The sequence below is a fragment of the Persicimonas caeni genome (genome assembly GCF_006517175.1).
Classification (GTDB): Bacteria; Myxococcota_A; Bradymonadia; order Bradymonadales; family Bradymonadaceae; genus Persicimonas; species Persicimonas caeni.
On record NZ_CP041186.1, the window covers coordinates 4492001 to 4722686 of the forward strand.

Here is a 230686-nt window from a genome sequence, read left to right on the forward strand (position 1 = left end):
ATGGCGCTGATGGTGGGGATTGGCGGATGAGGGTGATGGTGCTGATGGCGCTGATAGCGCGGATGGCGCTGATGGCGCTGAGCGCGGATGGGGTGATGATAGGCGGATTGGGCGCGGATGGGCGGGGATGATGGAGGATGCGCGGATGGTGGGTGGGGCGACCGGCGGCGTTAGCTGCGCAGGCTGATTCACCCGCGGGACAAGCCCGCGGGGGTCTTCACGTAACGATTCGCCTGGGCGCACATTCAAGCCCCAAGACCCACGACCGCGCCGCAGGCGCCGAGGCCCGCGCCGCAGGCGCCACGCATCACACGAAGATATTGACCGTCACAATCAGCACCACCAAAAAGAGCACCGTCATCGCCGTGCCGGCGCGCATGAAGTCTTTGACGCGGTAGCCGCCGGGTCCCATGAGCAGGGCGTTGACCTGGTGGGTGGGCAGCAAGAAGGCGTTGGAGGCGGCCAGGGCGACGATGAGGCCGAATTGGGCCGGGTCGGCGCCGACGCCTACGGCGACGTTGGCGGCCAGGGGCACGAGCAGGACCGTGGCGCCCACGTTCGAGATGGTCAGCGTGAAGACCGTGGTCACCAGGGCGATGACCAGCTGCATGCCCCACGGGGGCAGGCCGCCGGCGGCGTTGATGACGTTCTCGGCGATCCAGGCGGCGGTGCCCGTGTCCTCGACGGCCTGGCCCAGGGGGATGAGGGCGGCGAGCAGGAAGATGGTCTTCCAGGAGACGGCGCGGTAGGCCTCGTCGGCGGTGAGCACGCCCGAGACGAGCACGATGCCCGCGCCGACCATCAGGGCCAGCGAGAGCTGCAGGCTGGTGAAGATGACCAGGCTCAGCGACAGCGCGAAGGCGCCCAGGGCCCACCACATCTTGTTGGTGCGCGGCGGCTCGGTGGGGTAGTCGGAGAGGATGACGAAGGCGGGCTGCTTGGCCAGGTTGTCGAGGTGGCCCCAGGGGGTGAACAGCACGAGCACGTCGCCGGCTTCGAGTTTGACCTGGCGCAGGTCGTCGGTGATGACTTTGCCGTTGCGGTGCACCGCCAGAAGGGTGACGTCGTACAGCTCGCGCAGGCGCAACTCGCGCACCGTGTTGCCCACTGCGTCGCCGCCCGGGCGAATGATCACCTCGGCCAAGCCGGCGTGCTCTTTGTCGTGCAGGATGGTGAAGGGGTCGCTCTCGACGGGGTTGAGGCCTTGCTCCGCGGCGAAGGCTTCCACGGCGCGGCCGTCGCCGACCAGCCCCACCACCATGCCCGGCTCGATGATGTAGTCGCGGTAGGGGGCGATGGTCAGCCCGTCGCCGTCGTGTACGGCGACCACGAGGATGCCCTCGTGCTCGGCCTCGATGTCGGCGACTCGCCGATGGAGCAGGTCGCTCCCCTCGGGGACCAGGTAAGCGCGGATATCTTGGTCGAGTCCGTAGATGGCGGCGATGCCGGGCAAATCGGCGTGGGCGTCGCGGTCGGCTGCTTTGTTGGGCAGCAGCCATTTGCCCGCGAAGGCAAAGAGCAGGATGCCCGAGATGACGAGCGTCACGCCAATCGGCGTCGGGGCGAACAGCCCGTAGGGCTCGATCTCCACGTTCAGGTTGCTCGCCGTCGAGGCGAGCAGGTCGTTGAGGAGGATCAGGGGGCCGGAGGCGACCAGGGTCATCGTGCCGCCCAGGATGGCCGCAAAGCCCATGGGCATCAGCAGGCGGCTCACCGGAATCTTGGTACGCTCCGACAGACGCTCGGCGACCGGCAAGAAGAGCGCGGCGGCGCCGATATTCTGCATAAACGCGCTGATGGTGGCCACCGCCGTCGAGATAAGCGACGAGATGCGCCCCTCCGTCTTGCCGCCGATGCGCAGCAAGAAGGCCGCCACGCGTCGCATCACCCCGACCCGGTCGAGGCCCGCGCCCAAAATCATCACCGCGATGATCGAAATCACCGCGTTCGAGGCGAAGCCGGCGAAGAGGTCGTCGGCCCCCACCAGCCCCGACAGGCCGATGACGACCATGATGATGATGGCCGCCACGTCGATGCGGACGACCTCGGTGACAAAGAGTGTGACGGCGCCGGCCAGGATGGCTAGCACCATGATCATTTCAAAGGTCAACGCTTCCAAGATTCATCCCTCGCTTCAGGTTCATTTGGTTCGGGCCATGACGCCCGTCGGGAGAGGTCGTTTGCACAAAGCGGGCCAGCCTCGAAATTTCTTTGGTGCAGGCGATTACGCCGATGGTGGGACCCCCGAGGGCGCGCGGCCTGTTGCGGGTCGTTTCGACGGGATGTTTCACATTGAAACGTGTTTGCGAGCGCAAATGAATTGCCCCTTCACCATTGAAGCTCATCCTCGTACGCTTACGTTGTAGCCCAATGGGTATATGTACTCCTTTCGAGCATGATTCTGACGGAGTGAGACTGTGGCACAGCAAAGTGAGCAGCACGACATCGCCGAAGAATTGATCGAACGTCTCCAAAAGCAGGGCCCGGCCCCCGGCGGCGAGTTCAACGAGTCGATGGCGGTCAGCCCGATCGATATCCCCGACGACTTCGACATCGACGTGAAGTCGATTCGAAAGCGGCTGGGCCTGTCGCAAACCGAGTTCTCGCGCGCCTACGGCTTTTCGGTGCACACGCTGCGCAAGTGGGAGCAGGGCGTGCGCCGGCCGGAGAAGTCGACGCGGCTCTTCTTGCTGATGATCCGCGACATGCCCGAGATCGTGCAGCGCTACCTCAATTGGCTCAGCTCGAGCGCGCGTCCCGACGGGTCCTGAGCCCCGAGCGGCGCCCATCGGCTTGCTGTGAGGCGGCGCGCCCCCACGTTCATAGACGACCACTTGTGATAGACGACGCATTGACTCGTCTCGTGGACACGGAGGCTCGCATGAACTGGAAAAGGTGGGACGTCCATCATCGCCGCTGGCAAGATATCCTGGCGTTTGTCGCCGGATGCTGGCTCATCGCCACGGTGATGGCGCAGATTTCGACGGTCATGGCCCCGGTGGGCTGGATGGCGTTTATCGGCGGCGCGCTCGCCTTTCTGATGACCGCGGCCGCACTGCAAGACGACAGCCCCGGCTACTCCTGGGCGGCCGCCGCCGGCGGGTTGATTGCGGTCGGAGGGGCTTTCATCGCGCTCGCCTTCGGCCATATGTTCACCTTCTTGAGTCTGGTCATCGGCGGCGGGGTCGTGCTCCTCTTGGAGGTCTGGAGCGCCGCGCTCAAACGCCGCGCGCACGAGCCCTCGAGACGGCGCGTGGGCACCGCGCGTCCCGTGCGTACCTGATTCACACGCGGGGCTCATCCCCGCGAAGACACCCCCGCATGACCATAACGAAGAGCGCGTCGGCGTCGTCTGCACCGGCGCGCTCGTCGAGCACGACCGGCTTGTAGACCGCCGGCGCCGTCAGCAGGTCGACGAGCATCGTCGGGTCGACGTCCTCGCGAAGCTTTCCCTGCTCGATGGCCCGCTCGGCCAGCGCCCGTGCATGGTCGCGCATCGGCGTGACGAAGCGCTTGTGGAACGCGTCGGTCAGCTCCGCCTCGCGCAGCAACGCCGCCGGCGCCATCGGGAGCTCCGTGTGGGCGCGCCCGGCCACCCGGGCATAGAACTGCGCCACCACGCTGCGCAGGTCGGCGAGCGCGTCGCCGGTCTCCTCGAACTCGCGGGGCACGACCTGCTCGGCGATGGCGTCCAACACCATCTCGGCCTTCGAATCCCACCTTCGGTAGATGGTCGTCTTGGCGACTCCAGCGCGCTGCGCCACGTCGACCATCGTCAGCCCGTGGTAGCCGAGCTCGTCGAGCAGCTCGAGGGTTGCTTGCCGAATCGCCTCGCCACGCGCCGGGTCGCGGGGGCGTCCTCGCCCGGGTCTCGAACTCTCCTGCTGCGGCATAGTCTCCTCCTTCATGTAGCTCGTATCCGTCTAGAACGTGCCCACGGGTGCAGGCCGGGCAACACTCGTCCACCCCCTGTCGCCACCTTCCCATCCCACACACCTTGGCGTATAGTCGGGCCATTCATTTTTAGAGGAGTATGCACGTCTTCGCGCCCTGTCGGCGTGTACTGATCGATACAGGACGATGAATGCGGATGCGCTCGACGATGCCGGGCCACATGTGGCGATTGCAGGGGCACCGAGCGCCGTCCGCCGCCGGCCGCCCCTCGCTGACGCTCGGCGCCACGGCGGGCACGACGCACGTGATTGTGGTCGACTCATTGCACAACGCCGGGTTAAGGCGTTACGTGCTCAAAATCAACAATTGGTGAAGTAGTGTTTGGTGATATCTGTCATGAGTGATTCCAACCCGCTGCCCGAGCGCGGCGTCTCCGCGCGGATGACGACGCTTCTACTCCTCGTCGGCCTCGTCGGCACAATTTCGACTGGCTGTGACAGCCTGTATCGCGACCTCGACGAGGTCGAGTTGCGCGAGGCCGACGCCGCCTCGGATGCCGACGTTCTCGACACAGGCGACACGGCCGATGTCGCCGACGCCGTCGACGCCGTCGATGCGGACGAACCATCCGACGCCACGGATACGATCGAGCCCACCGACGCAGCGGACGTCGCCGACGCGACTGATGCGTCTGATGCATCGGATACTGCAGACGTCGCGCGCGACGCCGATGCCCAGTCCTCCTGCGATGCAGGCGGCGATATTTGCGACGGCGGCGACATAGACAAGATCATCGACCTCGACAGCTACGCCCGCACCACCTGTGGGCGGCGTCAGTCAGGGAGCGTGGTGTGCTGGGGCGAGGGAAGCAACGGGCAAATCGGCCACGGCAGCAGGGACGACGCGCCGCTGCCCACCGAGGTGGTCGGCATCAGCGACGCCCAAGAGCTCACCGTGGGGGCGAACCACAGCTGCGTGGTCGATTCGGCGGGGGCGGTCTTTTGCTGGGGCGACAACGCGCACGGCCAACTGGGACTCCCCTCATCGGTGGGCGAGTCGCCGACACCCGTCGAGATTACCGCCGCAGCGGGCGTGACGGACTTGAGCGCGGGCAGCGGCTTTACGTGCGGTATCGACGCTGCGGGCCAGGCCGTCTGCTGGGGGCGCAACAATGACGGCCAACTCGGCCGCGGGACCACGAGTGCTTCGGAGGCACGCGGGCCGGTCTCCGGGCTGACCGACGTCGTCGACGTCGAGGCGAGTGAGCAGTTTGCCTGCGCGGTCAAGAGCGACGGCACGGTGTGGTGCTGGGGCCTCGACGGCGACGCTCAGCTGGGCAACGGGACGAACCAGGGCACCACCTCGACGCCCACGCAGGTGGTCGGCCTGGCTGACGTCGAAGAAATCAGCTTGAACAGCAAGACGGGCTGTGCTCGCCAGCAGAGCGGCGCGGTGTGGTGCTGGGGCGAGACGTGGGGCGGCGTGACGGGCAGCAGTTCGGCTCCCGGAGATGAGACGCATGTGCCCGTGCAGACCGACATCATCGACGACGCCGAGAAGCTCTTCTCCGGCAGCTATCACAACTGTGCGCTGCGGGCGTCGGGCGAGCTGTGGTGCTGGGGCAAAGGTGGAGTCGGTGAGCTGGGGCTCGGCTCGGCGGCCGACAAGCCGGCGCCCGTGCAGATCCCGTTCTACGTGGGCAAGACCGTCGTCGACGCGTCCGGCGGCGGGGCGTTTACCTGTGTGGTGGTCGACACCGGCCGGGTGTACTGCTCGGGAGCAGGCGAGAGTTTGGATGCGCGCGTGCTGGGCGACAACCAGCACCCCGACGGGGCCCAGCCCCGCTACGCCCCGACGCCGGTGGCCACGATTGCGCCCATCGACGACGAGCTCAACCTTTGTCGCGACGGGCTCGACAACGATGGCCAAGACGGCGCCGATTGCGCCGATCCCGATTGCGCCAGCGACCTGGGCTCGACTGTGGGCCAGTCGGTCACAACCGGCTTTTTCAGCGGCGCCGAGGGCAATCACTTCGTGGGCTCGTGCGGCACCGACACGAACGGTCGCGAGCGGGTCTTCACGTGGACCGCTCCGTCGACGGCCGAATACACGCTGACCACCGAGGGCTCGGGCCTTTCCACGGTGCTCTACGTGCTCGACACCTGCGACGAGAGCGCGGCGGGCGCCGAAATTGCCTGCGACGTGGCCTCGGCGGCCGACGGGCGCTCGTCGCTCACACTCAGCGCCACGGCGGGCGAGACGTATGTGATCGTGATCGATACACCCTCGAATGCCGGGCTAGGTACCTACGTGCTCAGCATCAACGACTGACATTTCGACAACTGACACGCCGTGTTTGGTGATATCTGCCATGGACATACGCAACGCCTCGCCGCAGCTTCGAATCTCGGCCCGACTGACGACCGTGCTGCTTTGGGTCGGCCTGGCCGGCTCGTTTTCGACCGGTTGTGACACATTGTACCGCGACCTCGACGAGGTCGAGTTGCGCGAGGCCGACGCCGGCGCGGACGCCGAAGTGCTCGACGCAGGTACCGACGCCGATGCAGCCGATGCGGGCGACACGTCCGACGCCACGGACACGACCGATCCCACGGATGCGGCCGATACGACCGATGCTGCTGATGCCACCGACGCCTCGGACGCCTCCGACGTCGAAGACGACGCCGAGATTCCGTGCGAGGAGCGCGACGAGGTCTGTGACGGCGTCGACAATGATTGCGACGGCGACATCGACGACGCCGACGACGACGTGGTCGATCAGAAGACCTGGTATCGCGACAACGACCGCGACGGGTACGGGGACCAGAACAATCAGACCGCGGCCTGCTTCGCTCCCAGCGTCGACTGGGTGGCGCGCCCCGGAGACTGCAACGACGGCGACCGGGACGTGTGGGTCCGCTGCGGGCAGTGCAACGATGACGACGGGGATGGGTTCTTCGACGGGTGCGACGCTTACTTCAACCATCGGCCCGATTGCGACGACACCGACGCGCACATCACCCTCGAGTGCCCGAATTACGGGGACCGCACGTTCGGCGCTTATCCCAGCGCGGTGGCGGTCGAGAGCGAGGGCCAGGGCGGCCGGGTGCACGTCGGAGGTACGATCAACGCCGGAGAAAACGCCGTCTTCGGCGGCACCGCGCTCAATCCCACGAGCGGCTCGGCAGGTTTCGTCGCCTCGTACGCCCGTGATGGCGTCGTCGAGTGGGCGAAGAGCCTCGACGGAAGCAACGACGAGCACGTGAGCGACGTCGGGGCCTACGGAGTCGGCTCGATCGCGGCCGGCGGCCACTTCGACGGCGACCTCGTCTTCGGCGACGACCGTCAACTGGGCACCGTTTTGCAGGCCGACGAGACCGACGCCTTCGTCGCCGCCCTCTCCGAGACTAGCTACGAGTGGATCGCCCACATCTCGGGCAGCCGCGAGGAGCGGGTCGTGGCCGTCGACGCCGGCGCGAATGTCTTCGCGGCCGGTAACTTCAACGGCGAGGCGAGCTTCGATGGCTCGGACTTCGTGCTCGGCTTCACCTCCGGTGCGTCGGGAGCCGCCCAAAACGGTTTCGTCGCCGCGTTCAACAGCAACGGGTATGTGGAGTGGGCCGCGCATCTGGAGAGCGAAAACAGCCTCGAGGTGGCCGACATGGCCCGGCTCGAAGGCGGCAAGCTCGCGGTTGTGGGCTCCTTTCAGGGGAGCTTGTCGTTCGCGCGCGGTACTGGTGAGGTCCTGACCATTGTCGCCACCGGCCAATCGGACGGGTTTTTGCTCGTGCTCGACGCCTCGCAGGGCCGGGCGACCTGGCTCGAACGCATCGACGGCGAGGACGCCGCGCGTCCGGCGGCGGTCACAGGGGTCGACCTCGACACGGTGGCGGTCGCGGGCACCTATGACGGCATGATGCTCGAGCCCACGCTCGCCGACCCCGAGGCGGCGACCTCGGATATTTTCTTGGCCACCTACGACATCACCACACAACAAGCGGTCACCGCGGCGTCGGCGGGCGGCGCCGGCACCGAGACGGTCGAAGCGGTCGCCGCGGCCGATGGTGAGATCGCCGTGTACGGCAAATTCGACGAGCCGGTCGGCTTCGGCGACCTCGAGCCCAACGGGACCTACTTGCGCCCGCGAAGCGCCAACGGGGCCGACGTGTACGTGGCCCGCTACTTCCTCGACGGCTCGCTCAAGTGGGCGAGGTCGGCGCCGACGAACTCCGACACCCAACGCGGCGGCGACATGGCCGCCACGCCCGCCGGCTCGCTGGTGACGGTGGGCGATCTCGGCAACCACGCCTCGTTCTGGAGCGGCTCGGCCCAGCCGGTCGAATTGACGGCCACGGGCAATGATCCCGGCTTCGTCGTGCATCTGCGGCGCAGTGGCGCAGCCTGCGGTGAGACCGGCGGCACACTGGCGGGATCGCCGTGGCCGATGGACGGTTTCTGCCCGACGCGCCGCGGCGTCGCGCCGGTGGTCGGGCCGAGCGGAGAGTTTTCGTTGTCGAGTGTATGGTTGACGTCGCTGCCGAGCGGCCCTGCCAGCGGCCCGGTCGCGGGGGCTTCGGGCGCTCTCTTCGTCGTCTCGAGTGATGGCGCGCTGCACACGATCTCGGCCAACGGCCAGCTCGACGGCGGGAGTTTTCCCGTCGAGCAATGGAGCGCGGGGAACCAGACCTATGTCGCCTACGAGAGCGAGGCGTCGACCCCGGTCATCTCGGCCAACGGCACGATCTCGTACGGGTTGAAAAAGCGCCGGGTCTCCGATGGCGTCCAGTACGGAAGCGTCATCAGCGTGTCCACGCAGGGCAACTATCTGAGCTCGTATGCCACGGCGACCGGCACGGCGAACAACGAGCCCTACAACGTCGTCTACAGCTCGCCGTTGCTCGACTCGAGCAGCAATCTCTTCTTTAGCAGCATCGGCGGCAGCCTCTACGGCATCTCGAATGGGACGACGGAGATCTTTACGATCCCCGGGAGTACCCGAGTCGACGGCAGTGTCGCCCCGGCGCTCGGAGCGGACGGGCGTATCTACGCGGTTATCGAGAACCCCACGAACGACGAATTTACCGCCTTCGACAAGAGCGGCAACGAGCTGTGCGCGTCGAGGATCGACCTGGGCGGCAAGGTCGTCGCGGACCTGGCCGTCGGCCTCGACGAGACGGTGTACGTGGGCACGCTGACCGGCCAGCTCTTCGCCATCGATGGGCGTCGATGCTCCGTGATTTGGACGTACGGGCTGGGCGGTGCCGTTCACGGGCGTGTGGCGATCGATGCCGATGGCTACCTGTACGTGGGCACGGTGGAGCCGAGCGGCGGGAAGATCTACTCGCTCGATCCCAATGAGCCGGGCAATGTCGGCAAGATGATCGTCGAGCAGGTGAGTGGCGGGGTGGTCGCCTCGCCCATCGTCGATGCGCGTTCGCGGGTCTTCGTGGGGAGTACCAACGGGGAGGTCTATCGCATCGACCGAAAGGCAGCCGACGAGGTCAAATTGGTCTTCACGTTCACCTCGCCGGTGCGCCAGACCGCGGCGTTCGACAGTCAGGGGCGCCTGATCGTGGTCGAGGAAGGGGACCCGTCCGCGTCGGGCAGCGCCGAGATTCGCGCGCTCGAGTCGCCTTGAGCGACTTGGGAACCTAAAATGCCAGCGTGAAGTCGAGCGCCACCGCGTCCGCGCCGACCGAAGGCGTCAGCGTGTAGCTCGACGCTGTCGGCTCTCTCTCTGCGCCGCTCATCAGGTCGACGGTGAGTAGCGCGGCGCCGGCGACGGCCAGGCCGGCGCCCGAGTACAACAGAATCTGGCCGCGGTCCTGCTTCGACGAGATGTCCTCGCGTAGCTGCGCATAGCGCGCCGAGTCGGCGTCGGCGCCGGCTTCTTCGTAGGCCGCCCAGTCGTCTTCGAGCTCGATCGACGTCCAGCCGGCGCCGGCCAGCGCCGCTCCGCCCACCACCAGCATCGCCGTGCCCGTCCAGCCGAGCACACCGAGGCCCTCGGCGGTCTCGAGCACAGGCGCTTCGTCGACCGGGTCTTTCTTCTCGTCGGGGCGAGCGTCCTTGGTGGGGGCTTCGGCGCGCGCTCGGCTGGCCGCCTCGGCCATCGCCTCCGCGCGCTCGGGGGCGCCCAGAGCGACCGTACAAGCCGCGCCCAGCGCAGCGTTGGCCGCCTTGGTCTTTCCTTTCAGTCCTTCGGCGGCGCGCTCGCTGGTCGCCAACGCCTTGTCGTGCTGGCCGAGCTTGGCCTGGGCGAGGGCGATATTGTAGAGGAACATCGCCTCGGGATAGCTCTCGTAGCCCTTGCGGAACTCGACGATGGCGCGGGCGTAGCGCTCCTGCAGGTAGTACTCGGCGCCCTTGTCGAAGTGGGCCTGCGCCTTCTTCTTGTCCTGGGCGCTCACCGCCGGCTTGTCACCTTGTTGGGCGAGTGCGGGCGTCGTCCCCAGAGCGCACGCAGCCGCCAGGCTGGCGGCGAGGGCGACCCGCGTTACACGGAACATCTTCGAGTTGGCGTTCATCGCTGGATTGCTCACTCTATCTACTCCATGGGGAACAAGTCGAGGCCGTCGTCTTTGGCCGCAGGCTGCTCGTCGTTCGGTTCAGGCGTCGGTTTCGGCTCGGGTTTGGCGACGGGTTTCGGCTCGGGTTTTGCGACCGGTGTGGGCTTTGGCTCGGGTTTCGCGACCGGTTTGGGCTTCGGCTCCTGTTTCGGCTTCGTGTCCGTGGCCGTCTCCGCGACCGGCTCCGGCTCCCGGCTCCCGGTCTCCGTCTCCGTGACCGTCTCCGTCTCCGTGACCGTCTCCGTCTCCGTGACCGTCTCCGTCTCCGCGACCGGCTCCGGCTCCCGGCCCCCGGTCTCCGGCCCCCGGCTCCCGGTTTCCGGCTCCCGGCTCCCGGTTTCCGTCTCCGTCTCCGTGACCGTCTCCGTCTCCGTGACCGTCTCCGTTTCCCCGCCTTCATCCTCAGCAAGCAAGGAGGCGGCAACCCCACCAATACCAAGCACGAGAATCAATAGGATTCCCACCACCCACAACAACTTCGTGTCTCCGTGGGCGCCGGCCGACTCGAAGGTGTTCGAGTCGAAGTCCGCAGCCGGCGCGGTCGCCTGATTCGACGGGGACGCCGCCGTCTGGGCCTTGTCGGTGTTCACGCCGGGGCCGGAGGCGCGCGTCTCGGCAAAGACCAGCTCGCGCTCCTCGTCGGACGCCGGCGGCGGAAACCCGCGGTCGGTACGCGCGCCCGTGGCCCCGATCTCGGTGATGGGGGCGATCTCGTCGCTATTCGACAGCCGAGCGCGCGTCTTGCCCTGGACGAGCCAGGCGTCGAAGACCTCGTCGAGCGCGGCGGCCGCGTCGACCCGAATCGGCAGCAGCCCGTGGGCGCGCTGGATGGCCTCGATGGCGTCTCGCAGGTCGAGTACGCTGTCGGGCCGGCCCTCTGGGCGCTTGCGAAGTGTGCGGTCGACCAGCTCGACGACTTTGTCGGGGGCGTCGTCGGCGGACAAAATCTCGCGGAGCGACGGCGGCTCGAGCTGGACGTGCTTGAGCATGAGCTGCAGCGGCGCTTCGGCCGTAAACGGCAACTGCCCGGTGAGCATCTCGAACAAGACCACGCCCAGCGAGTAGATGTCGGTGCCCGGGCCAATCTCCTGGCCCTGCGCCTGCTCGGGGGCCATATAGTGCGCCGTGCCGCACACCGTGCCGGTGGAGGTGAGCTTGGTGTCGGCCTTCAGCGCGCTGGCGATGCCGAAGTCGAGCACTTTGACCTGCACCGAGCCGTCGGCGATGGGTAGCAGCATCAGGTTTTCGGGCTTCAGGTCCCGGTGGATGACCCCGCGGGCGTGCGCCTCACTCAGCGCGCTGCACACCTGCCGGGTGATCTCGAGCGCCGGCCCCAGCCCGATGCGTCCGCGCTCGAGCAGGCTTCCCAGCGACAACCCGTCGACCAGCTCCATGACCAGGTAGAGGACGTCGTGGGTGGCGTCCTGGCCGAAATCGATCAGGTTGACGATGCCCGGGTGGGCAAAATCGGAGATGACCTTCGCCTCGCGAAAGAAGCGCTGGATGACCATCTCGTCGTCGCAGATCTCGGAGTGCAGCACCTTGACGGCCACGCTGCGTCCCACCGACAACTGCACCCCTTGATAGACCTTGCCCATGCCGCCTTCGCCGAGCACGCGCTCGAGCCGAAAGCGCCCGTCGAGCAACTCGCCGAGCAGCGGGTCGTCGTCGGCGTCGCGCAGCCGGTAGGTGTACAGCGAATGGCCGTCCTCGGGGCATACCTCCATTGACGCGGCGTACTCCTCACCGCATTCAGGGCAATATGCTTTCGAGTTGTCCTGCTGACCTGCCATCGTCTGTCGTGGTCACAGTCGTTGAAAATCACCGGTATAAAACTGCTTGAAGCGGGAGTGTATGGGTGAGGACGGTAGGCTGTCTATTGCTTTTTGCCGGGTGCGCGTTGGCTCTACAGAGAAAATTTCTGAAAAATCTGGTGATCCAAAATCGGAGCTGGCTCGTACTTCCTGTGACGGATGAATGAATGGTTTTTTGCAGTCACGGTACGAGTCGTATGAATAGTTTGGGTCACTGGTGGCGCGCCTCGAGCGCCCACTACGAGTATTCGCCGAGTCATCGCTTCTTAGAGATCTTGGCCATCGCCGCAGCCATCGCCTTGATGGTGGTGATGTCGTGGAGGTTGTTGGCGGCGCTCGCGAGCACCGCCAGCCTGCTCAGTTGGGCCTGTGCGCTCGGCGCGGGGCTGGTTGGCTACGTCGCCGCCGACTTCGTCTCGGGGATGGTGCACTGGCTGGCCGACCGCTTCGGCACGCCGGACACACCGGTCTTGGGCGAAGCGTTCATCCGCCCCTTTCGCGAGCACCACGATTTTCCCAAAAGGATCACCCACCACGACTTCGTGGAGGTCAACGGTAACAACAGCCTGGTGCTGCTGCTCGTGTTGGCGCCGGCCGCCTGGATGCTCCCGGCTCAACTCGACGCGGCGTGGCTCGCCTTCGGGTCGTTCTTCGTGAGCTTCCCGCTGGCGATCTTCATGACCAACCAGTTCCACAAGTGGGCGCATATGGACGAGGTGCCGGCGGTGGTGGCGTGGATGCAGCGGCGCGGTCTGATCTTGTCGCCTCGAGCCCACGACCGCCACCACACCGCGCCGTTCGAGACCGACTACTGCATCACCAGCGGCTGGCTCAACCCGCTGCTCGAGCGCTTCCAACTCTTTGCGCGCTGCGAGCGGTTCTTGAGGCGACGGCCGCCGCAGCAGACGCCGGCGGAGCATCACGAGCCGGCCTGCCCGCCGCCGTCCGTCTGAGTCGGCGAGGCTTGAGCGCCCACACCTCGATTGCTACATTCGCCCGACGTGCGATTGTGTTCGAAGTGATGTGCCGTTTATGGCTCGAGACGTGGACGATCAGGGGTTGGTCGAGGCTATCGCCGCAGGCGACCGCGAGGCGCTCGGCGAGTTGTACGACCGTTATGCTTCGGCCCTGATGGCGCTGGGGATGCGCCGCCTCGGTGACCGCGAGGAGGTCGAGGACGTGCTCCACGACGTCTTCTTGGAGGTGTGGCGTCGCGCCGACACCTACGAGTCGAGCCGCGGGACGGTGCAGACGTGGCTGATGCTGCGCATGCGAAGCCGCACCCTCGACCGCGCCCGCACCGTGCGGCGCAATCGGCTCGACTCCCTGGACGACGTCGACACCGACTCGCCCGATTGGCGCGCGCCCGAGGACCCGGCGAGTGACGCCGAGCACGCGCGGCTGCGCCAGGTCATCGACGAGTTGCCCGCGCGGCTGCGTCAGGTCCTCGGGTTGACGTATTTTCGCGGGCACACGTGCCGAGAGGCTTCCGAGCTGCTCGACATCCCACTGGGCACGGTCAAATCACGGCTGGCTGCGGCGCGCGAACGGCTCGAAGCGCTGCTCGGCGCCCACCAAGGAGGCTCGACATGACCGAGCACCTCGACAAAACAGGGCACATCGACTCGATGCTCGATGACTGGCTCGCGGGGGCGCTCGACGAGGCTGAAGAAGCCGCGCTGGAGGCCCACGCCGCTCAGTGTACGCGCTGCGCCCGAGCTCTCGAGCGCGCCCGGCAGCATTTCGTCGAGCTCGCCGCGGCGCTCGACCCCGTCGAGCCGTCGGCCGGCCTGCGAGACGACTTACTCGCCGCCGCGACGCCCGAGGCGCGCTTCGCCGATCTGGCCGACGAGGTCGCCGAGATCATCGATCTGTCCACCGAACGCGCCCTGAGGCTTTTGGGCCGCGTCGACGAGGCGAGCCATTGGGAGGAGGGGCCGTTTCCGGGCCTCGAGCTCTTCCACATCGACGGCGGTCCTTCGGTCGACGAGGCCATCGTCGGCTTCGTGCGCATGACGCCGGGCATGGCCTTTCCCCACCACTCCCACCGGGGCGCCGAGACCACCTTGGTCTTGCAAGGCGGGCTGCGCGACGCCGATGGCACCGTCTACCGCCGCGGCGAGGTCGTCGAGCACGGCTCGGGGACGAGCCACGCCTTTGCCGCCCTCGACGACGCCCCTGCGCTCATCTACCTGGTCGTCGCCCACCACGGCATCGACGTCGGCGACACCCACTTCGGCCCGAACGACCCGGCGTTGTAAACTCGTCGGGAGGGGTTTAGGAGTCCCTCTCCTCCCCCTGTGGAGTAGGCGTACTCGACGGAGTAGGCGTACCCAACCCACCGACATGCATGTCAGCGCCCGCGGGGGAGGGCGTGCACTGTTGGTTCGACACTTGCAAAGTGCCTGTGCGACACTGGTCCGCAGCACTCTCACTAAGGTCGAACCATGATTCCTCTGATTGTTATTGGCATTGGCATCGTCATGATCGCCGTCGAATTGGCCAGCCCGGCGCGCGAGTGGCCCGACGTGGCCGGCTGGTGGGGCCGGGCGATTTTATTCAACGGCATTCAGGTCGCCGCGGTCTATTTTGCCGGCGTGGCCTGGGACGGCTGGATGGCCGATCACAGGCTCTGGTCGCTCGACTCGCTGGGGCCGACCCTCGGTGGACTGGTCGGCTACCTGGTGCTGACCTTCGTGTACTACTGGTGGCACCGCGCGCGCCACGAGTCGCAGTTTTTGTGGAACTGGCTCCACCAGCTCCACCACAGCCCGCGGCGCCTCGAAATCATCACCTCGTTTTACAAGCACCCCATCGAGATCGTGACCAACGCGCTGATCTCGAGCGCGGTGGTCTACCTGCTCGTGGGCTTGAGCCCCACCCAAGCCGCCTACGCGACGCTCTTGAGCGGGCTGGCCGAGTTCTTCTACCACTGGAACGTCAAAACCCCGCACTGGGTCGGCTACATCATGCAGCGCCCCGAGAGCCACTGCGTGCACCACCAGCGCGGGCTGCACCGGTACAACTACGGCGACTTGCCGCTGTGGGACATGCTCTTCGGCACCTTCCACAACCCCAAAAATTGGGACGACGACTGCGGCTTCGAGGCCGACGAGGAGCTCCAGGTCATGGACATGCTCGCCGGGCGTGACGTGCAGAAGAAACCGTTCGTGGGCGAGGGAGGTGCCGAATGAGTCGCCTCGACTACCGTGCACTGGCGCTCCTGGTGCTGGGCCTGGCCCAGATGGTCGGCGCCCTGTTGGGCATCGGCCCGCTCAAGGGCCTGGCGGCGGCCACCGTCGCCTCGCCCGCGCCCAAGGTCTTCTCGGCGGCCAAGGGCCTGGAGACCTACTCGACCGAGTTCTTTTTGGAGTGGCGAAGCGTCGACGGCGAGGAGCACGTCATGGCGCTGACGCCCCAGGTCTACCCGAAGCTGCAGGGCCCGTATAACCGGCGCAATATCTACGGCGCGATCCTCGCCTTCGGCCCGGTGCTCTACACCGAGGCGCCGGCGCGGCCGATGTTCGACGCGGCCAGCGAGTTCGCCCTGTGCGGCGAGGCGCCGGTGTTGCGCGAGCTCGGCATCGACCCGGCGACCGTCGACGGCGGCGTGAGCGTGCGCTACGTGCCGCGCGACGGGCTCGACCTGGGAGAACTCCCCACGCTCATCGAGGTGCCCTGCTCATGAGTACGAAAACACAGCGAAACAAACCGGACAATTTCGGCCGCGACCTCATGCGCCTTCGCGCCCCGCACGGATGGACCGGCGGCCAATACAGCGTCTACCGGGCCATCCTGGGCGTCTACCTGTGCGTGCACTTCGTGCATCTGATCCCGTGGGGCGCCGAGATGTTCTCGAACGAGGGCGTCCTGGCCGACGCGGCCACAAGCCCTCTGGCGTTCGTCTTCCCGAACGTCTTGAGCTTCTTCGACCCGCCCTGGTTCGTCACCGGCCTGCTCGTGGCGGCCGCGGTCGGAAGCCTCGCCTTCGCCGCCGGCTTCAAGGACCGCCTCGTAGCGGTCGGCCTGTGGTACGTGTGGGCGTGCCTGTTCGGCAGAAACCCGCTCATCAGCAACCCGAGCCTGGCCTTCGTCGGCTGGATGCTACTGTTGCACGCAGCCACCCCCGGCAAGCCCTTCGGCGCCTGGGACGCCCGCGGGCGCACCGACCCGCAGGGCGGCTGGAAGTTGCCGCGCTCGTATTTTTCGGCCGCCTGGATTCTGATGGCCGTCGGCTACACCTACAGCGGCTACACCAAGCTCATCAGCCCGTCGTGGCAAGACGGCACCGCCCTGGCCGAGGTGCTCGAGAGCCCGCTCGCCCGCGACACGGCCCTGCGTGAGTTCCTACTCGGCCTGCCCGACGTGCTCTTGCAGGCGGCCACCTACAGCACGCTCGCCCTCGAGCTCTTCGCGCTGCCGCTGGCGCTGGTCGGCCGGCTGCGCCCCTGGCTGTGGCTGTCGCTCGTCGGCCTGCACCTGGGCATCTTGTCGACGGTGGCCTTCGCCGACCTGACCGTGGGGATGCTCACCGTCCACCTGCTCACCTTCAACCCCGCCTGGATAGGCAAGCTTCGCGACGGCGCGCTCGACCACGTCTTCTACGACGGAAGCTGCGGGCTGTGCCAACGCACCGTCCGGTTTCTGCTCGCCGAAGACCCCGCCGAGCCGTACGCGTTTCGGTTCGCACCTCTCGCCAGCGACGCCTTCGCTCGTCGCCTGGGTGAGGCCGCCCCCGAGCGCAGTGTTTCCGAGATGCCCGACAGCGTCATCGTCATCACCGAGCGCGGCGAGGTGTTGGAGCGCTCCGAGGCGATCCTGTACCTCGGCAAGCGCCTGGGCGGGCTGTGGCGCGTGCTCGCCACGGCCGCCTCGTGGGTGCCGCGCGGGGTGCGCGACCGCGTCTACGACGGCGTGGCGGCGATCCGCCACAAGCTCTTCGAGCGGCCCAAAGAGGCGTGCCCGATGATGCCGCCGGAGGTGCGGGGGCGCTTTGATTGGTGATGGGGCGTTGGCGCGCTCCCGGCCCGTGTCCAAGTTCCAGAGTACTGTCATGACGAGACCAAATGGGGACGGTTCGTGTGGCTGGATACTTGGAACTGATTTGCGCAGGGGGCGACGATGGAGGGGGCTGCATCGCAGGCGACGGTCAATCGAGCGGGGACAAGTCGAGGGGGAGCAAGCGGGGACGCGCTCGAGAAGCGCCGTGAGTGGATGACCTATCTCGTGGGGGCGATCTTTGTGCTCAACGCCATCGACGCGGTGGCCACCGTGACGTGGGTGTCGGCGGATCTGGCCTACGAGGCCAACCCGCTGATGGCGCACCTTCTCGACATTCACCCGGTCTTATTCGTGGCGACCAAGCTGACGCTGGTGGGCCTGTCGGTCTGGCTGCTGTGGCGCCATTGCGACCGCATGCTGAGCATGGTCGCGGCGATCGCGTTGTTCGGCCTGTATTACGCGCTGATCGTCTACCACCTGTCGTTTCCGTCCTATCTGGCCTGGTCGACCGTGCTCGGCTGACATTCGGGGGCTGTGAGCTTGGAACGCGGCGCGCCCGCCTTAGCTTTTGTCACCGGCAATATTGTCGACCATCAATGATTATAGGAGCTGGACGATGTCCGAATCGAAAGCGTCTTCTCGAGAGCCTATCTGGCAAGAATCCCGACTGCGCGCCATGGTGCGCGACACCGGGCGCAGCGCGCAGACGCGAAGCTGGGCGCTCGACCGCCTCGCGCGCATGCTCGGCGAGCAGGCCGTGGTGCCCCTGGCCGTCGACATGCTGGCCGACGAGGAGCCGCACGTGGCCGCCAACGCGCTGACGATGCTCGAGAGCGCCGGGCGTAAGGAGTGCTCCGAGGCGGTCGCCGCGTTCTCCACGCGCGACGACGTGCCTCACTGGTCCAAGCGGCTGTCGACGGTGCTCTTGGCCAGTTGCGGCGACGAGGAGGCGTGCCAGACGGCCTTTGGCAGCCCCGGGGCGGTGACCTATTTCGAGCTGTGGGCCGAGCGCGACCCGCACGGATTTAGCGAGGCGGCGTGTGCGTTCTGGAGCGACCGGCTCGCCCACAACCCCGACTTCTTGGCCGCCTGCACCACCGCGGCGACCGCCGAGTTGGCCGCGCCGCTGCTCGAGACGCTGGGCAAGCTCGACACCTGCGACCCCAACCGCGACGACCTGTTGGTGCGCCTGATGGCCCGCGCCGGCTTCGGCCTGCCCGAGCTCGGCGCCGACATGCCCATCGAGTGGCACCCGAGCCAAGAGGACATCTTCAGCTCGCGCGTCGACCCGTCGATGCTCGAGGAGCGCTGCGACGAGCTGGCCGAGTTGGTCGCCCAGGAGGACTGGAAGGCGGTCAGCCGCCACTGCCTCGACACCATCGGCTCCATCGGCGAGTCGGGCGCGCGTGAGCTCGACGCTCCGCCGCTCGACTGGGCGTTCGTGCTCGCCGGGGCCCTCGACGAGCACCCGCAACGCATCCCCGACGACTATATGCGCGCCCAGCTGTCGTTCGCGCTGCAGGAGGCGGTGCTCCTGGTCTTCGACATCGAGGCCACCCTCGACGAGCGCGACGGCCTCGAGCCGGTGCTCGACCTGTACGGCTGGTCGATTGGCACGGAGCGCGACCGCCTCGAGGAGATGATCGAGGCGCGTTGGACGGGCAGCGACGACCAGCGCGAGCTGGTGACCCAGTGGCTCGACCGGATCGACGACGAGTTCGAATGGTTCGACGCCCTGCAGGTCGCCTCGCGCCTCGACGGCTACGACGTCACCCCGTGTTTGAGCGTGCTCGTCGACGAGATGGAGGACGAGCGCGCCGGCTACGACATCGACTGGGCCGCCGAGACGCTCATCTGCGCGCTCGAGCGCCAGCCTGGCCTGGTCGCCGACGAGCCCGACCGCCTGCTCTTGGGCGGCGCGGTCGTCTCCGACAGTGCGCTCCTGGCGCTGGCCACCGTGCCCTACACGTGGGCCAGCCGACTCATCTTGGAGCGCTTCGACAAGCTGGCGAGCACCGAGGAGAACGAGGTGTTGTGGGAGACCCTCTCCGAGCTCGCCGACCCCGACAGCCTCGAGCCGCTCATGGAGCAGTGGGAGCCCGGCGAGTACCGCCTGGCCCACGCGATCGCGTTTGTGGCCGACGTCGCCGGCCGCCTCGACGAGCTCCCCGACGGCATCAAAAAGGACCTCGACGAGCTCTCCTCGCGTGAGGCGCGCTACGAGAAGCGCCTCGAGGCGATGATCTCGGGCGACGGCGACCTGTCAGCGGCCTTGCCCGACGGCGGGCCGCTGGAGCTGTCGCTTCGGTGCACCGAGTGCGACACGGTCTCGGACTACACATTCAGGGAGCTGTACCTCGACCGCGAGCGCGAGGTCGACCTGCGCGACCCCTTCGCGGCGGTCTTGTTCGACCGCATCGTCGAGTGCCCCAACTGCGGGGCGGTCGACAGCGTCGAGCCCACCGAGCGCGCCGAGCACAGGCTGGCGGCGATGATCGCCGCGCTGGCCGACGCCGAGCGTTGGCCCGAGGATTCGCCCCTGCAGGTGTGGCATCCGGAGCTGTGGGACGGCACCACCTTTCGCACTCCGCGCGAGGGCATCGAGCACCTCGAAGCGCAGGCCAACGCCCAACCCGACCGCCCCGAGCCGTGGCGTCGGCTGGGTCATTTCTGCGTGCGCTTTCACGCCGACGCGAAGGCCAAGGAGGCCTACGAGCACGCCGACCGCCTCGACGGGCGCGGCGTGCCCGACCCCGACAGGCTTCGCGACCTGGGCATCCCCACCGAGCCGGTGGGCCCCGACGAGGCCAAAGCCCTGCTCGCCGAGCACAGCCATCGCCACGCCCCGCACCCGGGCGACGGCGCCAAGCTCGCCTCCTACGAGCTGCACGAGTGCCTCGTCTCCGAGAACTGGCGAGACGTCGAAAAGCTCGCCTCAGTCTTCGTGAGCCGGAAGGTCTCCGAGGACAAATACGTCGCCGCCGCTTTCCTGGTCGATCTGGGCAGCCAGGGCGTCAAGGAGGTCATCTTCGCCTCCTCGCTCGGCCCCGATCGCTACAGCGGGCTCAAAAAGCGTCTGCAAGACATCCACGGCAACCTCGAGTCCAGCCCCCCCGAGCTCGCCGCGCGCATCCTCGACACGGCGGTGCGCTTCGCCCTGGCGCTGGGCTTCTTCCCGCCCGACGACTACTTCGCCGCCCGCGAGATGCTCGCCGAGTACGACCCCGACGCCGCCGGCGAAGACGTGCCCACCGGCGAGCAGGGCCTGCCGCTGTACGTGGGCGACCCGGACGCCTTCGAGCCGGTCGTCGAGCAGATCTACCGGCGCACCGGCCCGGACGGGTTCGCGTCGATCTAACTCTCGGGGCCACCTTTGTTTTTGCGGTCTCTCGCTTAGCTTCGAAAGTGCTGCATTGGGCGCACTTTCAGTGATCGGGAGTACCGCGTGACATCTGCACCATCGACCGCCGACTTACCTGCTGAGGGGGCTGCCGAGGAGCCGAGCGATACGAAGCTCGACAAGAAGCTGGGACTCTTCGACGTCTTCGCCGTCGCCACCGGCGCGATGTTCAGCTCGGGGTTCTTCTTGCTGCCCGGCATCGCCGCGGCCCAGACGGGCCCGTCGGTGGTGCTCGCGTATCTGATCTCGGGCCTGTTGGTCTTACCGGCGGCCCTGAGCGCCGCCGAGTTGTCCACCGCCATGCCGCGCGCCGGCGGGGCCTATTTCTTTTTGGACCGCACCCTCGGCCCGTTGATGGGCACGGTAGGCGGCGTGGGCACCTGGATTGCGCTGGTGCTCAAGAGCTCATTTGCGCTCATCGGCATGGGCGCCTACCTGGCGATCTTCGTCGACCTGCCCATCAAGCCGGTGGCGCTGGCGCTTATCGCCGCCTTTACGGTCATCAACCTCGTGGGCGCCAAGGAGACCACCGGTCTGCAGCGCATTCTGGTGGTGGTCCTCGTGGCGGTGCTCGGCTTCTTCGTGTTCCAGGGACTCTGGAATGTGGCCGAGCTGCCGCAGCAGCAGTTCTCCGAGCAGTTTTCTCCCTTCATGATCTTCGGGTTGAGCGGTCTCTTCTCGACCGTCGGGCTGGTCTTCGTGTCGTACGCCGGCCTCACGCACGTGGCCAGTATCTCCGAGGAGGTCAAAAACCCGGACCGAAACGTGCCTCTGGGCATGTTTTTGGCGCTCGGGTGCACCGTGTCGATCTACGTGGCCGGCGTGCTCGTGATGGTGGCGCTGCTCGACCCGGCAGCGTTCCACGAAGACCTGACCCCGGTGGCCACCGCTGGGCAGGCTTTCTTCGACTGGTTGCCCGAGCCGACCGGGCTGGTCCTGGTGGTCGCCGCGGCCATCGCCGCGTTCGCCTCGACCGGAAACGCCGGGGTGATGTCGTCGTCGCGCTACCCGCTGGCGATGGCGCGCGACCAGCTCGTCCCGTCGGGGTTCAGCAAGCTCAATCGGTTCCAGACTCCGACCCTGGGGATCTTGGTCTCGGCGGGCACCATGGCTGCAGCCGTCTTGCTCCTGGACGTGGCGTCGCTGGCCAAGCTCGCCAGCGCCATCCAGCTCATCTTGTTCGGGCTGTTGTGCCTGGCGACCATCATCATGCGCGAGAGCAAGCTCGAGTATTATCACCCCGGCTTTCGCTCCCCGTTATATCCCTGGACCCAGATCGCCGGCGTCATCATTCCCGTCTGGCTGATCATCGAGATGGGGTGGATGCCGGTGCTCTTCACCCTCGGGGTGATCGTGTTGGCGCTGGGGTGGTACTTTTTGTACGCGCACCGACGGGTCAAGCGCGGCGGCGCGCTCTTCCACGTGTTTCGCCGGCTCGGCCATCAGGCCGACACGGGCCTGCACCACGAGCTTCGCCAGGTGATCGCCGACAAGGGGCTCAACGCTGAGGACGCCTTCGAGGAGTTGGTCACCACCGCGATCTTTATCGACATCGACGGCGACGTCTCGTTCGAAGACGCCATGCGCACCGCCTGCACCTCCGTGAGCAAATACTTGCCCGTGGACGCCGAGGTTCTGCGGGAGTGCCTGTCCAAAGAGTTCGACAGCGAATTGATGCCGGTGTCGCACGGCGCGGCCGTGCCCCACCTGCGCGTGGACTCGTTTGAGGGCACGCAACTGGTGATGGTGCGGCTGAGTCGAGGCGCCTGGATTTCGGAGGAGAAACCGGGGCTTCCCCACGCTCGTATTTACGCCATCTTGTGCCTGATCGGACCCAATGAGCAGGCCGATGGCCACTTGCGCCTGCTCGCCAAGCTCGCCGCGAGGGTCGACGAGCCCGGGTTTGTCGACGCATGGCTCGACGCCGCCGACGAAGCTCGCGTCAAGGCGTTGCTTCTGCCGAACGAGCAGTTTTTCGAAGTGGTGGTGGAGGAGAGCGGGCCTTCGCGCCTGCTCCTCGACAAGCCTGTCGGGGAGGTCGACGTGCCCGAGGGGGCGCTGGTCGCCTGGCTGCGGCGAGATGGGAAGATAGAGGTCCCCGCGCCCGATACGACTATCCGGCGCGGGGACCACGTCATCTTCATCGGCCACCCCGAAGCGATCGAGGATTTACGCACGATGTTGGAGGCCTAGCTGTCGCAGGCTCAGGGCGCGTAGTCCCATTCGCCGATGTGGTACGACGGGTGGCCGCCGGCCTCGGTGAACGGACCGCCGACGAACAGACGGTAGTCGGAGACGGTCAGCGCCTGGGCGAAGTCGGACAGGCCGTCGCCGAGCGCGTGCCAGTCTTGGCCGTCCCACCAGGCGACATACTTGGCGGGCACCGTGTCGATCTGGGGGAAGGTCCCGCTGACGAACAGGCCGTTGGCCTTGGACGTGACGGCCATCACCGTGGGAGGCGGACCGTTGGGGAAGCGCGGGGGCAGGCCGCCGCCCAGGGTGTCCCAGGCCGAGCCGTCCCAGATGGCGATGGAGCCGGCAGTCGCGCTGCCCACCTCGTCGAAGTGGCCGACGACGACGAGCTTGCCGTCCCAGACGGTCGAGGCGCTGATGCGGCCTCGGTCGGACAGGCCACCGCCGACGTCGACCCACGCCGAGCCGTCCCAACGCGCGATCTTCGACAGCGTGGTGGTGGCGTTGATGTCGCCGTCGAACGAGCCCGCGGCGTACAGGTCTCCGCCGGGGAGCACCTGCATCGTCTGGACGTAGTCGTCGAAGGCGTCGCCCAGCTGCTGCCAGGCCGAGCCGGTCCATTCATAGACCGTGCTCGTGTTGGCGTTGGGCGCGTGGGCGGCGACGTACAGCGTGTCGTTGGCGTCGATGGCCATCGCGGTGATCTGGCCGGGGACGGCAGCGCTGAAGCCGCTCCAGTCGACGCCGTCCCAGATGGCCAGGTTCGAGATATTCTGCGTCGACGAGGCGACCGTGAACGAGCCGCCCATGTAGGCGTGGCCGTTCGAGTCGAACACGATCTCGGCGATGTCGCCGCTGATGGCTCCGGGGACCTCTTGCCAGCCAGTGCTGGTCAGCTGGGCGAGGCTCGAAATCTGCTTGCCGCCGATGGTCGTGAAGCGACCGGCTGCGTAGACGGTGTCGTCGGGGGCGGTGGCCAGGGTGACCACGGCGATGTCGGCGCCGGCGAACTCGCCCTGTCCGACCACCTTCGACCAGCTCGTGTCGTCGGTCCCGCCGATATCCCACTTGCCGATATTGAGGCTGAAGGTGTCGCCGACAATCGAGAAGAGGCCGGCCACGGTCAACGTGCCGTTGACGTCGTCGACCAGGAAGTCGTTGGGGCCGACGACCGCGCCGAGCACGAAGCCGGCGGTGTTGAAGATGCCGCTTCCGAGCGCGCTCCAGGTGCCGTTGGCGTCGAGCACGGCGATATTGGAGGCGCCGACCTGGCCTGTGCCGCTGCCCGCGCTGGTGAACGTGCCGCCGACGAACAATTCGCCGTTGGGGCCGTGGGCCAGGGCGCGAACGCCGGTGACCGAGCCGCCCTGCATGCCGCCTGCGACGCCGTCCCAGGCTGTGCCGTCCCAGCGGCCGATGCCGATGCTCGAGTTTCCGTTGGCGTCGGTCACCGAGAAGGTGCCCGCGGCCAGAAGCGTGTTGCCATCATCGAGCAACTCCTCGACCGACGAGTTCATGCCGCTGCCCAGCGCGTTCCACTGGGTGCCGTCGTAGCAGGCGATGCGGTTGACCGTCAGGCTGCCGATGTCGGCGAAGTCGCCGCCGATGCAGATGTCGCCGTTGGCGCGCTCCTCGATGACGCGCACAGCTCCGTTGGGCGCGTCGCCGTTGCCCAGCATCGACCAGGAGGTGCCGTCCCAGACGGCCAGGTTGTCGAGCAATTGGCCGTCGACGTCGCCGAATTGGCCGCCGATGGCGATGCGACCGTCGCTCAAGACCTCGATGTCGTAGACGACGGTGCCGAAGCCGCCGCCGATATTGGCGAAGACCGACCAGCTCGAGCCGTCCCACTTCTCGAGGGTGTTCGAGCCGCCGATGCCGATACCGCCACCGCCGCCACCTTCGCCGCCGGCGTACAGGTCGCCGTTGGCCGTGGTCGCCAGGGCGTGCACGTCGATGGCCAGCGAGATCGAGCCGACCGTGTTCCACTGCGTGCCGTCCCAGTGGGCGATATTGGTCGCCGAGGCGCCGCCGGCGACGTCGAAGATGCCGCCGACATAAAAGCCGCCGCTGGCCTTGTCTTCGGCCATCACGTAGCCGCGCGCCCCGGAGGGTCCTTGCAGCCCCGGCATCGAGTAGTTCGTGCTCCAGGCGCCGCCGGTCGGGTCGAGGTCGTCGACGGGGGGCGGGCCGACGTCCTCGCCTGTGTCGGGCTCGACGTCGGGGGTGACGTCGCCGGCATCGGCTTCGACGTCGGGGGTGACGTCGCTCGGGTCGGTCACGTCGGAGGTGTCCGAGGCGTCTTGGGGATCGCCGGCGTCGAGGTCGGACGCGTCGTTCGCATCTTGTCCCGCATCCTCGCTGCCGGTATCGTTATCCGCAGCATCCGGGCCTGCATCGGCGACCGGGTTGTTGGTCTCGTCACCACCCCCGTCGTCACTGCAGGCGACGGCGTGCGCGCTCAACAGGAGCGCCAGAGAAATGATTGCGAATCTTCGCGTCGTCATAACCTTACCTACCTTGCCAGTTCCATGAGAGACGTCTCCGCCCCTTCCACTCACGCTTTTCATCATGTTGCATCATCCAAATGGTGAGTGTCTTTCGGAACTTACAATGACTGACAGTTTGAGTAACTACACGAAGATTCTGTCGGTTATCTCGGCGGTTCTGAGCGCCAATGACTGCGTTGCTCCTTCTCGACGATGCGCTGCATCGCCTCGGCGTCGCGCCTTGTCCTTGACACTCAGCCCTCGCCGAGACTTTCCCGCACAATCTTCGTGCAGTTACTTTGAGCCTCACCCACTGACAAGTAGGTTGTATGACCCCTCCTGAGCCCTATGGCAAGCTTCGCGCCTCCCCGGTGGTGTGCGTCGAGGTGCGCGGCGCGCGAGCGCTGTGGAGAGAGGTTCCCGAGGCGATGCAGAAGGCGGTCGCGTTGTTGGCCAACGCGGTCGACACGTTGCTCGAGACCTATCGGGGCGCCCGGCTCGACTCCCACGAGGCGCCGATCGCCGCCAGCTTCGACGACGTCTTCGACGCGGTCGACTGGGCGCTGGCGCTGAGCGACGCGTTGGTAGAGGTCGAATGGCCGGACGCCCTGGTCTCGCAGGAGGCCGGCGCCGAGGTTTTCGGGGAAGGGGAGGGCGAGGACCTTTTGTTTCGGGGCCTGCGCGTCGGCCTGGGCGTTGACATGGGCGTGGTGCACACGCGCATCGACGCGATGAGTGGTCGCAGCTTGGCCTGCGGTCCGACGCTGGAGGCGGCCGGCCGCCTCGCTGCAGCTGCGCCCACCGGGGGCGTGCGCCTCGGCGCCGCGGTCGTCGACCTCATCGCCGAGTTGGCCGGCATACAGGCTGGGACACAGGCACTCAGCGAGGAGCACACGTGGTGGCTCGAGCAACTCGCTGCCGATACCTGCGAGGCGACCGCCCTCCCGCAACGCTTGGCTCGTAATGCCTCCCACACGCCCGTCCCAAAGCCGCACGACCGACGCAGCAACCTGCCCGAGCCCGGCGGCGCGTTCGTCGACCGAGTAGGCGAGTTCAACGCGCTGGCCGAAGCCCTCGAGGGCGCGCGACGGGTAGCCATCTGCGGGCCGGCGGGCGCCGGCAAGTCGCGCTTGGCCGTCGAGTTCGCCCGCGCGTGGCTCGCCCACCACGACGCGCGCAGCCCCGGCCGGTTGGAGGGCGCGGCCGAGGCGTGGTTCTGCGACCTTTCGGAGGTGCAGTCCACCGACGAGGCCGTCTTTAGCGTGGCCCGCACCACCGGCGTGCAGATTCCGCGCTCCGAGGCGCGCGCCGAGCTCGACGCCCGCCTGGTCGCGGCCATCGGCGAGCGCGGCCCGACGTTGCTCGTGCTCGACGACGTCGACGCTCTCGACGACGACTTCATCGATTCGGTCGCGCACTGGCTCGACGGCGCCGAGAATCTGTACGTGCTCACCACGCGTCAGCGCCAGCCTCGCGCCGACGGCGAGGTGGTCATGGTCGACGCGCTGGGCCGCTCGGCCGCGCGAGCACTCCTCGAAGAGCTCTTGGAGCGGCCCACGCCGATTCCGCTCGATGCGCGCGCCCCTCACCTGCGCGACCCGGACAACCTGCTCGAGGTGGTCGACGCCTGTGGGCGGTTGCCGCTGGCGTTGGAGCTGATCGCGCGTGCGACGCCGCACCGCTCGGGCAGTGCGCCTGCAGGCCCGGACGACGACGCGCCGCGCGACGAGCTCGAGCGCGCTTTGGCGCGCAGTTGGCAGATGCTCGACCCGGCCCAGCAAGCCGCGCTGCAAGCTTGTACGGTCTTCGCCGGCAGCTTTACGGCCGAGGCGGCCGTCTCGGTCATCGGCGCCACCGTCGACGCCGACGCCGAAGAGCTCTTCGCGATGCTGTGTCAGTTCTCGTTGCTGCGCACGGGCGCCCAGCCCGGCGAGGCCGCGCGCCACGTGCTGCTCGCCCCGGTGCGCAACTTCGTAGGCGCGCGGGCCGACGAGGAGCTCGTCGCCGCGGCCAGGCGCCGACACATCGACTACTACGCCGAATGGGCGAAGACCCTTCGCGCCCATCTAGAGGGCGGTGACGAGCGCGCCTGGCTCGACCGCGCCGGCGCCGAGCTCGCCAACCTGTATCGCGCGGCCGACAACGCCGGCGCCGACCACCCGCGCCGGCTCGTCACCATCGTCGAGGGCCTGGCCGAGGTCGACGTGCGCGTCGGGCCGCTCGGTGGCTTCGGCGAGCGCAACGACGCGGCGGTGGCCGCTGCACGCGAAGCCGGCGAGCCCGGCTTGTTGGTGCGCGCGCTCCGGACCCGCGCCAAGAACCGCATGTGGGGCGGGCGCTACGAGGCCGCCGAAGGCGACTGCCGCGAAGCCCACGAACTCGCCCTCGAGTTGGGCGACGAACGAGTCATCGCCTACACGATGAGCGATCTCGGGTTTGTGTTGGGGATGGAGGGCAAGGAGGACGAGAGCCTCCCGCTGGTGCGCCAGGCAGCCGAGATGGCCCGCGACGACGAGGGCTTCGACGTCATCACCGTGTTGACCAACGCGGCCATCGTCGCCCGAAACCGAAACGAGATGGACGAGGCGACCGACTACCTGCACCGGGCGCTGGTGCGCGCCCGGCGCTGCGAAAACGCGTTCAGCCAGGCCGCGGTGCTCTTCTTTTTGGGCACCATCCTGCGCCAGAAGCAGCAATGGGACGAGGCGATTCGCTATATCGACGAGTCGCGCGAGCTGTTCGAGTCGGTCGGTGACCGGCGCGGCCGGCTGGTCACCAGCCACGAGTTGGCCGCCTGCTACACCGCCACCGACCAGATCGAGCTCGCCGAGCGGTGCTACGCCGAGGCGATGGAGCTGGCCTCGGCGATGGGCGACCGCGAGCACACCGCGGTCTTCTTCTTGGGGCGAGGTCGCTCACGCTTTGCCCGCGGCGACTACGCCGCCGCCGAGTCGGACCTGCTCGAGGCGAGCATCGCCGTCGAGGAAGCCGGCCACATCCACCTCAAGATCGCCATTTTGGTCTGTCTGGCGGCCACGTACGGCGCGCTGGAGCGAACCGGCGAGGCCAAGCGCTACTTCGAGCGCGTCGATCAGATCTTCGAGGAGACCGACATCGCCCGCGAGCGCTCGCTCTTCGAGGTGATGTACGGCTACTTGGACGCCGCTCACGCCCGCGCCGCGATGCGCCGCGGCGACGAGGCCGAAGCTCGTCGCAAGCTGCGCGACGCCTACGAGCGCGCCGACGCCACGCCCGAGTTGCCGGTCGCGCGTCACGAGGCCCAGAACCTGCTCGCCTACCTCGACGCCCGCGTCGAAGCCGGCGATCTGCCCGCCGGCGCTTCGCCGAAGCGCTCGGTGCTACGCGTCTGCGAAGAGACGCGCTGGTTCGCCATCGACGACGCCGAGCCGGTCGACATCAGCCGGCGCGGGCCCATCCGGCGCATCCTGCGCGCCCTGGTCGACCGCCGCCTCGAGGCCCCCGGCGAGACGATGACCAGCGACGAAATCGTCGCCGCCGGCTGGCCCGACGAGGTGCTCACCGCCCAGTCGGCCAGCCAGCGCCTCTACACCACGATCTCGCGCATGCGAGCGCTGGGCCTTCAGGACGTGCTGGAGACGTTCGACGGCGAGTATCTGATCTCGCCGGTGTACACGCCCGTGTGGGTCGAGCGCTCTTGAGTCAACACAAGTTTTCGAGCCGGCATTGAGGTGGCTTCGGTCACGTGACCGTGGCCCCCCGTCGAACCCCGTTCGCGCTGCGTTCGACGCATTTCGCCCCCCTGTCGAACCCCGTTCACGCTGCGTCTAACGCATCTCGTCCCCCGGTCGAACCCCGTTTGCGCTGCGTCAACCCACGCCAAATGTCATTCGAGTCGCGCTCCGCGCGGGTTTACGCGCCGCAAATGTCATTCGAGTCGCGTTCCGCGCGGGTTTACGCACCGCCAATGCCGTTCGACCCCCCTGCGCGTCGCGTTGGCGCGGCGCGCAGGGGGCAAACCCCCTATGAAAATGCCCTCGGGCCACCGCCTACCCCCGTCGAACGGGGGGGGGAAAGTGGCCCGAGGGCAGGTGACTACAGGGAGGGAGTCGCTCGGGGATCGGGTCGGCAGACGGCGCGTCGAACTGCGGTTCGGCGACGGCCGGCTAAATGGCGTCCTCACGCGACCGGAAGCGTGGGCCAAGTGCATTCACGCAAGACTTTCGCGATATTTGTTCGGTGCGTGGGCATCTTGCCCTCGTCTTCTTCGGTGCGTGGGCATCTTGCCCTCGCCTTCTTCGGTGCGTGGGCATCTTGCCCTCGTAGGCGAGAGCTGGAAGCACTCGCACCGAAAGCGCGCGAAGTGTTCGGTGCGGGGGCATCTTGCCCTCGTAAGCGAGAGCTGGAAGCACTCGCACCGAAGTCCGGGGGCATCTTGCCCTCGCCTACGCCTCGCCGTCGGTCATCGGCAGCGTAAAGAGGAACGTCGTCCCCTCGCCCAACTCGCTCTCCACCCAGATCTCGCCGCCGTGGGCCTCCACCAGCCCTTTGGCGATCGACAGGCCGAGACCGACGCCCATGCGCGGGGTCTTCTTGGCTTGCCAGTAGCTCTCGAAGATCTTGGAGAGTTCGTCTTCGGCGATGCCGGGACCCGTGTCGCGCACGGAGAAGCGCACGCCGGTAGGGTGGGAGGTGGCGCCGACGGTGACGCGGCCGCCCTCGGGGGTGAACTTGATGGCGTTGCCGATCAGGTTGGAGAAGATCTGCAGGACGCGGTCGTGATCGCATCGCGTCGCCGGAAGGCCGTGGGCCACGTCGGCGTCGAGGGTGAGGCCCTGACGGCGCGCTTGCGGCCGCTGCGCATCGAGCGCCTCCTCGACGAGTTGCTCGGGATGGCAGTGGTCGAGCTGCAGGGTGAACGACCCGGTGTCGATGGCGCCCAGATCGAGCAGGTCGTTGATCAGCCGGTCCATATGCTCGGCGTTTCGACGAATGACCTCGGCGCGCTCGGCGACCTTTTCGGAGTTCTCGTTGCCGGCCGTCATATCGAGCAACTCGGCCGACAAGGTAATCGACGACAGCGGGCTGCGAAGGTCGTGCGAGACCACGGCCATCAACTCCTCGCGGGTGCGAACCTCGCGCTGGACCTCTTCGTAGAGGCTGGCGTTTTCGACGTGGACCGCGATGAGCTGGGCGAGCTGGACCAGAAGCGCCTCGTCGCGCTCGGTGAACTCGCCGTCGTATTTGTCCGACAGTTGGATGAGCCCTAGGTTCTTGCCGTCGTGGCCGACCAGCGGGGCGGCGAGCCAGCCGCGAATCGGCGGATGTGCGTCTTGGTGCTCGCCAAAGCCGCGCCAGGCGGCGTGCTCGGTCAATTCCTCTTGGGTCAGGCGCATGGGCTTGTTGGCTCTGCACACAAGCTTGTAGATGCCCTCGCCGGTCGGTGCTGCCTCGTAGTCCCGCCAGTGCGCGTATTTGTCGGACATCGATACCGCGTTGATCGCCTGGCCCCACTTCTGGTCGACCGTCAGGCTCGTGACCGCCTGGTGCGCTCCGATGAGTTCGCGTATTCGTTCGGTGACGATGTGGGCGACCTCGTCGAGCGACAGCGCCGAGTTGACCGCGATGGCCACGTCGTTGAGCTGCTTGAGCTGGGTGACATAGCGGCGCGCGTCGCTCAGGAGTTGAGCCTCGCGATACAGGCCGGCGTTCTCCAACGAGACGGCCGTCTGGGCGGCGAGTAACTGCAGGATGCGCAGACGGTCGGGGCTGAATGCACCGGCCGTCAGGTTATTCTCCAGGTAAAACATGCCGTACAACTTGCCCGAGCTCTCATCGTGGCGCGTCACGGGAAGGCAGAGCACCGACTTGGGCTGGTGGGCGGCGACGTACTCGTCCGAGCCAAAGGTCTCGGAGCGGCGGGCGTCGTCGAGCAGGACCTTTTCGCCGGTGCGTCGCACATATCGGAGGATGGACTCGGGGACCCCGGTGGTGGGGCGGAACTCACCGTCGTCGGCGCCGAAGGGCGCGCGTTGCCTTCCCGCGCCCACCGAGATTTCGGCCTCGATGGAGAACCCGTCCCCGTCGAGCAGCACCAGACAGCCGCGCTCGGCGCCGGCGTGCTCGATGAGCAGCGGCATGAGCGTCTCGGTCAGCTTGGAGACCTCCAGCTCGGCCGAGATCGCCTGAGCGGCTTTGATGGCCGCCATCAAGTCGAGTTTTTCGGCGCGTAGACGCCGGTCGTCGACGTAGGAGCCCTCGGCTGTGAACAGTTGTGGATAGAGCTCGTCGAGTTGGCTGACCTTGTCGGTTGCGCCCCAACGTGCGTAGGCCTGGCGCGCCTTGCGTAAAAAGCCGTGGGCGGCGGTGTCGAGATTCTTGCGCGCGTAGAACGCCGCGGCGCGCTCACAGGCGATCGCCTCGTCGTGGGGCGCCTGGAACTGGGCGGCGCGCTGGGAGGCGCGCTCGTACAAGCGCATCGCCGCGTCGGTTTCGCCGTCGAACTGGGCGAGTTCGGCGGCGCTCAACGCCCATTTGGCCTCGAAGTTCTGCGGAGAGTGGCTGCACCAAGCTTTCAAGGTGTCGGCTGCCTCGCGCAGGCTCTCGACCATCTGCGTCTTGTCTGAGGGGGCGTCGGCCCGATGGCAGGCAGCGCTGAGCGCCATCGCACGCTGGAACACGTAGGTCGCCTCGAGCGCCAGCGTCATCGTCGACGCGGCGTGTGCTTCGGCCAGGCGCGCCGCCTCGAGGGCCGCGTCGGTCTGGCCGAAGACGTTGCCCAGTACCATGCGCGCGATCCAGAAGAGCGCCGTGCCGGTGCCGAAGCCGTTGTGCGAGAAGACCGCGAGTGCCTCGTCGGAGTCGAAGCCCGCAGCGTCGAGCTCGCCGCGCGCCTCGGTGCGCCCGAGCAGGGCGTCTTCGACCTGCTGCTCGATGCGAATGGCCTGCTCGACGGCGCGGTTGCCGGTCTGGCGCGCAAAGCCGACGAATCGGCGGGAGGTCTCCTGGAGCTCGTCGAGCGTCGAGCCGCTCTCGAAGCAGACCCACCACTCGGTAAACGCGATGTAGTTGGAGTGGACGAAATCGCCGGTGAGCACGCAGGTGTCGAAGGCCTCTTCGAGCACCTCGGCGGCCTCGGCAAAGGGTCGCTTCCAGATGAGGATATGATTGCCGTGCAGATGCCCCAGCCAGCCCTCGCGGCTGAGGTCGTCGAGCTTGCGGTTGAGTTTCTGGGACATCTCCGAGAAGGCCACGGCCATGTCGACCTGGCCGAACATCCACACCAGCACCAGCGCGTAGGCGCTGTAGCCGTAACAGGAGCGAGGCGTATTGCCGTGGCGCAGCGACAGGTTCACCGAGTCGAGCGACAGCAAGGGAAACAGCGCCGGGCGCACGAAATACGAGAAGACGGCCGTCTCGCTCAACAGCGCGAGGATGCGCTCGATGCGCGCGTCGTCGAGCAGCGGGGCGTCGACCAGGTCGTCGATATCGCGGCCGTCGAGTTCGCGCTCGATGTCGTGGTGCAACGCCTCGACGAGCGCCGGCAGCTCGGCGTCATCTTCGGGATACTCCATCCCCAACATGGCCAGCGCCTCGAGGCCCATGGGGAGCCCGTCGCGGAAGCGGCCTGCTTTTTGGTACAGGCTCAGCCAGACGATGTAGACGTCGACGCGATCGATCTCGGTGCGGCAGCGCGGCAGCAATCCGGCCAGGATATGTTCGGCGGCGTCGAAATCGCCCGAGAGGTACTCGCACTCGGCGCGCTCCAGCTGAATTTCGAAGATGTCGTCAAAGCGCGACTGCCAGGCGTCTTCGCCCATCAGCTCGGCCACCAGCTCGAAGAGCGTGGCGGCGGGGGCGAAGGCCGACGAGGCGCGCGCCTTTTCGGCGGCCATCAGGTTGAGCTGGGTCAGTTGTTCGCGCTCTGCGGGGTCGTCGATCAGCCCGACCGCCTTGTTGAGCTGGTCGACGATGTCGAAGATCTGCTCGCCGCGCTCTTCGGGCGGGATATTCGCCAGCATCAGTTGGCCGATCTCGAGGTGCAGCGCAGGGCGGTCGCTCGGGGCGACCATCGAGTAGGCCGCCTGTTGGATACGGTCGTGGTGGAACTGAAAGCTCGCCGAAGCCTCCTCGGAGTTGCGCTGGGGCACCCGACCGATGAGCCCCTGCGCGATGGCGTCTTCGAGATGGGCGCGGATCTGGTCGCGGGGCGTGGCGCTGACGATCGCCAGCGTGCTCAGGTTGAACTTGTTGCCGATACACGCGGCGTGCTGCAGCGTGTCTTGGACCGGACGCGTCAGCCGCTCCAGCCGAGTCACCAGCAGGCCGACGACGTCCTCGGTCAGCCCGGCCTCCTCGATTCGCTCTTCTTGCCATGTCCACTCCAGGCGGCCGCGATCGTAGGTGACCAACCCCTCCTCGAAGAGGTTCTCGAGCAACTGGCGCACGAAAAAGGGGTTGCCCTCGGTCTTGCGGTAGATGAGCCGGCTCAGCGGAGCGGTGTGGTCGAGCGAGCTCTCCAAGGTGTCGGCGACCAACTGGTTGACCTGCGCCTCGTCGAGCGGTCCCAGCGTGATCTGGTGCATGTTGGGGCCGTCGGCCTCGAGCTTGTTCATCAGGCGCGCGAACGGATGGGCCGCGTCGACCTCGTTGTCACGGTAGGCGAAGATCAGGTGCAGGTTGTCGACCATGAACCCGGTCAAGATGACCTCGAGCAGCGCCAGAGTCGCTCCGTCGGCCCACTGCATGTCGTCCAAGAAGATCACCAGCGGTCGATGCGGGCGCGCAAACGCCTGCACGAAGCGCTCGAACGTCAAGTTGAACCGGTTCTGAGTGGCCGAAGGGCTCAACTGGGGCACCGGCGGCTGTTCGCCCACGATGTGGCGGATCTCCGGGATGACCGCGGTGATGACCCGCCCGGTCTCCCCGAGCGCCTCTTGGATGCGGGCGCGCCAGGTGTCCAGCTCCTCTTCGCTGCCGGCCAGAATCTGTTGGACGAGCTGGCGAAACGCCTCGATGAGCGTCAGGTAGGGAACGTTACGGTGATATTGGTCGAATTTGCCCGACGCAAAGAGCCCACCGCGGCGTGCGTGGGGCTGGAACTTGGCGATCAGCGTGGATTTGCCCACGCCCGGGCCGCCGGCGATCACCGAGATCTGCGCCTCGGAGGTCGTGTCGATGCGATCGAAGCGTTCGACCAGTGTGCCGAGGGCCTCGCGGCGCCCGTAGAGCTTGTCGGGGATGCGCAGCTTGGGGCCGGCGTCGTTGGTGCCCAACTCGAACGGTGAGATCTCTCCGGTGCGTATCCATTCGTCCAGGCTGCGCTCGAGATCGGCGCGCAGGCCCTCGGCGCTTCCGTAGCGCTCGTCGGGGTTTTTGGCCATCAGCTTGCGCACGATGGCCGAGATGACTCGGGGCACGCCCGGTCGCCGGCTGATCACCGCAGGGGCGGCGTCGGCGATGTGCAGGTGGATCAGCTCGAGGGGGTCGTCGGAGTCGAAGGGCAATTCGCCGGTGAGCATTTCAAAGAAGGTGACCCCTAGCGAGTACAGGTCGCTGCGAGCGTCGACCGGCAAGTCGACACGCCCCGTCTGCTCGGGGGACATATACGGCAGCGAGCCGACCAGGGAGGTCCCCTCGATCGACTCGTCTCGGTCGTGCGCTCCCTCGATCGCGTCGATGTCGATGGCAAGCTCGGTGCCGACGAGATCGACGCGGCCGGTCGACGTGTCGTGGCGAAAATGACTCGGCTTGATGTCGCGGTGCACCCGCCGCTGTGCGTGCAGGGCGGCGAGTGCGTCGCTCATGGCGATCGCGCGGCGCAAGAATGTTTCGATATGTAGTGATGGGCCGCCCCACTCCTCATTGCGACGCTGCCCGGTGTGCTCTGACATCCTAGGTTGCCCCTGCTTCCGCAGTGATCCTGCGGTGGATTCGTGATGGACGGCAATGCCGCACCAAATGTGGGGACTTCCCAAGGGATCTCAAATGTATTTGCCCGGGCATAGCGCCACAGCGGCCTGCCAAGCGTCTTCGGCTTCGCGCACGCAATCGAGCGTAAACGGCATCAGCAGCTCGGTGGCGAACTCGGGGGGCTCGTCGCTGGTGACCAGTTGTCTGAGCAGGCGCGCGGCAATGGGGTACCAACGCGCTGCCTCGCCCTCCCAGGCGACCTGCACGCGCTTGGTCGGGGTTTGGCGGCCGTCGCGGATGAACTCGAGCTCTTCGAAGAGAATGTCGTCGAATAGCTCGAGCGAGACGCGCCCGTGGGCGATCTCGGCCCACAACTCCCAGCGCGAGCGCTCGGTGGTGGCCAGATCGTCCATGATGCGCACAAAGATCTGCTCGCCGCGCGCGTTCTCCATCGTCGCAGGCAGCGCCACGCAGCCGTTGCCCGCCAGCCAGTCGGCCAGGTATTGCAGCGCCTGAAAGACGTTGTAGCGAACCTCTTCGGGATCGTCGTTTTGGATGACGTCGCTCGTCTCGACGTTGGCGGCGAGCACCCCGCGCAGGTAGAGCGGGTCGTCTTCGGCCAGGCCGGGAACGTCGTCGCCGAAGATGAACTCGACGAGCGGCTCGCGCTCGACCGGGTCGGGCACCAGCGCCTCGACGAGCCGCTCGAGCACGTCGTCACGCGGGTCTTCTCGCCACCGGCGAAACGCCTCGACGAGCGCGATGCCCGGGCGCACGAAGTCGGGGTGGGCGACCCAGAAGCCGTCCAGCCCCCGCTTGAGCTGGGTGACCACGTCTTTGATGTAGCCGACCATGCACACCTCGAAGGAGTCGCGATTGCCCCCTTCGTAGAGCACGCCATACATCCCGCCGATCGAAATCGCGCCCATAGGCGCGAGCGCCTTGGCCAAAATCTCGTGGGACTCCTTGATGTGGTTGATGACGATATTGGGGTCGGCCTTGACCGGGATGCGGTAGCGCGGGTCGTTGCGGAAGAGCCGCGCGGTCGAGGCCAGAAAATCGTGCCAGCCCAGGCTCCCGCCCAGGAAGTGCGGCGACAGCGCCTGGGCGATCTCGCGGATACGAAAGATGGCCCGCGGGTTCTCGAAGACGATGAACAGCCGCACGCTGCCCGGCTCGTACTCGGGATGTTGCACGTGGATCATCGCTTCGGCTTCGGCGATGAGCGCGGCGAGGTAGGCTGCTTCCTCCTCGTTTTCGAGCTTGGGCACGTAGAAGACGAGCGCCTCGGGGCGCTGCCAGTTGTGGAACAGGTGCAGCGCGAAGTCGACCAGGTGCAGCGGCAGTGGCTGGCCGTCGAGCAGGTGATTGCCGTCGGGGAGCGCCAGGCCGGGGATGCGCTTGATCGGCTTGGCGAGCTTGTCGTCGGCCAACTCGTAGGTCTTGGCGCGCCCTGCTTGATCGGTGCGACGCGTGTCTTCGAAGCGCAGCGTGCCGTCGAAGCAGCCGAGCAAGTTGTCGCACGCGTGCAGGAAATTGCGCATGATCGGGGTCTTCGAGTCCTCGTTGTCCGCGCCCCAGCGAGGCACGGCGCCCGATGCCTCGACCAATTCGGCGACCAGTGCGGGCTCGTCGGGCAGGCGTCGGTGCAGCGCGTTCATCGCGTTGATCGACATCTTGGCGGTGTCCGGCGGGCCGAACAGGGTGACCTGAATGCCCTCGATGAACTCGGGGACCTCGACGGGCGCAGGCTCGGCGCGCTCGTCATCGGGCAGCGGTCCGACGACGACGCGGCCCGCCTGGTCGCGACGCCCGATGGGCGTCTCGTAATCGGGCGACAGGTACTCTCGCGTGGCATTGCGCTCGACGCTCTCGGCGACGACCTCGTCGACGAAGGCGCGGTCTTCTTGGCGCCTGTCGAGCACGCGGCGAAGGTGGTCGCGCGTGCGTCGGTACAGCTCGCAGACAAACGCGAGCGCCTCGTCGGTCTCGATGTGGCCGAAGGCGTCTCGAAGCCCCGGCGCCACGGTCAGCCCGGGGACGCCTTGCGCCGGTTCGCCTTCGCGCACGAGTCGTGCGAGCAACTCGTCGGGAAGAAAATCGCGGTAGTACGGGATGTCGCGCTTAGATGTCGTCATCGATCATCACCTTCTCCGTGAAGCACGCCTCGCTCCTGGCGGTCGGCGAGCTTGTCGATATTGGCCTGGGCAATATCGCCCATCTCGAGGCCCAGCTCGGAGCTGAGCGCGGCGACGTACCAGAGCACATCGCCGATCTCTTTTCGCAGCGCCTGGCGTCGCGCCTCGGTGATCTGGCCGCCGTCGTCGCGGATCGCTTTTTTGATGTGTTCGCAGACCTCGCCGGCCTCCCCGGCGAGCCCTAGCGCAGGGTAGGGCGCAAGCGCGTCGTCGTCTCGCCCGGGGTATAGGGCGGTGCGTGAGGCGAGCTTCTGGTATTCGGCGAACGTAAAGTCTTTGCTCATCGGTCGAACTCCTTCGTGGTTGAATCGGCATCAATTTACATACGGCATCGGCGTGCGATGGGCCACCGTCCTGATGGCCTCCCCCGGCTTGGTCGTTCGGGGATGCGCTACTCGTACTGGGAGCGCGACGCATGTCGGACACATTCGGTTGGAGATGAGTCTCGGTTTTCGTTACAGTTCGCGTCTGTCTTTTCGATGACTCGAGATTCTCGTTCCATCTCGTTGTTTTGCGCAATGGAAGTACGCGCCCTTATGAAGCCCCAAGAAGTAATCGACAGCGTCACCCTCGGTCCCTTCGACGTCCACGAGCGCCTCGCGCAGGGAGCTATGGGCGTTGTGTTCGCCGGGGAGCATCGCCGCCAGCAAGTGCCCGTGGCCATCAAGGTGATCAACCGGCCCGACGAGCTCGACGCGCGCCTGCGCCGCGGGTTTCGCCGGGAGGTGCAGGCCGCCGCCGGCCTCAACCACCCGGGCATTGTCATGATCTTCGACTACGGCGAGGTCGACCCGCATGACAGCGCCGCCGGGGCCGCCGAGTTGTCGGCAGGCACCCCGTACTATGTCATGGAGTTGACCCGCCGCGGCACGTTGCGCGAGCTGGTCGGTCAGGTCCGCTGGACCCAGCTCGAGGCGATCTTGCTGACGCTGCTCGACGCGCTGGCCCACGCCCACGCCGCCGGTGTCATTCACCGCGACCTCAAGCCGGACAATATCTTGTTGGGCACCTGGGGCAGCCGGCTCATCCCGAAGCTGGCCGACTTCGGTCTGTCGCGCGCCTTCGATGGGGACGCCTCCTCGTCGAGGTTGGTCGGCTCGCCGCGCTACATGGCCCCCGAGCAGATCGACCGGCCGTGGCACACCCACGGCCCCTGGTCGGACCTGTACGCGTTGGGGTGTGTGGCTTTCGAGTTGATCAGCGGGCGGTCTCTCTTCGACGGGATGAATGTCCGCGTGCTCTACCAGAAGAAGAGCGGCGTGTGTCCCCGGCGTCTCGAAGAGACGATGGACGTGCCTGCGGGCTTTCAGGCGTGGCTCGATCGGATGCTTGCGCCCGCGCCTGCGGATCGGTTCGCCACGGCGGCCGACGCGGCGCGCGCGCTGGCCAGGCTCGATCTGAGCACGTTCGATGCCAGTGCCGACGCCCAAGGCCTCCCCGCGAAAACGCGCGGGGTGGCCTCGCTGACGCCGGTGCTCGAGCCCATTCTGCAGACCGACGAGCTCCAGCAGACAGGCGAACTCCTGTCCACTGACAAGACGGCTTCCCCGCCGGCCGGCCTGCCCGACCGCTGGCCGACCTCGGCGTCGACGCCGCGCTCGATGCGCTTTGTGGGGGCGGGGCTGGGTCTGTACGGGCTGCGCTCGGTGCCCATCGTGGGCCGCGAGCGCGAACTGCAGCGTCTGTGGGACGAGCTGTGCGCGGTTACCCGCTCGGGTAAGACTTCCACGCTGGTGCTTCGTGGAAACCAGGGGTGTGGCAAGACCCGGCTGGTCCAAGAGTTTACCCGTCGGCTCGAGGAGCTCGGCGTCGCCGAGGTCCTGCGCGCGGCGTTTGGCGTCGAGAACGGCCCCGGCGAGGGGCTTGGGGACATGCTCGCGCGCCACCTTCGCATCGTCGAGACCGACGCTCAGGCCACTTACTCCGCAGTGCAGCAGGCGCTGGGGCCCGAGGTGGACCCGGCGTTGCCCGACTGGGAGGTGATTGCACATCTGGCACGGTCCGACCTGAAGGGTGCCCGCACACAGCAGCAGGCTCCCGTCGCCGACCCGAATCAATACTATGCGGCGATGAGGCGCTATTTGCGTCGCCTCGCCTCCAAGCGCCCGGTGGTGGTCTGGCTCGACGACGCCCAGTGGGGCATCGACGGGCTCGAATTCGTGCGTTTTGCCCAGCAGGCCCATCCAGATGATCTGGGCCCGGTGCTCTTTGTGGTGGTCGCGACCGACGATCTGCTCGCCGAACAGCCGGACGCTTCGCAGATGCTCGACGAGGTGTGCGGCGGCCCACGCACCAGCACGCTGGCAGTCGAGCCGCTCGGTCAACGCGAGCACACCCGCCTGGTCCGCAAGTTGTTGTTGCTCGACGACGCGCTCGTCCACGAGGTGGTCGAGCGCACCGCCGGCAACCCGCTCTTCGCGGTCGAACTGGTCGGAGAGTGGATCGAGCGCGGGGTGCTCGAGGTCGCCGAGCAAGGGTTTGTCCTCGCCGACGGCGTGGTGCCGACCATGCCCGATCATTTGCATGAAGTCTGTGTGCACAAGGTCGACGCGGTGCTCGAGTCCTGCGGGCCCGACGCTCGCCACGCGCTGGAACTCGCCGCCGCCCTCGGGGCGAAGGTGGATCGGCGCGAGTGGCACGCTGTGTGTGAGCAGGCGAAACTTCAAGTCGACAGATCGCTCGTCCACGAATTTGTCGCGCGCCGATTTGCGCGTCACACCGATGCGGGATGGGAGTTTTGCCACGCGCTCGTGCGCCAGAGCATCGAGCGAGCCAGCCGCGAAGCCGGGCGCTGGCAGCACTGCCGACGTCGTTGCGCTGACATGCTCGAGCGCCTTTACGAGGACTTCTCGCCACGCCAGTCGGGTCGTTTCGGCTTGTACGCGATGGGCGCCGGGGAGTACGAGCGCGCGGTCGAGCCGTTGTGGCAGGGGGCTCGTGCCCATCGACACCTCGGAGAATACTCCGCGGCGAATCAACTCGCCGCTCGGTTGATGGACTGCTTCGAGGCGATGGGACTTCCCGACGACGACGTGCGTTGGGGCAAGCTCGACGTGTTCCGCGCGCGTCTGTCGCTCAACGAGCGTCGCGTCACTCAGGCGTGTGCATGGGCCGTCAGGGCGCGCGACGCGGCCAAACGTCATGGTTGGACGGGCATCAAAGCGCAGGCGCTGGCGTATCTGGGGCTCGCCTCCCAGTGGATGGGCGAATCCGATGCCTCGGCTCTGCTTTTGGACGGATACGCGTTAATCCGCGATGGTGCCGACTGTGGTGGCGCTGGGGGGGCGATGACAGCGCTCGCCCAAGGACTGTCACGGGTGAACGAAGCCCAGAAGGTCAATTGGTTGCTCGATCGAGAACTCGAGATGATCGGTCCGGATGACCCTCAGTGGATTCGAAGCTCCAATTTCTACATGCGGGCACGGTTGGCGTTTTTCCAAAAGGACTTTCAAGACGGGTTGGCACACTGCCAGCGCGCGCTCACTCTGGCGGCTCGTCATCCCCGCTCGGAGGCACAGATTCTCGAGTTGCTATCGGAGCTCTACCGACGTCTTGGCGAACTCGAGCGTGCCGAGGCGATGTACGAAGAGTGCCTGCGCTTTCAGGAGGCCACTGGAAGCCCGGCGGGGATCACGCACCTCAACTTGGCGCTGCTCAAGTTCGAGCGGGGTGGTTACGAAGAATCCGAGGCGCATTTTCTGATCAGCGCCGAGATGTTCGAGGCCCGAGGGCGCGCGTTTTTCGAGATCATCGCCCGCGCCGGAGTGCTCGCGTGTGCTGCCGCCCGGGGCTGGTGGGGCGTCGTGGGCGAGTATATCGAGCCACTGGCCACCTTTCTGGATCGGACGGACGCCGCCGATGAAGATCTCGCCAACCTTTTGGAGCGCACCGCCGACGCTTTGCGCAACGGGAGCCAGTGCGAGCATGCAGTCGAGGTGTACGCGCTGGCTGCCGAGCAGTGGCGTCGGCTGGGCGATTGCGAGCGCGCCGAAGCCTCGAGCGCCAAGCGGCAACAAGTCTCCGATGCCGTCTCTGCTTGACTCAGCTTGCCCGACCCAGCCTGCCTGACCCACCGCGTTAACACCGCGCCCACACGGAGAGGCGTGTCGCGCCCGGTCTCGTGTGCAAGTTCATAGGGGGACAAGGCTCTCCAAACTTGCGGAGGCGATTATGACGACTGACACGCTCCATCGAACAGACTCTCGAAGCTCCACGTCGCTGTGGACGAAGCTCTTTGTGACCGAGGACCGCTGGGCTCCGGCCATTTTGCGCCTGACGCTGGCGGTGGTGATGTTTCCGCACGGCGCCCAAAAGCTGTTGGGCTGGTTTGGCGGTGGCGGCTATAGCGCCACGATGACCAACTTCACCGAGGGAATGGGCCTGCCGTGGATCGTGGCCTTTTTGGTGATCATCATCGAGTTCTTCGGCGCTCTGGCGCTGGCCCTGGGCGCGGCCACCCGGCTCGCCGCCGCCGGTATTGGGGCGGTGATGATCGGCGCGATCGTCACCGTGCACGCCCAGCACGGCTTTTTCATGAACTGGGGAGGCAACCAGGCTGGCGAAGGCTTCGAGTTTCACCTGTTGGCGTTGGGCATCGTGGTGGCGCTGATGGTCGCCGGTGGAGGCAGCGGCTCGATCGATCGCATGCTCACCACGCGACGCTCCACATAGCCTGATGGTGCCTCTGGTGCCGATGTGAGGCGCTAAGCATTGACATCTGCGTCGGGTGTTTTCCTTGAGACTGTAGGTTGAAAGTATCGTTGACCCGGTCTCATGGGGGGCCGGGACGTCCTGTCGCACCACCGCATTCGAGCCGGCCGGTTGTACGTGACTCGCTCGGCTCGACGATCGAACCAGGTGGTTTCGTCAGGTCTATCACCCGAAAACGAGCAGGCGCCGCCGAGCTGTTGGATATCGCCGGCCGCGCCGAATCGTGGGGAGGACATGATGAGTACGATCGCACGACGATGGATAGTCTTGTTGGCCGCGCTGATGTTGGCCGGTGCCACTGTAGGCTGCGAACGAGAAGCCGAGCAGGAAGGCATCGTCGAAGAGGAACAAGAAGGCGTGGCACTCGGTGACGAAGGCATGGAAGGCGGTCTGGGCGATGAGGTCGAGCCCGAAGCCGCCCGCGAAGAGCTCGCCGAGGGCATGACCGGAGAGGAGGACCTCGAGGAGACCCGCGACGATGTCGCCGACGAGCTGGGCATTCCCACCAATGCGCTGGTTTTCGGGCCGGATGTGCGTCAGTCGATCCTGAACGCCAATAACGACTTCGAGCGCGAAGCTTGGGGGACCGTTGGCGCCATCGAGCAACAGTTGACGCGCATCAATATGCAGGACCTCGACGAAACCGAGCAGCAGGCCGCTCAGGAGCTGCAGCAGCAAATCACCTCGGCTCAACAGAACCTCCAAGAGATGGAGCGCGCCAGCGAGCAGGAAGCCGAGCAGATGGAGTCGCAGATGGAGGAGGAACTCGGCGAGATTCGCAAAAACTGGAACGAGATCGTCGATAAGATGAAGTTCGAGGAGCAGCCCGCTGGCGGTGGACCCCTCGAAGATCAGGAAGGCATGATGGAGGGTGAAGAGGGCGGCATGTAGCCCCGCCTCTCCTCTCCAGACCGGCCTGCCTGGGCCGGCTGTCGAGCACGATGGGCGCGGCGCCGAATGGGCGTCGCGCCCTCTTCTTTTATACGCCTTTTATGGCATTGCCTTTGTGAACTTACCTCCGGAGCGCTATAGTTTACGGCAGAGACATCTGTCGACAAAACTTGGCGTTTTTGGTGCCCCTTGTGGTGCGCCTCAGAGGTAGTTATGCAGTATTCGATCGCGAAGGCGTGGCGCTCGTTCGTTCCCGTGGGACTTGTGTGCCTGCTCGCTACCGCGAACGCGTGTTCTCCAGCTGAGGACGCGCCCGGCGGCGAGAGCTCGACGGCCAACGGACGCATCGAAGCGCTGAGTCAAGCCAATCCGGTCTGTGGTCTCGATGTGCTGCCCTCACCGGCTCGGCCGGCCGAAGACCCCTGCACGGCAGGCGAGCTGATCTTGGACGGACCCCTCGCGGCGAGCACAAGTTGGGGAGACTCCTCGAGGGACACTTTTCATCTCACCGACGCCAGCCGCGTGTGCATCCGCGTCGACGGCGCTTTCGGGGCGCGCGTGCACGTCGACGGAACCCCTGTGATGCCTCGACCACGTGAGGCGGGCAGTAGCACCACCAACCATTTTGCGCTGGAGCTCGATGCCGGAACGCATCACCTGAGCCTGCACGGCGCCGACGAAGTCGAAGTACGCGCGTCGCGTATCCGGCCCGGCCAAGTCACCGTGATGGGCCAAAATGGGATCGTGGAGCTGACCAACGTCGCCGTCGACCACCCGATGTTCTCGCCCAACGGCGACGACTACCACGACACGGCCTTATTCAACGCTGACAATTTTCCGTGGTACCTGCCCGGCGAGTATAGCGGGTATTTCGACTACTACCTCGACTGGGAGTGGGAGGTTATCGACGCCCAGACTTGCCAGTCCTACGGCGTGGTGCTCGACGGCGCCACCCAGGTCAACTCGCCGACCAACGTTCAGGCATTGTGGGATGGCTCGGACCCTCAGGCGTCGACCAGCGTACAAGCGCTCGGCTCGAGCAACCTCGAGGGGCCGGCGATCTCCGACGGCTCCTACATCTACCAATATCGCGCCGATCTGATGCGCTCGGACGGACTTTGGCTCGACACGGTGGTCTCCTATCCGCACGGGGTGCTGGTCAACTCGCAGAGCTCGCGCTGGCCCAACAGTTTCGGAGGCACAGGCCCGCTGAGCGTCAACAGCTTGTCGAATGCCAAATTTATCTCGGCCTGCGACCCTAACACCGATCCCTACAGCTGTCTGTGCCCTGCACAGCTCGAGGAAGGCACCCGGTGCACGGCTATCTCGAGCGTCGACCTCGCGACTTTCGACGATCCGAACAACCTGCCCCAAGGCTTTATCAGCTCGACCTACGATTCGGCGACCGACCGCTGGACGGTGGTCGCCGACATGCGCACCTTCAATGGCGGCGGGCTGATCCCGCAGACCAACGGGGACTGGGCTACCATCGGCGAGCTGCAGCAATTCGTCTCCGATTTGACCGGCGTGCCGGTCGACTCGACGAGCGATCGCCTGTTCAACTTCGACTATATCCAGCTCGGCTACTCCACACCGGTTCACGCCAACAAGCCGGTCGTGGGCTTCAACCACTTCCTGCTCGACGTGATCAGCGACCACAATGGCGCGGTGACCATCGGCAGCACGACCTACGACGTACCCACGCTCTTCGCCAACGGCGGGCCGAACACGCCCGCTGCCTACGATATCGGCAGCGATCGCGACGGCGACGAGTGCTACCACAACGGCAATACCAACGGGACCACCGAGATCGAGGCGCGCAGTTGCACCGAACTGCGCATGGCTAACTTGGACCCCGGGGCGAGCAACGTAGGGATCTACCGCATCAAGACGCGCATCTTCGAGATGCTCGTCGACGGCCAAGGGACCACCCGCGAATACTCTTGTAACTCGTCGGGCACCGAATGCCTGATTCGTAGCTACCAGCGTGACGCCGAAGCCATCAAACTCACGCGCGAGCACTACTACGAAGATGGCTCCAATCTCTTGTTGGGTCCGTCCCCTACTCGGTCTTATACCGACTTGCCGATGTTGATCGTCGAGACCGACCGCTACTTCGACGACAACGGCCAAGACAGCTCCTACGACGGGGTCTGCTCGCGCGGGGAGCTTACGCGTGATAGCATGGAAATCCCGTTGGACTCGGCCGATGGGGCGCTGCCCTCGACGTGTATCGTTAACGGGACCTTTTAGGTGCACTGATTAGGTGCACTGAACGCGTTCTTATGTGTTGTAACCAGGGATTTTAGGCGTGAGTGACCGTACGCCGAATACGCCGAATACGCCGATTCCGCCGACGCCGGACCACCATCGGCGTCCGAATCTGTCGACGCTCGATCATTGCGACACCCCGAGAGGGTTGTCGAATCCGTCGTCGATCGTCCACGAGACCCTCGGCCCCTTTGAGGTTCACGAGTCCATCGGTCGGGGCGGCATGGGCGTGGTGTTGCGCGGCAGGCACCTCGAGCAACAGGTGCCGGTGGCCATCAAGGTCATCACCGGCTCGCGCTCGGTCGACGCACATATGCGCCGCCGACTGCGCAACGAGGTTCAGGCGGTCGCCGCGCTGCACCACCCGGGCATCGTCATGGTCTTCGACTACGGCGAAGTCGGCCAGTCCACCGAGCTATTGCGCGAAGACGACGTTCACCGGGGGACTCCTTATTTCGTCATGGAGTTGGCCCAGCGCGGCACCCTGCGCGACCTGGCCGGCAGGGTGCATTGGCATCAGGCCCGCGCGATCTTGTTGACGCTGCTCGATGCCCTTGCCCACGCTCATGCCGCCGGGGTGATCCACCGCGACATCAAGCCCGAAAATATTTTGCTCGCGCGCTGGAATGGCCGGTTGATCCCGAAGCTGGCTGACTTCGGAATCGCCTTCGCCGTCGATGGGGGAGCTGCCACCTCGCATTGTATCGGGACGCCACGCTACATGGCGCCCGAGCAGATCAATCAACCCTGGCGCACCCACGGGCCGTGGTCGGACCTCTACTCCCTGGGGTGTGTGGCCTACGAGTTGCTCAGCGGCATGGAGCTGTTCCAAGGTTCGGACGTCGTCAAGATCTACCAAGAGCACTTCCGCGCCGAGTATCCTCGCCTCGACTCGGTCGTTCCCGTGCCTCCCGAGGTTCAGGGATGGCTCGACAAGATGCTCGCCCGGGATGTCGACGATCGTTTTCAGTCGGCGGCCGAGGCGGCCAAAGCCCTGGCGGCTATCGACGATCACGGCTTGCCCGATACCACGCCCGCCGAGGTGGTCTCCTTCGAGTTTGCCCAACTCACGCCGGTGCTCGACGCGCTGCTCGAGTCCGGCTCGTCGGTCGAGTCGCCCACGAAGAGCACCCTGACCCAGTTGCCCGAGCAGTGGCCACCGCCGACCGTCGAGCCGATGTCGATGCGCATCGTGGGGACCGGGCTGGGGCTCTACGGGCTGCGCGCTATCCCGCTGATTGGCCGCGACGCCGAGCTCGACCGCATGTGGCGTGCTCTGAGAGACGCAGAGTCGACCGCTGAGAGCCGCGTGGTGGTGCTTCGTGGCAGCCAGGGGGCGGGAAAGACCCGGCTGGTCGACTGGTTCACCCAGAGGATCAAGGAGTTCGGCGCCGCCACGATCATGCGCGCCACCCACAGCGCCGAAGGCGGCGGCGCCGATGGGCTGGGGCTGATGCTCGCGCGGCACTTTCGCATCTTGGGCACCAGCGACCAGCAGGCCGAGCGGGTGATTCGCGAGGCGCTGGCCAAAGTCGGCATCGAATCGGACTACGATTGTCAGGCGATGGTGCGCATCGCGCGTCCCTTCTTGGAGGTCGGTGAGTCGGAAAACTCGGTGACTATCGATAATCCCACCCAACGCCACGCCGTGATCCAGCGCTACTTGCAGGCGTTGGCCGAGCAGCGGCCGGTCATTATCTGGTGTGACGATGTGCAGTGGGGAAGCGACGCGATCGAGTTTGCTCGCTTCGTGCGTCGTCACTCCGACTCCACCGGCAGAGTCTTGCTGATCCTGTCGGCGACCGACGATGCGCTTGCCGAGTGTCCCGAGGAGCGTGACCTGCTCGATATTCTTCTCGAGCAGGACCGGGTCGACGAACTCCTCGTCGAGCCACTTGCCCCAGTCGAGCACGAGCGTCTGGTCCAAGAGTTGCTGTTGCTGGAGGGGGAACTCGCTCGCGAGGTGGTCGCCAAGACCGCCGGCAATCCGCTCTTCGCCGTCGAACTCATCGGAGACTGGATCGAACAAGGAGTCCTCGAGAGTGGCGAGCGCGGCTTTGTGCTGCGCGAAGGGGTCGAGCCGACCATCCCCGACCACCTGCACCAGGTGTGGGTCAAGCGTTTCGAGGCGCTTCTCGACGAGCACTCCGACTATGCGCGAGATGCGCTGGAGTTGGCCGCCGCGCTTGGTCAAGACGTCCAGTTCGCCGAGTGGGAGGGCGTGTGCGACCTGGCCGGGGTGCGTCTGGACGAAAACTTGGCCGCCGACTTGGCCGAGCGTCGCTTCATTCGCTACACCGAGGCTGGCTTCACATTTGCGCACGCCATCATGCGAGAGAGCATCGAGCGTCTGGCGCGAAACCACGGCACATGGGTCGCCCGTCGGCGCCATTGCGCCACCTTGGTCGAGACGCTCTACGATATATCCATGCCTCACCACGCAGAACGCTTCGGCCGTTATGCCATGAGCGCTCACGAGTTCAGCCGCGCCTTCGAACCGTTGGTCGAGGGCGCTCGCGGGCGCAGGCGACGCGGCGAGTACCGCGCCGCTCAGCGACTGTTGTCCTCGAGCCTACGTTGCCTCGAGCAGATGGATGCGCCCGAAAATGACCGGCGTTGGGGAGATGTGTGGGTGATTCGTGCACGCACCTATCTGAACAACAGGCAGCCGCGTGAGGCGGCTCCTTGGGCCCGACGGGCGATGGACGCTGCTGAGCGCCATGGATGGACCGAGATTTACGCCCAAGCGATGGGTTGGCTGGGTATGTCCTTGCAGTGGATGGGAGACAAAGCGGCCTCCGAGACGATTCACCGGGCTTGTGAGTTGCTAACCACCATCGACACCGACGCACCGATGCGTGGAGTCTTTGGATCGGTGGCGCACGTGCTGACGAGTCTACGCAATTTCGAAGCAGCCGAACTTATGCTCGACCGGGATCTGGAGGCAGCAACACGCGAAGGCGACGAACTCGCCATCGCCCACAACCACCACCTTCGGGTGCGCCATGCCTTTTTCCAGCACAAGTGGAATCAGGCCCTGCAGTATGGCGAGGAGACAATGGCGCTGTGCGATAGGCTGGGACACCTTCCCGGAAAAGGCTTGTGTTTGGAAATCATGTCCGAAGCCCACCGCCTCATGGGAAATTTCGAGCGCGCTGAAGATCTTTATCGCGAATGCGTCGCCCTTCAGCACACTATCGGCGTGCCCACGGCGGTCTCGGAGACCAACCTCGCCCACATTCTGCTCAATCGCGGCCGCATCCAAGAGGCCGAGCGCTACTTCACGCGCGCGGCCAACACCTTCGCGGACACCGGGCGTCGCCTCTTTCACGTGGTGGCAGTTGCAGGCTTGCTGGCCTGTGCGAGCGCCCAGAAGCTGTGGGACGCCGTCGGAGAACACCTCGACTTCATTCGCGACTTCTTCGACGAGAGTGACGCCAGTGAGCGCGATCTCGCGCTGCTCCTCGAGTTCGCCGGCGATCACCTCCGCGACGCCGGCCAGTTTCGTGACGCCGTCGCCGTCTACACCCTGGCCGTCCAGCAGTGGCATGGACTTGGTGATGAAGAGCGGGTCGACCAAGTCATGGGCAAGATCTCGCGCTGGACATAGGTCCGGTCTTCGACGCTCAGATTGGTTGCGCTGCTGTGGGGTTCGGGAGATACTCGGGAGCTGAGCACCTCTTGCAACCGAATCCCGATGCATCGATTAGCGACGGATGACGACCAGGTCGGACGGGTATGGGCCGATCGCTTCGAGATTCGACGCCGCCTTGGCGCCGGAGGCCTCGGCGTCGTCTACGAAGCCTTCGACCAAGACCGCCAGGAGCGCGTCGCCGTCAAGACGTTGCTGCACCTGAGCCCCAGCGGCTTGTACTCGTTCAAGCGCGAGTTTCGCACCCTGGCCGAGATTCAGCACCCCAACCTGGTACGCCTCGGTGAGCTGATTCACGACGGCGAGCGCTGGTTTTTCAGCATGGAGTTGCTCGAGGGGCAAGACTTCATTACCTACGTGCACGGCGGCCATCCTCCGGCCAATTTCCGTTCTTTACCCCGAGGGCGGGGGCGCGAGAGTTTTCCGCGCTTCGAGCCCGACTCCGATACGCTGCCGATCGACCGGCCGGCCTCCCAGCCCGAGACCCACGAGGTCGATCTCGAACGGCTGCGCGCAGCGCTCGGGCAGCTGACCGGCGGACTGCTCGCGTTGCACCGCGCCGAGCTCGTCCACCGCGACATCAAGCCGTCCAACCTGATGGTGACGCGTGATGGGCGAGTGGTCATCCTCGACTTCGGATTGGTCGCCCAGCTCTACGACAAGCTACTGCCGTCGAATAGCCAACACGACGTGGTGGGGACCGTGCCGTACCTGTCGCCCGAGCAGGGGCGCGGCCGACGAGTCGGGCCGGCGACCGACTGGTACAGCGTGGGCGTGCTGCTCTACCAGATCTTTACCGGCTTCTATCCCTTTGAAGGAAAGCCCCTGGCGGTGCTCTTGCAAAAGGTGTCCGAGCCGGCTCCCGACGTGCGTCTGCTCGCCCCGCACATGCCCGAAGACCTCGCCAGCTTGTGCATGGACCTGCTCGAGACCGAGCCCCAGGCGCGACCCACAGGCGAGGATGTCGCTGCCAGACTGGGCATCGCCAGCGCGGATATCGAGTCGGTCGTGACCTCCGCTGCGGCGCTGGGGCCTCGGCCGCCCTCGGTGGAGTTCGTCGGCCGCCACGCCGAACTCGACGCGCTCGCAGACGCGCTCGCCGACACAGGGCCGCGCCAGAGCGCCAGCGTCTTTGTGTCGGGGGCAGCCGGCGTCGGCAAATCCTCGCTGGTGCATCGCTTCCTGTTCAGTCAGGCCTCCGACGACACCCTGATCTTTACAGGCCGCTGCTACGAGCGCGAGTCGGTTCCGTACAACGGCTTCGATGGGATCATCGACGGGTTGAGTCACTTTCTCAAAGGCCTCGACGAAGGGGAGGTCGCCGACCTTCTGCCCATCGACGCGGCGCTGCTGGGCCGTGTCTTTCCCGTCTTGCTCCGCGTTCCCGCCATCCCCGAGTTCCGTGGGATGACGACGCGCGAGGAGTCGAGCGAGCTGCGCGCGCGCGCTTTCGATGCGCTCGTCAGGTTGCTGGCGAACGTGCGCAGAGACTACGCGATGATCCTGTTCGTCGATGACCTGCAGTGGGCTGACCGTGAGACGCTCGAGCTCCTCGAGCGGGTCAGCCACCCCGAGCGAGGCGCCGGCGCGCTGCTCGTGGCGACGTTGCGCCGCGAAGATGACGGCTCGTATGGAGCTTATGGTCCGCAGGGACTCGAGACGCTGTGCGAGTATGCCCCCGACGTGCGCCTGATCGAGCTCGACAACCTGCCCGAGCGGGACACCCGCGACCTGCTCGCCAGGCTGTGGCCGCAGCAGCAGGATCTGGACACCGACGCCATCGAGCGGCTCGTCGACGACACCCGCGGCCATCCGCTGTTGCTGCGCGAGTTGGTGCGCCACCTGTCCGCAAAGGATTCGAGGGGCGCGACGGATTCCGGTGAGCCAATCGAGCCGGCCGAGCCCGACGTGAACCTGGCGACGATCCTCTGGCGGCGCGTCGAGCGCCTGGGCGAGTTGGAGCGCGAGCTCATCGAGCTCGTCTGTGTCTCGGGCATTCCGGTCAACCTCGACCTGCTCGCCGTGGCGCTCGACGAGGGCATCGGCGCGATGCTCGGCGCCGCCGAGCGCCTGGAGACGACTCGTCTGGTGCGCATGGAGAAGCGCCGGCGGCATCGACGCGTGGTCGCCTACCACGACCGCATCCGGGAGTCGGTCGTCGACCACCTGTCGGACGAGCAGCGCAGCGCCCACCACGCGCGGCTGGCGCGCGCCTATCAGGCCGAGCCCAACCTGCTCGAGGACCCGATGGTGCTGGTGGGCCACCTCGAGCACGCCGGCCGCGCCGAGCTCGCCGCCCAGTATGCCGTCGAGGCGGCCGAGCAGGCCGAGCGCGCGTTTGCCTTCGAGCGCGCCGCTCGTCTCTACCGACGCGCGCTCGAAGCGGAAGACGTCGGCGCCGACGACCGGCTGCGCCTGCAGATCCAGCTCGCCGAGATGGTCCTCAACAGCGGTCATTCCATCGACGCCGCCCACGAGTTTCAGGTCGCCGCCGAGCTGTGCACGGACGCCCCCAGGCGTCGCGCGCTGCGTCGTCGGGCCGCCGAGGCGTTGCTGATCAACGGCGACGTTGGCGGCGGCCTCGAGCAATTCGAGTCGGTGCTCGCCGACACCGGGCTGAGCATCTCGACGAGCACCGTGGGGCTGGTCGTGTCGACCCTCTGGCATAACCTGCGCCTGAAGTGGCGTGGGCTCGGATTCGTGCCGCGTGATCCCGACAAGATCGAGCCTTCCCAGCTCGAGCGCCTCGAGCTTCTGTCGAGCATGTCGCGCCAGATTAGCTTCATCGACCCGGTTTTTGGGTTCAACTACCGGGTGCGCGCCCTGCTGTTGGCGCTGTCGTTGGGACACCGCCCGGCCATCGTCGAGGGCATCGCCCTGCAGGCGGTCGCCTACGCGGCGCGCGGCGGCGAGAGCGCCGAAGCGCGTTGTGAGGAGCTCTTGGAGACAGCCACGCAAATCGCGACGACCGACGCAGAGATGGGCGTCATCATGGGGTGTCGTGCGAGCGTGATGATCTTCATGGGCTATTTTGCCGACGGGCTCGACGTCCTCGAGGAGGCGATGACCCAGCTGGCCGCTCACGCCACCGGCAGTCAGCGCGTCGCCGGCAGCAATCGCCTGAAGGTCTGGCGGCTCAAGACCTTGCTCGAGTTGGGGCGGGTCGCCGAGCTGTACGAAGCCTATGACGCGTTCATCGACCAGGCGCGACGTCAGGGCGACCACCTTCGGCTGATGAGCGCCACGCGCATCGCCGGCGTTCGCTGGCTGCTCGCCGGCGAGCCCGCACGCGTCGAGGGGGCGCTCGAGGCGACGCCGCTGTACGCGCCGTTGATCACCCATTCGATCTTGCACTGGTACGACCTGCGCATCCGCGGCGAGCTCGCGCTCTACCGGGACAGCGTCATCGACGACTGGGAGGCGCTCGAGCGCCAACACAAGGTGGTCAGCCGCTCGCCGTTCGCCCGCCGCTTCGGCCTGGCGCGCATCGAGGTGCGCTGGTGGTGGGGGCGTTTGCTGCTCGCTCTCGTCGAGCAGCGCCGCGCAGACGCCGGACATCACAAGCAACTCGACAAGGTCATCAAAAAGCTGCGCAGAGAGTCCGCGTCGTCGCTGTCGGAGATGCTCGCCGACATGCTCGAGGCCGGCCGCCACGCCTGTGCCGGACGACACTCCGCGGCCGTCGACACGCTCGCGCGCGTCATCGAGCAGGCCGAGGTGCGTGGTCAGATGCTCTATGTCGCCGTGGCACGCTACCGGCGCGATATGCTCGACCACGGCCGCCCCGGCGAAGACGCCACGGCCTATTTTGCCGCCGAGGGCATCGCCGAGCCAGACCGGGTCGCCCAGATCTTCCTCCCCGGCTTCAACCGCAGCGTCGAGCAGCTCGCGCCCTAAATGATTCGATTTTCCAAGCGATTAATGGTAGTGCTAAACCGATCGGTTAAACGGTGAGTCAGTCAATGCAGAGGTATCTAGGATGAACGATCAACGTGATGAATCCAGGGCCCGTTGGGGGCTTCAAATGTCCGGCGTGGCAGGCAAGGTTCTCTTGGCCGCAGCGCTCTCTCTCGGCGTGGCCGCGACGGGCTGTAGCGACGAGGAGGAAAAGAAAGAAGAGCCGATCGTCGACGCCGGCAGCGATGCGGCGGACACGAATGATATGGGCGATGCGGATGACGACGCCGGTGACGCCACGCAGAGCCAGGCGGTCCGCATCGACGGGCTGTCGGCGCCGGTCAAGGTACAGTTCGACCCGTCGGGCGTGCTGCATATCGACTGCCAGACCGACCTCGACTGCTACGCAGCCCAGGGCTATTTCCACGCCGACCATCGCTTCTTCGAGATGGACCTGATTCGCCGCCAGACCCGCGGCCAACTCTCGCAGGTCATCGGCCAACTCGGATTGGACGGCGACAAGCAGTTTCGTCACCTGATGACCACGCGCGACGGCACGCCGCTCGAAGAAGCCTACTTGGCTCAGGTCAGCGACGAGACCCGCGCCATGCTCGACGCCTACGCCAACGGCGTGAACGCCTGGTTGGCTGACATGCGCGCCGGCGAGAACGACGCCACCCTGACGCGCGAGTACGAATTCCCGTTGGTCGCCGCCGACAATATCCGCGACTGGGAGCCCGCAGACACCATCGCGCTGTACCTGCAGTTGGCCTACCAGCTCAGCGAGACGGCGACCGACGACCTGTTCCGCGGCGAGATGGCCACCCGTCTCGATCCGGAGGTCGCCGCCGACCTCTTCTCGGTCAAGCCGGGCCTGGAGAGCAACACCATGCAGGCCTCGGGCGTCGACCCGTCGACGATGATCCGCTCGAACCTGGGCGGCGCGCTCGACCCGGCGGTGATGCGCGCGGCCAAAGAGCGGCTGCACCCGGCGATGGACGCCATGGCCGCCGCTCGCAAGCGCTTCGACGACAACCCCTCGCTGCTCTTCGGCCCCCGCAACGGCGAAGACGGCTCGAACAACTGGGTCGTCGCCCCGTCGCGCACCGCCAACGGCAAGGCGATCTTGGCCGACGACCCCCACCTTTCGCTGAACAACCCGGCGATCTGGTACTTCGTCGAGCTCGACTCGAAGACCAACGGTGAGGGCAACCTGCACGTGGTCGGCGCCTCGGTCCCGGCCGTGCCGGGCATCGTCGTCGGACACAACAACGACGTGGCCTGGGGCGTGACCACCGCTCGCCTCGACCTGGCCGACGCCTACATCGAGGAGCTCAACGACGACGGCACCGCCGTGATGTTCAACGGCCAGGAAGTGCCGCTTCTGCAAAAAGACTTCACCTTCGAGACGAGCGACGGCCAGTCGATCACCGAGACCTTCGAATGGGTCCCTCACCACGGCCCGCTCATCTCCAAAGACGTCGCCAACAACCGCGGCGTCTCCATCAAGTGGGTCCTCAACGAAGCCGGCAACGACATCGACTTCTTGAACGACCTGATGACCGCCACGACCACCGCCGAGGCGATGGACGCCCTCGGACCGGTGCGCGCCATCAACCAGAACTGGATCTTCATGGATCGCGCCGGCTCCATCGGCTGGAACCCCAAGGGCGCCATCCCCAACCGTCCCTTCGCCACCACCGAGCTTCCCAACTGGCTGCCGCTCCCCGGCGACGGCTCGGCCGAGTGGGACGGCTACCTGTCGGAAGCCGACTCGCCCAAGATGGTCGATCCCTCGGCCGGCTTCATCGCCACGGCCAACAACGACATGGACGGAAGCTACACCGACGGCGACCCGACGAACGACGGGCACAGCCCCTGGCAGTCGCCGCCGGCCTACGGCCACCGCCACAAGCGCATCGTCGAGCTGATCGAAGAGGGCGGCAATAGCCACACCGTCGACACGATGCACGAGATTCAGGCCGACACCTACGTGCTGCACGGCGAAGTGCTCGTGCCCCATATCCTGCAGGTGGCCAACGACAACGCCGACCAGGTGGGCGACGAGGCCCAGAAGGTCGTCGACGCACTCGCCGACTGGCAATACACCTGCCCGACCGGCCTCGACGGCACCGACCCGAACGCTTCGCCCAAATCGTCGGACGCCGACGAGGCGCGCGAGTCGATCGGCTGTGCCGCGTTCCACGTCATGCTCCCCTACCTGACCGAAGCGGTCTTCGCCGACGAAATCGCCGAGGGCAGCAGCTACGAGACGCTGGCCAACTGGTACTCGTTGCAGTCCGCGCTCATCTACGTGTTCGACGCCCCGGGTGAGCTCAACCGCGGGGAGGACTACTTCGACGATGTGTCCACCGACGCGTCCGCCGAGACCAAGACCGACGTCGTGCTCGAGGTGCTCGACACGACCGCCGCCAAGCTCGCCGAGGATACCGTCTTCGCCAGCAGCACCCCCGACGACTGGCGCTGGGGCCGCATCCACTGGGTCAAGTTCACCAGCCTGTTCGCCTCGGCCGGCGTCTCGCTGTTCGACAACGGCCCGTTCGCCAACGACGGCGGCTTCTCGACCGTCGACGTGGCCAACCCGACCGGTCGCGCAGGCGACTTCGACGACTCGTGGAACCACCCCAACGGCCCGTCGCTGCGCGTGGTCTTCGAGGCCACCGACGACGGCATCGACGCCTGGTTCCAGCTGCCCGGCGGCCAGGACCACCACGAGGACTCCGAGTTCTACGGCAGCCTCATCGACGAGTGGCTGAGCAACACGCCCACCGAGTTGCTCTACGACCGCGATGAGGTCGACGCGGCCGCCGTCGAGACCATCGAGGTCCAACCGGCCGAGTGAGCATGGTCAATCGCGCGCCATGTGCTACCCTGACGAGGTCCAACTACCACGTTAGGGAGAGCACATGGCGCGCATCTCGAAAGCCTTCCCCCGGCGGCTCTTCGTCGTCTCTGTCCTCGCTGCATCGCTTCTCTTCGCCTCATTCACCCTCACCGGCTGCTTCTCGCGTCTTACCGGCAACGAGGGCCAATTCACGTTCGGTTACCTGACCGACGTGCAGATCGAAAACTTCAACAAGCCCATCGCCCCGGGGGCGCGCCTCGATTTGGTCGCCTTCGAGAACGGCAGCGACGACAAGCAGTACCGGGTGGTCGAGGCGACCTCGTCGAACCCGAAGGTGCTCACCGTGGCGTCGGTCAACGGGCGGCACGCGGTGTTGGAAGGCGTCGCTCCGGGCAGCGCACGCATCACGATGACGGTGCGACGCGCCGACGGCACGACCTTGGAGGACTCGGTCTTCATGAGCGTGGCGAAACCGACCGCGCTCGAGCTCGCCCATACCTGCGCAGACACGCCCAAGGCAGCGTACGTGGCATCCGACAACCTGACCGTGCCGTTTGCGCTGCACGCCGAAGATGGCCGCGCGGTTGTCGGCTACCGCTACGTGCCCGTCGACGTCGAGCCGAAGGGCGCCCTGAAGTTCGTGTCGCGCCCGCGCGAGTTCTCCGAGATCGTCTTTCGCGCCGGCCCGCCGGCCGAGGACGTGCGCATCACCTCGAAGGTCGACGACACCTCGCTCGAGCTGCGGCTGGTGCGCCGCTCCGACGTGGATCAGATTCGCCCCGAGCCTGCGACCTTGCAGGCGCTCACGGCCGTGGGCTACGAGCAGTTTGTCGGCTTCTACCCGATGGCCGGCACCGACCCGGTCTGCCAGTCGGGGATGCTCACCGAGGCGCGAAGCCTGACCCCCGACATCTGTAAGGTGAGCGCGGATCTCGACGAAAACGGCTCGAATTGGAACCGCGCACAGATGGCGCGCGTCAAAGGTGTTGGCTTCGGCATATGCCGCTACGAGATCACGTTCCCCGAGGCCGCCGGCGGCGACGGACTCACCGAAGCCTTTACGATGCCTGTGGGCCAATTCCCCGAGGGCGACGACGCGGGCGAGCCCGCGGCCAGTGTAGCTCACGAGGCCCCGGAGCGTGCACTCCCATGGTATCTGACACCGCTGCTCGCGCTGTTGGCGTCGGCGCTGCTCGCGCCCTGGGCGTGGTGGTGGACGCAGCGACGCGAGGAAGATTGAGGACGGTAGATGACAAAAGACCGCAGATGAAAAAAGATCGAGACAAGTGGAACGCAAAATTCGGCGGCCGCGCCGACGAGCCGCTCGACCCCAACCCGTTCATCGTCGAGCACGTCGACCGGCTCGAGGAGGGCTCTGTGCTCGACCTCGCCTGCGGTGACGGCCGAAACGCGCTCTTTTTGGCCGAGAGCGGCTTCGAGGTGTGCGGCGTCGATATCTCCGACGTGGGCCTCGCCCGCCTTCGCCGCTTCGCCGCCGAGCGCGGCCTCGACGTCGACACCCATCAGATCGACCTGGACGCGCCCGACGCCCTCTCGGGCCTGTCGGGCTTCGACAACGTGGTGATCTCGCACTTCAAGCCGCCGCAGACCTTCTGGGCCCAGGCGCCCGATTTGCTGCGCCTGGGCGGCGTGCTCCTCATCGACACCTTTTCGATTCGCCAGCACGAGGAGTTCGGGTTTCCCGAGCGGTTTTGCCTGCGGCCGGGGGAGTTGCGCGACGTGTCCGACAAACTCGAGGTGGTGCTCCACGAGGAGCACGGGGCGCCCGAGAAATACCTCGAGGGGTATCTCTTTCGGCGGGTGTGAGGCGGGAGGCAGTCGGAAGGTTGTTTGCCGTGGCGTTGCTTACCGTCGCCGCACCTTCATCTCGATCGCCGTCGCGGGGCGTTGGGTGACCGAGGGCTGGGTGCGAAGCGCCTGGCGAGAGACGTTTTCGAGGCGAACCTGCTGGGCCATCGTGGCCACGACCAAGATCGCCTCCATCATCGCAAAATAGTTGCCGATGCAGATGCGCGGGCCGCCGCCGAACGGGAAGTAGGCGAAGCGTGGGATGCGGTCTTCGAGCCCGTCGAGCCAGCGCTCCGGGCGAAAGAGGTCAGGGTTGTCGAACCAGCGTCGGTCGCGGTGCACCAGGCTCTGCGGCAGCAAGACCTGCGCGCCTTTGGTCACCGTCCAACCGGCGATTTCGACGTCCTCGATCGCCTCGCGCCCGATGGTCCAGGCGGGCGGATACAGCCGCATCGTCTCCTGGATGACCGCCTCCGTGTACGGAAGCTCGGAGACGTCATCGGCGGTCGCCACACGTTCGCCGAGGACCTCGTCGACCTCGGCGTGGACCTTGTCCATGACCCACGGATGGTCCGACATCAGATACCAGGCGTACATGATCGCAAGCGCGGTGGTCTCGTGGCCGGCCAAAAACAGCGTGATGACCTCGTCGCGGAGTTGCCCGTCGGTCATCTGGTTGCCCTCGTCGTCGACCGCGGCGATGAGCCGGTAGAGCAGGTCATCTCCCTCGGTGGCGTCCTGGCGGCGCTGGTCGATGAGCTTGTAAATCAGCGCGTCGAACTCCTCGAGCGCTTTCTCGAACTTCGCCCTCATCGGGGTCGGCAGCGGCTCCGGGACGAAGCGCCACAGGGTATGCGCCTGCTCGTGAAACCCCTCCATCGCCGTGTCGAGCGCCTGTCCGACGCGGTGGATATCGCTGTCCATCTCGAGGTTGAAGAGCGTGTCGACCACGATGCGAAGCGTCACCTCCATGGCGTCGCGATGCAGCGGGCGCACCTGCCCGTCCTCCCAATCGTCGAGCATCTGACGAGTGCGCTCGACCATGACGTCGGCGTAGTGCGCGATCTGCTTGCGCCGAAGGTTCGGCGAGATGAGCCGGCGCTGGTGGCGCCACATCTGCCCCTCGCTCGTCAGCAGTCCCTTGCCCAACAGGACGTCGAGCTCGTGGGTGAGCGCGTCCTTTTCGAACGAGCTGCTCTTGGTCAGCAGCACCTCCTCGATCGCCTCCGGGTCGGTGAACAGGTAGGCGTCGAAGGTCCCCAACTTGAAGAACGACGCCGAGCCGTAACGGCGCGTGATGCGTCGAAAGCAGCCGATCTGGTCGGTGGCGAAGTCGACCAAAACCTTCAGGTTCTGCCAACCACGTGGCCCCGGCGGCCGCGCAGGCGCAGACTCTCCCGACTTGAACCGGTCCACCAAATTGAGCCCATCTTTCAAACCAAACATGACGAAGCTCCCGAGCAAAGAACGACCAAAAACCCTATCGAATTAACTACACGCCCCCCACAATCTCAACCCCAAGACCCCAAGACTGCGTCTCACTGCCGCGCCCCCTGCGCCACCCACGTCTCGACGAGCTGGATCTTCTCCATCGACATCGGCGGCAGTCCCAACGGCATGCCGCGCACGCCCTCGACAGGCTCGCCGGCGACCTCGGCGTGCCGGGCGAGCATGTGAGCGACGAGCGGAGAGACCCCGTCGGCGCCTGGCTCGACAACGCTCTCGCGCTCTCCGTCTTCGCCCAGACGCCCGCGCTCGATCGCCTCGTAGCTTCCCAGGTCGAGGCCCTTGCCCTCGAAGCCGAACCCGCCGGTGTTGCCCGGCCCACCGTCCCCGTTGTTGCCGTCGGGGTCGGAGTGGCAATGCCAGCAGACCTTCTTGAACACCTCGCGCTCCACCTCCGCATAGCGCACCTCGCGTTCGAGCACAGGCAGGCGCTTCGGCATCTCGGGTCGCGCGACGGGGGCGAGCTCGGCGCGCAAAATAAAGGCGGCCGCCTGCTCGCGCTCCGTCTCGCTCAACGGGATATGCGGCATGAGGCTGTCGGACTTGATCTTCTTCGAGTCTTCGAGCCAGGCGACCACCGCCGCCGGGCTCATCCGGTCGCGAGTGTAGCGAAGATCGGGGGCGAGCTTCATGGCGCGGGCGAGCGCCTCGGGCTCCATCTCGACCGGCACTGGAGAGGCTTTTAGCCCCTCGACGCCGCCAAAAGCGTGACAACTCGTGCAGCCGTTCGACTCCAAGACGGCGCGACCGGCCCCGAGGTCCGCCTGCGACAAATCGACCGCCTCGTGAGCGCCTGTGGAGGTCGGCACAAAGTACTCGGCGATGGCGCGCGCGTCCTTCTCGGGCATCGCAAATCGCGGCATCGTCGCTTCCAGCCGCGGCCGGAGGTCGTGCGGTGACCGCAAGAAGTCGACGAGCCAGTCGCGCCGAAAACGTCGGCCTGCGCCCGTCAGCGTGGGGACGTCGATGAGGTGGACTACGTTTTTTTGCCAATGCGTAATCGCCTCGGCGGGGTACTCCTCGTCGAGCTCGCCGTCGTGGAGCGCGTTATGACACCCGGTGCAGCTTCGGTCCTGCTCGGCGAGTTCGAGCCGACCTCCTTCGAAGGGCCCCTGTTCGGCCCGCGTTTGGGTGGGCTGGGCGAGCGCAGAGTGACAGCGATTGCATTCATAGCGCTCTACGACCGCCACGGGGCTGCCCGGCGGCGGCGCTGTCTCGCATCCGAAGCCTCCTCGCTCACATCCGACCAGCGTCAAAAGCGCGAGCACGCCGAGCGCGAGAGAAATTGTGTCGCTAAAGAGTAACGAAAAATGCATTCGTGGCATCTAAGTTCTGAGAGCACTCGTAGTTCACGCTGTTCGATACACCATACACCGCCTGACCCTGTTGTTCCCAGTGAGGAGCACAACGTGATTATTAGCGATGACTTTCGGGCGCACTTCGACCCGGAAGAGTTGGCCGAGCTCGATCGTGATTCAGCCGTGATTTTTGGGCTCAGGCGCGACTTGACCCTCGCGCTGATGAACGAAGCTTGGTTTCGGTTTGCCCGAGAAAATGGCGCGACGCAGGCGTTCTTCGAGGAGTACGGGCTCGGATCCTCGTATCTCCAAGCGTTGCCGTCGCCCGTGCGCGACTTCTTCGCCAAGCGCGTGCGCGAATCGATGAAGCGACAGGAGCGCTGGGCCTTCGATTATTTGTGTCCGGGAAAGGACACGCTCCAGAAGTTTCGCATGAAGGTCTTTCCGCTCGAAGGGGGCGTGGGCTGCTTGGTCAGCAACTCGCTGATCGTCGAGCTGCCTCATCCCGACGAAACCGGCGCTGACCTCAACATGATCGATGCGTACGTCGGCGCGAACAACATCGCCACGCAGTGCTGCCACTGTCAGCGCGTCCGCCTCGTGGCCGACCCGACGCGCTGGGACTGGGTGCCCCGGCTGGTCGACCAGATGCCCAACAATATCTCTCACTCCATCTGTCCGACCTGCTTCGCTTACTTCTACCCATCCGAAGAGGGAGACGAGGAGAGCTGAGGGCGCGCCAATGGCGAGACCGCCAACGCCCACCGGAGCCGACCCGCAACACCGGCAAAGCCCAAACGTCCCAATCGAAAACGTCGGACACAAAAGACCAACCCCCACGCTCCGCCCTCGAAGCGCTCCGCCAAAAGCGCGAGGCGGAGAAACGCGCCGAATAGGCCGGCGCGATCCGTCGGGAAGGCATTAGAGAAATTCGCCTCGTGCGTGCCGCCAGAGGACGATTTTAGATTTTTTGCGCAACAAAATCTCATTTCTGCCGAAAACCGTAATGAGGGGTGGACGTATCGTGCGCACGAATTTCCCCACAAATTTGAAACGGGCGGGTGAGTCGTCGTTAGATTTGGCTCGCCAGCTGGTGGCTGAGCCGGTGGGCACAGCCTGCGGCGGAACGGTTCCCCGATCCGCAAAACAGAGCCTTCGTAGCGAGCGTATCTTCGAGGAGAAGTTAGACCGTACCTCTTCGACGCGCTCGGCGGAGGCCGAGCCGGCAGTTTCGTCCTTGTGGCGAAACGCAGTTGTCGGATTTGCCCGGTGCGGGTTTGTTGATGCGTCGACGTCGGAGGTGGCGCGAAGATGGGCCTGTGCCATGAGGAGTGCCGCAGCGGCGTCGCTGTAGCTCGTAGGTCGTGGCGTCGGGGTGGGCATGCGCTCAGCGTGTGACCTATCCGAGGTGGCTTGAAAACGGGGCGGGCTTTGCCCGTTGGCCGAGCACAATCACAAGCAAATCCGCAACGCCCATGCCGGGAAAAGCAGCCGGCAGGCGCACCGGTGTATCATCGGCCGCTCCCTGCATAGCCGCTAACCAAGCCCCATGACTCACGACCGCGCCGCAGGCGTCAAGCCCTAGATCCCAAGCACGACGTCGACCAGCCGACGCCACTGCGTCCGACGCGTCTCCGAGGCCGGATAGCCCGCATAGAGCAGTTGGGCGGCGCCCATCTTTGCCAGGACGGGCGTGAGTTGGAGAGCCAGACGCGGGGCGCGCGCGGCGGCTTTGAGTTTGCTGGCGATGAGGTCGAGGTCGGGGGAGGGCATCTGCTGGAGCAGCCCTTGGGCGGCCATCTCGGCGTCCATCAGGCCGGTGCGCATCAGGGTTTCGAGCACCTCGGGCGACAAGGTCTGCGAGAAGCGTCGAAAGACGGTGTAGCCGGCGAAGAGGCCGCCGAAATGGCGTTGCCAGTCGCGGGTGTAGCCGGCTAGCCCGCGGCCTTCGGCGAGCGCGTCGGCCAGAAAGCGCGCGGCGACGAGGCCGGGGCCGATGCCCGAGCCGTGCGCCGAGAAGACCTGACAGGCTGCGTCGCCGATGACCGCGCGATTGCCCTCGTGAAAGCGCGCGTAGGGCCGCCGAATCGGGATGGCGCGCGAGCCGCCGAATTGGCGCTCGCCGATCCAGGGCTGGGCGGCGGCGAATTCCTGCAGAATCGCGTGCCCGGAGCGGTGCCCCTCAGCCGGGATGCTGCCGGTGAGCAGGCTGACGTGGTCGTCGTCGACGCGCACGTTCAAGATCGAGTAGCCGCCCTCGATGCCCGTAAAGCAGAGCGTGTGGCCCGGCGAGACGTCGTGCTCCTCGCAAAACCGCCGGGCCGCGGCGGTGTCAGTGACCGTGTGCACCGCCTGGGCGGCCGCGCAGATGTCGCGCGGCGCAGGGGCCGGGTGGCCCAACAGCCGCGCCCCGGTCATGCCCGACGCGTCGATGTACCAGCGCGCCTCGATCGGGCCGCGCGAGGTCTGCAGGTGCCCGTCGGCCATCCCCTCCACACGCGTGCTGCCGACGAGTTCGGCGCCGGCGTCGCGCGCGCCGCGCTGCAACCGCTCGACGAGCAGGCGCATGTCGACCTCCATCAACTCGTGGTCGCGCACGACCACCCGCTCGGGCCCCCAGCCGGCCACGAGGTGGAAGTCGACGCCCATCGCCATGCGCTCGGGCGCCTCGGGCCGGGCAATCCCGGCGCGGTCGAAGAAACTCGCCGGCACCCCGTTGACCCAGCGCGCGCCCGCCTCGGTGAGGTCGCGGCGCTCCACACAGACGGTCTCGAGGCCGCGGCGCGCACATAGCATGGCCGCGGCGGCGCCGGTCGTCCCGGCGCCGATGATGGCGACATCGGCGGTTCGAAAGGTTTGGCTCATGGCGTTCTCGGCAGCAGATCCACGTCAGGTGACCCAAGAGTCACTTTTGCCGACGCAGGATGCAAGTGTCGCTTTTGAGGAACCGCCTCACCCGTTCGGCGTGATCGTCACGCGGATCAGGTTTTCGAGCGCCGCGGAGCCCTCACAGGCTCAGCTCTCGGGCACTTCCACCCAGAACCAGCCGCGAAGATCGCCGGGGTTGAAGCCGGTGGCCTGGTCCTGGGGGTAGAGCTCGGCGACCTTCTCGGGCACGCCCTCGGCGAGCTTGTCGGCCGGGCCGTGGCAGTTGACGCACAGCTCGCCCATCTTGATGGGGGCGAGGTAGGCGAGCTTGTCGCCGCCGGTGCTTCGCATCACGGTCGGCTCGGTGGCGCGCGCCTCGACGAACGGCTCGGCCCACGTGGGCGGCTTGTTGTCGGGGTTGCGCAGCTTGAAGGAGGTGCGCCCGATGGCCACGCCCTTGTCGGTGTGGACCTTCTCGGCGATTTGCGGGGCGACCGTGTTGCACACGGCGACCGCCTCGGGAAAGCCCTTCTGGGCGGTGGCGCTGGTCAGCTCGTTGAGCAGCGTCTTGCCGAGCTCCTTTTGGGCCGACTTGGCCTTCTCGAGCTTCGCCTTGTCGGCTTCGGTCATCTCGACCGGGGCGACGATCTCCCAGCCCTCGGGGGCGTCGACCTGGGCGGAGGTGTCCTGTTGTTTGGCTTCGTCTTGCTTGGCTTCCTGCTCGGCGCCTTCCTCGGCCTCTTGCTCGGCTTTCTGGCCGTCCGCAGGCTCCTCGGCGGCGGCCTCTTCGTCTTGCGTCGCGGAGGCTTGCTCCTCGCCGGTTGAATCGCCGGGCTTCTCACAGGCCGCCAGGGCGAGTAACGAAGCGGCGAGCACGATGGTCAGATACGCTGGGGTCTTCATGATGGTCGTCGATCCTCATTGGGGGGGACAGCAAAGGCCCCTCTAAACTAGTACCGCTGCGGGTCGGGAACAAGTCGGGCGCGGCCACGTTATAGGCGACGAGCTTGAGTCTGGCTGCCGACGGGGGTAGATCGGACGCGACGAATGGATCTGTAGAGGAACACCGATGTCCAAACCGGCTGCATTTTTCGATCTCGACCGCACCCTCATCGACGTCAACAGCGCGCTTTTGTGGGCCCACCACGAGCGCGCGCAGGGCAACGTCAGCTCCTGGCAGCTCGCCCAGGCGACCTTCTGGACGGCGATGTACCACCTGTCGCTCATCGACATGGAGCGCGCGTTCAATGAGGCGGTCGCCTACTACAAGGGCGAGCCGTTCGAGACGCTCCAAGAGCGCACGCGCGACTGGTTTCACGACGAGATTCGCGCGCGGCTGCGCACCGGCGCCGCCGAGGCGATGGACGCCCACCGCAACGAAGGCCACCCGCTGGTCATCCTGACCAACAGTTCGTGCTTCGAGGCCGAGGTCGCCGCCGAGAGCTGGGGCTTCGACCACTGGCTGGCCAACCACTTTCCGGTCGACGCGCAGGGCTGCCTGCTGGGCACCTTCGCCACGCCGATGTGCTACGGGGCGGGCAAGGTCCACCACGCGCGCAACTGGGCCGAAGAGCACGGCGTCGACCTGGAGCGCTCGTATTTCTACACCGACTCGTACTCCGACCTGCCCATGCTCGAAGAGGTCGGCCAGCCGCGCATCGTCAGCCCCGACCCGAGGCTTCGACGCGTGGCCCGCCAACGTGGCTGGCCGATTCTCAACTGGTGAGACCCCCCTGAAAAAATTCGAGACGCATTCGGAGCGCTCGAGACGCATTCGGAGCGCTCGAGACGCATTCGGAGCGTTTGAGACGCATTCGGAGCGCTCGAGACGCATTCGGAGCGCTCGAGACGCATTCGGAGCGCTCGAGACGCATTCGGAGCGCTCACGACGCATTCGGCGCACCTTATGAGGGGGGTGAAAAAATTTGAGAGGGGGCTGAAACAGTTTTAGAGGGGGCTGAAAAAGTTTTAGAGGAGGGTGGAAATGCTCGAGAAGCACTCTGAAGGGCCTACAAGACACGCGGCGCATTTGAGAGAGGCATGGGAGGCGCTACGAGCCTCGCAGCGCGCTCACGAACCACGCGGCGCGCTCACGAGACACGCGGCGCGTTAGCGAGACACGCGCACGACCGCCGCGGTGATATTGTCGGTGCTCCCCGCCTCGTAGGCCATGTCGATGAGCGTCGCACACGCCTCGGCCGGAGCGCGCGTGCCCAACTCGTAGGCGATACGCGAGGCGCCGAGCACGTCGTGCAGCCCGTCGGTGCAGAGCAGGTACGTGTCACCTTCGCGCATCCGCTCGCGGCGAATGTCGGGGTTCTCCGGTCCCTCCTGCGAATAGCCCAGCGCGCGGCTGAGCACGTGCCTGTACCTGAACTTCTCGATGGGCGGCAGGTCGCAGGTGCCCGAGTCGTACAGCTCGTTATACATGGAGTGGTCGCGGGTGAGCTGCTCGAGCTCGCCGTCGCGCAGCCGGTAGATGCGGCTGTCGCCCACATGCCCCAACACTATGTCCTCGTCGGCGCAGGCGGCGACCACCACGGTGGTGCCCATGCGTGAGATCTCGCCGCGGCGCCGCGCGCAGATGGCCTGGTGGGCCAATTGCACCGACACGCTGACCATATTCTCCTCGAGGGTCAGCTCCCGGCGCAGCGGATAGGGCCACATGGCGTCCGACTCGGAAAGTTTTGCCGCAAAAAAGTGCCGGATCACCTCCACGGCCGTCTTGCTGGCGACCTCGCCGCCGGTGTAGCCGCCCATCCCGTCACAGACCACGCACAGGCCCATGTCCGCGTCGATAAAGTAGGCGTCCTGGTTGGTCTCGCGGCGTCCGGTCGTGCTCATGCCGGCTAGTTGAATCGAATTCATCGTCGTCTCCGTGCGCTCTCGTCGCTCGTCTTCACTCCCGGTCGGGCGGGGCGGCAGAGGTGCATAGCGAGAAGCATGCCAACGAGTTCGGGGTCGAGGTGCGAGGGGGCTGATGCTTGGCGGCGTTGTGATTAGTTTTATCAGCGCGCTGTTCTCCGAATCTCTCATCCCACCGAGGCCTCTCATGAGCAACCCAGAGCTTCTGGCGATCTATCTCCGAGACCACCACTCCACGGCCGGCGGCGCGATCGAATTGTGTCGGCGCGTCTCCAAGAGCAACAGCGAGAACGAGTTCGGCCGCAAGGCCGAGGTGTTGGCCGCCGAGCTCAGCCGCGACCGTACCGTTCTCGAGGAGGTGATGGCCGCCGTCGACGTCGACACCTCGCGCGTCAAGGACGCCGGCGCCTGGATCGCCGAGAAGCTCGGCCGGCTCAAGCTCAACGGGCGCGTGGTCAGCTACTCGCCTCTGAGCCGTGTGGTCGAGTTCGAGGCCTTGGCGATGGGCGTCGCCGGCAAGATTCGGCTGTGGCGCTCGCTGCAGATCGCGCGCCAGTCCGACGAGCGGCTGGCCGGCTTCGACTTCGACGCGCTCATCGAGCGGGCCCAGGACCAGCGCGCCACCGTCGAGACGCTGCACCAGAAGGCGGTGGAGGTGGCGTTTGTGGAGGGTGGCGGCGCTTGAGTCGGCAGCCGGCGGGGCACAAGGGGGAGCGTGAGGGTTATTGTGCGGGATTTGCGTCTTTTTTCTTGGATATCGCACAATTTGTGGCTTAACATGAACACGGAGTCACACGCCCGAGCGGAGCATTACGGAATGGCTGGCGACGAAGAGAGCACAAACGATTTTGCAAATGCCGGGGCCTCTGCGGGCCTCGAAGAAGATACCGGCGCCTACGAAGACAATGCGACGCGACAGGTGAGCGCCGATGCGCTCAAGCAGATCCGTGAGTCGACGGAGAATGAGGCCGTGCCCGAATGGCTCGCCAAGGTTCGCGAGCGCAAGGAGAAGGGCGGAGACGCGCCGGCCTCCAACGAGCCGCAAATGGGAGGACAGGCCAGCCGTCCCAAGAATCTGCTCGGCGATCTGAACGATTCGGACGATGACACTGCCGAACTCGAGAATGTGGCCACCAAGGCCATCAACCGGAACAGCTTGTCGGAAGCCCTCGCCGATTACGACGAGAGGACCAAGAAGGTCGATGCAGGCCAAGCCGTGCCGAAGGCGGGCATTCTTCGGGGGCGAAAGCAGTCGAATTCCAACAAGGCCGTCGCCGCCGAAGACCTCGAAGAAGCAGAGGCTCCGGAGGCAAACGAAGTTGTCGAGGCCCCGAAAGCTCCCGAAGCGCCGCAGGCTCCTGAAGAGCCCGAGGCGTTCGAAGAGCCCGAGGCCGTAGAGCCGCCAGAGCCTGAGGAGCCCGAGGCCGTAGAGCCGCCAGAACCTGAAGAGCCCGAGGCTGTCGAAGAGTTCGACGTCTCCGAAGAGCTCGAAACGCCCGAGACGCTCGATACGCCCGCTGAAATCGCCCCTGTGAGCGCCGAAGAGTCCTCCACCGAGGAGGGCGCTTCGGGTGGACTGGCGCCGACGGCGTTGTTCGTCCTCGCTCCGTTACTCTTTGTCGGGGCCGGGATTGCTTGGACCCAGGCCGACGCCCCGTCGTTGACCGATCCAATCATCATTGGACCCGTGGCCGCCGGAGCCGTCGCGCTGGTAGTTGCTTTGATGCTGCGCCGTTGAGCGCAGTTCTCCTCTCGATACGCCCGACTGTACCCGTCGATACGCCCGATTGTACCCGTAAAAAAAGCCACAATTTCCTCGAGTTGTTGCTGTTTTCGCGCCGAGGTGATACCTTGGTCGCCGATAAGTGACACGAATGGAAATCACTGCGCCTGCACACCTTGTGCGCTTGGCGTCAGTGTTGGGTGCTGGGGTGCCTTGCTGAGGCATGACTACCGACGGTGGCGAGTAGGTCCATGGGTGAGAAGACATCCTCGAAAGAGAAGAAGTCCGCTGGCGGAAAGGCACGCGGTGATGCGCACTTCGATCCGCAGAGCTTGATTGGCGAGGTTCTCGACGACCGTTACGAGATCGAAGAGTGCATCGGGCGCGGTGGCATGGGTGTGGTGTATCTGGCCAGCCAGAGCGCGCTCGACCGCAAGGTCGTCATCAAGGTGCTGCCGCCCACGTTTGCCGAGGACGAAGAAGCCTCGGCACGCTTCGAGCGCGAAGCGCGTGGCATGAGTAAGCTGCAGCACCCGCATATCGTCTCCATCTACGACTTCGGCTACCACGGCGATCAGGCCTATATCGTCATGGAGTACGTCGAGGGGATCACCCTTCGGCGGTTCATCAAGTCGACCAGTTCGGTCGACTTTTCGGTCTTCGGCGCCATCGCCCTGCAGATCTTGGAGGGCATCAGCGAGGCGCATTCGCTGGGGCTTGTCCACCGGGACATCAAGCCGTCGAATATCATGCTCACCGAGCGGCGAGGCGAGAAGAACTACGTCAAGATCCTCGATTTCGGCCTCGCCAAGCTGGTCAAGGGCTCGACGGACGTGACCAAGGAGCAAAACCTGGTCGGCTCGGTGGCCTTTTTGGCCCCCGAGCAGATCATGGGCAACGACACCGACGAGCGCGTCGACGTGTACGCGCTGGGCGTGTTGTTCTACTTCATGCTCACCGGCGAGAAGCCGTTTGTGGGCGACGACGACGTCGCAGTGCTCTACCAGCACGTCCACAACGAGCCCGAGCGCCTCGAAGAGCGGCTCGTCGCGGGCCACGATATCCCCAAGTCGGTCCTCGACCTCATCCACCGCGCCCTCGCCAAAGATCCGGCCGAGCGTTTCCACAACGCCGGCCAATTTTTGTTCGAGTTCGGCGCGTGCATCGACGGCACCGACATCTCTTCGCCGCACGTCAGCGGAGAATTCAACACCGCCTCGCGCGTCGCCAAGTTGAGCAGCCTGTCGCCCGACGACCCGAGCGCGCAGATCTCGCGGCAACGTCGGGAGACGCCGATTCACCAGGTGCCCGCCGACGCCACCCCGTCGCATCATTCGGGCCTGGTCGCCCTCGGCGCCGACCCGAGCACCGGGCAGGTGACTTGGGTGAGCGGCGAGCACTTGCTCAAAGTCGAGAAGCAAAACCGGCTGCGCAATATTCTGTTGGGCGTCTTCGGCGTGTTGTTGGTGGGCGGTGCGGCCTTCTTCTTCTATTCACAGCAAGCCGACATCCCCAGCCAAGAGAAGGTCCAGGGAGATATCGAGCAGGCGGTGGCGCTCATCGACAGCGGCAAGCTCGGCCAGGCCGAGGGCGCGCTGGAGATGGTCGAAGAAGACCTGAAGCACTACCCCGACCTCAAGAGCAAATACGTCGCCGCCGAGGACCGCCTCGAGATCGCGCAGTTGATGGCCAACGCCGCGCTCAACGCCGAAGATGGCGAGTTCGAAAAGGCGCTCGAGACCTACAAAAAGGTGTTGAGCCGCAACCCCAATCACGAGGGCGCCCGCGAGCAGTTGAGCGCAGTGCGCGAGAAGATGGACGCGGCCGCGGCGGAGAAGGCGGACGACGAGGCGAGCGCTGACATGGAGTTCGAGGCCGACGACACCGCCTCGAAGCCGGCGCCGACGCCCGAGCGAACGGGCGCGAAGGCTCCGCAGCGCACCCAGCGCTCGACCGGCTCCTCCAAGTCGACGGGAGCGTCGGGCGCGAAGGCCAAGCGGGCGAAGACGCAACCGTCGAAGAGTGCGAAACCCTCGACCCGTACGACGAAGAAGGCGACCGAGAAGGCCGCCAAGTCGGACAAGCCTTCCGAGACGGCTCCCAAGAAGACTACTTCCAACAAGTCGGCCTCCAAAAAGGAGAAGGCTTCGGACGACACGCTGCTGCTTCCCTCCGACAAGGAGTCGGGCTCGGACGACGACCCGAGCGGCGGCGACCTGTTGCCGGCCGACGACGGCAGCGGCGGCGGCGACCTGTTGCTCGACTGAGTCCATCGACAAAACGACTCGTGAAACGAGAAAAGCCCCGCCGGCAATCGAGCCGGCGGGGCTTTTTAGCGTGTCAGGATGCCGCGTGGCCTGTGGCCTTACGGCGTCGGAATCGGCTGCCACACGCCGTGATTCTCGCCGGGGATGAGCCCGTAGACCTGGGTGGGGACACCCTCGTAGACGGTGCTTCCGCCGCCGGTCTGGCGAGAGGTGACGCTTAGCAGCAGGTAGTTCGAGCGCACCGTACCGACGTTGACGTCGTTGTCGAAGGTGAAGTCGAGCGCACCGGAGACGCCGACCATGTCGATATCTCCGCCGTTTTTGAGGGCTTCGCGCGCGTCCCCCGGGAAGCTCGTGTTCTCCTCGAGCACGATCTCGGTGCCGGTATCGGCGTTCTGCAGGCGACCCTCTTCGATGACCTGGGTGACGTTGGCGCCGCTCAAATCGCTGCCCGAGGGCACGCCGGCCATCGCGAAGATGGCCATGTACGCGCCGTCGTAGGCGACTCCACCGACCGAGGTCTGCGCGGGCGCCGAGAAGGTGATCGAGTAGCGCTGTTGCCACTTCGTATAATACGGCTGGTTGAAGATATTGGGCGCAATCGCCTCGACGTTGCCCATCAGCGCTTCGCTCAAACCCTGGTCGCCGGCGAACATATTCGGGGAGTCGGCGGCGCCGCCGTGGCTGAAGACGTAGCGCTTCGACAGGGCGGCTTGTTGGCTGGGAAGCGCCGAGATGTAGCCCTTGGCCAGCGAGGCGGTCTCGCCGGTGCCCACGAAGAGCACGATGTCGGCGGTCGGCAGCGCGTCGTTGCCGCTGAGCGCGGCGCCGATGACGTTGCCGAACTCTTGGGCGATGCGCGTCTCGTCGAAGTCGAGTGAGGCCGGGTCGGCGTACTTGTAGAACTTGACCGTCGCGTCGGCGTAGCGGTCGGTGAAGCGGCTGATCAGCAGGCTCTGCAGGTCGCGGCCGTACTGGTCGTCTTTGTAGAAGACGGCGACCTGCGGGGTGCTGTCTTTGCAGGGCGTGTCCGGCTTGGTGCTGTCGAAGACGTAGCCGGGGCCGAAGGTCTGCTCGCAGGTGGTGTCGTCGGTGCACTCGCTGCCGGCGCGCGCCACGCAGCTTTGCCAGCGAAGATTCTGGGTGCGGTCGACGATGGCCGAGGACTGGTAGCGGTCGTTGGCGATAATCTGGAACGAGTGCTTGCCAGTCGACTCGAGGTTGCCGATGGCCGGGGACGTCGCGCCGATGGCGATGGCGCCCATCGGGTCGTCGAAGGTGCCGTCGTTGTCGGCGTCGACGGCGGCGACTTCGCGCACGGTGTCGAGGTAGGTGCTACTGGTCAGCGGGCCGACCACGATGGGCACGCCGATATCCTTCATGTGCTGGGCGACCTCTTGGCCGGTCTGCGAGCTTCCGCCTTCGCAGTGCAAGTGGGCGACGGTGTGGCCGCTGGGGAGGGTGAAAGCGTTGCTGGCGTACTCGATGACCGCCATGCGTACGCCGTTTTTGATGGTGGTGCCCAGTCCCTGATAGGCCGCGCCCTGAGTCGGGATGATCGAGCCGAGCAGGATGATGTTGTCGCGGTCGCTGTTCGGGTAGTAGATGTCGTCGCACGAGGCGTGCGCGGTGTCCACGCAGGTGCCCGACGGGGCGCAGTAGTAGCTGTCGCCGAACCGGTCGATGCATTCTTGCGTGATGGCGCAGACGAGCGACGGTGCGTCCGGCTCGTCCTCGACGTCGTTGGTGTCGCTCGGATCGACGTCGCCCACGTCACCGGCGTCGGCGTCGCCCCCGGCGTCTCCGGGCGGCTCGATGGTCTGGCACACGCCGCTCTGGCAATTGGCGTCGGCGCCGCAATCGCTGTCGGTGCGACACTGTCGATTGTCGTCGACCACGCACTGGTTTTGATCACATACGTAAAACTCGCCCTCTGCGGGCTGTTCGATCTGGAGACAATCACTGTCGACTTCACACTCGGTGAAATCGTAGCGCAGTGAGCAGCCGCCTAGTGCCGTGAGCGCTCCGGCAAAGAGCACCAGGCTGGCTAGCCTCATCCCTATCTTCTTGTGTCGTGACTTCATGAAAAACTGCCCGCTATTCGTTGGGGTTGCGTATGCCCGGATTTCTTTCGCGCGTTAAAACTCGACCGAAAAGGTCATGCCTGCCCCCTCGGGGCCGACCTGGGGAGTCAGTTGCATCGCCGTTTGGTCGGCCGGCACTTCGGTCTCCGACGGGGAGAGGAAGAAGTAGACGCCCAGGCCGGTCATCACGACGCCGAGGCCGAGCATCGAGTCGGCCACGATCGACGAGGTTTCGCCGGTGGAGGCCGCGTCGCGTCGTGCCGTGCGCGTGTCGGCGTTGGCGAACTCGTCGTTGGCGTCACGCGCCTGCAGCGCGAAGTAGCCGGCGCCGCCGTACGCAGCCAGCGCCACCCCCATGGTGATCCACGCCGCCGTGTAATCTCGCTCGACGCGCATCGGGGCCGGCTCGTCGACCTCTTTGGCCTCGGCGAGCTTGCGGTCGTCGTGCTTCTCTTGAATCTTGTCTTCGTCGACCTCTTTGCCTTTCTCCCGAAGCGCCACCACCTCACGAAGGGTGCTGAGCCGCTCGAGGGCATCCTTGCGCGCTTTGATATCGACGCCGGGCTCGGTGACGAATTTTTCGTAATGACCGATGGCGGCCTTGAAGTGGCCCCGCTTCTCCTCGATGCGCCCCATATTATAGAGCAGGTTGGGCACCTGCTTGAGCGCATAGGCTTTGGCGAACAGCTCGAGCGACTGATCGAATTGCTCGGCGCCGTAGGCCTTGGCGGCCTGGCGGGTCAGCGCTTTGTAGCGTTTGTCGACGTCGGCCTTCTGGGCGTCGGTCTTCTGGGCGTCGGCCTCCGGTTGGTTCGCCTTCTTTTCAGAAGACTTCTCCGAGGCGTCCGGTTTCTCTTGAGCCACTGCCGGGGCGAGCATGCCGAAACAGAGAGCAGCCGATACGACGGCTGACAGATACGTCTTTCCAGACATGGTTCTCATCCGTAAAAGGATAGCGAAGTTATTGGCTTCTTTGTCCTTAGTGTAGCGCGGATTGGGGGAGAAAATCCAGCGAGCCGTGCACTGTTTTTCTACACGGAAGACATTTGTGTTTGAGAACCAGTCGACGTGAGCTTTAAATACCCTCTTTGGTTATCAGTTCAGCCCGCATTGCTTCATGAACAGGTCGAGCTTCTGGGTCTCGCCGGGCAGGTCGACGTGGGTGATGTGGGTGATGACGCCGCGCTCGGGGTCGACCTCCAGGAGCTGCTCGCTCTGGTAGTGAAGCCGGTGGTCGTCGCAGCTGACGTCGTCGACATAGCGCACCCGCACCAGAGTTTCGGAGACCGGCCGGATGGAGTTGTCGTGGTAGACCTCGTCGAAGGTGCGCTTGGTCCACTCTTCGCTCTGCTCGAAGCTGTCGATAATCTTGTCGCGCCCGACCATGCGCCGGCCGCGAAACGAATAGATGGCCGCACCGGCCAAGAGCTTGCCGGCGGCCTTATAGTCCTCGACGTCGATGGCGCGGGCGAACTGACGGGCGACTTCCTGCACGGTGTTCGGAGTGGTCATGGGTGTCCTCGCTGATCTCGATCATGTGCTTTGCTACGAAGTGTCGCTACACTAGGCGTCGTGATGAAGTGTATGTAGCTGAACGACGTATCGGCAAACGCATCGGGCTCGAGCGGGTGTTCCTTTGAAACCCGCGCCCCCGAGCGAACATCGAAAGCGTAACCGACACGTCGAACCTTGGCGCGGAGTGACAGATGCCAACCGATATTGCCTCGACTGCCAATTCGAACCCTGCAGAAGCGACGAATTCGAAAGAGAAGCGCCTCCAGACGCTTGGCGAGGAGATCGCCAACGCCATCACCCACGGGCTGGGCCTCGTGCTCGCCATCATCGGATTGGTCGTGCTCGTCATCAAGGCGGCGACCACCGGCGAGATGCTGCATATCGTCAGCTCGAGCATCTACGGGGCGACCCTGGTCACGCTCTACTTGGCGTCCACGCTCTATCACAGCGTGCAGACCCCGCGGGTCAAGCGCTGGCTGCGCGTGTTCGACCACACCGCCATCTACCTGCTCATCGCAGGCACCTACACGCCGTTTATGCTCGTCTCCCTGCGCGGTGGCTGGGGCTTTACGCTCTTTGGCATCGTTTGGGGCTTGGCGCTGGTGGGCATCCTCTACAAGCTCTTCGCCTTCGGTCGCTTCAAGAAGCTGTCGCTGGCGCTGTACCTGGGCATGGGATGGCTCGCCATACTCGCCATCGAGCCGCTGTGGGAGAGCCTGCCCACTGGCGGCCTGGCGCTGATGGGCGCCGGCGGACTCGCTTATACCCTGGGCGTCATCTTCTACGTGCTGCAGCAAAAACGCTTCTTTCACACCGTCTGGCACCTGTTCGTCATGGGTGGAAGCGCGCTGCACTACGCCGCGGTGCTTCTCTTCGTGCTGCCCTCCTCGCCGATAGGATAACCCCTCGCAAACAGTTGAAGCGAGCCGGGCGGGCGGTAGATTGCAGAGGAGCCAACACTGCATCTACATCCGCCCACGGCACTCATGAACATGAACACAAGGCTTGCTGGTGCGCTCGTCTTCGCTGCGTTGATGGTCCCTCAATCGGCATTCGCCGATGACGGGCCCTGGATCGACGGCAACCTGGGGGCGTTCGGCGGGATGACGTTGTTTCCCGACACCGCCTACGTCGGCAGCTTCGGCCCGCAGGCCGACTTGGTCTTCGGCAAGCCGGGCTGGGCGTTACGTCCGCACGTGGGCGCGGGCTTCTCGTTCAACGTCGGCCCGGCGCCCTACGACTCCCATCTGTTGGCCGAAGCGGGCGCCGCGCTCGGTTTTCTGGGCGGCGCGCAGCTCGGCGTCGGCTCGGTCTTCGTGCCCCAGGACGGCGCTCTCCAGTGGGAGACGATGTACGTCGGCCTCAAAAAGGCGCTCTTCGCCGTGCCCATCCCCGACCCCTCCAACAGCACCCGCGAGACGGGCATGCAATTCGAGCTCGGCCCCTACTTTCGCTACCACTGGGGCATCGGCGACGACACCTCGCCGTCGTTTCCCTCCGCGGGCATCACGTTTGGCATCTCGCGTGAATAATTCGCACGCGCTGTACTCGCGTCGCTCCGTGCGGCACAATGCCGCCGGTGACCACCATTTTGGATGTTTCGAGGTGGATTTTGCGACGTTTATTATGTGTGACTTTTGGCCTCGCCGCCCTGCTGGCGGCGGGCGCCGAGGCGGCGGCGAGCCCCTTTGAAATGTATGGCGCCGGCGGAAGGGCGGCGGCGACCGCCGGGGCGCAGACCGCCTCGGCCGAGGGCTCGGCGGCGATCTTCTACAATCTGGGCGCGCTCGCCCACAGCGAGTCGAGCATCAGCGTGGGCATCATCGGCGGGATCAACCGCTCGCGCATTCTGCTGATGGACCGACCGTCGGGCTACGACGTGCCCGACCTGGGCCCCCAGTCGCCGGCGGTGCCGTCGGGCTCGGAGCCCAACCCTCGCCAAGATACCACCGACATCGACTCGCTGTATGCGTTCAACCTCGGGGCGGTGACCTCGTTCGGTATCGAGAATTTCCGCGCCGGCGTGCTCCTCAGCGTGCCGTCGTCGGGCTACGTCGACGTGAACACCCACTTTCCCGACGAGCGCGAGCGCATCTTCAGCAACCAGCTCCACTTTACGCTCATCGACCGGCGCGTGCGCCGCATGGACCTCGAGCTTGGCGTTGCCTACAAAGTCGCCGACTGGCTGTCGGCGGGGCTGGGCGCGGCGTTCGTGCCCGGCTCGGGGATGAACACGAGCGTCTTTATCCCGGATGTGAGCGACCAGGGCGACGTCGACGTCAACTCCGACATCGACACCGAGAGCAACTGGGGCTTGATGGCCGGCGTGCTCGTCGACGCGACCGACGACTTGAGCTTCGGGCTGCAGCTTCGAAACGAGGTCTACTTCCGCATTCAGGGCACCAACAATATCCGCCTGGGCACCGAGGGGGGCGAGGACGAGCGCATCATCGAGCAGGAGCTCGACTGGACGCCCAGCTACTCTCCGGCGAGTGCGGCGGTGGGCGTGGCGTGGACGGTGGGGCGCGCGCAGATCTTGGCCGACGCGCGCTACGAGCGCTGGTCCGATTTCAGAGACACCCACAGCCAGCCCACGAACTTCGAGGACACCCTGTCGCCACGGCTCGGCTTGGAGTACGAGCTCGAGTCGGGCAGCGACCTGCGAGCCGGGCTGGGCTGGGTGCCGAGCCCGGTGCCCGACCAGACCGGGCGCACCAATTACGTCGACAACGACCGGCTGATCACGAGCGCCGGCGCCTCCTACACCTTCGACGCTTTCGGCGCACCGCTGCAGCTCGACTGGGCCCTGCAGATGCAGCTTCTGTTCACCCGCGACACCGAAAAGGCCGTGCGCGGCGACTATCCCGACTGCGGCCCCGGCGTCGAGGCGCTGTGCGACGAGGTGCCCGACGACACCTCCGACCCGCGCACCGGCCAGCCCTACGACGCCGCACAGGGCCTGCAGACGGGCAACCCGGGCTTCCCCGGCTTTACCTCCGGCGGCTGGCTCGGCGCGGTGGTGCTCGAACTCTCCTGGCTTCCCGAGGATTGAGCTATGCGACGAACACGGACGCAAATCGTATCGGCCACCTTGTTTGTAAGCATGTTTGTGAGCGCGGGTTTGCTGGCGAGCGCCTGCGAGATCGACCGCGGTGAGTCGAGCTTTCCCGACCAGGAACTCGTCGACGCCGGCGTGGCCGATACGGGCACCTCGATCGATGGCGGCATCGGCCAGGGGCCGGGCGCCGGCACGATGACGGGCACCTGGCTGCTGTACCACGAGCGAAGCACCTGTGTGTTGCGCCAGGAGCAGCTCACCCACGCCACCTACGTCGTCGAGCTGGAGCAAGACGGGGCGACCGTCACCGAGACGCGTCGGCTGTGCGATACGCAGCTGTCCGAGATTCTGGGCATGCAGCTCGAGATCCCCGACGTCGTCCTCGAGAATATCGAGTTCGTCTCAGTCGATCGGGGCGTCGTCTCCACGCTACGCGTCGGAGGCACCTATGTGTCGGCGACCGAGGTGGCCCTGTGGGGCCTCGACCTCGACGAACCGACGACCGAGGCCATCCCCAGCGAACCGGAAGACCCGCGCGTGGTCGACAGCGACGGTGACGGCAATCCCGGGGTGACCTTCGAGGTGGGCTCCGATTGCCGGCGCTATCAGGGCCAGCGCCAGATCATCAAATATCGGGGGAGCTTCACCGCGCCCAACCAGATCGACGGGCAGTCGACCGGCGTGACCGACGTGGTCGCGTTGGGCGGCTCGAAAGATTTTTGTGCCATCGCCCCGCCGGTCGAGTCGAACGACCCGCACAGCCGCTTCCGAATGGTGCGCGTCGACGGGCGCGGGGGCTCGTTCGACGCCGACACGGATGGGGACGGCCAGGTGAGCTGCGAAGAGGCGATGGCGGTGGCTCCGCTGGTGATGGACGATCGCGAGTCCGAAAACGCCAACTGCCAGGAGTGAGTCAGTCGAGCACTTCGTCGGCCTCGGTGAAGTCGAGGCGCAGAGTCTTGAGGAAAAAATTCACCGCGTCGGCGATCATGTCCGCCAGGCGCACCATGCCGCGCAGGCGCTTGAGCGTATTCTCGTCGGCGTCGCCCTCGCGGGCGTACTGCAGCGCGTCCTTGAGGTCGTCGCGCACTCGCTCGACCATCTCGAGTTCGCGCTCGCGGATGACCCGGCGCAGCATCTTCAGGAAGTCGACCTCGGCCACGAAATGCCAGGCGTTACTCCCCTGCACGCGCACCCGGTGGGTCACGCCCCACTGCTCGAGGTCGCGCGTGATCATCGACACGGCCCCCTTGGACAGGTCGAGCTGCTCTTGCAGGTCGGACGACGACATCGGCTCGTCACGCAAGTACAGCAGACACCAGGTGCGCCCGTGGTTGCGCTTGAACCCCCAGAACTCGATGACGTGGCCGACGGCGTTGACCGCCAACTCTTCCCAGCGCTCCAGAGCGGGGAACTCTTTGTCGTCTTCGGGCGAGATTCGGTAGGTATATCCTGTCATATGATCGCTCGTGATCGAGAGGCTTGCTCGGTGCGATACGCCGCACTTTAAACGATCGCCGTATTCTTTAGTAGGGGATTGCCGGGGCGACGAGACAGGCGCGACAACGCGTCCGCTCGCGTGCTACAAGAGTGTTCCAAGATACAAAAGTGTTACAAGAAGAGCGCGACGAGATAACACCACGCAGTGCCCGCTCGTTGGAGGTCGATCGCATGTCGCTGAATCAATCAGCCGTCTCCTGGGATGAGTGGGGGCAAGAACTCTCCGACGAGCAGAAAACAAAAGCCATTCGCAAGCTCGCCGAGAAATACTACGGCAGCCTGTCGGTCACTCAAGATGGCAACAAACTCGAGACTCGGATGAAGGTCGATCCGAGCACCGATTTTTATCCGCTGGTCTACCTATGGAAGGCGACGTATCCCGCCGGCAAAACGGTGCACGACGTCGTGACCTATCCGACGAGCTACGAGCGCGACGCCGCACCCGTCGGCGACAGCTCGACGGACACCTTCACCTACATCACCGCAACCGGGGCGAATTGGGCGAAACCGATCGGTGAAGCGCGCTTCGAGTACTGCGATGAGCCGGCCACCGGCTACGCTGCGCACGGTGAGTCGTGGACCTCGTACGACGAGTCCGACCCCCATGTTGTGCACCCGCCACCGCGTGTCGATCGCGCCCGATGGATTCGAGGTCGACAAAGAGAAGGGCGCTTCGACGCTGGCGCGCAAGAATATCCGGTTCATCCTCGCCCAGGAGAAGAAATTGAAGAAGGTGCTTGCGAAGGAGCGAAAGAGGCTGCTCGAAGAGAGTCCGGATTGGTCGGCCAGGTAGCCTCGTACACGCAGCGCCTCACAGATCCTCGCCCAAGCGATGCCAGTCGAGGCCGTCGTCGCTCGCCGGCCAAATGATGGCTTCGGCGCGGCCGCGAATATGGTCGCGGGGTACGGTGCCCCAACAGCGGCTGTCCGAGCTGCTGCCGCGGTTGTCGCCGAGCACGAAGACGTGGCCCAGCGGGACTTCGAGTGGCCCGAAGCTGTCATTTCGACCGTTGTGTTGCACACGATAGGTAGATTCGCCGAGGGTTTCCTCGACGATGGCTCGGTGTGGAAACAAATAGCGTCCAGTCTGTTCTTTTCGGATGAACTTGGTCGGTACTTCCTCTCCGTCGACGATCAGTCGGTTCTCTCGCATTTTAACTGTCTGACCCGCCACGGCCACGACCCTCTTGATGAATTGAGGCGGCGTCGTGCTCGTCAGCGTGGATTGCTGGACGCAGTGTTTCTGATTGTCTGGCTGTCGGGCGAGGTAGGCTTTGGCGCTCTTCTGCGGGAAGTCGAACAGAATGATATCGCCGGGGGCGGCCGGCTCGAGCATCAGCGGCTCTCTAACCACGGCCAAGTGCTCTCCCACGCGGATGGTCGGCAGCATCGAGCCGGACGGGTGATTGAGAAACTGGACCAACCCGCGGCGGACGAACCAAGCCAGACTCGGCTCGTCGACGGTGACGTGGACAGCGTTGGTTTCATCGACGAGTTCGTAGGTGGGGCTGACTCCCTGCGGGGCCTTGTCGAAAAAGCGTTGCAGGTTGGCGACAAACTTCGGGCGTTGGCTCTCATCGCTAAAGTGAAAGCGAAACAAGGTGTCGAGACCGACGCGTTTGACGTCGAGGATCGCCGGGGCCCCGGCGGGTGTCCAGCGAATGGCCGCGGTCGCCTCAGCCCCCTTGGATGCAGCGACGAAGCTGGCGACCAGTTCTCTGTTCGCCTCTCCTTTGGCCACCGAATAATCCGGCGTCATCAGGGCCACTCCAGTCGGCTCGGCGTTGGCGAGGCGAAGCTGACCGTCGGCGGTCAACCCACTGTCGTCGGTGTGCATGCCGAGTAGGCAGCCAGCTTGCTTGGGCGCGAGGCTTCCCCGGATATCGAGGCGCCATACTGAGGGCCCGGCCCAAACGAAGCTCACCGATTGAATCGCCGTCTTGGGGTCGAGTTCGCCGCAGTTCTGTCCGCGGGCGAGCAACTCCGACATGATCGTTTGGCCCACCCCGCTCGTTTGTGTGTCTAGCGTCGCGAGCAGCTGGGTCTTCGCGGGGGCATGGCGAACAATCGGCGGCAGGTTCGCCGGCGCTTGTTTTGCCGGCTGGTCGGGCTTGGTTTGCTTCGCCTTGTCGCACGCCGGCAGAGTCGTGGCAGCGAGGGTCAGGATGAGGAGGGTGTGGGGGAGTTGGTGGTTGCGCATGGTTTGTTCGTGATTGGGTGAGGCTGATGACGCCTGCTAACAACAGGGAAGGTAACAGGCGAAGAGAAGCGCGTCGATTCGAAGGGGGCTCTTGTCTTGTCATGCGCATGCTCTAATCTGGCGGCAACCGCACGACGAGCTCTTCGACACGGACGACACGATGACCGAATCCTCCAACGAACGCATTCTTATGGTCGGCGCCGGCGCGGTGGGCCAGGCGTACGGCTATCATCTGCACCAGGGCGGGGCGGACGTCGCCTTTTTGGTCAAAGAGAAGTACCGCGAGGAGACCGAGGCGGGCTTCGTGCTGCACCGCCACCGCATGTTTCGCCGCCCCGACACCTTCGGCTTTGCCGACTTCGACGTCTACACCGACTACGACGAGGTCGAGAAGGTCGAGTGGGACCAGGTCTGGCTGTGCATGTCGTCGACGGCGCTGCGCGGCGAGTGGCTCGAGGACCTTTGCGGCCGCCTGGGCGACGCCACGCTCGTGTCGTTGCAGCCGGGCATCGCCGACGTCCATCGCGTCGAGGAGGTCTACGACCCGACGAAGGTCGTCTTCGGCCTGATCACGCTCATCGCCTACGGGGCGCCGCTGCCCGGCGAGGCACTGCCCGAGGGCGTGGCCTACTTTTTGCCGCCGCTCACGCCCATCCCGTTCTCGGGCCGCCCCGAGCGCGCCGCCCGGGTCGCCCACGCGCTCGCTCGCGGCGGCTGCCGGGCCACCGTCGACCCCAAGACCCCGCAACTGGCCGCCTTCGGCGCGGCGACGATGAACCCGGCCATCGCCGGCCTGGAGGTCGCCGGCTGGTCGCTCGAGCGCTTTCGCAAGACCCCGGCGCTCGAAATCGCCACGGCCGCGGCCAAAGAGGCGCTGCAGGTCGTCGGGATGTACCACTTCGCCAAGGTGCCCCTGTCGGCGCGCACCCTGCGCCGCCCCGAGATCCTCGGCCCCGGCCTGGCGCTCGCCCCGCCGCTGATGCCCTTCGACCTCGAGGTCTACCTCGAATACCACTTCACCAAAGTGGGCGATCAGACCCGCCAGATCTTGGCCGACTATATCGCGCTGGGCGAAGCTCAGGGCAATCCGACGCGTGCTCTTCGGGTGTTGCGGCGTCTGCTCGAGCCGTCGGAGGAGTGACGGCCTTGCTGAAGAGTCACGCCATCTAAATGGGGCGCGCTGAAAAACGCGCGTTAAAGATTTAGGGGCTGCGAGTTGTAACGATGTAGAGGTTGCGAGTTGTGTCGGTTGCGAGTTGTGTCGACGTCACTACACGCAACCCCTATGTCCTTATCGCCCGCAGTTCAGGGCGCCCTATGTAGCAGGCGCTGCTCCCCGGCAAGGCTTTCGACGGGAGAGACGACCCCCCTTGCAGCACCCGCCCCCAGGCTGTCGACACCCTCCAATCTCGTGAGTACGTTCCAAGTCGGTGCGTCAGCACTAGTTTCACCTTTGAGCGTTGCCTTCCGGAGGCACCGACATGGCAGAACCTTCCGACCAGAACTGCAGTACAGAGGGGCGCGAGCAGCAGTTGGAGGCTCGCATTGCCGAGCTCGAGGCCAAGCTCGAGGAGAGCGAGGAGCACACGCGCGCCATCTTGAACACCGCCGTCGACGGTATCATCACCATCGACGAACATGGGCTCATCGAGCAATTCAACAAGGCCGCCGAGCAGATCTTCGGCTACCGCGCCGAGGAAGTCATCGGCGAGAACGTCAAAATCTTGATGCCCTCGCCGTACCGTGAAGAGCACGACGGCTATATCGAGCGCTACCTGCGCACCGGCGAGGCGCGCATCATCGGCATCGGGCGCGAGGTCGAAGGCCAGCGCAAAGACGGCAGCGTCTTCCCCATGGAGCTGGGCGTCGGCGAGATGAACTTCGGCGGCGAGACCAAGTTCACCGGCTTCGTGCACGACATCTCCGACCGCAGGGAACTCGAAGAGCGGGTGCGCCGAAGCGAGCGCATGGAGGCGCTGGGCCAACTCGCCGGCGGCATCGCCCACGACTTCAACAACGTGCTGACGATCGTCAACAGTTACACCTACACCAGCATGGCCCATGACGACCTCGCCCCCGAGCTCGAGCACTACCTGAGCAAAATCAAGGACGCCGCCGAGCGCGGCGCGCGGCTGACGCGCCAACTGCTCGCCTTCAGCCCCGAGCAGATCGGCGAGCCGCGGGTGCTCGACCTGAACGAGGTGATCCGCGAGATCAAGGGGCTCGCCCGCAGTATCATCGAGGAGGATATCGAGTTCGAAGTCCGCCTCGAGTCGGACCTGCCGCGTGTCGAGGTCGACCCCGGCCAGATCGAGCAGGTGATCATGAACCTCATCGTCAACGCCCGCGACGCGATGCCCCGCGGCGGGCGGCTCAATATCCGCACTCACAAGGCGTACCTGTCCCCGGCGCTGCGCCGCAGCGGCTATCACCCGGAGCTGTCGCCGGGCGACTATGTGTTGCTGATCGTCGAGGATACCGGCGTGGGCATGGACGAGGAGACCCGCAGCCACATCTTCGAGCCGTTCTTTACGACAAAGCCCACCGGCAAGGGCACCGGCCTGGGGTTGGCGACCGTCTACGGCATCGTGCAGCGCTACGGCGGCCAAATCTGCGTGGAGAGCGAGCCGGGCGAGGGGAGCGCGTTCTATATCTACTTCCCGCTGGCCGAGTCGGAGGCGGCCACGTGGGTCACCGAGCGCGTCGCGCAGACGCGGCGGGAGTCGTCGGGCGGCGAGACGATCTTGCTGGTCGAGGACGAAGAGGACGTACGCGAGCCGCTCAAGCTCGCCCTCGAGGGGCGCGGCTACTCGGTCATCGAGGCCAAAAGCGGCAAGAATGCCATCGACGTCATCGACGCGTACGAGGGCCAAATCGACCTGGTGCTTACCGACGTGATCATGCCCGAGCTCAGCGGCGTCGAGCTGGTCGACCACCTGGCCAAGGAGTACCCGTCGATGCAGTCCATCCTGGTGTCCGGCTACAGCGGCGAGGTCCTGCAACGCAAAGAGATCAGCCCCCAGCGCGTGCGCGTTGCCAAACCGTACGACATCGACGAACTCGCCTCCCTGGTGCGCGACATGCTCGACGAGGGGCGCGCGTCTTGAGTGGCCCCTCCGGCGACTATGGCTCCGCCACGCCGTCGGAGGGGCCTCTACAACGACCCAAACCCTACTTCATCTGCAGCTTATTCAGGTCCTCGGGACCCAACCCAACGGCTTGCAACTGGTCGATGCGGTCCCAATAGAAGTTCTGCTCGACGACCTTGTCGTTCTCGTAGCGCGTCGAGGTCATCCCGCTGACGCGCACCGACTTGCCGGTGGGCTCGATGCCCAGAAACGGCCCGTTGTGGGTGCCCGTAAAGGTCCACTCCAGCGCGGTGCTGTTGCCGTTGGAGTAGTATTTGTGCTGCTCGACCTTCAGGTCGGGAAACGCCTCGCGGTGCATCCCCAGGAATTGCTTCAGGCCTTCCTTTCCGTCGAACGTCGCCATGGGGGTGTGGATCTTGGCGTTGTCGGCGTAGTAGCGGTCGATGGCGTCGATATCCCCCTTGTTCCAGATTTCGTCGGTGAGCTTGCGGCCGATCTCCTTGTAGTTCTCGTTGGCCATGGTTGTATCTCCTCACCCGAGGCGGTCGACTCGGGTGTTGAAGTAGCTGATTCGATTGAGGAAATGAGCGCTGCTCTTGCTCATTGCATCGATCTTAGGAACGAGATGGGCGGTCGCAATGGAGGGGCCGATCAGTCGTTCGGCTCGCCGAACGTCGCCTCTGCGCACTCTTGGAAGTCGCCGGTGCCGTCGGGGGTGCGACACCAGGAGATCTCGGCGGCCAGGTCGGGCCAGGCGGTCTCGTCGAGGAGTTGGTCGTCGGCGTCGAATAGGCGCACGCCGTCCTCTTTGCCCAAGCCGAACTGGTGGTCGTCGGCCTCGACGAGCACCAGGTACTCGCCCGGGGCCAGGGCGGTGCCGTCGGCGAAGTCGTAGCGATGGTCGGCCGGCTCGCCGGTGGCCGTGTCGTACGCGTCGTCGACGACGTACCAGCCGGAGATGTCGACCTCGGTCTCGCCGGTGTTGACGAGCTCGATGTTGTCGTCGCCGTCGGAGGTGATTTCGTTGAGGACGACCGGGCTCGCCGGCATTGCGGTCGTGTCTTCGGCGGTGGCGTCGGCGTCAGCGTCCTTGCCGGAGGCGTCGGCCTCCTCTTCGACTTTGGCGCCGCTGCAGGCGGTCAGGGTGATGATGAGCGAGACGAACAGAAATGTGTGTCGGGTGTTCATGGGGTCGTGTCGGTCGAAGAAGTAGCGATGATTCCGCGGGCTTCGACGGTCGCAAAGACCGTGTGGATGTCGGCGGCGTCGGGCACGCCGGGCACCGGGCCCGCGCCCTCGCCGAACGAGTCGAGACGGTAGCCCACGTACAGGCGCAGGCGGCGCGCCTCGACGAAATCGAGCGGGGGCAGAAGGTCGCCGAAGAGTCCGGCGCGCAGCGTGTCGATGGTGGCGTCGTTGGCGTCCAAGTCGGTGTCGAGATGGTCGTAGCGGCCGAAGGCGGCCAGCCAGGGGGGCAAGACGGCCACGTGGGCCCAGCCACCCAGAACTTGCGCCTCGCGCGAGCCGCGGTCCAGGTAGCCGAGGGCGCGCTCGTACTCGACGCCGGCGCCCAACCGTGGGTGGCGGAAGGTTACCGCCCCCATGGCGCGGTGATTGCGAAGCTGGCCGGCCCCCGTCGAGCCGTCGCGGTAGCCTGCGTGGATGCCAAGCACGCCCTCACCCTCCCAGAAACGGACGTCGAGCGGGCGCAAGCCCACGGTGAACGTGGCGTTTTTGCCCTCGTTGAGCTCGACCTGGTTGCGGCCCTCGCCGTTGGTCATGCTCGCCCCGACGCGCAGCAGGCCGTCGAAGGCGGTGTAGTGGGCCGAGGCGCCCAGGTCGCTCGTGTCGAAGAAGAGGCTCGACTCGGCGGCCAGCGGCGCCAGGCCGCGAAGGTCGTAGCCGAACTCGACCGACTCGATCCAGATGTCGGGGATGAGGCCCGCGCGCAAGGTCGCAAAGCCGGGGCCGACCTCGGGCGTGGCGAAGCCGTAGCCGAACTTGAAGCGCGCCACGATCGAGTTCTGGTCGACGCCGAACAGGCTGTCGGGGCCGGCCGAGCGGATGCCCTCGAGGGCGACGTGGAACCCTGCAAGGTGCTGGAAATCGTACAGCACGTCGAGCTGGGCGCGGTCGAGCCGAAAGGCGTTGAACTCGGCGCTGTCGGTGGTGCTGTAGTCGTAGGTCGAGAAGAGCTGGCCGAAGGTGACCAGGCGGGTGGCCTCACGGGTCTCACTGGTCCCGCGGGTCTCGGACGCCGCACACAGCGCGGACGTCAGCGTGGCGAGCAAGCAAATACAACTCAACAACAACTTCACGGCGTTGCTCTCATTCGGCGCGCGCCGAGCAACGGCCCCTCGGCGTCGAGCAGGTCGACGAAGAGGGCGTAATCACTCATCACGCGGTCGGTATAGGATCGGGCGAACGTGGAGGTCTCGTCGACGAAGGCGTCTTCGCGCCCGTCGAGGGTGGCGGCGATGGCGGCGAGCGCGTCGCCGCCGTCGCGGCGCGGAGCGATGGCGTGGCTGCGGGCGAGCAGGCGCCCGGCGATCGTGGCGAAGCGGAGCACATGCTGGATGTCCCAGTCAGCCTCGGCCAGGCCCTCTTCGATGTCGGCGACGTCGAGGCCCTTTTGGTATTTGGTACGGTGGCGCACCCGAAAGCTCAGGGTGTCGGAGGCCGCCCAGCCCAACAGCGGGTCATTCTTCGCGTCGATTTGCATGCGGCGTTGCGCGACGACGACGCGCTGGGCGTTGGTGTCGAATTGGCGCGGCGGCAGCTCCGCCAGGCGCGGAATGGCGGTGGGGTCGCGAATCTCTTTGAGCTCGAGCAGCCAGTCGTCGTCTCGCGAGTCGGTCGGCCCCTCGACGAGCGCATAGAACCGAAGCAGCGCATAACTCGCCACTCCGCCGCCCAAGCGGCGGCCGACGCCCTTGAGCTCGAACGCCCCGGCTGGCTGGGGCTCGACGAGCGTCTGCGGGTACTGGGCGACGAGGCGCTCGACGAGGCGCCGCTCGCGTGCGTCGACCTCGACGAGCTCGTCCTCGATGACGCCCTCGACGATGGGCGACTCGACCGCGCCGAAGAAGAGCCGGCGCCGACCGTCGCGCACACGGGTATACTCGAATAGGGCCTCCTTCTCGTCTCCGTCTTTGATGGCGCCGTCGATGAGGTCGCCCAGAATGGGCCCCGGGAAGTTCGGGTCGACGCGATACGGCTCGGCGCCCCGGCTCATGCGCCCGATCTCGTCGACGTAGCCCCGCGCGGCCGCCTCGATGAGCGCGTCGCGGGTCGTGGTGTCGAGCTCCATCGTCTCGGCGGCCACCCCGAAGCCCACGCCGAGCCGGCGCACGTCGAAGTGAAACGGCCCGAAGCGCGCCCCGTCGAAGTCGTTGAACTCGACGTTCATCTCACCTTTGGCCGATCTGTAAGTGCCGATATTCTCCGGGTGCGGGTCGCCCATGAGCAACACGCCCGACGCGGCGCTCGAGCCGAACGCGGTCTGGCTGAAGGGGGCGTCGGCGTCGGTCAGGTCGCGGTAGAACTGGGCGTTGGTGCCGCGAAAATAGTAGTAGGGCAGTGACGCCATCTTGGCGAATTTGCCCGCGCTGAGCTCGGGCTCGCGCTCGATGACCAGAAGGTTGTCCTCGACGAGGGTCGTCTGCAGCCAGGCGGCGCGCTCGGAGTGTCGGGTCTCGCCGCTGCAGGCCCCGCAGAGTGCGGCGATGAGAAGGATGGGGGGAATGCGGTACAGCTTCATGTGGGGCAGAGTAGAGGGGTGGGGCGAAGGTGCAAGGCGGTGGGGTGGGATGTTGCTGGATAGTTACATTGTCAGCAGCGGCTTCGGCAGCAGCAGCGGCTTTGAGCCCTGACCGAGACCGCGTCTATTGACGGCAGAACCCGATGCCGGAAACGGCTTGCGGTCTACGCGGGGTTGTCTAGCTTCGGCTTTGAGCGGTATCGCGGCGGCGCCGAGGGAAGCGCTGGAGCCGCGGGGGCTTTGCTTTCCTAGCGGCGTTTGCAGACAGATTTGCAAACGAAACAGGGGGAGTGATGTCACCATACATATTCGGGGTCCTTATCTCAGGGCTCTTTGTCCTTATCGGCGTCTCGGTCTTCTCCGTGGCCTATCTCTTCTCGGGCCGGAGCGTTTTCCGCGAATGGGAGTGGCGCAAGGCGGTGTTCGTCACCACTGCGGCCGCGCTGTTGCTCCTGATGATCTCGCCGCTGATGTTCATTTTGCTGTTTCACGACGTGAACTTGGCGCAGGAGGGTGAGCGTGGCGAACAGCAGCAGGCCGTCTTAGATGAGGCGGGGGAAGGAGAAGATGCTACCGAAACAATCGAAGCCACCGAGAAGAAGGAGTTGATCGAGCGCGTGGTCAACTACGCGTTGGTGCCGTTTCTTCTCGCGGCGTTTGCGCTCGGGCTTGTCGTCGGTACCTATCCTCAGTTGAACTTGCGTTGGATTCTCTGGCGTGAGGTGCGCCACAAGAGGGGCTTGAAGTTTCCCCTCTTCAGCTACGGTAATTCGTGGCGCATGTTCTTCAACAAGCTCAAGCTGAATGGGCTCATCGAGGTTGGCCTTCGAGAGGAACACGGCGACGACGAGGGGCAGCGTGTGCGTCGAGTGATCGGCCAGTTGGCGGCTACCTCCGTGTCCGGCACCGACGCCGACTTCGTTCTCCGTAACCCAAGAACTCTCGAAGACAGCTCGCGCTTGGACGTCGACAAAGCGCTCGACGAGAATTGGATGCCTGACGAAACGCTCGAGATCTTCACGAAGGAGTCGAAGGTTCTCTATCTACGCTGTCCTCCAGAGTCCCTTCAGGTCCACGCTGAGCCGATCAACCATCTCGCCCAGGCCTACTTTTTGGCGCAGACTTCAATTGGTTTTGGACTCTTCGGTTGGGCTACCTTCCTGACCTACAAATTTCTGGAAGGAGTCGGCTTGGGGGATGTCGCTGTTGTCTACGGCCTCATGACAGTGCTTTTTCTGGTGACTTGCGGGGCTTTTTGTGTACTCGCCTTCTCCGTAAGGCGTTACGACTTCGGCGAATCGCTCAGCATGCAGAGCTTTCTAAGCAGTTTCAGCGGCTGGACGATCACTCCGACGACATGGACAACGGTCTTTCTCGCCGCCTACTTCTTCGTCGCCTCCTTGCTCTTCGGGGCCACCTGGCTTCTCTGGGGAGAGGTCGACCGCGGTTTGATGGTGGATTTCCTGTTGGTGCTGCTCGTAGGATTATTCTCCGTGGGCTTAATCAACACCGGGGTCTACTTCTGCTGTTTCAGCAAAGACAGAAGCTCCGGAGGGCGTCGTTTATCAAAGGGGAGGGTGATGCTGGGGGTCATCGTAGGGCTGTTGTGGCTCGGGTTTCTTGGGGTAGCAGTGTACTACTTGGCGAACGTGCCGCTGGGTGGAGCAGAACAGACCGATGTCTACCAAGCCGGGCTCGTCATAGCCGCAGGGGCTGCCATCATTTGGCTGTTCATTCGCGTCTGTACGCGCATCAAGCGGGTGCGAGTCAAAAGGCATTTTTGCCAGATCGTTCGAGATGTAGAGGAGGTCTTCCTCGAATCTGGTGATCTCGACGGTACGGCGTCCGAGTCGAATCTGGCCAGGGCGAGAAACAAACGCAGTGCGCGCAGCAAAGCCCGGCTTGCGCTCAAGCGGGCTGCTCTTCGGCTCTACTTACGCCAAGATCTCAACGACGACCACTTCATCTACGACCGTGAGTTCGAGAAAGGCTGGTGCGTTGAAAAACCGTCTCCTCCGAAGATCCGTACTAGGGAAAACGAGCGGGAGGTCAAAGAACTCGAGGGCTATCTCCTCGAGCGGCTGTTATGTGTGGTCTATCAAAGTGGGCTGGAAGGGGCGACGACTCAGGTGATCGAATGGTTCTGTGACTACCTGCGCATCACGTATTTTGTGAGTGGGGACTTTGCCCGAGAGTGTGATCGATGACGGTGACAGAACAGTCGCGACGATGGCTGGGCGTGTCGTCGTTTGCTGCCAGAGCAAGGGGATGTTGCTCGATAGTCGTATTGGATACGGCCTCTCCCTCGGTCCCTCTCCACTTCGCTACGCTGCGTGGAAAGGGAGGCCTCTCCTCGGTCCTCTCCATCCCTTCACTTCGTTACGGGCGGAGAGGAAGACGTTGCTTCAGCGCACCCTTTACCGAGATCGATTGTGCGACATCTTCCTCTCCGCCCGAGCGAAGCGAGGAGTGGAGAGGACCGAGGAGAGGTACCCTCCTCCGCAAGCGAAGCGAAGTGGAGGAGGATCTAGGAGGAGGCCCCCGCCCAACAACCACATGACGCCGATCCTGATTTACGCTAGACTCACGCCGCAATTTACCTGATTTCTCCCCCACCGTGAGGCAGTAAAATGACGGTCGAGCAGACGATTCCGGTAGTCAATCTGGCAGATTACGACAGCGACGACCCCGAGGTGCGCGAGGCGTTCGTCAAGAAGTTCGGGGAGGGCTTGAACGACCTCGGTTTCGTGGCCGTCGAGGGCCACGGCGTGCCCCAGGAGCTCATCGACCGCAACTACGAGCTGTTCGAAGAGTTCTTCGCGCTCGACGAGGAGACCAAGGGTAAGTACGAGCAGCCCGACAGCGGCCGCCAGCGCGGCTATACGCCGTTCGGCATGGAGCACGCCAAGGACAACGAAAAACCCGACCTCAAGGAGTTCTGGCACGTCGGCCGCGAGTTTGACGCCGACAGCCCCCTGGCCAAGCGCATGCCGCAGAACGTGTGGCCCGACGAGCTCCCCGCATTCCGCGACAACACCCTCGCCCTGTACGACGCGCTCGAGGCGAGCGCCCACAAGATGCTCGCCGCCATCAGCGAGTACCTGGGCCAGCCCAAAGACTTCATCCCGAGCAAGGCCCAAGACGGCAACAGCATCATCCGCATCATCCACTACCCGGTGTGCGACGGCTTCGACGAGCCGGGCCAGATGCGCGCGGCCGAGCACGAGGACATCAACCTGATCACGCTCTTGCCGGCGGCGACCGACTCGGGGCTCGAGATCTTGACCCGCGACGGCGAATGGCTGCCGGTGCCGTCGCTCGAAGGTCAGCTCATCGTCGACACCGGCGACATGATGAAGCGCCTGACGAACGACGTCATCCCCGCCACCACCCACCGCGTGGTCAACCCCGAAGGCGAGCCCGAGCCGCGCTACTCGATGCCGTTCTTCGTGCACCCGCACCCCGACGCCAGCCTCGAGGTCATCGCCGACTGCGTCCCCGAGGGCGAAGAGCCCAAGTACGAGCCGACGACGGCCGACGAGTACTTGCAGGAGCGTTTGCGCGCGATTGGCGTGGCGTGAGGCGTTCGGTGCGGGGGCATCTTGCCCTCGTGAGGCCTTCGGTGCGGGGGCATCTTGCCCTCGTGTATGAGCGATGCGATGGCCTTGCAGGGGCGTGGCTCCTGCTATTTAGGGCGCCCTGAAAAGCGGGCGATAAGGATTTGGGGGTTGCGTGTTGCGACGAGGTTCCGATTCGAAGCGCCTGCTATTTAGGGCGCCCTGAAAAGCGGGCGATAAGGATTTGGGGGTTGCGTGTTGCGACGAGGTTCCGATTCGCAGCGCCCGCTATTAGGGGCGAGGGCTGGAAAGCGCCCTCGAAGGCCATTAGTGAGTCGTTTCGTTGCGGCGTATGTGGTGCATTGAAACGACTCCATAATGGCCTGCGCCGCAGTTCAGGCGCCCCTAATAGATGGCGTGACTCTTCTGCAAGGCCACCACCCGAGCAACCAGCGCTGGAAGCGCTGCCTCCGAAGGGACGGCGAAGCAACCAGCGCTGGAAGCGCTGCCTCCAAAGGCGAATTCACCAACACGGGCCGTAATTGCGACCGCAGGTCGCCATACGCAGCGCGCGGAGCGCGTGCTGCGTGCGGTCGTTCAGGTCCTCGGCCGGCAGTTGCTCGAGGAGCTGGCGCACCGCGCCGTATTCGCCGGCTTGGGCGCAGGCGTCGAGCAGCGTGTCCATTTCGTAGCGGCGGTTGGTGGGTGTCTGCTCGCGCAGGGTTTCGTAGGCGGCGGCGAGGTCGCCGACGGAGATCTGGGCGTCTTGGAGGTCGCTCAGGGCAAAGCGTTTGTCGCGGGTGCCGTCGGTGGCCAGTGCGGTGGCGCGTCCGAAGAGGCGCTCGTGGCGAGCGGCGTCGCCGGCGCGGTGGGCGGCCTTGGCGAGGCGCAGCACGTGGGCGAGTTCGTCGCCGCCGAGGATGTCGAGCAGGAGCTCGGCGCGCTCGAAGAGTTTCTCGCGCTCGAGGCCCTCTTCGTGGGTCGAGCCCAGGCCGCATAGGGCTGCGAATTGGTTCGTCTCGTCGTCGAATTCGTCGACGATGGCGAGTGCTTCGACCGTGCGGCCGGTGGCGGAGGCTAGGGCGCCCCATTTCTGCAGGGCGTCGGCGGGCTTCCAGGCGGCCAAGATTTCGTCGACGCGCTCTTCCAGCTCCACGGCCAACGCGTCTGCGCCGCGCTCGTCGAGGCGCACGAGAAGCTCCGCCCAGTCGAGCAACATCCCTACGTATTCGCGGTTCTCGTCGAGGTATCGGGCGCTCAGTTCAATGGAGTCTTCGCGGTGGCCGTTTTCGAGCATCGCCGTGACGATCTGCTCGCGATAGTGGGTCACCGACAAGCCGTCGAAGCGCGCGAGGAGCTGCCAGGCGCGCTCGTACTGCTCGGCGTCGATGAGGGCGTCGACGATGCCGTCGGCGAGGCGGAACTCCGAGATGTTCATGCCGGCGGCCTCGCATCGGTCGAGCATCGAGTCGAGGCGGTCGAACTCGCCGTGGCGGGCCAGGTCGACGAGGTAGGCGCTCAGGAAATGGTTGAGCCAGCCGGAGTCCCACGGGCCTTCGAGGATGGCTGCGTCGGCTGCGTCGTAGTCGCCCATGGCCAAGTAGCCGCGGGCCAGCGCCAGGTAGCGCTGGAAGGCGTTGGCCTCCTGCTCGATATTCTCGCGCGCCATCTCGAAGAGTTCGTCGGCGCGCGCTTCGTTGCCCAGCACATGGTTGGCCGCGGCGAGCGGGGCGTAGGCGAAGGTGGTCGCCCAACCTTCGATGCCGTGCTCGGCGAACATCTCGGCGGTGGCGAGGGCTGTCTGGGCGGCTTCGGTGTGGCCGTTGCGCGCGAAGATGACCGCGATGTCGGCGTTGGCCGCCACAAAGCCGTGGTCGGTGGCCGCGCTCTCGGCGGCCTGGCGAGCGGCCTCGACCTCGCCGCGCTCGGCGAGCATGACGGCGACTTCGCGGTGGTGGTCGGCGGTGTGGCTCCTCCAGCCGGCGCCGAGCCCTCCGAGCGACTCGCGGTGGACGCTGAAGATATCGTCGAGGGTGGCCTCGGAGCCGAGGTCGAGCTCGGCCGGCTCGTCGGGCTCGGCCGGCTGGTGGCCGTCGAAGGGCACGGCCTCGCCCGCCGGCGCCTCGTCCCATTGAGTCGGCCAGGCGAATCGGCGGTCGACGACCCACCACGTCTCGTCGTCCGAGCGCTGCGTTGCACGGGCCAAGTCCCAGAACGCAAGGTGTTCCTTGCCCACGCAGACGATCGTGTCGTTCGCCCCCCACAAAATGCCGGCGGTGGGCTCGTCGACCTCGAGGGTTGCCAGGTGCTCGGGCTCGGCGCCTACGGCAAAGACCTCGACGGTCGCCTGGGCGGTCAGGCATGCTGCGCGCTTGCCGCCGGGCGCCCACGCCCAGAGCTTGGCGTCTTCGAAGTCCCAGATGTCGCCGGGCGCGCCCGGCGCGAGGTCGACGCTGCCCAGGTACTCGCCGTCGTCGTAAAGGTGCACGCCGGGGTCGGCGCCAAATTGGTTGTCGGGCTCGACGACCATCGCCAGGAGGCGCGAGTCGGCGCCCGGCGCCCACGACAGCTCCGAGCCTCCCATATGCATCGGCATCTGCGAGGTCGGCAGGCCGCTGTCGGCGTCGTAGAAGACGAGCCCCGTCAGGTCGTGGGCGAAGACGGCGCCGTCGGGCCGCCAGGCGACGTGGCGGCCGACCGTCGAGAGCCACTCGATGTCGCCCGAGGCGACGTCGATGGCGTAGGCCTGCAGGTGGCCGTTGTGCCCGAAGAGGTGCGTCCCCTCGGGCGAAAATTGCAAGAACTCCTGCGGCTGAATCTCCTCGACGTCGCCGTCCTCGAGCGTCAGCGCCTCGACGATGGGCTCGCCGAGCTCGTCGGCGAACCAACCGGCGTCGTCCTCGTAGACGTGGTCGGTCTGAAACTCCGCGATGCACCCCGGCACGGCCGACGGGCCCCAGCAGCCCACTGCGACGGCCTGGCCGTCGGGACGCCAGCACCACGCCGGCGGCCGGCTCCAGCCGTGGGTCACCGCCACCCAAGTGCCCGGCTCGTTGCGGGCGCCGAAGGGGGCGAAGTCGCCGACCGCGTTAGTCGAAAACGCCGCGCCCACGCGGCTTCCGTCGGGGCTCCACTGGATGCAATTGGCGTAGCCGGGCCAGCCGACGCCGCCGTCGACGCCGTCGAGGACGTTGACGAGCCGGCCGGTGGCGACCTCCCAGATCTGCAGCGTGCCGCCTGCGTTGTAGTCCGCGCCGACCCAGGTGCCCACGGCCAGATGCTCGCCGTCGGGACTCAGCGCGTAGGCGACGAAGGGTTCGGTGTGGCGAAAACGGGGACGGAGTTGGGCGCCGCGTGCGCGAATCGCGGCCGTGCAGGCGTGGTGGAGTTCACCGACGCCGTCGGTCTCGGCGAGGCGCTCGAGGCGCGCGCGGAGCTCGGGCAGGTCGCGCGCGGCGACGAAATGCTCCCAGTCGGCCGCGTCGATGGCTGCTTGCAGCTCGGCGGGCGAGAGGTCGGTGGAAAGCTCGTGCCAATCAACAAAGGCAGGAGTGGCTGAGGCGTCGGACATGCTCATGGCAAACCTGTCTGCTGGGTTGTCGTTTTCGCGTGACAGGCAAGATGACAGGCGGGGCGGTGGGAATCAACGCGAAGTCGCGTTTACCACAGAAATGTTGCAAACAGGGCGATCGGGGGCTGAACTCGGTGCGTGGGCATCTTGCCCTCGTGAGGCCTTCGGTGCGGGGGCATCTTGCCCTCGTTCGGTGCGTGGGCATCTTGCCCTCGTGAGGCCTTCGGTGCGGGGGCATCTTGCCCTCGTATTTGTGCGACGCGGCGGCCTTGCAGGAGCGCGGCGCCATCTAAATGGGGCGCGCTGGAAAACGCGCGATAAGGACATGAGGGCTGCGAATTGGGACGTGGTCTTGGTTCGAAGCGCCGGCTCCTTAATGGCCCGCGCCGCAGTTCAGGCGCCCCTAATAGATGGCGCCACTAACCTGCAAGGCCACCGTCAAAGAACCAGCGCTAAAAGCGCTGCCTCCAAACTACTCCCCACCCATCTCACACACCACGAGATGCGGGTCGAAGACCGGCCCGATGACCAGCGTGTCGTCGCGTGCGGTGCCCACGGCCGCGCCGGAGATAGGGTCGCCGTCGTCGAGGTAGATCTCCTCGACGTTCCAGTTCTCGGGGCCGGCGCGCTCGAGGCGGATGACCTCCGACGGGGAGCGCGACTCGGGGTCACCGGCGTGGCTCAGGAAGGCGAGGAGGTTGGGGTGGCCGGCGACCCACAGCGTGTTGGCGGGGGTGACGCCGATATTGTCGACGCCCATGTTGGTCTCGACGGTGTGCTTGCGCTCGAGATCGTTCGTGGCGGGGTCGCGCTTGAAGATCTTGATCGTCTTGGCGATCGTCTCGGCCAGGTAGAGTTCCGTGCCGTCGGGGCTCACGTTGATGCCGTTGGCGTATTGGGTGCCGCCGTAGACCTCGCGGAAGTCCTCGCCGTCGTAGAAGACGACGTTGCCGCGGGCGAGCTGCAGGAAGTCCTCGATGGTGTGCATCCACAGCTCGGAGCTGCCGTGGTCGTTGGTCACGTAGAACTGGTCGGGGCCGACCGCGACCACGTCGTTCGGCGAGACGAGCGCCTCTGAGGTGATCGACTCGACGTGCTCGAGGGAGCCGTCGTCGGTGACGTCGAACACCTCGATGGAGTGCGGGGCAGTCATGCCGTTGTGGTGGTTGACCACAAAGAGACGTTCGAGCCCGTCTTCGCCCACGTAAAGGTGCAGCCCGTGCGGGTGGAACGGGATGTCGAGCTCGGGCGTGATGTCGACGGGCACCGCCTTCGGGTCGGCGGGGCGAAGCCGGTAGATGTGGCCGGGGCTGCCCAGGGCGCGCCGGTCCTGCGCGGCCACGTAGACGTGCTCGCCGTCGGGATGCCACTGCAGATCCTCGCCGCCGACGATGTCCTCGACCTTGCGGCATTCGCCGGGGAGGTGAGGGTCAATATCGCGAAAGGCGCCGGCTTTGCTCATCGTGTAGATGGCGAAGGCGCCGATGGCGAAGGCGACGGCGGTGGTGCCGATGATTACTTTTCGTTTCTCGATCATGGCGGGGAGTTTGGCAGGTGATTGGTGATCGTGCAATTGGCGCGGGGGCAGAGGAGTTTGCCTTTCAGGGTCGCTGCGCCTGCTACATGGGGCGCGCTGAACGACGCGCTCGGAGGACATAGGAGTTGCGTATCGCGACTTGGTTCCAACTCGCAGCCCTGATGTCCTTCTTCTTGTGTCGTCGAGCGCCGCCGTGCATCTTTACTGCATGGGCGTGCAACGTGGTCGTGCGGCGGATAGGCGATGAGGTGCAAATGAAAGTGAAACGTAGACTGAAAGCAGGGTTGATTGCGAGCACTATGCGTCGTTCACGCTTGTGCCTTCGTTCGAGGCAACTGGGGCTCCTCCTCTGCTGTGCATACCTGCTGGCGGGATGCAGCGAGGACCCATCTGGTTCAGGCTCCTCGTGGTCTCTCGATGAGGATGGCGGTGTCAGCGATGCAGCCGCGGAGTCGGATACGACGCCTTCGCCACCCATACCATTAAATAGCTGCGGACAGTCCACACCACCGGACGAAGGGTTTCGCGAGGTGGCGCCCGGGCAGTGGCAACGCCATTTCGCGCCGTTCTCTCACGGCTGCGGCGAGTATCAGTTCTCGATGACGATTGACCTTAACCCGGATGTACCGGCGGCGAGTTGGCGGGAGTCCGTCTGCAATCGCTGTGACGAGCCGATGATGGTCGATTTGAAGGCCGCGAGCTCATCTACGCCGGAGCTCGAGACACATCAGGTCGACTCCGCAGAGACGCTTCCGCTTGTGGTCGCTCGTGTGTCCGATGGCGCGAGCCGAGAATATGTTCCAGGCTGCTATGAAGCTCTTCGACGACCGCACGACACTGCACATCGATACACAGGGGACTTCTATCGTCTCTTACTTCGCCCGAAGCGCAGCGTCACCCGTGAGGCGGCAACGAACATCCACGACTTTTTCATGACCTCGGACCTGCGACAAACGGGCATGGGTGTGACCTACGAGCCGATTGACGTCGGCGATGCCGGGCTCGAACTCGAACTTCTGTGGCCGCTGTTGCGAGAGACGTCGGCCGAGTTCGATGTGTTGGCCGCGCTGCACTTGCCCTCATTTTGTGAACATATTGGGTTTCCCGTCGGTGATTCGCTCGCGCTCGAGGAGGATGCGTTTGCGGTCGACCAAGTCGGCATACTCGGCTTGCCGCAGCCCGTGATTGAGGTCTTCGAGTCGCGAGAGTAGGTGACCAGGAAGCGCTCGGCAGTCAACAGGGACACAGCGTCGGTCCGGGCTCGTTTGCGCGTTTCGAAACTTCGCATTAGGCATCAAGATTTTTCATTGGGCAATTCCCGAAACCCCCGGGTCAGCTCAGGGTGTCGGGCGTCGCCCTCAGGTAAAACACTGCTTACTCGAACCCGAGTGCAAGATGGATAAGCGTGCAAGTTTCATGGGTTGTCTGCTTCCACTTCTTTTCGCAGTAGGCTGCTCTCTAGACGGAAGTCAGGTGAAGCCTCACGAGGTAGGATGTAGTGGAACAAGCGTGGAATGTGCCGACACCTCGCCGGATGCTTCCGACGCTTCCGATTCTGAGGCCGACACAGTCGCCTCTACCGATGACGGTGATTGGCCGGCCAGTGGGGAGTGTGTGGACATCTCCACGATCCCAACGTTTTCGGTGCCCGATGAGTTTTCCAAGCCGCCCAATTACTTTCCGCAGACGTTCACCAAAGAGTCGATGCGCGAGACGCTGCAAGACGCGGGGCAGTTCTCGGCGATGGCGAAGTTTCATCCAGCTGAACCTGTTCACGCTGGGCCTCATAGCTACAATCTCTTCGCCAACTCTGGTGAAGAGGTCGTTTTTGAACTTGGGTTTGCGTCTAAGGAAGCGCCCGAATCCGGGGATATGTTGCACGTGTCCGTGCTCGTCGACTACGAGCCGGTATCTTCCGAGTACGTTCACTGGTTAGATAAGCGAGGTGGTGAGTCGGAGGTTTTCGAGTCCACCGGTGTTCGGCTTGCGGTGCGTGACGACGCCGAACTCTTTGACGTCAAGCTACCTGCGTCATCGCTGACTCCCGGACGGGCACATCAAATCTCGGTGATGATATCGCGACGGTCATTCGAGAGCCCCGTTCGTAATCGAGCGGCATACTTTCGTGATTTCATGTTGTATTACGGCGGGTATGGCCTCCCGCAAGTTCCCGCCTGCTTCGAGTCGTCGATTAGGAAGGTCGAGAATGAGATAGAGCGTTCGGTGTTGAATGAAACACAAAACCGGCATGGGATGGTGTTTTTGGCAACAGTGGCGGACCCAACACCGGTACGCGACTCGATCACCATACAGCCCGGAGAGGAGGCGCTTTTAAACCTTTCACTTATGAGTAGTACACTTCCGACAAGGCCCCGTGTGGCGATTCCTTTTGTCAACGGCCAGCCGATGGCGAGAAAGTGGTTTCACGTCCATGAATCATCTCAGGGACATGGGCGCAAGTTTGAGATCGGGCTGCGAAAACAATTCAAATTCAAGGCACCAGAGGCGCCTGGAACTTATGACGTCTTTGTAGGGATTTGGGAGGACCCACTACTTCCGGTCTATGATCTCGAAGGTAATCGGCTTGAGGGTAGAAGCTCCGAAGCCTACGGACATACAAATACTCTGCGTTTCGTCGTCGAAGGAGAATGAGGACGGCGGTGCGCTTGCCTTCGGGGTTCGCATCCGAATCTGGCGGCGCTATCCTCGCCGAAAGGTTGAATCTCACTTCGGTGTCACACCACTAGCGCTGGAAGCCCTGCCTCCCAAGACTGGGGCCACATAACTCACCGCCAACAAAGCCAGGCCGAACCCCAAGAACAACAACACGCGCCAGATCGTCTCGGTGCCGGCCATGTCGATGACGAGGAGCTTGCCGACTGCCAGTACGACGGTGGCTAGGCCGGTGTACTTGAGGTGCTTCGAGTCGACGCGCAAGCCGGCGATCAGCAACCCGATGGCGTAGATGCCCCAACACGCCGTGCCGAGCACGTCGCCGTTGGCGGCGAGCATCGACTGGTCGAGCAGGTAGATGAGCAGGAGGAAGTGGACGGCGTAGCGGTACGCCAGCTTGGCGGTGCGGCCGCGTAGAAGGAGCGACATCGTCAAGACGGAGCCGAGGACGCCGACGGCCTTGGCGCTCGAGGCGTTCAAGAAGGCGAGGCCGGCGGCGTCTGAGCCGTCGAAGAGCATGAAGCCGAGCCAGAAGATCGCGGTGATGGCCAAGATATGCGCGCCCCATCGCAGCGGGGTTTCGTCGAGCTCGCGCGCGGCCAGCGTCAGCGCGACGGCCTCCATGGCGAAGGCGACCGGCCAGACGTCGAACGTGAAGTAGTCGGCGATGGCGAGGGTGAGCAGGAGTCCGGCGACCGCGCGCACGTTCGAGGCGAGCGAGCGGGAGCGGCGCGACTCCAGCGGGAAGGAGCCGGCGAAGTAGGCCGCGGCGACGATGAGGTAGCCGGTGCTCCAGGCCCAGTCGGGCAGGTCCCATAGGGCGCGCGCGAGGCCGAGGGAGAAGAACGGCGAGACGAGGGTCAACCCGTGCACGATCAGCGTGCGCAGCGGGTCTTGTTTGGCCTCTATTTCTTTGGCTTCTCTTTCGCTGTCGGCAGGGCGAAGGAGCGGGACGACGCCGATGGCCCCCCAGACGACGAGCAGGTGGAGGCCGAGTACGGCGGTGTCGACGGTGCCCACGAGGGCGTCGTCGAGGCTCATCACCACGGCGATGGCGGCGATGAGCCAGCCGCCGAAGGCGGTGACCGACAGGAGGCTCTTCCAGCCGCGCATCGCATAGATGGCGACCATGCCGGCGACCAAGATGGCGTTGTAGATGCTCAGGCCCACGTAGTTTCCGGACCCGGAGCTGAGCATGAACGGGGTGGCGAAGCCGCCCAGGGCGCCGACGACGGCGAGCGCGGGGTCTTCTTGGCGTATGGCGATGAAGAAGGTCGCCAGCGTCACCGCGATCATGCCGGCGAAGGCGATCGGATGGGGCAACAAATCGTAGAATTGGTAGGCCGCAAAGAGCGTGATGTAGAAGGCGGCGCTGCTGCCGCCCATCAAGATCTGCGACAGGCGTCGGCGCGACTCACGCACCCGCCAGCCGGCCACGCCGAGCCCGGCGCCGGTGAGCAGACCGAGGCCGACTTTGATGGGTGGTGTGAGCAGACCCAACTCCACCGACAACTTGAACAAAAAGCCGAGGCCGAGCAGCAACAGCCCGATGCCAATCTTGTCGAGCCAGTTCTCGACGGCGATGCCGTTGCCGGTGGCCGGCTCCGGCTCCGTGACCGTGACCGGCTCCGTGACCGGCTCCGGTTCCGGCTGCCGAGTTCCGGTTTCCGGTTGCCGGGCGCCGGTTTCCGGCTCCGGTTCCGTGACCGTCTCCGTCTCCGTAACCGTGACCGTCTCCGTCACCCCGAGCCGCGCCTCGATCCTTCGCAGGCTCGCCTCGATCCCTTCCAGTCGCTTCTCGAGTGCGTCGTTGTGCTCGTCAGCCTCACTCATGCTTCTCCCTCGAAGAACGGAGAACAAACACTCCAAAAACGGATGAAGTCTCTGCTACTCCAGCCGACCCAAACGTAGTCAGCCGTAGCCGGGAGTCATGAACTGCAAGGGTGAGGCCAGTCTATCGGTGCAAACGGCATATGAACCGCAAAGGTCGCGTAGGACGCAAAGGAAGCAAAGAAAAACAACTCGCTACGTTGAACCCTTTGCTTCCTTTGCGCACTTGGCGACCTTTGCGGTTAAACTTCGCTGGTACAAACGAGAAAGGCTCAAGCGAGCTCTTCGTTGCTCCCCGTCGCGCAGATGCGAAACGCCGTGTAGAGCGCCAGGCCGAACCACAGCAAATCCCAGCCCGAAAAGCCCATCCTCTCGGTCAGCGGGAGCTCGCCGATGACGGCGCCGGCGTAGGCTTTGGCCGCGGCTTCCTTTTCGGCCTGCGACATATTCGCCACGCGTGAGGTGATGTCGGCCTCGGTCTTCATCAGCTTGCCGGTGAGTTCGGGGCCCGGCTCGCTGTCGGCGGTGGCCGTCTCGTAGAAGTCGACGACGTCTGGGTCGACGCGGCCGTCTTCGGCCAACTCGTGATAGACGGCGGTGGCCATCATGTCGGGATCTTCGACGATCATGTCGACCTGCATGTGGGCCAGCCCGAATTGGGCGATGAGGAGCTTGCCGACGACCAAGCCCACAAAGGCGATGCCCGCCGCGGCGGCGCCCAGGCGCATGTCGCCGTGCTTGGCCACGGCGATGATCGTCACGCCCACGGCCAATCCGATGCCCCAGGCGAGCAACCCCAGCTCGATATTCAGGAAGGTGACCACCCCTGCCCAGATCGCGCCGCCCAAGAGCGCCACGGCGATCCCGGCCGCCAGAGCCATGGGCACGTTGACCGGCTCGGGCACCTCGAACTCGTCGACCGCCCAGTCGTTGTCCGCCGAGCTCTTCTGGCGCATGAAGTCGGGCACGTCGGAGTTGTCGTGTCGGTCGTGGTCGGGCGTCTGGTCGCTCACTGGCGTCTCCTGGTTGTTGATTGGAACTGACCACCTTAATGGGCGAGCCGAGGCGTGGCAACCGATCGGTCAATCTCGAAACTTTGGCGACACGGATGTTACAAAAATATGAAGCGTCTGATTGATTTGATTCATGATGCAAGGTGAGCTAAAAGGCCATCGAACACCCATCTTTGAGGACTCGTCATGCCGATGGTGAGGGTTGTCGGCGCTTTTTCAACACTGCAGTAGGAGTGTGCTGTGTTACGTAGTGCGCATTTGAGATCGCTCGTATTATTAATGCTTTCTACCTTCGTCTTCGCCGCGTGCGGCGACGACGAAGCAAAGAAGCCGGATCCGCTGGAGGTGACGGCGCTGACCGCCGAGCCGGCGAGTGGCCAAGCCCCGCTGGAGGTGACGTTTACGGTCGAGCCGACCGGCGGCACCGAGCCGTACGAGGCGATGTGGGACCTGGGCGTGGAGACCGACGAAGAGGTCACCGGCCTCGAGGCCACCCACACCTATTATCGTGAGGGGACCTACGACGTGACCGTGGTGGTCACCGACGCCGAAGGCTTCAAGCAAGAGGAGACGGTCGAGCTGGTCGTCGACCCGGCCGACCCTCCCACGGTCAACGCCTCGGCGAGCCCGGAGATGGGCATCGCGCCGCTCGACACCACTTTCGAGGTGACCGCCGAGGGTGGCTCGGGTGAGTTCGAGTACGAATGGCAGTTCGGCGACGGCAGCTTCTCGAACGAGAAGAACCCGGCGCACCGCTACATCATCGGGGGTACCTACACCGCCAAGGTCACCGTGACCGACGTGCTCACCGAAAAAGAGACGACCCAAGAGGTCACCGTCGAGGTGGCCGACGACGAGACGCCCTTCGTGTCGGCGACCGCCGACCCGGCCCGCGGCATCGCCCCGCTGAACGTCGCGCTCGACGCGCAGGTCTTCGGCGGCAACGAACCGCTGACCTACACCTGGGACTTCGGCGACGGTTCGGCAGAAGCCGACGGCCAGAGCCAGTCGCACGAGTACACCGACCCGGGCAGCTACAAAGCCGTGGTGACCGTCGAGGACGCCGACGGCGACACCGCCCGCTCGGAAGTCACGATCAACGTGCTCGACAACGCGGTTCCCTCGGTCGACATCTTCGCCGAGCCGACCAGCGGCATCGCGCCGCTGACCGTGCAGTTCGACCCGCAGGCCCAGGGCGGCGAAGCGCCGCTGACGTTTGCCTGGGACTTCGGCAACGGCGACACCGCCGACACCCGCAAGCCGAGCTACACCTTCCAGGACGCCGGCACCCACACGGTGACCGTGACGGCCACCGACGCCAACGGCGACACCGCCACTGACACGATCGACATCGAGGTGACCAGCGACGAGATCCCGACGGTCACCGCCTCGGCGACGCCGACCGACGGGCTGGCGCCGATTCAGGTGCAGTTCGACGCGACCGCCTCGGGCGGCAACGGCACGCTCACTTACCAGTGGAGCTTCGGCGAGGGCACGACCTCGGACCTCGAAGATCCGGTGCACACCTACTCGGCCGCCGGCCAGTACACCGCCACGGTGACCGTGCGCGACGAAAACGGCGACACGGCCACCGACACCATCAGCATCGACGTGGGCGACAACCTGATCCCGTCGGCCAACGCCTCGGCGACCCCGGCCACCGGCCGCGCGCCGCTGCCGGTCGACTTCTTCGCCAACGCCACCGGCGGCAACGGCACATTGACTTACGCATGGGACTTCGGTGACGGTAACACCAGCACCGACCAGAATCCCTCGCACACCTTCAACACTCCGGGCACCTACAACGTGTCGTTGATCGTGACCGACGGCGACGGCAGCACCGACGGCTCGACGGTCACCGTCGAGGTGCTCGACGACGCGCAGCCGACCGTGTCGGCCAGCGCCACCCCGGACACCGGCATCGCGCCGATCAACATCCAGTTCGACGCCACCGTGACCGCCGGCGACGCGCCGTTCACCTACTCGTGGGACTTCGGCGACAGCTCGGCCACCCAGACCGGCCCGCGCCCGAATCACTCGTACACCTCGGGCGGCACCTACACCGCCACCGTGACGGTGACCGACGCCGACGGCGACACCACCAGCGACACCGTCGACGTGACCATCGCCGACGATGAAGTGCCTGCGGTGAGCGTGACCGCCGACCAAGACACCGGCACCGCGCCGCACACGGTCAACTTCACGACGAGCGCCACCGGCGGAAACGCCCCGTTGAGCTACACCTGGTACTTCGGCGACGGCTCGGCCCCGGGCAGCGGTGACACCATCGCGCATACCTATCAGAACGCCGGCGTCTACGAGGCCACCGTCGTGGTGACCGACGCCAACGGCGACACCGCGCGCGACACGGTCACCATCAACGCGCGCGCCAACGCGCCGGATCTGACCATCGAGTCGTTCACGGCTGCGCGCACCGGCAACGACGTCGACTTCACCATCGTGCTCCGCAATGACGGCACCGCCGAACTCGTCCATCCCTTCGACGTGCGCCTGTACTATGACGAAGCTCAGGCGCCGACGGCGAGCACCCAGTCGAACCGCTCCGAGCGCGTCTATGACGTGATTCCGCCGGGCGGGACCTACACGGTGACCTTCACCGCCTTCGATCGCAATATCGGCAGCTACGACGCCTACGTCTTCGCCGATCCGCGACAAGAGTCGGCCGACCTCGATCGTAGCAACAATATCAGCGGACCGGAGACCTTCATCATCGACGGGCTGCTCATCAGCGAGGTGTTGTACGACACCGTCAGCACCGACGATCCCGACCAGACGTTCATCGAGCTGTTCGGACCGGCCGGCAAAGACCTGTCGGGCTACGAGCTTAGCGCGATCAACGGAACCGACGGCACGTCCTACGACACGATTACCCTGGCGCAAGGAACGACCATTCCGGCCAACGGCTACCTGGTCATCTCCTCGGCGAACCACCCCGAGGTCGACGTCGTCGCCAACGCCAACCTGCAGAACGGCCCCGACAGCCTCGAGGTCCGCGACCCGCAGGGCGGTCTGGTCGACGCGCTCGGCTATGGTGACTTCGCCGGCGCCGGTCTGCTCGCCAACTTCTTCGGCGAAGGTTCGGCGGCCCGCAATCCGGGCCCGGGCGTCTCGCTGGGGCGCAGCACCGACCAGTCGGATACCGACGACAACAGCGTCGACTTCTACTCGTGGGCCCAGCCGACGCCGGGCGCCGAGAACAACGTCACGCTGAGCAACAACGCCGACACCTGCGCCGACGCCTACGACCTGACCGGCGGAGGGGAGGGGCGCTTCTACGTCGAGGGCAACCTCGGCACGGCGACCAACACCTACACCACCCGCAGCACGAGCGGCACGCAAGGCTATTGCTCGGCGACCAGCAACACGTTCTCGGGCCCCGACCAGATCTTCGCGATTACGGTGCCCACCGGCGAGACGGCCGACGTGACCTTCTCGCTGGCCGACAACGCCAACGTGGACGTCGACGCGGTCATCACCGCCGACCCGTGCACCTCGCTCGACACCGGCATGATCGGGTGCAACCCGGTCGGCACCGAGTACTTCACGCTCACCGAGGGCACCTATTACCTGGTGGTCATGGAAGATGGCGGCAACAACCTGTCGTCGTCGAACGAGCCGTACTCCATCTCCCTCGACGTGACGTTCCAGTAAGGAATCCACTTCGAGCGTAGATGAGCCCGGGCCGCCGTGAGGCGGTCCGGGCTTTTTTTGTGCCTTGTTGTTCCTTTGTCGCCGCGTGATTTTCAGCGCGCTATGGTTTGCGATATGGTGCTCGGGTCCAACACAACACCGAGGGACTCATGAGCGACTTGCTCGACGAACACGATGACGAATTGGCCGCGCTCGAGCGCGCCGGCAAGCGCCGCAACGCGGTGACCGTAGCGATGATCATTGCCACGGTGATCGCCTTGTTGGGCGTGGGCGGCGTGCTCATCGGCAAGGTGATGTATCCGGGCATCGGGGAGTACGTCGAGGCGGTCTTGGCCGGCGAGCAAGACGTCTTCGGCGACCCGGTCTACACGCCCGAGCACGAGGTGTCGGCCGACGAGTTGGCCGAGAACGTCGACCTGCAAGAGGTCCACGCCGAGCTGTTGACCCACTGGCTGTCGTCGTTGTCGTACGACGAGGCGGGCCAGCCCTCCAAGCGCACCCTCGAGCGCTTCGAGGCGTTGCAGAAGGCCGTCGAGCCCGACCCGAATCTGCACGCCATCGTTACCGAGCTCGGCGAGCTGATGCACTCGGAGAAAGCCGCCGACAAGAGCGATCGCGTGCTGTACTTGACCTGGGCGTGGAACGACTACATGCGCCAGAAGGATCAGCCGTATCACTTCGAGGCGAATATGATGCTGCGCCAGCGCGGGCCCATGCTCTACACCAAGAACTACCACCTGGCCGGCGAGGTGAAGTTCGGCCTCGACGACGAGCGGTACACCGCGCTCTTGGCCCAGCGTATCGACAACACCAACGTCGTCGAAAACTACCTGTGCCGGGCCACCGAGGCCGACGAGCGACCCCTGTGGGTCGTCGACACCAGCGCGCGCGAGGCGGCGAACCACGTCTGGCCGATGTTGTCGGCGGACAGCGACGCTACCCTCGAACCCGTCAAGCAGGCGTTCGCGCCGGCGATTCGCAAAGAAGCCAAGGAGATGCTCTCGCCGGAGGCGCTCGCGACCCTCGAGAGCTCCGCGTTCGCGCGCCACCAACTCATGGCCACGGTCGACGCCATCAACGAGCGCGACTGCAACAAGTTTCGCTTCTCGTTCAAGCCGCTCGTCGCCTACGACTCGGGTCGCCTGCTGCGACTGGAGTCGAAGGCGGCGATGGCGCAGCACTCGGCATGCCCCGACATCACCCCGGTCGAACTCAGAACGCTCATCGACAACTCCGACAAGCTCGAGATGCGCCGCGAGGAGATCCGGGTTGCTCTGCAAGAACTCACGGCCTGGATTGCGCGGCCGCGCCTGGTCCACGAGGTACGCCATCGCGCCGACGAAGAGCGCCACTACGCCCGCACGATCCCGCTGGGCTGCCCCGGCTGCGACTCGCTCATGGCCCCGCGCGAGCAGGCCGAGCTCTCCGGCTACCTCGCCGGGGTCGCCTACAGCGGCGCGCCCGCCGCCGGGCTCTTTCGCGCCTGCTGGGTCAACGCGACGAGCAGCACGTACCACAAACGCGCCATCGAGCCTCTTGTCACCGAGCTCGCCAAGGGTCAAAATTGCGAGCAAGGACCGGTGGACAACCTGCAGCAGAGAGCGAAGAAGGCCGACGTGGAGCTTTTCGATCGCGACGAGCCGCTCGAAAAGATTGGTGAGTGGCCGGCGAACGTTGAAATCGGCGAATGGTAGAATTCGATGGCAGGGCATCTTGCCCTGGTGAGTTCGGTGGCAGGGCATCTTGCCCTGGTGAGTTCGGTGGCAGGGCATCTTGCCCTGGTGAGTTCGGTGGCAGGGCATCTTGCCCTGGTGAGTTCGGTGGCAGGGCATCTTGCCCTGGTGAGTATGTGTGAGGGTGTTATGTGGCGAGTTCGTTTGGTGATGTTGGTCGCAATGGTCGGGCTTGTGGGGGCGTGTGCTGCTGATGCGCCGGTAGCGAAGAAGTCGCGCAATTCGGCGGCCGTTCAGAAGTCGGCCGTGGAGGTGCCCGAGTCGGACGACGCGGCTGCAGAGACGCCCGAGCAGAACCCAAAAGGGCCCATCGATCTGGGCATGGGCGACGGCGAGGAGGGCGAGATCGTCATCGATCGCCCGGAGGCGCCTCAGCAGGACGATACCGACCTCGGTGAGTCTGGCGACGGCGAAGAAGACGAACTCGACGAAGAGGAGCTCGACGAGGGCGAGTCAGTCGACGAAGAGGAGCTCGACGAAGAAGGCGAATCCGCCGAAGAAAATGATCTCTAGACGCGCCGTCGAACCGGTGTGTTAGACTGTCGCCATGCGACTGATTTTCCACGTCGACATGGATGCCTTTTTTGCCTCGGTCGAGCAGCGCGACCACCCGGAGCTGCGCGGCCGGCCGGTGATCGTGGGCGGGGGGAAAAAGCGCGGCGTGGTCGCCGCGGCGAGCTACGAGGTGCGAAAGTTCGGCGTGCACAGCGCCATGCCGATGGTCCGCGCGCTCCGAAAATGCCCCGACGCGGTCGTCATCAAGCCGCGCATGTCCCATTACGCGGCCGCGAGCAAACAGCTCATGGCCGTGCTCGACAACTACAGCCCGCTCGTCGAGCCCTTGAGCCTCGATGAGGCTTTCCTCGACATGACCGGCACCGAAAAGCTCTTCGGCACGCCGCTCGAGACCGCCGCCGCCCTCAAGCGCGACATCTTCGAGGCGACCGACGGGCTGACTTGCTCGGTGGGCATCGCTCCGAACAAATTCTTGGCCAAGATCGCCAGCGATCTCGACAAGCCCGACGGGGTGACGTTCATCCGCCACGGCACCGAGCGCCAGACGCTGGCGCCGATGTCGATCCGCAAGATCTGGGGCGTGGGCAAAAAGACGGCCAAGAAGCTCGAGTCGCGCATGCTGCACACCATCGGCGACATCGCCGAGGCCGATTTCATCAAGCTCGCAGGCATCGTCGGCGAGCGCAGCGCGCGGCACCTCAAGCAACTCGCCCGCGGCGAGGACGACCGGCCGGTCGTCGCCGACCGCGAGCGCAAGTCGGTGGGCGCCGAGACCACCCTCAGCGAGGATATTCGGGGGCGCCAACAGATCGAGAAGCACCTGCGCGCCCAGTGCGAGCGCGTGGCCCGGGAGCTTCGAAAGAAGAACCTTCGCGCCGAATCGGCGCGCGTAAAACTTCGCTACTCGAGGACCTTCCGGCTCAAGACTCGCCAGGGCCCGATGCCCACGGCGGCGGACGATTCACGCACGCTCTTCGAGACGACCCGCCGCCTGCTCGACACCCTCGAGCTCGACGAGCCGATCCGGCTCGTAGGCGCCGCCGCCTTCGACCTCATCGCCGAAGACGACACCGTCCAGCTCGCCCTGTTCGACGGCGAGCGCAAGCAGAACGCCAAGCTCGAAAAGACGCTCGACGCCATCCGCGACAAGTTTGGGGATAAGATTGGGCGTGGTTCGCAGTAGGGTTTAGATGTGACAATAGGCCGGCTCCCACGCCGGTGGTCGACGTCTCGAGCCTCGAACAACCGCCGCAGATTCGAGCCCTACTGAGTCTTGACGAAGGTATACGAGACGACGCCCTGGCCGAGCTCGATGATCTTCTTACCGTCCTTCTCTTCGAACTTCATCTCGGCGCCGATCACGGGCGGATCGACGGTGGTATAGACGAGCTCGCCGGTCTGCTCGGATTTCATGGGGCGCACGGCGCTGGCGAACTCGCCGGCGTCGACGACCAGCTTGCCGTCCTTCAGACTCACGGTGACCTCACCCAACTCGTCGCTCTGGTAGCTGCCCACGAAGCTCTTGACCGCCTTGGGGTCGATGTCTTGGAGGCGCTTCTTCATCTTGGCGGTCTCCTCGACGGTGGTCTTGTGGGCGAATTGAGCGTTCTTCGACGCTTGAGGCTCGAGGTCGAAGGCGAGTTCGAATAGGCCGTTGCGAATCGCTTGGGAGAAATTGTTGGCGGCTCCGCCGTTGCTCAGGATCGTGATGCCCAGGCCTGCGTCGGGCAGAAACGCCAGCTCGGAGGTGAACCCGGTGGTGTTGCCGCCGTGTGAGATCATCGTCTGGCCTTTGTAGTCAGCCACGATCCAGCCCAGGCCGTAGCTCGCCAGAGCGTTGATTTCGACCTGCGGCTTCCAGGTGTGGGTGAGGTTTTCGGCCGAGACCACGCGTTTGCCGTCAGGGGCGACGCCCTTGTTGAGCTGGGTGATGATGTACTTGGTCATGTCGTCGGTATTCGACCAGACTGCGCCGGCCGGTGCCAGCGGCACGACGAAGCGCTCGACGTCGAGCGGGGTGGGCTCGTAGGTGGCGTCGAGGCCGAGCACGTAGGGTGTCGCCGCTTTGCCCGAGCCGATCGCGTCGTCGAACGACAGCGTCGTCGCTTTCATGCCGATGGGGCCGAAGATGCGCTCGTCCATCGCCGCGATATAGCCGTCCTGCAGCTTTCCGTACTCGCTGCCCAGGGCGGCGGCGGTGACGTAGCCGCCGGTGGCGACCATCTGGTTGCTGTACTGGAAGGCTTCGCCGAAGTCGGTGAAGAACTCGAAGGTCTCGAGCGACTCGATGGTGTCTTCGGCGCTCATGTCGTTGAAGTTGAAAAAGATCTCGAAGTCGCGCCGCGGCACGCCCGTGCAGGCGCAGACCAGGTTCTCGACGGTGATCTTTTTGGAGATCTCGGGGTCTTTGACCGAAAACTCGGGCAGGATGAGCTGGGCGGCCTTGTCCCACTCGAGCTTGCCCTCGTCGACCGCGTCTGCCATGAGCATCGTGGTCATCGTCTTGCTGGTCGACCCGACCATCATGAGCGTGTCGGTGGTCATGGGCTCGCCGCCCATCTTACGCTCGCCGAAGGCCTTGGCATAGACGACTTCGCCATCCTGGACCACGCCGATGGAGGCGCCGGGCACGCCGAACAGCTCGACCATCTGGGCGACGTGCGCGTCGAATTTGGCCAGCTTCTCTTTGTCGAGCTTGGCCGGCTTTTTGCCGGCGATGCTCTCCTGCTGCATCGTGCTCTTCTGAAACCCGCTGGCGATCAGTTGCAGCTGGGAAGCGCGTTTCTGGACGGGAACGAGCTCGCCTTCGATAAGCGCCAGATACACCGTGTTGCCGACGCGCCAGCCGGAGGCCTGCTTGACGTAGCCTTCCTTGCCCATCTTGTAGTTGACGACGGTAATCTCCTCGAGGCCCTGGGCTGCCGGCGGGTTGAGCGTCTGCGTCGCCTCGAGCTCGAGATCGGGGTTGACCTTGGGCCACATCTGCTCGATCGCCTCGGCGACCTTGCCGCCGTCGAGGGCCATCATGTGTAGCTTGATCTTCTTGTCTGGCCCGACCGCCGTGGCGTAACCCTCGCGCTGCTCGACTGACCAGTTCTCGGGGATGGGGGCGGAGAAGCGCCCCTGCGGATCCTGATAGCCGGGCTGATCTTCCTGGGCGTTGCTCTCTTCGCCTTGTTCGGGTTGCTCCGATTGCTCCGGCGTATCAGCCGGCTCTTCGGCTTGCGGCTCGTCGGGAGGAATCGGCGGGCTGGTGCGGCACGAGAAGGCAGAAGACACAAGAAACACATATAGTACGACTAAAGTGAGTCGCTTCATCGTCACTTCCTTTGTGTAAATATTAGGTTCAGCAATCAACAGATACAACAGTGCGCTGGCGCAGGTAGTACAACCCTGCGCCTAAAGAAACCGCACGCCTGTGAACGTCAATAAAAAAGAGGAGGGAAAGCTAGCTTAGCAGCGACTTTTGCACGCGTTCTTGCGATGCGCGCACTTGCTCGCGCCACCTTTGCCTTTGCCGCGACTCGATTTGCAGGAGTGAAACTCCTCCATGCATCGATCTTTACAGCTCTTGCCCGACTCGAGGCGGCCGCTGCGGTTCTGATACGGGTCCTCATGAGCGTGGACGTGCACACAGGAGACAGCAAAGAAGAAGGGCAGAATAAGGACAAGGAGAGATTTCGAATTATTCATCTTAAGTGCCTGTATTTCTTCGGGAAACGCCATTTGTTTCGAGTATAGCAGACCCTTTTTTGCTTCAAAAATGGTAATTACAACCCGAAGCGCCCGTGTACTCGCACGCCCGTTTGCCAGTGATCGACGAACTCGCTGACACGGGCGAGCTCTGACGGGCGGTTGACGCCGAACCAGAAGTCGATCTGGGTCATCAGGATGATCGCGTCGGGGCGGAAGGTGGCGCCGAAGGCCGTGCCCCAGACGTGGTCGCGGCCGGTCTCGTCTTCGAGGTGGCGTGAGTTGAAATACGAAACTTCGGCAAAGGCGCCCAAGTCGAGGGCCAGGCGCATGGCGTTTTCTTCGCCGGTCTCGGGGTTCTCGTCGCGAAGGATCATCTCCGGTCCGCCGTCCCAGTCGACGCGGCCGCGCACCTTGCGGAGGCGCACCGGGTTGAACTCGGTGGCCGCGACGAGCGTCAGGAACCCGAAGGCGTCGGCGAGCCCCAGATCGAGGGCCACCTGCGACTCGTCTTCGATATAGGCGGCGCCCACCACGCCCCTGGCATCGGCGCCGAGCAGCGTGTCGACGTCGGCCGGCAAGGGCACGGCGTCGGCGCGAAGCTCGATGATATCGGTGGCGACGTCGCCCGGTGCGAAGACAAGGTGCAGCGAGGTGTCGCCGTAGGGGCTCCCCAGTCCGACGTACATGCGCCCGTCGGTAGTGTGCGGCGTCTCCGGCAGTTGCAGCACCACCCCGTCGACGCCGGCGTTGTTGGTCAGCGGATGGGTCTCGATCCCTGCCATGACCAACGAGCCCCAGTCGTGCAGGGTGAGGCGGCCGCCGTAGATCGTCTCCTGGGTGTTGACGCTGGCGAGGCCGACGGGGTCGCGAAAGCCGCCGTCTTCGGTGCGCGTCTGCTCCTCGGTCGGCGAGACTTTCAGCGCGTCGCTGACCAGCAGCGCGAAGGCCTCGACGCCGAAGCCTGCGTTGTAGAAGTCGAGGCTGAAGATGCCGCCGGCGTAGATCGGGCTGACGCTGGCGCTCTTTGTCCCTTCGTTGGTGCACACCTCGAACCCGTAGGTCGACCGCGTGCCGACGATGCCGGCGAGGTCGAATCGCCACGGAAGTTCTTGGTCGGTCTCGCGGGCGAACGCCTCGTTTCGCGCCAGATCTGCGCGGTGGATGCGATGCATCTCGTTATAATCCGAGACGATCGTGCGCGCTCGACGCGCCGTGCTGAAGACGTCGGCGTCGGCGGCCGTGCAGTCTTGCGCTACCGCCGAGTCCGCGCCGAATATCGCCGCGGCCGCCGTCAGAAGCGCCAAGAGAACTCGCGCATCACTTCGCATCATCGCTCTCTGTGTTGTCTGCCGCCGAAACTCGCTCGACCTCGTGTCCCTTCTTCTCGAGCATCGCGATCACGCTGTTGTCGCCGACCAGGTGGCCCGCGCCGACAGCCACGAAGACATCGCCGCGCTGCACGAGCTTTTCGAGCTCGCCGACCCACGCCTTGTTTCGCCGGTCGAACAGAACTTCGTACATCTTCGGGTGGCGCTCCATCTCCTGAGGGTCGAAGGCGACCTTGGCCAACTTGTCGGCGTCGCCGGCCTGATAGGCGGCGATAAGCTCGTCGAGCAGCTTCTTTTGATCCTCGCGGGTCTCCACCATGTAGCGCAGCAACTCGGCGTCGACCGCCTTCTGCAGCAAGCCGATCTGTTCTTTGACGCCCTCGAGGTAGACGAGCTCCTTGGACTGCGCGCGGGCGCTCTCCTCGACCATCTTGTCGACCGCCGCGCCGCCTCCAATCATTTTTCGGCTCAGCTCGGAGTAGGCCGCCCACGGCTGCAGGCGGTCGAGGATGACCGACATCTGGCCGGTGGCCTTCGAGAGGTCGTCGAACGCTTCTTCGCCGAGCATCTTCTCGAGCGACTTGCCGCTCGGAAGCATCATTGTGTTGGCGAGTTCCTGTTGATTCACGTCGGCCAAGTTCGCCTCGAGCACCACCACCTTCGATGCGTCGAGCGCCTGCCTGGCTGGAGGCGGAAAAGCCTCCCACGTCAGGCCTTCGACGCCCCCGTGAATCGTGCCAAACAGGTACAGCGGCCCGTTGGGCCCCTCGACCTTCCACAGGAGTGCGCGCTCGATGAGCTGCTCGGTCGCCTGCTCGGTCGGCTCTGTGTCGGGCTCGGCCTCGAGCGGTGCTTCCTCGGGCGCGCCCACCATCTGGGTGTCGGCCACCTCCTCGGCGGGCGCGTCGGTCTTCTGAGCCTGCTGCTTGTCGCAGCCGGCAAAGGAGAGGGCGAAGGCGATCAGGAGTATGAAGAGTCGTCGTTGCACGAAATCATCCGGGTCGAGAGTGTGCGGCGAGTGTACGACACGTCCTCTTGCACCACAAAGGGCGTGTCGTGCATCTTAATATCACTTACAGAACTCTCTACGCGGACGCGCCGAAATGAACAAGATGCCCCTCGTTTGTCTGCTTATCGGTTTCGCGCTGGTCGCCTGTGACGACGATGACATCTCCAATCCGCAGGATAGCGGAGTCAGCGACGCCGGTGATGTCACGGTCGACGCGGTCGGTGACGGTGGGGAGGGCGATGCACAGGCAGACGCCGACGCTTCGCAAGTGCCCGACCCGTCGACCTACGCCGAATGTGCGCCCTATGCGGTCGCCGGCCCCAATGCGGTGGGCGTGACGACCGTCGAGATCGACGGCGCGCCGGTCGAGATCTGGTATCCGGCCGCCGAGGCCCCGTCCGACGACCAGTCGCCCGTCACCTACGACCTTCGCGACTGGCTACCTGACGACGAACGCGACAAGATCCCCGAAGACGCGCCGACGACCTACACCACCGACGCCTATCGCGACCTGGCCATCGCCGACGGGGAGCATCCGGTCGTCCTCTTCAGCCACGGGTTTGCCGGCTATCGGATGCAGTCGACCGAGTACACCACGCATCTGGCCTCGTGGGGCTTCGTCGTCGCTTCCCCCGAGCATCCCGAGCGTGGCCTGGAGGCGGTGCTCAATAACAACATCAACTTCACCGGCACCGAGGATATCGGCGCGCTCGTCGGCACGCTCGACTGGCTCGAGGGCGCCGACGCCGAGGCGGACGGCTTCTTCGAAGGCCACCTGAAGCTCGACGAGGTCGGCGCCACCGGCCACTCCGCAGGCGGCCGCGCCGCGCTCGCCACGGCCGCGCAGGACGAGCGCATCGTCTCGGTCGTCGGCCTGGCTCCGGCGCTCGGCGTCGGCGGCGAGGACCCCACCGGCGTCGACGCACGCCAAGTGCATATCGCAGGCGGCGACGACGGCCTCGTCTCGCCTGGCGGCATCCGCTCCTTCTGGGACGACCAGCCCGCGCCCAAGCTGTACCTGTCGATCGCCGGGGCCGGCCACCTGGCCTTCTCCGACATCTGCCTCATCGGCCAAGAGGCCGGCGGCATCCTGCAGATCGCCCAGGACAACGGCGTCAGCGTCAACCCGGTGGTCGTCGGCCTGGCCTCCGACGGCTGCCGCGACGACCAACTCGCCCCGCAGGCCTCGTGGCCCGTTTTCCATCACTTCGCCACCGCCGAGCTTCGCTTTGCGCTGGGCCTGGACGGCGAGCCTACCAGCCTCGACGAAGCAGCGTCGCAGTGTTTTGGCGATTTGGTCGAAGACTACGCCGATTGAAACCAACGGCAGCTTGTTGAAACCAACGGCAGCTTGTTGAAACCAACGGCATGATGGCTTAATTCAGGGGCCATGAAGTTCTCCGCCTTACGCCACAAACACGACCCCGAAATCCTGCGCCTGGCCGTGCCCGCCCTGGGCAGCCTGGCGGTCGACCCGCTCGTCTCGCTGGTCGACACCGCCTTCGTCGGCCAGCTCGGCACCGCCCCGCTGGGCGCGCTGGGCATCAACGCGTCGCTCTTTGCGATGACGTTCGTCATCTTCAACTTCCTGGCCTACGGCACCACGCCCAGGGTGGGAAATGCGCTCGGGCGCGGCGACCGAAAGGCCGCCGGGCAGGTGGTCATCCAGGCGTTTACGCTGGCCCTGGCCGCCGGGGCGCTCGCGCTGGCCCTGCTCCAGATCTTCGCCGGCCCCATCCTCACCCTCATGGGGGCCACCGGTGAACTGCGCGAGCCGGCGATGACCTACCTGCGCATCCGCGCGTTCGCCGGACCCGCGGTCTTGTTGCTCAACGTCGGCCACGGGGCGTTTCGCGGCTACCAGGACACGCGCACGGCGATGGTCGTGACCATCGCGCTCAATCTGGTCAACCTGGTTCTCGACCCCATCTTGATCTTCGGGCTCGGCTGGGGCATCGCCGGGGCGGCGACCGCCACGGTGATCGCGCAGTGGCTGGGGGCGCTGACGTTCGTGTGGCTGCTGCTGAAGTCGCGCCGCGAGGAGCTCGGCATCGAGCTGGTGCGCCCGACGCTCGAGCAGATGCTGCCCTTTTTGCGCATCGGCAGCAGCTTGTTGCTCCGCACGGGCGCGCTGGTGGGCACGATGACCTTGGCCACCGCGGTCGCCGCCCGCGTGGGCGTGGTCGCCGTGGCCGCCCACCAGGTCGCCAATCAGCTGTGGGGCTTCTTGGCGCTCGTGGTCGACGCGCTCGCCGTCGCCGCCCAGGCGCTGGTGGCCAAGCATCTGGGCTCGGGCGACGTCGACGAGGCCCGCGACGTCTCCGACAGGCTGTTGCAGTGGGGATTGGGCGTGGGGGCGGTGCTCGCGCTGGGGTTCGCCGCGCTCCGCCCGGTCTTGCCGGGCCTCTTTACCGACGAGGCCCAGACGGTCGCCCGTGTGATGGACATCTTCATCTTCGTGGCCGTCTTGCAGCCGATCAACGGCGTCGTCTTCGTGTGGGACGGCATCTACATGGGCGCCGAGAAGTTCGGCTTTCTGGCCAAGGCGATGGTCGTATCGGCGGCGGGAGCGGTCGCCGTGCTCCTGCTCACCCGGCCGATGGGCTGGGGGCTCGAAGGCGTGTGGTGGGGCATCACCGCGTTGATGTTGGTGCGGGTGGTCACGCTCGGCGTGCCCTACGCTCGACGGCGTGTTTTCGCCAAACCTGACGACGTCCCGAGGTAGACAACACGCCCCGCGCGCGCTACAAGGAAGGCCGATTAAACACTACAAACTTAACGAGTTGGCGAGGAGTCAGACCATGAGCGAACGCCGAGACCGCACGTTTCTCGAGGACATCCCGTTTGCGCGTGAAGAGTACGGCAGCATCGTGCAGACGAATTACCCGGGCGCCCACGACGAGGAGTATCGGGCTCGTCTCGACGAGCTGATCGGCGCCTCCGAAGAGGCGTGGCCGAATATCCCGCGATACGAATACACCGACGACGAGCACACCACCTGGCGCTTGGTCTCCGAGGTGCTCATTCGTCTCCAAGATCACTACTCGTGCAAGGCCTTCCTCGAGGGGCGCGACAAGCTCGACCTGCCGGTCAGCGAGGTTCCGCAGCTCGACCAGGTCTCGGCGAAGATGGAAGCCGAAACCGGCTTTATGCTCGCCCCCGTCGGCGGTCTGTTGGACAAGTCGGAGTTCTTGCCGATGCTCGGCCAGAAGGTGATGCGCTGCACGCCGTACGTGCGCCACCACTCCTACCCGTTCTTCACCCCCGAGCCCGACATCGTCCACGAGCTTCGCGGCCACGCGCCGATGTTCATGCACCCCGAGTTCGTCGAGATGTCGGTCGCCATCGGCAAGGCCGCCGAGGCCGCCGTCGAGGCCGGCAACGACGACCTGCTCGACCTCATCGGGCTCTTCTACTGGTACACCGTCGAGTACGGGCTCATTCGCGAGGACGGCGAGCTCAAGATCTTCGGCGCCGGCAACAACGGCGGCATCCAAGATCTACTTCGCTCGGTCGACCCGACCGTCGAGAAGCACCCGTTCAGCATCGAGAAGATCCGCCAGCTCAGCATCGACTACGACGCGCCCCAGGAGGTCTTCTTCGTGGCCGAGTCGTACGAGCAGGTCGAAGAGATGGCCTATCAACTCGCCGACATGGCGTAAGCCCCTCGACCCCTGGCTCGTTGCGAACAGTTCCCCCAGCTCCGTCGCGCATAGCGCGACCGAAGCTGGGGGCTGCAAATCTCATTCGCCGACGGATTCCCCGTTGGCGGTCATCCACAGACACGCTCGCTCGACGCCCTCGCCGCAGGCGCGTCCGACCATCTCGACGCCGGCATCCCAGTCGTGGTTCGAGAGGCCGACTCCGCGTCCGTAGCAGTACTCGCCCGAACCCAGCGCGCACGCCTTCTTGGACAAGTCGTAGACCGCGTCGCCGGTCAGCGGCTTCTTGGAGTGGAGGTCCATCGCCACGCGAAGCTGGCAGCCCAGCTTCTCGTCGGCCTCACACGCCTGCTCGTAGCGTGTGGCGGCCGCGTCGAACGAGGCCTTCGCGCCGATGCCATACTCGTTGGCAAGCCCCAACACCACACAAGCCGTCGCGTCGTCTTTCTGCTCGCATTGCTCGATCAGCGCCTCCGCGTCGGCCTTCTCGAGGCGAGTTTGGTGGTCGCGAAGCGCCTCGGCGCGCGCGCAGCTGTTGAACTCGCCCATCTCGCAAGCTCGCTCGAACATCTCGATCGCCTTGGTCAGGTCGCGCCCGACCGCCACGCCGTGGGAGAGTAGCTCGCCTTGCTGGATGCAGCCGGTGGCGTTGTTTCGCTCACACGCGCTCTTGCTGCGCTGGGCCAGCGGCTTGGCCTTGGCAGAGTCGCCTCTCATCATCAACGCGGCCAGGTAGCTCAGGCAGCCGGTGCTCTCGTCGGCGGTGCACGTGTCTGCCAACGTGTTGACCGCCCGCGTGTAGTCACGATCGACGCCCAGCCCGTGCAGATATGCCGTGCCCACGGCGCGGCAAGCCACCGGATTATCGTCGTCGCACAGGCTCTGGTACAGGTCGACCGAACGGGTCAAATCGAGCTCGTCGCTGTGGCCGAACCTCATGAAGTAGGCGGCTTCGTAGCACGCCGTTTCGAGATCGCTGTCCTTGCACAGGGCGACCAACTTATCGACCCCCTTCTGGCGGTCGCGCGGGAAGAGCTCTCCTGTCGACTTCTGCTCACCGATCTCGATGCAGGCGCTGGCGATGTCCTCGTCGCACTTCTTGCGAAGGTACTCGCGTGCGGCTGAAAAGTCGGTCCTGTCGCCATCTCCATGGGCGATCAGGTGCGCCGCCCAATCGCAGTGGCCGTAGACGCCGTCTTCACAGTTGTTGCGCACGATGTCGAGGGAGCGTTTGGCCTTCGTCGACGCCTGCTTCGGATCGGCCGGGGCGCCCATGCCCAACCGGAGCCGGTCGGCGAGCTTCGAGCACGAGGTGGCTCCATCGGCTTCACAACCGGTCGACAGGAACCCGACGGCGTCCTCGAGCGACTGCTCGACGTGAACGCCGCGGGTGACCAGGTTGGCCACGTCGATGCACGCGGCGTCGCTGCCCAGGTTGCACGCCTTGGTCAGGTACTTCTTGGCCACCTCGGGCTGGTAGGCTGTTTGCGTCCCGTTGAGCTTCATGCGCGCGACCGAGCGGCACGAGTCGACATGCTCGTCTTTGCAGGCCGCCTCGTACAACTCGAGCGCCTTTTTGGCGTCGCGGTCTACGTCCTCACCGGCTTCGTAGATGCTGGCGAGGCGGTAGCAACCGGTCTCGAAGCCCTGCGTGCACGAGCGCCGATACAACTCGACGGCCTTCTCTCGGTCCTTCTCGACGCCGACGCCGAAGTAGTAGCGCGAGGCGAAGTTCGAGCACCCCCTCCCGAAGTCCATCAAGCACGCCTTCTCGAAGTAGTCGGCGGCTTCGATATGTGACTCCTCGTCGTCGAGCGAAGCGTGGATGCTTCCCAGATCGTCGCACGCTTCCGGCTCTTCGTTGGTGCACGCAAATTCATAGAGCTGGATGGCCTGGCGAAAGCTCTCCTCGGAGTTCGCCCGAAGGTAGAACTGGGCGAGGCGGGTGCACGAGCGGATATGGCCGTTGGCGCATCCGTTTCGGAACATCTGCTCGGCGCGAGCCTCGTCTTTGTCGGCCCCTTCGCCGTCGGCGTAAAAGTCGCCGAGTTCGCCACACGCGTCGCCAAGGCCACGCGTGCAGGCTTTCTCGAGATAGTCGACCGCGCGGGTGACGTCCTTTTCGACCCCGTCGCCCTTGGCGTACCGACTGCCGAGCACGTGGCAGGCCTTGTCCGCGCCGCCGTCACACCCCTTGCGGTACATCCCCAACGCGCGCTTCTCGTCCGACTCGACGAGCAGGTCGCCCGCAGCTTCGCACGAGTCGGCGTAGTCGAGCGCACAGCCCTTCTCGTGCAGCTCGAGCGCGCGCTCCTCGTCGGCGTCGAAGTTCACGCCGTACCCGTAGGCCTTGGCGGACAGATAGCAGGCGTATCCGCGCTCCTGCTTCTTGTCGTCTTCGCAGTGATCGGCGTACTTGGAGGCCTCCTTCGGCTCGAAGAGTCTGTATTTGAGGTCGCGGTACAGGTCGCACGCGTCGTTCGAACCCGCCTTGCAGCCCTTGTGGGCGAGCTTGGAGGCGGTGACGGTGTTCGCCTCGAGCCCTTCGCCTCGGAAGGTCTTCTGCGCCAGGTGATAGCAGCTCTCGGGAGAGCCCTGGGCACAACCGGCGCGGAACAATGCCACTGCATGCTCGTCACCGACGTACCTTCCGCGAATCTCGCCGCGCTCGATGAGTCGGCCGGCGAACGTGCAGCCGTGCTTGAAGCCGTTCTTGCAGCCGGCCAGCGCCATGTCGATGAACGACTGATTGGTGATCGCCGCCCACTCGGCGAGCAGCTCCTCGTCATCCTTGGGCGGCTCGCGGTCGACGCTGGCGCACGCTTTGGCGTGATTGAGGTCACAGGCCGCGTGGAGCTTCTCTTTGGACTTCGACAGGTTGGTCGAGGTGCCAAAGCCGGTCTCCCACATCTTGCCGAGGCGGAAACAGCCTTCGGCGTAATCCGCCGCGCAGCTTCGACGATAGTAGTCGAACGCATCTTGCTTCTCGCGCGGCGCGGTAGCGTACTCTTCGAAGATGGTGCCCAGGGTGTGGCAGATCGAGCCCATGCCCGCCTTGCAGCTGCGGTCCATCAACCGGAAGCCGCGAGCTTGCTCTTGCTGGGAGGAACTCTGCAGCATCATCTGCGCTTGCAGCAGACAGCTCGTCTCGTTGCCGAAGTCGCACCCCTGCTTGGCGAGCCTATAGGCATGGTCGTTGTTGCTGGCGAGCGCCTGTTGGCTGATCGCTTTGGACAGCCCCACTGAACTCAACGAGAGCACCGCGGCGGTGGTGCACCCGAGGCCATCTCCCGCTCTACACGCGGCTTCGCCTGTCATGCGGGTCAGCTTGACGCCGCATTTGTCTTCCATCAAGAGCTCGCTCGAGGGTGTGGCGCCCGATGGGCAGACCTCGTCGAGCGGGCGCTCATTGGCGCGAAGGTAGGAGTAGGACGATCGGCAAGCCGACAGCGCCACCATGCAAATCATCAGGCATAAAAGAGCAAGACTTCGAAGGGCTTCGAAACGCACGTAGATCCCCCATCAGGGTGGAAGTGAAGAGCTCGTTTGAGCAAGACCTGCCGGGGCGGTATCGCCCGGAGAGCTCGATCGAGGAGGTAAATATTTTGATGTAGCATACGACACGAATGCAAGGCTGACAAATGCAAGGTCAATGACTTTGCATCACCGCCTTGCCCACCCCATATTCGTTGATGAACACGTACGCCGCCCCGAAATCCCCGAACATGCAGTCGAAGACGTCGGCGCGTAGTTGCAGCACGAACTGCGGGTGGTCGTCGCCCTCGTAATATTCGAGCACGTCGTCTTGGACGTAGCGCGGAAACCCGCCCAGCTTGGTGCCGTAGGCGCGGTCGAGCTGTGCGTCGGGCAGGGTGTTGTACTGGCTTTGCAGGGCAGGAGAGAGTTCGCGGAACGCGACGGTGTCGGCCGGCACCATCATGTTGTCGTCGTAGGGATCGGCGACCAACAGTGGCGGCTCTTCGGCGAGCAAGACGACCTCGATGCCACCGCCGCCGAGTCGCCACGGCTCGAAGTCCTGGTTCCACCATTGCGGATGCATCAGCACGGCGAGTCCGCCGAAGCCCTCCATGGCGGTGACGACCGGGTGGTTGGGGATGGTGGCGACCAGGCGCCATTCCTTCGGGATCACCAGCTGGAGGCCCAACTCGCGGGCGTGGCGTGGCTCGCCGTCGGTCGTCACGAGCGCGACGGCGTCGACCATGTCGCCCTCCGGCGCCGGGGTTGTCGCCCGCGCCGGCTCACACTCACCGGTCGGAAGCGTCGCGTCGGAGAGCTCGCAGGCCGACAAGTCCAACGCCCAGAACATCGACTTGTCGAGAATCACCACGCGGTCGCCCTGCGGATCGACGCCCACCTCGGCGTCTCCTGAATAGGGCGTCGCGAGGCGTACGTCGTCGGGCAGCGCTGCGACGTTGCGCCAGGCGTCATCCACCCAGACTCCCAGCCTCCAGCCGTCTCCGTCTTCGCCGAACGAGAGCAGGGCGTTTCGCTTCGAGTCGTAGCAGAGATGGGCGCCACGCCAGTCGGGGTCGGAGGCGACGCACCGCCAACACGTTTCTTCCAGGAGCCACAGATCGGGGCCGGCGAGCAGGTAGACGCCCTCGGGCGTCGACACGGCGGAGGCGACGCCGTGGATAGGCCGAATTTCGTCGTCGAACTCCTGCCAGCCCTTCTGGCCGAAGACCCACGTCGTGTTCGACTCCACGCCGCCAAACAAAACCAGGCGCTCGCGGGCCGCGTCGAAGGCCATGGCGACGCGGCGGGCGTAGTGGCCGTTGGGTCCGCGCCCCGGGCCGCAGAGTTGGCGCCACTTCGACCCGGCCGAGCTCGTCCACAGGCCGCCGTCGCCGTCGAGCATGTAGAGCGTGTCGTCGCCGGCGGCGAAGTTCACCGACAGGTCGTACAGCCGGCTGTGGCGCAGCGGGCCGAGGTCGGCGTCGTGGCTATCGACCGGGTCTACCAGCACCTCCCAGCCGCCCACTCCGAGCGCGTCGGCGGCCAGCGTGCTGTGATTGATGGCGACGAGCTTGCCGTCGAGCTGCACCGGAGTGGTATGGCGGCCAAGCTCGAGCCGGTCGGCTTCGCTGGCCGTGTTGACCAGGTCGCCGCCGTCGCTCACCCACGTCTCGTCGCTCCAGTCGGCGCCCTTGCGAAAGTCTTGGCCGCCGTAGCTCACCAGCTCGCCGCGTCCTTTGTCGAACCCGACCACCGCGCTGGCCATCAGCGGGCGCATCTCGCGGTCGGTCGGCTGCCAGCCGCCCCCGGCGAGTTCGTGCAGACGCATACCTTCGTCCGAGTGGGCGACCAGCCGAAAGAGCCTATCGCGGCTTGTGTCGTAGCCGATATCCGAGCTCGTCGGCATATGCTCGGCGTGCAGCACCGTCCACGCCTCGCCGTCGAAGGCATATAGCGTGTCCTCGATGTCGATGCCCACGAGCCGTCCGTTGGCGGCGTCCCAGCACCCGCTCATCAGCGCGGGGCCGTCGACGAGCTTCTCGAGTCGCTCCCCATCGAAGCTAAAGGTCGTCCCGCCCTCGTAGTCGGTGACGTGCACCCAGAAGCATGTCGACTCGGCGTCGAAGCCGGCGGTGCCGTGGCTGTAGCCCCACCGCGCCAGCTCGGTCACGTCGATGAGCTGCACGTGATAGGGCGCGCCGAGCCGGACCACGCGCATATGGCCGTCGCCGGGCACGAAGATATACGTGTCGCATAGGCCGAACGCGGCGAGCGGGCGCGACGACGGCGCGTTCGGCACGAGGCCGTCGGTGATCGTCTCCCAGCCCGCGCCGTCCCATCCCCACACCTCGATGCCTTCGCCGGGAGTGACGAGCAAGAGCTGCTCGCGTGTCTCGTCGTAGACCATGCTCGAGTGGCCGTTGGCCGTCTTCGGCGGCCGTCGCCCGTTCATTGGCGTCCATGCATTCATGGTTGACTCGCTCGATTTCCAAAGAGTTTGTAATACGCAAACCATAGCTGCCCGGTCTGCGAATTTCTACCCTCGCCGTCGCTTCACGCGCCGCAGACTTTCCAGCCTGGTGGCCACCCAGGCGTGCCGATCGCCCCGATAGCTGCGCGTTTTACAACCTCCTGCACGCGCGTAGTTTGTGTGCACTTCGATTTTAAACGTAATTGATCGCATTTTTGCGCATCCAGGTGATCCATGTCATATCCACCGGGCACTGAATGCTTATGCTAGGTGCGGTTTTGTCCGAACAGGAGGTAGTAAATGCAGTACGGTTCGAGATTCTCGCCAGTCCCCCTCGCCCTCGCGCTCGTCTTCGCGGCGGGCACCTTTAGCACGCCCCTGCAAGCTCAGGAGAAGGTTCAGCCAGAAGAGATTCCACCCCAGGCCGTCCAGCCCGAGACGGCTCGAGAACAAGCCGCCGAACAAGACGCCCCCGTCGAGTGGAGCTTCAACGCCCAGCTTCGCCCGCGCCTGGAGCTGCGCGACAATCACAGCTTCGGGTTGGCGGACGACGAGCTTCGCTACCGGGGTATTTACGCGCCCCCGGGCGACACGATCAGCTCGGTCAGCCAACGCAGCCGGCTGGGCGTCGGTGCCAAAGCCGGCGACGTCAGCGCGCTGCTCCAGATCCAACACGCCGTCGAGTGGGGTCTCTTCGGCGGAAACGCGCTCACTGATCCGGTGCTCTTCGCCCACCAGGCCTGGCTGCAATACAAGCCCTCCGACACCTGGTGGGTGCGCGCCGGCCGCCAGCAACTCGCCTACGGTGAGCACCGCGTGCTCGGCACCGTCGGCTGGACCCAGGTCGGACGCGCCTGGGACGCGCTTCGCTTCGGGTTCTACCCCTCCGACGCGTTCGGCGTCGACGTCTTCGCCGGCCGCTACAACGTCGGCTTCGAGAATCCCGCCTTCGAGGACGTCTCGCTGTTCAACCAGGACGCCTGGCTGACCGGCGCCTACTTCAAGATCCGCGAGGTCGCCCAACCGGCGCTCGACGAGATCGACCTGTACGCGCTGTACGACGTCCAGATCGACGACCTCTCTGACGACCAGCCCAACACCCGCAATTTGCTGGGTCTGGGCGCCCGCCTCGCCGGCAAATGGGGCCTCGTCGACGGCCTGGCCGAAGGCGTCTACGAGCTCGGCTCGCGCTGCCTGCCCGGCCCCTCGGGCCAGTGCACCGACGACACCGTCGACCTGAGCGCCTGGATGATCGACACCGAGTTGGGCTTTTCGGTCTACGAGCCGGCCGCCCTGCGCCTCTTCGTGGGCTATTCGCGCGCGACCGGCGACGACCCGGACACCGCCGACACCAACGAAGCGTACTTTCAATTCTACCCCACCGCCCACAAGTGGATGGGCCTGATGGACATCATCGGCCCGCGCAGCAACGTCCAAGAGATCAAAGGCGGCTTTAGCTTCAAGACCGGCCAGTTCAAGCTGCGCGAGTCGGTCCACTACTTCAACCGCCTCGAGCCCGAATCGGAGACCGTCGGCCTCGAGTTCGACACCGTCGCCTCCGCCAAGCTCACCGAGATCCTCGATCTGGGCGTGGGCCACGGCCTCTTCGTCCCCTCCGACGGCATCTCCTCCGGCGAGGAGCCCGACGGCGTGGCGAACTGGGTGTACCTGCAGATGAACGCAGTGTTCTAAAAGGCCCCGGTCTTGGGGTCTTGGCGTAGCACGTTCGATCTTGCTAGATTCCCGAACGTCGACCCACGACCCCAAGACTCACGACTGCGCCGAAGGCGCTCCACGACACAAGACCGCGTCAATGCTCCACCACATCGCCCTGGGCGCACGCGACGTCGAACGCGTCGCCGCCTTCTACGCCGACCTCTTCGAACTCTCCGAAAAGACTCGCCATCATTACGACGATGGCTCGCTGCGCTCCGTCTGGCTCGAGATCGACTCGACGATTCTGATGGTCGAGCATACCGAAGCGCCCGAGCGCCGGGTCGAGGGTGTGGGCGCGGGGCCCTTTTTGCTGGCGTTTGCGGTGGGCGACGAGGACGAGCGGCGCGCGCTCGAGGCGCGGGTCGAGGCGATGGGCTCGCCCATCGAAGAGCGCACCGGCTTTAGCTCGTATTTTCGCGACCCGGAGGGGAACCGGGTGGCGGTAAGCCACTACCCTCGTTGATGTTTTTTTGCACCTGCCTGCCGATAAGTCGCTTACGCAATCTGGGGGACTCCTGTACGATAGTGAGTTCGCGGCGAGGACAGGTCGCCTCGCTTTCCCGTCGCAGTAAGTCAGTCACTCCATGCAACAAGTAACCAATCGCCTCAAGAGGCTCAGCCCCAAGAGCATGGTGGCTGTGGCGGCGCTGCTCGTCTTGGTCGGTGGCTTGAGCTATGTGGGCGTGCTCGCCTTCAACACGAGCATCGGGATGCACTCGTGGTTGACCGCCCAGCAGATCTGGAAGGGCGAGCGCAAGCAGCTGGTGGGCTGTGTTCGCGACACCATCGAGCAGTCCGACCCGACGGCGATGAGATCATGTGAGAGTACCGACGAGCTCTACGGCGCCCACGCCAAGTTGCGGCATTTCGTCAACGCGAAAGACTGGGAGGCGGCCAGGCCGCACGCGATCCGAGTGGGCCTGACGCGCTCGGAGACCGACGCCGCGCTCGACCTGTTCAAGTACGGCCATGCGATTCCGCAGACCGCGGCCGCCATGGAGGTGTGGGGCGAGGCGATCGTGGCGGTCCGCGAACTGCTCGAGCTCGGCGAGCAAGCCGAGCGCCTCCTCGAGCTCGGGCAGGTCGACGAGGCGCGGCGCGACGAATTGCTCCATCGGCTCGACCTCCTCGACGAGCGCCTCGTGAAGGCCGAAGAGCGCTTCGGCGCGCTGCTCCACCAGGCCTCTCCCTGGGGGCGCTATATCGGCGCCGCCTCGATTCTGGCCGCGCTCTTTTTGCTGGCCGCCTCCGGCGCCTACCTGGGGCGTCTGGCCCAGCTCTTCCAGGAGGAGCACGCCGTCGTCCAGCACCGCCTGGCTCGCCAGGAGGCCAAGATGATGGAGGCCGACCGCATGATCGCGGTGGGCACGCTGGCCGCCGGGGTGGGCCACGAGATCAACAACCCGCTGACTTATGTGGCCGGGGGCATCGACTTCGCCCAGCGCACCTTGCGCGGGCTCATCGAGCGCGACGAGCCGAAGATCGACGAAGAGTCGATGCGCCGCGAGCTCCTCGAGGCCCTCGACGCGCTCGACGACGCGCGCGAGGGGACCGACCGGGTGCGCGACATCGCGCGCGACCTGCGCACGTTCGCTCGCCACGAAGAAACCCGCGAAATCGCCCCGGTCGACCTCGTGCCGATCATCGAGCTGGCCGTCGACATGGCCCACCACGAGATCCGCCACCGGGCGAGCGTCGCGCGCGACTATGCCGACCACTCGGTGGCCCTGGGCAACGAGTCGCGCCTGGCGCAGGTCTTCTTGAATCTGGTGGTCAATGCGGCGCAGGCCATCGAGGTGGGAGCGGCGGCGGACAACGAAATCAAGCTCGTCACCCGCCGCGAGGGCGACGAGATCGTCGTCGAGGTCTCCGACACCGGCAAAGGCATCCACGCCGACGAGCGGGACATCGTCTTCGAGCCGTTTCGCACGACCAAGCCCGAAGGCGAGGGCACCGGGCTGGGCATGGCGATCTCGCGAAATATCGTAGAGTCGCTGGGCGGCACCATCGACTTCGTCAGTGAGCCGGGCGTGCGCACCGTCTTTACGGTGCGCCTGCCGGCGGCCGACACATAACGACAAATAATGGCGCGCTGGTCACAACATTGGTTTGGTTGTCGTCAGGAGCCGGCTTTGGGGAACCGCGGCCGGTCGTCGTTTGATGAAGGCGGGCGCACCGTGCCCGTGCCCCCGCAGTCCTGGCAGGGATCTTCGATCTCGAAGAGCCCCACGTATTTCCCCTTCCCCCCGCAGCCCGGGCATTTGTACGGGTCTTCCTCCTCGAAGTCTTCGCCGGTCGCCAGATCCTCTTCCTCGTCATCGAATAGCGACGAGAGTTCGTTGTCATCGAAGAGGTCGCGAAATGGATCGGGTTTGTAGTTGTTCGACATCGTCGTACCCCGCCAGCTTGGTTCGAGCGAATCGTGGGCGTATTCTCGGACGATTAAGTCCCGGCGTACGAAACGGTACTCCGGCAACTCCCAGTCACGTGGAAACTTAAACACGTGTGTCGTCATCGAGAATGGTCGTGGCGCCGGCGGCGCCGAGACTCAAGACTCCGCCGTGCGGCGTAACTGCTCGCTGTTCAGGGCAATGCCCTCTCGCCAGCCGGTCGCGCGGGCGCGCTCGAGGCTTTCGTTGAAGGCGTCGCGGGCCTCTTCCCAGCGGCGTTGGCGCGCGTAGAGCAGGCCGAGGTTGTGCCACAGCTTGGCCAGGGCGGGGAGATCGGCGATGTCGGCGGCCAGCTCGAGGGCGCGGCCCATGTGGTCGAAGGCCTGCTCGAAGCTGCCGGTGGCCGCCTTGGCGGTGCTCAGGTTGGCCAGGGCGGTGACTTCGCCGCGGCGGTCGTTCGCCTCGGCGGCCACCTGGCGGGCCTGCTCGAACAGCTCTTCGGCGCCGTCGGTCTGCTCGAGGCGCAGGCGAATGCGACCGAGTTGGTTGAGCGGCTCCCACACGAGGCGTTGGCGCCAGGGACTCTGCGACACGTCGGCGGTGCGCTGAGCCCGTTCGACCGCCTCGAGCAGCGCGTCGGCGGCGCCGGTGAGGTTGCCGCGTTTTTCGCGGGCGGCGCCGAGCACCTGCAGGGCGCGAAGCAGCAGCCAGGGGGCGAACGCCTCGCCGCCGTCGCGAAGCTTTTGGACGAGCCCCTCGACCATCGTCTCGACGCGCGCGGTGTCTTCGCTGCCCAGCCACAAATCGGCCAGCTCGAGGCCCGCCTCGTGCTGCAGTTGGGCGTCGAGGCCGCGGTCGCGGTAGACCGTGCGCACCAGGTCGAGCGCCTCGTCGACGTTGCCAAGGCCGCGCTCGACGCGGGCGAGCTCGAGCTCGAGGGTCGCGCGTTCGGCGCGCGAGACGTCCGGCCTGTGCGTGGCGACGTCGAGGAGCTTCGACAAAAATTGCTCGGCCGACTCGAACGCGAAGCCCGCGAGCGCGTCGTCGGCCAGCCGACGGTAGACCCCGAAGGCGCGCTCGTAGCTCTCGCAGGCCTCGAGTTGGCGGGCCAGTTGCAGCTCGTAGCGGCGCGCCCGCCCGGCGTCGTCGGCCTGCTGGGCGTGCTCGGCGAGCTTGGCGAAGTGCGCGGCGGCGTTGGCGTGGGCGCGTCGGCGGCGCTTGGGGGAGAGCTGCTCGTAGACGACGCGCTCGAAGATCGGCGGGTCGAAGTAGAGCCGGGCGTCCTCGCCGACTGCGCGGATGAGCCCTTCGTCGTACAGGTACTGCAGGGCCTCGTCGACCGCCCACTTGCTGGGCGCCATGGCGTCGAGCTCGTGCGCGGAGGTGCCGCTTCCGGCGATCGCCAAAAGGCCCAGCACGTTGCGCACCGCCTTGGGCTGCGCGAAGAGCCGCGCGCGCAGCGCCCCGCCCAGCGTGTCGACCTTGGCGAGCCAGGCGTCGAGGTTGTTGGGGTCGACGTCGTCGGCGGTGTGCAGCTGGCGGCCGAGCTGCTCGAGGTACAGCGGGATGCCGCCGGCCAGCTCGAGCAAGGCGTCGAGCGTGGGCTGCGGGGTTCCTGCCGGCGCGGCGGCTCGCAGCAGCGCCTCGGCGCCCTCGCCAAGCGGGCCGATCTCGACGACCGAAGCCGTGTCGGGCAGCGCGTCGCGCTCCTTTCCGGCCACGGTGCGCATGGCCGTGGCGAAGAGCACCGCGCGATCGGCGCTGAACAGCGCCCACTCCTCGTACATCTTTGCCAACGCCGGGTCGACGCCGTCGACTCCATCGACGATGAGCACCACGGGCTGGGCGGCGGCGAGTCGGTCGACGAGCTGGCGGAAGGCGGCTTGCACCGCGGCTTCGGCGCTGGCCTGGCCCTCGCCGAGCGCGGCTGCGCCGCCTGCGCCGCCACCGAAGCATTCGTCGAGTCGGCCGCGGTAAAACGCGGTGAGCGCGCGGCGCGCCTCGGCGGACACGCCCTTTCGCTCGAGCAGGGCGTCCAGGTCGACCTCGCCGTCCTCTCCTGCGCCGCCTGCGCCTCCGTAGGCGAACGCGAAGGCCTCGAGCCACTGCAGGTGCAGGTCGCGCACGCCCTCGGCGCCCGGGCGGTGGTGTCGGGCGCCCAGCACCTCGTAGCCGCGCTGGCGGGCGAGCCTGGCGAACTCGGCGAGCAGCGCCGACTTGCCCATGCCTGCCTCGCCGACGAGTCCGAAGAGGCGCCCCGACCCGCGGGCGACGTGGGCGAGCTCGGCCAGGAGCTTGGCGAGCTCGTCGTCGCGCCCGATGAGGTCGGCGGGGCCGCGCGCGAGGTGGCCGCGCATGCTGTGGCGGCCGAGCACGGGCGCGCCGTCGAGTTCGCGCGTGACGCCGAACTCGTAGGTGTCGCGCAGCGTGTCGTCGAGCGCTGCGTCGGCGACTAAGACGGCCTCGTCGTCGGCCATGCGCGCCAGTTCGGTGGCGTCGTCGAGCGGCTCGCCGCCGAAGCGCGCGAGCTGGCTCCCCGACGGGGCGTACAGGCTGCCCTGGGCGAGCGCGTAGCTGAAGGTGATGCCCGGCGGGGCGACGTGGCGAAGCCGGCGGCGCAGGTCGAGGGCCATCTCGATGGCCTTCGTGGCGTCGGCGCCGTCGGCCTCGTCGAGGCCGAACAAGATGGGCTGACAGTTGCCGCGGCGGGTGCCCACGGTCGCGCCGAACTCGGCGGCGAGCTCGCCGGCGGCGTCGTGCACCGCCTCGCGCAGCTCGGCCTGCTCGCGCGCGTCGATCTTGCGCGAGGCGCGCTGGTGCGCCACGAGCACCGTGGCGAAGCGCTGCTCGCCGAGCAGGTCCTCGCGAAGGCCTTCGACGTCGACGCCCAGCGCGCGCGTCACCTTGGTTTGCTTGTCGTCGGGCTGCTTGTCGTCGGGCTGCTTGTCGTCGGCTTCGGGCTTTTTGACCTGCAACTGGGTCGGCTGCGAGGCGATCTTCTCGGTGTGTCGCGAGGTGTCGTCGGTGAGCACGGCCGTCTGCTTGCTTTCCTTCTCGGACGGCGGATCAGCAGGCGGCTCGGGCTTGGGTTCGGGCTGCGGCTTAGATGACTGCTCGGGCGGCTGCTCGGCCGACTTGCCGGGCTTGCGAAACACGAACATCGGCGGGGCGTCTTTCGACGGCTCGGGGGCGGGCGCGTCATCGAGGGCCGCCTCGAGCGCGCGCCGAAAGTCGGCGGCCGATTGGTAGCGCAGGTCGGGGTCTTTTTTGATGGCGCGCAGGCAGATCGCCTCGAGGCCCGGGTGAATCGACAGGTCGGTCCGGGCGGCCGAGGGGGCCAGCGGCTCCTGCTGGATGAGGTTGATCAACATCTCGGTGAGCGACTTGCCGGTGATCGGCAGCCGGTCGGTGAGCATGTTGTAGAGGATGACGCCGATGGCAAACAGGTCGGTGCGCGCGTCGACCGCTTGGCCGCGGGCCTGCTCGGGGCTCATGAACTCGGGGGTGCCCAGGATCGCGCCCTGGCGGGTCAGCGGGCCGGCCTCCGCGTCGACGCCCTTGGGCTTGGCGATGCCGAAGTCGAGCACCTTGACGAAGTCGCCTCCGGCGCGGGTCTCCTCGACCATCAGGTTGTCGGGCTTCAGGTCCCGGTGGATGATCTGGTTGGCGTGCGCCTCCTCGAGGGCGGCCAGGGTCTGGTCGAGGATACCCACGACGCGCTCGGCGGGCAGCGGGAACTCGTCTTTGATGACGTCGGTCAGCGGCTGGCCGGGCACCAGCTCCATGGCGATGTAGAGGGTGCCGTCGTCCTCTTCGCCGAAGTCGTAGATCTGGATGATATTGGGGTGGCGAAGCCCGCTGGCCGAGCGCGCCTCGCGCAAAAAGTACTCGGGGGCGACCGGGTTTTGGGCGTGCTCGGGGGTCATCACCTTGACGGCGAGTTCGCGGCCTAGGCTCTCTTGGACGCACACGTAGACCGCGCCCATGCCGCCCCGGCCGAGCAGGCGGTCGATGCGCAGGTTGCCTCCGAGTTTGCGCCCGATGAGCGGGTCTTGTTCAGCCATGACAGTCCGGTGATGTTGAGTCCTTCGGAGCGAGTGCATCCCTGTTCTTGCCGACGAGGGCAAGATGCCCCCGCACCGAATTAGAACAGCAAGAAGGCGCTGGGACGCTGGGCGACCTCGTCGTCGTCGAGGATACGCTCGATCGACAGCCCCTTGTTCGACGCCGCGCTCAGGTCGACGAGCTCCTCGGTGCCGTCGAGCAAGCGTACAGTGGGGCGCGTGGCGTGCGAAAGCTTGTTGTCGCTGTCGATGGGCGAGCTGCGGATGACCAGCGCCTGGCGCCCGTCGTTGAGCCGCACGGTGGTGCCCACCGGGAAGATGCCCAGGCGGTTGACGAACAGCTTCATGAGCGCCGGGTCGTAGTGCGAGCCCATCTTCTGCATCATCGTCTGCAGCGCCAGGTCGGGCTTCATCGAGCTGTGGCCCTCGAAGCCCTGGGTCAAGATGTCGTAGTCGCGCGCGATCTCGACGATGCGGCTGAGCAGGTGCGGGCTCATCTCGTCGTTGTACCAGGTCGACGGCAGCGGGCGGTTGTACGGAAAGCCGCGCTCGTAGTTGGTCACCAGCCGCAGCGCGCTGAGCACGTCGCGGGTGCCCGTCTGGGTAAGCGCGGCGACTGAGGCCAGGTTGGTCTGGAAGTGGGTCTCGTCGCCGACGTGGATCTCGCTGGCGACCTCGGCGGTGCCGCTCAATTTGTCGACGTCCTGGGCGAGCGCGGTCATGCCGCAGCGCACCACAATCGTCGGCTCGAGGCCGACCGCCGAGGCGAGCAGCATCGAGTAGACCGCGCAGTTGCTCGCGTGGACGAAGTCGCGCCCGCTCAACAGCTTCATGTTGATGAGGCCCACGAAGATGTCGCCGTGCTCGTCGATGCTGTCGGTGATCTGCTGGACGATGCGCTTGATGTCGGTCACCGACGGGTGGGCGCCGTGGCGGATGCGCTCGAAGTAGTTGCGGCAGCGCACCAAGAGGCTGGCGTACAGCTCGATGAGCTCGCGGCGCTCGTCGTCGACGCCCTCGTCTTCGTCCTGCTCCTCGGGGGCGACGAGGGTCAACTCGAGGTGGGCGAGCTTGAAGCCATCGAGGCTGTCGCGCTGACCGCTCTCGACCTTTTTGATCTCGGCGGCCAGCTGCAGCATCTCGCCGCCGGTGATGCCTTTGCGAAAGATCACTTCGTTGAAGTCCGCCTGCAGGCAGAGCTGGCGAATCGGCGCGATGCGCCCGTGGCTGCGCTGGTCGATGCGGATGATTTTGCCGTCGAGGAACATGTTGTGCTCGGTCATCTGCAGGCAGAAGCGCTCTTGCGACTCCTCGGCGAGCTTGGCGTCGACCCAGTCGACGAACTCCTCGGCGGCCAGCTTGGTCTGGTCGTGGTCGATGCTAAAGATGCTGCTCGCCTTCAAAACCTTGACGAAGTGGCCGCAAATCTGGGGGCCGAGCGCCTCTTTGGTGTCGTCGGCGCGCTCGCCGCGCTCGGAGAGCACGCTGTTGCTGGAGAAGTCGTCGGCCATTTTCAAGCTCCTCCGTTGGCGGCATGGGATTGCAACAGCCGCTTGTAGGCGTCTTTGAGGCCCGGGGCGGTCAGCAGGCTATTCGAGAGCGCCTCGATCGTCGCGCGCGCCTTGGCGTCGCCCTTCTCCAAAAGAATACGCGCGGCGGCCTTGGCGCATTTGGCGTTGGCCTCGCCGAACCACCCGCGGGTGTCGAGTTGGTTGCGAAGCTCGTCGAGGTGCGAGGGGTGCGCCTCGACGAAGGTCTGCATCAGGAAGCGAATCTCGCCCATCGGTTTTTTGCCCAACTCGCCGCCTTCGAGCAGCCGGCGAAGCCGCTCTTGGAGCACCTGCGGTTGGTATTGGCCCAACAACTCGTAGGTGCGCGTGCGGATGTCCTGCTCGTGGTGGTCGATGAGCGGGAAGAGCGTCGAGCGCGCCAGCGTCATGTCGGCCCAGCCGACGAAGTCGAGCTCGAGCGCCTTTCTTTGCAGCGCGAGTTTGCCGGTGGCGATGGCCGCGACGACGACCTTCTGGGCCGGCGCCCAGTCGGCGAGGCGCTCGGGCGGGATGCAGTCGAGCAGGCGCTCGAGGAAGGGCTCGTTGGCGAGGTGCTCGTCGGCGCGGATGGCGTCGGCGTTGGACTCGTCGGTCACCTCGACGAGCAGCTCGATGAGCCGCTCGGGGTGCGCCAGCTCGGTGTCGTCGCTGGACAACATCGCCAGGGTGCGTCGCTGCACGGCGTCGGCGTCGAGCAGCGTGAGCAGCTCGCGCATGGGCTCGGGGGAGTCCGACTTTTGGAGCTGCCACAAGAGCCCCTCGACGCGCTCGGGCTCCGAGGCGCTCGCAAAGACCGCCTCGATGGGATTCTCGTCGGCGCGCTCGAACATCTCGGTGCGCGTTTGCAGCAGTCGGAGTACGTGCAGGGCGGCCGCGTACATCTCCTTGTCGAGCATCTCGACGGTCATCTTCTCGATGACCATGCGCGCGTGCTCGGCGGCCAGCGAGGTCGGCGAGGTGCGGATGACGCTGAGCAGCGCCTCGATGAAGCGAAACTCGAGCAGGCTTCCGGAGTGCCACTCGGTGTAAAGCGAGCCGACGAGGTTCTCGGTCACAGACAGCGCGAACGCCAGGTCGTCCTCGGAGGCGGCGATCGGCTTGGTCAAAAAGCTCTGGCCGACGCGCTCGGCCGTAAACCAGTCGAGGCAGTCGATGCCCACGTGCTCGAAGATTCGGTCGATCTCTTGGCCCGACTCTCCGTCGGGCTCGATCGCCGCCTCGACGACCATGTCGACAACCTCCTTGGAGGTGCGCTGGTTGAACTCCTCGATGGTCTCCGAGTCGACGAAGGTGTCGACCGACCGGTACGCGATGGTGTCGAGCTGCTTTTCCCACAGCAGCGTGATCGTGTCGTCGTCCGAGCCGACCTCGCCGCTGTCGATTGCAGTGACCACCTGCATGAGTTGTTGCAGATCGGCAGCGTCGAGGCCGGGGCGAAACGTCAGGAAGCGCAGCCCGTCGGAGTTGGGCTTGTACCAGATGAACCGCTCGCTCTCGCTCATCTCACGCGAGAAGACCTCTTCGCCCCACTCCGACAGCACCTGGCTGGGCGTGAGCTCGACGGTGACCGGCCGCCCCGCATCGAGCACCTCCTGGAGGCGATTGACCGCCTGCTGGGTCACGCTGTCGATGACCGGATGGTGGCGTGGGTAGACACGCAGCACGGTCACGACCCGGTCGAGCATCCCGAAGAACTTGCTCACACAGGTGTGGATGCGCTCTTCGCTGAGTTCGTGCTCGCTGGTCGGCTCGTCGGCCTCGTCGAGAAGGTCGCTTTCGTCTTGTGAGGAGAGTACGCCCAAGGTTGTTGCTGGTCCCGCGCCGTCGAACAGACTTTTTTCTGTTAAGAAGTTGCAAAGACTTTACGCCTAGTTTGAGCTGAAGGCAATGGGCATGTGAAAAGCAGGCCCGGCCGATGACGCAGCCCCTACGTCCTTAATTGCTTAAGTAACTACACGAAGATTCTGTCGGTCATCTCGGCGGCTCTCGACGCCAATCACTGCGTCGCCATCCCTCGACGATGCCGCCGGCATCGCCTGCGGGCTGTCTCCTTGTGCTTGCCGCCGATTGCTCGCCGAGCTTTCCCGCACAATCTCCGTGCAGTTACTTATGTAGCGGGCGCTTCAAACCTGCATGGGCTTCTCCATGTGCTTTCCATGTTTCAGTCCTGCGGGTTACTGCATCCAATGGTTGCGCCAGTAGTCCCGACCCCGCGTGTGATTAGCGTCACACGTAGGGGCTACAACCAACAGAGGGGGCGCAAATGACTTGTAATCAACGACTTTTGGCGGCGCTGGCGATGCTCGGTTTTGCTGCGCTGGGGGCATGCATCCCGGAGCAGAACCTGCCCGACCCGGCCGATCAGGCCGTCACGGCTACGCCCGACACCCAATTTCACAACTGGGCGCGCGGCGACGCACAGATCGACGAGTACGATTTCACCCAGGCCGTCGAGACGATGCGCGTCTTCGAGATGTGGGACGGCAACGGCAACGGCGTCGTCGGCCGCGAGGAGTTCACTCGCCACGCGTTTCGAGTCTGGGACGTCGACAGGAGCGGAAGCGTCGAGGCCGACGAGTGGAAGAGGGCGGCTGCGTCGTTCTATCGCAGCCAGCAGCCCTACGGCGAGTTTGGCGACTGGGATCTCGACGCCGACGACGATTTGGGCATCGACGAGGTGCAACAGGGCTTCGAGCGCACCAACCTGTTTCGCTACTGGGATGCCAACGACGATGGGTATTTGACCCGCGGCGAGTTTGCTTCGGAGGCGTTCGCCGCCTGGGATACAACTGATAACGGCATGATCGATCAGAGCGAATGGAATCAGGCCATCGAGCTGTGGGTTATGCGATTTCGCAGGGCGCCCACGACCTGATGGCCCGCAGATTCACTTGTGAATGTCGGAGCTCCTCGGGTACAAATTGAGGGCGAGTTTTCCGAGGGAGTACCGATGGCAGAAGATTGGGAAAAGTTGGCCGGCGAGACGGGCGAAGAGGTCACCTCCAACCGCTTCAAGCGCATGTTCAAGCTCGGCTCGATGGGCGCCAAAGTCACCGCCTCGAGCGTCGCCTCGAAGCTGGGGAGCTTCCTGCCGGGCAACAAGGATCGGCGCGAAGAGGGCTTGAAGCGCGCCTACGCCAAAAACGCCGAGCGCGTCGTCGAGGTGTTGGGTGAGCTCAAAGGCGCGTCGATGAAGATCGGCCAGATGCTGTCGGCCGACCCGGAGCTTCTGCCCGACGAGTTCGCCGACGTGATGTCGTCGCTGCAAAAGGACGCCAAGCCGATGACCTACAACACGGTCAAAGGCCAGATCGAAAAGGCCTTCGATCGTCCCATGGAGATGGTCTTCAGCTACTTCGATCCCGATCCCATCGGCTCGGCGAGCATCGGCCAGGTCCACCGCGCCACCTTGGAGACAGGCGAAGACGTCGCCGTCAAAGTGCAGTACCCGGGCGTGGCCGCCTCGCTCGAGAGTGACCTGAAGAGCCTCAAGACGATGCTGGTGTACGGCCGCGCGTTCGTCGACCGCGACCGGCTCGACCAGATCTTCGACGAGGTGCGCCGCATGCTCATGGAGGAGGCCGACTATCGCATCGAGGCCGAGACCATGGCGCGGTTCAATGAGCACCTCGACGGCCGCGAGGGATGGCGCGCTCCCAAGCCCTTCCCGCAGTGGACCAGCGAAGAAGTGCTCGTCATGGAGTTCATCGACGGCCAGAAGCTCGACGAGGCCCTCGCCGAGATCGGCGACGGGCCTCGACGCCAAGAACTCTTGGAGCGCTGGATGCACCTGTACTCGTGGATGTTCCACGAGCTGCACGAGCTGCACGGCGACCCGCACCCGGGCAATTTCCTGCTGCAGGATGACGACACGCTCGTCATGCTCGACTTCGGCTGCGTCAAGAGCTTCGAGCCCGAGTTTACCGACGGCTTCATGGAGATCTTGGACGCCGCCTGGCAGGACGACGCCGAGCGAATTATCGATATCTACCTGCGCCTCGGCTTCGGCACCGACGGGACCGACCCCAAGTCGATCGACCCGGAGTTGATGCTGCAGTACCAGAGCATCGTCACCGCGCCGTTTATGCGCGACGAGCCGTTCGACTTCGGCGACTGGGAGCCGGCCATGGAGGCCAAGCTCTTCATGATGCGTCATCCGAGCTTCTTCAAGCTCATCCCGCCGCCCGACGCGCTCGCCTATTTCCGTGTGTTGAGCGGAATCAAAGGGTTGTTGCGCAAGATGGACGCGACCATGAACGCCTACGAGATGGCCTACCGAACCGCGCGCCGGCGAGGCGTGCTCACCGAGTCATAGTCGGCCCGAGAGCCCGCGGGGGAATTCTGCCAAAGCTATGTGTAGCCCTTCTTTTTGTTGCGCTTTTTCAGGGTTTTAATCGATGACGAACCGAAGCGCCCTTGAACTATCTTCGCAGATCGGTGACCTTAGCTGACTGATCGTGATCACTTACGTACGTCGGCAGTAGTAGAAGTATGGGCGCTGTTAGTTCGAAGCGAATTCGGTGTATGGGCTGCCGTACAGCGTTTCGCCTCAAATGGCTCAAAGATGAACCCTCCGAGCGGATGATCTCGTGTCCGCGCTGCCACACTCAGATGGAGCTCAACGAACTCGGGGAGCCGATCTCGTCGAATTTGGCGGACGAGGATGAAGACGATTCCTTTGTCGACGTTCCCGAGCCGCCGATCCCGGAAGGTCTATCGACGGTGTCGTCGTCGGTCAGCGGGCTGACCGATCAAGAACTCGCCGACATGGAGAGCTTGGCCAACGCGCTGCGCGCCGAAGGGTCGAACTCCCGCGCATCGAAAGATCTCGATGGGCTGCTCGACTCGGCGCGTTCGGCTCCCCCCGAGTCCAACCTTCGCACCGAAACGCCTGCCGGTGGCATCACCAAGCCTGAAGGAGAGGGCGGTGATTATCAGCGCTCGATGAGCGACGATGATCTGCGCCGCCGCCTCGAGTCGATCATGGAGCGGGCCGGCGTCGAGTCCTCCGAGGCGTCGAGTCCGCGCAGCACGTGGGACCTGGGCTCGCGCGAGGCGAGCGAGTCTGAGGGGATGGCCGAGACGACCAACCCCTACAACGACGACACCCCGGTGCCGCCGGCCAATTCACCCTACCGTACGAACTTGTCGGCTCGTCCGCTTCCGACGGCGGAGCTTCGGGACGAGCCATCGTGGGGTGAGCAGCGTCGCAAACCGGTCGGCGAGGAGCCGAGCACGCCCGACGTTCGTCGCACCCAGCCCGTGCCGCGGCCCGAGGCGGGAAAGGAGGCGCGCTCCAAACAAGAGACCAGTCGCATGCCGGGCATCTCGGTGGCGGGGCGGGCCGGCGAGGCGCGCGGCAGCGGGTTTATCTTCCTGCCCACGCCCGAAATCCGCGAGTCGCTGGCCGAGGGGCCGTATCGGCTGCGCGTGGCCGGCAAGGAGTACGGGCCGGTCGACGACGCCGGCCTGGTCGAGCTGATCAAGCACGGCGCGTTGTTGGGCGGCGAGGAGATCGCCACCCTCGACGGGCCGTGGGTTCGCGTCGTCCACCACCCTGCGTTCACACAGTTGCGCTCGAAGATGGCGCGCGGCGCCCACGAGGTGTTGCGCGAGATGAGCGTGCAGGGGCGTTCGGTCGAGAAATCCGAGCAGCCGCGCAAGCGTCAGAACACGCGCACGGCCTATCCGCCGGTGCGTCGCGCGGACGAAGGGCATAGCGGTTTTATCGTGTTGCCGACCAAAGAGATCCACTCGTCGATCGAGCATGGCCGATATCGGCTGCGGATCAACGGCAAGATCCACGGGCCGGTCGAGGCCTCCGACATAGTCCTGCTCATCAAGCACGGCGCGCTGCTCGGCGCCGACGAAATCGCCACCCTCGACGGACCGTGGATGCCGGTGACGATGCATCCGGCGTTCAAAGAGCTGCGCCGCCGTATGGCTGCCGGCGCGCACGGGGTTTTGCGCGAGTTGGGGGCCGAAGGGAAGCCCGAACCGGCGGCAGCGAAGAAGCGTGTAGAGGCGAAGAAGCCGGCTGCGCCGAAGAAGCCGGTCGAAGAGAAGAAGCCGGCTCCTCCGAAAAAGTCGGCTCCTCCGAAAGAGTCGGCTCCTCCGAAAAAGTCGGCTGCGCCGAAGAAACCTGCCCCACCCAAGAAGCCGGTCGAGAAGAAGAAGTCGGCTCCACCGAAGAAGCCGGTGGAGGCGAAGAAGCCTGCCCCACCCAAGAAGCCGGTTGTAGAGAAAAAGCCGGTCGAAAAGAAAAAGCCGATCGAAAAGAAGAAGCCGGCTGCGCCGACCCAACCGACCCGCTCCGAGGTGGACGCCGCGTCCGGCGGCTGGGGGCGGCTGGTCGTGCTGCTCGCCCTTATCGTCGCGCTGCTAGCCGCGTTGTACGTCTGGCAGTTCGCCTGAGCTCACCCGGTTTCGCGCTCGCGAAGCCGCTGCTGGAAGACCGGCAGCAACGTATCGATATATTCGAGCACGCCCGACAGGTCCTTGAAGCGATCCTCTGGCTTCTTGGCCATCATGCGTCGGATCAACCGATCGAGGAACTCGCGCTCCATCTCGTCGAGCTCCGGGCTGAAGATGCGCGGGATCGGCTCGGAGATATGCTTGGTCAGCACCTGGTAGGCGTTCTCGCCGTTGAACGGCGGCTTACCGGTGATCATGTGATAGAGCACCGCGCCCAGTGAGTAGATGTCGGTGCGGTGGTCGATCAGATCGGGGGACTGGAACTGCTCGGGCGCGCTGTACAGCGGCGTGCCGTAGTAGCGCCCGCCCTCGGTGCGAAACTCGAGGATTTCGGCGACGCCGAAGTCGAGAATGTGGGCGAAATGACCCCGGATGGGCATCTTTTCGACCATGATATTCTCGGGCTTGATGTCGCAGTGGGCGATGCCCATTTGGTGCGCTTCGTACAGGCCTTGGGCGACCTGGCGGGCGATGTTCAGCGCGTTGATGACACTGAAGCTGCCGGCGCGCGCCAAGATCTTGGACATGCTGTAGCCGCGCACGTAGTCGAGAATCAGCGCGAAGATGCCGTCGCCGACGATGACCACGTCGTAGATCTTGACGATATGCGGGTTGCTCAGCTTGGAGAGCACCTCGACTTCGCGGGTGGTGCGCTCGCGAATCTCCTCGGGATCGACGCCGATGCCAGGGTTGCTCAGGTCGACCACCTTGGCGGCGTAGTCGCGATTGATCTCCAGATCACGCGCCTGATAGACGGTGCCCACCGAGCCGCTGGAGATGTAGCGGCTCAGAAAGTAGCGATCGGCGATCGTGCGGCCCAGATGCGGGAACTTGTCCTTGCGGATCGTCGGCCAGCCGCCTTCGGGGCGTTTGCTGTAGCACGACGGACATTCGGATTGCTCGGCCTGGGTGCTCGAGCGGCATCGTTTGCAGTAGTGCCGACTCGAGACCGCCTGAAACTTGCCCGAGTCCGACAGCGCGGCGAAGCCTCGCTGGTTCTCGGACTTCTGCTTGCTCTTGTTGCGAATATCGAGGTGGGTTTTGACGCGGGCCATGACCACCCCGAAGTCGAGGGGTTTGGTCACGTAGTCGTTGGCGCCCATCTGCAGCGCCTCGACCACCGTCTCGCTGTCGCTCTTGGCGGTGGCCATGATGATCGGCAGCTCGGTCACCGAGGTGGTCTGGCGGACCTTCTCGAGGACCTCCAGCCCGTTCATCCGCGGCATCATGATGTCGAGCAAGATCAGGTCGAAGTCTTGCTGCTCCATCTTCTCGAGCGCGTCGAACCCGTCGACCGCCGTCGAGACCTCGAAGCCTCGGCGACGCAGTCGACGCGCCAACAAATCGCGATTCATCTCCTTGTCATCGACAACGAGAAGGTGCCCTTCAAGCTGATCCATCTAAGAACTTCTCCATCTTCGACAGCAAACGCTTCATGTCGACTGGCTTTGTATCATACTCATCACAGCCGCATTCAAGCGCCGTATCGCGGTCATCGGAGATGGCGTGCGCCGTCAGTGCGATGATCGGAATGTGCTGCGTTGCATCTTGGGCCTTGAGGGTGCGCGTTGCTTCCCATCCATCGACCACCGGCAGACTCAGATCCATCAGGATCAGGTCGGGTTGCTCGGAGGTGGCCCTATCTATGGCGACTTGACCGTCTTCGGCGACTACTACCTCGTATCCTTTGCGCTGTAGGCGACGGGCGAGCATGTCGCGGTTCATCTCATTATCTTCGACGAGCAGTATCTTAGCCAATGTACTGTACTCCGTGGCGGAAAGCGACCGGTTTGGTCAGAAAGCCTCGTACCATGCGAGGTGATGCTACTTAAGCAAATTCACAGGCCAGATCCACTGCTTCGACCAAACGATCGATGTCTGAGCGGTTGTTGTAAAGGCCCACCGAAGCGCGCACGGTGCCCTGCAGGCCGAGATCGTTCATCAAGGGCTGGGCACAGTGGTAGCCGGCGCGCACCGCGACGCCCTGGCTGTCGAGCAGCGCGCCCACGTCGAGCGGGTGCATCCCCTCGACGTTGAAGGAGACGACACTCGCGCGTCGGCGCGGCCGCCCGATCACCTCGACCCGATCACAGGCGTCGAGGCGCTCGACGGTGTATTCGAGAAGCTCGTTTTGGTGACGCTCGATGGCCTGCATGCCCAGCGCCTCGAGGTAGTCGATCGCCGCGGCCAAACCGATCGCCTGGGCCACCGGCGGGGTGCCCGCCTCGAAGCGGTGGGGGAGGGCGGAGAAACTCGCCTCCTGCCAGCTCACCTCGCTGACCATCTCACCGCCGGTCTCCACGGGTGGCAAACGCTCGAGCCAGGCGCGTCGCCCGTACATCAATCCGACACCTGTGGGGCCGAGGAGTTTGTGACTGGAACAAACGTAAAAATCACAGCCCAATTGCTGCACATCGACCGGCAGATGGGCCGGCGCCTGGGCTCCGTCGACCACCGTCACTGCACCGACGGCGTGGGCGGCGTCGACGATCGCGCGGATGGGATTGATCGTGCCAAACACATTGGAAACGTGGGTCACAGCCACCACGCGGGTGCGCGGGCCGAGCAGAGCATCGAGGGCGTCGAGATCGAGATCGCCGCGCTCATCGAGCGGGGCGACGCGCAGCTTCGCGCCGCGGCGTCGACATGCCTGCTGCCACGGGATCAGGTTGGCGTGATGCTCCAAGCTCGAGATCACCACCTCGTCATCCTCTCCGAGAAAACCCTCGCCTAACGCCCGTGCGAGCAGGTTCAGCCCGTGGGTGGCGCCGCGCACGAAGACGATTTGATCGGAGTGGGGGGCGTTCAAAAAGCGTTGCGCGGTGGCGCGCGCCGCTTCGAAAGCGCCCGAGGCTTGCTCGCCCAAAAGGTGGGTGCTGCGGTGGACGTTGCCTGGCTGCTGTGCACAAAACCGACCGATCTGATCGATGACCGGCGTGGGCATCAACGAGGTGGCCGCGCTGTCCAAATAGACCAGGGGGCGGTCGTTGATCCGGCGACGGAGTATCGGGAAATCCCCCCTCGCCTGCACAAACGAGTTGGACATCGGGCATCGTTCCTAACTTCTTGGATTTTCTTAAAGATAATGTTGCATGTTCTCGTGTTTAAGGCAATAGTGGTGGACAACGGCAAGATGAACAGTGACGAAAAGCCGTGGTCGACTCACCCGTCGATCGCGGTAAGAGCGACGAGAATTGCGCCTGCGTCAATCTCAGGACTCGATCATCTTTTCATGGGTTCGCCACACGCCACTTCCGGGCCTGGCAAGTCGGTACGACGGCGGCGAATCCTGGGTGAGAACAATCGGACCCCCTGCGACTCGCTCCGGCGAGTGCCGCAGACCCCGACTGAGGGGGGCAAGCCTGCCGAGGCTGTATTCGTGCCGAAGCGTCCCCCAATTGGTTCTCAAAGTAGTATTCATGGCCACACATCCAGATTTACTCGGCCTATTCGAACAGGCCGGAGTTGACCAACCCGACACACCGCCCGATCCCGCACAATGGAAGAAGCTTTTGCGAGGCTTGAACCGCTTTGCAGCTGAAGCCGAGCGCAACCAGTATCTGCTCGACCGCACCCTCGAGACGCTCGACCAGAGCTCCAAGAAACTGCGCACCAAAGTCGATGAAGAGCGCGAGAGGCTCACCTCCGTGCTCTCGGGGATCGAGGACGGGGTGTGCGCGGTCGACCGTAAAGGAAGACTCCTCTTTTCGAACCCGGCTGCCAGCACGTTGCTGGACCGTGATGGAGACGAACTCGACGGGCCGAGCTTCTTCGAGATGCTCGAGTTCCACGAGGGCGGCGAGGTGCTCGACGTGCGCCAGATCGTGGCGCGGGTCAATCGCCAAGAGACCCTGCGCGATGACGACGCGGTGATCACGCGGGAGGATGGCTCGACCATCCCGGTCTCGTGCATCTTCAGCCCAGTGCTCCAAAACCACATCGTCTCCGGGGCGGTGTGCGTGTTTCGCGACGTCACCGAGCAGAAGGAGGCGGCTGCCAGGTTGCAAGATCTCAATCGTGAGCTGACCGAAACGCGCGACAAGGCCGTGGCGGCCAATCGGGCCAAGAGCGTCTTCTTGGCGAATATGAGCCACGAGTTGCGCACGCCGCTCAACGCGGTGATCGGCTACACCGAGCTGATCACCGAGGACGCCGTCGACTTTGGTTACGACGAGATCCAGCCCGATCTCGATCGCATCCACACCGCTGCAAATCACTTGCTCAGCCTGATCAACGACATCCTCGACCTGTCGAAGATCGAGGCCGGTCGCCACGAGATTGTCTGGGAGACCTTCAAGCTGGCTGGCCTCATCGACGACGTCATCTCGACCGTCGAGCCCAACGTTCGGAAGAACGCCAACGCGTTTGTCATCGACTGCGACGACGATTTGGGCCATATCCGCGCCGACCGGATCAAGGTGCGCCAGATCCTGATCAACCTGTTGAGCAACGCCGCCAAGTTTACCAGGGACGGCGAGGTTCGCCTGACGGTGCGCGCCGAGTCGACCGAGCTGGGCGAGCAGTTTGTCTTCGAGATCAGCGACACCGGCATCGGCATCCCCGAGGAGAAGCTCGAGGAGTTGTTTAATCCGTTTACCCAGGCCGACAGCTCGACGACCCGCGAGTACGGCGGTACCGGGCTCGGCCTGACGATCACCCGCCACTTCTGCCAGATGATGGGCGGAGCGATCACCGCGACCAGCACCACCGGCGAGGGCTCGACCTTCACGGTGCGTCTGCCGGCGCCGTTGTCGTCGGGGGCAAATACCGAGGCGATCGCCGAGGCGATGGCGGCGCTGGGAACCTCGCGCAGCAACTTCACCGTGCTCGTCATCGACGACGACGACACGATGCACGAGTTGCTGCGCCGCCAACTCGGCCGCGCCGGCTACGTGGTCGTCAGCGCCTACGACGGCGAGGAGGGCCTGCGGCTGGCGCGCACCATCGCCCCGAGCGTCATCACGCTCGACGTGATGATGCCCGGCACCGACGGCTGGGATGTTTTGGCTCAGCTCAAAGCCGACGATGAGCTGTGCCACATCCCGGTGGTCATGCTCACCATGGTCGCCGACCGCAACAAGGGCTACGCGCTGGGTGCCGACGACTATCTGGTCAAGCCGGTCAAGAGCGAGAAGTTGGTCGAGGTGCTCGAGCGCTTCGACCGGCGCCAAGCCACTCACCACGCCTTGGTCGTCGAGGACGACCCCGACACGCGCAACATCATGCAGCGCAATATCGAAGCCGCCGGCTGGCAGGTCGACACCGCCGCCAACGGGCGCATCGCCATCGAGCAGCTCGAGGAGCTCCACCCCGACATCATTTTGCTCGACTTGATGATGCCCGAGATGGACGGCTTCGAGTTCCTGCGCGAGATCCGCAAGCACGACAAGTGGTCCGATATCCCCGTCGTGGTGGTCACTGCTCGTCAACTGACCCGTGCAGAGGTCGAGCAGCTGCAGATGGTCTCCGAGCGCATCATGCGCAAAGGCAACTTCACCGGGCCGGAGCTGGTCGCCGAGGTCGACCGAGTGGTGCGCCAGCAACTGCCCCAGCTCCAAGACCAAAGCGAGCCCGAGCCGGCTTGAGCCGGCCCCCCCGAATGCCCTCGAGTTTTCAGTAAGTTCTTAGGAGAAGAGAAATGGAAGACTTTCGCTCGGTAATCAAGTGGCTCGACGGCCACGACTTTGTCTTCGCAGGCGACACGCCGGTGTGCTCGCACTGCCACCACTACAACTTGTTCATCGACAAGACGATCGACGACGCCCTGGGGGTGGGCTCGTCGATCCAGCTTCGCACGGATGCAGCCCGTGAGTTCTTCTTCCAGTTGCTCAGCTCGGTCTTCGCCGAGGCGGGCGTCGACTCTCCCGACGAGCGATTGAGCTTGGCCGCCGAGATCTTTTCGAATTTCGGCCACGGCAAGATCGACCTGTCGCAGTTGAACGCCGACGGCGGCGAGGCGATCGGCGAGCATATGCACTATGCGTACACCTGGCTGGAGAAATTCGGTGACACTCAGCAGCGCTATCACCCGGCCGACGCCGTCGCCGGCGGGTTCGCCGCCGCGGCGCTCGCCTGCGCCCACGACCTGGCGCCCGAAGCGGTCGACGTCCAAGAGACCGAGTGCTTGGTGCTGGGCGACTCGCGCTGCGTCTTCGAGTTGAGCATCCGAGAGGTCGAGCTGAGCGAGCCGCGCATCCGCGTCGACTACGACAAGATTGCCGAGGTGGTGCCCGAGACCTTCGCCGGCATCCAAGAGGAGACCGTCGAGAGACTCACAGTGGGTCTCAAGGAGTTTTTGGCGAACGTCTCCGGCGACGAGCGCGGCCTGATCCAGGCCTTCGGCGTCTTCGTCACCACCAACCCCTCGAGCCTCTACAACCGAATCTCGTACGAGATGCTCGAGACCCTGCGCCGCGAGCACCCGAGCTTCGTGGCCGTGTCAGCCAGCTTGCTGCGTGAGGCGGGGCGACTATGCGGCTTCAACACCTTCGGCGGCATCATCGGCTCGCCGGAGTGGGAGGCTCTGACCGGCTCCACCGAGCGTGACATGCTCACCGTGGCGCTGCACGCGTGCACCATCGCCCGGGGCTTGGGCTTTGGCCGCTGGTCGGTCTCCGACTACGAAGAGGGCAAGATGATCGCCTTCCAGGCTCCCAGCACCTACGAGGGACCGTACTACAAGATTCGCCACGGCGTCGCCGACGACCCCACGTGCTACCTGTTCGAGGGCGCGTGTGAGGCGGCCGCCCAGCTCGGCCACGCGGTCGATTGGAGCGAGCAGCCCGACTTCACCCCGGCGTTCTACGAGGACGTCTTCGCCCCGTCGAATAACCCGTGGCGAGCCGAGCAGACCCGATGCGCCTGCAAGGGCGATGATCGTTGCGAAGTCGTCGTGACTCGGACCGAGTGAGGGAATTGATGAGCGAGTCGAAACCCAGCGACAACGAGGACGTCGAACTGCTCAACCTGAGGCTGGAGCAATCGTGTGTCGACAACTTGTTGTGGAGGGTCGATCTGCCCGACGAGGTCGACCTCGCCGCTCTTGGCGAGGCCCTCGCAGGGCTCGGTTGCCGCGAGAAGGGCGAAGCGTCGGTGTTGCCGGTCTTCGTCACGTTCACCGAGGACGAGCACCGCATCATGATCGTCGAGACGACCCGGCGCACCCAACTGCGGGTGCACTACCTGACGCCTAAAGGCGAGCGAGTCGCCGCCGCCGAGGGCATCGCCGAACTCTTGGCGCAGGCATGTGAGGACGCCTGCGCCTGAGGGCTCACGGAATGCGCACGACCTCGGTGGAGAAGGCGCCCGTGGCCGGGTTGGCCTCGACCTTGACGTAGTGACGGCCGATATCGTCGAAGCGCTCGGGGATGGCTCCGCCGCCGCCGGTGATGAGCGCCGGGACGCCCGTGTGGGAGTACTCGTAAAACGAGTGGACGTGGCCGTAGACGGCCAGGTCGACGTCGTGGTCGGCGAGCCGATTCGTCAGCTTGTTGGCCTCCGCGCGGCTGGCGAACGCGCCGTTTCGCTGGCCGACCGGGTCGAGCGGCGGGATATGCATGAACACCGCGTGTAGCCCGTCGGCGCCGGCGTCGAGCCAACCTTCGAGCCAATCATACACCAACGGGGCCAGCGTGGCGCTCGCCGAGTCGAGCAGCGTGAAGCGCGCGCCGCGGAAGGTGAAGCTGAAGTTGCCGCGGCCGAAGCGCTCGCGAAACTCCGACTCGCTGTAGCCCAACTCGTGGTTGCCCAGCGTGGCGAAGCACGGGATCGGCAGCTCCTTGAGCTCACGCTCGAAGCGCTCGAGCTCTTCGGGCGTCCCCTGTTCGGTCAAATCGCCGCTGATCAAGCAGAAGCGAAGCTCGGGGTCGCTCCCCATGCGGTCGTAGATATCTTGGACCTCGTAGATATGGTCTTGGATATCGGCGAAGACCGAGAAATGCCACGGGCTCAGGTCGCCGGCGTCGGGCGGGGCGAGCGTGAGCGTGTAGGACTCGCCGGGCGTCAGATTCTCGAGGCGAAAGATGCGCTCGGTGGGGAATTCGCCGGTGCTTGTCTGGACCGTCGTCTCTAGCTCATTGGGTGAGGTTGCGGTGAGCTGGAGGTCCGAGAGGGTGTTCTCGACGCGGATCTCCCAGGCGGTCGTGTCCGCAGGCTCGAGCTCGATCGACAGCGTCGGCGCCTGCGCCCACAGGACGACGTTGCCCGGCGCGAAGCTGCGCACGTTGGCCAGACCGTCTTCGACCGTGATCGAGGCGTCGCCTGCCTTCGCCTTGCCGATATGCCGGTCGAGCTCGGCGCGGTCGTCAGCCACGTCCAAACATCCGGTGGTCGCGACCACGCTCGTCATTGTCAGCAATATGAGAACTGTCAGCGCTGCGTTCTTCATCGCGACCCTCCCGGTCGATAGACCACGTCGAGCCCGGCGACGTAGGCCGAGCCTGCTTCAAAGCCGATTTGGATGCCCCACGGCGCGGCGATGGACTTGGTCAGCCGCGCGCCCATGCTGCCCGGTGCGCCGCTGCCCAGGCCGGTGAGCTTGCCGCCGCCTGCGAAGCCGTCGTGGCGGTGGTCATAAAAGATCTCGAACTCGCCGTAGCCCGTGGCGCTGCGCCCCAGATACATGCCGATGCTCGCGTCGAAGAGCAGCAGGCTCCATGCGTCGTCTTCGTGCTCTTCGTGAGCGTATTGCGACAGGCCGTAGCCAAACGCGGCCTCGACGAACGAGCCGCGCAGCGCCTCGGCGTAGTTGTGCAGGTCGAGGCGGCCGCGCACGAGCGCCTCACCGGTGATTTCGGCGAAATCGTAGGTCGAGTAGTCGTGGTAGATGAGGCCGAACTCGGCGTCCAAAAACGAGCCGTCGGCGGCTGCCTCGTCGGGCAGTGGCCCCATAAAGCGCCAGCTCGCCTGGGCACGCGCCCGCCAGTTGGCGTCGTCGACGCCAAACCAGCCGTCGCCGCGCAGCCCCAGGCGTGGCAGGCCTACAGCCGACAGGCGTCCGGCCGCCCCGGCGTGGACGAAGTGATTGAACTCGAAGGTCGGGTTGTAGACGTACTGGTAGCCGACCGACGCCGCCAGCGGCGGGCGCTCGAGCTCGGGCAGCCCGAAGCCGTCGCCGGTCGCCGACACCCCGTAGATGTCGGCGAGCCACGAGAAGAAAAAGGTCGTGCCGCCCAACGCCGTGATGCCCACAAGCGGGGTGATCGTCTCGTCGGCCGCCCCGGTGACCACCAGTCCGCCGATGCCGCCGACGAGGAGCCCTACGCCCGCCAGCTCCGCGCCCAGAAGCTTCCAGCCGGTCTCGGAGTCTCCGGCGACGAAGTGGCCGGCGCCGTGGACCACAAAGCCGGGTACCGCGGCCACGGCGATGGCCAGAGGCTCGACCTCGTCGGGCTCGTCGGGCTCGCCTGGCTCAGCAGCGACAGCGGCCGGCGCCTCCTCGGCGAGCGCCGGGGCCGCAGGGCTCATCGCCGCGATGAAGCACACCAGCACGAACACAGCCAAGCGGTGTCTGTAGAATCGGTCGTTCATACACTCATTCATTAAGTTCATCGGGCCTTTCTTAACGAACCGCCGCGCAACAGCAAAGCCTACGCGTATACCTTTGAGATGCACGCTGCGAGCAACCGGTGCATCACGGAGGCACGTCATGGACAAATCACCCTCGCTCTTCAAACGTGTGCTGCGCCCGCTGTTAATCAACGAGGTCGAGACGGGAAAGTCGGTCTGGTACCCCGAGCTGCAGCCGCGCGTCTACGACCGCGACCCCGAAGAGGTCTTCGACGCGGTGTGCGCGGTCGTAGACCGCCACCCGCGCTGGGCGCCCGAGAGCGACAACCCCGAGCAGATGCGCCTCGACGTCGAGGTGCGCACGAAGGTCGTCGGGTTCGTCGACGATATGGTCATCTGGGTGCAGCCCACCGACGACGGCCGGGCGGAGGTGACCGCGAGGAGTGCGTCGCGCATCGGGCAGGGCGACCTGGGGCAAAACGCGCGGACGATTCGCGAGTTGCTCGAGGGGGTTGATGAGTATTTGAAGGCATGAACCACGTGCCAAAACGCCAACACCCCGTGCACCTGTCTGGTGACACGGGGTGTTGGCTGTAGGGCCTGCAATTTCCATGTGGCGTGAGCCTCTTCACGCCTCATCATCTACATCTGATCATGCACGCGGCCTGGGCGGCTCGCGGCGGCTCTCCGGGCCGGGTTTGCTCGGCTCGTGAACGCTGACGCCCATGCGACTCAGGTGGTCGCGGGTGATCGCGCCGACGTTGTTCTCGAGCCATTCGGCCATGCGCTCCTCTTCGACGAGGATTTCCTCGCACACCCGGCGAATCTCGGGTTCGTTATACGCCTCCGCCGCTGCGATGAGCGACTTGTACGAGGCGATCTCCATCGACTCGAACGCGTAGTTGCTGATGGCCGCTTTGACCAGCTCATCGTCGGCCCCGGCGGCGCCCAGCGCTTGCATGGTGCCGCTGAACTTGCCGACCATTTCCTTGAGCACCGAGGTGTCTCCGCCGAGCTTGTTGATGCAGTCCTCCAGCCGGGTCTGCTGGCGGCGGGTCTCCTCGAGGTGGTCGGCGATGCGCCGGTGGACCTCCGGATGGTCCTTGACCCGTTTGACTTGCTTTTCGAGAATCGATTCGGCTGACGACTCCATGGCGTGCGCGTCGCGCAGCCACTTCAACAGCATGTTCTTGTCTTTGGCCATACTTCCTCCTTATCGACTTGGTAGAACGCGGGCCTCGACATTGCAGAGTGCAGCCGGAAGGCCCGATCGTTTGCCGCGCATGTGGGGAAGAGTCCCCATGACACGTCGGTTTGAATGCTGGACACCTCAGCGATCTCGACAAGGGTTGCCAAATGGTTGGGAAGCAAAAGGAAACGCGTGCATGGCTGCCAGGCGTGGAATCAGATCTGAGCGAGCTGCCCGCTCTGGTCGACCTGCTCGACGAGTTGCGGGTCACGGTGATCACCGGAGCCGGCTGTAGCACCGAGTCGGGCATCCCCGACTACCGCGGGCCGAAGACCCGGCAAAAGACGCGCAATCCGATCCAATATCGCGAGTTCGTGACCACCGAAGCGGCAAGGCGCCGCTACTGGGCGCGCTCGATGGTTGGCTGGCCGCGGTTTCGCCGCGCCGAGCCCAATGAGGCCCACCGGGCCATCCGAGAGCTTGAAGAGGCGGGCGTGTTGCGCGGCGTGATCACCCAGAACGTCGACCGGCTGCACCACCAAGCCGGCAGCCGGCGCGTCGTCGAGCTGCACGGCGCCCTCGCCGAGGTGCGCTGCCTGGAGTGCGACGCCATCGAGCCGCGCGACGACCTGCAGGAGCGCCTGACCCGCCTCAACCCCGAGTGGGGCTCACGCCACGCCACCGAACTCGCCCCCGACGGCGACGCCGAGTTGCCCACCGCCATCCCCGACGATTTCGTGATCCCGGCGTGCACGCAGTGCAGCGGCGTGCTCAAGCCCAACGTGGTCTTCTTCGGCGAAAACGTCCCCAAGCCGACGGTCACCGACGCCTGGCGCCTCGTCGACGAGGCCGACGCCCTGCTGGTCGTCGGCTCGTCGCTGACGGTCTACTCGGCGTTTCGCTTCGTGCGCGGCGCCGCCAAAAAGCGTTTGCCGCTGGGGATCGTCAACCTCGGCGAGACCCGCGGCGACGAGCACGCCTGGGTGCGCGTCGAGGCCCGCGCCGGCTTGGTGATGCCGCGACTTGTCGAGGCGTTGGGGTAGTTGAGATTTGAGGCGCTTCCAGGATCGAGATTTGAGGCGCCTCGGTTACAGAAGCGCCTGCTACATAAGCAATTAAGGACATAGGGGTTGCGTATCGGAACGTGGTCGCAACTCGCAGCCCCTATGTCCTTAATTGTATATTTAGAGGGCGTTGCTTATCGGCAAGGCGTTCAATATCCGACGAATCGCCCCCAGGATTTACAACGCCTCACGCTCTTTGTCCGCCGCCTCGCCCTCTTCGACCACAAACGTCTCGTAGCCCAGAATCGTGCCGTCTTTGACGGCCGTCTCCACCCGCCATCTGCCCGGCTGCACGTGGCGTTTGCGGGACCACATGCGCCAACCGTCCTGGCGGCCGCCGCGCATGTGGAAGGGGATGGCGTCAGTCTGGGTCCACTCGCCGTCGACCTCGCGGTACCAGCGGTGCTCCATGTCGACTTCGACGTCGTCGGGCGCAAAGATCGCGGTGAGCACGGCGACGTGCTCGCCGGGCTCCCACACCACGGTGGGGGCGCGGAGGCCCAGGTCGACGAGCCAATTCTGCTCGTCGACCATCGCGGTGTACTCGCCGTCGGTCTTTTGGAAATCGGTGCCGATGAGCGTGTGCTTCATAACCAGCGGTACCGGCGGCACCAGCCCGAAGACGTACAACCCCACCACGAACGCCGCCGCGCCGGTGGCCGAGTAGACCGTGCGGTAGGGCTGGCGGGCCAGCCGACACAGGCCCCAGATGAGCCCCACGGCGGCGGCCGAGCTCAGGTAAAACCACCACGGCGAGATGCTCTTGGCGATGTGCGGGACCACGAAGTTGAGCAGCATCACCAGGCTGACGCAGTAGATCGCCCACAAGAGATGGCGCTGCTTTTCGTCCCAGTGGGCGAACTCGTTGAAGACCATCGCCGCGAAGAGGCCCATCACGGTCAGCAGCGTGAACCATTCGCCGGCGCTTCGGAAATAGACCACCACCAGCGCGCTGAAGAGCGAGCCCAGACAGAAGTTGAGCCCGAAGCCGAGCCAGCGCACCCACTTGGCGGTCTGCTCATCGTCGGCCCGGCCCTCGTCGTCGGTGATGGCGACGTAGGGCTGAGCGACCAGGCACGCGGCCACGCCCAGCGCGTAGAAGCCGACCACGATCAGGTTCGTGGTGGTGACGACCCGGCCCAGGGTGAGCACGTCGAACAGGAAACCGCCCACGAAGAACGCCACCGGGAACCACGGGCGCCACTTTTCGGCGCGCGCCCGCAGCTCCCAGCGTTCATCGAGGCGGTCGAAATGCTGGCGGAGAGCTTCTTTCATCGACTCGTCATTTCATCTGTTCGTTACTGGGCATCTGACTCCGTGGGGCAACTCACGGCGTCGGCGTCATCGGCTTCGCTCGCGTCGAGTTGGACATTCTCATTCTTGTCGCTGAACTCGAAGTTGCCGCTGCACACGGTGGTCTCATGCTCGGCGCGAAAGTCTTTCTGCACGTAGTTGCCGATCAGGGTGGTGTCCTGCGCGTCGGCATATCCGGCTTTCAAGTCGCCGAAGACGATGCAGTTGGTGACCATGTTGCCGTTGCCCTTGATGTGCAGGTTGCCCTCGATGACGCAGTTGGTGAGGCGGCCGTCGTTGCCCTCGAGGTCGACGCTGCCCTCGATACGCACCCCGCGAATGGCGGCGTTGTTGCCGATCACTTTGACGTTGCCGCGCACGACCGAGACGTCTTCGCCCTGGCCGTAGAGCACGCCGTCGTTGCCCTTGAACTCGACGTTGTCGGTGATGTCGGCGCCGTCGTCTTTTCCATCTAACACGACCACCGTGCCATCTTCATCCGACTTGATGCTGCCTTTGTGCTCGTCGTGGGTGATCTCGTCGCCCGGATAGCAGACGGTATCGACGTATTCTCCGCTGTCGTCGACGATGACGTCGACGCGCGCATCGTCGCCGCATTCGTCTTGCGGGCTGACGCATTGCGAGCCGATCTCGATGCAGTCGTCGCCGGTGGGCGTGTCGTAGATCGCCGTCTCGCCGTTGCCGGTGACCACGGTCTGGCCGACGCCGGCGGGGCGTGCGGTGCCGGTGTCATCGCCGCAACCGGCGCCCACGACCAACAGAATCGCCATGCCAATCAAGTATCGCATTTTCATTTTCTCGCTCCACGTCATCAGGTAGACCAGCGGTGTACTCTCTACATGTTGAAGAGTACGCTTGAATCGCTCTCTTAATCAACTCAGGCGCGTCTTTTCCGTACTCTCGATGAGAACACCCTCCCTCATATCGAGCCTGCAGAGTACACTGACGCTCGCGCGTCCATTGCGGCAACCGCCTCGATGCTATACCGACGAATGGGCCCGTTCACCTATTCAACCTCCACCCTGTTGTTCCCATGCGCATCGAATCGAAAGGTCCCCACGATTTCTACCTCTCTCTCGACGTCAGCGAGTACTTCGAGGCCGAGTACGACCCCGAGGAGATCTTCAAGGGCGGCTATGCCCGCCCGCTGAACCTGGCCGACCGGACCGTGTTGGCGGTGATCCACTACAACGACAACCCGGTCGATCCCGCCTTCGAGGTCGAGCTTCCCGACCAGTCGCCGCCGACCGACGCCGAGGAGGCCGAGATTCGCCGGCAGGTCGGGCGCATCGTCGGCTCGGAGCTCGACGTCGAGGCGTTCTACGAGCAGGTCCAAGACGACCCGGTCATGGGCCCCATCGTCGAGGAGCACTACGGCTTCAAGCGCCTGTCGCGCGGCCAGTTCTTCGAGGACGCGATGCGCCACATCATCCGCACGCGCATCTCGCACGAGCCGACCAAGCAGCGCATGGTCCAGGACGTGCGCAAGACGTGGGGCGTGGCCTTCGAATGGCGCGGGCGCACCTACTACTCGTACCCGCGCCCGGAGGTGCTGCGCTCGGTCGACCCGAGTGACCTGCGCGAGTTCGGCATCTCGCGGCGCAAGGGGGAGTACGTCACCGGCCTGGCCGACTTGATCGCCTCGGGCGAGCTCGACCCGCTGGCGCTCGAAGCAATGGACGCCCACGCCTTCTGGGAGGCGGTCACCTCGGTGCGCGGCATCGGCCCGTCGACCGCCCAGAACCTGATGTTCCGGCGCAACCGCCACGACGGCGACTTCATGTCGCGCAAGACCAAAGGCCAAGAGAAGGGCTGGCGGCGCTGGATCCTGCCGAACTACGGCGTTGACCCCCACGAGGCCACCGACGAGGACTACGAGCGCATCCGCGACCGCTGGCGCGGCTTCGAGGCGCTCGTCTCCCAGTACATGTTCTACGACTGGCTGATGAGCGAGTTGGAGGGTGAGGAGGGGTGACTACTTCGCACCTGAACCACCGAGCGATACGCAGCCCCTATGTCCTTAATTGCTTATGTAGCAGGCGTTTCTGAAACCGAGGCGCCACATATTTCGATATTGAACGCCCTGCCGATCAGCAACGCCCTCTACATAGGCAATTAAGGACATAAGGGCTGCGTGTTGCGACGTGATTCAGATTCGCAATTTCGTATCGCGACGTGATTCAGATTCGCGATGGGCGTGTTGCAATGTGATTCAGGGCTGCGATGGAGATGATTCGCATTCGTCCTCCTCAGACTCAGACTCCGATCCCGACTCCGACTCGAGCGTGCACCACTTCTCGAAGTGCGACCAAGTATTGCCGTTTCGATGATGGTCTTTTTGGTGTGCGATATACTGCTTTGTCCGCTCTATCTGTCCGCGGCTTATAGTGAACGCGGAAAATCCAGCTTGCCACTCGAGCGTCGGCATACTGTCATTCTTAGCGCGGACTTCCTCCCAAGCTTCGAGCGAACGCTGTTTGAAGGCGTCCACCACGTCTTGAACACAGCTCTCCAGGTTCCAACCGAACAGCGAATGGGTGTGGTTCCACGCCGAGTTGACACAGATTGGCACCATTCCGTTTTCCTTCGCTGTGTCCCGAATAGCTCGATGAATCGCAACCTCGCCGTCGCCACGTAAGATGTGGCTCCTGCCCTTGGTGCCCCACACGAGGTGCACATATAGCTCCCAATAGCTCTGCATTGATCGCTCCTCTCACAGTAGTAATGATCGTTCACACGGGCCTCATTACTGTTTTCGGCAGAGCAGGCCGTTTTGTTGCGTGCGATCTCGAAATCTTTGCCGAAATCGACGCTGGAAGCGTGCCTGGGCAGGGTTGGAAATTCAGTTCTCTGTTGGTGGTGTTTGCACACCTGAACCACCGAGCGATACGCAACCCCTATGTCCTTAATTGCTTATATAGCAGGCGTTTCTGAAACCGAGGCGCCACATATTTCGATATTGAACGCCTTGCCGATCAGCAACGCCCTCTACATAGGCAATTAAGGACATAAGGGCTGCGAGTTGCGACGTGGTTCAGATTCGCGATTTCGTATCGGGACGTGGTTCAGATTCGCAAATCAGGTTTCGCAACGCAGTCCCTCACGGACACGCCTCCTGACTCCCCGCAAAGCACTGGAATTCGAGCGCGGTGCACGACGGGCTGCGCCCGCCCTCGCACGCCTTGCGGATATACTCGTAGCCGCGCTTGGGGTCGGGCGGCAGGCTGCGGCCGCGAAGGTGCATCACCCCGAGGGTGTGACACGACAGCATGAACCCCTCGGTGCACGCCTTGTCGTATAGCTGGACGGCCCGCTCGACGTCGCGCTCGACGCCGTCGCCTCGCCGGTACAGGTTCGCCATGTAGTTGCAGCCGGTCGATACGCCCGCTTTGCAGGCCTGGTCGTACTGCAGGGCGGCCTTCGCCGGGTCGGACTCCTCGCCGTCGAGGCCCGCCTCGAGCATGAAGCCGTAGCCCAGGCACGCCTGGGGCTGCTTGGTCGCCTCGCACATCTCGCGAAGCTTCTGGGCCGAGCGCGCCGGCTCGAGTATCTCGGCGCCGCACTCACCGCCTTCGACGCAGTCGTGGGCGAACAGGTAGGTGAGCTGCGGACACGCCTCCGGATGCCCCAACTGACACGCCTTCTCGAGCAGCGCGGCGGCGCGCGCCGGGCTCTTCTCGACGCCTTCGCCCTCCAGATAGCGCCGCGCCAGGTTGCGGCAGCCGAGCATCGAGCCCAGCTCGCACGCTCGCCGGTACAACTCGGCGGCCTTGTCCTGGTCGACCTCGACCGCGCGGCCCTGCTGGTACATCACCGCCAGGTTGTTGCACGCCATCGCGTCAGGGTCCTGCGACTGGCACGCCTGCTCGTACAACTCCTTGGCCTTCGCCTCGTCCTTGGCCACCGACTCGCCGTTCTCGTACAGCACCGCCAGGTCGTAGCAGGCGCTGGCGACCTCGCGCTCGCACGACGCCTTGAAGTAGCGAATCGCCTGCTTCGGCTTGGCGGACGCCTCGAGCTTCATCCCCTGGAAATAGCAACTGCGCGCGTCGACGTCCTTGCAGGGCGACTCCGACTGCGCCTTCTCCCACGCGGCGGACGCGCTGGTGGGCTTGGTGCCCTGAGTATCGTCGATGTTTTGGGTCGAACTGCCCGTCGAACATCCGACGATTAGACTCGACACGGCGAGCGCGGCGAACAGGCGCGTGGTGTGCATGCGGGGCTCCGGATGAGGATGTTGTGGTGGAGTAAATGTATGGAGGATGGGGGGGAGAGGCAAGTGGGGGCACGGTTACGGTTACGGCTACGGCTACGGTTTCGGTTACGGTTACGGCTACGGTCACGGTTACGGTTACGGTTACGGTCGCGGTTACGGTCGCCGGGAGCCGGAGATCGGTCACCGAAGACCCCGGCGGGTTCACCCTTGTTCTTACCCACAAATCTGAAATCGTTTTGATAAGCGGAGGCGCAAGCCGAAGCGCCACCCCTCGTAGCGTAGCGGAGAGGGGTCTCTGTAGCCCCATGTGACCGAAGGGAACGTGGGGGGAGGGGCGATGCTCGACACACCCACGCTTCGCGAATTGACGCATGGCCAAGGAGGTCGTGAGTTGAAAACGTCGAGAAGCGACCACGTGTCGAGGGGCCCCACGGCGCTCCGGGCGTTCCCTTCGGTCACACCCGGCTACAAAGACCCGGCAAACAACGCCGGGTGTCGCTCCGCCTCCGGCTTCGCTCATCAGAAGACATCGAGTCGGAGGCCTTCCACAGCCCGTGCGTCTAGAAGAGCCAAACGTGGTCGAGAAAATTGTGGGTAAGGATGAGGGTTCACCCCGCCGGTGAAAGAGCCTGAGCAGCTACCGAGGTGGCCAACCGCCCGAAGACCCCGGCGGGTTCACCCCGCCGGTGAAAGAGCCTGAGTAGCTACCGAGGCGGCCAACCGCCCGAAAGAGCCACGACTCACGACCCACGACTCGAGACCGGCGCGCAGCGCCCCCACGACGACGTACCGGTGCGTCTGCCGGCGAATTTCGCCGGCATGGGCGTTGCGGATTTGCTTGTGATTGTGATCGGCTAACGGGCTAGGCCCGCCCCGTTTTGAAGCCACCTCGGATAGGTCATGCGCTCAGCACATGCCCACCCCGACGCCACTGCCTACGACCACATCGACGCCGCTGCGGCACTCCCATGGCACAGGCCCATCTTCACGCCACGTCTGACTTCGGCGCATCAACAAGCCCGCACCGGGCAAATCCGATAACTGCGCTCCGCCGCAAGGGCGAAGCTACCGGCTCCACCTCCGCCGAGCGCGCCGATGATGTACTTGGCCGACATCCCATCGAAGATACGCTCGCTACGAAGGCTTTGTTTTGCGGATCGGGAAACCGTTCCGCCGCAAATGCCCTGAGCCCAACCGGCTCAGCCACCAGGGAGTGAGCCAAGGCCAACCTCGACTCACCCGCCCGTTTCAAATTTGTGGGGAAATTCGTGCGCACGATACTTCCACCCCTCATTACGGTTTTCGGCAAAAAGCAAAAATTGTTGCGTCTTTTTTCCGAAATCGCCCCGTGACGGTCGTTCTGGGTGGTGTTTCTCTGTTGCACCGATCGAGGGCGTCGAGGTGAGGTCGCGACTCGTCGTGGTGACAAATTGGCCGTCGAGGTGACCAGAGTGGCCGTCGAGGTGAGCAGAGGAGTCGTCGAGGTGAGCAGAGGAGTCGTCGAGGTGGTCGAAAAGGTCGTCGAGGTGGTCGAGAAGGTCGTCGTGGTGACAAATTGGCCGTCGTGATGAGCAGAGGAGTCGTCGAGGTGAGCAGAGTGGCCGTCGAGGTGAGCAGAGTGGCCGTCGAGGTGAGCAGAGTGGCCGTCGAGGTGAGCAGAGGAGTCGTCGAGGTGGTCGAAAAGGTCGTCGAGGTGAGCAGAGGAGTCGTCGTGATGAGCAGAGGAGTCGTCGAGGTGAGCAGAGCGGCCGTCGAGGTGAGCAGAGCGGCCGTCGAGGTGAGCAGAGCGGCCGTCGTGGTGCCGGAGCGTCAGCTGCCGTCGAATTCGTCGACCTCGTAGACGAGCGCGCGCATCTCGTCGGACCAGTAGTCTTGAGGCAGGCCGGCCTTGCGTTTGACGTGGCGTACGAAGAGCGCCGGGTCGGGGCATTGGTCCCACACCGACGGCAGCAGCGTGCCGCGCTGGCCGTGGCAGGTGAGCACCAGCCCGTGCACGCCCGGCTCGAGCGCGGCGACCAGGTCGGCTTCGCTCGTCACGTCGAGCTCGCGCAGGGGGCTGAGCACCGAGATGTGCAGGCTGAGGCGCTCGAGGTCGTCGGCGCTCAGCGGGTCGAAGCGCGGGTCGCGAAACGCGGCCATGTAGGCGTTGTGGGCGATGTCGCGGCCGAGGGGGCGCCGGGCTTCGAGGGAGCCGATGCACCCGGCGAGTTCGCCGTCGAGGTAGACGGTCACGAAGGTGGCGCGCGGCTCGGCCAGATACCCCTCGAGCTCGGCGTCGCGCAGGTGCAGCGGCTCGTCGTAGTGCACCCCGCGGGTTATGGAGGCGACGGCCAGCTCGACGAGCTCGGCCCGCTGCGCCTCGGTGAGCCGTTCTTGCTGGCTCTGTTGGTCTTGGCTCTGTTGGTCTTGGCTCTGTTGGTCTTGGCTCTGTTGGTCTTGGCTCTGTTGGTCTTGGCGAGTGCGGTCGACAGTCTCGACGGCCATGGTACTCTCGGGGGCGTTGGAACGAATGACGCGCCTATCCTAGCAAGCCGTCGGCGGATCTTGCCACCGAGGAACATGATCTTGCCACCGAGGAACAGAGGAGAGTTTCCGTGAAGCAGTATTTGGTCGCTATCTTCGCCATGAGTTCGATGGTCGGCGTGGGCTGTTCGAGCGCGCCGGCGACGCAGGAGGTTTCCGCTGTGCAAGATCCAGAGAGGGCGCAAAACACAGACAAGCCGCTCGACATCCAGGGCCACCGCGGCGCGCGCGGCCTCAAGCCCGAGAACACGCTGCCGGCCTTCGAGGCGGCGCTCGACCTGCAGGTCGACACCCTCGAGTTCGACCTGCACCTGTCCAAAGACGACCGGCTGGTCGTCTGGCACGACCCGTTCGTGAGCGCGAAGAAGTGCGTGGTGCCCGACGGCGTCGACGATCTGCCCGACCCGGCGGCGCTGCGGGCGAAGGATGCGAGGTTGCGGGTGCGCAACCTGACGGCCGACCAATTGGCGCGCTACCGGTGCACGCAGAACCCGGATCCGAAGCGCTTTCCCGCCCAGGACGCCTCCCCCACGGCGCTGGCCGGCGACGACTACGGCATCGTGACCCTCGAGCGGGTCTTCGCGTTCGTCGAGCGCTACGCCCAGAGCCCGCAGAAGACCGACGGCCAGCGGGACAACGCGCGCCGGGTGCGCTTCAATATCGAGACGAAGCGCAAGCCCAGGCAGCCTGCCAATATCGGCGACGGGTTCGACGGCGAGCGGCCGGGGACCTTCGAGCGGGCGTTCGTGGAGGCCGTCGAGGCGCGTGGGCTGCAAGATCGGGTGACGCTGCAGAGCTTCGACCATCGCTCGCTGTGGGCGGCGCGCACGATCGCGCCGTGGCTCGAGCTGGCCGCGCTCGAGAAGAAGCGCCGGGGGCCGCTGGCCGCGTTGGCCGACAAGGGCGCGGCCGTCTGGTCACCGCGCCACACTCTCGTCACCGCCAAGTCCGTGGCCGAGGCCCACGCCGCGGGCTTGCGCGTCAAGCCGTGGACGGTCAACGACGCCGAGCGCATGCAGGCGCTCGTCGACCTCGGCGTCGATGGCATCATCACCGACCGGCCGGATCTAGCCGGCGATCTTTAGGGCTCCATTCAGGGCTCGAGCACGATCGAGCCGGTCGTCTCGCGTCCCTCGAGCGCCCGGTGGGCGTCGGCGGCGTCGGCCAAGGGCCACCTGTGGCCGACGTCGATGTGCACTGCGCCCGCCTCGACGACCTCGAAGAGCGCCTGCGCGCTCTTCTCGAGCTCGTCGCGCGTGGCGATATAGTCCATCAAGCTGGGGCGAGTCAGGTACAGCGAGCCGCGCTTGGACAGCTCGAGCGGGTCGACCGGGTCGGGCGCGCCCGAGGCGTTGCCGAAGGCCACGAGCATCCCGCGCCGGGCCAGCGAGTCGAGCGAGCCGCGAAGCGTGTCCTTGCCCACCGAGTCGTACACCACGTCGACGCCGCGGCGGTCGCGTCGTCGATGGCGTCGGGCAGGCGCACGAGCTTGTCGGCGTCGATGCGCCGCGTCTGGGCGTAGGCCCCGGGCGGGCCGCCCGCGTAGGCGACGCGGTCGCCGACGGCGACGGTGTCGACCTCGGCGCCGACCGCTTCGACCACCCCGGCTGCCTCCATGCCGATGGCGTGGGGCAGCTCGGGCAGCGGGTACAGCCCGCTGCGATGGTAGGTGTCGATGAAGTTGACGCCGATGGCGGTCTGGCGGATGCGGGCTTCGTTGGGGCCGGGGGCGCCGAGGTCGATCTCTTCGTAGCGCAGTACGCCGGGGCCGCCGGTTTCGTGGATTTGGATGGCTTGGGGCATGGGTCGTGGTGCCTGGGGCGCGGTCTTGGGGTTTTGGGGTCTTGGGGTCTTGGGTAATGATGGGGATTGGGAGTGGGTTTGCAAGGTGAGGGGGCAGCTGCGGCCTACGGTTTACACGATCCGAGGTGTGTTTAGATACAGACTACCGACGTCCTTCAATGAGTAGCCTGTAAGCAGGAGTTCGAGATGATTCGACATACACGCAAGACCGCCGGACTGATCGTCATGCTCTTCGTCGTGAGCCTCGCCGGGCTTTCGGCGTGTGACTACAACGGCACCGAGGAGGGCGTCGTCGACGAGGAAGGCGTCGCGCAAGAGGAGATGGGGGCCGAGGAGGAGGCGGCCGCCGTCGAGGAGGAGCCCGCCGCTGAGGAGGAGCCCGCCGCTGTCGAGGGTGACGACGAGCTCTTCGGCGGCTGGGACGCCGACGAGAATGAGCAGATCATCGAGGACGAGTTCGCCGCCGGCCTCAAGCAGCAGGGGTATTTCTCGCAGTGGGACGCCAACGGCGACAAGCAGCTCGACCCCAAGGAGCTCACCGGCGGTGTGTTCGGCGCGTGGGATACCGATGGTGACGGCGCGTTGACCGAGGAGAACTACGAGGAGGCCTCCGACAAGTGGTTCGACGAAGACGACGCCTTCGGTGACTTCGACGAGCTCGACAAGGACGACGACGAGTCGGTGACCCGCGAGGAGTTCGTCACCAACGCGACCTCCGAGGAGCTCTACGACGAGTGGGATCTCAACGACAGCGAGCTCATCGAGGAGCAAGAGTTCGGTGAGGGCCTGTTCTCGATTTGGGACGACGACGAAAGTGGTTGGCTGGGGCCCGAAGAGTTCCGGTTCTAGACGGTCCTAAACGAAGCGCGGTCACCACGGATCGCCGGCCCTCGGACGCCCGGGAGCGTCCGAGAGCATTAATATTAACAGGATTAATACGTCTATGCTGTTGCATATGCGCAACGCGGTGCGGTACGGTGACCTCGTTCGAGCAGTTGACTCCTTTCCCACTGACTATCTGGCGCACTCCGTACGAGGGCACAGTCGAGAGAGTTTCGAGTGAGTACACGCGGAGCAGATGATCTGGCCGACCTGCAAGAGACGGTCGGGTCGCTCCAGCAGGAGTGTGAGCAAAAGGAGCGCTTTATCGCCACCTTGGCTCACGAACTCCGCAACCCCATCACCGCCCTGCGTGCCGCCGTGCATCTGCAGGACTTGAGCGGTGACGACCCCTCCATTCGCAAAAAGACCTTCGACATCATCGCCCGGCAGACTGATCACATGGAGCGTCTCATCGACGATCTGATGGACGTCTCCCGGTTGAGCCGGGGCAAGATCAGCCTCGATACGCGCGTGCTCGATCTGACCTCGGTGGTCGCGCAGGTCTTCGTCGACCAGCAAAAGAGCTTCGACGACCTCGGCGTCGAGCTGACCGTCGAGCTCGGCGACGAGCCCATCTGGGTCGAGGGCGACGAGATGCGCTTGACTCAGGTGCTGAGCAACCTGCTCAACAACGCGCGCAAGGCGACCGAGGCGGGCGATCGGGTGACCGTGGCGGTGCATAGTGACGCCGACGCGGTGCTCGAGGTGCGAGACACCGGCGTGGGCATGGAGAACGGGGAGGTCGAGCGCATCTTCGACCTGTTCGCCCAGGCGGAGGCCGGCGAGCGACGCGACGGCGGGTTGGGGCTCGGGCTGGCGATCGTCAACGGCATCGTTCGTTTGCACGACGGTGAAGTCGACGCCGAGAGCGCGGGGCCCGGGGAGGGCGCGACCTTTCGGGTGCGCTTGCCCTTGTCGACGCGGCCGCGTGCCGGCGACGAAGCGTCCGACGGCCAGACCGTCGTGCGCGAGCGCAGCATCCTGATCGTCGAAGATGACCGCGACGTCGCCCAGCTGCTCGTCCAACTACTCGAGCTCGAGGGCCACCGCGTCGAGTTGGCCCACGACGTCGAAGAGGGGCTCGACAAGCTCAAGGCCCACACCCCCGACACCGTGCTGTGCGACCTGCACCTTCCGGGCAATCTCGACGGTCATGCGCTGTGCCGGGCGGTCAAGATCGACCCGCGCTTCGATTCGGTGCGCCTGGTGGCGATGACCGGTCTGGGCTGCAGCGAGTTGCGCGAGGCGAGCCTCGACAGCGGCTTCGACGAGCACCTGACCAAGCCCATCGATCTCGATGAGTTGCGCCGCGCGCTCAAGCCGCGCGAGTAGCCCCGACCGGCCTCTTGTCGCCGGTATCCTTCAGTGCACCGTGCGCTGGCGTCCCACCCACAGCGCGATCTGCCCCATGGCGATGACTTCGGGTCTGCGCGAGGTCGCCTCGATCAACTCCACCATCTTTTCGTACAAGAGCGGGCTCTCGTCGCGAATGCGCTCGAGCTTGTCCTCGCGCCCGGCGGCGATGCCGCGCACCGACACCGCGTCAATGCGCTCGACGCCGACGGAGTCGAAGAGCGCGTCGATGTCGCTCGTCTCGGCGTAACACCCCTCCTGAAAGCCCGCATCGGACGGATTCTGATAGATGTGCTCTTCGAGGGCGCGATCGATGGTGTCGCTGTCGAGCTGCTCGGGCCACTCGGCCGCGCGGTCGATCAGGCGCACAAAGCCGCTGGCCGCAGGGAGGTATTGCACGAAGGCCAGGCCTCCCGGGCGCAGCAGGCGGGCGACCTCGGCGGCGGCGCGTCGTCGGTCGTCGGGGTCGATGAGGTGGTAAAAGGGCCCGAACGCCACGACCGCATCGAAGCTGTCGGCGTCGAGGGCGTCGACCGCGCGCGCATCTCCCTGCTCGACGGCGTCGACGCGCTCCCACAGGTCGTGCTCGGACAACTCGCGGCGCGCCCGGCGCACGTGCTTATCGGACAGGTCGACCAAAGTCATCTGGTGGCCTCGGCGAGCCAGCTCGATGGTATAGCGGCCCGGCCCGCCCCCCAGGTCGAGCACCCGGCTGTGGGGCGCGAGATGTGCGTGGAGGGTGCGCAGGCAGCGTCGCATCTCCAGGCGGCCGGCAGGTGTTTCGAGCCGGCCCCACTCGTCGTATTGGGCGTAGTACTTTTGAATGGCGTCGATACTCATCGCAGACTCTCGGTCGATGGGTCGCGTGGCGTCTGGTCGCATGACCTCTGGTCGCATGGCCTCTGGGTGTCAATGTGGACACCTGCAAGATTCCAAAAAGTCGGGGGTTCACGATTCGCCCGCGATGTCGATGTTCGACGTAGCGAGATTTTCTGCGTCCGGAGGCATCTATGGCGACCGAGCCGCTCGACTGGAACGCCAAATACGACTGCCGGGGGCTGTTGTATGGACACCAACCCAATAGCTTTTTGGCCGAACACGCCGCCTCGCTCATTCCGCGTCAGGCAACCATCCTGAGCCTGGGCGAGGGCGAGGGTCGAAACGCGGTGTGGTTGGGCAGGCATGGATGGAAGGTGTGCGCGGTGGATGTGTCCGCGCACGCGTTGGCCAAGCTGCACCGCTTGGCCGCCGAGGCCGGAGTGGACATCGAGACGCGGCGCGCCGACGTCAGCGCCTTCGACGCCGGTTGTGCGACTTACGGGGCGGTGATCATTTTGCACATGCACCTGCCGCCCGAGGCGCGCCGCCAGGCCCACCGGCGCGCGATCAACGCGCTCGCGCCCGGCGGCGTGCTGTTGCTCGAAGCGCTGCGCCCCGAGCAACTCGAGCAGCCCTCGAGCGGGCCGACCGCCGTCGAGTGCCTCTACACCGCCGACGAACTCGCCGAGGACTTCGCCCCGCTCCAGATCAAATACTTGGGCACCGAAGACAGAGATATCCGCGCCGGCCAGCATCAGGGCATCACGAGTGTGGTCAGCCTGATTGGACGCAAGCCGGGCTGAGGTGCATGAAGGCGCAGATGGAGGTGGGGGGCTAGCTCAACCCGGACAAGACCGCCAAGAGGCTCTTTTGGTCCTCGAGGGTGCCGCCGACTTTACGGCGCGGCTCGGGCTGGACGCGCACCAGAAGCGGGGTGACCAGCGCCCCGTCGCGCGCGGCGCGCCTGGGGTGCTCGGTCACGTCGACCACTTCGACGTCGGCCTCGTGGGGTTGCAGGATATCGAGCGCCGTCTCCAGGTTGCGTCGAGCCAGGGTCGACGCACGCGAGTTGGGGGCCACATAGAGGCGCAGCTGCAGGGTCTGGTCCGACGGTTTATTCATCGGCCTTGTCCCTGCGGGTGTGTCCCCGGCGACGTGCAAGTTCTTGGACGAAGTGCTCACGTCGCTCGCGCTGTTTACGTTGACGCTCATCGAGTTTCTCGAGCTCGGATTTACGGCGCTGTTGCTCGTGGCGAAGCGCCTCCAACTTCATGTCGATTTCGTCGAGAGCCAGGCGCTCGTTTTGCTTCTCGAGCTCCAGCTCTTCGACTTGGCGGGCCGCCTCGGCCTTTTCTCGCTGCTCTTTCTCCCAGCGAAGCGTGCCCATCAAGACTTCGCCACCGCCGGTGTAGACCGGAGCGAGAGTCACGCCGTCGTCGTCGAGCAACAATTCGCGCACCTGGTTGGAGTGCTTCATGCCGCGCGATTTGATGACCGACAGGGCCCGATTCCGCTCGCCACCCTGCTTCTGGTAGGACAGGTGCAGCCAGGTGTCCGCGATCGTCGAAAGTCCTACCGGTGTGGCTTCGATCTCGGGCGACTTCGTCGCCAGTAGCGTCGTACTTACGATAGTAATGCCCGCGCTTTTGGCGAAGTCAATCAAGCGCAGCGCGGCATCCTCGGCGGCCTGGGTGTCCCCGAAGTGGGTGAACACCGAGATGGGGTCGATGACAAGATTCTCGGCCCCGTGGTCCTGAGCGGCGTTGATAATCTCGACGACGTGGGTCTCGGGGCTGTAACCGCGGGCGCGCAGCGACAACATGTCGATGACCCCTTCGGTCACAAAGGGCTCGAGGTCCAGGCCGACCGACTGCAGGTTGCGCACGATCTGGTTGGCGTCCTCGTCAAAGCTCACATACAGGGTTCGCTCGCCGTTCTGCGCGGCCTTCCGGGTGAAGGCTCCTGCCAGCGTGGTCTTGGCGGTGCCCGGCGCCCCGGAGATGAGCACCGAGGTGCCGCGGAAATACCCGCCGTCCATCATGGCGTCGAGGCGATCGACGCCCGTCGAGACGCGCTCGGTGGAGACCTGGTGGTCGATCTCGAAGCGCGAGCCCACGGCCACGTCGATGCCGCCGCTGGTGATCGTGAACGGAAACTCGTTCGACGAGTGCGACGTGCCGCGGTACTTGGACACGCGCATCCCGCGCATGGCGGTGTGCCCGACCAGGTTGTGGCTGAGCTGGACCACACAGTCGGCCATGAACTGCAGCTGGTCGTAGTGCGGGTCGATCTCGGCGCCCTGCGGGTTCGTCTTGGCTGTGATCACACCGCTGATGCCGTTTTGGAGCACCCAGTCTCGCAGGCGGAACACCTCGCGGCGCACCGCCAGCGGATTGTCCAAGAAGCCGAGCAACACGTCGATGCCGTCGAAGACGACCCGCCGCGCCCCCGTCTCCTCGACCTGCGCGCTCAGAATCGCCAAAAGGCCTTGCAGGTCGAAGTCGGTGCCGTCGAGCACCGTGTTTCGAAGCTGGGCGTCCATGAACGTGACTTCGTCGGGGCTCTCGAAGCCGCCCGGCCACGCAAACCCGGCCGCGTTCATCTTGATATGCTCGGCGTTCTCCTCGAACGCCACCAAGATACCCGGCTCGTCGTAGTCGAGCGCCCCGTTGACCAGCGTCTGCAGGGCGAATACGGTCTTGCCGGCACCGGGACCGCCCATCACCACAGTGACACGGTTCTTCGGCAGACCCCCTTCGGTGATCTCGTCGAAGCCGCGCATCCCCGTCGGTGTTTTCTGGATGCGAGTGATATTCTGGTTCACGGATTGCTCCTGTATGTTAAAGCTTTTTTAGAGGAAGCTTTATATGTGTAAAAAACACACTAATACGCGCGTCGTTAACGCTAGACGCGAGATCAGTATTAGGATAAATCACCGTTTTAGTGCAAGGCCCGCAAGCGAGTGAGAAGGGGCTAGAGGGCCGATTTGGTACTAAAATCTTGAAAAGAGACACGGCAAAATCATGAAATGGATTCAAGAAGAAGATGGTCGCGTTGTGCTCAGTTTGGAGCGCGGTGAGACCCTGCGCGAAAACGTAGAATCGGTGGCGGCTGAGCTCGGCTTCAAGGCCGCCAAGGTCTCGGCCATCGGCGCCCTCGAAGATCCGGAATTGGGCTGCTACGAGCTCGACGACCGCGAGTATATCCACCGCACGTTCGACGGCATCTGGGAGCTCTTGTCGCTCGAGGGCAATATCAGCCTGCTCGACGGCGAGCCCTTCTTGCACGCGCATTGCTCGATTTCGGGCCACGACTTCAAGGTGTTGGGCGGGCATCTGTTCGACGCCAAGGTCGGCGTGGTCGTCGAGATGTTCATCGAGCCGTTCGACACGCCGCTGCCGCGCATTCCCTGCGAGGCGATCGGGTTGCCGCGTTGGGAGCCGGGCGAAGAAGCGTGAGGTGTGAGTTTTGGGGGGATTGTGCCTATGTTTGGGGGGCGAACTTTCCGACCCCTACCTGAGGTTATGCGCCATGGATTACGAGACGTTCATCGATCATCTCGAGCAGCACACCGACTTGTGGTCTCGTGAGAAGGTCGAGCAGGTCGCCGCGACGACGCTGGAGGTGCTCGGCGAGACGCTTTCGACGCCGGAGCGCACCTGGGTCTCCAAACGCCTGCCGGCGCGTCTGGGGGATGCGCTCACTCGCACCTGGGGCGGCCAGCGTTTCGACATGGACGAGTTCAAAGACCGTATCAGCCATCGCGAGGGGCTCGTCGAAGATTTCGCCGGCGAGCAGGCCCAGGTGGTCTGTCAGGTCTTGGCCGACGACCTCGACAAGGAGGTCGTCGAGTACCTCATCGCGCACCTGCCCGCGCCATTCCCGGCGCTGTTTCAGCGTCCCGTGTGAAATCCTTTGAAACTCGCCGCCTGTTCGATGCGTCTCGTTTGCAGAGGAGATTGCCGAGACTCTCGACAAGAGTGATATCCAGATGAACAAGCATATTGTCCCGATTTTACTCGTCCTTCTGGCCGTCGTGCTCGCCATCAGCGCATGCAAGCCGACCCGATCGGCCGACGAGGGCTCCGATACCGTCGCCGCGGAGAACGAAGAGCAGGCGTCGGGTGAGCAGGTCGAGTCTGCTGGAGAGGCCCAAGAGAGCGGGCAGGGCACCGAGGCGCTGCCGCCGACGGCTGAAGATCCCTCCCTCGAGATTGCCACGTTCGCCGGTGGCTGCTTCTGGTGCATGGAGCCGCCCTTCGACAAGGTCGACGGCGTGGTGCGCACCATCTCCGGATATACCGGGGGCAAAGAGAAGAGTCCGACCTACAAAGAAGTCTCCTACGGCAAGACGACCCACGCCGAAGCGGTGCGCGTCTATTACGAGCCCGACACGGTTTCCTACGAGGAGCTGCTCGACGTCTTCTGGCGCAACATCAATCCCACCCAGAAAAACGGCCAATTCGTCGACATCGGCAGCCAGTACCGCACCGCCATCTACGTGCACGACGACGAGCAGCGAAAGCTCGCCGAGCAATCGCGCCGCGAGCTCGAGGCGTCGGGGCGGTTCACCGAGCCGATCGTCACCGAAATCGAGCCGGCCGGCACCTTCTGGAAGGCCGAGGAGTACCACCAGGACTTCTACAAAAAGAGCCCGGTGCGCTACAAATCGTACCGCAGCGGCTCGGGGCGCGACGAATTCATCGAAAAGGTTTGGGGCGACTCGGAGTGAGCGATGGGGCGCGCAGGGGCTTGCGGGGTAGAGAGCGGCGTGGCAGTTTAGCCGCAAGTTCTAACACCCCCATCGAGGAGATCCGATGCGCCTCTTTTCGCTTTGCCATCGCTGGATTGTTTGCCTGCTCACCGCCGTTGTCATGCTCGCAGCCGGCTGCGCGTCGAGCACGCCCGTGACCGACGCGCCGCTCGAGGCGACGAAGCAACAAGAGCTTCGCCAGACGCTCGTCGGTACCTGGCAGCACACCCACACCGAAGACGCCGACGGCCAGCGCGAGCCGATGAACGCCGCCAAGATCACGTGGACGTTTAACAACGACGGTACCGGCGTGTATCACCAAGTGGTGCCGACGATCGGCATGGACGCCAAGAATCCGTTCCAGTGGCAACTCGAGGGGCGCAATATCCGCCTGTCGATGGAGACGGGAAGCGACGCCACCTACTACCGCGCCGACGAGTGGGCCGCCGGTCAAATGAAGTGGTTCAACTACACGCTGAGCGATTACTACATCGTCAAAAAGCAGTAACGGAGCCCTATGGGCATCTCCTTTGACAACTTGAAGCCGCCTCGATGGGGCGGGCCGGTGCCCGGCCCCGTCGAGCGCGACCCGTGCGTGCTCGGCCCCGACGTGGTCCTCGACCCGCCGGTGGTGCTCTCGCCGATGGCGGCGGTGACCAACCCGCCGTACCGGATGATCTGCCGAGAGATGGGCGCCGGGCTGGTGGTCACCGAGATGATCCACGCGCGCAAGCTCGTCGAGGGTGACGAGCGTACCTGGCAGATGCTCGATATCCGCCCCTCGGAGCACCCGGTCAGCGTCCAGCTCTTCGGCAACGAGCCGTCGGTGCTCGCCGAGGCGGCCGCGATTGTGGCCGAAGAGGGCGCCGACGTGGTCGACCTCAACATGGGTTGTCCCATGCGCAAGGTCGTCTCCAACGGCTGCGGGGCGGGGCTGCTCGAAGATACGAAGCTCATCTACGAGATCTTCCGGGCGATGAGCGACGCGGTCGACGTGCCGGTGACCGGTAAGATTCGCGCGGGCTGGGAGGAGAGCAACGCGGTCGACGTCGGCCGAGCCATGCAAGACGGCGGGGCGGCGGCGGTGACCATTCACGGGCGCACCCGAAGCGACATGTACGACGGCCACGTCGACCTGGCGATCATCGCCGAGCTCAAGAAGGCCGTCGACATGGTCGTCATCGGAAACGGCGACGTGCATGACTGGCAGTCGGCTCGGCGTATGTTTCACACCACCGGATGTGACGCGGTCATGGTCGCGCGCGGCGCGCTCGGCAACCCATGGGTATTTCGCGAGCTCGCCGCCGACTTGGCCGGCGAGGAGGTGCCCGCACGGCCCGACCTGGCCGAGAAGCGCCGCACGCTCGCCCGCCACGTCGACCTGTATATCGACACATTCGGCGAAGAGCGCACGACCTTCGAAATCCGCAAGCACCTGTTGTGGTATTTTCGGGGGACCCCCGGGGAGAAGACGCTTCGGCGCAAGCTCAAAGATCTGCACAGCCGCGCCGACATCATGCGCGCGGTCGACGCGGCTTGTGAGGCGTGCCGAGAGGTCGGCGCCAAGGCGTCCTGAGAATCAATCTTCCAACATGCGATGCAGCGCGCTGGTGGTGAACGCCGCGGCCAGTCCGTACGCCAGGTGCGACCCGAGACGGTGTACGTGCTGGCGCACCGGATATTTGCGCGGTCCTTCGGCCAGCCCCAACGCCGGCACGGCGAGCTCGTCGCCCAAAAGCCACATCGCGCCCCCGTAGGTCAATCCCTTGGCCCACCGCGGGCCGGGCAGTCGCTCGGCCACTGCATCGTAGATGGCGCCCTGTGCAGCGCCGTAGGTCCAATGGACCAGTTGGCTGAGCTTCTCTTGTTGGCTCTGGGGCGGCTCGTGGTGTTCCACCGCCTCGTAACCCAGCCGAGCGAGGGCGGCGGTCGACGATTCTCCCTCCTTGTGATGAGTCCCCAGCAGCGCAATGGAGGTGGTCTGCCCGTTGGTCTTGCGGGTCTCGGTGCGCGGATCGGAGCCTGAAATTGTGGTGACGGCCTTCCAATAAGCTTGCATGGCCAACGTGCCCACCAGGCCGCCGGCCGTGCCGATGACGATGTCGGTCAAGAGGCTGTGGTTCCGGGAGTTTCTCATGATGCGCGTTCCAGAGAAGTAGGGTGGATACTCGGGGAGCAAACAGCACTTTCAGTCATGGTTGTGGTACGACCCAAAGCTGAACACTGGCCCCGCCCAAGCAAGTTGTGCCGTGGCCGTGGTTGCCGTTTGGGCGCTCAGTTCTTACCTTGCCGTATGCCTTTGGATGTCCCGAAATGGAGAATGTGAAGATGTCTGTACTCGTCGCCACCGATCTATCGTCCGGCTCTGAAAACGCGCTGCGCGCCGCCTCGCTGCACGCGCGTCGGAGCGACTCGAAGCTTGTGGTGTTGCACTGTCTGGAAGCGGCCGCCGAAGGCGTCGCGCTCAAGGACTTTGTGAGCCACTCCGAAGAGATCTTGGCCTCGGCCAAGCGAGACGCGCTCGTCGAGCTCGAGCGGACCTACCAGGACGCGGTCGCCGAAGAGTTGCGCCCGAGCGAGGTCGACTTTGGCGTCGAGCTCAAGTTCGCCGGCGTCGGGGTGCTCGAGGCGCTGAGCGCCGAGAGTTTCGAGCTGGTGGTGCTCGGTCCCACCGGGGCGGGGACGCTGTCGGGGATGCTTTTTGGCAGCACCGCCGAGGAGGTGGTGCGCGAGTCGACGGTGCCGGTGTTGGTGGTCCCGCCCGACGCGCACACCGAGGCGATCGGGTCGATCGTCGCGCCGGTCGACCTGTCCGAGTGCAGCCGAGCCAGCCTGCGCCACGCCGTCGAGTTGGCTCAGCTCCACGACGCCCGACTCGACATCGTCCACCACTACGTGGCGCCTTACGGCGGGCTCCTCAAGCTCGACTCCGAGCCGGCTCCCGAATCCCTGGAGCGCCTGGAGGCCGAGCGGCGAGAAGCGCTCGAGGCGTTTGTGGCCGAGGTCGATCTGAGCGGGGTCGACCACCGGCTCAAGCTGTGGAGGAGCTCGGTGACCAACAGCAGCCCGGCCGAGAGTATCGTCGAAGTTGCGCGTGACGATGAGGCCGACCTGATCGTGATGGGCACCCACGGCCGGCGCGGGTTCAAGCGGCTTTTTTTGGGCAGCACCGCCTTCAAAGTGCTGCGCCACGCGCCCTGTCAAGTCATGGTCGTGCGCGCACAGAAATGACGCACAGAAAGAACAGGGCCAAAGGGCGATCGCCTCGGCACGCGGCACCAGCCGGTTTAACGCTGTATTAAACGATCATTAAACCTTTTGGCCTCCAAACCCGCCCACAGGCGGTGCTCGCCGGGGTTCTTGTCGCCCCGACACCCTGCCCGGCTTGACCGGCGGCGTCTCGTGGTTATCTCTCAACACGCTCTCGAGCCGCCCCGTAGCTCGACAAACTTGAAACGCGCGGGCCTCGAGACGCATCGAAACCATAGAGAGCGGAACTGACGTAGTAGCTTCATCATCGCTCCTCGCTTGAAGTGAACACTTGAGGCGGGTTTCCCAATTTATTGACGAGGAGGACGAAGATGAACCAAGTGGAGTCTAGAGTCGACACGGACCAGGCCCACGTGGAAGTCGTCACCGAAGAGCAGCTTGCGAATCAACAGCAAGAGGAAGAAGACGAGCTGCTCGACCTTGCCACAGCCAACAAGTTATCGGCGCTCGACATCTCTGCGGACGCCGATCCGGTGGCTACCTACATGGCACGTTTGCAGAAAGTCGAGCCGTTGCCGGCCGACGACCAGCAGGAACTTGCTCGACGTTACGTCGAGGAAGATGACATGGACGCGGCCAAGCTTCTGATCCTGACCAACCTGCGTTTGGTGGTCAAGCTGGCCAAAGAGTACAAGCGCCGCTGGGCGGATATGCTCGACCTTGTCCAAGAGGGCAACGTCGGCCTGGCCGAGGCGGTCACACGCTACGATCCCTACCGTGGGGTCAAATTTACCAGCTACGCGCAGTACTGGATCCGCGCGATGATCCTCAACTACCTGATGAACTTCGTTCATCCGGTACGTATCGGCGGGTCGCGCGCCGGGCGTAAGTTGTTCTACAACCTCAAAAAAGCGCGTCGCGAACTGTCGCGCCGAGGCGTCAAGCCCACGGCCAGTCGCGTGGCCGATTACCTGGAGGTCGACGAGAAAGAGGTGGTCCGCGTGGGCGCCCAACTCGACGCCCCTCCCGTGGCGCTCGACGCGCCGGCGCCGGGCTACGACAGCACCACCGTCGGCCAGTTGATGGAAGGCGACCACGTCGCCCCCGAAGACGCCTTCGCCGAATACGAGATCTCCTCGCAGATCGAAGGGTCGATCGAGGCCTTCGGCGAGTATCTCGATGATCCGCGCGAGAAGGCCATCTGGTTCGAGCGTATGATCGTCGACGACTCCAAGACGCTCAAGGAGTTGGGCTACGACTGGGATGTCTCCAAGGAGCGTATCCGTCAGGTCGAGGTCGAGATCCGCGGCAAGTTCAAGGAGTTTTTGCTCGACCGCGTCGGTGACGACGTGGAGATCTCGTGGCTGGAGCCGTAAGAGAGTAAGCAAAACAAGCCGAGCCCGACAGGGCGCAGCATATTGACTCGATAGCCCCCGGCGAAGCGCAGCGGAGTCGGGGAGAACGAGTCATCGAGACGCCGGCGCCACCCTCCTCACGGGGTGGCGCCGGCGTTTTGGCTTCTTGGGGGCCCGGTTGGGAGCGCTTGGGGGTCGACCGCGGCGTCGAGATCCTTAGGTTTGGGGTGAGGTTGGGATGTCTGGTTCTCCAACTGCCCCGGGACGACGCGATGGCACAGACCCAACAGGATCGGCCTTTCGATTGGCGGGCGTTGGTCCTCGCCGGGATCATCGCCGGTCTCGTCTATCTGATCGTCGAGATGGCGCTTGTGCCGCTTACGGGCCTCAGCGCCTGGGCGCCTCCGCGCATGCGAGCAGCCATCGTCATGGGGCCCGAGGTGCTCACACCACTCGAGGTTTTCGACGCGGGAGTATTCGTGTTGGCGCTGGCGCTCCACCTGAGCTTGTCGATCGTGTACGCGGCGCTCATCGGCTTGTTCGTGCGCCTGCAATCAGTGGGAATGGCCGCGCTAATCGGCGCGGGGTTCGGCCTGCTGCTCTACATGGTCAATTTCTTCGTCTTCACCGGGGTCTTTCCCTGGTTTGCCGAGGCGAGAAGTTGGGTGACCGCACTCTCTCATCTGGTCTTTGGCGGGGTGGCGGGGGCCGCCTTTGTCTGGATCAGCCGACCGAGCGAATGGGGCAGGCCGACCGTTGCCTCGTGACGTCCCGACCGAGACTCACAACTCACAACTCACGACACAACATTTGGAGGGGAGGAGGATGCGCAAGCATAAAGACTTGAACGAGCAGGTGATCGTCGTCACGGGCGCTTCCAGCGGGATCGGAATGACCACCGCCGAGATGGCCGCCGAGCGCGGCGCGCGGGTGGTCTTGGCGGCGCGCAGCGAGGATAAGCTCGCCACGATCGTCAACCGCATTCACGCCAAGGGGCAACACGCCATCTATGTGCCGGCCGACGTCAGTGACCGACGCGATGTCGAAGAGATCGCGCGCACGGCCACCCGCGAATTCGGCGGCATCGATACCTGGGTCAATGTGGCCGCTCAGGCGGTCTACGGGCGCAGCGAAGAGGTGCCCATCGCCGACGCCAGGCGGCTCTTCGACGTCAATTACTTCGGCACCGTCCACGGGTGCAAGACGGCCATCCCGGTGCTTCGCCAGCGCGGTGGCGGCGCGCTCATCAACGTGGCGAGCATGGTGGCCGACACCGCGCTGCCGCTGTTGTCGCACTACTCGGCGACCAAGCACGCCATCAAGGCGTTCTCCGATGCGTTGCGCATGGAGCTCGAGGAGGCCGGCGACCCGATCACGGTGACGTTGATCAAGCCGGGGAGCGTCAACACCCCGTTCACCAAGCATGCCAAGAACTACATGGACGTCGAGCCGACTTATCCGCCCCCGGTCTACAAGCCCGAGGTGGTCGCGCGCGCCATCTTGAGTTGCGCGCGCAAGCCCAAGCGCGACGTGCTCATCGGCGCCGGCGCCAAGCAGTTCAACGTCGTCGGCGAGAACTACCCGCGACTGGGCGACAAGCTCATGGAGCGCACGATGTTCGACGCGCAGAAGACCGACCGTCCCACGAATGGGGCCAGCCAGGGCAACCTCTTCCAGCCGATGCGCAACGAGCAGCCGTCGCGTTACGGCGATTATGACGGGCGGGTGCGTGGCTCGAGTCTCTACACCCAGGCGCGCCTCCACCCCGTGTTGGCCACGGCCGGGGTGGCCGCCTTGGGCGTCGGGGCGTTGTACGCGCTGGGAAAAGTGACCAAGGTCGCCGCCAAGACGACCGGCAAGGCCGCCAAGGCCAGCGGCAAGCTCGGCTTGCTCAGCCTGGGGGCCAAGCTGTTGAGCTCCGATGACGACAAGGAGAAGCGCCAGGAGCGCCGCGACTGAGGCGTGGTTATTCGGCGCCGAGCTCGGGGGCAGCGGGCAAGCGTACTTGAAAGCGCGTGCCCTCGCCCGGCGCGCTGTCGACGTCGAGCTCGCCGCCCATGCGCTCGATGAGCTGCTTGCTGATGGAGAGGCCCAGCCCGGTGCCCTGATCGGGTTCTTTGGTGGTGAAAAAGGGGTCGAAGATGCGATCGAGGTGCGATTGTGCGATGCCCACGCCGCTGTCTTCGATGTCGATGGTGACCCAGCCGTCGAGCTGGTCCAAGACCACTCGCAACACCCCGCGATCGGAGTCGGCCGCCTCGATGGCGTGGGCGGCGTTGATCAGCATATTGAGCAGCACCTGGCCCAAGCTCGACTCGTGGCCCAAAGCCGGGGGAACCGACCCGTAATCGCGCACCAGGCGCGTGTTAGCGGGCAATTGGTGCGAGGCCATGCGGATCGACGTCTCGAGGACTTCGGACACCTCGATCGGGTAGGGCGGCGCGACTTCGTCGCGGGTGAACATACGCAGGTGGTCGATGATGTCGCGGATGCGATGCGCCCCTCGGGTCGCCGCGCGCAGGCTGTGCTGGATGTCGAGCAAGATGTCGGAGATGTCGCTGCGATCGGTGTCGAGGTCTGCGTCGGACGCGCCGAAGCGCTCGACGAGGTCCAGACACTCGTCCACACCGGTGTGAACAAGATCGAGGTGGCCGGTCAAAAAGGCCAAGGGGTTGTTGATTTCGTGGCCCACTCCGGCCGCCAACGTGCCCGCCACCACGAGCCGGTCGAGGGCCATGGTGCGCGCCTGCAGCCTCTTGCGCTGGCTGATGTCTCGTATCAGCGAAATCATGGCAGGCTGACCGTCGAAGGTCCCTTCGAACCGCGTCTCCTCGACCACGACTCGCTCGCCGTTGCGTGTGCGCAGGCGAAGCTCGATATGAGGCAACGGTGCTCGTTGCGCCCGGGCCTTGCGCTTGTTCGCCTGGCGCGCAGCCGCTCGGCTCTCCTCGCACAGCACAAACGAGTCGACTCGAATCCCAATCAGGTCGGCGGGGCTCTCGTACTCGAGCAACTCCGCCATGGCCGGGTTGGCGTACACCACCTGCTCGTCGCGGTGGATGACAATGCCTTCAGGGGAGTTCTCGATGAGTGTGCGAAAACTCTCTTCAGAGCGCTTGAGCCGTGTGCGCGCTTTGACGCGCTCGGAGATATCGGTGATCGCGACCAGGGACGCCTCGTACGCTTCACCGGTCACGCGAATGGGTTGGGTGGATACCAGCGTCTGCAGTGGCTGGTCGTCGGCAGTGCGAAACTCGTGTTCGATGACCTCGGAGATGCCCTGGGCTCGTCTCTCGAGGTTCTTACGGGCGCGCTCGGCCCATGGGGCGGCCATAAAAGAGAAGAGCGAGTCGCCGACCATTTCGTCAACGCGGTACCCCAGCATCTGGGCCATGCGCTCGTTGACGTACAACAACTTGCCGTCGAGGTCGCACAGCAGGATTCCCTCGTTGATGGCCTCCACGATGAACTTGAACGACGGCACTGGCCATGTCGGTAGCCCGTTACCAGACGTTGACCGCGAACTATCCGCCTTTAAGTCGTCCTTTTTCACAGCTGACGCTCCCTCAGGTTGTCGTACGGGAAGCTCGATTATGGGGCGTGTCGACGAGGATGTCGAGACGCTATTGGCCGCGCAAATAGGCATCGGCCGCTGCAAACTCTGCTTCGTCGAACACACGTATGCCGTGGCGGCCCAACAACGCAGCGGTGACGCCTTGGCCGGCGAGGCGCGTTCCGCTGAAGGTGCCGTCATAGATGGTCTTCGAGCCGCACGACGGGCTCTTGCTCTTGAGCACGGCGACTTTGGCGCCGGCTTCGAGGGCCGCGCGAAGCGCGTTGTGGGCCCCGCGCACGAATGACGCGGTCACGTCTTGGCCTTCCTCGGTGACCACGCGGGCGTGGCCGTCGAGCACGTCGGCACCCGTGCCGCCCACGATTTCGGCCGGAGGGCGCGGGGTGGGCAGGCCGCCGGAGACCTCCGGACAAAAAACACATATCCGTCCCTCGGCCTTCCAACGCGCCAAAATGGCACTCTCGGCTTGGGAGTGGCCCCCGTCGTAGCGCACCTTGCGGCCCAATAGGCAGGCGCTGACCAGTACACCGGCGTCTGACTCTCGCTGACTCATTTCGCGACTCCTCCTTGCGTATCGACCTGTCAATCACAGGCAATTCTTGGCTCCTGACGCCTCGATGTCTAATCTACATGTGGGGATAAGTTGACGGAACGCCAAGAAGGTGGTTCGATTGTCCCACCTGTAGTTCAGTCTGAAGGCACATTGATGGCGAGCGACGAACAAGAGAAGTCTCCAGACGCCCAGCGCGTCTATTACGACCACGAGCCGGCCTACAAGGCGATCGCGGAAGCGGGCGGAACAGGCTGGGATGATCTTCCCAGCGAACAACGTCACCTTTGCGATGACTCCGAGGCCACCGATTCGTATGTGGCGCTCGATCGCTTCTTAGCCTCACGCTGGGCTCCCCAGCCGGGCACACGCGCGATCGAGTTTGGCTGCGGCGGCGGGCAGGCCTCGATGCGCCTGGCCGAGTACGGCTACTCGGTCGTCGGTGTCGATTACTCGGAGACTGCCATCGAGCTGGCGCGACAGAACGCCGACGAGGCCGATCTCGACATCGATTTTGTCGTGGCCGACGTGCTCGACCTGTCGGACTTCGACGACGACGAGTTCGGGTTGGTCGTCGACAACCACTGCTTGCACTGCTTGGTCGAGCCGGCCGACCGCGAGGCGTTTCTGCGCGAGGCGACACGTGTGCTACACCCGGGCGGGATCTTCTTCTCGGAGACGATGACGCGCGAGGGCTTCTTCGATCCGGACAAGTTCGACGTCGATCCCGAAACGCACATCTCGGCGTCCGGCACGCGCATCTGGGTCTCCAAGATCGAACTCGACGAAGAACTGCGCGGCGCGAACTTCAATATCATCCACACCTACAGCCGCAACCACGGCCACGGCTTCGGCTACACCTTCGTGAACTACGCGCTGGCGCGCTGACCATTCGGGGGCCTGTCAACTTGGTTGACACCCGAGCGTCCACCTCCTTCACGCTCGCGCCCCATCCTTATCTTCGACCCCTGCCGTAGCACTTCCTGAGGGCGATCTGCCCTTGGAACAGCCCTTGCTCTCCTGTCTGTGCGATTCGACGGAATCGTCACTCTACACCCAATTTTGGGAAACGACAGGAGGCAACCCATGGCAATCGCATCTCAACTCAAGTCGGCTCTAGTCGAAGTCGGCACTGCCGTACGCCGGCCCGAGCAACTCGCCAAGAGGTGGCAGGAGCAGACCGACGACGCACCGCCTGCGGCCGTCTTCGGAGTGCTGTTGCTCAACGCCGTGGTCGGCGTGGCGGCCTACGGGCTGACCATGCAGATGCACCGCGGCCCCGAGGGCATGGTCTCCGGGGCGTTTTACACCCCACTGGCCGCCGGGCTCGCCTGGTGCATCGCGTTTCCTGCGCTCTACATCATCCGGCGCATCCTCGGCTCCAAGATCAACTTCACCAGCACGGCGCTGGCCGCCTCGATCACCGTCAGCTTCGGGGCGAGCGCGCTGCTGGCGAGCGTGCCGATCAACTGGTTCTTCACGCTGGCGCTCCCGTGGTCGTCGGTGCGCTGGTTGGTCAACGTGGTCGTCTTCAGCGGCGTGGGCTTCTGCATGGCCGATGTCTTCTTGCGGGTGATGCGCGAGCTCGAGCCCCGCAAGAGCCACTTCTTCGCCTACCTGTGGCTGGCGCTTCTGGGCGTCATCGGCGCCGAGCTCTTCTACCTGTTTGGTATCTTTAACTTTTGATCGAGCGAATGAAGGAGGATGGTATGACCACGTTGAGCGCAGAGAATATCGATTCGGTGGACGCAGAAATGTCTGACACCGTGTTGGAGGACAAATCGGAAGGTTTTTTCGAACTCGTCTTGAGCGAAGGCCGCCCGATGGACGACCTGGTGATGGACGAAGGACAACTGGCCAGCACGGTGCAAAAGCTGCTGTTGCTGTCGGTCTTCGGGTTGGGGTTCTACGGCGTGGTGGTCGGCTTGGCCGCCCAGACGTCGACCCTGGGCACCTGGTTCACCGCCGGCACGCCCACCCTGTGGATGCCGCTGGCCTTCTCGGGGGCATTCCTGGCCGCCATCGGCATCTGCTTGCCGAGCTTCTACTTCTACACCCAGCTCGCCGGATTAGACGCTTCGTTTCGGCTGATCACCGCTCAGTCGCTTCGCGTGCAGGCCCGCACCTCGGTCGTGCTTCTGGGTGTGCTCCCATTCTACACCGCGCTCGCGCTGGGCATCGGCGTGGGCTTCGACCTGGGCCTGGGCGCCAACGGTGTGGTGCTCGTGGGAATGTGGCTCCCCTTCGCCGTCGGCTTGGTGGGTATCGCCGCGCTGTACCGCAGCTTCAAGCGCCTCGTCGAGCGTCTGCCCATCACCCACGAGCGCCGCGGCAACATCATGCTTCGGCTCGTGCTGTGTTGGGGGGCGGTCTTCTCGACCGTCGCGCCGGTGGCACTGTGGCGCCTGGGCGAATTCTTGGGAACCGTGATTTGAACGATTGGAGGATATGATGGGAATCACCGAAACGAGCATCATCTACGGCATCATCGGCGCGGTCGTCGCTTCGGCGATGTGGCTGGCGAGCCCGATCCAAAGCCTCGCCGCGGGGGCGGCGCGCTTTGCGCTGCACCTGGTCTTGTGGCCGTTCTTCGCCCCCGTGCTCCTCGGAGGCGCGGCCAACCGAGGCGCGTCGTCAGACCGCGCTTCCAAGCCGCGCCCGCCCGACCTCGACCCGCGCGTCGACCGGGCTGAAAGGCGTCTGCTCGACGCGCTGACGAGCCTCGACGGCGTCGCCGAGGACGTGCTCGGCCTCGAGATGCAGCGGGTACGCGAGCTCACCGGCTCGCTGGCCACCATGGCGCGGCGCATCGGCGAGATGGACGAGCTCTTGGCCACCGACGAGTTCGACGCCGCGCGAGCCGAGCGCGCGCTCGAGGCGCTCCGCGCCGACGCGGAGTCCGACAATCGGGCGCGTCGCGACAGCGTCGAGGCCCGGCTTCGCAATATCCGTCGGCTCGAGCAGATGAGACGGGCCTTGAGCGAAGACCTCGAACGGGCCATCCTCGAAATCGAGGAGATCAGCTCGCAGATTCGCCTGTTGCGATTCGCCGACCGACCCGAACACGAGGTCAGCGGGCTGATCCAAGATATTGCAGCCACCGTCGAGGGGCTCTCCGAAGGACTTTTGTCGACCCGATGACTCCACTGTACGCCTACAGCCTCATCCCGGTGCTCTGCGTCGCGCTGCTGCTCTTTTTCACCGCAGCGTTGCGCGGCCAGCGCGCCCGGGGCTTGGCCGCCTATTGTCTGGCGACGGCCGGCTGGTCGGCCTCGCTTTTGCTCACCTACTTTCCCGAGACTGCCCCCATCGGCGAGCGCCTGGCCGCGGGCGGCGCCTTCGTGGTCGCCAGCTACCTGCACGCCGCCTACGACTTCACCGAGCAGAAGTCCTACGGCCTGGTGTGGTTCGCCTACGCCGTCGCCGCGGTCATCACCGCCGCCGGCGCCCTGGTGCCCGGGCTTCTGTACGATCCGGTCGACCTGTCGGCAGGCCCCTTTTTCTGGGAGTCGATGGCGCTGGCGATGATCGCCGCGTCGGTGCCCATGGCCACGCTCGTGCGCGGTTGGCGGCGCGAAGACGACCCCCAGCGCCGCCGCCAGATGCTGGGCCTTCTCGGCGCCGGGTTCTTGGGCTACTCGGGCGCCTGGTTCAACGCCTATATGCTCTCGCACGGCCAAGTCGTGCCCTACGGGCTCTTCGCGGTGCTCGGCTCACTGCTGGTGCTCACCGGTGTCGTCCAGGCACGCCAGCGCGCCCGTGACCGGCGCCTGATGGAGCGAAGCCTGCTGTACGCGGCGATGACCGCCTTCATCTCGGCGGGTTTTTTGTTCGGCGTCCTCACGCTCATGTCCGAGAGCGCCGAGCCGCTGGTGACCGAATATCGCTTCGGCGCGCTCTTTTTGCTGGCGATGGCCGCGCTGGCCTTCGAGCCGATCCGCCAGCATCTACAAGGCGCGATGGGGCGCGTAATCGCTCGCGACCAGGCCGACGCCACCCAGCTGGCCGACGAGCTCGCCGAGCAGGAGCGCCGCGCCGACCAGGCCGAGAGGCTCGCCGAGCTGGGCACGTTTACCTCGGCGATCGCCCACGAGGTTCGAAACCCGCTCGGGGTGCTCTCGGCCTATGTGCGTATGCTGTCGGCCGAAGGTGTCGACCGCGACACGATCGACGAGATGCGCGAGCAGATCGAGCGCGCCAGCGAGTTTTTGGACGAGCTTTTGGCTTACGGCCGCCCGCGCGAGCTCGAGCTTCGCATGGTCGAGGTAGGCGACGTCGTCGAGCTGGCGTTTTCGTCGGCGCGTCAAGCGCTCGCCGAGATCGGTCAGGCCGAGTTCGACGTCGAGTTGAGCGACAAAATAAGCGTCATCGAGGCCGATCAGGCCCAGCTCAACCAGGTCTTCGTCATCCTCTTCGAGAACGCGCTGCTCGCCCTCGACGAGACCGACGGGGCGCGCATTCGAGTGCGCGGATCACTGCAGGCCGGCACGCTCGAACTCCATATCGAGGACAACGGTCCGGGGCTCCCCGAAGAGCTCGCCGGGCGGCTCTTCGAGCCGTTTGTGACCGGCCGGAAGCGCGAGGGCAAGCGCACCGGCACCGGGCTGGGCCTGGCCATCGCCCGACGCATCGTCGAGCGCCACGGCGGCGCGATCGAGGCGGGGCGCTCCCAAGATTTGGGCGGCGCGATGTTCACCATCGCGCTGCCTCGCCATCAACACGTACTCGCTGCAGCGACAGCAACCGAGGGATGAGCATGTCCGACAACGCACGCATTCTACTCGTCGACGACGACCGCGCGTTTCGCCGCGTCTACGGCAAGCTCTTGGAGGGTGAGGGCTACGAGGTCGAACGCGCCGACGATCGTCCGTCGGCGCGCGAGGCGTTTTCGTCGGGCGACTTCGACGTCGTCGTCCTCGACTTGATGCTGCCGCCCGACGGCAGCGTCCAGAAGGGGCTCGACGCGCTCTCGGAGATGCTCTCGGAGAACCCGCGCGCCAAGATCGTGGTCGTCTCGGGCGCCGGCGACACGCAATTTGCCGTGCGCGCGGTCAAAGAGGGGGCGTTCGACTTTTTGACCAAGCCAGTCGACCCGGACGTGCTGCTCATCGTCGTCGAACGCGCCGTGGCGCGCACGAAATTGCAGCGCCAGGTCGAGAGCCTGCAGGACTCGCTGGCCGCCTCGAGCCCGGCCGGCGCGATGATCGGCCAGAGCCCCGCTTTCGAGAACGCGGTGCGCATGGCCGAGCGCGTCGCTCGCAGCGACCTGCCGGTGCTCGTCACCGGCGAAAATGGCACCGGTAAGGAGCTCATGGCGCGCACCATCCACGAGCATAGCCCGCGCGCCGACGGGGCGTTCGTGGCGGTCAACTGCGGCGCGCTGCCCGAAACCTTGCTCGAGTCGACGCTGTTCGGCCACGTCCAAGGTGCCTTCACCGGCGCCAAGACCGACCGCCCGGGCGTCTTCGCCGAGGCCGATGGCGGCACCTTGTTCCTCGACGAAATCGGCGACACCCCTCCGTCCCTGCAGGTCAAACTCTTGCGCACCCTCGAGTCGGGCGAGATCCACCCGGTGGGCGCCGACCGCCCTCAGACCGTCGATGTGCGCATCATCTCGGCGACCAACCGCGACCTCGACGCCCTGCAGGCCTCCGGCGAGTTTCGCGAAGACTTTTACTGGCGCATCAAGGGCGCCGAGATCGCCTTGCCGCCGCTTCGCCGCCGACCCACCGACATCCCTATTTTGGCCGCGCACTTTTTGAATCAGGCCGCCGCGCTGTCGGCCGACGGCCGCGTCAAAACCCTCTCCGACGCCGCGCGCTCCGCGCTCCTCGAGCACGCTTGGTCGGGCAACCTGCGCGAGCTTCGCCACGAGATGCAGCGCGCCACAGTCTTGGTGGGCGAGCGCGACGTGCTCGAGCCCGAGGATTTCTCGTTCGGCCACAAGGTCGCCGCCGGCGCCGCCACGCCCGACACGCAGGCCACGCTCCACGAGAAGGTGGAGGCGCTGGAGCGCCGCGAGATCGAGGCGGCGCTGGTGCGCCACGGGGGCAATCGCACCCGCACGGCCGAGGAGCTGGGGTTGTCGCGGCAAGGGTTGCTCAACAAGATCGAGCGGTATGGGTTGTAGACGCGCATAACTCGTCGGATTAGGGCGCGCGTCGATTCTTTGCTACACTCAGCAACCCACGACTCATTTTGCAACAAACGACGAGGGGGGCGAACGACGTGACGAAGATGCTATCGGCCCAGGTGGGCAAGCGACTGATCTTTGTGGTCCTGTTTGCGGCCTGCTTTGCGCCCAATTGCACCTGCCACGACCTCGACGACAGCGAGTGGGTGCTGCGAGACGAGCTCGACATGGGCGACGACACGCCGGTCTACGAGCCGGAGGACGAGCCTCTCGAGCAACTGTCGAACTGCGACGAACGGTTGGGACGGGAGGTGAGCTTTCACGCCACCGGCGGCTCGGCCGATTGGCAGCTGGCGGTTCCGTCGAGCGTCTCGTCGTTTCGCGAGCTGACCATCGTCGACAGTGCGCCGTCCCAGGCGCGGTGGAGCGCGGTCGCTTTGGGCGATACGCAGCGCGAGGTGGCGGGGTTGTTGTGGTCGACGGCCGTCGGACCGTCGCGCAGCGAGGCCGTTCAAATGCTCGCAGAGCATCGGGTGAGCCTCGCCGCGCTCGGCAGCTTGCTGCAGGAGTCGAACGGCGGCGAGTTTGGCACCCACGACGGCCACCGGGCTGTGTTAGGGCGCTACAGGCTGTCGACGCCGAATCCGATCTCCTCGACAGCGCTTCGCAAGCTGCTGCTCGACAGGATGACGCCGTTTGGTATCGACCGGGTGCGCGGGCTGCCTGCTGATACCGGTGAACGGTTCGACACGTTCGACGTCCGACTCGCTGTCGTTGCGCGCGATCTGGGCGAGCGCACTCAGATGCTTACGACGCTCGCCTTGGCGCCGTCGCGCCGGATCGCGGCCGAGCCCACCCTGCAAGGTTTGCTCGATGATCTGACCAACACGACAAATTTGGCGTCGGCGCGCCGACAGACCCACGTTCATTGCGGTGTCTACCGCGGCCGTCGCTCGGCCAAGGCCGATTTTTACTGGGTGCTCGACCAATCAGGCTCGATGGTGGACGACTACGCGCGGGTCGCCGAGGTGGCCAACCAATTCTACGCCGAGTTGAACAACACCAGCCTCGACTACCGGCTCGGCGTCACCACGATGGATGAAGACGGGGAGGGAAGGTTGCGTGAGGACGTCGGGTGGCACTCCGAGCTGGAGCCCTTTCTGGGCGAGGTCGCCACGGTCTCCAATTGGTCGGGCAACACCTACGAGGAGTACGGACTCCAGGTGGCCCGATCGGGCATCGAGACGATGCGAAGCGACGCCGAGCACGCGTTGCGTCCGGGCGCCGAGCTCATCACGATCTTCATGTCGGACGAGGAGACCCAGACCTTCCAAGACGATCGGCTGCAAACCCCGCAGGGCCAACTGCTCTATGACGACTTCGAGAGTTTCTTTGCCGCCAACACGACCGCCTACGCCATCGTGGGGGACAGTGACGGTTGCGGTCTCGACGGCACCTCGTATCGACGCATCGCACAAGCCACGGGAGGAGCCTACTCTTCGCTGTGTGCCGAAGACATTTCGCAGACTATCGAGCAGATCATCTACTCGGCTTCCGGCGCATCGTCGGGCAATGTGCTGGCGGAAGTACCGATCACCGCCACCCTCGGCGTCGAGCTCGATGGTGAGCCGGTGCCCCGCAGCCGCGTCGATGGCTACGATTATTTTCCCGAGACCAACTCGATCTCCTTTTTCGGCTCGTATCGTCCCGACCGGATCGAGGGCGGCGAAGGAAGGGTGAAGGTGAGCTACGAAGCGTATGGGCATTGAGGCTCTTCGATTTGTACGATTAGAAAAGTGACCTTCTTGACCCCTCCAAGAACCCCTTCAAGCCGCGATTTCGCGAGAAATCTGAAAAAAGTACGCAACGAATCGGCCCTCTCTGCCGAAAACCGTAATAGGAGGGGACGAAGACCCTCCTCGATTCGATCCGGTTGACGACAACACGAGAGCGCAGGTGCGCGATGGCAGACAAAATATCCGGAGCCGGCGGCTCCACCACGGGTTTGATGACCGACACGGATGCGACCTCGGCGCCGGCCGAGGGGGCGGGGAAGAGCAACGTGCAGGAGGCCCTCGACGACGTCGGTGGCTGCCTGAGCGAGACAGCGAAGGATGTGTGGCAGAAGGGGCCGGCGGTCCACGAGGACTTCGAGGCGTTCGTCGGCGAGCATTCCAAAGACGGCGACGTCGAGGAGGCTGTGTTCGAGGCCGGCAAGAAGACGCTGTTCGAGTTCATAGCCGAAAACTCCCGGGCGAAGGCCCGAGCGGAGAAGGCCGCGATTGACGAGGTCAGCGGGGGCGATGAACAACTCGCCGACTTTCACGAGACCCTGAGTTCCAACTCCGGCGAGCTCGCCAAGATGGATCAAAACGACATGCGGGGAATGCTCAACGACGCATTCGGCAAGAACGCTTGGGAGGAGAAGCTCGACTTCGCAGCTCAACTGCGTCCGGGCGCTCGCGCCGACTTTGCCGACAATATCTCGCGCACTCTCATGCGAAGTGGAGATGTCCCTGAAGAGCAAGTCGCCGAGATACGCGACAGGATCCTGGCGGCGACCGAAGATGTCGTGCTCAATGCGTTCGAGGACAAGTTCATCGAGGGGACTGTGACGACGTTGGAGAATGCGAAACTCTCCATTCAAAATCGGTTCAATGCCGACCCGAGCGCCCGGCGCGAAGTGCTCGCGTCGTTCGCGGAGAAATCGTCCGACAGTACCCAGATTGCTCAAATGATGGTCGCCACGCTTGGGGTTCCCGAAGATGACGCGCGCGCAATCGCCAGCGAACTCGCCGAGCTGCACGGTCATCCGGACAAGATCGCTGCGCTACGAGGCGGCGCTGAAGGTCCGGGGGCATCGATTGTCACCGATGGCGCCTATACCGACCTGGAGCAGGCGTTGGAAGACGCTCTCGACGACGCCGCCGACAACATGCAAGGGCTTGTTCGCCGGCTCAGGAGCGATCGGTTCCGGGGCAATTCGAACGATGATCATCGCGTGTTGGTCGACGACACCTTCAAGCTCGGCCGCCAAATGTTCATGCACAAGTTGTCGAGCGGTCCTGCCAGACTTGGCGACGATGCGTTGGAAGGGCTCCGGACGGTCATGGAGCAGGAGAAGGCTGAGGCGGAGAGCAATCTGTTCGAGGAAGACATCGCCAAGTCGAGCATCCTCATCGCTGCCGGCATCGGCGTCACCCTCGCCACGGGAGGCGCAGCTGCAGGGGGGCTAGTTGGCTTTGCTACAAGCAATGCAGGCGCCGCCCCGGGGATGGTTAACGCGTGGCAAGATGTGGAGCTCGCCGAACAGGCCCAAGCCCACGGGCAGACCGACAAAAACACCGTCGAGGCGGCGAAGCACGCCCGCAACAAAGCTATCGCGTTGCATATCGCCAGCTCGAGGGCCCCAAGTATGACGTTGAGAGGCCAGAGTGTCGTGGGAGATGCAGTGCGATGGGGGTCGAATGTGGCCATCGGCGAGGCGTACAACTTCGTCTTAGGGGAGGCGTATGACGCGGCCTCCACAATGTTGGACTGACCCGGACGCTGACCATCCTCTTCACTCGACACGGACTTCAAAATGCCACCACTTGTATGGCCCGACGGGGGCGAACTTCTCTTCTTGGCGCCTCCCGTTCTCTTGGCCCTGGGCGTCATTGTGTATTTGGTGTTTCGCCCGCACCCGCTGCAGATGGTCGCCAAGGAATTGGGGTTTGATTACCGCAAAGGCTGGTTCGAACCGAAGCGAATGCTGGGAGCATACCAAGGCGTCTTGTTCGACATTCGGGGCGGAGGTACCTCTCTCGTGTTTCGTGCCCAGCTTGGCGAACAAACTCCCGACGGGTTGGTCGTGATACCCGAGCGCGTCATTCGTTCTCAGCGGTACAACGCTGTCCTACCTGAGTTAAACGCGGCCGTGCGTAGCCAAGAGGTCGGGCTGCCGTACCTCGAGGAGGCGTTTACGATCTGGGGCGACGATAACGATCAGATACGCCGCTACCTGAGCCGACCGGGCGTCGAGGATTTGCTGCTGGAGCTCGGGGCCTCATCGGACTGGATGTATATCAAAGACGGCGAACTCGTTTATGGCGAGCCCGGCACGGGCGAATATGCGTTCGAGTACAATGAACCCTTGGAGCGATTGGTCGAGGCGGTGAGGGTGCTGGATGGGCGTGAGGTGTAGGCCTTGCAGGTTCGTTGCGCCATCGCCCGAATCACACATGCGCCGCAATTTGCCCGAGCATCTCCTCGGTTCGATCGAGCCGCCCAAGCCACATCTCCGCCATCTGCCCGGCCGGCGGCGGGCACGTCTTGGCGAACGCTCGATGCGCCTCGCGCATCTGCTCGACGAGCACGCGCAGCCCGTCGAGGACGTCGGTCAGGCCGTCGTAGTCGGCCGCCGAGCGCAGCAGGTTGTTGAGCATGGTGCGCCGGGCGCCGAAGCCCGCCGGCAACTCGCCGCCGCGCGACAGCGCGCGGATATCGTCGCGGCTCAGGTAAATCCCGCTGTACGCCGGGGTGAGCAGGTATTTGCCGATGTCGCGCAGGCCCGTCTTCGGGTCTTCGAGGATGTCGGGCGGCTCGGGGAGCTCACGCAGGCTCTGATCGTCGGGCGGCTCGAGGTCGGCGCGGTGGTCGCAGACCATCTCGAGCGTCAGGTCGGCCAGCGCGGTGAAGAACGGGTGCCCCTGGCGGCGAATCGCCACGGTGATGGGCGCAAGCCAGGCGAGCAGGTGCTCGTCGAGGAAGGTGCGGGTGAGCCGGCGGGCGTGCTCGGCGTCGTCGCCTGTGTGCTCCGACTCCATGCGCGCCAAAAAGCCCAGAAAGTTGAGCTCGACGCCCAGATGGTCGGCGGCCTCGCCGGTCTCGACCACCGGGAAGCCGGCGGCGAGGTAGGCGTCGGTGACGCGCTCGGTCTCGTCGCCGCCCACGCGGGCGGTCTCGTCGAGAAAAGTCGACCCGAACGCAAAGACGTTGAACCCGAAGATATGCTGGTAGTCGGCGGCCGCGCTGTCGAGGTCGAGCTCGCCTGTCTGGGCACGGAAGACCGACAGCGCGTCGGCCAACTCGTCGACCGCGCGCACGTGAGGTAGCGTCTCGTCGGTCAGACCGTACAAAAAGAGCTTGCCGAGCAGGTGATAGACCCGGCTTCTTGCCAGTGCTGTTTGGGATGCGTCGAGAGTCACTCGGCCCCCTCGCCGACCGGGGACGGCGCTTCGGGCGCTTCCTTTGCCGGCGAAGACTTCTGGTCGCTGTCCGGCAGCTTGTAGGCTTCTTTGGTCGGCTTGATCGGACGTTTGAGCCAGTACGGACGGCGCGTGCCGTCAGGGCTGTGCTCGCTCGCCGGCCGCGTCATGGCGAGCCAGTCGCGGTAGACCTTCATCGACTTCTTGGTGTCGACCCACACGTCGCCGTGGCGGTCGCCGGGCTCGGCCTTTTTGACGTTCCAGCACTTCTGCAGCCAGCAGTGCGCGCCGCTCAACGGATCGGGGTGGACCGGGTGCGTCAGGTTTTGGTGCACGCCGACGTCCTCCCACCAGATGCGGCTGGTGTCGGGGTCGAAGCTCTTCCAGGCGCGCGCGCCGTGCAGGATATTGAGCTTGTGCTCGCCCTTGCCGTCCTCTTCGAGGCGCGCGACCGCCGTCGTGCCCTTGTTGCCGCCCAAATCTTCTTCGAGGCGCCAGCGCCCCAGGTGGTGGCTCATGGCGATGATGCCGGGCTTGATGCCCTCGGTGACCCAGACGCGGTCGACCATGTAGCCGATCTCGGTGGTCGCACGCACCAGGTCGCCGGTCTCGACGCCCAGACGCTCGGCGTCGACGGGGTTCATCCAGATCGGGTTTTTGTGGCTGATCTCGTAGAGCCACTTGGCGTTGGCGCTGCGGGTGTGGATGAGCGTGGGGAGTCGGAAGTTCGGAAGCAGGAGCATCTCCCCGTCGGCGATGTCGATCTCGTCGGGATGCACGTGGCTTCGAAGGGTCCACGGGATCACGTGTTGCTGCTCCGGCCAGCCCCATTCGGCGATCGTGGGCGAGAAGAACTCGAGCTTGCGGCTGGGCGTGCCAAAGCCCTCGTAGAGCTCGCCGTCGATCTCGAGGCCGACGGGGTTGCCGTCGGCGTCGAGCGCGCGGCCGAATTCGTCGGTCTCCTCGGCCTTGGCGGCGTCGAGTCGGCGGGCATACGGCGTGTAGTAGTCGCTCTCGACCTCGAAGGCGCCGAATTTACGCATGTACTCCATCGGCTCGAGGCCCTCTTTGGCGGCTGCTTCGGGCAGCCCGGGCACGCTGTTCTCGAAGATCCAGCGGAAGTATTCGTCGACGGTGACGACTTCGCCGTCGCGATACGGGCTCTCGAACCACTGGCGCACGCCAAGCTCGCCGTCGGGATCCATGCGCACCGACAGGTCGATCCAGAACTCGCTCTCCTCCCAGACCTCGCCCGGGTTGGCCTCCCAGGTCTTGTCGACCGTCTTGCCCGCGCGCTCCATGGCCACGCGGCGCACCGGCTGGCGAAACGCGATCCACTGGCCGGCGTGGGTCTCCTGGCTCATCAGGTCGTGGCGCTCGGCGCTGTGGCCCATCGGCAGCACGTAATCGGCGAACCACGCCGTCTCGTTCCAGGTGGGCGTGAGCGCGACGTGCAGCTTGATCTTGTCGGGGTCTTTGAGCGCGTCGAGCCACACGAAGCCGTCCGGGTTGATCCACATGGGGTTGTAGACCCGGGTGAAATAGACGTCGATGTCGCCGCGACCTTCGTTGAGGAAATGGGGCAGCAAGAAGCTCATCTCGAAGAAGGCCATCGGGTACTCGTCCGGCAGCTGCATCTCGTCCCAGGCCGGCTGCGGGTCGGGCACCGACATCGGCTTGGGCTTGAACTTGTTCCAGCTGTTGAACGAGGTGCCCCCGGGCGTGCCCACGCTGCCGGTGAGCACGTTGAGGAAGAAGAGACAGCGGGCGACCTGCCAGCCGCCCAGGTTGCCGATGGAGGCGCTACGCCAGGTGTGGGTGGCGAGCTTGCCGTCACAGTCGGCCACGAGCTCGGCGGCCTGGCGGACGCGTTCGACCTCGACCTGGGCCTCTTTGGCGGCGCGCTCGAAGGTGAATTCGGCGTACAGCGCCTTGAGGACGCGGTCGAATAGCTCGAACGAAGGCTCGTCGAATTCACCTGCAGCCTGTGCCTTCTCGATGACCGCGCGTGCTTTGGGGCTCTCGATGTGGTCGGTCCAGCCGGCCAAGAACTCCCTCCAGTTGACCCACTTGCGCACGAACTCCTTGTCGTACAGGTCGTTCTGGATCAGGTGGTTGGCGATCGCCAGGAGCACCGTGGGCTCGCTGCCGGGCCAGGTCGACAGCCACACGTCACTCTTCGAGGCGGTGTTGCTCAGGCGCGGGTCGAAGTTGATGATCTTGGCGCCTTTCTCCTTCGCCTCCATGATGCGCTGGGCGTGCGGGTTGAAGTAGTGGCCCGTCTCGAGGTGGCTCGAGATGAGCAACATGACCCGCGCGTTGGCATGGTCGGGGCTCGGCCGGTCGAAGCCGCCCCAGAACCAGTAGCCGAAGCGCGCGCCCGACGAGCAGATGTTGGTGTGGCTGTTGTGCCCGTCGACACCCCAGGCGGCCACGCAGCGGTTGGCGAAGCCGTCCTCGCCGGGGCGGCCGACGTGGTAGGTGATGCCGTCGCGGCGCTTTTTGCGGCTCTCGCGCATCTTCTGGGCGATATCCTCCAGGGCCTCCTCCCAACTGACCCGCTTCCACTTGCCCTCGCCGCGCTCGCCGACGCGCTTGAGCGGGTAGAGGATACGCTCGGGGTCGTAGATCTGGTTGTGCGTGGCTGGGCCCTTGGCGCAGTTGCGCCCGCGGCTGCCCGGGTGGGCCGGGTTCCCCTCGAAGCGCTTGATCTCGTAGGTCTTCTTGTCGACGTAGGCCAACAGGCCGCAGGCGCTCTCGCAGTTGAAGCAGACCGTGGGCACCAAGGTGTAGTTGCGCGCGACCTTTTTGGGCCACGCCTTGGCGTCCCACTCGACCCAATCGTCCCACTTGTCGGCGGGCGGATATTGGCTCATGCGCCCGTCGTCATGCTCGATCTCGAGCATCTCGACGCGCTCGGGCTTGGCCTCGGCGAAGGTCGGCAGCGCTTCGCCGGCCGCGTTGGTGGGGCCGTCTGCCGGTTTCTCGGAGCCCAGAGGGCCCGCGTCGAGCATGATGGAGAGGAGTTTTTTGATGTTCATGGTGTTCTGCTGTCTAGAGAGTCGCAACTTTCGATCGCGGAGCGGCTGCTTGCTGCCCGCGAAGCACTCGCCGGCTCCGCTCGGGGCAAGCCCCGGCTCCGCGAACTGCAAAAGGCTCAACTATTGGGCACCTCCTGGGGTGCCATTACAAACGCGTGTTCGAACAAGTACAATCCGATGATGGCGCAGACGCCCGCCACTGCCGCCGCGATGGGCGCGCCGACGAGCAAGAGTCCCAGCGGGACGAGGTGGCCGAGCACGATGGCGCCGCCCCAGAAGTAGCCCTTGTAGGCGCCGTGCGAGATCTCGTGGGCTGCGCGCGCCGCCACCTCGCTTGCGTGGGGCATGCCGAACTCGCCGAGCAAGGTCACGAAGAGGTCGACGACGAGGGAAACGGCGAAGAAGCCGACCGCCAGGCTCATCAGGCCTTCGGGAAACGCCATCACCGCGCCCATGATCGAGACGACCGCGCCGCCCATCATCGCCGCTTGGACGACGAGGTGCAGCGGCAAGAGCGTGCTCTGCCACAGGTCGCGGCCCTCGGCCTGGCCGAACAAAAAGGCAGTGTAGATCGCGGTGCCGATGGCAAATGGCGTGCCCACGCCCAACAGCCAGGGGCGAGCGGCCTCGGCCACCGAGAGGTCCATCCAACCCATCCAAGCGGCGGTCTCGAGCGCCCACCACACTGTGGCGATGCCCGAAAACCCGATCAGGAGCAGCGCTCCGCGGGCGAGCCAGCTCTTCCATTGGGGCCGAAACAGAATATTGAGGAAGCGCTCGGGGCGCTCGAGGTCGAAGACGAGAAGGCCGGTGGTGGCGGCCAAAAAGACCACCGAGATCAACGCGCCCACCGAGGCGACCGGCGCGGTCAGCGTGCTCAAGCCGGTAAACGCGGCCAGGGCGAGCAGCAAAAAGACGCCTGCGGCGATGCCCTTGGTGACCAGGTAGGCGGGCACCGGCCAGTGCCACGGGATTTCGTGCTGGGCGTTGTAGGCGACCTGGACCATGTGCTCGGCGCGGCGGCCTTGGCCGAGCTGGATGGGGCCGCCCTGGGGCAAGCCCTGCGTTTGCGGCTCGCGAATGCGCACACCCGAGTCGGCGCGCTTGGTCGCGGCGAGTTGAGCAACGCCCGTGCTGCCGTTCGATTTGTGGGCGTGGCCGTTGGTCTTTTGGGCCTTGGCTCCGTGGGGCTCGACGGTGTCGGCCCACATGTACGTCTCCGGGGTGCGCTCGGTCGCCGTCGGGTGCATCGTGACGTCGTCGCCGTCGATGTAGAAGAGCTTGGGCGAGGTGCCCTGCTCGGGCTTACGCACGGTGACGCGCTCTTTGGCGAGCACCTTGCTGATCTCGGAGTTCGGGTCGTTCATGTCGCCCGCGATGATCGAGTGGGTCGGGCAGACGACCACACACGCCGGCTCCAGGCCCACCTCGGTGCGATGGGCGCAGTAATGGCATTTGGACGCCGTGCCGCTGTCCGGGTCGATGTGAATCGCGTCGTAGGGGCACGCCTGCATGCACGCCTTGCAGCCGATGCACGCCTCCGGGTCGAATTCGACGATGCCGTCGTCGCGCTGGTACATCGCGGTGACCGGGCAGATGCGCACGCACGGCGGGTTCGCGCAGTGGTTGCACCGCGTTACCTGAAATTGACGCCGAGCGTTGGGGTATTCGCCGACCTCAGTGTACTTTACCCAGGTTCGGTACACGCCCAGCGGCACCTCGTTTTCGCTCTTGCAGGCCGTCGAGCAGGCATGACAGCCGATGCACGAGCGATTGTTGATGACGAATCCGTAATTATGTGTTTCAGATTGTGTCACGGTGTTTCAACGAAAGTGGACAAGTGAGGGCGCGAGGCCGGCCGAGAGCGTGTCTAATGTGGGAACGCCCGGAAGATCTGCAAGAGGAGTGCCATGATGGGCCGATCTTATCGTTCGAGAGGGCTGGACACCACCGTCACCGTCCTACATTTGCTCTCGTTGGCCCATCGGTCGCTGCGAAGGGGGCCAGTGCAGCGGCTCAGATCACACCACAACCAGACAACAAGGGAGGTAGAAGATGTCCACGCAAGCACGTCCGCCGGAGCAATCGCCTTCGCAAGATCATATCAACGGGATCGACACCGAGACGCTCTTCGAGAAGCTCGACCAGCTCGAGGCCAATCCGGACCTGGCCCAGACGACCTGGCGAGCGACAACGAGTTGGGAGGGAGGAGATATCACCCGAACCCATATCGGTTCGTGGGTGCTCGGCGGGGAGGAGAACCCACAAGATTTCGAGATCATGATCGACGAGCCGGTCGAGTTGCTGGGACAGGGCAAATACCCCAACCCGCAGCAGGTGCTCTTTGCCGCCATCAACGCGTGCATCATGAACACGTTTGTGGTCAACGCAGCGGTCAAAGGGATCCGTCTCGACAAGCTCGAGATCGAACTCGAGGGCGACATCGACCTACGCGGCTTCTTGGGGATCGACGAGTCGGTGCCCAAAGGCTACGAGGAGCTCAATTTCGTGGCCCGGGTCAGCGGGGATGGCACGCGCGAGCAGTACGAGGAGCTGTTGAAGGCCGCCTGCGGCCACTCGCCGAACTACTACACCGTCACCAACCCGGTGCCGATCAACGGGCGCGTCGAGATGATCTGATCGCCTTCACACCTCCAGCTCCGCTTCGCTACGCAGGAGGCTATCAAAGAAGGGATGCCGCCCTCCGGGCTCCAGGTGTTGTAAGGCCTCAGTTCGAGCATGGCCCGCGCCACCTGTAGCTCCTTGGCAACTCAACCCCAAGGTCGACATGTGGTGAACTGGGCAGGGCCGACGAGAAGCGAGCCCGAAGGGCGCTACCACCCTTTGATAGCCCCCTGCGCAGCGAGCGCGTAGTGCGACCGGAGCTGGGGGATGGAGGTCAACTAACGACGCCGACTCAAATTCTGAAATTGTTCGGTGGCCTTTTGGCCGAGCGCGGCGAAGGTGTCGAGCAGGGAGCGGGCGTCGTCGTCGAGCGTGTCGTAGACCTCGCTGCCCGGCTCGGCTCGTTGGTGGGCGCCGTCGGCCGACGGCAACACCAGGCGGTTGATCGCGCCCATCATCTTCGTGGTGGTGCCGGGCAGCAGCCCGTGGAACCAGCTCAACAGCTTGGCCGGAGCCGACAACACACGCTCGGCGCTGCCGCGCTTGGTCGCGGCGATGATGCGCCGGGCGGCGCGCTCGACGTTCATCGAGATCATCGGCAGGCCTGCGCCCATCGAAAACCAGGTGAACTCCTCGTCGCGCTTGCCCTTGAACAGGGCGTTGACGTGCGATCCGGTGCGCATCAGCCCCGGCGCAATCGTGATGATGTCGACGCCGCGGCCGGCCATCTCGGCGCGCAGCCCCTCGGAAAAGCCCACCGCGGCGAACTTCGCGCAGCAATAGGGAAGCAGATGCGGCACGCTGACCTTGCCGCCGATCGAGGTGATGTTGACGATGCGGCCCTCGCCGCGGGCGAGCATCTGCGGGAGCACGGCGCGTGTGGGGTGCAACACCCCCCAGAACATCGTGTCCATGGCCATCTCGAAGTCGTCGACGTCGAGGTTTTCGACCGGGCCCACCTGGATGATGCCGGCGTTGTTGACCAAGATGTCGACCGGCCCGAACGCCTCGGCGACCTCGCCCACGAAGCGGTCGACCTGGGCTTGGTCGGCCACGTCACACACGCCGGTGACCACTTGGGCGTCCTCGTCTTCGAGGCGGCGCCGGGCGATGTCGAGCTCCTCTTCGTCGCGCGCGCAGATCGCCACCGGACAGCCCATGCGCGCAAAGTCGCGCGCCAGCACAAAGCCCAGGCCCTTCGAGCCTCCGGTGATGAGCACCGTCTTTCCCGACAGGTCGTCGGCGCGAAAGCGCTGGATACCCAGATATCCGGCAGCCAGCCCCACGGCGAATGACAAAAGATTTCCGGCTTCCATGACTCCCCCGGCAATGGCTTCTCGAAAAGAAAACGCCCGCACGATCACTCCTTAAGCGTAATCGCGCGGGCGGGTTCCAGTAGGTCGGGGGCTGTCGGTCGGCGGGCCTTATTCGGCCGGGTCGACCGCCCCGTCGGTCGCCGGAGGACCGTCATGCTCGGCGCGCACCCGCCTGCTGATGACCGCCACCTTTTTGTGCAACTCCTCGAGCGCCTGGTCGAGCTCGAACAGCTCGTGCTCGACGGTGTGCTCCGGCTCGGTGATGCCCTGCTTCTTCATGCGCTCGCGCTCGTCGAACTCCTCCTGCTCCATGGTCGCCTCTTCCATGCCGTTCATGATGACACCGATGAACAGGTTGAGGATGACCATCGTGCCCAAGAGCACGAAGCTAACGAAGAAGGCCGACGCCACAACGGGCATGGCGTTGGGGTCGGTGCACAGGTGCTCGACGCCGTCGTAGCCGTACTCGTCGCAGCCGTACATGTTGATGTACATCACGTCGGTCCAGTCCTCGAGGGTGACCACCCGGAACAGGCTGAGCGTGGCCAGGTGCAGCGTCTCGAAGTGCATCGGGTCGTTGGCGCCGAAGATGAACACCGCGGCGACCGCGTACACGTAGAACAAAAGCCCCAACAGGATCGTCACGTAACCCATCGACGGAAGACTCTTGAGCAGCGCTCCGACGAGCAACTGCAGCCTGGGCAGCGCGCTCAGCAGCTTCAAGACACGCAGCAGGCGCACCAGACGCAGGATCACCGCGTAACTTCCCGCTCCCGGCACGAAACAGACCGCCACGATGAAGAAGTCGAAGACGTTCCACGGGTCCTTGAAATAGTTCCACGGCTTGGAGCCCTCGGCGCCCATCTTGACGACGACCTCGGCCACGAAGATCCACAAGATGATCTCGTTGAGGATGTGCAGTTCGGTCTCGTAGGCCTCGACGACCGACGGGTAGGTCTCCATGCCGACGACCACGCCGGCGAGGATGATGACGAAGGTGATGAAGTTGGTAAACCACTTCGCCTCGGCGATCTCTTGGAGCTTCTCGACAAGCAAAACGCGCCTCCTTAGGCGTGAGCGAGCTATAGAGTCGGGCCCTGAATTCCGACTCAGTTTTCGGATTGAAGTGGCGGCAGTTTAGGGGGAATTCGAACAGGATACAACGACGTTTGCGCAAAATTTACGCGGCTTTAGCCTCTTCAATGGTTTCCTCTTGCGCACGATGGGAGGCTAGGGCGAGAATGCCGCCCGCTTTCGTGCCGACCGAGACTGCTGTGTGGAGGGGAGAGATGAGGAGCCGCCAAATGAGACATTGTTCGAGATTCGCTTTGGCGGCCTCGTTGTGTTGGATATGCCTGTGCGCTGCGTGCGCACCCACACCGCGCGACCTGCAACTCGCCGCCGCCGAGCATATGACCCCTTCACAGACGTACTCGTCGACTGCGGAGGCCGCCGAGACGATCGACAAGCCCGAAGAGCTCGTGCACTTGAAGGTGCGGGTGTATGCCGGGGCGGGCTACCGGGCAGAAACCGTGCGCTGGCGCGAGCGTATCGAAGAGCAGATCGAGGCGGCTGGCAGAGTGACCCGAGAGCAGTTCAACTTCGACTTGCAGGTCGTGCAGATCGTCGAGTGGCAACCGCAGAGCGACGGCAGCAACTTGCAGCAGGTCCTCGCCGAGCTCAGGGGCAAAGATCCGGCCGACGACGTCGACTTCGTCATCGGCATGACCAAGTCGCTGGCCGCCTTCCAGCCGTCGATTCACTTGTTGGGGATGGCCGAGTCGTACGGTCAACACATCGTGCTGCGGGCGATGAACGACGCCGCCGAGCGCGAGCATTTCGATCAGGCCTTCGACGAGCTGACTGACGAGGAGCGCGACCGGCTTTACGGCGCTCGGCTCGAGCACAAGGAGACGTCGGTGGTGCTCCACGAGCTTGGCCACGCCCTCGGCGCCGTGCACACCCGCGAGCCGACCTGGTTGATGGGCGCGGCGAGCAGCACCGAACAGCAGGCGTTCGGCCCGGCGAACACGCGTATCATCCGCCTGGCGGTCAAGCTTCGCGCCGAGCATGACAGCCACGACGCGTGGCGTCGCGCCTTTTTGAAGGGGCTGCTCGAGGAGCTCGACGGTCGGTATCGAGACGCGTTCGATCCGAAAGCGAGGGAGAGATCCGTGGCGCTCGCCAAGGCGTATCTGGACGTCAACGTGCTCACCCGCCGCGAGGCCACCCGGCTGCAGCGCACGCGCGAGTTGGCCGGTCAGGGGCGCTTCGACGAGGCTTGGAAGCACCTCCAGCCGCTCGCCTCGTCGCGCCAGCACAATCCGCCGGTGATGGCAGCGGCGTGCTACGTGCGCTCGCGGGCCTTCGGGATGACCGACGCAACGCGCGAGCAGTGCGAGCTTGCCTTTGCCGTCGCCAAGGAGAACCCGTCGCCGGCGCTGATGCTCGCCATCTTTCATCTCGAGCGCGACGAGCGTGACGAGGCGCTCGCGATGATCGACGAGGGCCGCCGGCGCATCGACGCCGCCGAGCGCGTCGAGGGCTTCCAATGGCTCAGCCTCGCCCGTCTGTACGCCGAGGCGGGCGCCTTGACCCGTTCCGAAGACGCCATCGCCAAGGTGCCGATGATGAAGGGCGCCCAGGAGGTCCGCGAGCATATCGCCGACATCCGCAAGTTCTTCGGCGTCAAAAAAGGCGCGGTGCCGCCCGACGAGGAGGCCGATTACGTCTACCACGCCCGCAAGGCCGCCGAACTGCTCGACAAGCGCCAGAACAAAGAGGCCAAAGCGATCATCGACGCGCTCGCCGAGAGCCACGCCGACGTCGCCGCCACTCAGGCACTGAAGTGCCAACTCGCCGGCAACTCGAGCGACCTTCACCGCGCCAGCAAGGCCTGCAAGCGCGCTCTCGAGCTCGACGACAACTGTGCGTTGGGCCACATGATGTCGGGTTATCTGGCGATGCTGCAGAACAAGCAGGGCGCCACCGAGCGCCACTTCGTCAAGGCGCGCGACCTGGTGCCGAGCAACGTGCAGCTTTGGGTCTCCCTGGCCGGCTACTACCGGCGAGTGGGCAAGACGACGGCGCTGGCGAAGCTGCAGGACGACTTCGAGGCGCGCTTCGGCACGCAGATCCCGATGCGCTGAGCTAGTCGCCGCATCATCGGGTGTTGCAAAGTCGTTACATTTCAGGGGGTTGAACGGTTCGCTTCTGCGTTGTACAAGTCCGCGAGCTCATCTCGGGCTTCTCCAAGATTCGTAGCAGTTGGGGAAACGATGCTTCAGAAGCGCACTACACTTCGCATCGGCTCATTGTGGTTCGACGAGCCGACGCCCTCCATCGAGACATTTCTAATCGAAGAGCTTGGCGCCGAGGAATTCTTGGTCGGCCTGCTCCAAACCGGTCCGCTCGCGGGCCAAGACGCCGCTCGCGGCTGGCTCGCCATGACCTGCCGGCGCGGCTTCTTGCTGTGGGAGGCCGCCGGTGGTGTGCTGCACGTCGAGGAGTTGGCGCGAGCCGCCGCTTGGCGCGTGGAGACGGGGTGGGGCCGCGATCGGTTCTTCGTCGGTGAACGCGAGTTGTTTGGCGGCCCGTTGGTCGCCGGCAAATGGCTTCGCCAGTTGTTCGAGCTCGGCGCCAAGGAGCCTGTCGAGCGGCTGGTCGCCGCTGCGCAGGAGCATCAGTCGGCCGGGGTGTGCGACTGGACCGACGGGGCGTCGACCGAGGCGATGGCCGTGTGCGAGGCCTATCTCGAGGCGGCAAGCCAAGCCGAAGAGGAGGGCGCCTTCGAGCAGGCCGTCGAGCTGTACGTGGGCGCGCTCCGCTGGCAAGTGCGGCGCCTGGAGGCGTACGAGGCGCTCTCGCGGCTGACCTGGTCGGTGAGCCGCGCGAGACGCCATCAAATCACGACGGCCAAGAGCGTACTCGAGCTCGTCAACCCCCAAGCGGCCAGCGAGGTTTTTGGCGACTCGACCTGTGGCGTTCTGTCGGTCGGCGCGGCCGCGGCACGACTGGGCACGCTCGACGACGAAGCTCACGACACCCGACTGGTCCACCCCGACGAGCACGACCGCAAGGCCGCCCTGCATCGGCTCACTGCGCGCTGGGCGTGCGGCGAGCGCGATGACGACGCCCTTCGCGCCCATTGCGAGCGCGCCGATGCGCAGACTTATCCCAAGCTCCACGCCCGGCTCGAGCGCGTCGCCACGTTGCTGGGGATTCCGGCGCCGCCGGTGCATCTGAGCCGCCAAGAAGCCGGAGCGTGTGCGTTGGGGCGCGGCAAGCGGCCGTTCATTTTGCTCGCCAAGTCCCACCTCGAAGATGGGAGCACGCGACAACTCACCGACGCGCAGCTCGACTTCGTGCTCGCCAGCCAGGTCGAGCATATCCGCGCCGGACACCTGCTGTTCACCCGTGCGGAGTACGTACAGGGGGTCAAAGAACGCAGCGTGGAGTTGGCGTTGATGGCCGGTGAATGGCTCGGCGCTCGCGGCTTGCTGGGGGCAAAGAAGACCAAGGCCATCAAGCTGGCCAAACCCGTCTGGGGAGCACGACATGCGGCGGGCTCGGAGTGGCTGGCGCTCACACGCGACGCTGCGAAGGCCGAGTCGACCGCGCTGGCTCGCTGGGGCCGCACACGCGCGCTGCACTGCGACGACGACGAGGCGTGCGAGCATTCGCTCGTGCGGCGCGAGCTAGCGAAGTTCTCGCGCATTGCCCGTTATACCGCCGACCGCGCCGGTCTGCTCGCCTGTGGCAGCCTGCACGCGGCCGTCGACGCGATGCGCTTGCTCGAGCCGGAGATTAACGAGCCTGCGAGCGAAGAAAAGCGCGCGCGGGTCGACGCGCTGATCCACTTTGCGCTCTCAGAAGACTACTTCGCCCTGCGTAGCGCGGTCGATGAGGGGGCTTGGGCCCGGATATAACCATCTTGATTTTGCACCTTACCAACTGTCACAATTGGCTGAGGTAGTCTTCCAACCCGGCCAAATGCATGTCGAAAACGTTTCTCAGCGTCGTTTCCACGAAAATCGCTGGGGCGGACCGTCTCTGGAGAGATCGGCCCGAGGCGATGCGAGCGAGCGTGGAGTTGCTTCTGGGGCGGCTCGACAGCGCGCTCCAAGTGCACGACGGCCGAGCACTTCTGTGTAATGAGGGCGGCCATTTGGCCGCGTTCGACGCGCCGCTCGGGGCGTTGCGTTGGTGCTTGAACGTGCAGCGTTCGCTGTTGGAGGTGGCTTGGCCCGATGCTCTCCTCGAGCACCCCGACGCCGAGGCCATCCATTCGGACGACGGCGTCCTGTTGTACCGTGGTCTGCGCGTCAAGATGGGCCTGGACCTGGGCAAGCTCTTCGAGCGGCGTGCGCCGTTCTCGGGCGAGGTTCGCCACGGAGGCCGCGCGATTCGTCGCGCCACGACCCTCGCCACCTTTGCCGGCGCCGGCCAAACGGTCGTCAGCGTCGGCGTCCACCACTATATCGGCAAGGAGGCGTGGGCGGAGTTCGAGCCGTCGGTGCTCGAGCTGCACGAGTTTTGTGGGCAGACCCGGCTCTCCGAATCGGGTTTTGTGGTCCTGCCGGCCGAACTCGCCGAGCGTCGCGCCTACAGCGTGTCCGGAGAGCCGCTTCGGCGCAGCAACTTGCCGACCTTTCACACAAATTTCGTCGACCGCTCCGTCGAACTGGCGCGCTTGGCCGAACGGATTGGCGCGGCCTCGCGCTGGATCACGCTTGTCGGGCCTGCGGGCGCAGGCAAGACGCGCTTGGCCGTGGAGTTTGGCGACCAGTGGCTCGAAGAGCGCGCAGGTGTGGCTGCTGAAGCCTGGTTCTGCGACTTGACCGCCGCGCGCGACGTGGGCGCGGCGCTGGCGATCATCGCGCGGGCCGTGGAGGTGCAGTTGCCCGCCAGCGACGACCCGGTGCGCGCCGCCAAGGCCATCGAGGGGGCGCTGGGCGGACGCGGTGAGGTGCTGATGGTGCTCGATAACGTCGAGCAGTTGGCCGGCGTCGAGCCTTCGGAGCAGGGGGGCTCGCTTGCCGAGATGATCGCCGGTTGGATCGACGCCGGCCCGGGCGTGCAGATCGTGGCCACCAGCCGACGCAGCTTCGGCCACGAGCGAGAGTGTGTGCAGAGTGTCGATTCCATGGGCGAAGACGCCGCGCTGGCGCTCTTGGTCGACCGCCTCTTTCAGGCGCGCGGCGCCCACGTGGGCTTCAACGAGAGCGATCACGCGGCGCTGCGCGAGATCGCCACCCAATGCGCGAGGCTCCCGCTGGCGATCGAGTTGGTCGCTGCGGGCGGAAAGCTATTGTCGCCGACCGAGTTGCTCGACGCATGGAGTGAGCACGCTGCCGCGCGCACCGGATCACAGCTCGAACAGGCGATCGAGCGGTCTTGGAAACTGCTCAAGCCGTGGGAGCGTCGGGCGGTGGCCCAGTGTGCGAGCTTCGAGGGCGGCTTCACCGTCGAGGCTGCCGAGCAGGTTCTCGAGCTCGACGCTCCCGAGGCGCCACCGATCATCGAGGTGCTCGAGGCGCTCCACAGCCACTCCCTTTTGCGCTCGCCGCCCGGCAGCGAGTCGGCCACGCGTGCACGGCTGTCGCTGTACGAGCCGGTGCGCGAGTTTGTGCGTGCCCGCCAGAGCGGTGAGGCGTTGGACGCGGCTGCTCGTCGGCACGCGAGCTATTTCTGCGAGTGGGGTCAAAACCAGATGGCGCTGCTCGACACCGAAGGCGAACTCGAGGCGGTACGCCGCATGACCGAGGAGCTGGCGAACCTGCAACAGGCGCTGCGTCAGTGCGTGGCCGATGAGCCTGCGCGCGCAGTGCGTCTGGTCGTGGCGCTGAGCGAGCTCGACCGGCGTATCGGTCCCCTCCCCGGACAGCTCGAGCGCGTCGAACAAGCTGTGGCGCTGGCCGAGGCGCTCTCGGACCCGCAGCTCGAGATTTTGGCATTCGAAGCGCGCGCGCGGGCGCGGCAGTGGCTGCACCAGCACGACCAGGCCCGGGACGACTATGCAGCGGCGCTTTCTTTGGCTGAAGATGCAGTCGAAGAGGAGGGCGATCCGACGTTCCAAATCGCGCCGCTGATCGGACTCGCCTCCGTGACCCACCGGCTGGGCCAGCACTCTACCACCGAAGAGTACGTGCATCGCGCGCTCGAACTCGTCGAAGGGTCGACGACTCCCGAGGAGGTGACCGTCCTGCAGCAACTGGGCGTGCTGCACAGTTGGCGAGGCGAGCGTGACGAGGCGGCGCGCTACCTGCACGAGGCTCAGATCTGTGCGCGGCGTATCGGCAACCCCAGCGCGCTGGCCGAGGTCCTGGCGCTGTACGGGCCGGCGATCACCGCCCACTTCAGATACGACGAGGCCGAGCGTTATATGGAGGAGGCGCTCGAGATCTTCACCGCGCTGGGCAACCGTCGAAAGATGGTGGTGATCACCTTCCAACTGGCGTTTGTCTACATCAAGACCGGCCGTCCCGAGCAAGCGGAGCGCGCTTACGGGCGCGCGCTCGAGATCATCGACTCGGCTGGCTTGACGAAGGCCGATCGCGGCGCGGTGCTTCGCGGCCGCGGCGAGGCGAGGTTTTGGCGCGGGCACTACGCGCAGGCGGAAGCCGATTTGACCGAGGCACTCAGCCTCATCGACGCCGGAGCAGTGGTGCGCGCGCTGTATGCGCGGCTCTACCTGGCCGCTAGCCTCGCGATGCTCGACCGGCACGCCGAATCGCGCGAGCATTTCGAGCGCGCAGCCGAGCAACTCGACGAGACCGAGCTACCCACCGAGCGCGCCTTGGCGCGAACCCTCGAAGGTTATTTGATGGCTGCCCTGGCCAGGATGGCCCACGCCGAGGAAGACGTCACCGCGGCAGTGACCGCGCTGCAGAAGGCCTACGCAGGTGTGGAGGCCGGCGAGAATAGTTCGCATACGGCCGTTCAAGACGAGGCCGAGCGTCTGCGAGCTTACCTCGACGAGCTCGTGGCGACCGGGGCTGTCCCAGCGCTCGACGCCGACGGTGAGCCCGACCTGGAGGTCGCCGCCGACGCACGCTGGCTGGAGGTCAAAGGCGAGGAGAGGGTCGACATCAGCCGACGTGGTGCGCTGAAGCGCATTTTGCACGCCCTCGTCGAGCGACGGCTCACTGCACCGGGCGAGCCGCTCAGCCTCGACGAAACCCTCGAGGCAGGTTGGCCCGGTGAGGTGATCATGCCCGAGGCGGGCGCGCGTCGGGTCTATACGACGATCAACCGCATGCGCGACCTCGGACTACAAGACATCCTCGTGACCACCGACGACGGCTATATGCTCGAGCCGACCAAGCTCGTGCGGCGCGACTCGCAGTGAGCCATCGCGACGGCCGGGCGGCTAAAGTTGCGCGATCGCCGTTCAGTTGGCACTCTGGCCGTGTGATCATGAATCGCGCGAATCACGAATTGCCAAGGAGTGGCGAAGTGTCTTCGGAATGGTATCTGTACGTCCTCGAGTGCGTCGACGAAACGCTCTACACCGGCATCACCACGGATCTCGAGCGGCGCCTTCACGAGCACAATCATACGGCCAAGGGGGCCAAATACACGCGCTGCCGGCGTCCGGTCGAGTTGGTCGCCTCGTGGACCTACGAGTCGCGCTCGGACGCGGCGAGCGCCGAGTGGCACTTCAAACAGTTGACCCGCCGGCAGAAGCTGCGGCGGGTCGAAGAGCGTGCGGCGGCCGAGTAGCGCTCAGTGACGCTTCTGCAGATCCGTGCGCGCCTGCTTCAACGTGGCAAACTGGTCGGCGATCTTCTGCTGGATCTCGGGCGTCCAGTCGGTCTGCATCGCGTCCTCATACTGGTCGATGAGCGCGCCTTCCATGCGCTGGGTCTCCTCGAGCATGCTCTCGAGGTCGTCTTCACTGAGCGCCGACTTGAGCTTCATCCAACCCTGGTAGATCTTACCCAGCGAGGTCTCCTCGGCCTCCTCGACTCGTCCGGCGAGCGTGTTCGCCTGGGTCTCGAGATCATTGGCAAATTGGGAGTGCTCGCGCTCGTACTTGCGAAAGAGCGTGCTGTACTCGGTCTTGTCGACTTTCTGTGCGGCGGTGTCGAAGCTGCCGGCCGCGTCTTTGTTGTAGCGGGCCAGGCGCTTGAGTTGGCGTGCCATCTCTTCGTTGGTTGCAGACATTTTCTCCTCGCTTTGAATAGGGCTATCTTGCTTCGAATACGCGCTAAGATCTGTAACCGCGAATACTTCGCGCTCAAGGTCGAGTTCGGACGGCGAGTGGCGAGAGAGGGCGGTTGGCGCGTGGAAGGTGCTCACTTCGCGCGAGGAAGATAGACCCCGAAAGTCGCCCCTTTACCAGGCGTCGACTCCACGCTGACATATCCGCGTCCGTTGCTGACGATCCCATAGACAGTCGATAGACCGAGTCCGTGTCCTTTTTGTTGCTTCGTCGAGAAGAATGGCTCGAAGAGTTGCTCGCGGGTTTCTGGATCGATGCCAGCTCCGGTGTCGCGGACCTCGATATAGGCATATTCGTCGGCTTCTAAATCCTCGATTTCCTCAGGACCAACGCTCTGGCGGCTCGTCATGATGGTGATCGTTCCCGACGCTTGCTGCTTCTGAATGGCGTCGCGAGCGTTGACCAGAAGGTTCATTATGATCTGGTCGAATTGGATCGGAACCGCTCGAATGACCGGTACGTCTTCGTCGAGTTCGTAGTTGACCTCGATGTCCGGTGGGAGGATGTAGTCGATGAAGTCTTGCATGTGGCAGAGCTGTTCATTGACGTCGACTTCCTCGGCCTCCTCTTCACCACTCCTGCCGAACTCCATGAGACTTTGGGCGAACTGAGAGCCCCGATCGAGAAGCATATGTGCTTTGTGAAGATGCTTCGATGTGGCCTCGTCCTGTGCAGTCTCGCCGATCACGTCGAGGTTCAACTCGAGCGCCTGAACCAGATTATTGAGGTCGTGTGCGATGCCGCGCACCATCTTGCCCAACGTGGCATCCGTATCCGCTCGAACGAGCATGCGCTCGATCTCTTGGCGCCGAGAGATATCGACCACTTGCTCGAGTACCAGCGTCTCGCCGAGCGAGTCAGTCGCCAGCGGCACATCGGCGATGGAGGTCCAGACCCAGAAGCCCTCTTTGTGCCGGTGGCGGATTTCGGTCTCGTTGTACTTCAACTCCCCGGCGACCAGCTTGTCAAAACGCGAGTGGAACCGATACAGATCGGCGCTGTGGACCATCTCGGCCTGAGTCATTTGGCGTAGTTCATCTTCCGAGTAGCCAACCATCTGCTGGAACGTCGTGTTTGTGTACAGTAGCTCGTTGTTCGCGTTGAGAACTTTCATGCCGATTGGTGCGGCCTCGAAAAACTCCCGAAAGCTGCTGACGATTTCATCGAGTCTGGGGCGTTCGTCGGCCATGAGGCTCCCGACTTGCCAAGAGTTGAGACGACGGGGCGAGCGGTTGGCTCTGTCGGAATTTAACTCCTACTCGTGCTCGGACAACCGCGGGGCAGGCCGTGCTTGGCGCTCGGAGGCACTGGGAGCGCACTCGTTCGAGGAGCGCTGAATGATTCGGGCACGGGGAGAGCAACTCCACCGAGAGAGACGACGAGACGGAGGCAGTCAAGCCGATGTGACAACAAGAAACGAAAAAAGCCTCGCCATATGGCGAGGCCTTTTCGATTTTTAGCTCAGTGCGGAAGAGAGGACTCGAACCTCCACGGGGTATTATCCCCACCAGATCCTTAGTCTGGCGCGTCTACCAATTCCGCCACTTCCGCGTGGCTGTTTCCTGCCCGTTTATTTTCCCTAGAAGGGCCGGGCGGGAGGCGTTTTATAGTGACAACCGAAGTGGGTGTCAACACAATTTTTTTCATCTTGTGTCAAACCCTTCGTCGGGCGCCATCGGACCCCATTAACTGGTGGCCTGACACCGATATTCCAGCGGTGGGATGAACGGCAAAGGGCGCAAAAGGAATCAGTGAAACCCTCTGCGCCCTCTGGGTCTGTCTTCAGCTGTTTAGAAGCTGAATTCGTCTTCGGCAAGGCGCAGCACGTCGATGTAGCTGACGATGCCGACCAGGCCGCCTTCGAGCGAGTCGACCACGGGGATGGCGCCGACTTTGTGATCGATCATCAGCGCGATGACCTCGCTGAGCTCGGCGTCGGTGCCCACCGAGATGACGTCGCCCTGCATGACGTCGCTGACCGGGGCGGCCGAGCGCTGGTTTTCGGCGTCGCTGCTGTCGACGCCGGTCGAGAACGGCAGCGAGAAGCTGCGCAGGTCGCGGTCACTGAGCATGCCGAGCAGCTCATCATTTTCGTTGACCACCGGCAGGTGGCGCACGTCCATCTCGAAGAGTTTGGTGATCGCATCCGAGATCGTATCGGTGACGTAGACGCGCTCCGGGTTCGGGGTCATGATTTCTTCGACGTTCACGGCAGACTCCTGTGAGACAGTATTTGGTCAAAATCGGAAATTGTAGCGCACTGCTAAGCTAAACCATCGAGGCTGAGCTTCAAGGCGCGATTTGCGTAATTCGGCGGTTGGCGCGGGTCTGTCTACTCCGCAGCCTTCCCTCCGCTATACATCCCCTCGATCTCGTCCGCATACTTCGACTCGACGACGCGTCGCTTGATCTTTTGAGTGGGCGTGAGCTCGTCGGTCTCCTGAGAGAAGTCCTGGGGCAGCACGACCCACTTTTTGACGGTGGAGACGCGGGCCAATTCGTTGTTGGCCGCCTCGACCTCGCGGTCGATGTACTCGCGGAACTCGGGGTGGTCGACCAGCTCGTCCGGATCGGTCGGCCAGCCCTTCTCCTCGGCCATGGCCGGGCCGCGTTCGGCGTCGATGGTCAGCAGCGCCGACAGGAACTTGCGCCGGTCGCCGATGACGACCGCCTGGCCGATGCCGTCGATCTTTTTGAGGAGGCTCTCGATCTTGGCCGGGGCGATATTCTTGCCGCCGGCGGTGATGATGATCTCCTTTTTGCGCCCGGTGATGCGAAGGAAGCCGTCCTTGTCGAACTGGCCGATGTCGCCCGAGTGCAGCCAGCCGTCGGTCAGCGTCTCGTTGGTGGCGTCTTCGTTCTTGTAGTAGCCCTTGAAGACGTTGCGGCCCTTGACCAAGATCTCGCCGTCCTCGGCGATCTTGACGTCGACGTCGGGGATGGGCAGGCCGACGGTGCCGAGCTTGGTCTGGCCGGGCATTGGCCGGTTGGCGGTGGTCGGGCCGGTATCCTCGGATTGGCCGTAGATCTCGCGGATGATGATGTCGAAGCTGGCGAAGAACTCGAGCACGTCGAGGCCGATGGGCGCCGCCGCGCTCACCGCCATGCGCAGCCGGTCGAAGCCGAGCTTGCCCTTGAGCTTGCTGAACACCAGCTTGTTGGCCAGCGCGTACTGGATCTTGAGCGCGCCTCGCACGTCGCCATGCTCGATCTGCTGGTAGGCTGCTTTGACGCCCACGCCGCGCGCCCAGTCGACCAGCTTGGCCTTGGCGCCCGTGGCCTCGGCGAGCTTGTTTTCGAGCGCCGATTTGAACTTTTCCCACACCCGGGGCACCCCGAAGAATACGGTGGGGCGGGCGACCTCGATGGTCTCTTTGACCTTGGCGATGTCGTCGCAGAACCAAATCGGGTAGCCAAACGTCGCCGCCAGGTGGATGGTGAACATCTGCTCGGCGATATGCGACAGCGGCAGATAACTTACCAGGCAGTCGTCGGGCTCCATGCCGCCGATCATCTTCTGGGCGGAGCCGGCGGTGAACGCCAGGTTGTCGTGGGTGAGCATCACCCCTTTGGGCTTGGAGGTGGTACCGCTGGTGTAGATCATGGTGGCGACTTCATCCATCTCGATGCCCGAGATGCGCTCGTCGACGTCGTCGAGGTGTTCGCGGCCGCTCTCCAAGAAGTCGTCGAAGGAGACGACCATCTCGTCGTCGACCTGGTCGGCGTCGCGGATCATCACCAGATGCTCCAAGTTGGGCATCTCGTCGCGCGCCTTGTCGACTTTTTCCCACTGCTCTTTGTCCTCGAGCACCATCACCTTCGACTCGCAGTGGTCGGCGATATAGGCGACCTCCGACGGCGAGTTGGTCTGGTAGATGCCCACCGGCACGCAGCGAGCCATCATCGCGCCCATGTCGGCCATGACCCACTCGGGGCAGTTGTTGCCGATGATGGTGATGTGTTGGTGGGGCTCGATGCCCCGGGCGACGAGCCCGCCAGCGAACAAACGGCACTTCTTGGCGTAGTTCGCCCAGTTGATGTACTTCCACTTTCCGTCAAGATTCGCCCAGGCGGCGGGCTTTCCGGCATGCTTCTCGCTGTTGTCGAGAAAGCGGTCGACAATCGAATCGCGGGCCACGGTGACCTCCGATGTTTCGGTTTTGGTGAGGTCCTAGTTTTAATCCATATCGGGTGGGAGAGTAAAGAGGCGTGCGTCAGTCAATCAGTGGCACGAAGCCATATTCGCGGATGAGCAGCTTGCGCCGACGTGCGGCGAGGTGCTCGCGACGAGCCTCGGGGCTCATGATGGCGAGGTCGACGCGGTTCTGTTCGCTGATGGCGTCTTCGATGCGGTCCTGTTCGGCACGGTCGAGGGCGCGAAAATACCCGTCGACCAGCGCGTCTTCGATGGCGGCGAGTTCCGAGAACGGATCGTCGACCTGGCTGGCGTCGACCAGCGTTTTGATCTCGCGCCACGCCTCGCGGTAGACCTGACGGATCTGCTCTTGGTCACAATTTTTGCCGGCGCGCTCGATATTGGCCAGCGCTTCTTCGAAGAGGCTGGAGTAGGCGTTGCCCGACGATTGGGTGGGCGCCTGGTCGGTCGACTCGCTGGGCGGGTTCGACTGTGACGGATGATTGGCTCCCGACGGCCTGCTGGTTTGCGACGGCGGGGCGTATCCGCCATGGGCGCCGGCCGAGCGGTCGCGCGCGCTCTCGATGGCCGCTTCGATATGGCCGCGGCACGCGTAGATATTTCGCGGCGGGTCCTCCTCTCCCATACTGTCGATGGCCTCTTTGATGCCGCGACAGATCACCTTGGCGCTGGCGCCTTCGTCGCGCCACTGGCTCAACAGCTCCAAATCCCGACCGCCGAACATAATGCCCCGGCCGGTCACTTCCAGAAAGTAGACCTGGATGGTGTCGAAAAAGCTGGGGTTTTGGGGAGAATGGCTCATTTGTTACGGCGTTTGGTTGTTTCTCTCGAAGGCGGTGGCCTTGCAGAAGTTGGGGCGCCATCTACATAGGCATCTAAGGACATGAGGGCTGCGAATCGACCAGGTGTGGCAACTCGCAACCCCTATGTCCTTAATTGCTTATGTAGCAGGCGCTGCGAACCTGAATCACTTACTCTCCAAATTTGGGCTCGCCGAGCACTTTCGCCAAGCTAGGGGTCTTCGCATCACGATCACTTACGGGCGATCTCGCGCAGGCGCTCGTCGAGGCGCGTGTAGCGTAGCTGCGAGCGGTTGTTGCGCACGGCGATGCCGACCGCTTTTTCGCTGCCGACGACGACGACGAGCTTCTTAGCGCGGGTGACCGCCGTGTACAAAAGGTTTCTCTGCAACATGACATAATGCTGGGTGAGCACCGGCAGGATCACCGCGGCGTACTCGCTGCCCTGGCTCTTGTGCACGGTGATGGCGTAGGCGAGCACCAGCTCGTCGAGGTCGGTAAAGTCGTAGGTGACGCGGCGGCCGTCGAAGTTGACCCAGACGGTGTCGTCGTCGCGGTTGATGAGCGAGATCTGGCCGATGTCGCCGTTGAAGACCTCGAGCTCGTAGTTGTTGCGGATCTGCATGACCTTGTCGCCGACCTTCCACTTCTTCGAGCCGCGCTCGAGAGCGTCGGCGCCGGGGTTGAAGCGCGCCTGCAGCTTTCGGTTGAGCGCCGAGCAGCCCACGTCGCCTTTGTGCATGGGCGACAAGATCTGGACCTCGTCGATGGGGTCGTAGCCGAAGGCGTTGGGCACGCGGTCGCTGACGAGCTCGATGATCTTTTCCTGCGCCTCCTGTGGGCTCTTCGCGGCGATGGTGTAGAAGTCGACGAGCTCGCCGGCCTTGCGCTGGGGCACCACGGGCATCTGGCCGGCGTTGATGCGGTGGGCGTTGGTGACGATCGCCGACTGCTCGGCCTGGCGAAAGACCTCGGTCAGGCGCACGACCTCGACGGTGTCGCTGTCGATGATGTCGCCGAGCACGTTGCCCGGCCCGACGCTCGGGAGCTGGTCGACGTCGCCGACCAACAACAGCGCGGTCGACTCGGGCAGGGCGCGTACGATCGCGTGGAGCAGATAGGTGTCGATCATCGACGCCTCGTCGACGATCAGCAGATCGACGTCGAGGGGGCGCTCCTCGTTGTACTTGAAGCCGCCTTCTTTGGGCGTGAACTCGAGCAGCCGGTGCACTGTGCTCGCGTCGCGGCCGGTCGCTTCGTTCATGCGCTTGGCGGCGCGGCCTGTCGGCGCGGCCAGCTTGACGTGACGGTCGAGCTGCTCGGCCAGCGTGACGACCGCCCGGATGATCGTCGTCTTGCCCGTGCCCGGCCCGCCGGTCACGACGACCGTCTTGTGCTCGAAAATCGCCAGCGCGGCCTGCTTTTGGGCACGCGCGAGCTCGACGCCCATGCTGCGCTCGATGTCGGCGAGCTTGTCGTCGAGGTCCGAGAAGGTCAGCCAGTGCTCGGCGCGCACGAGCTGGCCCAGGTGGCGCGCCGCGCCCAGCTCGGCGCGGTAGGCTGGGGCGCGAAACACCGCCGGCGGGCGTCCGTCGCCCAGAGGCTCGGTCACGATGCGCTCGTCCTGGGCGAGGTCGGCCACCGCCGCGCCGAGCATATCGTCGGGCACGCCCAAGATCTCGACCGCGCGGTGCTTGAGCTCGCCGAGCGGCAGGTACATGTGGCCGTCGGAGTGGGCCTCGCGAAGGCAGTACAAGAGCCCCGCGCGAAGACGCGCCAGCGAGTCCTTCTCCAGGCCCGCCTCGAGCGCAATGGCGTCCGCAGTCTTGAAGCCGATGCCGTGGATATCCTCGGCGAGCTTGTAGGGATTCTCGCGCACGATCCGGATGGAGCGCTCGGCGTACTGCTTCCAGATCTTGACCGCAAAACCCGGCGAGACGCCGTGCGACTGCAAAAAAACCATCACCGAGCGCACCTGGCGCTGCTCGGCCCACGCGCTCATGATGCGCTTCGCGCGCACCTTGCCGATGCCGTCGACCTCGGTGATCCGCTCCGGATTCTCGTCGAGCAGATCGAGCGTATCCTCGCCGAAGTGGTCGACGATGCGCTCGGCGAGCACCGGCCCAATCCCCTCGACGAACCCGCTCGAAAGATATTTCTCGATGCCCTCGCGAGTCGTCGGCGGCACCGGCCGGATCGCGTCGATGGCGAATTGGCGCCCGTAGCGCGCGTCGTTCTGCCATTGCCCGTTGACCTCGACGGTCTCGCCGGGGCGCGAAGACATGATATTGCCCACGATGGTGACCTTGCGCCCGCTCGACATCTCGAGTTCGCACACCGCGAACTCGCCGTTGTCGCTCTCGAAGCGAATCTTGCTGAGCGTGCCCTTGATCATTTCTGATGCCTGCGTCTCGGAAGAGCGGGCAGCGATGTCGCGTGATCGAGTCATAGCCCCGATGGTAATTGCCGGGCGGTTGGCGAGCAACCGACGGTTGGGCTAGCCCGCGACCGCGCCCCCGCCCGCGACCGCGCCCCCGTAGTTCAACCTGAAAGGCGTGCAGAACTGCGACTCCGCTGCGGATGCACGACTAAGGACGATTGGGACCAACAGCCAAATCGACCTCATTGCAGTGAAACGACGGGGCGGGGGCGCGGTCGCGGGCGTGGGCGCGGGTACAGGACAACGGGACGTGGTCGCAGCTGTGCTCCACCCGGATTATTGTTGGGCGACTCGATTGAGAATCATGCTATTCAACATCGACACAACTCGCTTGAGCAACCATTTACCCTGTTCGTGGTCATGATCGCTGATCAGTCGTCGCACCTGCAGCGCGTCGTAGACGGCCGCAGATTCGAACGCCGACCCGCGGGCAATCGTGTAGAAGTTGGCCTTGTCGGCAGGCAACCGCTTTCCGGCGCCTTCCGCAATGTTCAGCATGATCGAGGTCGATGCTCGGTCGAGCTGATCCTTCAGCTTACTGTGCCCTCGCGGGATTGCTTCCAAGGTTCCGGATGTCAGTGCAAAGAACTCCAGGGCAACACCGTAAACTTCGAGCTTCTCGTGACCTAACATTTTATAGCCTCCAGTACGTTGAGTAGTAGGTGGATATCGTCTCCCCCTCGTATTGGTTTTCGGCAAAATCGCAGATTTGTTGCGTGATCTGGCTGATATTTTTTTCAGCGAGCGTCGCCGGTGGTTTGAATTGTCTCGTGTTTTCAGTTTCTTACGGTGCTCTTCTTCGGCGGTGCGTTCCATCCGGATCTCTGTTTGCCATCCACAAGCGTTGTCAGAGCCGGCAACATCCCGCGACCGCGCCCTCGCCCGCGACCGCGCCCCGTAGTTCAACCTGCAGGGCGTGCAGAACTACGACTCCGCTCCGGATGCACGAATTGGGTCGATTGGGACCAACAGGCAAACCGACCTCATTGCAGTGAAACGACGGGGCGGGGGCGCGGCCGCGGGTGCTGGGCTCCGCAGGGGCCAAGGCCCCGCTCCGCCAACGGCACGGCTCTCCCCCCGATCCCAAACCATTCGGGAATCCCGCGGACGATAATCCCGTTGTATCTTTGGATAGAATTTCCCAAGCTTCCGCCTGTACCTATACTCAGGCGAGAATAAATAGAGAACGGCAAGGCAGCGAGGATCACCGATGGCGTCTGCATGGGCGTTGATAGAGGATGACGGGCAGCTTCTGTTCGTAAGGCGGGCTCTCGATTTGGGCCGCGGCGGGCAGTGGTGCCCGCCGGGTGGCACCATCTGGAAAGATGAGTGGCCGGAGGTGGCCTGCGTGCGCGAGGCTTTCGAGGAGACCGGGCTTCGGGTGACGGTCAAGCGACCGATCGCCAAGTTCGAGTCGGCCTGGTACTTTTTGTGCTCGCTGAACAACGGGCGCGGGGACATGAAGCTCAGGCCGCGCGAGTGCATCGACGCGCGCTGGGTCATGCCGCGCGAGTTGCTCGGCCTGGGCACGGTCATGGACCTGCGCCGGATCATCCCGCTTTTGGAGTTGTCGGGGTTTCGCGCCCCGTCGATGCCGCGCGGGTTGGAGCCGGCGGTGCCCGAAAAGCTATTCTGAGGGAGCTTCGGGCGGCGCACAGATGCCGCCAACTCCGTCGACGTAGAGCCCGGCTTGACCGTGGATACCAGTGAGCACGCTTCCGGGCGGACATCGTAGCCGAAAGCTTGTTTCGCCCGTCGATTTAGAGGGGCGATTCGCAGTTGGGCTGCATGTCGGCTCGAGATGCTCGATCAGCCCTTCGGCGTGACCCTCGAGGCCGACGGCGAGTTCTCCTTCGGGGCATCGAAGCTCGTCGGGGCCGTCGGCTGAGCGGTGCTTCCCCTTCCAAGGTCCCACCGTGCCTTGTTGACGCGGTTGTTGCTGGCGCTGTTGGTCGCCAACCGGCGCGCACGATGCTTGAAGCGCACCCACGACCTCACCGTCCCTGGCGCGGTGGATATTCAGGCCGGCGATCGCCTGGCCTTCTGGACACTCCCATACAAATGCCGAGCCTCCCTTGCCTCCCACGGCGCGAAGGTAAATCACGTCGCTATCTTGCTCGACCTTCCATAGCGAGTAGTGCTTCCCCCGCTCGACCTCGACGAGCTGGCTTTGCAGCGTCTTGTCGCGGCGCATCATTTTCGTGGCGCGACGTCGGTCGTCTTTGGTCCACAGGACGTAGGGCGCCTCTTCGTCGGTGCACGCGATGAAGCCTGGCACCGCTTCGCCATCATAAAACCAGCCGCGGTGCCGGGCGTTGAAGAAGAGCGCCGGATGGCGCGAGGTGCTGACGAACTTCTCGCCCGGGGCGAGGTTTTTGCGCACCAGTCGGCTCGCCTCCTGGATGTCGGCGGGGACGTCGTCGTTGAAGTAGCCGTTCTCCCAGCCGCGGGTCGGTCCGAGCAGAATGTGGTAGCTGGTGACCGCATAGACGACCAGCGCGACAGCCGTGGCAGCGCGACCGGCATGGCCCGCGCGCCACAGGATTCGTGCGCCGACCCCGATGAGGATCGAGGCGGGCACCACGATCGGCAATTGGTAGTAGATATGCGTCTCGTTTCCTCGAAGTGTCGCACACACAAACAAGATGAACGCGATGGCCCACACCGCCGCGAAGCGGACGACCTCGCGCCCTCGAGCGCGGGTCGCGCCGACGACGGCGAGCATCAGACCGCTCCAGGTCAGGATGTCGAAGACGAGGCGCTCGGAGAGCTTTCGCCAGGTGGCTGGATCGCTAAAGATCTGCCAGTCGGTGAACTTGCTACCCGAGCGGTTCCCCCAGATGCCGAAGGTCCACGGAAAGTCGTGGGCGTAGAGCGACCAGGCGGCGACCGGCACGAGGATCGCCACTCCCCAGAGCCAGTATTGGGGCGTGCGCAGCGCTCCGACGAGTCCTTTGCGGCTGATGAAGAGATACAGCGCCGGAAATACCAGGAAGCCGTTGGACAGCTTGAGCAACAGCACGAGGGTGGCAAAGACCCCGCTGAGCACCGCGTCGGCGAGCCGATCGTCTTCGAGCCAGACCAACAGGTGGTACAGAAAGGCGATCCCGAAGAACAGCGACGGGCCGTCGGGCTGGATGGTTCGGGTAAAGTAGATCGACAGCGGCAGCAGACAGAGGGCGGCCACCGCCAGCAAGGCCTCGGATTCCTCGCCGCCCAGGCGAAGCACCATCAGGTACAGGTACAAGCAGGTCAGCGCGAAGAAGAGGAGCGAGATGGCGCGCAGGTACCACGCGGGCGGAAAGTCGACGCCCAGGGCGGCCAGAGGCAACGCGGCGAGCCAGCCGACGACCGGAAGCTCGGCCTCGACGAGACCAAAGGGCTCTCCTTGGAGCTCGCACGGGTAGCGATCGACGGTCGGGTGGAACGGGTTGAGCGTCTCGTCGAGGTAGCCGTGGGTGAACGCGGCGGTGTCGGCCTGACGCCAAGCGTGAAAGTCGGTGATGCCCGGCTCGGTGAGCTGGTAGCAGCGGATACCGACGCCCATCAGCACAATGGCCAAGAGTAGCCACCACGATCGGTGGGTGAAAGGTCGACGCGACTGCAGAGACGGACGATCTCGCTGCGGTGAATTCGTCATGGTGGCGTGACAGTCCCCCTGGCTGGTTGAGGCTCAAACTATTTAGGTGAGACAGAAGCTAGTTGGGTGAGACTAAAGCAGGCGAGGTGACGTTGCCGAACTTCGTCTCGCATTTCAAATGCTCGATCTATCTATCGTGATCTTTTTTGGGGGCTTTCTTTTTCGAAGGGTTTTTCTCTTTAGTGCTCTTTTTCTCGGTGGCTTTCTTGTCGGCGCTTTCGTCGAGTCGATCGAGCTCCACGCACTCGATGCCGATAGCGTCGAGCTTGTCGCCGTTTCTGCCGGTGATCCCTTGGATGACGCTTCCCTCGGGGCAGCGAAGCTCGAACGCCTTACCTTGGTCGTCAGCGGCCTTGCCTTGGTCGTCAGCGGCCTTGTCTTGGTCGTCAGCGGCCTTGCCTTGGTCGTCAGCGGCCTTGCCTTGGTCGTCAGCGGCCTTGCCTTGGTCGTCAGCGGCCTTGCCTTGGTCGTCACCGACCGCGGAGGTTCGACTGACGTCGCGTACCTTCCAGTCCGCGTCTTTGGCGCGCTTGCGAGACGCATGGGCGCAGATCAAGCCGAGCTTCTCGACGAGCGTGTCTGCCCTTCCGTAGACGCCCGCCGCAAATTTGCCCGAGTCGCATTGCAGGTGCTCGCGCCCGGACTCTTTGCCCGGCGTTGCTAGTCGGGGGCCGGCGGTGCCACCGGTGGTCAGGCGGGCGCTCGTTCGGTTGACCCGCGCCTTGCGGCAGTGCGGGCGAAGCTCGCCGATGTGCTCTTTGTCCTCTCCGTGGCGGATTTCGAGCTTCGAGAGTGCCTGGCCTTCCGGGCAGAACCACTCGAAGGGAAAGCCGCCGTAGCCGCCGGCCATGGCCGAGTGCGTCGTGGGCCGGTCGAAGTCGTGGACTCGGTACAGGTGCCAGGTCTGGATCTGCTCGTCCTGTTTCTGCTCGTCCTGTTTCTGCTCGTCCTGTTTCTGCTCGCCCCCGGCTGTGGCGGTGTCGACGAGTGAGACGAGGCCGTCGTGCGGGATGCGCTTCTCTTCGTCGGTGATGATGAAGTCCCATGCCTGCAGCCGCGCGACGTCGTCGAAGCCGGTGTGGTGCAGGTCGGCGTAGTTTTCGCCGGGGCGAAACTTGATGGGGTTGAAGCCGGTGGCCGGAAAATGAAACCCGCCAAAGCTCTGGGTGCGCATCTGGACCAGGCCCGGGCAGTTGTGGTTCAGGGCGCTGCCGTGAAAGCGCGTCTCGTTGTAGCCGCGAATCTGGGCGCACTCGACGCGCGATTGGGGCGGGATATGCTCGGTGAGCTCGAGGATGGGCCCAAACTCGTCCCGCGCAAATTGCTCGACGTTTTGAGCGATAAACGGACCAAACCAAAACGGCATCGCCACGGCGACGACTCCGGCGAGGCCCGCCAGCCAACTGTGGTGCGGCAGCCGGGGCAGCAGGGCGGCGCACATGACGAATAGCGGCACCACGCGCGTGTCGATGTTGGTCTGGTGGATGTGTGAGGGAAAGATCGCGATGGCGATGCCCAGACAAACCACCACCAGGAGCAGCGTGTGTCGCTTTCCTTCTTCATACACGCGAAGCAGCGCCTGACGCAGCTTCTCGAGCACTCCCCGTGCGTTTTGGGGCGCTTCGAACGACGGGACATCGACGCCTCGAGACACGCCCATCCACACCAGCCAAACGCCGAACAGGATGGCGAGAACCTCCACCTCGACCTCGGTCGAGGTGGCGTTGATGGCGTGGTCAACGAACCCCTGGACTTTGCCCATCGGTGTGTTCCAGCGCGCGTGGCGCGCCAGCATCTCGCCGATACCTCCCGAGGGCATGCCGCTGGCGTTCTGCATCGTGGCGTTCCAGTACACCCAAAGGGCGACGGCGGGCACGAAGGCGAGCAGGTGCACGGCGTCGCGAGGGCGAGCCAGCGAGAAGAAGAGCACGAACGCAGCCGCACCGATGGTAAACACGCAGCCCAAGCCATGGGCGAAGAAGCTCGCCAGGCAAATCGCCCCCAGCGCCACGCTCCACCGCCAGTCGCTGGTCTGGCCGGCTTTGCGCGCGGCGGCGAGCGCGGCGAAGAAGAACGGGATGACGGCGACGTAGTTGATCATCCCCCAATGCAGGCCGGTGTGCCACAAAAACGGCACGCACAGAAAGACGAGCCAGCGCGATCGGTCGAACACGCGCGCCATCCACACCAGCGCGCCGACGGTGGCGGCCATCATCAAGCTGGTGAACAGTCGCAACGAGGCCAGCGGCTCGAGCAGCGGGTAGAGGAGGCTGGCAAACCGAGACGGCAGCGTGTTGGGCACCAGGCCGTCGTTGAGCACGAACATCTCGCGGTACAGCGCGACCTCGTCGTAGCGCGCCCACACGTCGGCCATCGCCGCGTGGCCGCCAAAGTCGGTCAGCGGGGGCATCGGGCCCAGCCAGAGCGGATAGATCACCGCCAGGGTCGCTCCTGCGAGAAGCCCCCAGAATAAAGAGTCGCTCGCCCACCGCTTCGCTCGACCGGGTTGGTCGAGATGGAGCCGGTCGCGGACGCGGTCGAGAAGATGTTTGAAGCTGGCCATGCAGTACAGTCGAGAGACACTGGGTTGATCGGCGCGGATCTCATCGCAAACCCTGTCACGATGCAAGTCGCGAATATTCGACAGCCCCCGACACGTTTCTACTATTGTGGTAAGAGTCCGTCTGGCAATTGCCCGCAAATCGAGCTGTGAGAAAGGTATGCAATATCAAGTTGCCTGGCCCCCGTTCACCAAGAATATCAAGATCTCGATCTTCGGCCTGGTCGCGCTCTTCTTGGTCACCGTCTTCGTCCCCGCGTTCAATGACGTGGCGAGGCAGTACCTGTGGACCTCGAAGGTGCACGTATTCGACTGGGGCTACGTGTGGACGATCATCACCTACGCCTTTTTCCACGCCGACTTCAATCACATCTTGTTCAACTCGTTCGCCCTGTGGATGTTCGGCGGCTACCTCGACGAGATGTGGAGCACCAAGAAGTTCTGGACGGTCAGCCTGCTGAGCGCGCTGGGCGGCGGTATCGCCGTGGTGCTCAGCCAACTCGTCTTCGGCACCGTGGCGCCCACCCTGGGCTACTCGGGGGCGGTCATGGGACTGGTGGCCGCGTATTGCTGGTACAACTGGGACCGCAGCCTCAACTTCTTCTTCCTGCCGATGACCGGCAAGACCTTACTGCTGTTCTTCGTGGTCCTGGACATCTTCTTTGTGGTCTTTGCCCGCGAGCCGATCAGCATCGCCGGCCACCTGGGCGGCATGGTCACCGGCTTGCTGCTGGCGACCGATTATTGGCGCCCGCGACGCATCAAGCAGTGGTGGCGTCGGCGCTCGATGAAGAAGAAATTCCGCGAAGCGACGAGGGAGGTCGACCGCAAAAGGAACGGTAAATGGGTTAACTAGCAAAAGAGCCAAAGAGCAAAAAAGCAAGAGAGCAAAAGAGCAAAAAAGCAAGAGAGCAAAAGTAGCGAAAAAGTAAATGAGTTACGTGCGCCGCTGTTGCTCTTTAGCTCTTTCGCTTATTGGCTCTTTTACTTCCTGCACTTGATTGCACCCGCTCCCGTTCCTACACTGCGCCAAATATCCTGCGAACGACCACACCTTTAGCATCGGACGTCAAGAATATGGAAAAACTCGAGATTACTCGCGAATTCGTCGAGCGTATGCCCAAGACGGATTTGCACGTGCACCTAGATGGAAGCCTTCGCCTGGAGACGATCCTCGAACTCGCCGAAGAGCAGGGCGTCAAGCTGCCCAACGGGGCGGACACCCCCGAGAAGCTCGCCAAGGCGATTCATATGGGCGAGGTGTGCAAGGACCTGACTGACTACCTCAAGGCGTTCGACGTGACGTTGAGCGTGCTGCAGACCGAAGAGGCGCTGTACCGCGCGGCCTTCGAGCTGGGCGAAGACGCCGCCAAAGAGGGCGTCAAGTACATGGAAGTGCGCTACTCGCCGCTGCTTCACACCGAGCAGGGCTTGAGCTTTCCGGTCATCGTCGAAGCCGTCGGCGAGGGCCTGCGCGAAGCCAAGCGCCAGTACGGATTGATGAGCGGCCAGATCATCTGCGGCATCCGCCACATCACCCCCGAGTCGTCGCTGCGGCTCGCCGAGCTGTGTGTCGCCTTCAAGAACAAAGGCGTCGTCGGCTTCGACCTGGCCGGCGCCGAGGCGAATAACCCGCCCAAAGACCACCGCGACGCGTTCTACCTGATCCGCAACAACAACGTGAATCTGACCATCCACGCCGGCGAGGCCTACGGCCCCGAGAGCGTACACCAGGCGATTCACATGTGCGGCGCGCACCGCATCGGCCACGGCGTTCGCCTTCGCGAGGACGGCGACCTGCTCAACTACGTCAATGACCACCGCATCCCGCTGGAGATGTGCCCGACGTCGAACGTGCAGACCCGCGCCTGCGAGAGCTTCGAGAGCCACCCGCTGCCGTTCTACCTGTCGTACGGGCTGCGCGTGACGATCAACACCGACAACCGCCTGGTCACCGACACGACGATGACCGAGGAGATCTGGCGCTGCGTGGAGCACTACGACCTGAATATCGGCGACCTGCGCAAGCTGATGATCGCCGGGTTCAAGTCCTCGTTCATGCCGTACCGCAAAAAGCGCACCGTCACCGCCCGCGCCTGCGCCGAGTTCGACAAGCTCGTCGCCGAGTTCGAAGAGAGCCAGGGCGCCAAGGCCGTGCAAGATCCGCGCGTGGCCCAGGAGATCGCCATCCAGAAGGCCTCGGCCGACGCAACCAAGCCGCAGGTCGAGCTCGACCCGTATTCGGGCCGCAGCGGTGTGACGCCCGAAGATGCCGAGTACGACCTGAACGCCGCCTCGAGCGTCGAAGAGGTCAGCGAGGTGACTGAAGACGAGAAAGCTTCGTAACGGTTGATTCACCACGGGGAGCACGGGGACACGGGGAAAGGCATTTAGTTATGTAGTCCCCGTGTCGCTGTGTCCTCCGTGGTGAAAATAGACGTTTGCAGCAGAGAATTTACCACGGGGAGCACGGGGACACGGGGAAAGGCATTTAGTTATGTAGTCCCCGTGTCGCTGTGTCCTCCGTGGTGAAAATAGACGTTTGCAGCAGAGAATTTACCACGGGGAGCACGGGACACGGGGGAAAGACATTTAATCTGCGTATTCCCCGTGTCTCCGTGCTCCCCGTGGTGAAAATCGCCGTTCGCAGTCTCACAAGTGATTCGAATTGGGTGATCCAAAATGGATAACAAGACGAGTTTTCAGGCAGTGATCATGGCCGCGGGCAAGGGCACGCGCCTCAAGTCGGAGCAGCCGAAGGTTCTCCACGAGGTGTTGGGAAAGCCGATGGTCGCCTATGCGGTCGACGCCGCCCTCGAGGCGGGCGCCGAGCGGGTGGTCGTGGTGCTCGGCTACGGGCGTGAGCAGGTCCAGTCGTGGCTCGAGGAGCATCGCGACTCCGAGCGGATCGAGTTCGCCGTGCAGGAGAACCAGCTCGGCACCGCCCACGCGGTGTACGCCGCGCGCGATTACTTCGACGCGGCGCCCGAGTACACCGCGATCCTGTCGGGCGACGTGCCCAACATGAACGCCGAGGCACTCGGCGACTTCGTCACGAAGACGGCCAACTCGATGTATCCGCTGGGCATGATGACCGCCAAGCTCGACGACCCGGCGCACTACGGGCGCGTGCTGCGCAACCCCGACGGCGAGGTCACCGGCGTCATCGAGTACAAGGATGCCACCGAAAAGCAGCGCCAGGTCGACGAGATCAACGCCGGATTCTACGCGGTCGAGACCGAGTTTCTGGCGCGGTACCTGCCCGAGATCTGCGAGGGGCCGGCCGACAACGCCCAAGGCGAGTACTATCTGACCGACCTGATCGCCGTCGCCGCGAATCACGCGGGCGTCCACGGCTGGATCATCGACGACATCGGGCTCATCCAGGGCGTCAACACGCGTCGAGACCTCGCCGAGGCGACGCGTTTTGCCCAAAAGCGCATCAACCAAAAATGGATGGACGAGGGCGTCACCTTCATCGACCCCGACGCCACCTACATCGAGCCCGACGTGCAGCTAGGCACCGACGTCACGCTGTATCCGGGCGTGCACCTCAAGGGCCAGACGCGCATCGGCTCGGGCACCGTGGTCGAGAACGGCTCGGTCATCACAGACTGCCAACTCGCCGCGAACGTCCACGTCAAAGCCAACTGCTACCTGACGCTCGCCCGCGTCGACAGCGGCACCGCGCTGGGCCCGTTCGCCCACCTTCGGCCCGGGTCCGACATCGGCAAGGACTGTAAGGTCGGAAACTTCGTCGAGGTCAAAAAGTCGAAGTTCGAGGACGGCGTCAAAGCCGGCCACTTGAGCTACTTGGGCGACGCGCACCTGGGCAAAGGCACCAACGTGGGCGCAGGCACGATCACCTGCAACTACGACGGCAAGAAGAAGCACCGCACCGAGGTCGGCGAGGGGTCGTTCATCGGCTCGAACACCGCCATCGTCGCGCCCGCCAAGCTCGGCAAAAAGGCGTATATCGGCGCCGGCAGCGTGATCACCGACGAAGTCCCCGACGAGTCGCTCGCGATTGCGCGCGGTCGTCAGAAGAACTTCGACGGTTGGGTGCGTAAGAAGGAAGAAGAGGAGGGTTAAGCGGAGCTACCGGCCGACAGGTTCGGATCCCACAGGACCTCGTCGGCCCCGCTTCCCTTCACCGCCGCCCAGCGGCTCCACACGAACAACGCATCACTCAGACGGTTCAGGTACGCGATGGCGTTCGGGTCGACCTCCTCGGTCTCGGCCAGCGCCACCGTCTTGCGCTCGGCGCGGCGGCAGACCGTGCGCCCCAGGTGCAGCTCGGCGTTCAGCCGCGAGCCGCCGGGCAGCACGAACGAGCGAAGCTCCGGCAGCTCCTCGTTCATCTTGTCGATGCTCGCCTCGAGCGCAGCCACGTCGGTCTCGTCGACGCGCGGCATCTTCTCGCCGATATCCTCCGGCAGCGTCGCCAGAATACTCCCCAGGTTGAACAACTCGTGCTGCACGCGCAGCAGCGTGTGCGCCAACTCGTCGAAGGCGTCGTTGTCGCCGTGCTCGTCGATGAGCGTCTGGCGACACATGCCGATGATGGCGTTGAGCTCGTCGACGGTGCCGTACGAGTCGATGCGCGCGGCGGTCTTCGGCACGCGCTGGCCGCCGACCAGGCTCGTCTGGCCGCTGTCGCCCTTGCGGGTGTAGACGCGGTTGATGGCTAGTTGGGGATCTTCGAATTTTTTATCTCTTTCGCTCATCTTACACTCCTTTGATTCATCCAAATGGTTGAGTGGTTGGAGTGGTCGAGTGGTTTCTTGGCTGTAGTGGGTATCCAACTCGCGGCGCCACAGCCGATGAGACCGCTTTGCTGGAACTTCTCGACCGGGCGAATTCGCTCAATCAAGAAACCACTGTTCCACTGAACCACTCTCCTGCTCATCGACCACTCGACGTGACGCCCAGTTGCTTCATGAGGAAGGCATACTGGTCGGCATACTTGTCGACGTACTTTTTGACCATATCACCACCACCATGCCCCGCATTCTTTTCGATGCGCATAATCGCCGGCTGGTGCGAAGAAGTCGCGTATTGGACCCGCGCGGTGAACTTGCGCGCGTGCATCGGGTCGACGCGATCGTCGCTGTCGGCCGCCAGCATCAGCAGCGCCGGGTAGTCGGTGCCCTCTTTGACGTGGTGGTACGGTGAGTAGTCGTACAGGTACTCGAAGTCCTCTTTTTTGGACGGGTCGCCGTACTCGAGCATCCAGGTCTTGCCGCTGCCGAATTTGTGGTAGCGGACCATGTCGAGTAGCGGGACCGCGCAGACGACCGCGCCGTACAGTTCGGGGCGCTGGGTCATGACCGCGCCCACGAGCAGGCCGCCGTTCGAGCCGCCGGCGACGGCGAGCTTCTGGGGGCTCGTGTAGCCCTTCTCGATGAGGTACTCGGCGGCGGCGATGAAGTCGTCGAAGGTGTTCTGTTTTTTGTCGAGCATGCCGTCGCGGTGCCACTCTTCGCCGTACTCGCCGCCGCCGCGCAGGTTGGGCACGGCGTAGGCGCCGCCGGCTTCGAGCCACGGGTAGATGCTCGAGCGAAAGTAGGGGCGCATGTTGACGTTGAAGCCGCCGTATCCGTACAGCAGCAGCGGCGTCGAGCCGTCGAACTCGATATCCTTGCGGTGGACGATGAACATCGAGACTTTGGTGCCGTCCTTCGACTCGTACCAGACCTGGTCGACCTTGTAGGGTTCGGGATCGATGGGAAGCTCGACCTTCTCCCACAGCTCGGTCTCGCCGGTTTTGATGGAGGTCTTGTAGATCTGGCGCGGCGTGGTGAACGACATGAACGAGTAGTACGCCTCGTCGCGGTCCGGGTCGCCCTTCATGCCGAAGCTCGCCCCGATGGTCGGCAGCTCGACCTTGCGCACGAACGTGCCGTCGAGCTTGCGGATATCCATGGCGCTGTGGGCGTTCTCCAGATAGCTCAGCACGAGATGCCCGCCGCGAATCTGGACCTCGTCGAGCACGCGCTCGTCGTCCTGGGCGATGAGCTCGGTCCAGTTCTCACGCGCCGGGTTCTCCGCCGAGACCTTCATCAGCCGCCAGTTGGGCGCCTTCTCGTCGGTGAAGATGTAGAAGTGGTCCTCCCACACGTGCACCTCGTAGCTGTACTCGGTGCCGGTCACCAGCGGCGTCCATTCAGGTTTGTCGGCCTTCAGGTCCTGGTAGTAGACGTCCGCGCGGTCCCAGCCGTGCCAGACGTAGGCGAGCAGCCAGCGGCCGTCGCGCGACAGGTCGACGCCCAGAAACGAGCGCGCATCGCCGGTCTTCTCGCGCACGAGCTTGTCTTGCGCCTGCTTCGTGCCCAGCTCGTGGTAGCGCACCTCGGCATGGCCGGGGCGCTCGTCGACCGGGATGCTCGCGTCGGTGGGCAGGTAGGTGTAGTAAAAGCCTTTGCTGTCCGGCGTCCACGACGGGTAGGCGTATTTCGCCCCCTCGATGACGTCGACGTCGCTCACCTCGCCGGTGTCGACGTCCATGACGTACAGCGTCGCCTCGTCGGCGTTGTTCTCCTGGGCCTTGTAAGCCACGGTCTTGCCGTCCCAGGCCACGTACACCCCGCCGATCGACAGGCTGCCGTCCTCGCTCATCGTGTTCGGGTCGAGCAGGACCTTCTCTTCGCCCTCGGCGCTCTCCTTCCAATAGAAGACCGCCTTCTCCTTGTCGGCGTGGCGGCGCCGGTAGAAGTAGCGCCCCCCTCGCACGCTCGGCGCGTACAGCGCGTCCACGTAGAAGAGCTCCTCGAAGCGCTCGGCGAGCTTGTCGCGCCCGGGTAAGTCATCGAGGTAGTCGCGCGCGAAGTCGTCCTGCGCCTCCATCCAGCTCTGGACCTTGTCGCTCGAGGCGTCTTCGAGCCAGCGGTACGGGTCGCTCACGGTCTGGCCGAAGATCTCCTCGACGACGTCCTGACGCTCGGTGTCGGGGTAGTCGAAGGTTTTGGTTTTCTCTTTCTTGGTCTGCTCGGCCCCATTGTCGCGCGTCGAGGGTGTGCTCGAGCAAGAGGCGGCGACGGCGAGCAGCAAGGCGAGGGCGGTGAGTTTGACGGGGCGCATGCGTTGTCTTGGGCGAAAGGAGTCGGGTTTTCGATGGGTTAGGGTTAATCGAGGAGACGCGACATGTCTAGATTCGTGACACCCACCCCCAGCTCCGGCTATGCCTACGCAGGGGGCTATCAAATCGGAGTTAACGCCCTTCGGGCTTGCAGTTCGGCGGCCTTGCACGTCCGACGACAGTTAGGGCTCGAGGCGAGTTGCCAGGCAGTTCAGGTGGCGTGGGACGTTCTTCAACTGGGGCCTTCGCTACCTGGAGCCCGAAGGGCGGAATCCTCCCTTTGATAGCCCCCTGCGAAGGGAGATAGGATCGAAGAACGCCCCCTGAAGGGTGTACGGTGTGGTTGCGATTCCAATCCACCATTCACCCAAAAGGAGGCGTGATGAGTACTATGTACGTTGGCGCAGACATTCACAAGTCGACCTCAACCGTTGTGGTCAAAGACGAGCAAGGGAGGACGGTAAGCAAGTGGGTCGGCCACACCAGCGCAGAGAATCTGTCGACGCAGGTCATGGCCATCCCCGGTACAGTGCACATGACCTTTGAAGAGTCTCCGTACGCTGCTTGGATGTGGGATACGCTGCATCCGCTTGTCGACAAGCTGGTGGTGTGTGACCCGAGACGAAACAAGCTCATTGCCGAAGATGACAAGAGTGACGAAATCGATGCGGAGACCCTGGCTGATCTGCTCCGCGGTGGATTCCTCAAGCCAGTGTACCATGGCTCCCATAGCAGCCGTGATATTCGCCATCTGGTCAAGAGTTATCAGCAGGTCATCTCGGATCGAGTGCGCATTAAAAACCGTTTATGCGGGCTCTTCGACGGCTACGGTGTTCGGACAAACGCCAAAGAGCGCTACACATGTGATCAAAAGGCTCGCGAGACACTGCTCAAGAAGCTTCCAGGGCGCGGCATCCAACAGCGAGGGCGTCGACTCTATGTCCAGCTTGATCTGCTCGATGAACTGGTCGACGAGGCCCTTCGAGACATGATCGCTGAGGCTCGGCGCTTCGATGCCTTCGAATGGATCAAGAGCATCCCGGGATTCGGTGATAAGCGAGCTGCCGCGACCATCGGCTGGGTGCGCACCCCCCATCGGTTTCGAGGCAAGCGCCAGTTCTTCAAGTATGTCGGATTGGCTGTCGTGCATCGAAGCACGTCAGATTGGAGGCAAGGAGCAAAAGGCCTCGAGCGAAAGAACAATGGCCAGACGATGGGGCTCAACAACAAGTACAGCCGGCCGCTCAAAGATATCATCAAAGGCGCCGCAGTGACGGCCGCAACGACGGACCCGGCATGGGGCGCACATGAGGCTGCACTGATCGATGACGGGATGGACCGGGAGATCGCCCGGCTGACCATCGCCCGGAAGCTCGCGTCGATCTTATTGTCCATCTGGAAACGAGGAGAACACTACAACGCAGAAAAGACAGTGCTAAGAGGGTCGTGACGTCCACCTGACTCGGAGCGCCAGCTGGCGAGTCCGTGAACAGCGTGGGACGACCTGGTCGGGAAGAGACTCTCGTCGCTTCGTGAGCCGGCTCAAGCCAGCCGAGTTCCACTGGGAGATTAGTCCACCCGCATGACCAGAACTTATCTTGGCCCTCGAGGTCCAAATAGGAGCGTGGTCGGCACTTTTGCTACGACCCGATTTAGATAAATGCCCCCCATGAGCATTCACCCAGACTTGTCGCAGGAGATCTCCGAACATACGGGGGTTCCGGACGACACAACCGGTGTTGCCGGGGGCTAGAAGCTCAAAAGACGAGGGCCCCTTGGAACGAACCACTCTGCTCTTGACCTTCTTCTTCATAGGAGCGTAGCGACCGTAGCTGGGGGAGGCGTGGCGAATCATCCACACATCCAACGTCCCCCGATCACCATCCCAACCCCACCCGCCCCATCACGTTCGACAACGTCATCACAAAATACACCTCATCGCCGACCACCTGCAGATCGACCGGGCCCTCCAAATACCCGTCGGTCGTGCCCAGGTCGAGGGGCCCGGCGAGCACTGCGTCGCAGGAGGTGTCGAACAGGTAGAGCGCGTCGTCGTTGAAGGCGGTCAGGTAGATGACGCCGCGTGCGTCGATGGTGGCGTTGTGCAGCGACTTATCGTCGGTGGCGTAGACCTCGAGGGGGTCGCTCGTATCGTGCAGCCACTGCATCGCCTGCAGGTCGAACACGAAGAGGACCGGCGCGGTGGCGCTGGCGAGGTACAGGCGGGTCGCGTCCGGGGTGACGAGCGGGCGTCCCGGCGCGCCCATGCGCTCGTCGTCGGTGCGTTCGAGCGCGAAGATCTGGCGCTCCGGGGCGGTCGGGTCGTCGGTCTCGGTCCAAAGCTCGAGCGCACCGTCGGACGTGACCGTGCCCGAGTAGTGAATCGCGCCGCTACTCACCACGGCGATGCGGGGGCCGTGGGGCGTGTCGATGGCGGCGATATATTGCGGGTTTTTCTTGGCGGTGGGGATGCTCCCGAGAACCTCGCGCGTGTCGCGGTCGAGCACGGTCACCGAGCCCTCGTCAAAGCCTCGGCCGCGCAGATGCGTGTTGGTCACGTAGATATAGTCGTCGCTGGCCGTGACCCCCTGCGGGGCGTCGAACGCCTCGGTGCCCGCGCCGATCTCGGCGACGACCTCGCCGGTCTGCGTGCTCGCCACCGTGAGCGTATTCGCCCCCTGGTTGGCGATGTAGGCGAGGTCTCTGGGCGCGTCGACGTACAGGTCGTAGGGGTTGCGGTTAACCCCGAGGTCGATGAAGAAGGCGTCGAAGGCGCCGGTGGCGGGATCGAAGCGGCTGACGGTGTTGTCGCTGCTCTCGACAACCCACAGGTATCCGTCGCCGCGGGCGATGGCGTTGGGGTCGGCACCGAGCGTCTGGAAGTCGGCCCAGACGGTCGCGCGGGGCGCGCTCGGGCCCGCCTCACAGACGGGCCCCGCGGCCTCGTAAGAGCGCGTCGGACCCCCTGCCTCGTCAGGCTCCCCGCACCCAACCAAGCAGAGCGCCACAACCACGACAAGCGAGCACAGCGAGCGCGCCGCGCGCAGTGTTGCGCGGCCTCGGTAGCCCCGGGCGACCGAAGGGAGTCCGGGGTTGTGCAATCGCCTACTCACCATGCACCACGCCCACCGCGTCGAGGTCGAAGCCGACGTTGTCGGCCTCGGAGTTGGTGTTGTCGAGCATGTCGCGGATGCGCACGTAGCGCACCCGGTCGACGCGCTGGTTACCCGAATTCTGGTCGTCCCAGTTCAGGTCGGCCAAGTCGAACGCGTCACCGCCGGTGATCTGCGGGTCGAGGGGGACGACGGCCGCGGGGTCGTAGGCGTTGGTGGGCGTCCAGCCCGCGCACCCGGGCCAGCGGCCCGGCTTGGTGGGCTCGTCGGAGCACTCGAAGGTATGCCAGGTCTCGCCGTCGGCGCTGACCGACACCTCGGCGAGCTCGGCCCACACCTCGTCGGGGTTGTCACGAATCCAAAACGCGTTTTCGAAGACCACGAAATCGGCCCCGGGACCGTCGACGATCGCCCGGTCGAAGCCGAGCACGATCTCGCCGCCCGCCCCCAGGCTGAGCACCCAGTGGCGCTCGGCCGCAGGCGTGCTGCTGAACGCCCCGTCGGGCTCCCCGAGCACGTTGTCCGGCAGGTAGTGCTGCCCCCATCCGGCTCCCTTGCCCGGCTCGAACGACACGACCTCGGTCGCATAGAGCGACGGCTCGGCCGGCCCATCGGCCGCCTCCCCACAACCCACGCCAAGCCCCAAGACCCCAAGACTCAAGACCACAAGCCTCCAAGACCCAAGACCCCAAGACAGTTTGCCGTTGCACATCACACACCTACCTCTGCTCGAGAAGCCCAAACGATCGCCCACCGGCGATCACTCCGGGGTCATCTGCGTCCACGAAAACCCACCGCAGCCACCGTTGGCCGGATCGGTGTCGTCGGCCGTCTCCCCCGTCGTGCGCGCCGCCTCGGCGGTCTCCAGCCCGTAGTCGACGATGCAGTAGAAGAACGCGCCCTGGCTGTCGGGCTCGGTCCACACCAGCTTGCTGTAGGTGTCCGGGTTGTACTCGGCATCCTGCGGGGTGTAGGTCACCGCCCAGTTGTCGGCGTTGTCGAAATCCTCGATGGGATTGTCGTTCCACATGTCGGCGGTGATCGTCTCGGTCGTGTCGAATTGGGTGGTGTAGGTGCCCTCGACCTCGATCGTGGCGGCGCCGGCGTCCTCATCGGTGCCGGTATCTTCGTCGGTACCGGCGTCAGTGCCGGTATCTTCGTCGGTACCGGTGTCGTCGTCGGTGCCGGTATCGTCGGTGAACGCATCTTCCTCGGACCCGGTATCCTCATCGGCGCCGGTATCTTGCTCCGTCACGTCAGAGCCGGCGTCGGCGGCCGTGTTGTTGGCGGCGTTGTTGGTGGTGTCGTCGTCATCGCCGCAAGCGGCGAGCGCGAGCGAAAAGGCGAGAATGCACGTCAGCGCGCCCCACCGGCGCAGGTTACACAGCTTCGAAAACATCATGGGGGTACTCCTCAAGTAGCATGGGTTCGGGTCGAGGAGCAGAGAGGAGCAGAGGGAGAGAAAACACGGTAAGCCGCGTCGAACCCACGCGCCGCACGCTTCCGACCCGAAGCGAAAAATGGCTATGTCGCAGCACGCAATATCCTGGCTTGCGGGTCATCCTCGCCCGACACCTTCCCAACTCCGTTAGGAGCCAGTGGATTCGTCGAGTTCGTCACCGCTTACAGTTGCGGGGGCAGCGCCGGTTTTCCACCGGCTTCCTGCGTGGTTGCGGATTTGTCTAGTAGCAGGCGGGAGGTCGCGGCGTCAAATGTGAAGGTGTGGGGCGGGGCGACGGCGCGGTTCCACGGGGCGCGACACAAAGCCGGTTTGCGATCGGAGCGATCGAAGGGGGGGAGATCACAAGGCGCGTTTGTGATTGGACCCCTCGAAGGGGGGCGGAAGACAAAGCGGCTTTGTATTTGGACCCCTCGAAGGGGGTCGGAAGGCAAAGCGGCTTTGTGTTTGGACCCCTCGAAGGGGGTCGGAAGGCAAGGCGGCTTTGTGTTGGGACGGTCCGAGTGTGTGTGGAGGGCGAAGCTTGTTGAGGCGCGCAGCTAGGGACACGCAAGCTGCGGCCGGGAGACCGCAGGGCGGGCC

163 protein-coding genes, 1 tRNA gene, 1 pseudogene and 1 riboswitch are annotated in these 230686 nt (G+C 64.9%); of the genes and pseudogenes, 92 read left to right on the forward strand and 73 right to left on the reverse strand.

Going from position 1 to position 230686, the window contains the following annotated elements; all coding sequences use genetic code 11:
- Window positions 1-307: 307 nt before the first annotated feature.
- On the reverse strand, window positions 308-2092 hold the full coding sequence (locus FIV42_RS16560; RefSeq protein WP_222615252.1) for an SLC13 family permease: 1785 nt from the start codon (window positions 2090-2092) through the stop codon (window positions 308-310).
- 325 nt (window positions 2093-2417) lie between these two features.
- Here FIV42_RS16560 and FIV42_RS16565 point away from each other — a divergent pair, with 325 nt between their 5' ends.
- Window positions 2418-2771, forward strand: coding sequence for a helix-turn-helix domain-containing protein (locus FIV42_RS16565; protein ID WP_141198763.1), 354 nt, complete (start codon window positions 2418-2420; stop codon window positions 2769-2771).
- Window positions 2772-2881: 110 nt separating this feature from the next.
- Complete coding sequence (locus FIV42_RS16570) at window positions 2882-3283, forward strand: hypothetical protein (protein WP_141198764.1); 402 nt, start codon at window positions 2882-2884, stop codon at window positions 3281-3283.
- Between the two features lies 1 nt (window position 3284).
- Here the strand turns inward: FIV42_RS16570 and FIV42_RS16575 are convergent, their stop codons facing one another.
- Entirely contained in the window at window positions 3285-3908 is a 624-nt protein-coding gene (locus FIV42_RS16575) for a TetR/AcrR family transcriptional regulator (protein WP_141198765.1), read from the reverse strand.
- Between the two features lie 182 nt (window positions 3909-4090).
- On the opposite strand from FIV42_RS16575, the gene FIV42_RS30190 reads away from it, so the two are divergent.
- The 3 genes from FIV42_RS30190 to FIV42_RS16585 are packed head-to-tail and all read left to right on the forward strand — an operon-like array spanning window position 4091 to window position 9532.
- Window positions 4091-4267 carry a hypothetical protein gene (locus FIV42_RS30190; protein WP_168210705.1) on the forward strand — a complete coding sequence of 59 codons (177 nt, stop codon included), beginning with the start codon at window positions 4091-4093 and terminating at the stop codon, window positions 4265-4267.
- Between the two features lie 23 nt (window positions 4268-4290).
- Complete coding sequence (locus FIV42_RS16580) at window positions 4291-6225, forward strand: RCC1 domain-containing protein (RefSeq protein WP_141198766.1); 1935 nt, start codon at window positions 4291-4293, stop codon at window positions 6223-6225.
- 40 nt (window positions 6226-6265) lie between these two features.
- On the forward strand, window positions 6266-9532 hold the full coding sequence (locus FIV42_RS16585; RefSeq protein ID WP_141198767.1) for an NHL repeat-containing protein: 3267 nt from the start codon (window positions 6266-6268) through the stop codon (window positions 9530-9532).
- Between the two features lie 13 nt (window positions 9533-9545).
- Here the strand turns inward: FIV42_RS16585 and FIV42_RS16590 are convergent, their stop codons facing one another.
- Complete coding sequence (locus FIV42_RS16590; protein ID WP_141198768.1) at window positions 9546-10436, reverse strand: tetratricopeptide repeat protein; 891 nt, start codon at window positions 10434-10436, stop codon at window positions 9546-9548.
- A gap of 5 nt (window positions 10437-10441) precedes the next feature.
- A complete protein-coding gene (locus FIV42_RS31175) occupies window positions 10442-12256 on the reverse strand; it encodes a serine/threonine protein kinase (RefSeq protein WP_141198769.1) in 1815 nt (604 codons plus the stop codon).
- A 218-nt stretch (window positions 12257-12474) separates the two neighbouring features.
- Between FIV42_RS31175 and FIV42_RS16600 the strand changes: the two genes are divergently transcribed.
- The 9 genes from FIV42_RS16600 to FIV42_RS16640 all read left to right on the forward strand — a co-directional run bounded on the left by FIV42_RS16600 (window position 12475) and on the right by FIV42_RS16640 (window position 22871).
- Window positions 12475-13230, forward strand: coding sequence for a fatty acid desaturase CarF family protein (locus FIV42_RS16600; RefSeq protein WP_168210706.1), 756 nt, complete (start codon window positions 12475-12477; stop codon window positions 13228-13230).
- A gap of 79 nt (window positions 13231-13309) precedes the next feature.
- The gene (locus FIV42_RS16605) at window positions 13310-13870 is read left to right on the forward strand and encodes an RNA polymerase sigma factor (protein ID WP_141198771.1); all 561 of its coding nucleotides are present in this window, start codon (window positions 13310-13312) and stop codon (window positions 13868-13870) included.
- On the forward strand, window positions 13867-14538 hold the full coding sequence (locus tag FIV42_RS16610; RefSeq protein WP_141198772.1) for a dimethylsulfonioproprionate lyase family protein: 672 nt from the start codon (window positions 13867-13869) through the stop codon (window positions 14536-14538). Before FIV42_RS16605 ends, FIV42_RS16610 begins: the two co-directional genes overlap by 4 nt.
- A 186-nt stretch (window positions 14539-14724) precedes the next feature.
- Complete coding sequence (locus tag FIV42_RS16615; protein ID WP_141198773.1) at window positions 14725-15471, forward strand: sterol desaturase family protein; 747 nt, start codon at window positions 14725-14727, stop codon at window positions 15469-15471.
- Window positions 15468-15965 carry a hypothetical protein gene (locus FIV42_RS16620; RefSeq protein WP_141198774.1) on the forward strand — a complete coding sequence of 166 codons (498 nt, stop codon included), beginning with the start codon at window positions 15468-15470 and terminating at the stop codon, window positions 15963-15965. The genes FIV42_RS16615 and FIV42_RS16620 overlap by 4 nt, the downstream gene beginning before the upstream one ends.
- Entirely contained in the window at window positions 15962-17281 is a 1320-nt protein-coding gene (locus FIV42_RS16625; protein ID WP_141198775.1) for a DCC1-like thiol-disulfide oxidoreductase family protein, read from the forward strand. The genes FIV42_RS16620 and FIV42_RS16625 overlap by 4 nt, the downstream gene beginning before the upstream one ends.
- A gap of 210 nt (window positions 17282-17491) precedes the next feature.
- Window positions 17492-17800: a DUF5658 family protein gene (locus FIV42_RS16630; protein WP_141198776.1), complete on the forward strand. Its 309-nt coding sequence runs from the start codon at window positions 17492-17494 to the stop codon at window positions 17798-17800.
- 94 nt (window positions 17801-17894) lie between these two features.
- Window positions 17895-20636: a tetratricopeptide repeat protein gene (locus tag FIV42_RS16635; RefSeq protein ID WP_141198777.1), complete on the forward strand. Its 2742-nt coding sequence runs from the start codon at window positions 17895-17897 to the stop codon at window positions 20634-20636.
- A gap of 87 nt (window positions 20637-20723) precedes the next feature.
- Window positions 20724-22871 (forward strand): amino acid permease, encoded by a 2148-nt coding sequence (locus FIV42_RS16640; RefSeq protein ID WP_222615253.1) that lies wholly within the window; start codon window positions 20724-20726, stop codon window positions 22869-22871.
- Window positions 22872-22882: 11 nt separating this feature from the next.
- Here the strand turns inward: FIV42_RS16640 and FIV42_RS16645 are convergent, their stop codons facing one another.
- Window positions 22883-25378, reverse strand: coding sequence for an autotransporter outer membrane beta-barrel domain-containing protein (locus tag FIV42_RS16645; RefSeq protein ID WP_168210707.1), 2496 nt, complete (start codon window positions 25376-25378; stop codon window positions 22883-22885).
- Between the two features lie 311 nt (window positions 25379-25689).
- Between FIV42_RS16645 and FIV42_RS16650 the strand changes: the two genes are divergently transcribed.
- Window positions 25690-29040 (forward strand): tetratricopeptide repeat protein, encoded by a 3351-nt coding sequence (locus tag FIV42_RS16650; protein ID WP_141198779.1) that lies wholly within the window; start codon window positions 25690-25692, stop codon window positions 29038-29040.
- Between the two features lie 744 nt (window positions 29041-29784).
- Here the strand turns inward: FIV42_RS16650 and FIV42_RS16655 are convergent.
- The 3 genes from FIV42_RS16655 to FIV42_RS16665 all read right to left on the reverse strand — a co-directional run bounded on the left by FIV42_RS16655 (window position 29785) and on the right by FIV42_RS16665 (window position 37733).
- Entirely contained in the window at window positions 29785-35232 is a 5448-nt protein-coding gene (locus FIV42_RS16655; RefSeq protein WP_141198780.1) for a sensor histidine kinase, read from the reverse strand.
- Window positions 35233-35322: 90 nt separating this feature from the next.
- Window positions 35323-37389, reverse strand: a complete 2067-nt coding sequence (locus FIV42_RS16660) for an aldolase/citrate lyase/malate synthase family protein (RefSeq protein ID WP_141198781.1) — start codon at window positions 37387-37389, stop codon at window positions 35323-35325.
- A complete protein-coding gene (locus FIV42_RS16665) occupies window positions 37386-37733 on the reverse strand; it encodes a nucleoside triphosphate pyrophosphohydrolase family protein (RefSeq protein WP_141198782.1) in 348 nt (115 codons plus the stop codon). The genes FIV42_RS16660 and FIV42_RS16665 overlap by 4 nt, the downstream gene beginning before the upstream one ends.
- Window positions 37734-37985: 252 nt before the next feature.
- On the opposite strand from FIV42_RS16665, the gene FIV42_RS16670 reads away from it, so the two are divergent.
- From FIV42_RS16670 to FIV42_RS16705, 9 genes are all read left to right on the forward strand, one after another.
- Window positions 37986-41489 (forward strand): serine/threonine-protein kinase, encoded by a 3504-nt coding sequence (locus FIV42_RS16670; RefSeq protein ID WP_168210708.1) that lies wholly within the window; start codon window positions 37986-37988, stop codon window positions 41487-41489.
- A gap of 178 nt (window positions 41490-41667) precedes the next feature.
- A complete protein-coding gene (locus FIV42_RS16675) occupies window positions 41668-42120 on the forward strand; it encodes a DoxX family protein (protein ID WP_390619663.1) in 453 nt (150 codons plus the stop codon).
- Window positions 42121-42396: 276 nt separating this feature from the next.
- On the forward strand, window positions 42397-43050 hold the full coding sequence (locus FIV42_RS16680; RefSeq protein ID WP_141198785.1) for a hypothetical protein: 654 nt from the start codon (window positions 42397-42399) through the stop codon (window positions 43048-43050).
- Window positions 43051-43263: 213 nt separating this feature from the next.
- Window positions 43264-45303 (forward strand): hypothetical protein, encoded by a 2040-nt coding sequence (locus tag FIV42_RS16685; RefSeq protein WP_141198786.1) that lies wholly within the window; start codon window positions 43264-43266, stop codon window positions 45301-45303.
- Between the two features lie 58 nt (window positions 45304-45361).
- Window positions 45362-48931, forward strand: coding sequence for a serine/threonine-protein kinase (locus FIV42_RS16690; RefSeq protein ID WP_141198787.1), 3570 nt, complete (start codon window positions 45362-45364; stop codon window positions 48929-48931).
- An 87-nt stretch (window positions 48932-49018) separates the two neighbouring features.
- Entirely contained in the window at window positions 49019-52870 is a 3852-nt protein-coding gene (locus FIV42_RS16695) for a serine/threonine-protein kinase (protein WP_141198788.1), read from the forward strand.
- Between the two features lie 127 nt (window positions 52871-52997).
- Window positions 52998-55733 (forward strand): penicillin acylase family protein, encoded by a 2736-nt coding sequence (locus tag FIV42_RS16700; protein WP_168210709.1) that lies wholly within the window; start codon window positions 52998-53000, stop codon window positions 55731-55733.
- Between the two features lie 64 nt (window positions 55734-55797).
- Complete coding sequence (locus FIV42_RS30195; RefSeq protein ID WP_168210710.1) at window positions 55798-56976, forward strand: Ig-like domain-containing protein; 1179 nt, start codon at window positions 55798-55800, stop codon at window positions 56974-56976.
- A 26-nt stretch (window positions 56977-57002) separates the two neighbouring features.
- Window positions 57003-57563 (forward strand): class I SAM-dependent methyltransferase, encoded by a 561-nt coding sequence (locus FIV42_RS16705; protein WP_168210711.1) that lies wholly within the window; start codon window positions 57003-57005, stop codon window positions 57561-57563.
- Window positions 57564-57602: 39 nt separating this feature from the next.
- Here FIV42_RS16705 and FIV42_RS16710 read toward each other — a convergent pair whose 3' ends face one another.
- Both FIV42_RS16710 and FIV42_RS16715 read right to left on the reverse strand, forming a co-directional pair.
- Window positions 57603-58991, reverse strand: a complete 1389-nt coding sequence (locus tag FIV42_RS16710) for a cytochrome P450 (RefSeq protein WP_141198791.1) — start codon at window positions 58989-58991, stop codon at window positions 57603-57605.
- Window positions 58992-59083: 92 nt separating this feature from the next.
- Entirely contained in the window at window positions 59084-60367 is a 1284-nt protein-coding gene (locus FIV42_RS16715) for a c-type cytochrome (RefSeq protein ID WP_168210712.1), read from the reverse strand.
- 93 nt (window positions 60368-60460) lie between these two features.
- On the opposite strand from FIV42_RS16715, the gene FIV42_RS16720 reads away from it, so the two are divergent.
- Window positions 60461-61081, forward strand: a complete 621-nt coding sequence (locus FIV42_RS16720) for a hypothetical protein (RefSeq protein WP_141198793.1) — start codon at window positions 60461-60463, stop codon at window positions 61079-61081.
- Between the two features lie 849 nt (window positions 61082-61930).
- Here FIV42_RS16720 and FIV42_RS16725 read toward each other — a convergent pair.
- Together FIV42_RS16725 and FIV42_RS16730 are read right to left on the reverse strand one after the other, a co-directional pair.
- The gene (locus tag FIV42_RS16725; protein WP_141198794.1) at window positions 61931-63214 is read right to left on the reverse strand and encodes an NAD(P)/FAD-dependent oxidoreductase; all 1284 of its coding nucleotides are present in this window, start codon (window positions 63212-63214) and stop codon (window positions 61931-61933) included.
- A 150-nt stretch (window positions 63215-63364) separates the two neighbouring features.
- Window positions 63365-64120 carry a Tll0287-like domain-containing protein gene (locus tag FIV42_RS16730; protein ID WP_141198795.1) on the reverse strand — a complete coding sequence of 252 codons (756 nt, stop codon included), beginning with the start codon at window positions 64118-64120 and terminating at the stop codon, window positions 63365-63367.
- 166 nt (window positions 64121-64286) lie between these two features.
- On the opposite strand from FIV42_RS16730, the gene FIV42_RS16735 reads away from it, so the two are divergent.
- Window positions 64287-64943 (forward strand): HAD family hydrolase, encoded by a 657-nt coding sequence (locus FIV42_RS16735; RefSeq protein WP_141198796.1) that lies wholly within the window; start codon window positions 64287-64289, stop codon window positions 64941-64943.
- A 383-nt stretch (window positions 64944-65326) separates the two neighbouring features.
- Here the strand turns inward: FIV42_RS16735 and FIV42_RS16740 are convergent, their stop codons facing one another.
- A complete protein-coding gene (locus FIV42_RS16740; protein ID WP_168210713.1) occupies window positions 65327-66085 on the reverse strand; it encodes a PP2C family protein-serine/threonine phosphatase in 759 nt (252 codons plus the stop codon).
- Window positions 66086-66269: 184 nt separating this feature from the next.
- On the opposite strand from FIV42_RS16740, the gene FIV42_RS16745 reads away from it, so the two are divergent.
- From FIV42_RS16745 to FIV42_RS16755, 3 genes are all read left to right on the forward strand, one after another.
- The gene (locus FIV42_RS16745) at window positions 66270-66767 is read left to right on the forward strand and encodes a hypothetical protein (RefSeq protein ID WP_141198798.1); all 498 of its coding nucleotides are present in this window, start codon (window positions 66270-66272) and stop codon (window positions 66765-66767) included.
- 132 nt (window positions 66768-66899) lie between these two features.
- The gene (locus tag FIV42_RS16750; protein WP_141198799.1) at window positions 66900-67820 is read left to right on the forward strand and encodes a hypothetical protein; all 921 of its coding nucleotides are present in this window, start codon (window positions 66900-66902) and stop codon (window positions 67818-67820) included.
- A 236-nt stretch (window positions 67821-68056) separates the two neighbouring features.
- Window positions 68057-70072, forward strand: a complete 2016-nt coding sequence (locus FIV42_RS16755) for a serine/threonine-protein kinase (protein ID WP_141198800.1) — start codon at window positions 68057-68059, stop codon at window positions 70070-70072.
- Between the two features lie 98 nt (window positions 70073-70170).
- Here FIV42_RS16755 and FIV42_RS16760 read toward each other — a convergent pair whose 3' ends face one another.
- The 3 genes from FIV42_RS16760 to FIV42_RS16770 form a co-directional block, all read right to left on the reverse strand.
- Window positions 70171-72156 (reverse strand): ABC transporter substrate-binding protein, encoded by a 1986-nt coding sequence (locus tag FIV42_RS16760; RefSeq protein WP_141198801.1) that lies wholly within the window; start codon window positions 72154-72156, stop codon window positions 70171-70173.
- A gap of 54 nt (window positions 72157-72210) precedes the next feature.
- On the reverse strand, window positions 72211-73089 hold the full coding sequence (locus tag FIV42_RS16765) for a hypothetical protein (protein WP_141198802.1): 879 nt from the start codon (window positions 73087-73089) through the stop codon (window positions 72211-72213).
- 162 nt (window positions 73090-73251) lie between these two features.
- Window positions 73252-73668 carry a hypothetical protein gene (locus tag FIV42_RS16770; RefSeq protein WP_141198803.1) on the reverse strand — a complete coding sequence of 139 codons (417 nt, stop codon included), beginning with the start codon at window positions 73666-73668 and terminating at the stop codon, window positions 73252-73254.
- A 194-nt stretch (window positions 73669-73862) separates the two neighbouring features.
- Between FIV42_RS16770 and trhA the strand changes: the two genes are divergently transcribed.
- From trhA to FIV42_RS16790, 4 genes are all read left to right on the forward strand, one after another.
- Window positions 73863-74573, forward strand: coding sequence for a PAQR family membrane homeostasis protein TrhA (trhA, locus tag FIV42_RS16775; protein WP_141198804.1), 711 nt, complete (start codon window positions 73863-73865; stop codon window positions 74571-74573).
- Window positions 74574-74657: 84 nt separating this feature from the next.
- The gene (locus FIV42_RS16780) at window positions 74658-75203 is read left to right on the forward strand and encodes a hypothetical protein (RefSeq protein ID WP_141198805.1); all 546 of its coding nucleotides are present in this window, start codon (window positions 74658-74660) and stop codon (window positions 75201-75203) included.
- Between the two features lie 80 nt (window positions 75204-75283).
- A complete protein-coding gene (locus FIV42_RS16785) occupies window positions 75284-76723 on the forward strand; it encodes an OmpP1/FadL family transporter (protein ID WP_141198806.1) in 1440 nt (479 codons plus the stop codon).
- Window positions 76724-76726: 3 nt separating this feature from the next.
- The gene (locus FIV42_RS16790) at window positions 76727-77641 is read left to right on the forward strand and encodes a hypothetical protein (protein ID WP_141198807.1); all 915 of its coding nucleotides are present in this window, start codon (window positions 76727-76729) and stop codon (window positions 77639-77641) included.
- 1 nt (window position 77642) lies between these two features.
- Here FIV42_RS16790 and FIV42_RS16795 read toward each other — a convergent pair whose 3' ends face one another.
- Window positions 77643-78188 (reverse strand): GbsR/MarR family transcriptional regulator, encoded by a 546-nt coding sequence (locus FIV42_RS16795; RefSeq protein WP_141198808.1) that lies wholly within the window; start codon window positions 78186-78188, stop codon window positions 77643-77645.
- A 212-nt stretch (window positions 78189-78400) separates the two neighbouring features.
- Here FIV42_RS16795 and FIV42_RS16800 point away from each other — a divergent pair, with 212 nt between their 5' ends.
- Window positions 78401-79099 carry a hypothetical protein gene (locus FIV42_RS16800; RefSeq protein WP_141198809.1) on the forward strand — a complete coding sequence of 233 codons (699 nt, stop codon included), beginning with the start codon at window positions 78401-78403 and terminating at the stop codon, window positions 79097-79099.
- On the opposite strand, the gene lepB is transcribed toward FIV42_RS16800, so the two are convergent.
- Entirely contained in the window at window positions 79041-80429 is a 1389-nt protein-coding gene (gene lepB, locus FIV42_RS16805; protein ID WP_141198810.1) for a signal peptidase I, read from the reverse strand. The two genes, FIV42_RS16800 and lepB, sit on opposite strands and share 59 nt — an antisense overlap.
- Before the next feature lie 160 nt (window positions 80430-80589).
- Between lepB and FIV42_RS16810 the strand changes: the two genes are divergently transcribed.
- Together FIV42_RS16810 and FIV42_RS16815 are read left to right on the forward strand one after the other, a co-directional pair.
- On the forward strand, window positions 80590-81570 hold the full coding sequence (locus FIV42_RS16810) for a ketopantoate reductase family protein (RefSeq protein ID WP_141198811.1): 981 nt from the start codon (window positions 80590-80592) through the stop codon (window positions 81568-81570).
- A 340-nt stretch (window positions 81571-81910) separates the two neighbouring features.
- Window positions 81911-83536 (forward strand): hybrid sensor histidine kinase/response regulator, encoded by a 1626-nt coding sequence (locus FIV42_RS16815; protein WP_141198812.1) that lies wholly within the window; start codon window positions 81911-81913, stop codon window positions 83534-83536.
- A 64-nt stretch (window positions 83537-83600) separates the two neighbouring features.
- On the opposite strand, the gene FIV42_RS16820 is transcribed toward FIV42_RS16815, so the two are convergent.
- The 4 genes from FIV42_RS16820 to FIV42_RS16835 all read right to left on the reverse strand — a co-directional run bounded on the left by FIV42_RS16820 (window position 83601) and on the right by FIV42_RS16835 (window position 87278).
- A complete protein-coding gene (locus FIV42_RS16820) occupies window positions 83601-84038 on the reverse strand; it encodes an ester cyclase (RefSeq protein WP_141198813.1) in 438 nt (145 codons plus the stop codon).
- A 131-nt stretch (window positions 84039-84169) separates the two neighbouring features.
- Window positions 84170-84706 (reverse strand): lamin tail domain-containing protein, encoded by a 537-nt coding sequence (locus FIV42_RS16825; protein WP_141198814.1) that lies wholly within the window; start codon window positions 84704-84706, stop codon window positions 84170-84172.
- Window positions 84703-85836 (reverse strand): hypothetical protein, encoded by a 1134-nt coding sequence (locus tag FIV42_RS16830; RefSeq protein WP_141198815.1) that lies wholly within the window; start codon window positions 85834-85836, stop codon window positions 84703-84705. The genes FIV42_RS16825 and FIV42_RS16830 overlap by 4 nt, the downstream gene beginning before the upstream one ends.
- Window positions 85833-87278, reverse strand: coding sequence for a DUF2252 family protein (locus FIV42_RS16835; RefSeq protein WP_141198816.1), 1446 nt, complete (start codon window positions 87276-87278; stop codon window positions 85833-85835). Before FIV42_RS16835 ends, FIV42_RS16830 begins: the two co-directional genes overlap by 4 nt.
- A 293-nt stretch (window positions 87279-87571) precedes the next feature.
- On the opposite strand from FIV42_RS16835, the gene FIV42_RS16840 reads away from it, so the two are divergent.
- Window positions 87572-89485: a hypothetical protein gene (locus FIV42_RS16840; RefSeq protein WP_141198817.1), complete on the forward strand. Its 1914-nt coding sequence runs from the start codon at window positions 87572-87574 to the stop codon at window positions 89483-89485.
- A gap of 423 nt (window positions 89486-89908) precedes the next feature.
- Window positions 89909-90859 (forward strand): isopenicillin N synthase family dioxygenase, encoded by a 951-nt coding sequence (locus FIV42_RS16845; protein WP_141198818.1) that lies wholly within the window; start codon window positions 89909-89911, stop codon window positions 90857-90859.
- A 499-nt stretch (window positions 90860-91358) separates the two neighbouring features.
- Here FIV42_RS16845 and FIV42_RS16850 read toward each other — a convergent pair whose 3' ends face one another.
- Both FIV42_RS16850 and FIV42_RS16855 read right to left on the reverse strand, forming a co-directional pair.
- Window positions 91359-94412: a WD40 repeat domain-containing protein gene (locus FIV42_RS16850; protein WP_141198819.1), complete on the reverse strand. Its 3054-nt coding sequence runs from the start codon at window positions 94410-94412 to the stop codon at window positions 91359-91361.
- A gap of 466 nt (window positions 94413-94878) precedes the next feature.
- A complete protein-coding gene (locus FIV42_RS16855) occupies window positions 94879-95943 on the reverse strand; it encodes a strictosidine synthase family protein (protein ID WP_168210714.1) in 1065 nt (354 codons plus the stop codon).
- A 125-nt stretch (window positions 95944-96068) separates the two neighbouring features.
- Here FIV42_RS16855 and FIV42_RS16860 point away from each other — a divergent pair, with 125 nt between their 5' ends.
- Entirely contained in the window at window positions 96069-97154 is a 1086-nt protein-coding gene (locus tag FIV42_RS16860; protein WP_141198821.1) for a hypothetical protein, read from the forward strand.
- 298 nt (window positions 97155-97452) lie between these two features.
- The gene (locus tag FIV42_RS16865) at window positions 97453-98595 is read left to right on the forward strand and encodes a hypothetical protein (RefSeq protein ID WP_141198822.1); all 1143 of its coding nucleotides are present in this window, start codon (window positions 97453-97455) and stop codon (window positions 98593-98595) included.
- A gap of 72 nt (window positions 98596-98667) precedes the next feature.
- Here FIV42_RS16865 and FIV42_RS16870 read toward each other — a convergent pair whose 3' ends face one another.
- Entirely contained in the window at window positions 98668-100449 is a 1782-nt protein-coding gene (locus FIV42_RS16870) for a DUF2339 domain-containing protein (protein ID WP_141198823.1), read from the reverse strand.
- 269 nt (window positions 100450-100718) lie between these two features.
- Entirely contained in the window at window positions 100719-101459 is a 741-nt protein-coding gene (locus FIV42_RS16875; protein ID WP_141198824.1) for a hypothetical protein, read from the reverse strand.
- A 279-nt stretch (window positions 101460-101738) separates the two neighbouring features.
- On the opposite strand from FIV42_RS16875, the gene FIV42_RS16880 reads away from it, so the two are divergent.
- The 4 genes from FIV42_RS16880 (at window position 101739) to FIV42_RS16895 (ending at window position 108563) form a co-directional block, all read left to right on the forward strand.
- Window positions 101739-105131: a PKD domain-containing protein gene (locus FIV42_RS16880; RefSeq protein WP_141198825.1), complete on the forward strand. Its 3393-nt coding sequence runs from the start codon at window positions 101739-101741 to the stop codon at window positions 105129-105131.
- A gap of 149 nt (window positions 105132-105280) precedes the next feature.
- Complete coding sequence (locus FIV42_RS16885) at window positions 105281-106825, forward strand: hypothetical protein (RefSeq protein WP_141198826.1); 1545 nt, start codon at window positions 105281-105283, stop codon at window positions 106823-106825.
- A gap of 186 nt (window positions 106826-107011) precedes the next feature.
- Complete coding sequence (locus FIV42_RS16890) at window positions 107012-107377, forward strand: hypothetical protein (RefSeq protein ID WP_141198827.1); 366 nt, start codon at window positions 107012-107014, stop codon at window positions 107375-107377.
- Between the two features lie 34 nt (window positions 107378-107411).
- Entirely contained in the window at window positions 107412-108563 is a 1152-nt protein-coding gene (locus FIV42_RS16895; RefSeq protein ID WP_141198828.1) for a DNA polymerase IV, read from the forward strand.
- An 80-nt stretch (window positions 108564-108643) separates the two neighbouring features.
- Here FIV42_RS16895 and FIV42_RS16900 read toward each other — a convergent pair whose 3' ends face one another.
- From FIV42_RS16900 to FIV42_RS16910, 3 genes are all read right to left on the reverse strand, one after another.
- Window positions 108644-110698, reverse strand: coding sequence for a serine hydrolase domain-containing protein (locus FIV42_RS16900; protein WP_141198829.1), 2055 nt, complete (start codon window positions 110696-110698; stop codon window positions 108644-108646).
- Between the two features lie 452 nt (window positions 110699-111150).
- Window positions 111151-112407 carry a hypothetical protein gene (locus FIV42_RS16905; protein ID WP_141198830.1) on the reverse strand — a complete coding sequence of 419 codons (1257 nt, stop codon included), beginning with the start codon at window positions 112405-112407 and terminating at the stop codon, window positions 111151-111153.
- The gene (locus FIV42_RS16910) at window positions 112394-113392 is read right to left on the reverse strand and encodes a TraB/GumN family protein (protein WP_141198831.1); all 999 of its coding nucleotides are present in this window, start codon (window positions 113390-113392) and stop codon (window positions 112394-112396) included. The genes FIV42_RS16905 and FIV42_RS16910 overlap by 14 nt, the downstream gene beginning before the upstream one ends.
- Window positions 113393-113507: 115 nt before the next feature.
- Between FIV42_RS16910 and FIV42_RS16915 the strand changes: the two genes are divergently transcribed.
- The 3 genes from FIV42_RS16915 (at window position 113508) to FIV42_RS16925 (ending at window position 117075) form a co-directional block, all read left to right on the forward strand.
- A complete protein-coding gene (locus tag FIV42_RS16915; protein ID WP_141198832.1) occupies window positions 113508-114731 on the forward strand; it encodes an alpha/beta hydrolase family protein in 1224 nt (407 codons plus the stop codon).
- A gap of 72 nt (window positions 114732-114803) precedes the next feature.
- Window positions 114804-116138, forward strand: coding sequence for an MATE family efflux transporter (locus FIV42_RS16920; RefSeq protein ID WP_141198833.1), 1335 nt, complete (start codon window positions 114804-114806; stop codon window positions 116136-116138).
- A gap of 76 nt (window positions 116139-116214) precedes the next feature.
- Complete coding sequence (locus tag FIV42_RS16925) at window positions 116215-117075, forward strand: hypothetical protein (protein WP_141198834.1); 861 nt, start codon at window positions 116215-116217, stop codon at window positions 117073-117075.
- Window positions 117076-117156: 81 nt separating this feature from the next.
- On the opposite strand, the gene FIV42_RS16930 is transcribed toward FIV42_RS16925, so the two are convergent.
- On the reverse strand, window positions 117157-120426 hold the full coding sequence (locus FIV42_RS16930) for a tetratricopeptide repeat protein (protein ID WP_168210715.1): 3270 nt from the start codon (window positions 120424-120426) through the stop codon (window positions 117157-117159).
- 298 nt (window positions 120427-120724) lie between these two features.
- Window positions 120725-123022: a DUF1963 domain-containing protein gene (locus tag FIV42_RS16935; protein ID WP_168210716.1), complete on the reverse strand. Its 2298-nt coding sequence runs from the start codon at window positions 123020-123022 to the stop codon at window positions 120725-120727.
- Window positions 123023-123322: 300 nt separating this feature from the next.
- Between FIV42_RS16935 and FIV42_RS16940 the strand changes: the two genes are divergently transcribed.
- The 3 genes from FIV42_RS16940 (at window position 123323) to FIV42_RS16950 (ending at window position 126813) form a co-directional block, all read left to right on the forward strand.
- Complete coding sequence (locus FIV42_RS16940; RefSeq protein WP_141198837.1) at window positions 123323-124714, forward strand: alginate export family protein; 1392 nt, start codon at window positions 123323-123325, stop codon at window positions 124712-124714.
- 121 nt (window positions 124715-124835) lie between these two features.
- Window positions 124836-125201, forward strand: coding sequence for a VOC family protein (locus FIV42_RS16945; protein WP_141198838.1), 366 nt, complete (start codon window positions 124836-124838; stop codon window positions 125199-125201).
- 121 nt (window positions 125202-125322) lie between these two features.
- Entirely contained in the window at window positions 125323-126813 is a 1491-nt protein-coding gene (locus tag FIV42_RS16950; protein ID WP_141198839.1) for a sensor histidine kinase, read from the forward strand.
- Between the two features lie 44 nt (window positions 126814-126857).
- Here the strand turns inward: FIV42_RS16950 and FIV42_RS16955 are convergent, their stop codons facing one another.
- From FIV42_RS16955 to FIV42_RS16970, 4 genes are all read right to left on the reverse strand, one after another.
- A complete protein-coding gene (locus FIV42_RS16955) occupies window positions 126858-127127 on the reverse strand; it encodes a hypothetical protein (RefSeq protein WP_141198840.1) in 270 nt (89 codons plus the stop codon).
- A gap of 159 nt (window positions 127128-127286) precedes the next feature.
- On the reverse strand, window positions 127287-131192 hold the full coding sequence (locus FIV42_RS16960) for a protein kinase domain-containing protein (RefSeq protein ID WP_168210717.1): 3906 nt from the start codon (window positions 131190-131192) through the stop codon (window positions 127287-127289).
- Window positions 131193-131272: 80 nt separating this feature from the next.
- A complete protein-coding gene (locus FIV42_RS16965) occupies window positions 131273-132703 on the reverse strand; it encodes an HD-GYP domain-containing protein (RefSeq protein ID WP_141198842.1) in 1431 nt (476 codons plus the stop codon).
- 2 nt (window positions 132704-132705) lie between these two features.
- Complete coding sequence (locus tag FIV42_RS16970; protein ID WP_141198843.1) at window positions 132706-134544, reverse strand: hypothetical protein; 1839 nt, start codon at window positions 134542-134544, stop codon at window positions 132706-132708.
- 461 nt (window positions 134545-135005) lie between these two features.
- Between FIV42_RS16970 and FIV42_RS16975 the strand changes: the two genes are divergently transcribed.
- From FIV42_RS16975 to FIV42_RS16985, 3 genes are all read left to right on the forward strand, one after another.
- The gene (locus FIV42_RS16975) at window positions 135006-135617 is read left to right on the forward strand and encodes an EF-hand domain-containing protein (protein WP_141198844.1); all 612 of its coding nucleotides are present in this window, start codon (window positions 135006-135008) and stop codon (window positions 135615-135617) included.
- A 75-nt stretch (window positions 135618-135692) separates the two neighbouring features.
- Window positions 135693-137057 (forward strand): ABC1 kinase family protein, encoded by a 1365-nt coding sequence (locus tag FIV42_RS16980; protein ID WP_141198845.1) that lies wholly within the window; start codon window positions 135693-135695, stop codon window positions 137055-137057.
- Window positions 137058-137266: 209 nt separating this feature from the next.
- A complete protein-coding gene (locus tag FIV42_RS16985; protein WP_141198846.1) occupies window positions 137267-139156 on the forward strand; it encodes a hypothetical protein in 1890 nt (629 codons plus the stop codon).
- A gap of 2 nt (window positions 139157-139158) precedes the next feature.
- Here FIV42_RS16985 and FIV42_RS16990 read toward each other — a convergent pair whose 3' ends face one another.
- From FIV42_RS16990 to FIV42_RS17000, 3 genes are all read right to left on the reverse strand, one after another.
- The gene (locus tag FIV42_RS16990) at window positions 139159-140616 is read right to left on the reverse strand and encodes a protein kinase domain-containing protein (RefSeq protein ID WP_141198847.1); all 1458 of its coding nucleotides are present in this window, start codon (window positions 140614-140616) and stop codon (window positions 139159-139161) included.
- On the reverse strand, window positions 140603-140974 hold the full coding sequence (locus FIV42_RS16995; RefSeq protein ID WP_141198848.1) for a response regulator: 372 nt from the start codon (window positions 140972-140974) through the stop codon (window positions 140603-140605). Before FIV42_RS16995 ends, FIV42_RS16990 begins: the two co-directional genes overlap by 14 nt.
- A gap of 70 nt (window positions 140975-141044) precedes the next feature.
- Window positions 141045-142262 (reverse strand): aminotransferase class V-fold PLP-dependent enzyme, encoded by a 1218-nt coding sequence (locus FIV42_RS17000; protein WP_141198849.1) that lies wholly within the window; start codon window positions 142260-142262, stop codon window positions 141045-141047.
- A gap of 373 nt (window positions 142263-142635) precedes the next feature.
- On the opposite strand from FIV42_RS17000, the gene FIV42_RS17005 reads away from it, so the two are divergent.
- From FIV42_RS17005 to FIV42_RS17015, 3 genes are read left to right on the forward strand one after another with little or no spacing between them, the layout of a single operon-like run.
- A complete protein-coding gene (locus FIV42_RS17005; RefSeq protein WP_141198850.1) occupies window positions 142636-144801 on the forward strand; it encodes a response regulator in 2166 nt (721 codons plus the stop codon).
- A 53-nt stretch (window positions 144802-144854) separates the two neighbouring features.
- A complete protein-coding gene (locus FIV42_RS17010) occupies window positions 144855-146126 on the forward strand; it encodes a hypothetical protein (RefSeq protein ID WP_141198851.1) in 1272 nt (423 codons plus the stop codon).
- A gap of 8 nt (window positions 146127-146134) precedes the next feature.
- Window positions 146135-146482, forward strand: a complete 348-nt coding sequence (locus tag FIV42_RS17015) for a hypothetical protein (RefSeq protein ID WP_141198852.1) — start codon at window positions 146135-146137, stop codon at window positions 146480-146482.
- 4 nt (window positions 146483-146486) lie between these two features.
- Here the strand turns inward: FIV42_RS17015 and FIV42_RS17020 are convergent, their stop codons facing one another.
- Window positions 146487-147602 carry a metallophosphoesterase family protein gene (locus FIV42_RS17020; RefSeq protein WP_168210718.1) on the reverse strand — a complete coding sequence of 372 codons (1116 nt, stop codon included), beginning with the start codon at window positions 147600-147602 and terminating at the stop codon, window positions 146487-146489.
- On the reverse strand, window positions 147599-148744 hold the full coding sequence (locus tag FIV42_RS17025; protein ID WP_141198853.1) for a hypothetical protein: 1146 nt from the start codon (window positions 148742-148744) through the stop codon (window positions 147599-147601). The genes FIV42_RS17020 and FIV42_RS17025 overlap by 4 nt, the downstream gene beginning before the upstream one ends.
- A 118-nt stretch (window positions 148745-148862) precedes the next feature.
- On the opposite strand from FIV42_RS17025, the gene FIV42_RS17030 reads away from it, so the two are divergent.
- Window positions 148863-149258, forward strand: coding sequence for a DUF1499 domain-containing protein (locus tag FIV42_RS17030; protein WP_141198854.1), 396 nt, complete (start codon window positions 148863-148865; stop codon window positions 149256-149258).
- Between the two features lie 117 nt (window positions 149259-149375).
- Here FIV42_RS17030 and FIV42_RS17035 read toward each other — a convergent pair whose 3' ends face one another.
- Complete coding sequence (locus tag FIV42_RS17035) at window positions 149376-149927, reverse strand: ferritin-like domain-containing protein (protein ID WP_141198855.1); 552 nt, start codon at window positions 149925-149927, stop codon at window positions 149376-149378.
- A 152-nt stretch (window positions 149928-150079) separates the two neighbouring features.
- On the opposite strand from FIV42_RS17035, the gene FIV42_RS17040 reads away from it, so the two are divergent.
- Window positions 150080-150955: an NAD-dependent protein deacetylase gene (locus FIV42_RS17040; protein ID WP_141198856.1), complete on the forward strand. Its 876-nt coding sequence runs from the start codon at window positions 150080-150082 to the stop codon at window positions 150953-150955.
- Between the two features lie 198 nt (window positions 150956-151153).
- On the opposite strand, the gene FIV42_RS17045 is transcribed toward FIV42_RS17040, so the two are convergent.
- Complete coding sequence (locus FIV42_RS17045) at window positions 151154-152251, reverse strand: DUF2914 domain-containing protein (protein ID WP_141198857.1); 1098 nt, start codon at window positions 152249-152251, stop codon at window positions 151154-151156.
- Between the two features lie 23 nt (window positions 152252-152274).
- Entirely contained in the window at window positions 152275-153084 is an 810-nt protein-coding gene (locus FIV42_RS17050) for a hypothetical protein (protein ID WP_141198858.1), read from the reverse strand.
- 239 nt (window positions 153085-153323) lie between these two features.
- Between FIV42_RS17050 and FIV42_RS17055 the strand changes: the two genes are divergently transcribed.
- Window positions 153324-154265: a DNA-3-methyladenine glycosylase family protein gene (locus FIV42_RS17055; protein WP_141198859.1), complete on the forward strand. Its 942-nt coding sequence runs from the start codon at window positions 153324-153326 to the stop codon at window positions 154263-154265.
- Between the two features lie 237 nt (window positions 154266-154502).
- On the opposite strand, the gene FIV42_RS17060 is transcribed toward FIV42_RS17055, so the two are convergent.
- Window positions 154503-154991 (reverse strand): transposase, encoded by a 489-nt coding sequence (locus tag FIV42_RS17060; protein ID WP_141198860.1) that lies wholly within the window; start codon window positions 154989-154991, stop codon window positions 154503-154505.
- A 399-nt stretch (window positions 154992-155390) separates the two neighbouring features.
- On the reverse strand, window positions 155391-156506 hold the full coding sequence (locus FIV42_RS17065; protein ID WP_141198861.1) for a tetratricopeptide repeat protein: 1116 nt from the start codon (window positions 156504-156506) through the stop codon (window positions 155391-155393).
- Between the two features lie 1555 nt (window positions 156507-158061).
- On the opposite strand from FIV42_RS17065, the gene FIV42_RS17075 reads away from it, so the two are divergent.
- On the forward strand, window positions 158062-158346 hold the full coding sequence (locus FIV42_RS17075; RefSeq protein ID WP_141198863.1) for a hypothetical protein: 285 nt from the start codon (window positions 158062-158064) through the stop codon (window positions 158344-158346).
- On the opposite strand, the gene amrA is transcribed toward FIV42_RS17075, so the two are convergent.
- The gene (amrA, locus tag FIV42_RS17080) at window positions 158316-158990 is read right to left on the reverse strand and encodes an AmmeMemoRadiSam system protein A (RefSeq protein ID WP_141198864.1); all 675 of its coding nucleotides are present in this window, start codon (window positions 158988-158990) and stop codon (window positions 158316-158318) included. The two genes, FIV42_RS17075 and amrA, sit on opposite strands and share 31 nt — an antisense overlap.
- A 110-nt stretch (window positions 158991-159100) precedes the next feature.
- Here amrA and FIV42_RS17085 point away from each other — a divergent pair, with 110 nt between their 5' ends.
- Complete coding sequence (locus tag FIV42_RS17085; protein WP_141198865.1) at window positions 159101-160114, forward strand: glycerophosphodiester phosphodiesterase family protein; 1014 nt, start codon at window positions 159101-159103, stop codon at window positions 160112-160114.
- A gap of 8 nt (window positions 160115-160122) precedes the next feature.
- On the opposite strand, the pseudogene FIV42_RS31450 reads toward FIV42_RS17085, so the two are convergent.
- Window positions 160123-160832 (reverse strand): annotated as a pseudogene (locus tag FIV42_RS31450) (zinc-binding dehydrogenase).
- A gap of 186 nt (window positions 160833-161018) precedes the next feature.
- On the opposite strand from FIV42_RS31450, the gene FIV42_RS17095 reads away from it, so the two are divergent.
- The gene (locus tag FIV42_RS17095) at window positions 161019-161681 is read left to right on the forward strand and encodes a hypothetical protein (RefSeq protein ID WP_141198866.1); all 663 of its coding nucleotides are present in this window, start codon (window positions 161019-161021) and stop codon (window positions 161679-161681) included.
- 210 nt (window positions 161682-161891) lie between these two features.
- Entirely contained in the window at window positions 161892-163046 is a 1155-nt protein-coding gene (locus FIV42_RS17100; RefSeq protein WP_141198867.1) for an ATP-binding response regulator, read from the forward strand.
- Between the two features lie 30 nt (window positions 163047-163076).
- On the opposite strand, the gene FIV42_RS17105 is transcribed toward FIV42_RS17100, so the two are convergent.
- On the reverse strand, window positions 163077-163907 hold the full coding sequence (locus FIV42_RS17105; RefSeq protein ID WP_168210719.1) for a class I SAM-dependent methyltransferase: 831 nt from the start codon (window positions 163905-163907) through the stop codon (window positions 163077-163079).
- Between the two features lie 170 nt (window positions 163908-164077).
- On the opposite strand from FIV42_RS17105, the gene FIV42_RS17110 reads away from it, so the two are divergent.
- On the forward strand, window positions 164078-164689 hold the full coding sequence (locus FIV42_RS17110; RefSeq protein WP_141198869.1) for a class I SAM-dependent methyltransferase: 612 nt from the start codon (window positions 164078-164080) through the stop codon (window positions 164687-164689).
- Window positions 164690-164720: 31 nt separating this feature from the next.
- Here FIV42_RS17110 and FIV42_RS17115 read toward each other — a convergent pair whose 3' ends face one another.
- Together FIV42_RS17115 and kaiC are read right to left on the reverse strand one after the other, a co-directional pair.
- On the reverse strand, window positions 164721-165008 hold the full coding sequence (locus tag FIV42_RS17115) for a circadian clock KaiB family protein (protein WP_168210720.1): 288 nt from the start codon (window positions 165006-165008) through the stop codon (window positions 164721-164723).
- Complete coding sequence (gene kaiC, locus FIV42_RS17120) at window positions 165001-166710, reverse strand: circadian clock protein KaiC (protein ID WP_141198871.1); 1710 nt, start codon at window positions 166708-166710, stop codon at window positions 165001-165003. Before kaiC ends, FIV42_RS17115 begins: the two co-directional genes overlap by 8 nt.
- A gap of 199 nt (window positions 166711-166909) precedes the next feature.
- On the opposite strand from kaiC, the gene FIV42_RS17125 reads away from it, so the two are divergent.
- The 5 genes from FIV42_RS17125 to dusB all read left to right on the forward strand — a co-directional run bounded on the left by FIV42_RS17125 (window position 166910) and on the right by dusB (window position 170215).
- Complete coding sequence (locus FIV42_RS17125; protein WP_141198872.1) at window positions 166910-167344, forward strand: PPC domain-containing DNA-binding protein; 435 nt, start codon at window positions 166910-166912, stop codon at window positions 167342-167344.
- Window positions 167345-167417: 73 nt separating this feature from the next.
- Window positions 167418-167795 carry a DUF2267 domain-containing protein gene (locus FIV42_RS17130; RefSeq protein WP_141198873.1) on the forward strand — a complete coding sequence of 126 codons (378 nt, stop codon included), beginning with the start codon at window positions 167418-167420 and terminating at the stop codon, window positions 167793-167795.
- 82 nt (window positions 167796-167877) lie between these two features.
- Complete coding sequence (gene msrA, locus FIV42_RS17135) at window positions 167878-168618, forward strand: peptide-methionine (S)-S-oxide reductase MsrA (protein ID WP_141198874.1); 741 nt, start codon at window positions 167878-167880, stop codon at window positions 168616-168618.
- A gap of 85 nt (window positions 168619-168703) precedes the next feature.
- The gene (locus FIV42_RS17140; protein ID WP_141198875.1) at window positions 168704-169147 is read left to right on the forward strand and encodes a lipocalin-like domain-containing protein; all 444 of its coding nucleotides are present in this window, start codon (window positions 168704-168706) and stop codon (window positions 169145-169147) included.
- Between the two features lie 9 nt (window positions 169148-169156).
- Window positions 169157-170215: a tRNA dihydrouridine synthase DusB gene (gene dusB, locus FIV42_RS17145; RefSeq protein WP_141198876.1), complete on the forward strand. Its 1059-nt coding sequence runs from the start codon at window positions 169157-169159 to the stop codon at window positions 170213-170215.
- A 3-nt stretch (window positions 170216-170218) separates the two neighbouring features.
- Here the strand turns inward: dusB and FIV42_RS17150 are convergent, their stop codons facing one another.
- The gene (locus FIV42_RS17150; protein WP_141198877.1) at window positions 170219-170776 is read right to left on the reverse strand and encodes a DUF1440 domain-containing protein; all 558 of its coding nucleotides are present in this window, start codon (window positions 170774-170776) and stop codon (window positions 170219-170221) included.
- 191 nt (window positions 170777-170967) lie between these two features.
- On the opposite strand from FIV42_RS17150, the gene FIV42_RS17155 reads away from it, so the two are divergent.
- The 4 genes from FIV42_RS17155 (at window position 170968) to FIV42_RS17170 (ending at window position 175163) form a co-directional block, all read left to right on the forward strand.
- On the forward strand, window positions 170968-171870 hold the full coding sequence (locus FIV42_RS17155) for a universal stress protein (RefSeq protein ID WP_168210721.1): 903 nt from the start codon (window positions 170968-170970) through the stop codon (window positions 171868-171870).
- Between the two features lie 350 nt (window positions 171871-172220).
- Window positions 172221-173225: a sigma-70 family RNA polymerase sigma factor gene (locus FIV42_RS17160; protein WP_141198879.1), complete on the forward strand. Its 1005-nt coding sequence runs from the start codon at window positions 172221-172223 to the stop codon at window positions 173223-173225.
- Window positions 173226-173476: 251 nt separating this feature from the next.
- Window positions 173477-173971, forward strand: coding sequence for a hypothetical protein (locus tag FIV42_RS17165; RefSeq protein ID WP_141198880.1), 495 nt, complete (start codon window positions 173477-173479; stop codon window positions 173969-173971).
- A gap of 58 nt (window positions 173972-174029) precedes the next feature.
- On the forward strand, window positions 174030-175163 hold the full coding sequence (locus tag FIV42_RS17170; protein ID WP_141198881.1) for an SDR family oxidoreductase: 1134 nt from the start codon (window positions 174030-174032) through the stop codon (window positions 175161-175163).
- A 7-nt stretch (window positions 175164-175170) separates the two neighbouring features.
- Here the strand turns inward: FIV42_RS17170 and FIV42_RS17175 are convergent, their stop codons facing one another.
- Together FIV42_RS17175 and FIV42_RS17180 are read right to left on the reverse strand one after the other, a co-directional pair.
- The gene (locus FIV42_RS17175) at window positions 175171-176688 is read right to left on the reverse strand and encodes a PAS domain-containing sensor histidine kinase (protein WP_168210722.1); all 1518 of its coding nucleotides are present in this window, start codon (window positions 176686-176688) and stop codon (window positions 175171-175173) included.
- Window positions 176689-176827: 139 nt separating this feature from the next.
- The gene (locus FIV42_RS17180; protein WP_141198883.1) at window positions 176828-177331 is read right to left on the reverse strand and encodes a DUF523 domain-containing protein; all 504 of its coding nucleotides are present in this window, start codon (window positions 177329-177331) and stop codon (window positions 176828-176830) included.
- Between the two features lie 153 nt (window positions 177332-177484).
- Here FIV42_RS17180 and FIV42_RS17185 point away from each other — a divergent pair, with 153 nt between their 5' ends.
- From FIV42_RS17185 to FIV42_RS17225, 9 genes are all read left to right on the forward strand, one after another.
- Window positions 177485-178216 carry a class I SAM-dependent methyltransferase gene (locus tag FIV42_RS17185; protein ID WP_141198884.1) on the forward strand — a complete coding sequence of 244 codons (732 nt, stop codon included), beginning with the start codon at window positions 177485-177487 and terminating at the stop codon, window positions 178214-178216.
- Between the two features lie 198 nt (window positions 178217-178414).
- A complete protein-coding gene (locus FIV42_RS17190; RefSeq protein WP_141198885.1) occupies window positions 178415-179014 on the forward strand; it encodes a hypothetical protein in 600 nt (199 codons plus the stop codon).
- 23 nt (window positions 179015-179037) lie between these two features.
- Window positions 179038-179763: a hypothetical protein gene (locus FIV42_RS17195; RefSeq protein ID WP_141198886.1), complete on the forward strand. Its 726-nt coding sequence runs from the start codon at window positions 179038-179040 to the stop codon at window positions 179761-179763.
- Between the two features lie 16 nt (window positions 179764-179779).
- A complete protein-coding gene (locus FIV42_RS17200) occupies window positions 179780-180469 on the forward strand; it encodes a hypothetical protein (RefSeq protein ID WP_141198887.1) in 690 nt (229 codons plus the stop codon).
- Window positions 180466-182082, forward strand: coding sequence for a sensor histidine kinase (locus FIV42_RS17205; RefSeq protein WP_141198888.1), 1617 nt, complete (start codon window positions 180466-180468; stop codon window positions 182080-182082). The genes FIV42_RS17200 and FIV42_RS17205 overlap by 4 nt, the downstream gene beginning before the upstream one ends.
- Window positions 182083-182084: 2 nt before the next feature.
- Entirely contained in the window at window positions 182085-183458 is a 1374-nt protein-coding gene (locus FIV42_RS17210; protein ID WP_141198889.1) for a sigma-54-dependent transcriptional regulator, read from the forward strand.
- Window positions 183459-183556: 98 nt separating this feature from the next.
- Window positions 183557-185230, forward strand: coding sequence for a vWA domain-containing protein (locus FIV42_RS17215; protein WP_141198890.1), 1674 nt, complete (start codon window positions 183557-183559; stop codon window positions 185228-185230).
- 194 nt (window positions 185231-185424) lie between these two features.
- A complete protein-coding gene (locus FIV42_RS17220) occupies window positions 185425-187002 on the forward strand; it encodes a hypothetical protein (protein ID WP_141198891.1) in 1578 nt (525 codons plus the stop codon).
- A 378-nt stretch (window positions 187003-187380) separates the two neighbouring features.
- Complete coding sequence (locus tag FIV42_RS17225) at window positions 187381-187647, forward strand: hypothetical protein (protein ID WP_141198892.1); 267 nt, start codon at window positions 187381-187383, stop codon at window positions 187645-187647.
- Window positions 187648-187678: 31 nt separating this feature from the next.
- Here the strand turns inward: FIV42_RS17225 and FIV42_RS17230 are convergent, their stop codons facing one another.
- The 3 genes from FIV42_RS17230 to nrfD form a co-directional block, all read right to left on the reverse strand.
- Window positions 187679-188650, reverse strand: a complete 972-nt coding sequence (locus tag FIV42_RS17230) for a TorD/DmsD family molecular chaperone (protein ID WP_168210723.1) — start codon at window positions 188648-188650, stop codon at window positions 187679-187681.
- On the reverse strand, window positions 188647-191556 hold the full coding sequence (locus FIV42_RS17235; protein WP_390619665.1) for a molybdopterin-dependent oxidoreductase: 2910 nt from the start codon (window positions 191554-191556) through the stop codon (window positions 188647-188649). Before FIV42_RS17235 ends, FIV42_RS17230 begins: the two co-directional genes overlap by 4 nt.
- Before the next feature lie 251 nt (window positions 191557-191807).
- Complete coding sequence (gene nrfD, locus FIV42_RS17240; protein WP_222615257.1) at window positions 191808-193508, reverse strand: NrfD/PsrC family molybdoenzyme membrane anchor subunit; 1701 nt, start codon at window positions 193506-193508, stop codon at window positions 191808-191810.
- 238 nt (window positions 193509-193746) lie between these two features.
- On the opposite strand from nrfD, the gene FIV42_RS17245 reads away from it, so the two are divergent.
- Window positions 193747-194331: an OsmC family protein gene (locus FIV42_RS17245; protein ID WP_141198894.1), complete on the forward strand. Its 585-nt coding sequence runs from the start codon at window positions 193747-193749 to the stop codon at window positions 194329-194331.
- A gap of 263 nt (window positions 194332-194594) precedes the next feature.
- Here FIV42_RS17245 and FIV42_RS17250 read toward each other — a convergent pair whose 3' ends face one another.
- The gene (locus FIV42_RS17250; RefSeq protein WP_141198895.1) at window positions 194595-195632 is read right to left on the reverse strand and encodes an SDR family NAD(P)-dependent oxidoreductase; all 1038 of its coding nucleotides are present in this window, start codon (window positions 195630-195632) and stop codon (window positions 194595-194597) included.
- A gap of 108 nt (window positions 195633-195740) precedes the next feature.
- Window positions 195741-196688 carry an ion transporter gene (locus FIV42_RS17255; protein ID WP_141198896.1) on the reverse strand — a complete coding sequence of 316 codons (948 nt, stop codon included), beginning with the start codon at window positions 196686-196688 and terminating at the stop codon, window positions 195741-195743.
- Window positions 196689-197044: 356 nt separating this feature from the next.
- Here FIV42_RS17255 and FIV42_RS17260 point away from each other — a divergent pair, with 356 nt between their 5' ends.
- The 4 genes from FIV42_RS17260 to FIV42_RS17275 all read left to right on the forward strand — a co-directional run bounded on the left by FIV42_RS17260 (window position 197045) and on the right by FIV42_RS17275 (window position 204356).
- Window positions 197045-198781 carry a M12 family metallo-peptidase gene (locus FIV42_RS17260; protein WP_141198897.1) on the forward strand — a complete coding sequence of 579 codons (1737 nt, stop codon included), beginning with the start codon at window positions 197045-197047 and terminating at the stop codon, window positions 198779-198781.
- 129 nt (window positions 198782-198910) lie between these two features.
- Entirely contained in the window at window positions 198911-200560 is a 1650-nt protein-coding gene (locus FIV42_RS17265; protein ID WP_141198898.1) for a M48 family metalloprotease, read from the forward strand.
- Window positions 200561-200718: 158 nt separating this feature from the next.
- The gene (locus tag FIV42_RS17270) at window positions 200719-203982 is read left to right on the forward strand and encodes a tetratricopeptide repeat protein (protein WP_168210724.1); all 3264 of its coding nucleotides are present in this window, start codon (window positions 200719-200721) and stop codon (window positions 203980-203982) included.
- Between the two features lie 107 nt (window positions 203983-204089).
- Window positions 204090-204356 carry a GIY-YIG nuclease family protein gene (locus FIV42_RS17275; RefSeq protein ID WP_222615258.1) on the forward strand — a complete coding sequence of 89 codons (267 nt, stop codon included), beginning with the start codon at window positions 204090-204092 and terminating at the stop codon, window positions 204354-204356.
- A 3-nt stretch (window positions 204357-204359) separates the two neighbouring features.
- Here the strand turns inward: FIV42_RS17275 and FIV42_RS17280 are convergent, their stop codons facing one another.
- The 8 genes from FIV42_RS17280 to FIV42_RS17315 form a co-directional block, all read right to left on the reverse strand.
- A complete protein-coding gene (locus tag FIV42_RS17280; protein ID WP_141198901.1) occupies window positions 204360-204800 on the reverse strand; it encodes a PA2169 family four-helix-bundle protein in 441 nt (146 codons plus the stop codon).
- 131 nt (window positions 204801-204931) lie between these two features.
- On the reverse strand, window positions 204932-206047 hold the full coding sequence (locus tag FIV42_RS17285; protein ID WP_141198902.1) for a two-component system sensor histidine kinase NtrB: 1116 nt from the start codon (window positions 206045-206047) through the stop codon (window positions 204932-204934).
- Between the two features lie 276 nt (window positions 206048-206323).
- Window positions 206324-206409 (reverse strand) — tRNA-Leu (locus FIV42_RS17290).
- Window positions 206410-206648: 239 nt separating this feature from the next.
- Window positions 206649-207068: a CBS domain-containing protein gene (locus tag FIV42_RS17295; protein ID WP_141198903.1), complete on the reverse strand. Its 420-nt coding sequence runs from the start codon at window positions 207066-207068 to the stop codon at window positions 206649-206651.
- Window positions 207069-207190: 122 nt separating this feature from the next.
- The gene (locus tag FIV42_RS17300; protein WP_141198904.1) at window positions 207191-208996 is read right to left on the reverse strand and encodes an AMP-dependent synthetase/ligase; all 1806 of its coding nucleotides are present in this window, start codon (window positions 208994-208996) and stop codon (window positions 207191-207193) included.
- 76 nt (window positions 208997-209072) lie between these two features.
- The gene (locus FIV42_RS17305; protein ID WP_141198905.1) at window positions 209073-209816 is read right to left on the reverse strand and encodes a hypothetical protein; all 744 of its coding nucleotides are present in this window, start codon (window positions 209814-209816) and stop codon (window positions 209073-209075) included.
- A 230-nt stretch (window positions 209817-210046) separates the two neighbouring features.
- Window positions 210047-212263, reverse strand: a complete 2217-nt coding sequence (gene recD2, locus FIV42_RS17310) for an SF1B family DNA helicase RecD2 (protein WP_222615259.1) — start codon at window positions 212261-212263, stop codon at window positions 210047-210049.
- A gap of 267 nt (window positions 212264-212530) precedes the next feature.
- Window positions 212531-213070: a four helix bundle protein gene (locus FIV42_RS17315; protein ID WP_222615260.1), complete on the reverse strand. Its 540-nt coding sequence runs from the start codon at window positions 213068-213070 to the stop codon at window positions 212531-212533.
- Window positions 213071-213464: 394 nt separating this feature from the next.
- Between FIV42_RS17315 and FIV42_RS17320 the strand changes: the two genes are divergently transcribed.
- On the forward strand, window positions 213465-213890 hold the full coding sequence (locus FIV42_RS17320; RefSeq protein WP_141198906.1) for an NUDIX hydrolase: 426 nt from the start codon (window positions 213465-213467) through the stop codon (window positions 213888-213890).
- Here FIV42_RS17320 and FIV42_RS17325 read toward each other — a convergent pair.
- Both FIV42_RS17325 and FIV42_RS30200 read right to left on the reverse strand, forming a co-directional pair.
- Window positions 213882-215807: an ArnT family glycosyltransferase gene (locus tag FIV42_RS17325; protein WP_246099100.1), complete on the reverse strand. Its 1926-nt coding sequence runs from the start codon at window positions 215805-215807 to the stop codon at window positions 213882-213884. The genes FIV42_RS17320 and FIV42_RS17325 overlap by 9 nt on opposite strands.
- A gap of 214 nt (window positions 215808-216021) precedes the next feature.
- The gene (locus FIV42_RS30200; protein ID WP_168210726.1) at window positions 216022-218457 is read right to left on the reverse strand and encodes a hypothetical protein; all 2436 of its coding nucleotides are present in this window, start codon (window positions 218455-218457) and stop codon (window positions 216022-216024) included.
- 157 nt (window positions 218458-218614) lie between these two features.
- Between FIV42_RS30200 and FIV42_RS17335 the strand changes: the two genes are divergently transcribed.
- From FIV42_RS17335 to glmU, 3 genes are all read left to right on the forward strand, one after another.
- A complete protein-coding gene (locus tag FIV42_RS17335) occupies window positions 218615-219310 on the forward strand; it encodes a rhomboid family intramembrane serine protease (RefSeq protein ID WP_141198908.1) in 696 nt (231 codons plus the stop codon).
- Between the two features lie 221 nt (window positions 219311-219531).
- Window positions 219532-220800, forward strand: a complete 1269-nt coding sequence (add, locus tag FIV42_RS17340) for an adenosine deaminase (RefSeq protein WP_141198909.1) — start codon at window positions 219532-219534, stop codon at window positions 220798-220800.
- 336 nt (window positions 220801-221136) lie between these two features.
- The gene (glmU, locus tag FIV42_RS17345) at window positions 221137-222546 is read left to right on the forward strand and encodes a bifunctional UDP-N-acetylglucosamine diphosphorylase/glucosamine-1-phosphate N-acetyltransferase GlmU (protein ID WP_141198910.1); all 1410 of its coding nucleotides are present in this window, start codon (window positions 221137-221139) and stop codon (window positions 222544-222546) included.
- Here the strand turns inward: glmU and FIV42_RS17350 are convergent.
- Both FIV42_RS17350 and FIV42_RS17355 read right to left on the reverse strand, forming a co-directional pair.
- On the reverse strand, window positions 222543-223181 hold the full coding sequence (locus FIV42_RS17350) for a cob(I)yrinic acid a,c-diamide adenosyltransferase (protein WP_141198911.1): 639 nt from the start codon (window positions 223179-223181) through the stop codon (window positions 222543-222545). The genes glmU and FIV42_RS17350 overlap by 4 nt on opposite strands.
- A 178-nt stretch (window positions 223182-223359) precedes the next feature.
- The gene (locus tag FIV42_RS17355) at window positions 223360-225534 is read right to left on the reverse strand and encodes a prolyl oligopeptidase family serine peptidase (protein WP_141198912.1); all 2175 of its coding nucleotides are present in this window, start codon (window positions 225532-225534) and stop codon (window positions 223360-223362) included.
- Between the two features lie 380 nt (window positions 225535-225914).
- On the opposite strand from FIV42_RS17355, the gene FIV42_RS17360 reads away from it, so the two are divergent.
- Entirely contained in the window at window positions 225915-226982 is a 1068-nt protein-coding gene (locus FIV42_RS17360) for an IS110 family transposase (RefSeq protein ID WP_141196007.1), read from the forward strand.
- Window positions 226983-227409: 427 nt separating this feature from the next.
- Here FIV42_RS17360 and FIV42_RS17365 read toward each other — a convergent pair whose 3' ends face one another.
- The 3 genes from FIV42_RS17365 to FIV42_RS17375 all read right to left on the reverse strand — a co-directional run bounded on the left by FIV42_RS17365 (window position 227410) and on the right by FIV42_RS17375 (window position 230047).
- On the reverse strand, window positions 227410-228645 hold the full coding sequence (locus tag FIV42_RS17365) for a YncE family protein (protein WP_141198913.1): 1236 nt from the start codon (window positions 228643-228645) through the stop codon (window positions 227410-227412).
- Complete coding sequence (locus tag FIV42_RS17370) at window positions 228638-229306, reverse strand: cell surface protein (RefSeq protein ID WP_141198914.1); 669 nt, start codon at window positions 229304-229306, stop codon at window positions 228638-228640. Before FIV42_RS17370 ends, FIV42_RS17365 begins: the two co-directional genes overlap by 8 nt.
- Before the next feature lie 99 nt (window positions 229307-229405).
- Window positions 229406-230047 (reverse strand): hypothetical protein, encoded by a 642-nt coding sequence (locus FIV42_RS17375; RefSeq protein WP_141198915.1) that lies wholly within the window; start codon window positions 230045-230047, stop codon window positions 229406-229408.
- Window positions 230048-230184: 137 nt separating this feature from the next.
- A riboswitch (cobalamin riboswitch) is annotated at window positions 230185-230310 on the reverse strand.
- Between the last annotated feature and the right edge of the window lie 376 nt (window positions 230311-230686).

What these genes read in the sequence shown, in the direction of transcription:
- FIV42_RS17245 (WP_141198894.1), top strand. Translation starts at nt 193,747, where the DNA reads ATGTCCACGCAAGCACGTCCGCCGGAGCAATCGCCTTCGCAAGATCAT.
- FIV42_RS16760 (WP_141198801.1), bottom strand. Translation starts at nt 72,156, where the DNA reads ATGAAGTCACGACACAAGAAGATAGGGATGAGGCTAGCCAGCCTGGTG.
- FIV42_RS16665 (WP_141198782.1), bottom strand. Translation starts at nt 37,733, where the DNA reads ATGAGCAAAGACTTTACGTTCGCCGAATACCAGAAGCTCGCCTCACGC.
- FIV42_RS16625 (WP_141198775.1), top strand. Translation starts at nt 15,962, where the DNA reads ATGAGTACGAAAACACAGCGAAACAAACCGGACAATTTCGGCCGCGAC.
- FIV42_RS16560 (WP_222615252.1), bottom strand. Translation starts at nt 2,092, where the DNA reads ATGGTGCTAGCCATCCTGGCCGGCGCCGTCACACTCTTTGTCACCGAG.
- FIV42_RS17285 (WP_141198902.1), bottom strand. Translation starts at nt 206,047, where the DNA reads ATGGCCGACGAACGCCCCAGACTCGATGAAATCGTCAGCAGCTTTCGG.
- FIV42_RS16750 (WP_141198799.1), top strand. Translation starts at nt 66,900, where the DNA reads ATGGCTGGCGACGAAGAGAGCACAAACGATTTTGCAAATGCCGGGGCC.
- FIV42_RS17025 (WP_141198853.1), bottom strand. Translation starts at nt 148,744, where the DNA reads ATGAACGACCGATTCTACAGACACCGCTTGGCTGTGTTCGTGCTGGTG.
- trhA (WP_141198804.1), top strand. Translation starts at nt 73,863, where the DNA reads ATGCCAACCGATATTGCCTCGACTGCCAATTCGAACCCTGCAGAAGCG.
- FIV42_RS16950 (WP_141198839.1), top strand. Translation starts at nt 125,323, where the DNA reads ATGCAACAAGTAACCAATCGCCTCAAGAGGCTCAGCCCCAAGAGCATG.
- FIV42_RS17375 (WP_141198915.1), bottom strand. Translation starts at nt 230,047, where the DNA reads ATGATGTTTTCGAAGCTGTGTAACCTGCGCCGGTGGGGCGCGCTGACG.
- FIV42_RS16745 (WP_141198798.1), top strand. Translation starts at nt 66,270, where the DNA reads ATGAGCAACCCAGAGCTTCTGGCGATCTATCTCCGAGACCACCACTCC.
- FIV42_RS17350 (WP_141198911.1), bottom strand. Translation starts at nt 223,181, where the DNA reads ATGAGCGAAAGAGATAAAAAATTCGAAGATCCCCAACTAGCCATCAAC.
- FIV42_RS16695 (WP_141198788.1), top strand. Translation starts at nt 49,019, where the DNA reads ATGCATCGATTAGCGACGGATGACGACCAGGTCGGACGGGTATGGGCC.
- FIV42_RS16945 (WP_141198838.1), top strand. Translation starts at nt 124,836, where the DNA reads ATGCTCCACCACATCGCCCTGGGCGCACGCGACGTCGAACGCGTCGCC.
- FIV42_RS16870 (WP_141198823.1), bottom strand. Translation starts at nt 100,449, where the DNA reads ATGAGTGAGGCTGACGAGCACAACGACGCACTCGAGAAGCGACTGGAA.
- msrA (WP_141198874.1), top strand. Translation starts at nt 167,878, where the DNA reads ATGAACAAGCATATTGTCCCGATTTTACTCGTCCTTCTGGCCGTCGTG.
- FIV42_RS17110 (WP_141198869.1), top strand. Translation starts at nt 164,078, where the DNA reads ATGGCGACCGAGCCGCTCGACTGGAACGCCAAATACGACTGCCGGGGG.
- FIV42_RS16580 (WP_141198766.1), top strand. Translation starts at nt 4,291, where the DNA reads ATGAGTGATTCCAACCCGCTGCCCGAGCGCGGCGTCTCCGCGCGGATG.
- FIV42_RS17010 (WP_141198851.1), top strand. Translation starts at nt 144,855, where the DNA reads ATGGAAGACTTTCGCTCGGTAATCAAGTGGCTCGACGGCCACGACTTT.
- FIV42_RS16985 (WP_141198846.1), top strand. Translation starts at nt 137,267, where the DNA reads ATGGGCTGCCGTACAGCGTTTCGCCTCAAATGGCTCAAAGATGAACCC.
- FIV42_RS16850 (WP_141198819.1), bottom strand. Translation starts at nt 94,412, where the DNA reads ATGAGCATGTCCGACGCCTCAGCCACTCCTGCCTTTGTTGATTGGCAC.
- FIV42_RS16730 (WP_141198795.1), bottom strand. Translation starts at nt 64,120, where the DNA reads ATGAAGACCCCAGCGTATCTGACCATCGTGCTCGCCGCTTCGTTACTC.
- FIV42_RS16925 (WP_141198834.1), top strand. Translation starts at nt 116,215, where the DNA reads ATGAGCGAACGCCGAGACCGCACGTTTCTCGAGGACATCCCGTTTGCG.
- FIV42_RS17190 (WP_141198885.1), top strand. Translation starts at nt 178,415, where the DNA reads ATGGCAATCGCATCTCAACTCAAGTCGGCTCTAGTCGAAGTCGGCACT.
- FIV42_RS16650 (WP_141198779.1), top strand. Translation starts at nt 25,690, where the DNA reads ATGACCCCTCCTGAGCCCTATGGCAAGCTTCGCGCCTCCCCGGTGGTG.
- FIV42_RS16920 (WP_141198833.1), top strand. Translation starts at nt 114,804, where the DNA reads ATGAAGTTCTCCGCCTTACGCCACAAACACGACCCCGAAATCCTGCGC.
- glmU (WP_141198910.1), top strand. Translation starts at nt 221,137, where the DNA reads ATGGATAACAAGACGAGTTTTCAGGCAGTGATCATGGCCGCGGGCAAG.
- FIV42_RS16755 (WP_141198800.1), top strand. Translation starts at nt 68,057, where the DNA reads ATGGGTGAGAAGACATCCTCGAAAGAGAAGAAGTCCGCTGGCGGAAAG.
- FIV42_RS17360 (WP_141196007.1), top strand. Translation starts at nt 225,915, where the DNA reads ATGAGTACTATGTACGTTGGCGCAGACATTCACAAGTCGACCTCAACC.
- FIV42_RS16955 (WP_141198840.1), bottom strand. Translation starts at nt 127,127, where the DNA reads ATGTCGAACAACTACAAACCCGATCCATTTCGCGACCTCTTCGATGAC.
- FIV42_RS16610 (WP_141198772.1), top strand. Translation starts at nt 13,867, where the DNA reads ATGACCGAGCACCTCGACAAAACAGGGCACATCGACTCGATGCTCGAT.
- FIV42_RS16980 (WP_141198845.1), top strand. Translation starts at nt 135,693, where the DNA reads ATGGCAGAAGATTGGGAAAAGTTGGCCGGCGAGACGGGCGAAGAGGTC.
- FIV42_RS16975 (WP_141198844.1), top strand. Translation starts at nt 135,006, where the DNA reads ATGACTTGTAATCAACGACTTTTGGCGGCGCTGGCGATGCTCGGTTTT.
- FIV42_RS16935 (WP_168210716.1), bottom strand. Translation starts at nt 123,022, where the DNA reads ATGAATGCATGGACGCCAATGAACGGGCGACGGCCGCCGAAGACGGCC.
- FIV42_RS17260 (WP_141198897.1), top strand. Translation starts at nt 197,045, where the DNA reads ATGACCCCTTCACAGACGTACTCGTCGACTGCGGAGGCCGCCGAGACG.
- FIV42_RS16835 (WP_141198816.1), bottom strand. Translation starts at nt 87,278, where the DNA reads ATGAAGCTGTACCGCATTCCCCCCATCCTTCTCATCGCCGCACTCTGC.
- FIV42_RS16660 (WP_141198781.1), bottom strand. Translation starts at nt 37,389, where the DNA reads ATGACGACATCTAAGCGCGACATCCCGTACTACCGCGATTTTCTTCCC.
- FIV42_RS17115 (WP_168210720.1), bottom strand. Translation starts at nt 165,008, where the DNA reads ATGAATAAACCGTCGGACCAGACCCTGCAGCTGCGCCTCTATGTGGCC.
- FIV42_RS16940 (WP_141198837.1), top strand. Translation starts at nt 123,323, where the DNA reads ATGCAGTACGGTTCGAGATTCTCGCCAGTCCCCCTCGCCCTCGCGCTC.
- FIV42_RS17280 (WP_141198901.1), bottom strand. Translation starts at nt 204,800, where the DNA reads ATGTCTGCAACCAACGAAGAGATGGCACGCCAACTCAAGCGCCTGGCC.
- FIV42_RS16615 (WP_141198773.1), top strand. Translation starts at nt 14,725, where the DNA reads ATGATTCCTCTGATTGTTATTGGCATTGGCATCGTCATGATCGCCGTC.
- FIV42_RS30190 (WP_168210705.1), top strand. Translation starts at nt 4,091, where the DNA reads ATGCGCTCGACGATGCCGGGCCACATGTGGCGATTGCAGGGGCACCGA.
- FIV42_RS16600 (WP_168210706.1), top strand. Translation starts at nt 12,475, where the DNA reads ATGAATAGTTTGGGTCACTGGTGGCGCGCCTCGAGCGCCCACTACGAG.
- FIV42_RS17045 (WP_141198857.1), bottom strand. Translation starts at nt 152,251, where the DNA reads ATGAAAGAAGCTCTCCGCCAGCATTTCGACCGCCTCGATGAACGCTGG.
- FIV42_RS17130 (WP_141198873.1), top strand. Translation starts at nt 167,418, where the DNA reads ATGGATTACGAGACGTTCATCGATCATCTCGAGCAGCACACCGACTTG.
- FIV42_RS17355 (WP_141198912.1), bottom strand. Translation starts at nt 225,534, where the DNA reads ATGCGCCCCGTCAAACTCACCGCCCTCGCCTTGCTGCTCGCCGTCGCC.
- FIV42_RS17180 (WP_141198883.1), bottom strand. Translation starts at nt 177,331, where the DNA reads ATGAGTCAGCGAGAGTCAGACGCCGGTGTACTGGTCAGCGCCTGCCTA.
- FIV42_RS30195 (WP_168210710.1), top strand. Translation starts at nt 55,798, where the DNA reads ATGGCGCGCATCTCGAAAGCCTTCCCCCGGCGGCTCTTCGTCGTCTCT.
- FIV42_RS17000 (WP_141198849.1), bottom strand. Translation starts at nt 142,262, where the DNA reads ATGTCCAACTCGTTTGTGCAGGCGAGGGGGGATTTCCCGATACTCCGT.
- FIV42_RS17265 (WP_141198898.1), top strand. Translation starts at nt 198,911, where the DNA reads ATGCTTCAGAAGCGCACTACACTTCGCATCGGCTCATTGTGGTTCGAC.
- FIV42_RS17250 (WP_141198895.1), bottom strand. Translation starts at nt 195,632, where the DNA reads ATGGAAGCCGGAAATCTTTTGTCATTCGCCGTGGGGCTGGCTGCCGGA.
- FIV42_RS17055 (WP_141198859.1), top strand. Translation starts at nt 153,324, where the DNA reads ATGCGCATCGAATCGAAAGGTCCCCACGATTTCTACCTCTCTCTCGAC.
- FIV42_RS17050 (WP_141198858.1), bottom strand. Translation starts at nt 153,084, where the DNA reads ATGAAAATGCGATACTTGATTGGCATGGCGATTCTGTTGGTCGTGGGC.
- FIV42_RS16620 (WP_141198774.1), top strand. Translation starts at nt 15,468, where the DNA reads ATGAGTCGCCTCGACTACCGTGCACTGGCGCTCCTGGTGCTGGGCCTG.
- FIV42_RS16575 (WP_141198765.1), bottom strand. Translation starts at nt 3,908, where the DNA reads ATGAAGGAGGAGACTATGCCGCAGCAGGAGAGTTCGAGACCCGGGCGA.
- FIV42_RS16900 (WP_141198829.1), bottom strand. Translation starts at nt 110,698, where the DNA reads ATGAAGCGACTCACTTTAGTCGTACTATATGTGTTTCTTGTGTCTTCT.
- FIV42_RS17170 (WP_141198881.1), top strand. Translation starts at nt 174,030, where the DNA reads ATGCGCAAGCATAAAGACTTGAACGAGCAGGTGATCGTCGTCACGGGC.
- FIV42_RS17040 (WP_141198856.1), top strand. Translation starts at nt 150,080, where the DNA reads ATGGTTGGGAAGCAAAAGGAAACGCGTGCATGGCTGCCAGGCGTGGAA.
- FIV42_RS17210 (WP_141198889.1), top strand. Translation starts at nt 182,085, where the DNA reads ATGTCCGACAACGCACGCATTCTACTCGTCGACGACGACCGCGCGTTT.
- dusB (WP_141198876.1), top strand. Translation starts at nt 169,157, where the DNA reads ATGGGCATCTCCTTTGACAACTTGAAGCCGCCTCGATGGGGCGGGCCG.
- FIV42_RS17105 (WP_168210719.1), bottom strand. Translation starts at nt 163,907, where the DNA reads ATGAGTATCGACGCCATTCAAAAGTACTACGCCCAATACGACGAGTGG.
- FIV42_RS16800 (WP_141198809.1), top strand. Translation starts at nt 78,401, where the DNA reads ATGTCGCTGAATCAATCAGCCGTCTCCTGGGATGAGTGGGGGCAAGAA.
- FIV42_RS16895 (WP_141198828.1), top strand. Translation starts at nt 107,412, where the DNA reads ATGCGACTGATTTTCCACGTCGACATGGATGCCTTTTTTGCCTCGGTC.
- FIV42_RS16905 (WP_141198830.1), bottom strand. Translation starts at nt 112,407, where the DNA reads ATGATGCGAAGTGATGCGCGAGTTCTCTTGGCGCTTCTGACGGCGGCC.
- FIV42_RS16820 (WP_141198813.1), bottom strand. Translation starts at nt 84,038, where the DNA reads ATGGCCAACGAGAACTACAAGGAGATCGGCCGCAAGCTCACCGACGAA.
- FIV42_RS16825 (WP_141198814.1), bottom strand. Translation starts at nt 84,706, where the DNA reads ATGAACACCCGACACACATTTCTGTTCGTCTCGCTCATCATCACCCTG.
- FIV42_RS16585 (WP_141198767.1), top strand. Translation starts at nt 6,266, where the DNA reads ATGGACATACGCAACGCCTCGCCGCAGCTTCGAATCTCGGCCCGACTG.
- FIV42_RS16655 (WP_141198780.1), bottom strand. Translation starts at nt 35,232, where the DNA reads ATGTCAGAGCACACCGGGCAGCGTCGCAATGAGGAGTGGGGCGGCCCA.
- FIV42_RS16765 (WP_141198802.1), bottom strand. Translation starts at nt 73,089, where the DNA reads ATGTCTGGAAAGACGTATCTGTCAGCCGTCGTATCGGCTGCTCTCTGT.
- FIV42_RS17320 (WP_141198906.1), top strand. Translation starts at nt 213,465, where the DNA reads ATGGCGTCTGCATGGGCGTTGATAGAGGATGACGGGCAGCTTCTGTTC.
- FIV42_RS16605 (WP_141198771.1), top strand. Translation starts at nt 13,310, where the DNA reads ATGGCTCGAGACGTGGACGATCAGGGGTTGGTCGAGGCTATCGCCGCA.
- FIV42_RS16635 (WP_141198777.1), top strand. Translation starts at nt 17,895, where the DNA reads ATGTCCGAATCGAAAGCGTCTTCTCGAGAGCCTATCTGGCAAGAATCC.
- FIV42_RS17220 (WP_141198891.1), top strand. Translation starts at nt 185,425, where the DNA reads ATGGCAGACAAAATATCCGGAGCCGGCGGCTCCACCACGGGTTTGATG.
- FIV42_RS17015 (WP_141198852.1), top strand. Translation starts at nt 146,135, where the DNA reads ATGAGCGAGTCGAAACCCAGCGACAACGAGGACGTCGAACTGCTCAAC.
- FIV42_RS16735 (WP_141198796.1), top strand. Translation starts at nt 64,287, where the DNA reads ATGTCCAAACCGGCTGCATTTTTCGATCTCGACCGCACCCTCATCGAC.
- FIV42_RS17035 (WP_141198855.1), bottom strand. Translation starts at nt 149,927, where the DNA reads ATGGCCAAAGACAAGAACATGCTGTTGAAGTGGCTGCGCGACGCGCAC.
- FIV42_RS16725 (WP_141198794.1), bottom strand. Translation starts at nt 63,214, where the DNA reads ATGAGCCAAACCTTTCGAACCGCCGATGTCGCCATCATCGGCGCCGGG.
- FIV42_RS16880 (WP_141198825.1), top strand. Translation starts at nt 101,739, where the DNA reads ATGCTTTCTACCTTCGTCTTCGCCGCGTGCGGCGACGACGAAGCAAAG.
- FIV42_RS17140 (WP_141198875.1), top strand. Translation starts at nt 168,704, where the DNA reads ATGCGCCTCTTTTCGCTTTGCCATCGCTGGATTGTTTGCCTGCTCACC.
- FIV42_RS16810 (WP_141198811.1), top strand. Translation starts at nt 80,590, where the DNA reads ATGACCGAATCCTCCAACGAACGCATTCTTATGGTCGGCGCCGGCGCG.
- FIV42_RS17065 (WP_141198861.1), bottom strand. Translation starts at nt 156,506, where the DNA reads ATGCACACCACGCGCCTGTTCGCCGCGCTCGCCGTGTCGAGTCTAATC.
- FIV42_RS16715 (WP_168210712.1), bottom strand. Translation starts at nt 60,367, where the DNA reads ATGCATTTTTCGTTACTCTTTAGCGACACAATTTCTCTCGCGCTCGGC.
- FIV42_RS17030 (WP_141198854.1), top strand. Translation starts at nt 148,863, where the DNA reads ATGGACAAATCACCCTCGCTCTTCAAACGTGTGCTGCGCCCGCTGTTA.
- FIV42_RS17315 (WP_222615260.1), bottom strand. Translation starts at nt 213,070, where the DNA reads ATGGAACGCACCGCCGAAGAAGAGCACCGTAAGAAACTGAAAACACGA.
- FIV42_RS16790 (WP_141198807.1), top strand. Translation starts at nt 76,727, where the DNA reads ATGCGACGAACACGGACGCAAATCGTATCGGCCACCTTGTTTGTAAGC.
- FIV42_RS16965 (WP_141198842.1), bottom strand. Translation starts at nt 132,703, where the DNA reads ATGGCCGACGACTTCTCCAGCAACAGCGTGCTCTCCGAGCGCGGCGAG.
- FIV42_RS16645 (WP_168210707.1), bottom strand. Translation starts at nt 25,378, where the DNA reads ATGACGACGCGAAGATTCGCAATCATTTCTCTGGCGCTCCTGTTGAGC.
- FIV42_RS16840 (WP_141198817.1), top strand. Translation starts at nt 87,572, where the DNA reads ATGTCACCATACATATTCGGGGTCCTTATCTCAGGGCTCTTTGTCCTT.
- FIV42_RS16915 (WP_141198832.1), top strand. Translation starts at nt 113,508, where the DNA reads ATGAACAAGATGCCCCTCGTTTGTCTGCTTATCGGTTTCGCGCTGGTC.
- amrA (WP_141198864.1), bottom strand. Translation starts at nt 158,990, where the DNA reads ATGGCCGTCGAGACTGTCGACCGCACTCGCCAAGACCAACAGAGCCAA.
- FIV42_RS16930 (WP_168210715.1), bottom strand. Translation starts at nt 120,426, where the DNA reads ATGGAAGACAAATGCGGCGTCAAGCTGACCCGCATGACAGGCGAAGCC.
- FIV42_RS17195 (WP_141198886.1), top strand. Translation starts at nt 179,038, where the DNA reads ATGACCACGTTGAGCGCAGAGAATATCGATTCGGTGGACGCAGAAATG.
- FIV42_RS17020 (WP_168210718.1), bottom strand. Translation starts at nt 147,602, where the DNA reads ATGAAGAACGCAGCGCTGACAGTTCTCATATTGCTGACAATGACGAGC.
- FIV42_RS17235 (WP_390619665.1), bottom strand. Translation starts at nt 191,556, where the DNA reads ATGCTCGAGATCGAGCATGACGACGGGCGCATGAGCCAATATCCGCCC.
- FIV42_RS16780 (WP_141198805.1), top strand. Translation starts at nt 74,658, where the DNA reads ATGAACATGAACACAAGGCTTGCTGGTGCGCTCGTCTTCGCTGCGTTG.
- FIV42_RS17060 (WP_141198860.1), bottom strand. Translation starts at nt 154,991, where the DNA reads ATGCAGAGCTATTGGGAGCTATATGTGCACCTCGTGTGGGGCACCAAG.
- FIV42_RS16710 (WP_141198791.1), bottom strand. Translation starts at nt 58,991, where the DNA reads ATGTTTGGTTTGAAAGATGGGCTCAATTTGGTGGACCGGTTCAAGTCG.
- FIV42_RS17165 (WP_141198880.1), top strand. Translation starts at nt 173,477, where the DNA reads ATGGCACAGACCCAACAGGATCGGCCTTTCGATTGGCGGGCGTTGGTC.
- FIV42_RS17155 (WP_168210721.1), top strand. Translation starts at nt 170,968, where the DNA reads ATGTCTGTACTCGTCGCCACCGATCTATCGTCCGGCTCTGAAAACGCG.
- FIV42_RS16770 (WP_141198803.1), bottom strand. Translation starts at nt 73,668, where the DNA reads ATGACCACTCCGAACACCGTGCAGGAAGTCGCCCGTCAGTTCGCCCGC.
- FIV42_RS17335 (WP_141198908.1), top strand. Translation starts at nt 218,615, where the DNA reads ATGCAATATCAAGTTGCCTGGCCCCCGTTCACCAAGAATATCAAGATC.
- recD2 (WP_222615259.1), bottom strand. Translation starts at nt 212,263, where the DNA reads ATGACTCGATCACGCGACATCGCTGCCCGCTCTTCCGAGACGCAGGCA.
- FIV42_RS31175 (WP_141198769.1), bottom strand. Translation starts at nt 12,256, where the DNA reads ATGGCAGGTCAGCAGGACAACTCGAAAGCATATTGCCCTGAATGCGGT.
- FIV42_RS16700 (WP_168210709.1), top strand. Translation starts at nt 52,998, where the DNA reads ATGTCCGGCGTGGCAGGCAAGGTTCTCTTGGCCGCAGCGCTCTCTCTC.
- FIV42_RS17095 (WP_141198866.1), top strand. Translation starts at nt 161,019, where the DNA reads ATGATTCGACATACACGCAAGACCGCCGGACTGATCGTCATGCTCTTC.
- FIV42_RS17160 (WP_141198879.1), top strand. Translation starts at nt 172,221, where the DNA reads ATGAACCAAGTGGAGTCTAGAGTCGACACGGACCAGGCCCACGTGGAA.
- FIV42_RS16855 (WP_168210714.1), bottom strand. Translation starts at nt 95,943, where the DNA reads ATGATCGAGAAACGAAAAGTAATCATCGGCACCACCGCCGTCGCCTTC.
- FIV42_RS16795 (WP_141198808.1), bottom strand. Translation starts at nt 78,188, where the DNA reads ATGACAGGATATACCTACCGAATCTCGCCCGAAGACGACAAAGAGTTC.
- FIV42_RS17150 (WP_141198877.1), bottom strand. Translation starts at nt 170,776, where the DNA reads ATGAGAAACTCCCGGAACCACAGCCTCTTGACCGACATCGTCATCGGC.
- add (WP_141198909.1), top strand. Translation starts at nt 219,532, where the DNA reads ATGGAAAAACTCGAGATTACTCGCGAATTCGTCGAGCGTATGCCCAAG.
- lepB (WP_141198810.1), bottom strand. Translation starts at nt 80,429, where the DNA reads ATGCGCAACCACCAACTCCCCCACACCCTCCTCATCCTGACCCTCGCT.
- FIV42_RS17305 (WP_141198905.1), bottom strand. Translation starts at nt 209,816, where the DNA reads ATGAGCCATTCTCCCCAAAACCCCAGCTTTTTCGACACCATCCAGGTC.
- FIV42_RS16960 (WP_168210717.1), bottom strand. Translation starts at nt 131,192, where the DNA reads ATGGCTGAACAAGACCCGCTCATCGGGCGCAAACTCGGAGGCAACCTG.
- FIV42_RS17005 (WP_141198850.1), top strand. Translation starts at nt 142,636, where the DNA reads ATGGCCACACATCCAGATTTACTCGGCCTATTCGAACAGGCCGGAGTT.
- FIV42_RS16685 (WP_141198786.1), top strand. Translation starts at nt 43,264, where the DNA reads ATGCAGTATTCGATCGCGAAGGCGTGGCGCTCGTTCGTTCCCGTGGGA.
- FIV42_RS16815 (WP_141198812.1), top strand. Translation starts at nt 81,911, where the DNA reads ATGGCAGAACCTTCCGACCAGAACTGCAGTACAGAGGGGCGCGAGCAG.
- FIV42_RS16885 (WP_141198826.1), top strand. Translation starts at nt 105,281, where the DNA reads ATGAGCGACTTGCTCGACGAACACGATGACGAATTGGCCGCGCTCGAG.
- FIV42_RS16990 (WP_141198847.1), bottom strand. Translation starts at nt 140,616, where the DNA reads ATGGATCAGCTTGAAGGGCACCTTCTCGTTGTCGATGACAAGGAGATG.
- FIV42_RS17185 (WP_141198884.1), top strand. Translation starts at nt 177,485, where the DNA reads ATGGCGAGCGACGAACAAGAGAAGTCTCCAGACGCCCAGCGCGTCTAT.
- FIV42_RS16570 (WP_141198764.1), top strand. Translation starts at nt 2,882, where the DNA reads ATGAACTGGAAAAGGTGGGACGTCCATCATCGCCGCTGGCAAGATATC.
- FIV42_RS17205 (WP_141198888.1), top strand. Translation starts at nt 180,466, where the DNA reads ATGACTCCACTGTACGCCTACAGCCTCATCCCGGTGCTCTGCGTCGCG.
- FIV42_RS17200 (WP_141198887.1), top strand. Translation starts at nt 179,780, where the DNA reads ATGGGAATCACCGAAACGAGCATCATCTACGGCATCATCGGCGCGGTC.
- FIV42_RS16705 (WP_168210711.1), top strand. Translation starts at nt 57,003, where the DNA reads ATGAAAAAAGATCGAGACAAGTGGAACGCAAAATTCGGCGGCCGCGCC.
- FIV42_RS16670 (WP_168210708.1), top strand. Translation starts at nt 37,986, where the DNA reads ATGAAGCCCCAAGAAGTAATCGACAGCGTCACCCTCGGTCCCTTCGAC.
- FIV42_RS16680 (WP_141198785.1), top strand. Translation starts at nt 42,397, where the DNA reads ATGAGTACGATCGCACGACGATGGATAGTCTTGTTGGCCGCGCTGATG.
- FIV42_RS16845 (WP_141198818.1), top strand. Translation starts at nt 89,909, where the DNA reads ATGACGGTCGAGCAGACGATTCCGGTAGTCAATCTGGCAGATTACGAC.
- FIV42_RS16740 (WP_168210713.1), bottom strand. Translation starts at nt 66,085, where the DNA reads ATGAATTCGATTCAACTAGCCGGCATGAGCACGACCGGACGCCGCGAG.
- FIV42_RS16630 (WP_141198776.1), top strand. Translation starts at nt 17,492, where the DNA reads ATGACCTATCTCGTGGGGGCGATCTTTGTGCTCAACGCCATCGACGCG.
- FIV42_RS30200 (WP_168210726.1), bottom strand. Translation starts at nt 218,457, where the DNA reads ATGGCCAGCTTCAAACATCTTCTCGACCGCGTCCGCGACCGGCTCCAT.
- FIV42_RS17125 (WP_141198872.1), top strand. Translation starts at nt 166,910, where the DNA reads ATGAAATGGATTCAAGAAGAAGATGGTCGCGTTGTGCTCAGTTTGGAG.